This window comes from Phocaeicola sartorii JCM 17136 = DSM 21941 (genome assembly GCF_054653615.1).
Window position 1 is genome coordinate 1 of record NZ_BAAIFW010000005.1, and the last position, 230,686, is coordinate 230,686.

At 43.6% G+C, this 230,686-nt stretch carries 170 protein-coding genes, 2 tRNA genes and 4 pseudogenes (1 of these 176 cut by a window edge); 92 read left to right on the forward strand and 84 right to left on the reverse strand.

Features of this window, described 5'->3' with window-relative positions; all coding sequences use genetic code 11:
• The first annotated feature begins 742 nt into the window (after nucleotides 1–742).
• A complete protein-coding gene (locus tag ACYQ0C_RS00170; RefSeq protein WP_016275061.1) occupies nucleotides 743–2,053 on the forward strand; it encodes an ATP-binding protein in 1,311 nt (436 codons plus the stop codon).
• Here ACYQ0C_RS00170 and ACYQ0C_RS00175 read toward each other — a convergent pair.
• Nucleotides 2,032–2,358: an AAA family ATPase gene (locus ACYQ0C_RS00175; protein WP_016275062.1), complete on the reverse strand. Its 327-nt coding sequence runs from the start codon at nucleotides 2,356–2,358 to the stop codon at nucleotides 2,032–2,034. The genes ACYQ0C_RS00170 and ACYQ0C_RS00175 overlap by 22 nt on opposite strands.
• 291 nt (nucleotides 2,359–2,649) lie before the next feature.
• Here ACYQ0C_RS00175 and ACYQ0C_RS00180 point away from each other — a divergent pair, with 291 nt between their 5' ends.
• The 4 genes and pseudogenes from ACYQ0C_RS00180 to ACYQ0C_RS00195 all read left to right on the forward strand — a co-directional run.
• Nucleotides 2,650–2,877, forward strand: a complete 228-nt coding sequence (locus tag ACYQ0C_RS00180; protein ID WP_244964618.1) for a helix-turn-helix domain-containing protein — start codon at nucleotides 2,650–2,652, stop codon at nucleotides 2,875–2,877.
• 61 nt (nucleotides 2,878–2,938) lie between these two features.
• Complete coding sequence (locus ACYQ0C_RS00185) at nucleotides 2,939–5,734, forward strand: hypothetical protein (protein ID WP_016275055.1); 2,796 nt, start codon at nucleotides 2,939–2,941, stop codon at nucleotides 5,732–5,734.
• A 91-nt stretch (nucleotides 5,735–5,825) separates the two neighbouring features.
• Nucleotides 5,826–6,125, forward strand: coding sequence for a hypothetical protein (locus ACYQ0C_RS00190; protein WP_128812189.1), 300 nt, complete (start codon nucleotides 5,826–5,828; stop codon nucleotides 6,123–6,125).
• Nucleotides 6,126–6,319: 194 nt separating this feature from the next.
• Nucleotides 6,320–6,711: pseudogene (locus ACYQ0C_RS00195) on the forward strand (IS5/IS1182 family transposase); the annotation flags it as partial.
• A 70-nt stretch (nucleotides 6,712–6,781) separates the two neighbouring features.
• On the opposite strand, the gene ACYQ0C_RS00200 reads toward ACYQ0C_RS00195, so the two are convergent.
• Entirely contained in the window at nucleotides 6,782–9,526 is a 2,745-nt protein-coding gene (locus ACYQ0C_RS00200; RefSeq protein ID WP_016275052.1) for a PL29 family lyase N-terminal domain-containing protein, read from the reverse strand.
• 61 nt (nucleotides 9,527–9,587) lie between these two features.
• Nucleotides 9,588–9,815: a helix-turn-helix domain-containing protein gene (locus ACYQ0C_RS00205; RefSeq protein ID WP_257205066.1), complete on the reverse strand. Its 228-nt coding sequence runs from the start codon at nucleotides 9,813–9,815 to the stop codon at nucleotides 9,588–9,590.
• Nucleotides 9,816–10,119: 304 nt separating this feature from the next.
• Here ACYQ0C_RS00205 and ACYQ0C_RS00210 point away from each other — a divergent pair, with 304 nt between their 5' ends.
• The 4 genes from ACYQ0C_RS00210 to ACYQ0C_RS00225 all read left to right on the forward strand — a co-directional run bounded on the left by ACYQ0C_RS00210 (nucleotide 10,120) and on the right by ACYQ0C_RS00225 (nucleotide 15,418).
• The gene (locus tag ACYQ0C_RS00210) at nucleotides 10,120–11,736 is read left to right on the forward strand and encodes an ATP-binding protein (protein WP_016275050.1); all 1,617 of its coding nucleotides are present in this window, start codon (nucleotides 10,120–10,122) and stop codon (nucleotides 11,734–11,736) included.
• A 281-nt stretch (nucleotides 11,737–12,017) separates the two neighbouring features.
• Nucleotides 12,018–12,359, forward strand: a complete 342-nt coding sequence (locus tag ACYQ0C_RS00215) for a hypothetical protein (RefSeq protein WP_235783355.1) — start codon at nucleotides 12,018–12,020, stop codon at nucleotides 12,357–12,359.
• A gap of 166 nt (nucleotides 12,360–12,525) precedes the next feature.
• Nucleotides 12,526–12,753 carry a helix-turn-helix domain-containing protein gene (locus ACYQ0C_RS00220; protein WP_244964618.1) on the forward strand — a complete coding sequence of 76 codons (228 nt, stop codon included), beginning with the start codon at nucleotides 12,526–12,528 and terminating at the stop codon, nucleotides 12,751–12,753.
• Between the two features lie 61 nt (nucleotides 12,754–12,814).
• Nucleotides 12,815–15,418 carry a PL29 family lyase N-terminal domain-containing protein gene (locus tag ACYQ0C_RS00225; RefSeq protein ID WP_016275048.1) on the forward strand — a complete coding sequence of 868 codons (2,604 nt, stop codon included), beginning with the start codon at nucleotides 12,815–12,817 and terminating at the stop codon, nucleotides 15,416–15,418.
• 291 nt (nucleotides 15,419–15,709) lie between these two features.
• Here the strand turns inward: ACYQ0C_RS00225 and ACYQ0C_RS00230 are convergent, their stop codons facing one another.
• The 3 genes and pseudogenes from ACYQ0C_RS00230 to ACYQ0C_RS00240 form a co-directional block, all read right to left on the reverse strand.
• Nucleotides 15,710–16,825 (reverse strand): clostripain-related cysteine peptidase, encoded by a 1,116-nt coding sequence (locus tag ACYQ0C_RS00230; RefSeq protein ID WP_016275046.1) that lies wholly within the window; start codon nucleotides 16,823–16,825, stop codon nucleotides 15,710–15,712.
• Between the two features lie 88 nt (nucleotides 16,826–16,913).
• Nucleotides 16,914–20,046: pseudogene (locus ACYQ0C_RS00235) on the reverse strand (PL29 family lyase N-terminal domain-containing protein).
• 413 nt (nucleotides 20,047–20,459) lie between these two features.
• A complete protein-coding gene (locus tag ACYQ0C_RS00240) occupies nucleotides 20,460–21,578 on the reverse strand; it encodes a site-specific integrase (RefSeq protein ID WP_025077184.1) in 1,119 nt (372 codons plus the stop codon).
• Between the two features lie 126 nt (nucleotides 21,579–21,704).
• Here ACYQ0C_RS00240 and ruvB point away from each other — a divergent pair, with 126 nt between their 5' ends.
• Genes ruvB through ACYQ0C_RS00260 form a run of 4 tightly spaced genes read left to right on the forward strand, consistent with a single transcriptional unit; the run spans nucleotide 21,705 to nucleotide 27,692 of the window.
• Nucleotides 21,705–22,733 carry a Holliday junction branch migration DNA helicase RuvB gene (ruvB, locus tag ACYQ0C_RS00245; RefSeq protein WP_025019570.1) on the forward strand — a complete coding sequence of 343 codons (1,029 nt, stop codon included), beginning with the start codon at nucleotides 21,705–21,707 and terminating at the stop codon, nucleotides 22,731–22,733.
• Nucleotides 22,734–22,736: 3 nt separating this feature from the next.
• On the forward strand, nucleotides 22,737–24,182 hold the full coding sequence (locus tag ACYQ0C_RS00250) for a lipopolysaccharide biosynthesis protein (protein WP_016275071.1): 1,446 nt from the start codon (nucleotides 22,737–22,739) through the stop codon (nucleotides 24,180–24,182).
• A gap of 2 nt (nucleotides 24,183–24,184) precedes the next feature.
• A complete protein-coding gene (locus ACYQ0C_RS00255; RefSeq protein WP_016275072.1) occupies nucleotides 24,185–25,549 on the forward strand; it encodes a TIGR00341 family protein in 1,365 nt (454 codons plus the stop codon).
• A gap of 4 nt (nucleotides 25,550–25,553) precedes the next feature.
• Nucleotides 25,554–27,692, forward strand: a complete 2,139-nt coding sequence (locus ACYQ0C_RS00260) for a S46 family peptidase (protein ID WP_016275073.1) — start codon at nucleotides 25,554–25,556, stop codon at nucleotides 27,690–27,692.
• A gap of 223 nt (nucleotides 27,693–27,915) precedes the next feature.
• Here the strand turns inward: ACYQ0C_RS00260 and ACYQ0C_RS00265 are convergent, their stop codons facing one another.
• The 9 genes from ACYQ0C_RS00265 to ACYQ0C_RS00305 all read right to left on the reverse strand — a co-directional run bounded on the left by ACYQ0C_RS00265 (nucleotide 27,916) and on the right by ACYQ0C_RS00305 (nucleotide 37,717).
• Complete coding sequence (locus ACYQ0C_RS00265; RefSeq protein WP_025019573.1) at nucleotides 27,916–29,790, reverse strand: DEAD/DEAH box helicase; 1,875 nt, start codon at nucleotides 29,788–29,790, stop codon at nucleotides 27,916–27,918.
• Nucleotides 29,791–30,054: 264 nt separating this feature from the next.
• A complete protein-coding gene (locus ACYQ0C_RS00270; RefSeq protein ID WP_016275075.1) occupies nucleotides 30,055–30,267 on the reverse strand; it encodes a helix-turn-helix domain-containing protein in 213 nt (70 codons plus the stop codon).
• Between the two features lie 181 nt (nucleotides 30,268–30,448).
• Nucleotides 30,449–31,096: a DUF2975 domain-containing protein gene (locus ACYQ0C_RS00275; RefSeq protein ID WP_016275077.1), complete on the reverse strand. Its 648-nt coding sequence runs from the start codon at nucleotides 31,094–31,096 to the stop codon at nucleotides 30,449–30,451.
• Between the two features lie 15 nt (nucleotides 31,097–31,111).
• Nucleotides 31,112–31,759: a DUF2975 domain-containing protein gene (locus ACYQ0C_RS00280; RefSeq protein WP_025019575.1), complete on the reverse strand. Its 648-nt coding sequence runs from the start codon at nucleotides 31,757–31,759 to the stop codon at nucleotides 31,112–31,114.
• Between the two features lie 8 nt (nucleotides 31,760–31,767).
• A complete protein-coding gene (locus tag ACYQ0C_RS00285) occupies nucleotides 31,768–32,598 on the reverse strand; it encodes a CPBP family intramembrane glutamic endopeptidase (protein ID WP_016275079.1) in 831 nt (276 codons plus the stop codon).
• A 182-nt stretch (nucleotides 32,599–32,780) separates the two neighbouring features.
• Complete coding sequence (locus ACYQ0C_RS00290) at nucleotides 32,781–33,203, reverse strand: DUF3836 domain-containing protein (RefSeq protein ID WP_016275080.1); 423 nt, start codon at nucleotides 33,201–33,203, stop codon at nucleotides 32,781–32,783.
• 321 nt (nucleotides 33,204–33,524) lie between these two features.
• Nucleotides 33,525–34,445: a bifunctional riboflavin kinase/FAD synthetase gene (locus ACYQ0C_RS00295; protein WP_016275082.1), complete on the reverse strand. Its 921-nt coding sequence runs from the start codon at nucleotides 34,443–34,445 to the stop codon at nucleotides 33,525–33,527.
• Complete coding sequence (locus ACYQ0C_RS00300; protein ID WP_016275083.1) at nucleotides 34,445–35,059, reverse strand: HAD family hydrolase; 615 nt, start codon at nucleotides 35,057–35,059, stop codon at nucleotides 34,445–34,447. The genes ACYQ0C_RS00295 and ACYQ0C_RS00300 overlap by 1 nt, the downstream gene beginning before the upstream one ends.
• 27 nt (nucleotides 35,060–35,086) lie before the next feature.
• Nucleotides 35,087–37,717 carry a calcium-translocating P-type ATPase, PMCA-type gene (locus ACYQ0C_RS00305; RefSeq protein WP_016275084.1) on the reverse strand — a complete coding sequence of 877 codons (2,631 nt, stop codon included), beginning with the start codon at nucleotides 37,715–37,717 and terminating at the stop codon, nucleotides 35,087–35,089.
• A gap of 157 nt (nucleotides 37,718–37,874) precedes the next feature.
• Here ACYQ0C_RS00305 and ACYQ0C_RS00310 point away from each other — a divergent pair.
• Nucleotides 37,875–37,948, forward strand: a tRNA-Ile gene (locus ACYQ0C_RS00310).
• 313 nt (nucleotides 37,949–38,261) lie between these two features.
• Nucleotides 38,262–39,560 (forward strand): glycoside hydrolase family 88/105 protein, encoded by a 1,299-nt coding sequence (locus ACYQ0C_RS00315; protein ID WP_135952076.1) that lies wholly within the window; start codon nucleotides 38,262–38,264, stop codon nucleotides 39,558–39,560.
• A 56-nt stretch (nucleotides 39,561–39,616) separates the two neighbouring features.
• Here ACYQ0C_RS00315 and ACYQ0C_RS00320 read toward each other — a convergent pair whose 3' ends face one another.
• Nucleotides 39,617–40,114, reverse strand: coding sequence for a Riean_0653 family protein (locus tag ACYQ0C_RS00320; RefSeq protein WP_016275086.1), 498 nt, complete (start codon nucleotides 40,112–40,114; stop codon nucleotides 39,617–39,619).
• A 12-nt stretch (nucleotides 40,115–40,126) separates the two neighbouring features.
• Nucleotides 40,127–40,774, reverse strand: a complete 648-nt coding sequence (locus ACYQ0C_RS00325; protein ID WP_016275087.1) for an outer membrane beta-barrel protein — start codon at nucleotides 40,772–40,774, stop codon at nucleotides 40,127–40,129.
• A gap of 316 nt (nucleotides 40,775–41,090) precedes the next feature.
• Between ACYQ0C_RS00325 and ACYQ0C_RS00330 the strand changes: the two genes are divergently transcribed.
• Genes ACYQ0C_RS00330 through ACYQ0C_RS00350 form a run of 5 tightly spaced genes read left to right on the forward strand, consistent with a single transcriptional unit; the run spans nucleotide 41,091 to nucleotide 44,049 of the window.
• Nucleotides 41,091–41,309 carry a DUF6132 family protein gene (locus ACYQ0C_RS00330; protein WP_016275088.1) on the forward strand — a complete coding sequence of 73 codons (219 nt, stop codon included), beginning with the start codon at nucleotides 41,091–41,093 and terminating at the stop codon, nucleotides 41,307–41,309.
• Nucleotides 41,310–41,311: 2 nt separating this feature from the next.
• A complete protein-coding gene (gene trxA / locus ACYQ0C_RS00335; protein ID WP_016275089.1) occupies nucleotides 41,312–41,791 on the forward strand; it encodes a thioredoxin in 480 nt (159 codons plus the stop codon).
• A gap of 37 nt (nucleotides 41,792–41,828) precedes the next feature.
• Complete coding sequence (locus tag ACYQ0C_RS00340; protein ID WP_016275090.1) at nucleotides 41,829–42,176, forward strand: MarR family transcriptional regulator; 348 nt, start codon at nucleotides 41,829–41,831, stop codon at nucleotides 42,174–42,176.
• Between the two features lie 19 nt (nucleotides 42,177–42,195).
• A complete protein-coding gene (locus tag ACYQ0C_RS00345; protein WP_016275091.1) occupies nucleotides 42,196–42,861 on the forward strand; it encodes a M15 family metallopeptidase in 666 nt (221 codons plus the stop codon).
• 3 nt (nucleotides 42,862–42,864) lie between these two features.
• Nucleotides 42,865–44,049, forward strand: coding sequence for a THUMP-like domain-containing protein (locus tag ACYQ0C_RS00350; protein ID WP_016275092.1), 1,185 nt, complete (start codon nucleotides 42,865–42,867; stop codon nucleotides 44,047–44,049).
• Between the two features lie 172 nt (nucleotides 44,050–44,221).
• Here ACYQ0C_RS00350 and ACYQ0C_RS00355 read toward each other — a convergent pair whose 3' ends face one another.
• The 3 genes from ACYQ0C_RS00355 to ACYQ0C_RS00365 all read right to left on the reverse strand — a co-directional run bounded on the left by ACYQ0C_RS00355 (nucleotide 44,222) and on the right by ACYQ0C_RS00365 (nucleotide 47,500).
• Nucleotides 44,222–44,650 carry a SufE family protein gene (locus ACYQ0C_RS00355; protein ID WP_005838774.1) on the reverse strand — a complete coding sequence of 143 codons (429 nt, stop codon included), beginning with the start codon at nucleotides 44,648–44,650 and terminating at the stop codon, nucleotides 44,222–44,224.
• Between the two features lie 11 nt (nucleotides 44,651–44,661).
• The gene (locus ACYQ0C_RS00360) at nucleotides 44,662–45,666 is read right to left on the reverse strand and encodes a M20 family metallopeptidase (protein WP_016275093.1); all 1,005 of its coding nucleotides are present in this window, start codon (nucleotides 45,664–45,666) and stop codon (nucleotides 44,662–44,664) included.
• Nucleotides 45,667–45,742: 76 nt separating this feature from the next.
• Nucleotides 45,743–47,500 carry a gamma-glutamyl-gamma-aminobutyrate hydrolase family protein gene (locus ACYQ0C_RS00365; protein WP_016275094.1) on the reverse strand — a complete coding sequence of 586 codons (1,758 nt, stop codon included), beginning with the start codon at nucleotides 47,498–47,500 and terminating at the stop codon, nucleotides 45,743–45,745.
• Between the two features lie 82 nt (nucleotides 47,501–47,582).
• On the opposite strand from ACYQ0C_RS00365, the gene ACYQ0C_RS00370 reads away from it, so the two are divergent.
• The 9 genes from ACYQ0C_RS00370 (at nucleotide 47,583) to ACYQ0C_RS00410 (ending at nucleotide 61,028) form a co-directional block, all read left to right on the forward strand.
• Nucleotides 47,583–48,491, forward strand: coding sequence for a phosphate acyltransferase (locus ACYQ0C_RS00370; protein ID WP_016275095.1), 909 nt, complete (start codon nucleotides 47,583–47,585; stop codon nucleotides 48,489–48,491).
• A gap of 39 nt (nucleotides 48,492–48,530) precedes the next feature.
• Nucleotides 48,531–49,595 (forward strand): butyrate kinase, encoded by a 1,065-nt coding sequence (buk, locus tag ACYQ0C_RS00375; protein ID WP_016275096.1) that lies wholly within the window; start codon nucleotides 48,531–48,533, stop codon nucleotides 49,593–49,595.
• 515 nt (nucleotides 49,596–50,110) lie between these two features.
• Nucleotides 50,111–50,698, forward strand: coding sequence for a DUF3575 domain-containing protein (locus tag ACYQ0C_RS00380; RefSeq protein ID WP_016275097.1), 588 nt, complete (start codon nucleotides 50,111–50,113; stop codon nucleotides 50,696–50,698).
• Nucleotides 50,699–50,713: 15 nt separating this feature from the next.
• Nucleotides 50,714–52,102, forward strand: coding sequence for a DUF3868 domain-containing protein (locus ACYQ0C_RS00385; RefSeq protein WP_016275098.1), 1,389 nt, complete (start codon nucleotides 50,714–50,716; stop codon nucleotides 52,100–52,102).
• 42 nt (nucleotides 52,103–52,144) lie between these two features.
• Nucleotides 52,145–53,926: an Mfa1 family fimbria major subunit gene (locus tag ACYQ0C_RS00390; protein ID WP_016275099.1), complete on the forward strand. Its 1,782-nt coding sequence runs from the start codon at nucleotides 52,145–52,147 to the stop codon at nucleotides 53,924–53,926.
• Between the two features lie 100 nt (nucleotides 53,927–54,026).
• Complete coding sequence (locus ACYQ0C_RS00395) at nucleotides 54,027–55,208, forward strand: FimB/Mfa2 family fimbrial subunit (RefSeq protein WP_257463635.1); 1,182 nt, start codon at nucleotides 54,027–54,029, stop codon at nucleotides 55,206–55,208.
• A gap of 18 nt (nucleotides 55,209–55,226) precedes the next feature.
• On the forward strand, nucleotides 55,227–56,381 hold the full coding sequence (locus ACYQ0C_RS00400) for a hypothetical protein (RefSeq protein ID WP_032941355.1): 1,155 nt from the start codon (nucleotides 55,227–55,229) through the stop codon (nucleotides 56,379–56,381).
• 11 nt (nucleotides 56,382–56,392) lie between these two features.
• On the forward strand, nucleotides 56,393–59,812 hold the full coding sequence (locus tag ACYQ0C_RS00405; protein ID WP_016275102.1) for a hypothetical protein: 3,420 nt from the start codon (nucleotides 56,393–56,395) through the stop codon (nucleotides 59,810–59,812).
• Nucleotides 59,813–60,134: 322 nt separating this feature from the next.
• Entirely contained in the window at nucleotides 60,135–61,028 is an 894-nt protein-coding gene (locus ACYQ0C_RS00410) for an Rpn family recombination-promoting nuclease/putative transposase (protein ID WP_016275103.1), read from the forward strand.
• 114 nt (nucleotides 61,029–61,142) lie between these two features.
• Here the strand turns inward: ACYQ0C_RS00410 and ACYQ0C_RS00415 are convergent, their stop codons facing one another.
• Nucleotides 61,143–62,393, reverse strand: a complete 1,251-nt coding sequence (locus ACYQ0C_RS00415; RefSeq protein WP_025077210.1) for a VapE domain-containing protein — start codon at nucleotides 62,391–62,393, stop codon at nucleotides 61,143–61,145.
• 843 nt (nucleotides 62,394–63,236) lie between these two features.
• Between ACYQ0C_RS00415 and ACYQ0C_RS00420 the strand changes: the two genes are divergently transcribed.
• From ACYQ0C_RS00420 to ACYQ0C_RS00445, 6 genes are all read left to right on the forward strand, one after another.
• Nucleotides 63,237–63,734 (forward strand): helix-turn-helix domain-containing protein, encoded by a 498-nt coding sequence (locus ACYQ0C_RS00420; RefSeq protein ID WP_016275105.1) that lies wholly within the window; start codon nucleotides 63,237–63,239, stop codon nucleotides 63,732–63,734.
• Between the two features lie 66 nt (nucleotides 63,735–63,800).
• Nucleotides 63,801–66,383 (forward strand): collagen-like triple helix repeat-containing protein, encoded by a 2,583-nt coding sequence (locus ACYQ0C_RS00425; RefSeq protein ID WP_016275106.1) that lies wholly within the window; start codon nucleotides 63,801–63,803, stop codon nucleotides 66,381–66,383.
• A gap of 79 nt (nucleotides 66,384–66,462) precedes the next feature.
• Nucleotides 66,463–66,996, forward strand: a complete 534-nt coding sequence (locus ACYQ0C_RS00430) for an NUDIX hydrolase (protein ID WP_016275107.1) — start codon at nucleotides 66,463–66,465, stop codon at nucleotides 66,994–66,996.
• 15 nt (nucleotides 66,997–67,011) lie between these two features.
• Complete coding sequence (locus tag ACYQ0C_RS00435; RefSeq protein WP_032941358.1) at nucleotides 67,012–69,702, forward strand: hypothetical protein; 2,691 nt, start codon at nucleotides 67,012–67,014, stop codon at nucleotides 69,700–69,702.
• Entirely contained in the window at nucleotides 69,689–70,429 is a 741-nt protein-coding gene (locus tag ACYQ0C_RS00440; RefSeq protein ID WP_016275109.1) for a class I SAM-dependent methyltransferase, read from the forward strand. The genes ACYQ0C_RS00435 and ACYQ0C_RS00440 overlap by 14 nt, the downstream gene beginning before the upstream one ends.
• Nucleotides 70,430–70,619: 190 nt before the next feature.
• A complete protein-coding gene (locus tag ACYQ0C_RS00445; RefSeq protein ID WP_016275110.1) occupies nucleotides 70,620–71,600 on the forward strand; it encodes a PD-(D/E)XK nuclease family transposase in 981 nt (326 codons plus the stop codon).
• 141 nt (nucleotides 71,601–71,741) lie between these two features.
• Here ACYQ0C_RS00445 and ACYQ0C_RS00450 read toward each other — a convergent pair whose 3' ends face one another.
• The 9 genes from ACYQ0C_RS00450 to ACYQ0C_RS00490 all read right to left on the reverse strand — a co-directional run bounded on the left by ACYQ0C_RS00450 (nucleotide 71,742) and on the right by ACYQ0C_RS00490 (nucleotide 83,797).
• Nucleotides 71,742–74,324, reverse strand: a complete 2,583-nt coding sequence (locus tag ACYQ0C_RS00450) for a TonB-dependent receptor (RefSeq protein ID WP_016275111.1) — start codon at nucleotides 74,322–74,324, stop codon at nucleotides 71,742–71,744.
• Between the two features lie 14 nt (nucleotides 74,325–74,338).
• Nucleotides 74,339–75,190 (reverse strand): GLPGLI family protein, encoded by an 852-nt coding sequence (locus tag ACYQ0C_RS00455; RefSeq protein ID WP_081642361.1) that lies wholly within the window; start codon nucleotides 75,188–75,190, stop codon nucleotides 74,339–74,341.
• Nucleotides 75,191–75,235: 45 nt separating this feature from the next.
• A complete protein-coding gene (locus ACYQ0C_RS00460; RefSeq protein ID WP_016275113.1) occupies nucleotides 75,236–75,406 on the reverse strand; it encodes a hypothetical protein in 171 nt (56 codons plus the stop codon).
• A 20-nt stretch (nucleotides 75,407–75,426) separates the two neighbouring features.
• Nucleotides 75,427–77,613, reverse strand: a complete 2,187-nt coding sequence (locus tag ACYQ0C_RS00465; RefSeq protein WP_016275114.1) for a peptidase domain-containing ABC transporter — start codon at nucleotides 77,611–77,613, stop codon at nucleotides 75,427–75,429.
• 5 nt (nucleotides 77,614–77,618) lie between these two features.
• On the reverse strand, nucleotides 77,619–78,902 hold the full coding sequence (locus ACYQ0C_RS00470; protein WP_016275115.1) for a radical SAM protein: 1,284 nt from the start codon (nucleotides 78,900–78,902) through the stop codon (nucleotides 77,619–77,621).
• 73 nt (nucleotides 78,903–78,975) lie between these two features.
• Nucleotides 78,976–79,203 carry a hypothetical protein gene (locus tag ACYQ0C_RS00475; RefSeq protein ID WP_016275116.1) on the reverse strand — a complete coding sequence of 76 codons (228 nt, stop codon included), beginning with the start codon at nucleotides 79,201–79,203 and terminating at the stop codon, nucleotides 78,976–78,978.
• Nucleotides 79,204–79,264: 61 nt separating this feature from the next.
• Nucleotides 79,265–81,616, reverse strand: coding sequence for an outer membrane beta-barrel protein (locus ACYQ0C_RS00480; RefSeq protein ID WP_016275117.1), 2,352 nt, complete (start codon nucleotides 81,614–81,616; stop codon nucleotides 79,265–79,267).
• A gap of 98 nt (nucleotides 81,617–81,714) precedes the next feature.
• Nucleotides 81,715–82,383, reverse strand: coding sequence for a response regulator transcription factor (locus ACYQ0C_RS00485; RefSeq protein ID WP_016275118.1), 669 nt, complete (start codon nucleotides 82,381–82,383; stop codon nucleotides 81,715–81,717).
• Nucleotides 82,384–82,429: 46 nt separating this feature from the next.
• The gene (locus ACYQ0C_RS00490) at nucleotides 82,430–83,797 is read right to left on the reverse strand and encodes a sensor histidine kinase (RefSeq protein WP_016275119.1); all 1,368 of its coding nucleotides are present in this window, start codon (nucleotides 83,795–83,797) and stop codon (nucleotides 82,430–82,432) included.
• A 132-nt stretch (nucleotides 83,798–83,929) separates the two neighbouring features.
• On the opposite strand from ACYQ0C_RS00490, the gene ACYQ0C_RS00495 reads away from it, so the two are divergent.
• The 5 genes from ACYQ0C_RS00495 (at nucleotide 83,930) to ACYQ0C_RS00515 (ending at nucleotide 89,568) form a co-directional block, all read left to right on the forward strand.
• A complete protein-coding gene (locus tag ACYQ0C_RS00495; protein WP_016275120.1) occupies nucleotides 83,930–84,052 on the forward strand; it encodes a hypothetical protein in 123 nt (40 codons plus the stop codon).
• Nucleotides 84,053–84,204: 152 nt separating this feature from the next.
• Nucleotides 84,205–84,411 (forward strand): hypothetical protein, encoded by a 207-nt coding sequence (locus ACYQ0C_RS00500; RefSeq protein WP_025076799.1) that lies wholly within the window; start codon nucleotides 84,205–84,207, stop codon nucleotides 84,409–84,411.
• A 105-nt stretch (nucleotides 84,412–84,516) separates the two neighbouring features.
• Nucleotides 84,517–85,815: a radical SAM/SPASM domain-containing protein gene (locus tag ACYQ0C_RS00505; protein ID WP_016275122.1), complete on the forward strand. Its 1,299-nt coding sequence runs from the start codon at nucleotides 84,517–84,519 to the stop codon at nucleotides 85,813–85,815.
• Nucleotides 85,799–88,078, forward strand: coding sequence for a TonB-dependent receptor (locus tag ACYQ0C_RS00510; protein WP_016275123.1), 2,280 nt, complete (start codon nucleotides 85,799–85,801; stop codon nucleotides 88,076–88,078). The genes ACYQ0C_RS00505 and ACYQ0C_RS00510 overlap by 17 nt, the downstream gene beginning before the upstream one ends.
• Before the next feature lie 575 nt (nucleotides 88,079–88,653).
• Nucleotides 88,654–89,568, forward strand: coding sequence for an Rpn family recombination-promoting nuclease/putative transposase (locus tag ACYQ0C_RS00515; RefSeq protein ID WP_025076801.1), 915 nt, complete (start codon nucleotides 88,654–88,656; stop codon nucleotides 89,566–89,568).
• A 35-nt stretch (nucleotides 89,569–89,603) separates the two neighbouring features.
• Here the strand turns inward: ACYQ0C_RS00515 and ACYQ0C_RS00520 are convergent, their stop codons facing one another.
• The 4 genes from ACYQ0C_RS00520 to ACYQ0C_RS00535 form a co-directional block, all read right to left on the reverse strand.
• Nucleotides 89,604–89,918, reverse strand: a complete 315-nt coding sequence (locus ACYQ0C_RS00520; RefSeq protein WP_016275125.1) for a DUF4491 family protein — start codon at nucleotides 89,916–89,918, stop codon at nucleotides 89,604–89,606.
• 6 nt (nucleotides 89,919–89,924) lie between these two features.
• Nucleotides 89,925–90,383: an Lrp/AsnC family transcriptional regulator gene (locus ACYQ0C_RS00525; RefSeq protein ID WP_005838800.1), complete on the reverse strand. Its 459-nt coding sequence runs from the start codon at nucleotides 90,381–90,383 to the stop codon at nucleotides 89,925–89,927.
• A 116-nt stretch (nucleotides 90,384–90,499) separates the two neighbouring features.
• On the reverse strand, nucleotides 90,500–90,883 hold the full coding sequence (locus tag ACYQ0C_RS00530; protein ID WP_016275126.1) for a hypothetical protein: 384 nt from the start codon (nucleotides 90,881–90,883) through the stop codon (nucleotides 90,500–90,502).
• A 22-nt stretch (nucleotides 90,884–90,905) separates the two neighbouring features.
• Nucleotides 90,906–92,192 (reverse strand): hemolysin family protein, encoded by a 1,287-nt coding sequence (locus tag ACYQ0C_RS00535; protein ID WP_016275127.1) that lies wholly within the window; start codon nucleotides 92,190–92,192, stop codon nucleotides 90,906–90,908.
• 134 nt (nucleotides 92,193–92,326) lie between these two features.
• Here ACYQ0C_RS00535 and ACYQ0C_RS00540 point away from each other — a divergent pair, with 134 nt between their 5' ends.
• The 9 genes from ACYQ0C_RS00540 to ACYQ0C_RS00580 all read left to right on the forward strand — a co-directional run bounded on the left by ACYQ0C_RS00540 (nucleotide 92,327) and on the right by ACYQ0C_RS00580 (nucleotide 104,313).
• The gene (locus ACYQ0C_RS00540) at nucleotides 92,327–92,851 is read left to right on the forward strand and encodes an NUDIX domain-containing protein (RefSeq protein WP_016275128.1); all 525 of its coding nucleotides are present in this window, start codon (nucleotides 92,327–92,329) and stop codon (nucleotides 92,849–92,851) included.
• A gap of 9 nt (nucleotides 92,852–92,860) precedes the next feature.
• Nucleotides 92,861–95,764, forward strand: coding sequence for a tetratricopeptide repeat protein (locus ACYQ0C_RS00545; RefSeq protein WP_016275129.1), 2,904 nt, complete (start codon nucleotides 92,861–92,863; stop codon nucleotides 95,762–95,764).
• A 23-nt stretch (nucleotides 95,765–95,787) separates the two neighbouring features.
• The gene (locus tag ACYQ0C_RS00550; RefSeq protein ID WP_016275130.1) at nucleotides 95,788–97,485 is read left to right on the forward strand and encodes a TonB-dependent receptor; all 1,698 of its coding nucleotides are present in this window, start codon (nucleotides 95,788–95,790) and stop codon (nucleotides 97,483–97,485) included.
• Between the two features lie 121 nt (nucleotides 97,486–97,606).
• Nucleotides 97,607–100,045, forward strand: a complete 2,439-nt coding sequence (gene topA, locus ACYQ0C_RS00555; protein ID WP_016275131.1) for a type I DNA topoisomerase — start codon at nucleotides 97,607–97,609, stop codon at nucleotides 100,043–100,045.
• Entirely contained in the window at nucleotides 100,042–100,569 is a 528-nt protein-coding gene (locus ACYQ0C_RS00560) for a shikimate kinase (protein WP_016275132.1), read from the forward strand. The genes topA and ACYQ0C_RS00560 overlap by 4 nt, the downstream gene beginning before the upstream one ends.
• Before the next feature lie 38 nt (nucleotides 100,570–100,607).
• Nucleotides 100,608–102,500, forward strand: coding sequence for a biosynthetic arginine decarboxylase (speA, locus tag ACYQ0C_RS00565; protein WP_016275133.1), 1,893 nt, complete (start codon nucleotides 100,608–100,610; stop codon nucleotides 102,498–102,500).
• Between the two features lie 4 nt (nucleotides 102,501–102,504).
• Nucleotides 102,505–103,278 (forward strand): acetylglutamate kinase, encoded by a 774-nt coding sequence (gene argB / locus ACYQ0C_RS00570; RefSeq protein ID WP_016275134.1) that lies wholly within the window; start codon nucleotides 102,505–102,507, stop codon nucleotides 103,276–103,278.
• Between the two features lie 62 nt (nucleotides 103,279–103,340).
• Nucleotides 103,341–103,850, forward strand: coding sequence for an RNA polymerase sigma factor (locus ACYQ0C_RS00575; RefSeq protein WP_016275135.1), 510 nt, complete (start codon nucleotides 103,341–103,343; stop codon nucleotides 103,848–103,850).
• Nucleotides 103,840–104,313, forward strand: a complete 474-nt coding sequence (locus ACYQ0C_RS00580; protein ID WP_016275136.1) for a hypothetical protein — start codon at nucleotides 103,840–103,842, stop codon at nucleotides 104,311–104,313. Before ACYQ0C_RS00575 ends, ACYQ0C_RS00580 begins: the two co-directional genes overlap by 11 nt.
• Before the next feature lie 196 nt (nucleotides 104,314–104,509).
• Here the strand turns inward: ACYQ0C_RS00580 and ACYQ0C_RS00585 are convergent, their stop codons facing one another.
• Nucleotides 104,510–105,241, reverse strand: a complete 732-nt coding sequence (locus ACYQ0C_RS00585; protein WP_016275137.1) for a head GIN domain-containing protein — start codon at nucleotides 105,239–105,241, stop codon at nucleotides 104,510–104,512.
• 106 nt (nucleotides 105,242–105,347) lie between these two features.
• Between ACYQ0C_RS00585 and ACYQ0C_RS00590 the strand changes: the two genes are divergently transcribed.
• The 5 genes from ACYQ0C_RS00590 (at nucleotide 105,348) to araJ (ending at nucleotide 111,987) form a co-directional block, all read left to right on the forward strand.
• Nucleotides 105,348–106,052 carry a M48 family metallopeptidase gene (locus ACYQ0C_RS00590; RefSeq protein ID WP_016275138.1) on the forward strand — a complete coding sequence of 235 codons (705 nt, stop codon included), beginning with the start codon at nucleotides 105,348–105,350 and terminating at the stop codon, nucleotides 106,050–106,052.
• A gap of 20 nt (nucleotides 106,053–106,072) precedes the next feature.
• Nucleotides 106,073–107,383 carry an acetylxylan esterase gene (locus ACYQ0C_RS00595; RefSeq protein WP_016275139.1) on the forward strand — a complete coding sequence of 437 codons (1,311 nt, stop codon included), beginning with the start codon at nucleotides 106,073–106,075 and terminating at the stop codon, nucleotides 107,381–107,383.
• 104 nt (nucleotides 107,384–107,487) lie between these two features.
• Complete coding sequence (locus ACYQ0C_RS00600; protein ID WP_016275140.1) at nucleotides 107,488–108,138, forward strand: YbjN domain-containing protein; 651 nt, start codon at nucleotides 107,488–107,490, stop codon at nucleotides 108,136–108,138.
• A 148-nt stretch (nucleotides 108,139–108,286) separates the two neighbouring features.
• Nucleotides 108,287–110,008: an ATP-binding protein gene (locus ACYQ0C_RS00605; protein WP_016275141.1), complete on the forward strand. Its 1,722-nt coding sequence runs from the start codon at nucleotides 108,287–108,289 to the stop codon at nucleotides 110,006–110,008.
• Between the two features lie 818 nt (nucleotides 110,009–110,826).
• The gene (gene araJ / locus ACYQ0C_RS00610; RefSeq protein ID WP_032941426.1) at nucleotides 110,827–111,987 is read left to right on the forward strand and encodes an MFS transporter AraJ; all 1,161 of its coding nucleotides are present in this window, start codon (nucleotides 110,827–110,829) and stop codon (nucleotides 111,985–111,987) included.
• On the opposite strand, the gene ACYQ0C_RS00615 is transcribed toward araJ, so the two are convergent.
• A complete protein-coding gene (locus ACYQ0C_RS00615; RefSeq protein ID WP_016275143.1) occupies nucleotides 111,948–112,367 on the reverse strand; it encodes a hypothetical protein in 420 nt (139 codons plus the stop codon). The two genes, araJ and ACYQ0C_RS00615, sit on opposite strands and share 40 nt — an antisense overlap.
• A 138-nt stretch (nucleotides 112,368–112,505) precedes the next feature.
• On the opposite strand from ACYQ0C_RS00615, the gene rimP reads away from it, so the two are divergent.
• The 8 genes from rimP (at nucleotide 112,506) to ACYQ0C_RS00655 (ending at nucleotide 122,746) form a co-directional block, all read left to right on the forward strand.
• Nucleotides 112,506–112,973: a ribosome assembly cofactor RimP gene (gene rimP, locus ACYQ0C_RS00620; RefSeq protein ID WP_016275144.1), complete on the forward strand. Its 468-nt coding sequence runs from the start codon at nucleotides 112,506–112,508 to the stop codon at nucleotides 112,971–112,973.
• A gap of 2 nt (nucleotides 112,974–112,975) precedes the next feature.
• Nucleotides 112,976–114,232, forward strand: coding sequence for a transcription termination factor NusA (nusA, locus tag ACYQ0C_RS00625; protein WP_016275145.1), 1,257 nt, complete (start codon nucleotides 112,976–112,978; stop codon nucleotides 114,230–114,232).
• Between the two features lie 41 nt (nucleotides 114,233–114,273).
• Nucleotides 114,274–117,276, forward strand: a complete 3,003-nt coding sequence (gene infB, locus ACYQ0C_RS00630; RefSeq protein WP_016275146.1) for a translation initiation factor IF-2 — start codon at nucleotides 114,274–114,276, stop codon at nucleotides 117,274–117,276.
• A gap of 133 nt (nucleotides 117,277–117,409) precedes the next feature.
• Nucleotides 117,410–117,913 carry a CvpA family protein gene (locus tag ACYQ0C_RS00635; RefSeq protein WP_016275147.1) on the forward strand — a complete coding sequence of 168 codons (504 nt, stop codon included), beginning with the start codon at nucleotides 117,410–117,412 and terminating at the stop codon, nucleotides 117,911–117,913.
• A gap of 7 nt (nucleotides 117,914–117,920) precedes the next feature.
• Nucleotides 117,921–119,372, forward strand: coding sequence for a Fe-S cluster assembly protein SufB (gene sufB, locus ACYQ0C_RS00640; protein ID WP_025076804.1), 1,452 nt, complete (start codon nucleotides 117,921–117,923; stop codon nucleotides 119,370–119,372).
• 27 nt (nucleotides 119,373–119,399) lie between these two features.
• The gene (gene sufC, locus ACYQ0C_RS00645; RefSeq protein ID WP_016275148.1) at nucleotides 119,400–120,152 is read left to right on the forward strand and encodes a Fe-S cluster assembly ATPase SufC; all 753 of its coding nucleotides are present in this window, start codon (nucleotides 119,400–119,402) and stop codon (nucleotides 120,150–120,152) included.
• Between the two features lie 29 nt (nucleotides 120,153–120,181).
• Nucleotides 120,182–121,525 (forward strand): Fe-S cluster assembly protein SufD, encoded by a 1,344-nt coding sequence (gene sufD, locus ACYQ0C_RS00650; RefSeq protein WP_016275149.1) that lies wholly within the window; start codon nucleotides 120,182–120,184, stop codon nucleotides 121,523–121,525.
• Between the two features lie 6 nt (nucleotides 121,526–121,531).
• Nucleotides 121,532–122,746, forward strand: a complete 1,215-nt coding sequence (locus tag ACYQ0C_RS00655; protein WP_016275150.1) for an aminotransferase class V-fold PLP-dependent enzyme — start codon at nucleotides 121,532–121,534, stop codon at nucleotides 122,744–122,746.
• An 84-nt stretch (nucleotides 122,747–122,830) separates the two neighbouring features.
• Here the strand turns inward: ACYQ0C_RS00655 and ACYQ0C_RS00660 are convergent, their stop codons facing one another.
• From ACYQ0C_RS00660 to ACYQ0C_RS00690, 7 genes are all read right to left on the reverse strand, one after another.
• Nucleotides 122,831–124,765 carry an MGH1-like glycoside hydrolase domain-containing protein gene (locus ACYQ0C_RS00660; protein ID WP_025076805.1) on the reverse strand — a complete coding sequence of 645 codons (1,935 nt, stop codon included), beginning with the start codon at nucleotides 124,763–124,765 and terminating at the stop codon, nucleotides 122,831–122,833.
• An 18-nt stretch (nucleotides 124,766–124,783) separates the two neighbouring features.
• The gene (lacZ, locus tag ACYQ0C_RS00665) at nucleotides 124,784–127,960 is read right to left on the reverse strand and encodes a beta-galactosidase, LacZ type (protein ID WP_016275152.1); all 3,177 of its coding nucleotides are present in this window, start codon (nucleotides 127,958–127,960) and stop codon (nucleotides 124,784–124,786) included.
• A 13-nt stretch (nucleotides 127,961–127,973) separates the two neighbouring features.
• Nucleotides 127,974–128,576: a LysO family transporter gene (locus tag ACYQ0C_RS00670; RefSeq protein ID WP_016275153.1), complete on the reverse strand. Its 603-nt coding sequence runs from the start codon at nucleotides 128,574–128,576 to the stop codon at nucleotides 127,974–127,976.
• A complete protein-coding gene (locus tag ACYQ0C_RS00675) occupies nucleotides 128,573–128,854 on the reverse strand; it encodes a LysO family transporter (RefSeq protein ID WP_016275154.1) in 282 nt (93 codons plus the stop codon). The genes ACYQ0C_RS00670 and ACYQ0C_RS00675 overlap by 4 nt, the downstream gene beginning before the upstream one ends.
• A 112-nt stretch (nucleotides 128,855–128,966) precedes the next feature.
• Nucleotides 128,967–130,502, reverse strand: coding sequence for a RagB/SusD family nutrient uptake outer membrane protein (locus ACYQ0C_RS00680; RefSeq protein ID WP_025018198.1), 1,536 nt, complete (start codon nucleotides 130,500–130,502; stop codon nucleotides 128,967–128,969).
• 21 nt (nucleotides 130,503–130,523) lie between these two features.
• Nucleotides 130,524–133,694 carry a SusC/RagA family TonB-linked outer membrane protein gene (locus ACYQ0C_RS00685; RefSeq protein WP_016275156.1) on the reverse strand — a complete coding sequence of 1,057 codons (3,171 nt, stop codon included), beginning with the start codon at nucleotides 133,692–133,694 and terminating at the stop codon, nucleotides 130,524–130,526.
• 223 nt (nucleotides 133,695–133,917) lie between these two features.
• Nucleotides 133,918–135,543 carry a tetratricopeptide repeat protein gene (locus tag ACYQ0C_RS00690; RefSeq protein ID WP_016275157.1) on the reverse strand — a complete coding sequence of 542 codons (1,626 nt, stop codon included), beginning with the start codon at nucleotides 135,541–135,543 and terminating at the stop codon, nucleotides 133,918–133,920.
• Nucleotides 135,544–135,893: 350 nt separating this feature from the next.
• On the opposite strand from ACYQ0C_RS00690, the gene rnhB reads away from it, so the two are divergent.
• On the forward strand, nucleotides 135,894–136,499 hold the full coding sequence (rnhB, locus tag ACYQ0C_RS00695) for a ribonuclease HII (RefSeq protein ID WP_016275158.1): 606 nt from the start codon (nucleotides 135,894–135,896) through the stop codon (nucleotides 136,497–136,499).
• Nucleotides 136,500–136,711: 212 nt separating this feature from the next.
• Here rnhB and fucP read toward each other — a convergent pair whose 3' ends face one another.
• The 3 genes from fucP to ACYQ0C_RS00710 form a co-directional block, all read right to left on the reverse strand.
• Entirely contained in the window at nucleotides 136,712–138,025 is a 1,314-nt protein-coding gene (gene fucP / locus ACYQ0C_RS00700) for an L-fucose:H+ symporter permease (RefSeq protein WP_016275159.1), read from the reverse strand.
• A 112-nt stretch (nucleotides 138,026–138,137) separates the two neighbouring features.
• Nucleotides 138,138–139,913 (reverse strand): L-fucose isomerase, encoded by a 1,776-nt coding sequence (fucI, locus tag ACYQ0C_RS00705; protein ID WP_016275160.1) that lies wholly within the window; start codon nucleotides 139,911–139,913, stop codon nucleotides 138,138–138,140.
• Between the two features lie 21 nt (nucleotides 139,914–139,934).
• Nucleotides 139,935–140,915, reverse strand: coding sequence for a GntR family transcriptional regulator (locus ACYQ0C_RS00710; protein WP_016275161.1), 981 nt, complete (start codon nucleotides 140,913–140,915; stop codon nucleotides 139,935–139,937).
• Nucleotides 140,916–141,159: 244 nt separating this feature from the next.
• Between ACYQ0C_RS00710 and ACYQ0C_RS00715 the strand changes: the two genes are divergently transcribed.
• The 6 genes from ACYQ0C_RS00715 to ACYQ0C_RS00740 all read left to right on the forward strand — a co-directional run bounded on the left by ACYQ0C_RS00715 (nucleotide 141,160) and on the right by ACYQ0C_RS00740 (nucleotide 149,839).
• On the forward strand, nucleotides 141,160–143,193 hold the full coding sequence (locus ACYQ0C_RS00715; protein ID WP_016275162.1) for a sensor histidine kinase: 2,034 nt from the start codon (nucleotides 141,160–141,162) through the stop codon (nucleotides 143,191–143,193).
• An 89-nt stretch (nucleotides 143,194–143,282) separates the two neighbouring features.
• Nucleotides 143,283–144,797 carry a 2,3-bisphosphoglycerate-independent phosphoglycerate mutase gene (gene gpmI / locus ACYQ0C_RS00720; protein WP_016275163.1) on the forward strand — a complete coding sequence of 505 codons (1,515 nt, stop codon included), beginning with the start codon at nucleotides 143,283–143,285 and terminating at the stop codon, nucleotides 144,795–144,797.
• Nucleotides 144,798–144,899: 102 nt separating this feature from the next.
• The gene (locus ACYQ0C_RS00725; RefSeq protein WP_016275164.1) at nucleotides 144,900–145,481 is read left to right on the forward strand and encodes a DUF3109 family protein; all 582 of its coding nucleotides are present in this window, start codon (nucleotides 144,900–144,902) and stop codon (nucleotides 145,479–145,481) included.
• Between the two features lie 68 nt (nucleotides 145,482–145,549).
• Nucleotides 145,550–146,737, forward strand: a complete 1,188-nt coding sequence (locus ACYQ0C_RS00730) for a porin (protein WP_016275165.1) — start codon at nucleotides 145,550–145,552, stop codon at nucleotides 146,735–146,737.
• Nucleotides 146,738–146,979: 242 nt separating this feature from the next.
• On the forward strand, nucleotides 146,980–148,839 hold the full coding sequence (locus ACYQ0C_RS00735) for a S8 family serine peptidase (protein ID WP_016275166.1): 1,860 nt from the start codon (nucleotides 146,980–146,982) through the stop codon (nucleotides 148,837–148,839).
• A gap of 19 nt (nucleotides 148,840–148,858) precedes the next feature.
• Nucleotides 148,859–149,839, forward strand: coding sequence for a PorV/PorQ family protein (locus ACYQ0C_RS00740; protein WP_016275167.1), 981 nt, complete (start codon nucleotides 148,859–148,861; stop codon nucleotides 149,837–149,839).
• Between the two features lie 170 nt (nucleotides 149,840–150,009).
• On the opposite strand, the gene ACYQ0C_RS00745 is transcribed toward ACYQ0C_RS00740, so the two are convergent.
• The 7 genes from ACYQ0C_RS00745 to ACYQ0C_RS00775 form a co-directional block, all read right to left on the reverse strand.
• Nucleotides 150,010–152,589 carry an alpha-amylase family glycosyl hydrolase gene (locus ACYQ0C_RS00745; RefSeq protein ID WP_016275168.1) on the reverse strand — a complete coding sequence of 860 codons (2,580 nt, stop codon included), beginning with the start codon at nucleotides 152,587–152,589 and terminating at the stop codon, nucleotides 150,010–150,012.
• An 89-nt stretch (nucleotides 152,590–152,678) separates the two neighbouring features.
• Nucleotides 152,679–154,094 carry a SusF/SusE family outer membrane protein gene (locus ACYQ0C_RS00750; protein WP_032941360.1) on the reverse strand — a complete coding sequence of 472 codons (1,416 nt, stop codon included), beginning with the start codon at nucleotides 154,092–154,094 and terminating at the stop codon, nucleotides 152,679–152,681.
• A 23-nt stretch (nucleotides 154,095–154,117) separates the two neighbouring features.
• Nucleotides 154,118–155,254 (reverse strand): SusF/SusE family carbohydrate-binding protein, encoded by a 1,137-nt coding sequence (locus ACYQ0C_RS00755; protein ID WP_016275170.1) that lies wholly within the window; start codon nucleotides 155,252–155,254, stop codon nucleotides 154,118–154,120.
• Nucleotides 155,255–155,282: 28 nt separating this feature from the next.
• Entirely contained in the window at nucleotides 155,283–156,977 is a 1,695-nt protein-coding gene (locus tag ACYQ0C_RS00760; protein WP_016275171.1) for a RagB/SusD family nutrient uptake outer membrane protein, read from the reverse strand.
• 12 nt (nucleotides 156,978–156,989) lie between these two features.
• Complete coding sequence (locus ACYQ0C_RS00765) at nucleotides 156,990–160,019, reverse strand: SusC/RagA family TonB-linked outer membrane protein (RefSeq protein WP_257463636.1); 3,030 nt, start codon at nucleotides 160,017–160,019, stop codon at nucleotides 156,990–156,992.
• 399 nt (nucleotides 160,020–160,418) lie between these two features.
• Nucleotides 160,419–162,635, reverse strand: coding sequence for a glycoside hydrolase family 97 protein (locus ACYQ0C_RS00770; RefSeq protein ID WP_016275174.1), 2,217 nt, complete (start codon nucleotides 162,633–162,635; stop codon nucleotides 160,419–160,421).
• Nucleotides 162,636–162,676: 41 nt separating this feature from the next.
• Nucleotides 162,677–164,527 (reverse strand): glycoside hydrolase family 13 protein, encoded by a 1,851-nt coding sequence (locus ACYQ0C_RS00775; RefSeq protein WP_016275175.1) that lies wholly within the window; start codon nucleotides 164,525–164,527, stop codon nucleotides 162,677–162,679.
• A 247-nt stretch (nucleotides 164,528–164,774) separates the two neighbouring features.
• Between ACYQ0C_RS00775 and susR the strand changes: the two genes are divergently transcribed.
• Complete coding sequence (gene susR / locus ACYQ0C_RS00780) at nucleotides 164,775–166,370, forward strand: SusR family glycan utilization regulator (RefSeq protein WP_016275176.1); 1,596 nt, start codon at nucleotides 164,775–164,777, stop codon at nucleotides 166,368–166,370.
• Between the two features lie 66 nt (nucleotides 166,371–166,436).
• Here susR and ACYQ0C_RS00785 read toward each other — a convergent pair.
• Both ACYQ0C_RS00785 and ACYQ0C_RS00790 read right to left on the reverse strand, forming a co-directional pair.
• Nucleotides 166,437–167,785 (reverse strand): annotated as a pseudogene (locus ACYQ0C_RS00785) (MFS transporter).
• Nucleotides 167,786–167,859: 74 nt separating this feature from the next.
• Nucleotides 167,860–170,538 carry a 4-alpha-glucanotransferase gene (locus ACYQ0C_RS00790; RefSeq protein WP_016275178.1) on the reverse strand — a complete coding sequence of 893 codons (2,679 nt, stop codon included), beginning with the start codon at nucleotides 170,536–170,538 and terminating at the stop codon, nucleotides 167,860–167,862.
• Nucleotides 170,539–171,188: 650 nt separating this feature from the next.
• Here ACYQ0C_RS00790 and ACYQ0C_RS00795 point away from each other — a divergent pair.
• Nucleotides 171,189–171,698 (forward strand): hypothetical protein, encoded by a 510-nt coding sequence (locus ACYQ0C_RS00795; RefSeq protein WP_016275179.1) that lies wholly within the window; start codon nucleotides 171,189–171,191, stop codon nucleotides 171,696–171,698.
• Between the two features lie 135 nt (nucleotides 171,699–171,833).
• Here the strand turns inward: ACYQ0C_RS00795 and gyrB are convergent, their stop codons facing one another.
• The 3 genes from gyrB to ACYQ0C_RS00810 form a co-directional block, all read right to left on the reverse strand.
• Nucleotides 171,834–173,798: a DNA topoisomerase (ATP-hydrolyzing) subunit B gene (gyrB, locus tag ACYQ0C_RS00800; RefSeq protein WP_016275180.1), complete on the reverse strand. Its 1,965-nt coding sequence runs from the start codon at nucleotides 173,796–173,798 to the stop codon at nucleotides 171,834–171,836.
• A gap of 460 nt (nucleotides 173,799–174,258) precedes the next feature.
• Nucleotides 174,259–174,513 carry a 30S ribosomal protein S20 gene (gene rpsT / locus ACYQ0C_RS00805; RefSeq protein WP_016275181.1) on the reverse strand — a complete coding sequence of 85 codons (255 nt, stop codon included), beginning with the start codon at nucleotides 174,511–174,513 and terminating at the stop codon, nucleotides 174,259–174,261.
• 42 nt (nucleotides 174,514–174,555) lie between these two features.
• Nucleotides 174,556–174,627, reverse strand: a tRNA-Glu gene (locus ACYQ0C_RS00810).
• 245 nt (nucleotides 174,628–174,872) lie between these two features.
• On the opposite strand from ACYQ0C_RS00810, the gene recO reads away from it, so the two are divergent.
• Nucleotides 174,873–175,598: a DNA repair protein RecO gene (gene recO, locus ACYQ0C_RS00815; protein WP_016275182.1), complete on the forward strand. Its 726-nt coding sequence runs from the start codon at nucleotides 174,873–174,875 to the stop codon at nucleotides 175,596–175,598.
• A gap of 282 nt (nucleotides 175,599–175,880) precedes the next feature.
• Here the strand turns inward: recO and ACYQ0C_RS00820 are convergent, their stop codons facing one another.
• From ACYQ0C_RS00820 to mraZ, 14 genes are all read right to left on the reverse strand, one after another.
• Nucleotides 175,881–176,330 (reverse strand): GatB/YqeY domain-containing protein, encoded by a 450-nt coding sequence (locus ACYQ0C_RS00820; RefSeq protein WP_016275183.1) that lies wholly within the window; start codon nucleotides 176,328–176,330, stop codon nucleotides 175,881–175,883.
• A gap of 21 nt (nucleotides 176,331–176,351) precedes the next feature.
• Nucleotides 176,352–177,656: a cell division protein FtsZ gene (ftsZ, locus tag ACYQ0C_RS00825; protein ID WP_016275184.1), complete on the reverse strand. Its 1,305-nt coding sequence runs from the start codon at nucleotides 177,654–177,656 to the stop codon at nucleotides 176,352–176,354.
• 37 nt (nucleotides 177,657–177,693) lie between these two features.
• A complete protein-coding gene (gene ftsA / locus ACYQ0C_RS00830; RefSeq protein ID WP_016275185.1) occupies nucleotides 177,694–179,205 on the reverse strand; it encodes a cell division protein FtsA in 1,512 nt (503 codons plus the stop codon).
• Between the two features lie 3 nt (nucleotides 179,206–179,208).
• Nucleotides 179,209–179,946, reverse strand: a complete 738-nt coding sequence (locus ACYQ0C_RS00835) for a cell division protein FtsQ/DivIB (protein ID WP_016275186.1) — start codon at nucleotides 179,944–179,946, stop codon at nucleotides 179,209–179,211.
• Nucleotides 179,943–181,319 carry a UDP-N-acetylmuramate--L-alanine ligase gene (gene murC / locus ACYQ0C_RS00840; RefSeq protein ID WP_016275187.1) on the reverse strand — a complete coding sequence of 459 codons (1,377 nt, stop codon included), beginning with the start codon at nucleotides 181,317–181,319 and terminating at the stop codon, nucleotides 179,943–179,945. Before murC ends, ACYQ0C_RS00835 begins: the two co-directional genes overlap by 4 nt.
• Nucleotides 181,309–182,439: an undecaprenyldiphospho-muramoylpentapeptide beta-N-acetylglucosaminyltransferase gene (murG, locus tag ACYQ0C_RS00845; RefSeq protein ID WP_016275188.1), complete on the reverse strand. Its 1,131-nt coding sequence runs from the start codon at nucleotides 182,437–182,439 to the stop codon at nucleotides 181,309–181,311. The genes murC and murG overlap by 11 nt, the downstream gene beginning before the upstream one ends.
• A gap of 64 nt (nucleotides 182,440–182,503) precedes the next feature.
• Nucleotides 182,504–183,901, reverse strand: coding sequence for an FtsW/RodA/SpoVE family cell cycle protein (locus ACYQ0C_RS00850; RefSeq protein ID WP_016275189.1), 1,398 nt, complete (start codon nucleotides 183,899–183,901; stop codon nucleotides 182,504–182,506).
• A gap of 23 nt (nucleotides 183,902–183,924) precedes the next feature.
• Nucleotides 183,925–185,259 carry a UDP-N-acetylmuramoyl-L-alanine--D-glutamate ligase gene (gene murD / locus ACYQ0C_RS00855; RefSeq protein ID WP_016275190.1) on the reverse strand — a complete coding sequence of 445 codons (1,335 nt, stop codon included), beginning with the start codon at nucleotides 185,257–185,259 and terminating at the stop codon, nucleotides 183,925–183,927.
• Nucleotides 185,260–185,268: 9 nt separating this feature from the next.
• On the reverse strand, nucleotides 185,269–186,537 hold the full coding sequence (gene mraY / locus ACYQ0C_RS00860) for a phospho-N-acetylmuramoyl-pentapeptide-transferase (RefSeq protein ID WP_016275191.1): 1,269 nt from the start codon (nucleotides 186,535–186,537) through the stop codon (nucleotides 185,269–185,271).
• Between the two features lie 11 nt (nucleotides 186,538–186,548).
• Nucleotides 186,549–188,003, reverse strand: a complete 1,455-nt coding sequence (locus ACYQ0C_RS00865) for a UDP-N-acetylmuramoyl-L-alanyl-D-glutamate--2,6-diaminopimelate ligase (RefSeq protein ID WP_016275192.1) — start codon at nucleotides 188,001–188,003, stop codon at nucleotides 186,549–186,551.
• Nucleotides 188,004–188,021: 18 nt separating this feature from the next.
• Nucleotides 188,022–190,202 carry a penicillin-binding protein gene (locus tag ACYQ0C_RS00870; protein ID WP_016275193.1) on the reverse strand — a complete coding sequence of 727 codons (2,181 nt, stop codon included), beginning with the start codon at nucleotides 190,200–190,202 and terminating at the stop codon, nucleotides 188,022–188,024.
• Between the two features lie 4 nt (nucleotides 190,203–190,206).
• On the reverse strand, nucleotides 190,207–190,581 hold the full coding sequence (locus ACYQ0C_RS00875; RefSeq protein WP_016275194.1) for an FtsL-like putative cell division protein: 375 nt from the start codon (nucleotides 190,579–190,581) through the stop codon (nucleotides 190,207–190,209).
• Between the two features lie 4 nt (nucleotides 190,582–190,585).
• Nucleotides 190,586–191,500, reverse strand: coding sequence for a 16S rRNA (cytosine(1402)-N(4))-methyltransferase RsmH (rsmH, locus tag ACYQ0C_RS00880; protein ID WP_016275195.1), 915 nt, complete (start codon nucleotides 191,498–191,500; stop codon nucleotides 190,586–190,588).
• Nucleotides 191,497–191,961 carry a division/cell wall cluster transcriptional repressor MraZ gene (mraZ, locus tag ACYQ0C_RS00885; protein WP_016275196.1) on the reverse strand — a complete coding sequence of 155 codons (465 nt, stop codon included), beginning with the start codon at nucleotides 191,959–191,961 and terminating at the stop codon, nucleotides 191,497–191,499. The genes rsmH and mraZ overlap by 4 nt, the downstream gene beginning before the upstream one ends.
• A 367-nt stretch (nucleotides 191,962–192,328) precedes the next feature.
• On the opposite strand from mraZ, the gene glsA reads away from it, so the two are divergent.
• Together glsA and glsB are read left to right on the forward strand one after the other, a co-directional pair.
• Entirely contained in the window at nucleotides 192,329–193,147 is an 819-nt protein-coding gene (glsA, locus tag ACYQ0C_RS00890; protein ID WP_016275198.1) for a lyso-glycine lipid O-acyltransferase GlsA, read from the forward strand.
• Nucleotides 193,148–193,171: 24 nt separating this feature from the next.
• The gene (glsB, locus tag ACYQ0C_RS00895) at nucleotides 193,172–194,152 is read left to right on the forward strand and encodes a glycine N(alpha)-acyltransferase GlsB (protein ID WP_016275199.1); all 981 of its coding nucleotides are present in this window, start codon (nucleotides 193,172–193,174) and stop codon (nucleotides 194,150–194,152) included.
• A gap of 86 nt (nucleotides 194,153–194,238) precedes the next feature.
• On the opposite strand, the gene ACYQ0C_RS00900 is transcribed toward glsB, so the two are convergent.
• A complete protein-coding gene (locus ACYQ0C_RS00900; RefSeq protein WP_016275200.1) occupies nucleotides 194,239–195,570 on the reverse strand; it encodes a deoxyguanosinetriphosphate triphosphohydrolase in 1,332 nt (443 codons plus the stop codon).
• Nucleotides 195,571–195,792: 222 nt separating this feature from the next.
• Between ACYQ0C_RS00900 and dut the strand changes: the two genes are divergently transcribed.
• From dut to ACYQ0C_RS00965, 13 genes and pseudogenes are all read left to right on the forward strand, one after another.
• Nucleotides 195,793–196,227: a dUTP diphosphatase gene (gene dut / locus ACYQ0C_RS00905; RefSeq protein WP_016275201.1), complete on the forward strand. Its 435-nt coding sequence runs from the start codon at nucleotides 195,793–195,795 to the stop codon at nucleotides 196,225–196,227.
• A gap of 10 nt (nucleotides 196,228–196,237) precedes the next feature.
• The gene (locus tag ACYQ0C_RS00910; protein WP_016275202.1) at nucleotides 196,238–198,046 is read left to right on the forward strand and encodes a tetratricopeptide repeat protein; all 1,809 of its coding nucleotides are present in this window, start codon (nucleotides 196,238–196,240) and stop codon (nucleotides 198,044–198,046) included.
• The gene (gene lolB1, locus ACYQ0C_RS00915; protein ID WP_016275203.1) at nucleotides 198,043–198,876 is read left to right on the forward strand and encodes a lipoprotein insertase outer membrane protein LolB1; all 834 of its coding nucleotides are present in this window, start codon (nucleotides 198,043–198,045) and stop codon (nucleotides 198,874–198,876) included. The genes ACYQ0C_RS00910 and lolB1 overlap by 4 nt, the downstream gene beginning before the upstream one ends.
• Before the next feature lie 4 nt (nucleotides 198,877–198,880).
• On the forward strand, nucleotides 198,881–200,212 hold the full coding sequence (locus ACYQ0C_RS00920; protein WP_016275204.1) for a murein hydrolase activator EnvC family protein: 1,332 nt from the start codon (nucleotides 198,881–198,883) through the stop codon (nucleotides 200,210–200,212).
• 350 nt (nucleotides 200,213–200,562) lie between these two features.
• Nucleotides 200,563–200,919: an RNA-binding regulator gene (gene rbp, locus ACYQ0C_RS00925; protein WP_016275205.1), complete on the forward strand. Its 357-nt coding sequence runs from the start codon at nucleotides 200,563–200,565 to the stop codon at nucleotides 200,917–200,919.
• 1,102 nt (nucleotides 200,920–202,021) lie between these two features.
• A complete protein-coding gene (locus tag ACYQ0C_RS00930) occupies nucleotides 202,022–202,510 on the forward strand; it encodes a helix-turn-helix domain-containing protein (RefSeq protein ID WP_032941427.1) in 489 nt (162 codons plus the stop codon).
• Nucleotides 202,511–202,587: 77 nt separating this feature from the next.
• The gene (locus ACYQ0C_RS00935; RefSeq protein ID WP_016275208.1) at nucleotides 202,588–205,143 is read left to right on the forward strand and encodes a PL29 family lyase N-terminal domain-containing protein; all 2,556 of its coding nucleotides are present in this window, start codon (nucleotides 202,588–202,590) and stop codon (nucleotides 205,141–205,143) included.
• A gap of 128 nt (nucleotides 205,144–205,271) precedes the next feature.
• Nucleotides 205,272–205,967, forward strand: coding sequence for a queuosine precursor transporter (locus ACYQ0C_RS00940; protein ID WP_016275209.1), 696 nt, complete (start codon nucleotides 205,272–205,274; stop codon nucleotides 205,965–205,967).
• A gap of 4 nt (nucleotides 205,968–205,971) precedes the next feature.
• The gene (locus ACYQ0C_RS00945; RefSeq protein ID WP_016275210.1) at nucleotides 205,972–206,790 is read left to right on the forward strand and encodes a queuosine precursor transporter; all 819 of its coding nucleotides are present in this window, start codon (nucleotides 205,972–205,974) and stop codon (nucleotides 206,788–206,790) included.
• Nucleotides 206,791–206,800: 10 nt separating this feature from the next.
• A complete protein-coding gene (locus ACYQ0C_RS00950) occupies nucleotides 206,801–207,691 on the forward strand; it encodes a hypothetical protein (protein ID WP_135952365.1) in 891 nt (296 codons plus the stop codon).
• 1 nt (nucleotide 207,692) lies between these two features.
• Nucleotides 207,693–208,703, forward strand: a complete 1,011-nt coding sequence (locus ACYQ0C_RS00955) for a methyltransferase (RefSeq protein WP_016275212.1) — start codon at nucleotides 207,693–207,695, stop codon at nucleotides 208,701–208,703.
• 195 nt (nucleotides 208,704–208,898) lie between these two features.
• Nucleotides 208,899–209,760, forward strand: a pseudogene (locus tag ACYQ0C_RS00960) (PD-(D/E)XK nuclease domain-containing protein); the annotation flags it as partial.
• A gap of 97 nt (nucleotides 209,761–209,857) precedes the next feature.
• Entirely contained in the window at nucleotides 209,858–210,760 is a 903-nt protein-coding gene (locus ACYQ0C_RS00965; RefSeq protein WP_016275215.1) for an Rpn family recombination-promoting nuclease/putative transposase, read from the forward strand.
• 146 nt (nucleotides 210,761–210,906) lie between these two features.
• On the opposite strand, the gene ACYQ0C_RS00970 is transcribed toward ACYQ0C_RS00965, so the two are convergent.
• From ACYQ0C_RS00970 to rpoN, 5 genes are all read right to left on the reverse strand, one after another.
• Entirely contained in the window at nucleotides 210,907–212,751 is a 1,845-nt protein-coding gene (locus ACYQ0C_RS00970) for a 4-hydroxy-3-methylbut-2-en-1-yl diphosphate synthase (RefSeq protein WP_016275216.1), read from the reverse strand.
• A gap of 94 nt (nucleotides 212,752–212,845) precedes the next feature.
• Nucleotides 212,846–213,355 (reverse strand): 5-(carboxyamino)imidazole ribonucleotide mutase, encoded by a 510-nt coding sequence (purE, locus tag ACYQ0C_RS00975; RefSeq protein ID WP_016275217.1) that lies wholly within the window; start codon nucleotides 213,353–213,355, stop codon nucleotides 212,846–212,848.
• Between the two features lie 125 nt (nucleotides 213,356–213,480).
• Nucleotides 213,481–213,861 (reverse strand): glycine cleavage system protein GcvH, encoded by a 381-nt coding sequence (gene gcvH, locus ACYQ0C_RS00980; RefSeq protein ID WP_016275218.1) that lies wholly within the window; start codon nucleotides 213,859–213,861, stop codon nucleotides 213,481–213,483.
• Nucleotides 213,862–213,898: 37 nt separating this feature from the next.
• Complete coding sequence (locus ACYQ0C_RS00985; protein WP_016275219.1) at nucleotides 213,899–214,555, reverse strand: phosphatase PAP2 family protein; 657 nt, start codon at nucleotides 214,553–214,555, stop codon at nucleotides 213,899–213,901.
• A 10-nt stretch (nucleotides 214,556–214,565) separates the two neighbouring features.
• Nucleotides 214,566–216,035 (reverse strand): RNA polymerase factor sigma-54, encoded by a 1,470-nt coding sequence (rpoN, locus tag ACYQ0C_RS00990; RefSeq protein WP_016275220.1) that lies wholly within the window; start codon nucleotides 216,033–216,035, stop codon nucleotides 214,566–214,568.
• A 128-nt stretch (nucleotides 216,036–216,163) separates the two neighbouring features.
• On the opposite strand from rpoN, the gene ACYQ0C_RS00995 reads away from it, so the two are divergent.
• Nucleotides 216,164–217,537, forward strand: a complete 1,374-nt coding sequence (locus tag ACYQ0C_RS00995; RefSeq protein WP_016275221.1) for an aminopeptidase P family protein — start codon at nucleotides 216,164–216,166, stop codon at nucleotides 217,535–217,537.
• A gap of 65 nt (nucleotides 217,538–217,602) precedes the next feature.
• On the opposite strand, the gene ACYQ0C_RS01000 is transcribed toward ACYQ0C_RS00995, so the two are convergent.
• The 3 genes from ACYQ0C_RS01000 to ACYQ0C_RS01010 all read right to left on the reverse strand — a co-directional run bounded on the left by ACYQ0C_RS01000 (nucleotide 217,603) and on the right by ACYQ0C_RS01010 (nucleotide 222,916).
• Nucleotides 217,603–218,511 (reverse strand): glycyl-radical enzyme activating protein, encoded by a 909-nt coding sequence (locus tag ACYQ0C_RS01000; RefSeq protein ID WP_016275222.1) that lies wholly within the window; start codon nucleotides 218,509–218,511, stop codon nucleotides 217,603–217,605.
• A 4-nt stretch (nucleotides 218,512–218,515) separates the two neighbouring features.
• The gene (gene hypD, locus ACYQ0C_RS01005) at nucleotides 218,516–220,897 is read right to left on the reverse strand and encodes a trans-4-hydroxy-L-proline dehydratase (protein ID WP_032941361.1); all 2,382 of its coding nucleotides are present in this window, start codon (nucleotides 220,895–220,897) and stop codon (nucleotides 218,516–218,518) included.
• Between the two features lie 345 nt (nucleotides 220,898–221,242).
• Nucleotides 221,243–222,916 (reverse strand): nucleoside kinase, encoded by a 1,674-nt coding sequence (locus tag ACYQ0C_RS01010; protein ID WP_089503690.1) that lies wholly within the window; start codon nucleotides 222,914–222,916, stop codon nucleotides 221,243–221,245.
• Nucleotides 222,917–222,997: 81 nt separating this feature from the next.
• Between ACYQ0C_RS01010 and ACYQ0C_RS01015 the strand changes: the two genes are divergently transcribed.
• A complete protein-coding gene (locus tag ACYQ0C_RS01015; RefSeq protein ID WP_016275225.1) occupies nucleotides 222,998–224,689 on the forward strand; it encodes a Na/Pi cotransporter family protein in 1,692 nt (563 codons plus the stop codon).
• 143 nt (nucleotides 224,690–224,832) lie between these two features.
• A complete protein-coding gene (locus ACYQ0C_RS01020; RefSeq protein ID WP_016275226.1) occupies nucleotides 224,833–226,524 on the forward strand; it encodes a Na/Pi cotransporter family protein in 1,692 nt (563 codons plus the stop codon).
• An 83-nt stretch (nucleotides 226,525–226,607) separates the two neighbouring features.
• Here ACYQ0C_RS01020 and bamJ (ACYQ0C_RS01025) read toward each other — a convergent pair whose 3' ends face one another.
• A complete protein-coding gene (bamJ, locus tag ACYQ0C_RS01025; protein WP_016275227.1) occupies nucleotides 226,608–227,474 on the reverse strand; it encodes a BamJ family beta-barrel-assembly machinery protein in 867 nt (288 codons plus the stop codon).
• 21 nt (nucleotides 227,475–227,495) lie between these two features.
• On the reverse strand, nucleotides 227,496–228,080 hold the full coding sequence (gene bamJ / locus ACYQ0C_RS01030) for a BamJ family beta-barrel-assembly machinery protein (protein ID WP_016275228.1): 585 nt from the start codon (nucleotides 228,078–228,080) through the stop codon (nucleotides 227,496–227,498).
• Between the two features lie 128 nt (nucleotides 228,081–228,208).
• Between bamJ (ACYQ0C_RS01030) and ACYQ0C_RS01035 the strand changes: the two genes are divergently transcribed.
• Nucleotides 228,209–228,907 carry an SIR2 family NAD-dependent protein deacylase gene (locus tag ACYQ0C_RS01035; protein WP_016275229.1) on the forward strand — a complete coding sequence of 233 codons (699 nt, stop codon included), beginning with the start codon at nucleotides 228,209–228,211 and terminating at the stop codon, nucleotides 228,905–228,907.
• Nucleotides 228,908–228,981: 74 nt separating this feature from the next.
• A complete protein-coding gene (rd, locus tag ACYQ0C_RS01040) occupies nucleotides 228,982–229,146 on the forward strand; it encodes a rubredoxin (protein WP_005845392.1) in 165 nt (54 codons plus the stop codon).
• Nucleotides 229,147–229,329: 183 nt separating this feature from the next.
• On the opposite strand, the gene pnp is transcribed toward rd, so the two are convergent.
• Nucleotides 229,330–230,686, reverse strand: the 3' portion of a protein-coding gene (gene pnp, locus ACYQ0C_RS01045; RefSeq protein ID WP_016275230.1) for a polyribonucleotide nucleotidyltransferase. The gene runs 779 nt beyond the window's last position; 1,357 of the gene's 2,136 nt are visible here — the last part of the coding sequence; its start codon lies beyond the right edge, outside the window; it ends in the stop codon at nucleotides 229,330–229,332.

Sequence of the window (230,686 nt, forward strand, 5' to 3'; positions counted from 1 at the left end):
AAAAACAACTATACGTTTTTAAAACACGCCAGCTTGTTCAGTGCACAGACTTAGCCTGTTCAACGTACAGACTTAGCCTGTCCAGCTTACAGACCTGGTCTGTTCCGTGTATTACTCCCCCACTAATCCGATACGCTCCCTTTTCCCCTCATCCTGTCATCTTATGTAATATGCACAGAAAATCAGCCGGTTAAAGCTGAAACCACTTCCCCTCACGTCCATTTCAGCCCGTATCGTTTTGTCCCTTCACAAAAAATGTGAAAGAGCAGGCTGAAAGGAGGCTGACAGGGCAATGACAGGAGCCCCTTCATAGCCGGAACGCCTATGGGCAGGGAGTTTCAGCGGTAGATGAAAGGAGAAAAGGAACAATCGGGTTTTATCGCTGAGGCATTTAATATGAAGATAATCTCAGCATTCCCACCTGCGAATGAACAGATCACCATCCATGTTTTGAACCTGATTTATTATCGGCACGAAAGATTTATATCTTTCAGGCTATGTAACAATAATCCTCCCGGCATTTCTATACTCAAGATAAATTATTGCGTCATGCAGCCGGAAAATGAGATCCCGGATAGCCTTTTCCTTCAGTCTATCAAATTCGATTATTTTTTTCGGTACTTTTTCAGATAAATTATATCACAATTCTTGCTGCTCCAAATAAACAAAGGTATATTTGCAAAAATAACCATGGTTATTATAATCGTTATTATTTTTATAAGCGACTAAATATTAATAATATATGGATTTCTTTGGCAGAGAGAAAGAATTAGAGATACTCAGAAGGGAGGAAGAATTGTCCGCATCATCGGCACGGTTCACCATAGTCATGGGCAGACGCCGAATCGGCAAGACCAGTCTGATAAGACGGAATTTTCAAGGTAGGCAATGCCTTTATATATTGGCGAAAAATGAGGCGGAAGCCACCTTCTGCAGTTCTATACAAAGACAGATACAGAGGGAACTTGGTATATCTGTCTATGGATCGGTACGTTCTATGCGTGATATTTTTGATATTCTGTTTTCGTATGCCACTCAGAACCAGTTGAACCTGGTAATAGATGAAGTACAGGAGTTCTTTTATGTACGCAAGAGTATTTTTGCTGACATGCAAGAATTATGGGATAAATACAAGCCGGATATGAAAATAAACTTCATTACTTGCGGCTCCATTTATTCACTGATGAAAGAACTGTTTGAGGATAAAAAATCAGCCATGTATGGACGGATGACCAAGCGTCTGGACTTGCAGCCGTTCAGCATAGCAACACAGAAACAAATTCTAAGGCATTATTATCCGGCTTATACTCCGGCAGATCTACTTTGTCTTTATATGCTGACCGGTGGGGTGGCAAAATATATAGAAACATTAATGGACGAAGGGGCTTTCAAGAAAGAACGGATGCTCACTTGCTTTACCAATGAATACATGCCTTTTCTTACAGAAGGGAATGACTTGATTAATATGGAATTTAGAAAAGAGGGGGCCGTTTACTATTCTATCTTGAGCCTGATAGCTGACGGAAAAAACACATCCGGTGAGATTGATTCAGTTTTAGGTATCACCACAAGTGCCTATCTGCGTAACCTTGAAATCAATTATACCCTTTTGAAGAAGATGCGTCCCATCTTTGCATCTGAACGGAGCAAGGGAGTCAAGTACAAGCTGAATGACAATTTTCTACAGTTCTGGTTTCGCTTTATCTATCCTAACCTTGATTTGGTGGAGAATCACCGGTCGGATTTATTATTGGATATTGTAAAGAAAGGGTATGATGTTTATTCTGGTCTGGTATTGGAGCGATATTTCCAACAAAAGCTATGGGAAGAGGAGCGTTTCACGATAATAGGAAACTGGTGGGACTCAAAAGGAGAAAATGAAATTGATATCGTAGCTGTAAACCGTATTGACCGTACAGCCCGGATAGCAGAGGTAAAGATTAACCGGAATAAAATATCTATGCCGGTCTTGAAAGAAAAATCCCAAAAACTTATAGGCGAGTTAAAAAGATATCAGATAGAATATACAAGCTATTCATTGGAGGATATGTAAGGCATGGAATAAAGGTATTCACACTTCTGGCGTATTTTATATTTTATGATACGACTTTCAGCACCCAATTGCCATAAGGATACGACATTCATATATCCGGCTTCAATATCGTCTTTCATTACATTGGTTTTTCTATACAGTTCTTCTTTTATATGTTGAAGCATCAAAGTGGTTTTGCCTACTCCTCTAGGACCGGTAATACCTATCATACGGCTGTTCCAATTTATCTTGGAATACAGATAACGATAGAAACTCGTATTTGTTTCTTTTAATAATTTTTCGAAATGCTCTTGTGACTTTTTCATGCTATATTGAATTTAACATGCAAATATGGCCTGCACTCTGGCGGTGCATCTATTTGTCTATTTTACGCTATCAAAGTGCATTTTAAGCTAATTGAAGACCTTCCATGTCCTCAATAAATGTAATTATTCGTACAAACTGTCCTCCGTTGATAACATATAAAAATCTATTTAGATCTTCTATAGATAACCAATAGACGGAATGGCTTTTTATTTGGTGGTTACATCGCTGATTTATAACGATATAAGTCTTCTTTTGTTTCCGGCACGAATACGACCTACCTGAGTAATACGGTGAACAACTACTTCGGCTGCAACTTCAAGCGGTTGATAAACTCCTACAGGGTTGCCCGTGCCAAGGAACTGCTGGAGGGTGATGAGTGCCCTGTGAGCGAGCTTTTCAGCCGTTGCGGGTTCGCCTCGAAGAGCGTGTTCTATGTGGCGTTCGGGAAGATGGTCGGCATGACTCCCCTGCAATATATATCGCAGAGCCGGAATCCTTTTGTTGTCCAACGCAATTAAGTCCTTTTATAACAATAAACATTTTGAGTTTTTAAATTTATAAATTTAAAGTTTTTCTATTATGAACAAAAAATTTTTAAGTGCAATCCTGTTCGGTGCCTTGATGGTGACCTCGACAGGAACATTTGTATCTTGTAAAGACTATGATGATGACATCAAAAATTTGCAAGAACAAATCGACAAAAAAGCAGCTCTTACAGATCTTACTACTCAAGTAAGTGCTATGCAGGCAGCTTTGGATGCAGCTAAAACTTCTGCAACCGATGCTTTGGCTAAAGCCGAAGAAGCAAAGAAAGCAGCAGAAGCAACTGGCTCTGATATTACAGACATCCAGAAGACTATCGATAGTTTAATGACTAAAATCAAGTCTTTAGAAGATGCAACAATTGATGTAGAAGCTTTGAAAGCAGAATTGAAGCAAACTATTGCTGATTCTATTAAAGACGCTGACATTGATGGACTGAAAAAGAAAGTAGAAGATCAGCTGACAGTAGTAAAGAGCTTAGCTGGTGGTTACTTGACCATGGTTACTGAAATTGATTTATGGTATAAGGGAGGTCAAGATGCCAATCTCAATCCTATTGTATTGAATTTTAGTAATGTTACTGAACAAGATAATAAATTTGGTCCTAAAGATGAAATTACCTTTACTAAAGGTAAAGATGTCCCGACTGATGCTGAAGTTATTGTACGTGTTGTTCCTGCTAATGCAGAACTGACACCGGAAATGATTTCATTGATTAATGGCTTGGGTGAAGATATTACAGATCAGGTAACAACAACCAGTGTTGAGCGTTATTCAGAACTGTTGACGAAATCACGTGCTACTACTGAAACTGGCTTATGGAAAGTTAAATTCAACTTACCTAAATATGATAAAGATGCGTTCGCTAAAATTGCTGAAAAGGACGCTAAAGATATTCTTTATGCATTGGCTGTTAATGATATCACAGTAGATGCTACAGAAACTGAAGCTGCTGTAGCTCATACAGCTGTTTCTGATTACGCTGTGACATTGAACTATGCTCAAGGTAAATCTGCTGCAATGTTGAATTTTGCAGTAAACGGAACTGAGGTAGCTGATATACATAATCGTTACGCACATGCAGGCGAAGCAGATGGAATTACAACTCCTTCCACTTCAACTATTGAAGACTATATCTGGAGTGGTGACGCTGCAACTGCTATTAATGGAGACAAAACTAACGTAACAGCTAAATCAGGGCAGACTAAAGGCAATGATGATCGTCAAGATCAACCTTCTTTGAATGTAGAAGTTGGTAAGGCTTTCAGCGTAGAAATTCTATCAACTGATGTTGATGGTACAAAAGTGACGCCTCGTGCATTCTATGTAACATTAGATAGAACTCATGCTGTAGAATCTAACCCTTCTGAAATTAATGCTTGGGAAAGTTACAAAGTTGAAGGATTGAATACTTTGGTTGATAAAGCTTCAAAATTAAGCCTTACTATTCCAGCTGACGCAGCTAAGGGTGACTATATCGGTTTCCGTGTATATGCTGTGAACTATGACGGTACTTTGGTAGATCCTGATGGCCGTGCATTCTATGTGTATGTTGCAGAACAAACTACTAGTGCTACTGCTAGTGTTATGTTTAAACCTGATACACACTTGGATGAGAATGGAGTTTGGACTTCTGACAAAGGTGCTATTACAGCAACTGGATGGACTGCTGCAACTGAAGCAAAATTAGTTAAAATCTACGATAGTGCGGATTCTAAGAAAACTGACATTAATTCTAAGTTGGGTAACCTTACCTTGGAAGACAATTTCGTATTGTATAAAGGTAATGCAGAAAAGACATTTGCAGCTGCCGCTGATGAAACTAATCGTACGGAATTGGCGAAGTACACCAAGATAGCTATTAAGGATGTCGTTATGAACAAATTGGAAGATGGTAAGACTTACGTAGCCGTTATCAATATGATTAATGCTAGCGCAAACAATACCGTTGTTGAAACTGTAACCGTTTCGTTTACAAAAGTTCTTCCTACATTCCCTACGTCAGTAGAACCATTTACTAATGTTCTAGTAGATAACACATTAAAAATTTATCCGAAGAATTTTGCAGATGATGCTAAAACTACAGCTATCTATGATATTGATAATGTATGGCATGGTGTAGATCAATATACTTTGTTCGCACAAACAAATGTAACAAAAGAAAATCCAGCTACTGTAACATACATTTCAACAGATGTTGATGCTGAAGAAAGTACTACAGATAACAAACCTGCATTTAAGGCACCAGCTGAAATCATGAAGACAGATAACAAAGCATACGGAACTAAATATCCGATGTTAGTTTCTTATGATTATGGTAATGTAACCACAGCAGACACAGACAAGGATAAAGATGCTTTGACTTACTGGACTAATGGTACAGCATTCAATTTGGTATTCGGTAACTATGTTGACGATTGTACTATCACATGGATTGGTTCTGCTCCGACATTAACTTATCCGGGTGTTGCAGAAGCTGTAGACTTTATCAAGTTAAGTGCTATTAAGATTACTGACTGGTATAAATATACAACTCCTTCTTTAATAAATAATTTTAACGGATATGCTGAAAAAATAGAAGTTGCTTTATTGACAGGTACAGATTATAAGAGAGTTAATGAATATTATACTCCTTCTATAGAAGGCGAATTTGTAACAGGCAAAGACAGCGAAGGTAATGATATAAAAGAAGCTGTTATTAAATTGACTTCTAATGTAACATCTTCTCAAGGAACCGATACTCCTACTAAAATTCAGCTGACAATTACTGATATCTATGGTGGTACAGTAGTCAAAGTATTTGATCCGTTTACAATGAAGTTCCAAAACTAATTTGTACGTGAGATTGAACAACCTTACATAAAAAACAAAGGGGGTGTATCCATAAGTAAGGGAGCACCCCCTTATTTATTAGTTGAAAGTAATGAAAAAGAAAATGAAATTAATATTAATGCTGGCAAGTCTAGCAATATACAGTTGTTCATCAGGTAGCAAGAAGGGTGAACCTTTAAAGGAATTCAATGGATATGTAAAAGAAGTGACCACACAAGTGTTAAAGGTGGAGGATAACAGAGGACATACCATTACTTTCGATAATCGGGAAGTTACCTATGTTGGTGGAACGTTGATGGTCAATGATTCTGTTTGCGTTTCTTATCGTGGAAAATTAGATAATGGGACGCCCTCTATCATTGCTGAACTCATTCCTCGAAAAAAGAAATAACAAGAGTAAAGATTGCAGATTTGATCTCTTTTTTATTATTTGATAACTGAATTTTTAGTTAACCAAACAAGAGGCTGCCCAAAAACCGGATAGCCTCTTTAGCTATTGTTTATTTTGGTAATTACCGTTGCAAAAAGACAAACATTATAGCAAGGGTTAACCTCCAACCAAAATTTCGGTCTGTTTATCTGAAAAAGACAGATAAGAATATAACCTTCATGCGCATGAAAGAGGATCATATGAAAAAACGGGCAATTGAACCCCGCCTATAACACATAGATTGCTACTGAGAATCAGTTTATTACAAATCTGGAAATTTACAAGCGAACCGAAGATGCGGGAGCTATAAAAAAATCGAAAGACTTATCATAGGCAATCTCCCATAGTAATGCTTGATGCCGGTTACGGAAGCGAACAAAACTAAGAGTTTATGGAGAATGCTGGTATAAAAGTTTTTGTCAAGTACAATTATTCCCATAAAGAACAGAAATGTGCCTAAAAGAAGGATGCTTTTGCCATACAGAATCTTTACTACAATCGGAAACAGGATTATTACGTGTGCCCGATGGAACAACATATGAAATATTACACATAACAAAAAAGAAGGTATCCTTTTTCAGACACCTTCTTTTTTATTTAAGAATTTGTATAGAACATTATTCTACAACTACATCCACTTCTTTTTCGATTGTGTAATTCCAGTTATCAGTTACAGCAACTTTCAACTTAGATCTGTCACCCTTATTACCTACGGCACGGAGTGTGATTGTACTTTCTACCTTAGTAGTACCATCTGCATTCAGTTGAGCCTTGGTCGGTACACCATCTTCGTTTTCAACGGTAAACTTAATACCGTCAGAAGAGAACTTAACACCCTTGATGTCTTTTCTGCTCCATGCATTGTCAAATGTACCATCCTGCTTCTTAGAAGCACCATAGAAGAGCTCATAACGCTGTGCACCGCTAGTTTCACCCCAAACATTATTCTTAGTAATGTCTGTAGTTCCGGTAGCAGCAATCTTCACTGCACCACCTTCTGCCATGAACTTACCTTCCTTAATCGGGCTCAATACTTTAATCTTGAAGCTTGTTGCATCATAAGTATAAACGCCAACATATTTAGGAGCAGTAACTTTCACTGTCAATGCTTTACCATAAGATTTAGCCTTATAGTCATTACGCAATGTGATTGCTACATCATTAGCATTAGCTGCTGTAACCGCTACTGAAGTTGTAGCTGTAGAATTGTAGCTACCAGCAGCAATCAAAGCAAGCTCTGCGCTTGTCTTGTTATCAGCAGGCTTATTGTTGGCATCATTATCCAATGCAAATGTGAAAGTAAATCCTTTAGCTACATTAGCTGCCAAATTCTTGAACGCACCTTTAAACTTATAAGTAGAAGTCCATTCACCGCTAGCAGTTTCATCATATTTTTCAAGCATGTAAGCACTTGCCACTTCTTGTTTTTCATCCATAAAGACATTTTCGTCTTTCTGCAACAAGTCTGTGAATGCAGGAATAGAGAAGCTTAACGGGAAGTATACAGTGTTTACAATATTGCCATAATACTTATCAGCTTTATTAGAAGCGAAGTTAATAGTAGCTACATAGTTTTGATCCAACTTGATAGCAGCATTGTTTTTAAATGTAAAGCGAACAGATGCAGCTTCAGCAGCATTTGTAGTTATTTTACCATCACTCTTCAAGAATGTTACTACATACGTGTCAGCAATAGGTGCATTGTTATCACCAATGATGTAAATATTACCATTTGCAAGAGTGCTAGTCTTAGTTAAATCAGCATCGGCTTTCCATGTGATATAACCATCATTACCCAAAGCTTCAACCATCTTGCTCAGAGGAACAGTGATAGAGTTCTTGCTCAAATCATTGGCATCAGCAGCAACAATATCAAGCTTCTTCATGTCAGACAATTGGATACCGTTCAAGTTAGTTTGCGGAGTAACGCTTACTACTTTCTTACCAACTATACCATCCATCTGTGCATAGTGAACAGTGATGTTGATAGTTGCAGGAGTTTGTGAGTCAGGCATTCTCTTTACAGTGAATGACATCGGAGCGTCAGCCTGGTTATATTCTATTTTCCAATACAAAGCTTGATCTTCTTGGAACTCAAGATATGAATCATAAACAAATGCTGCTTCTTCCAAAGAAAGAGTATAAGTTTTGTTAGATTCAATCTTATGAGGATTACCAGCAAGAGTTGCTGTAGGATCTGTAGCTGTAATGTCAGTACCATTTGTTGTATCATCAATCTTTACCTTATTAATAGACATAGCAGCAGTTTGAGATTCCATAGCCACATCAAACTTAGAAGGAAGAGTAGATGAAGTCAGACCGAATAAAATAGGATTAGCACTTGTTCCGAATTTCTTTTCCCATGCGCTGTTGGCAATATCAGCAGCTGGTACATTGCCAATCACTTCACAAGCGAAGTTTACATTATACATACCGTTCTTAGAGGCTGCTCTTGTCAAAGCTGCATTACCGTTAGTAAATTCAGAAAGACTAACAGTTAAAGGAGCTGCAGCATTCTTGCTATTTACCAAAGAGAACTTCAAAGTAGAAGCATCAATGTTATTCGGAGTAATGCGAGCAACCAAACCATTAGTGTTGTATGCCACAGTTACATCACCGGCTTTCAATTTCGCTTTATTACCTTTCCAATTTTTCATTGGTTCAGAACTTGCAACGCGGAATGCCTTGTAAGTTACTGCACCTTGATGCATAGGAACAAAACCATTTTCCTTACTTACATTTGTGCCTGTATAACTTCTGTATCCTACAAATTCTATTTCAGAGATTAAAGAAGAGGCAGTCGGTAATTCAATAACTTGAGGAGTACCTTTAGCGTCATACACGGTCAGAGTATAACCATCTGCTTCAGAACCGGAAACGGTGATACCTGATACCGGAATGTTGGTATTTACATATTCACCCTTTTCATTCAAAGTGTACCAATATCCGCCATCTGCCTTAACAGGAGCTTTTGCAGCATCCTTGGTCGGGAAGATACCTGTACCTTCGCCATCAATTTTCAATTCACCAGTCTTTTCATCAACAGTAACTTGCTGAGCATCTTTGCCCGGAGTTCCAGGAGCACCAGCTTCACCATCTTTTACATCCAAAGTAACGGTTACAGGACTTCCTTTAGAGAAAGTAAAAGTCATTCCTTTACCATCAGCAGTCTTGGTGATACCTGTTACATAGTCACCATTGTCAACAGCGGTCTGCAAAGCTGCAATCTGAGACTTCAAATCATTCAACGTATTGTTGATCTGATCGATGTCATCATCATAGTCTTTACAAGATACAAACGTTCCTGTCGAGGTCACCATCAAGGCACCGAACAGGATTGCACTTAAAAATTTTTTGTTCATAATAGAAAAACTTTAAATTTATAAATTTAAAAACTCAAAATGTTTATTGTTATAAAAGGACTTAATTGCGTTGGACAACAAAAGGATTCCGGCTCTGCGATATATATTGCAGGGGAGTCATGCCGACCATCTTCCCGAACGCCACATAGAACACGCTCTTCGAGGCGAACCCGCAACGGCTGAAAAGCTCGCTCACAGGGCACTCATCACCCTCCAGCAGCTCCTTGGCGCGGGCAACCCTGTAGGAGTTTATCAAACCCTTGAAGTTACAGCCGAAGTAGTTGTTCACCGTATTACTCAGGTAGGTCGTATTCGTGCCGGAAACAAAAGAATATGTATAACACTGATAGACAACAATATAACAAATTCAGTAGGAGAAATATATCTTATTACAAAATGGATAAATTCTAAATACTTTTCAAAGTATCCTTTAAAGGACAGAATGCCAATATATATGAACAGAAATAGGCGATTATCCATTAATAAGAAACGGAAAAACTTGTCATAAGCGGAAAAAACAAATCCTTTATTTGCTTTGTTTATCATTTACTAATATCTTTGTTTCATCATTCATTCTAGAACCGCAACAAAATATGAAATACCCTATTGGAATACAGAGTTTTGACCAAATCCGTGAAGATGGCTATGTATATGTGGATAAGACCGGTTTGATTTACAATCTGGTAACACAAGGCAAGACTTATTTCTTGAGTCGTCCACGTCGTTTTGGCAAAAGCCTGCTGGTAAGCACCCTTGCCTGTTATTTCCAGGGACGTAAAGATTTGTTTGCCGGACTGGAAATCGACGGATTGGAAAAGGACTGGTATGAGTATCCTATCTTCCGTATAGACTTTAATGGAGGACTATATACACAACCCGGAATTCTGGAGGCTACCATTGAAGGCTATTTAGGAAACTGGGAAGATATTTATGGCAAGAATCCCAATTATACAACCATAGGAACCCGTTTCATTGAAATACTTCGCCGGGCTTATGAACAGACAGGGCGGCGTGCGGTGGTGCTGATTGATGAATATGACAAACCTATTCTGGATGTATTAGATACGGAAGCTTGTTTTTATGATGATTACGGAAAGAAAGTTCTGTTGGAAAATCATAACCGGGAAATATTGAAATCCTTTTATTCTACCTTTAAGGGAGCTGATCAATACTTGAGATTCGTATTATTGACCGGAGTAACAAAGTTTTCCCAAGTAAGTGTTTTCAGTGGATTTAACCAGCCTAAAGACATCAGTATGGATGAACGGTACGAAGCCTTGTGCGGTATCACCCAGAATGAGCTGGAAGCATATTTCGAAGAACCCACCATACAGTTGGCTGCTAAATATCAGTATACGGTGGAAGAAATGAAGGAACTTCTCAGACGGCAATATGACGGATATCATTTTGGAGAGGGGATGACCGACATTTACAATCCGTTCAGCATTCTTAATGCTTTTGACAGTATGGCAATTCGTGATTACTGGTTCTCTACAGGTACTCCCACCTATTTGGTTCGCCTGCTGCAACACAACCGCGAGCAGATAAACGAACTTGCCGGACGTTATTATGTTCCCTCTTTGTTTGTGGATTATAAGGCTGATGTGGAACAGCCTCTGCCCATGATTTATCAGAGCGGATATCTCACTATTAAAGAATATAATAGACGTATGGGAACCTATCTGCTCGATTTTCCCAATAATGAGGTGCGTAAAGGTTTCTTGTCCGTACTGGCAGCACATTATTTGAAACCCGGAGGTGGAGAGGTCAACAGTTGGATTATCGATGCTGTCACTTGTCTTGAACAAGGGAACACCTCCGCTTTTTGTGATTCTCTGACCGCTTTTCTTGCCAGCATCCCGTATGACTCTCACGCTTCCTTGAAGGAATTGGATATGACTGAGAAACATTTCCAATACACTTTTTATCTGATTCTCCGTTTGATAGGAGTTTATTGCCGTGCAATCCATTGTGAGAACCGCCAGAGCTTCGGACGGGTGGACTGCATATTGGAAATGGACGAATATGTTTACATTTTCGAATTCAAGATGGATGGAACAGCAGAGGAGGCTTTACAGCAAATAGCAGAGAAAGGCTATGCCCGATCTTATTTGACCGATAACCGTAAAATAGTCTGTATCGGGGTGAATTTTTCTTCCCTTACGCGTACTGTGGAAGAATGGAAAGAGATAATATGGAACAGGATGTGAAAGTAAACGGAAGAGGGTGCTTTCAAGGCAAATATCTGTCGTTTTAATCAATCTATGATGTTGCCAATAGAAATAACACCAGATCTCTAACAGCCTTTTTATTAGAGATTGCACCAATAACAGTATCTTTATTATATGCCTATGTTTTTAGATTCAAATGCTATATTTGGATCTGTAAACGAATAGAATAATGATATGTTTCAACAAAATATTTATAGGAAACTGCAAGACTGGGCGGTAATTCCAACCATAAGCCATTAATATTGCGTGGAGTAAGGCAAGTGGGTAAGACAACGTTGGTAAACGAATTTAGCAGAGAATTTGAGAATTATATTCATCTTAATTTGGAAAGAGAGAATGAAGCCGGGCAGGTTGTTGCACAGGAATTAAAGGTGCTATCCAACGATCATTATATTCAGCATTTTTTTATGGACCTGTCACCCGGGAATATAGCTGTCAGAGTTTGGAGCGGACCTTATTCAATTGACAGGGTTACAACTCCCAAAGGGAAAGATTTCCGACTGATAAATCTTCCTTTTTATTATGTGAATTGCTTGCCGCTTATTTTTCAGTCCATAGCTTTATGTTCCTTTGAACAAAAAAATGCAACGCTGACGTTGTAATCTATTTTTTCTATCCTTATAATTTCATATCAGTAACGAACTCTAGTAGAATCCATCTAAATAGAGTTCGTTTTGCTTTTTGTCATACTAAGAGATAAATGCTTAATTATCAATACAGTATATACGATTTGTTTCCGGCACGAATACGACCTACCTGAGTAATACGGTGAACAACTACTTCGGCTGCAACTTCAAGCGGCTGATAAACTCCTACAGGGTTGCCCGCGCCAAGGAGCTGCTGGAGGGTGATGAGTGTCCTGTGAGCGAGCTTTTCAGCCGTTGCGGGTTCGCCTCGAAGAGCGTGTTCTATGTGGCGTTCGGGAAGATGGTCGGCATGACTCCCCTGCAATATATATCGCAGAGCCGGAATCCTTTTGTTGTCCAACGCAATTAAGTCCTTTTATAACAATAAACATTTTGAGTTTTTAAATTTATAAATTTAAAGTTTTTCTATTATGAACAAAAAATTTTTAAGTGCAATCCTGTTCGGTGCCTTGATGGTGACCTCGACAGGAACGTTTGTATCTTGTAAAGACTATGATGACGAGATCGATGAGATCAACGCTACGTTGACCGATTTGAAATCTCAGCTGGCAGCTTTGCAGACAAAAGTAGAGAATGGTGATTATGTAACAGGTATCACTAAGACCGCTGATGGTAAAGGAATGACTTTTACTTTCTCTAAAGGAAGTACTGTAACCGTTACTTTGGATGTAAAAGATGGTGAAGCTGGTGCTCCTGGAACTCCGGGTAAAGATGCTCAGCAAGTTACTGTTGATGAAAAGACTGGTGAATTGAAGATTGATGGTAAAGGTACAGGTATTTTTCCTGCCAAAGATGCAGCAAAAGCTCCTGTTAAAGCAGAAGGTGGATATTGGTACACTTTGAATGAAAAGGGTGAATATGAAAATACAAATATCCCTGTATCTGGTATTATTGTTACTGGAACTGAAGCTACAGGCTATACATTGACTGTATATAGTGCTGATGGTGAAAAGGTTATCAAATTACCGACTGCCTCTTCTACAATTACAGAAATTATGATTGGCGATCTAACATTCGGAGCTACTACCAGCACTACTTCTGTAACTGGGCTTGATTGGGGCTATAAGAGCAATGGAAAGATTGATTGGAAAGGACCCAAAGGAAATATTGCAGCGAATCAGTTGATGATTGGACAAATAGCACCTGCTGAAGGATTATTATCTGTTACTCCCGCTAGTGTGGATTTATCAGGCATGACACTTGAATTAATTGACACAAAAGGTGATATCGCTCCCGTTAATATCGTTGCCACTCCGAATAGTACTGATGGTGCTGCAACCGCTCCTAGAGCTGCTGCAACTAATGGCAAATGGAATTTGGCTATCACTTTGAAGAGTGATGTTACTAAAGATAATATTACAAAAGTATTTGGTGCATGGGATAATTCCAGCTATAATGCAAAATTGTACGCTTTACGTATTAATGGTAAAGTTTATACCGGTTATTCAATTGCTGTAAAAGTGGCTGAAAATAATGCCATTACAAATAATGCTACAACAGTTGGAAATGGTATTACTTTGAGTACAACTAACCTGAAATCAATAGGAAACAATCATGACAAACCACTGGACAACAACAGTAATATTGAAGTACCTGTTGGCTCTTCATCATTAGTTTGCTCAGATTCTAAGTTCTATGATGGTTACATTGCTTTTGAAGGTACTCAGACAGCAAAAGCTGAAAAGTTAGGCGTTTCTGCTAATGGTATGAATCTGTCTATTAAAGAATCTGCAAAAGCAGAAGAAGTGATTGCTACTGTCCATATCATGAGTGTTGACGGAAAGGAAACAACCAAAAACATAACATTGAAGATTGGTGGTGTTAAATCTGATGATACTCAAACTATCGCTGCTACTACTTATGAATTAGGTTTGGATGACAGCGGAGTTTTAAATGCTATTGTTGTAGATTTGAAGGATGCTTTCTCTAGCTTGTCTGCTGCTAATGCTGAAGAAATTGATAACTTAACTCAGATTACTGTTGAAAATGTTAAAGATCAAGTTAATTTCTTGGCAAATGACTTGACTTCTACTAATGTAACATTCTATACTGATAAGGATGGTAAACCTGCTGATAAATTTGTAGATGGATCAGCAAATGATGGTGAAGTAGTATTAGCTAGCTCAGATGCTCGCAATATCCGTTGGATGAAGATTGCCGTAAATGGTAATGTTAATGGTAAGGCTAAGCCAGGTAACTATAATTTGACTTTGACAATCAAGGATCAAAAATCAGGTACTGCCGTTAGCACAATCAAGACAGTTACAATTCCTGTAACAGTTGCTCTGCCTACTTGGAATAAACTGTTCAAGAACACAACTGCTTGGGAAGATGGTAAGTTTGTTGCCCGTTTGGCAGCTTCAGTTGCTAATAAACCTGTGGTAAACTTCACAAGAGCATTCCTTCCCAATACAAAGGCTGCTGTAAATGATATCAAGTTGACAATTGACAAAGTGGATAATAAGGATGTTATAGAAGACCAATCAAGTGCTTCTGTAACTCTAAAGAATATCCAAAATACTAATAAGACTTTGAAAGTTAATGAATTGGGTGTTGTAGCTTCTTATACATTTGGAGGTGTAAATGACTTGACTGTTAAGTCTTCTAAGTTCACTACTAAGATCATGTCTATCTTTGAAGGTGCTAAGTTGGTTTACTATACTGATAATGTAGCTGGTGCAACTGCTAAGGTTGGTGCGGACTTTACTATCGCTAAACTTACTATTGCTAATAATAAGAAGAATGGTTTGGCATTACAGTATGGTAAGGGAGAATCTGCTGTATGTAATAGCATTCCTGTAATCGAAGGTGTAACTGTTCAAGAATCTAATTCTACTGCTGCAGACAAAGTTAAGGTAGCTTATGGCGTAGACGGCTTGAATAATGTTACTGCCACTTCTGTTAGCGAAGGTATTAAATTGGTAAATGCCCAAATCGGTGATAAGGGTACTTTAGTTCTAACATTCACTGACTTCGCAGGCATTGTGACAACCGCTACAATTGCATTCGAATAATATTAAAATTGGTATATAATATAAAGGGGCTGTTTTTTAGGGACAGCCCCTTTTAACTTATAGAATAACTATCTTAGTTCTTTATTTCTTTGAATAGTAACATCAATGTTTAGTAATAATTTCTTCTGTTAATTCTATTCCTTTGAGCTGATAATTTCTGTATATTATAATAATTAAATTGTATTCTATTGATGTAAAAAAGTAGTAGATCTTTATATATGTCTTATCTCTTTGAACTGATAAAAGATTTTCCCCAAATGTCATTCCATAGAAAGTTATCCTACATATTCTCTAATGTGTATTAGTATCTTTATACCATTGTAGTTTTGTATATTCCTCATTTAAGTCATTAAGTTCTCTCTGCATAATAAAAGTGGTCATACCTGAAAATGCTGTGATAGGGAATATTCCTTCTTCCGTAGCATAAAAAGGAGTATTCCTTTTGTAAACCACACATTGGCTGATATATTCTTGAAGTGCATTGTATGTATCTTCATCTGATAATGATTGATAATATTGAGCAAAATCAAAAAAATAGAATGGGGCTTTTAAAACTCCATCATAATTTTGAAGGTTACCGACCGGGAGGAAAGAACCAGATATTTCTGTATTGATCTGTCGTATCAAATTCGCTAAATTTGATAATCCGGCAGTTTTTATTATGCTAATGGTAGCAGAACGTTTATCGCCTTCCATCAAATTCCAATAATGAAAATAATTTTCTGCAAATCTTTGCAAATCAGCAGTTTCTTCAAGCAGACAGGAAATACTGCCGGCATAGATAGGAGTGAATCCCGGAGATACTACTGGGGCAGAGGAAGCCATGATATATGCTGCTTTATTTCTTAATTCATAAGCCACCTCAATACCTGCCATATTACATGCTTCAAAGATTATGAATTCAAATAAATGGTCCGGGAGGGCCATAGCAAAATCTGTTATTTCCATTTCATTATCATTATCGATGATGATAGACCGCGAGCCATTAACCAATGTATGTGGAGGAAGCCAGCCACTGCCATGGGAAAACACGATTAAACCGTAGCTTTTAGCAGGATAAAGCCGAGTTACGTCGTTTATAACTCGTTTAAGCACTTGAGGGGAGGCTGAGTTTTCTTGGTCATAGGTATGTATGGTAATATAGCCTTTCTCACTTTTTCCATCAATTTCCATCAATCGTGGAGAGTCCTTAAATGGTGTATCCTGATACACTATTATTTTTCCATCTGTCTCGTCTTCCCATCCATTTTTAATTTGAACAAGTTTGTCATAGGTTTCCGCATCAAGATTATTATCTCCTCCCAGATAAACCAATAGTGTCCGTGCAGGTAAAACAGCGGGAGTGTCATTTTCTTTATGACAGCCACATACTAATAACAGAAAACAGACAGCATATATATACTTCATACACAATATAATTGAATAAACGATTGTAAAAACTAAAAGAGGGGAACATTTTGCCCCCCTCTTTTTAAATAAACAATGAGCGTATTAATTACTTGTCATTGTGCTTCTTAACTTGGATTTGGATAGTTCCAACAGAATGTCCAAGACTATTCTTCCAAGTATGGTCGCAGATACCGCCCCACTTGTGATTTACACAAACTTCTACTTCAATAGTAAATGGTTGAGCAATATCTTCACCATTGTTGATCCATGTGATAGTCTGCTTAGTATTATCAAGTTTGATCTTATTCATGTTTTCAGCATCCAGTTCACTTCCGTCAGCAAAGTATGCCTTAGAAACCTTGAAGTTAACAGTTGTATTAACATCGAATACATTATTGTCAACTACCAGTTTATTTGACCAACCAGCTTGATCACCTGTCTGAACCAAAGTATTATTCTCAGCCATATCTTTGTGGTCATAGATAACATGGTTGTTATTGAATTGTGCCTGAGCACCTTCAGACCACAGATAATCTGACAAGAAGAATGCATCCTTCAATGATACTGTATTTTCAGCTTCTTGGTACTTGTCAAACAAAGGACCTGCTTCGTAAGCGTGGAATACCATCGGAGTTACAAATGCAACTTCAAATTCATCGATAACCACTGTAGAACGTCCATTTTCAGGAGCAGGAGCACCAGTATAATTAGTAGTATGGTTATCTTCAGCCCAAGGAGTATTGTTTATCATATTGATAGTATTGCAAGAGAAGTTATTGTAAGCTTCTTTAGCATACTTGTTATGAGCATTGGCTTCCTTGTTGCAAGTACCATACAATCCGTCAACATCTTCGTTGAAGCTTACTACAGCACGCATTTTGATCTTCTTCAAATCTTCAGCGTCAGCAGCATTGATCCAAGCACGTCCTTCGTCTGTTGCCTCCAAAGCGATATACCACTTGTTGTCTTTACCTTGATACAAACGGATACCGGAATCGTGACCGTCATCTATCTTAGATGCGTTATTATGCTGGTCAACCAATTCGAATGACAAGGTAGCTCTAGCCCAATCCTTATCATGAGTCTGACCCTTATAAGGATTATAGTTGATCAAATCGAATTCGTCATTCAATGCTGCAACCATTTCATAAGTCGTAGGAGCATCAAAGTTATCGTATCTACCGTGAGCAATGAAGTAAGAATCATCTACCCAGTTCAACTTAGTCTTTTCAGGAGCAACTACATCCGGATACTTCACATTAATAGTATAAGTAACATGGATGTCAGATAATCCCTTATGATCAGCATTTGGCTTGTATGTACCCTTAACAGTGTAAACGTCGTGATCGTCATGACGAGAGAATGCTGTATTCTTCACTGTAACGAACAGCTGATTGTATTCTTCAGGTTTAAAGTTCGGATCTAATGAATAGTCTGCATTATTCTTTCCATCCCATGCATATACAGCGTGTTGTTTAGCCTCATCTGCCGTTGCAAATTCAGGAACGAAATCATAAGTTTTACGGAATTCGTCTTTACTCAACTGTACATCTTTATGGTTGAATATCTTATCCATATCCATATCAAGAACTTGATTGATATGTTTCAGAGTGACATCTTTTGTTTCTGTAATATTAATTTCAGGAGCAACAACTGCATTGCGTACAATGTGAATCTTGATGATTGCTGTTTTAACTACATTACCATTGTCTTCACCCGGTGCTACTAGTTTCACACGAACAATAGGAGTTCTGTCTATAGCAGCTGTGTGGTTGGCATCTGTTTCTGCGCCCCAAATCGGGTCCGGAGTTTGTTTTACTGTAGCAACACCATCTTTGGTAACGTCCAAATAGCGTTTTGTCTGGTTAACGCCATCATAATAGAAGTCAACCGGTTCAAACACCAATGAATAGTCATCAAAACCATTATCCATCAAAGGATACTGAGCGTCTTGGGCTCTACCCATACGTTTGTCAAAGAATGAAGTTACGATGTCTTTCAAATTTTTTGAATGTCCATCACCTGTGTAATTCAGTTCTACAACAATACGGTTTGCATCATCTTTAGATTCAGCATCTCCTTTATATAACTGGTTTTCAGCATTACCTTCGAACTTAGCTTTATCTGCTTGATAAGCTTTCAATTTAGCCTCTTCAGTACCGGTCGGATTCAAGGTGTTAAGATAATGTTCATCTTTGATGAATTCTCTATAATTTACCTTGTTAGGAGCAATTGCATTTTTAATCTGAGCAGGAGCGTTAGTTTGGTCAAATGCATCAGCTACTTTAACCAAATGTACGTTTTTCTGCAAAATTACTTCATGCTTGGCGGGAATAAAATCAGAATGAACGATTTGGTCATTGTTCTTAATTCTCAATGAATATACTGTTCTTTCGTCCAGATTAGATTGTTCAGCAAAAGCCCAGTCCTTTACACGGAAGTTCAACATACCATGTCCTTCTTTATAAGAATCAACGGTGATTTTTCCATCAGTGTACAGTTTTTGTCCAGCATTGAACAATTCCCAATTCTTGTTATTCGTATTGTAGTTCCATATTTCAGCAGTATCACGAACAAATCCTACCACTTCCATATCCTTGAATGATACGCTGTTAGGATTTACCTGATACTTCACGTCTGCCTTACCTGAGTAAACGATTTTAAATGTACTAAAGTTATTTGCACTCCAATCTGCACCTGCAATCTCTGTTTTACCTGACACACTATCAGTAACGATGGTAGGGAAATGGATTCTGGCAGCTTCACCTTCAGAAAGGAAAGTAGGGATAAACTTAACTCCGCTAACTACAGAAGTAGCTTTAGGCATACTGATAGTCTTTTTAGTGCCATCAGCATAAGTAATAACTAATTCATAAGCTGATTCACCTTCTTCTACTGATACTACATAATCATCAGCAGAAGTACCTGGAGTACCCGGAGTACCTGGTTTGCCCGGTTCACCTTGTTCTCCTTTTGCACCATTGTATAATTTAATGGTCTCTCCATCACTGAATTTGATTTCATAACCACCATTACCATCAGTGAACGGAGTACAGCTTTCGACATATTTGCCTGAGCCTACTTTGTCTTCAAGGGCCTTGATTGCATCTTTCACATTGGATATTTCTTGATCCAAGCGGTCGATGTCGTCATCGTAATCCTTACAAGATACAAATGTTCCTGTCGAGGTCACCATCAAGGGCACCGAACAGGATTGCACTTAAAAATTTTTTGTTCATAATAGAAAAACTTTAAATTTATAAATTTAAAAACTCAAAATATTATTGTTATAAAAGGACTTTAAATCTTTTTCTGTGTCCGGATGCCGTGCTCTTATATAGAAACTGCAAGGGAGCATGCGCCTACAATCTTTATGAAATGCGGCATAAAAAACGCTCTTGGGATGCAAAACCACACTTCCTAAAAAGCAGCAACTGGTTGAACTACGTCACCCTCTAGCAATAAGAACTTTGCATACGGTCAACACGATACTTGTTAAGGAGCTGCTTGAAGTTGCAGCCGAAGTAGTTGTTCACCGTATTACTCAGGTAGGTCGTATTCGTGCCGGATACTATACAGCGATGATAACTAATTGGATATTAGATATATATATGTTCTGCTTAATGGTGTAAGGGCCATTTCGGGGCCTTTATTATTTATAATTAACAATAATATCCGGTAAACTATCTACCGCTTTTTGTTTGAGTTCATCTATGATATGAACATATTTTTCTGTATGCCGGGTAGTAGAATGTCCCGCAAGGCTGGCTGCCGTCTTGATATTAGCTCCATTTGCCATGATGTTGGTGATGAATGAATGACGGGCGCAATGGAAAGTGATGTGCTTGTGTATATTAGCCCTTTTTACCCATTTATTTAAAATCCTCAATGTGTAAGAATAGGAGGGGAGTCTGAATACCAACTCCTCGTTAATGCCCTTATGCCTTTGCAGGAGTTTGACGGCAGTATGGTTTAAGTTCAAATGCAAGATTGCATTTTTGGAGTGTGACTGTACTTTCTGTTGCAGAATAGTAAGGCGGTTGGATGAAAAATCGATGTCTTTATATTGCAGTTGATGGACATCACACCAACGCAGTCCGCAATAGCAAGAAAATAAGAATGCCCGTTTTACTTCGTTGTTGGGGCATGGAGTGATGGCAAGTTTCTGAATCTCCTTTAAACTAAGGATTGCTTTGGTCACTTCATCAAACTGTACCAGGCGGATACCATCTGTAGGATTAGAGGTCATTAGCTTTTTTTCTATACATTTATTGATGCACATTCTGAATTTCTTGAAATATCCGATGGGAGTATTGCCTCGGAGATGATCCCTGAGATACTCAAGAAAGTTTATACAGAAATCTTTTGTGAGAAGAGTTACGGGCAAGTTTTTCTTTCTTGTAAACAGCCGCAGATGGGTGATACATGCCCTGACCATTTTTTTGTCCTTTTTATGATAGGTATCCAGGAATTGCCCTATCAGAATATAGAAGTCGGGAACATTGCTTTTATCTGTTGGAAGTATGTCATAGAATGTGTTTTCTACATCGTTCAGATGATATTCAACCGATAAGAACTCTAACTCCTTTTTAGCTCTTATCTGTCTGGCAATTAATATCTTGTTTTTATTTTCTGCTCTTCGCTCCGCACTGGTAGGAGGATCCAGAATGATGCCCAGATACTCTTTGCGGCGTTTTCCGTTATAACTGTAATTCAAGTAAAGCGAAACTCTTCCTTTGTTCAATTGTTTCTTTCCTAATGTAATTCCCATAATGAATAATAATTAATACAATAATAATGTTGAAAAGAGAGACGGCAGAGGGACTGAAAATGAATTCCTCCATCTTTCTTTCTATTATAATAATATCTTTTGTACCTTTGTGTCATAAACAAAAAAATGGAAGAAAATTTTGATATACGCGAGCAACAGCTCACAAGTAAAGAACGCGATTTTGAGAATGCCTTACGTCCGCTGAATTTTGAGGATTTCAACGGGCAGGATAAGGTGGTGGATAATTTGCGCATCTTTGTCAAAGCAGCGCGTCTGCGGGCCGAGGCATTAGACCATGTTCTTTTGCACGGCCCTCCCGGCTTGGGCAAGACTACTTTAAGTAATATCATTGCCAATGAGCTGGGGGTGGGTTTTAAAGTGACTTCAGGGCCGGTGCTGGATAAACCGGGTGATTTGGCGGGAGTCCTGACCAGTTTGGAACCCAATGATGTGCTTTTTATTGATGAAATACATCGGTTGAGTCCTGTGGTGGAAGAGTATTTGTATTCTGCCATGGAGGACTATCGTATTGATATAATGATAGACAAGGGCCCATCGGCACGTAGTATACAGCTGGAACTGAGTCCGTTTACGTTGGTCGGTGCCACTACTCGGAGTGGGCTGCTGACTGCGCCTTTGCGTGCACGTTTCGGCATAAATCTCCATTTGGAGTATTATGACGATGATATACTGACCAGCATTATCCGGCGTTCTGCCCATATATTGAATGTTCCATGTGATGCGAAAGCGGCAGGTGAGATTGCCTCGCGCAGCCGTGGAACGCCCCGTATCGCGAATGCGTTACTGAGGCGTGTCCGTGATTTTGCCCAGGTGAAAGGCTCCGGAAAGATTGATGTGGAGATTGCCAGGTTTGCTTTAGAGGCCTTGAACATTGACAGATACGGACTGGATGAGATAGATAACAAGATTTTATGTACTATTATAGATAAATTTAAGGGAGGTCCTGTAGGGCTGACTACTATTGCAACCGCTTTGGGTGAGGACGCCGGAACAATAGAGGAAGTTTATGAACCTTTTTTGATTAAAGAGGGTTTTTTAAAACGTACTCCGCGTGGGCGTGAGGTCACGGAACTGGCCTATATGCATCTGGGACGGAGCATTTATAATAGTCAGAAGACATTATTTGATGATTAAACAATGGCAGGATTAAAAGCATTAGTCAAGGAAACAGCCATATATGGGATGAGTAGCATCATCGGGCGGTTCCTGAATTATTTGTTAGTACCGATATATACTAACGCTTTACCTATGGAATCGGGCGGTTATGGTGTCATTACCAATATGTATGCTATAACTGCCTTGTTGATGGTGCTTTTGACATACGGCATGGAAACCGGCTTTTTCCGATTCGCCAACAAGGGAGTGGACGATCCGATGCGTGTGTATTCCACTACTTTACTTTCGGTAGGGGCGACTGCGGTCTTTTTTTTAATGATCTGTCTTTCTTTTCTGCATCCCATAGCAGGTTTCTTGGGATATGGAGAGCATCCGTGGTATATGGGGATGATGCTGATTGTTGTTGCAATGGATGCTTTTCAAGCTATTCCTTTTGCCTATTTGCGGTATAAGAAACGTCCCATTAAATTCGCTGCATTGAAGTTGTTGTTCATTTTTGCCAGCATTGCCTTGAATATTGCTTATTTTGTAGGCATGAAAGGGGAGAATGTCGGAGTGGCTTTTGCCATTAATCTAGCTTGTACTTCTTTGGTTATGTTATGTATGTGGAAAGAATTGGTGGGTTTCAGATATGTGCTGGACAGAGAGTTGTTGCGGCGTATGTTGCATTATTCTTTCCCGATTCTGATCCTGGGTATTGCGGGGATTCTGAATCAGGTGGCTGATAAGATTATTTTTCCGTTTGTCTATCCCGATAAGGCAGAGGCGACCATCCAGTTGGGAATCTATGGGGCTGCCAGCAAAATAGCTATGATAATGGCCATGTTGACACAAGCCTTCAGGTTTGCATACGAGCCGTTTGTTTTTAGTAAGAGTAAAGAAAAGGACAGTCGGGAAATGTATGCCAAGGCGATGAAGTTTTTTATTATCTTCACTTTACTGGCTTTTTTGGCTGTTATGTTTTACCTTGATATTCTGCGTTATATTTTAGGACGTGATTATTGGGTGGGACTCAAGGTTGTACCTATTGTCATGGCTGCTGAAATGTTTATGGGTATTTATTTTAATCTTTCTTTTTGGTATAAACTGATTGATGAAACAAAATGGGGAGCCTATTTTTCATTGGTGGGTTGCAGTATCATTATTCTAATAAATATCTTCCTGATTCCGGTGTTTAGCTATATGGCATGCGCTTGGGCTGGTTTTGCCGGATATGGAGTGGCTATGCTTCTTTCTTATTTTGTGGGACAGAAGAAATATCCTATTAATTATGATTTGAAAGCGATAGGTAAGTATGTGGCGTTAGCACTGATACTTTACCTTGTTTCAGTTTATCTTCCTATTCAAAATATATTCTTGTTGCTGGGTATTCGTACATTGTTGTTGCTATTGTTTGTGGCATATATTGTGAAAACGGACTTCCCTTTAAAGCAGATACCTGTTATAAACCGATACATAAAGAAATAACTATGAGTGATTTGAAGAATGAATTGAGAAATGTGCCTTATGTCAAGAAGTTCTTTAGTGAATATCTTGATTTGCGCAAGGATAAGGATAATGAAGCCTTGACCGTGGAAAGTATCTGTAATGGTGTCGAGTTCAAGGGAACGAACTTGTGGATTCTGATTTTCGCTATCTTCATAGCTTCGTTGGGACTGAATGTGAACTCTACAGCGGTGATTATCGGTGCCATGTTGATTTCTCCATTGATGGGACCTATCATGGGAATAGGACTCGCAATCGGGCAGAACAACTTCGAATTGCTGAAACGTTCTTTAAAGAGCTATTTGGTGGCGACCGTATTCAGTGTGATTACAGCTACGCTTTATTTCTCGCTGACTCCGCTGGATGAAGTGCAGTCGGAGTTGCTGGCACGTACTTCCCCTACCATATATGATGTACTCATTGCTTTATGTGGTGGTTTGGCCGGCATTATCGCTTTATCTACTAAAGAAAAAGGGAATGTAATTCCGGGAGTGGCCATTGCTACGGCTTTGATGCCGCCTTTGTGTACTGCCGGATTCGGGCTTGCTACCGGAAATTTACTTTATTTTTTGGGGGCATTCTATTTGTATTTTATCAATTCCGTATTTATCAGCCTGGCTACTTTTATCGGGGTGCGTGTCATGCATTTCCAGCGTAAGGAATTTGTGGATAAGGAGCGTGAGAAGTTAGTTAAAAAATATATCATTGTCATTACTTTGGCCACCATGTGTCCTGCTATCTATCTGACTTATGGTATTGTGAAGAACACTATTTATGAGGCTTCAGCCAATAATTTTATCAATGAAGAGTTGGACTTTAATAATACTCAGGTGATAGACCGGAAGATATCTTTCGAAAAGAAGGAAATACGTGTGGTGTTAATAGGTAGTGAGGTCCCGGAAGCAGAAATAGCAACCGCAAGGGATAACTTGAAACATTTTAATCTGGCAGGTACTAAACTGGTTGTTCTTCAAGGAATGAATAATGATGCGATGGATATTGGCAGTATAAAAGCTCAAGTGATGGAAGATTTCTATAAGAATAGTGAAAAGCGTTTGCTGGAGCAACAGGAGAAGATTAAGTCTTTGGAAAACGAGCTTAAAGTATATGCTGCATATAATACTGTAGATAAAAAAATAATTCCTGAACTTAAAGTGCTTTATCCTACGGCAGAAGCCATAGCTATGGCAAAGACTGTGGAATTGCAGGTGGATTCAACTAAGACGGATACATTGACAATCGTCTTGATGAAATTCAGTAAAAGACCTCATGAGAAGGAACAAGAAAAAATTACCGAATGGTTGAAAGCACGTGTCGGAGCAAAGGAACTTAAATTAATTGTAGAATAAAACTATGAAAAAACTACTGCTGCTGCTACTTTTCCTACCTTTATATATATGGGGGAGTGAAGGTATGTGGCTTCCTTGTTGTCTTAGCAAACAAACTCAACAAGTGATGAAAGAAATGGGGTTGGAGCTTTCATCTGAACAATTGTATAATCCCGGTGGAAAGGCATTGGCTAATGCTGTCGTTAGTTTTGGAGGCTTTTGTTCGGGTGTTGTTGTATCTCCGGATGGTTTGGTCTTTACGAATCATCATTGTGGGTATGATGCCATTCAGCAGCATAGTTCCGTGGAGCATGATTATTTGCGGGATGGGTTCGTGGCCGATTCCTTAAATAAGGAGCTTCCTAATCCGGACTTATTTGTCAGTTTCCTGATACGTACGGAGGATGTGACGGAACGTGTGCTGCAAGCTGTACCGGCAGGAACAGAAGAAAGGGACCGTGCGCTGATTGTAGATTCTATTTCCACACTGCTTGCTCAGGAGGCAGTAGCGAATGATACTTTGCTGCGTGCTGAGATAACACCTTTTTATGGTGGCAATGAGTTTTATCTGTCTGTGTATAAAGACTACTATGATGTCCGTCTGGTGTTTGCTCCTCCCTCTTCTGTAGGTAAGTTTGGCGGGGATACGGATAATTGGGTATGGCCCCGTCATACTGGAGATTTCTCTGTATTTCGTATTTATGTTGACCGGAATAATCAGCCGGCAGCTTATTCTCCGGATAATGTGCCTTATCATCCGGATTATTTTGCTCCTGTTTCTTTGGACGGGTATGAACAAGGTTCATTTTGTATGACTATGGGATATCCTGGTTCTACCAGCAGGTATTTGTCTTCGTTTGGAATAGACGAGAGGGTCAATACGGATAATGCCGCCATGATTAATGTCCGTACCATCAAGCAGGCTATCTGGAAAAATGCAATGGAAAAAAGTGATGATATCCGTATTAAATATGCTTCCAAGTACGCGCAAAGCGCTAACTATTGGAAGAATAGTATAGGGATGAATCAAGCTGTTAAAGAGTTGAAAGTGATAGAGAAGAAACAAGCTTTGGAACGTCAGTTGCAAGAATGGATCCGCCGGAAGCCTGATGAACGAAGCAAATATGCCCGGGTGCTGACTGAACTTGAGTTGAATTATCGTAATCGTAGAGATGCGGCACGGGCCATGGCTTATTTTGGAGAAACATTTGCTAATGGACCTGAGTTGATTACAGCAGCTTTGACTGTATTGAATTTTGATTTTGAGGCAGAGGTGGGTGATTTGGAACGCAATATGCGGCAGCTGCTGGAGATTTATGTCAATATGGATGTGAATGTGGATAAACAAGTTTTTGTGGCTATGTTGAAAGAATATGCGGCAGAGGTAGGGAAAGAGTTCTTACCCGATGTTTATCCGTTGATAGAAAAAGATTTTAAGGGGGATTACCAGGCTTATGTGGATGATTTATATGCTCGTTCCTCTTTGAAGACACCACATGGATTTGAACAGGTGGTGAGAGGAGATACCACTTATGTCTTGTTTGATGACCCTGCGGCTTCTTTTGCTATTGATATGTTGGTGAAATTTTATGAGTTCAATCAGTCCGTGGAGGAATCAAGTATGAACATTGAGAAAAATGAGCGTTTGCTGAATGAAGCGATGCGTGAGATGGAGGCAGACAGGGTGTTTTATCCGGATGCCAATTCTACTATGCGTCTGAGCTTTGGTATGGTAGGTGGTTACTCGCCGAAAGATGCGATTGAATATTCTTATTTTACGACGACAAAAGGGATTTTTGATAAAATAAGGCAGTATAAGGGAGATCGTGATTTTGATGTGCTCCCTTCCGTGACCGATTGCTTGGAAAGGAAAGATTTCGGGCGTTATGCAGCCGGAGATGGTAATATGAATGTTTGTTTTATCTCGGATAATGATATTACAGGAGGAAACTCTGGTAGTGGAATGTTCAACGGAAAAGGAGAACTGATAGGGCTTGCTTTTGACGGAAATTGGGAAGCTATGAGTGGAGACATTGTTTTTGAACCTAATTTGCAGCGTTGTATCGGAGTGGATATCCGTTATGTTCTTTATATGATTGAGAAATATGGGAAGGCTTCCCGTTTGATTGATGAGCTGGAATTGACGGAAAAGGAAAAAAACTAAAATGAAGGTGTGTCCGGATTAAGATGAACCAGCTAAAAATCTACAGACTGTAACTGATAAATGCAGAAAAACCGTATCATTACTCAAAGTTGATACGGTTTTTATTATCGATGAAGGGGGTCGGATTTTAGATTAAAAGTACTTTTAATCTAAAGTTGAGTTTTGATTCACCCCATTTTTAGGCTTGCTTTGTGTCCAATTCTCTTTCATTAAATCGGATTCCTCATTTCTTGGATTTCTTTTTCTTACTGTTGTCGCTGTTAAAGAATTGTTTCCAGTCGTCTTTCGTTTTGGGACCGCGTTCTTCCGTGTAGCCACGTTCCGCACGGCTAGGTTTTCCTTCTTTGGGAGTTGCTTTTTTATTGGACCTGTCACCTTTTTTGCCAAATGACGCATTCCTTGCCGCACTGCTTCTACGTTCACCGTTGTCGTTTTTGCCATTATTTTCACCGGCAACTTCTACTACAATCTTCCGGCCGCCATTCAGATTGACCTTATTTAAAGCTTTGATAACATCTTGTGCCTGATTTTCTGCTACTTCGAAGAAAGAGAAATTCTGCATCAAGTCGATTCGACCGATGATAGTACGCTGTTTCTTCATGTTGCGATTAATCAGTTCTATGATTTGGTTGGCATAGAAACCGTCTGTTTTTCCTACATTCAGGAACAGACGAGTATATCCTTTTTCTGCTTTACGCTCTGTCTTTTCACGGGTGCTGCCATGGTCTTTGCGCTCTTTGAGACCACGTTCATTCCGACGGTCGTTCGTGCTGGGAATTTCTATTTCCGGAGCATTGCTATAGTATTCCAGAAAGCGGTTGAATTCCATTGAAACCACGCGCTTTATCAGGTCTTCCTTTGAAAGCCATTCCAGTTTGCGATAGATTCCGGGCAGGAAGGATTCAATTTCTTCGTCGTTTACTTTTACTTTTTCTATATCATCTATCAACTTAATCAATTGCTGCTCGCAAATTTGTTTACCGCTGGGCATTTCACCCATGATAAATTTTTTGTTGATAATCCGTTCTATCTCACGCATCTTTCCTTTCTCGCGCAGATTGATGATGGCGATCGAAATACCTGTTTTTCCGGCACGTCCTGTACGTCCGCTACGGTGAGTATAGCTTTCTATATCATCGGGCAAACCGTAATTGATTACATGAGTTAAATCATTTACATCCAAACCACGGGCTGCTACATCGGTAGCAACCAAAAGCTGTAAATGACGCTGACGGAATTTCTGCATCACTAAGTCGCGTTGTGCCTGTGAGAGTTCGCCGTGTAGGGAATCTGCATTATAACCGTCTTGAATCAATTTATCTGCAATTTCCTGAGTTTCCTTACGGGTACGGCAGAAAATGATGCCATAAATTTGTGGGTAGTAATCCGCAATACGTTTCAATGCGGCATATTTATCTTTAGCATGTACCAAATAGGCAATGTGATTGACATTTTTACTGCCTTCATTTTTGGTGCCAATTGTAATTTCTTTCGCATCGTGCAGATACTTTTTGGCGATGCGTGAGATCTCCGGACTCATAGTGGCCGAGAACATCAAGGTATTCCGGTCTTCAGGAACTTTTTCAAGGATGGCGTTTATGCTGTCAGTGAATCCCATATTCAGCATTTCATCGGCTTCATCCATTACTACATCTGTAATGGTTTCCAGCTTGGCTACTTTTCTTTCTATTAAGTCAATCAGTCGTCCGGGAGTAGCCACAATGATATGTACGCCTGTCTTCAACATGCGTATCTGGCTTTCGATGGATGAACCACCATATACAGGAAGGACTTTCAGTCCGTTAATATACTTGGAGTAATCGTTCAGATCGCCTGCAATCTGCAAGCATAACTCGCGTGTGGGGCATAAGATTAGTGCTTGAGGCACACGTTGCTTTACATCTACTTTTTGGATAAGCGGCAGACCAAATGCGGCTGTTTTTCCAGTCCCTGTTTGTGCTAGGGCTACTACATCGTTGCCGTTTCCCAATAAATACGGTATTACTTCTTCTTGTACCGGCATGGGATTTTCATATCCCATTTCTTTAATAGCTTTTAGTATTTCCGGGGAAACGCCTAACTCTTCAAATGTCTTCATTTATAATCTATAAAAATTCAAGTATGTAATTTGGGTACAAAGATAGATATAATCGTAGGATTATAAGGTTTTTATACGATATTTGTTCTCATTTATGAAAGAATTTAGGGAATATTGGCTAAAGTCCGTTTGGAAGTGGAAAGAAAACAGGGAGATACTCCGCCAATGCGGCAGTTGAAGTCCAATTGCCTTATCGGTCGGAGTATCTGGGATGGAGATGAGAGAATTTTATGGTGTCAGAGTGTTTGTGAATGTGGCTGTTTATCATTCATCTTCATCCCTGAATTCTAAAATGTCGCCGGGCTGGCACTCCAGTTCCCTGCAAATGGCCTCCAATGTGGAGAAGCGGATGGCTTTCGCCTTTCCGGTTTTCAATATGGAGAGGTTGGCGGGAGTGAGGTCTATCTTTTCGGCCAGATCTCCCAGCGAAATCTTTCGTTTCGCCATCATTACGTCTAGGTTCACTATAATCGGCATGGTTCAATTCATTTTAGGTTTGTTCGGATTCTCTTCTAATGCTTGCCACCATAGGGTGTGATGTTTCGTCAGTTTCTTAAAAACATATAGACAGAAACAGGTCCATCCCACATTGACCGTCATCCTCGCTGCCTTGCTATCCGGTAATGGATGAAATTTTTCTTTCATGGCACTTCCTTTCTTAAATGGTTAAATCCTGCTCTTCTTTCATCTTTACTCCGATAGCGAATATCTCGGCAAAAAGGATAGGGATAATCACGGCTACCCAGTCGGGGGAATAACCGGCATAGCTGATGATTTTGTAACCCGGCAGACTGATTTGTTCAACTGCTGCGCTTCCTATGATCCATTCCCCGATAGCTATGAGGATTTCTAAGCTTGCACTGGTATATGCAAACCAGCGGAGGCGTCGCACATTGGCGGAAATGAATACTTCGCGGCGCGAGATGGAGATGAGCAACCGGATCAGTGAGCAGAAGCCGATGAGGAAAAGAAACATTCCGGGTATGGCAAACCCCATAACAAGGATGTGCCAGGCCGATGGCTTGGCATACGTTTCTATTTCAGTCACTGTGTAGGGGAGTGCCCAGGCCACGCGGTTGTTGTTCAGTGAATCGACAGTGGTTCCGGGCAACGGTTCTACATTCAGCTTGGCCCGGGTTACATTGTAGGGTATAATGTGATGCCCGGGTTCATACATCTTCATTGCGTTGTTTTGTCCTTCGTTAAATCCTTCCTTGAAGTCTCTCCAATTTTCATTCAATCCTCCAAAGAAATTTGCAATGATGGCTATAATGGCTATGATACCTAATATTCTGAACTTGTTCATAATCTGTCCCGTTCCTTAAATGGTTAACTCCTGTTCTTCTTTCATTTTCAGCCCGATGGCGAATACTTCGGCCACTAGTAATGAAATGAATCCCAGAATGAAAGTCGCGTCGGAAAATGCAAAGGTGTAGGAGAACTCACACCCGTTGAGTTGCAATACTTGCGAAGCTTCGTAATTCCCGATTACAGTGGTGCCCAGCGTGCAGATAAACAAAAGTATCAATGCCCATCCTAATTTGCGCAGGAACCTCACATTCTTCCAGCTGAAGATATCACCACGATTGATATTTCTGATCAGATAAAAGAACTGCAACAAGCTGAAAATTCCTGCTATAACCGAAATTAATGAGGCTATTCCGGTCAGTGCATGGAATGTACCGTTTTCTTTGCTTGGCGCCTCTACCATGCTTATAATCGGTATGATAGATGCTTGTTCTCCTGTCTTTACATTAGTCACGCTTCCTGTTTTTTCAAGTAGATTGGTGGGAAGGGTACAGATCATCTTGTAGTCGGAAATGCGTATGTCCTTTCCTTTTTCTACACTTTCGTATCCGGCTTTAAAGGCACTCGTGAAAGAATAGAACATGATGCTGACCGTTGTTGAGGTGGAAAGGAATAACGCGATAAGTACGCAGATGCAAAAGAGGTTGAGCTTTTTTTTCATTGTTGTATTTATGCTTGTGTATTAGTTACTTCAGAGGGCTTTTCCGGTTGTGGCAAATGTTTGTTCAGGTAGAAATACATGCCGGTCAAGGTGACTATGGCAACTGCCAAAAGAATATAAGTAGGTGTGGCGCCAATCATATCAACCGTTTTTTCATTCATTTCTTCTTTAGTTGATGTAGCCATGATAATGGTAGCCAGAAAGTTGTTCAGAAAATGTCCTATCATGCCCGGTATGATGCTTCCTGTGCGGTAGTAGAGCCATCCGAACACCAGGCCCAGACAGAAGGCGAAGGGTACTTGCGCCGGATTGATGTGGATGAGGCCGAAGATGAGTGCGGACAGAATAATGGCCGTTTTTGGTTTTTTCCCACTTTGCAGGAGGTGTCCTTCAATGGCTTCACGGAACAGCAGTTCTTCCACCAGGGGGGCCATGAAGGCAATGGCGAGGATGCCGAATATGTTACGGCTCATTCCCATGAATGTGTTTTCCATCAGATTGGGTAGTTCTATGAATTCATTGGCTATATTGCAGATGAACATGGCTGCTATGATGAACGGAATACTCAATAGAATGGTTCTTGCAGGGACTTCAGTCCAGCTTGCTTTGTTGAATTTGACGTATTTGAAATGAATCAGATGCCAAGTCATGGCTATTCCTGCCAGTACCATGATAAGGCCTGTCATAGAGGCTGCATTTTTGCCTGCGGCATAGGCAAGGTTATCATTTTCTGAAATCTCGTTCATTATTGTTATAAAGCTGGTCGGAATGCTTATCAGGAAGGTGAAGGCCAATTGATAAGCGAAGTAATAAAGTACTAATTTAATTGCGCGTCCCATAATAGAGTGTTTATTGGTTTTAAAATATAGTTGTCTGAAAGGGTAGGACGGACTTTTGTATCCGTCCTGAGATATTGTCTTGTATGTTTTGCGATGTCCGGTGCGATTACTGCTCCCACAAAGCAAAACATGAGTACACTTTACCTAAGTGTTGAGGGTGGTTGTGTTTTTTGTTGTTTTCATTACTTTTTGTTTTGTGTGTCGGCCAACAAGTTTGCGTTGTTGTCTTCACGGTAAATACTTTCTTGTTTGTTATGGTTGAAGACGTTCTCTCGGGCGTTCCATTCGGCGTAATTGAGTTTGATTTCGTATGTTCCGGAAGTTACCGTAAGCAGATAGGCCGGTTCCCACAGTTCGCGGTAAGCATCCCAACGGTAGGCTTTCTTCTCAATTACCTGACCATTTTCATCGTGTTTGTACTCATACTTCAGTTTGCGTGTCAATGTTTTGCCGTCTTCATTCAGTGTGTACACGGTTGTGTTTGTGTCATTCTGGCCGTAGATGTACTTCGTGTTTCCTGTTGTTTGTGCGTTTGCTGTTGTTGTACAACTCGTCATTACTACTGCAACTGCTGCTAAAACTGATTTTAATACTGACTTTTTCATTTTACTTAGTGTTTTAATGTTTGTGTTTGTTCTTTCTCGTTTTTCGATATTCATTTCTCGTTTATCGATATGCAAATGTATATCTTATTTTGATACCACAAAAGAAAAACGAGAAAAAATTATCGAAAAACGATAAAAATATATCTTTTTTCATGTCTTTCCGGGTTGAAGTGTATGAAAAAACAGATTTTATGCAGGGGATGTCTGATATTGGTAAGTTAATTCCTCTGATGGCGGTTGCGTCTCTCCGGGAATGTTGGCGAAGATGTGTGGAAAGTGTAGTTTGAAAAGGGGAAGGCTGTGCAATGATACACTTGATCTCTAAAGAAGAATCCTGGCGGTTTCTTCCCGGTCTTTGTGCATTTGGGCGATGAGTGCGTCTATCGTGTCGTATTTTTCTTCGGGGCGAAGGTATTTTACGAATTCTATGCGCATTTCTTTGTGATAAATATCTTCTGAAAAATTGAGGATGTTCACCTCAATACTTAAATTTTTGCCATTATTGATAGTGGGGCGATGTCCTATGTTCAACATTCCTGCCCATTTTTTACCTTCTACATATACATATACCGCATAAACTCCTTCCGAAGGGATCAGTTTGTCACTACAGTTCACTTGTAAGTTGGCTGTGGGGAATCCTATTTTTCTGCCTACTTTGTAGCCGTCCACTACTGTTCCGTCCAAATAATAGTTATATCCTAGGAATTTTTCTGCTTGGCTTACTTTGCCTTCTTTTAATAGTTGACGGATGACCGAAGAGCTGATTTTATCCTCTCCGTCCGTATAAGCTCGCGCGCGTACTATATATATGTTTAATTCCTCACCATAACGGCAATAATCGTCAAAACTTTCACTGCGGTTGTGCCCGAAACGATGGTCATAGCCTATAACTAATGTGTGGATATTGAATTTGTCACGTAATAATCGCATAAATTCCCGGGCTGAAAGCAGGGAAAGCTCTTGTGTAAAGGGAAGAAGAATACAGTAATCTACTTGCGTCGTTCCCAATAAGTCGATTTTTTCTGTTGGTGAGGAAAGTAATTGCGGGCGGTAAGTGGTTTGTATCACTTGTCTGGGATGCACGGGAAAAGTGATCAATGCAGAACATAATCCATCCTTGGCGGCTACCTCTTTTACTTGATTGATAAGAAAGCGGTGTCCGAGATGCACTCCGTCAAAAAAACCGATAGTGGCGGCTGAAGGGGGCAATGTTTGATGGTTTATATCCGATCGTATTTCCATTATTCAAAAAGTGAACTTAAATCTTCTCCGACATGATAATGATGGGATCTTATGCCAAGTGTCATAGCTGCCTGGCAGTTAGTTTCCGAGTCATCTATAAAAAACGTTTCTTCGGGCAGGATGTTTGCTTCGTTCATCATTTGTTCATAAATATCTTTTCCGGGTTTGGCTTTATGCATCTCGAAAGACAGAAAAGTATCTTCAAAAAAGTCATTTATGCGGAAGCCCCGATAACTGAACATTTGTTCGCAGGCATAGCTCCAATGTATCCGGTTGGTGTTGCTGAGCAGATAAACCATATAACGCTCGCGCAACTCTAGTAGTAAGTCTAGTTTCTCACGGGGGATATCAAGTAACATCAGATTCCACATGTCATCGATTTTACGGTCGGACAGTGATTCGCAGGTTTCTTTACGAATAGTCTCCCGGAATTCTTCCGGAGTGATCTCACCTAATTCAAATTGGGAAAAGAAGCCTTTTCCCCTGAACTGGCTTGCCTGCTTCTCGATATCTTGAAAACCTGCTTTACGAAAAGCATTCAGGCAATTGTCAAAATCCAGATTTATTAATACTCCCCCTAAATCAAAAACGACATTTTTAATCTTACTGTCCATAGCTCTTTATGTGCTTTATTTTTCTTTTTAGCTTTTCTTTTGCATTCGTTTTATCCAACGGTGGATTTCACCAGTCCACAATACGAATGATGTTCCTGTGATAATATAAATCCAAGTCATGAAGTCCATAGGTTCGGTACGGAATACTTTACCTCCGAATTCTACAATCAGAATTTGTCCGACCAAGATAATGATAGCCACACTTAGCATGCCTAATGCATGGCGGGAATCTTTGAATACAGAATGGTTGGTTCCGAAAACACTGGCATTGAACAGGTTCCAGAATTGCAGCATCACGAAGATGGTAAAGAATTGGGTTAAGGCTTGCCCTACTGAATCTGCTGGCATTTGTTTGATGATGACAATTAATGTCATCAGTATAGCAAGGAAACAGAAGCCTGCACCTAGTATATTCTTGCGCATGGCTTTGGTGATGATAAAGTCATCAGCCTTGCGTGGCTTTTCATTCATTACATCTGCGCTGGGGGGGATGGATGCCAGAGCCATAGCGGCAAAAGTATCCATGATAAGGTTTACCCAAAGCATTTGTGTTACGGTTAATGGTAGTTCTGTGCCAAAGAAAGCTCCTAACAGAACACTGGCCAATGCGACCACATTGATAGTCAGCTGGAATACGATGAAGCGCTGGATGTTTTTGTAAAGGGAGCGTCCCCACATCACTGCGGTAGCAATACTGTGGAATGAGTCATCCAATAAGGTAATGTCACTGGCTTCTTTGGCTACTGAAGTACCGGTTCCCATAGAAAGGCCTACTTGGGCATGGTTCAGTGCAGGAGCATCGTTTGTTCCGTCTCCGGTTACTGCCACTACAGCTCTTTTCTGCTGTAGCAGTTGGACCAGGCGTTGCTTGTCCATAGGACGTGCACGGCTCATCACTTTCAAGTCAAGTACACGGTCTAAAGCCTCTTCATCGCTCAATGCGGCGAATTCTACTCCTGTTATGCGGTTACGCTCTGTATCCTCAGGTTTCCATAGCCCTATTTGCCGGGCAATCTCGGTAGCTGTTCCCGGAGTATCTCCTGTGACAATCTTCACGTCGATACCTGCCGACTGACATTTTTGTACGGCCTCCGGAACATCGGGACGGATGGGGTCGCTGATGGCCACGATGCCGAGGAAGGTCATGCCGCCTTCGTTCACCAGTCCGACACAATCGTTGCCGGCACTTTCAGGGATGATTTTGTAAGCCAATCCCAAAGTACGCATTGCTTTATTTTGAAAATGGAGCAGATCGGATTCATAGCCGCTCGTGTCTTCAATAGAAAGATCGCATTTCCCCATTACTATTTCGGGGGCGCCTTTTATGTATAGCACTTTCTTTTGTAGTATGGGTGAATTCACCAATGTAGCCATGTATTTACGTTCCGTAGAGAAGGTAAGCTGATTGATTACTTCTGCATTCTCACGTAGCTTCAAGTAGTTTTTGCCTTGTTCATTTAGCCAGAGCAATAAAGCGATTTCGGTAGGATTACCTACTCCTGATGGTTTTTTGCCTTCTCCTGTTTCCTCTAGAAAAGCAGTGGAGTTAGCACTGATACTTTCAGCTATCAGATCCATGTCTTCGGATTCAAGTTTGCTTTCATGTACCTGCATCAGATTTTGTGTTAATGTGCCTGTCTTGTCGGTACAGATAACCGTGATGGCCCCCATTGTTTCGCAAGCATGCATTTTACGCACCAGGTTGTTGGTCTTCAGCATACGGCGCATGTTCAGTGCAAGGCTTAAAGTGACACTCATCGGCAGTCCTTCGGGAACAGCGACAACGATTAAAGTGACAGCCATCATGAAGTATTTCAATACAATACGGGCAACCGCCATCCATCCATGCCAGTCGGTTATCTCGTGTATGCTGAGGTAAGCATAAAGATCCTTGGCTGTGAAAACTATGAAAGTAAGGGTAGCGATAGTGAAACCTATTTTTCCGATGAAACCGGCCAGTTTGGTTAACTGAATATTTAATGGAGTTTCTTCTTCATTTTGTTCGGTGGCCTGGCGTGCTACTTTACCTATCTCGGTAGAGTCTCCTACACGTTCCACTTTCATGATGCCATGTCCGTCAACCACTGTAGTCCCACGCATCACCTCGTTGCTGGGGTAAGTGGCTTCCTCATCAAAGAGTTCTTCGTTAATGGTTTTATTAACCATTAGTTCTCCCGTTAGGTTAGATTCATTTACCTGCAGGGAAATGGCTTCCAACAGAATGCCGTCTGCCGGAATTTCTTCCCCTGTATTTAGTACGACAATATCGCCTGTTACAATATCCTTACGGGGAATTTCCCTTACCTTTCCGTTTCTGATAACGGTGACCGGTGTTTCCTCACCGACAGCATTCAGCAAATCAAATTTTTTGTTGGCATCATATTCAAAGTAAAATCCGATGCCGGTTGCCAGAAAGATGGCAAAGAAAATACCGATTGTTTCAGCATATTCATCTTCAATAATGGCGATCACCAGAGAAAAAAATGCAGCAACCAGAAGAATACGTATAACCGGATCGCGGAACTTTTCCAAATAAAGTTTCCACATAGAGGGACGCTTGGGAGGTGTCAGAAGGTTATTTCCGTATTTCTCCCTATTGATAAGGACTTCTTTGTCCGTAAGCCCGGTAAGGGCGTTTTCCTGTTTTTTTTGTGCCATACGGCTTTGCAGAGTTTATTAATGGAGCACAAAAATACAATTTATATCCTTACGAAGGGGGAGAATTAAATCTTTTTATTAATTTTTGGGCGATAAATCTTGCAAGTTTCAAGGGAATATACTACTTTTGCACCTGCAAACAAGAAGTTGTGAGCGCGGGCTTTTAGCTCAGTTGGTTAGAGCAACAGACTCATAATCTGGAGGTCCTTGGTTCAAGCCCAAGATGGCCCACAAACAGAAAAGGCTGATTCTTAATAGAATACAGCCTTTTTTGTTTTTCTTTTTTTATGAACTGAGTTTGATATTTCTCCTATAACAGGTAATCATGAATGAAATATTGCTTTATGGGCATAAAATGGTTCACACATTTATAAGCTCTTAAATTGAAAATGTGGCTATTACAATAAAATAATATCTTGAAAATTTGTACGAAACAGGAAGATGGTTTTATCTTTGAGAGATGCTAAGGATAGCCGGAATCTTTTATTCCGGAGTAGTGCAGAGCCTGTTGGCATATTGAAATACAAAATTAAATTTAGGTTTTATGGTTAAACGTTATGGTTGTGCAGGTATTTTATTGCTTGCGATGGGGTTACTCCCTTTAAGGGCACAGGACAACGCTGTGGCCAAAGAGATGGCTATAAAGATAGCCGATCGTATTGTCGCTTCTACTGTTTATGAGTTCAAAGATGTAAAAACAGGTAAAATATATACTTCTTTGGACAATGTTTCTTTAAATCCGGATATACGTGTCAATAGTAAATATTTGAATTGGCATTACACAAACGGAGTGACAAACATGGCTTTGATGGAGTTGGGTGACAAACTACAGAGTCGGAAGTATGAGGATTATGTACTGAAGAACATGAAATTTGTTTTCGATAAGACTAACCAGTCCTATTTTCATCGTTTATATGATAAAACTTTCCGTGAAGGAGGGTGGAGAGCAGTTCCCCGTCTTACCTGGCACATGATTTATAGAAATAAACGTCTGGATGATAACGGACCGATGGGGGCTAGTCTGATAACCTTGAACCAGCGTCATCCGGACGAGGCTTTCCGGAAATATATTGAGACAACGAACCATCATCTTATGGTCTCGGAACCTCGCTTGGCCGATGGGACTATAGCCCGTTTGTGGCCTCATGAGAATACCGTGTGGGCAGATGATGCGTTTATGGCGGTATCTTTTATTTCCAGAATGGGGGAGATTACCGGTGAAAAGAAGTATTTTGATGATGCGGCTAATCAGATATTGAATTATACACGGTATTTGTGGTGTCCTGAAAAACAGATTTATTATCATTGCTACCATACAGATAATAAGGAACATGGAGTGGCGCATTGGTCCCGGGCCAATGGATGGATTTTTATGGCGACAGCCGATCTGTTGGCAAGAATGCCGGAAGATCATCCTATGCGTGAGGATGTGATAAAGAATTTCCAAATGCAGGCTAGTGGGGTAGCCCGGTATCAAGGGAAAAACGGTTTGTGGCATCAGTTGTTGGATAAAGAAGATTCTTATGAAGAAATTACCGGTACTTCTATGTTTGTATTCGGTATAGCTAAAGGTGTGAAGGAGGGATGGTTGCATCCGGACTTCATTTATGTAGCATGGCAGGGATTAAAGGGCATGTTGTCAAAGATTTCAGAGAAGGGTGATGTTACGGCCATTTGTGTCGGCACAGGTATTATGCCTTCCACCGTGTTTTATTATAACCGTCCTACTCAGGAAAATGACCCGATGGGTGAAGGACCTGTGTTACGCGCTTTGGTAGAAATGATTGACGCGCCTAAATATACGGAGATTAGCGCGAATGATCAGTATGACAAGATAAAATAAAAAAGAGACTAACTTACCCGTTGGCGAGCTGGACCTGGCTTGCCAACGGGTATATGTCAGAATGTTAAATCAAACCGTCCTTCTTTCATTCTTCCTCCTTCAAAGGTTCCGCTGATTATTCTGTTGCTCAAATCAAAGCGGGTTATATTGACAATACCGTCTTCCAGTTTCTCTTCTTGTTTATTGCCGTCTTTGAATACAGCGTCGGTATAGATCGTCTGATCATTGTCTGTCTTTTCAAGAGCACTGTAAATCGTGATATTTTTTTCTTTCGGATCAATGATATTGAAAGAAATAGACGCATTGGTATCTACCCGGACATATATATTGACTGTCGCTTTTTCGTCTTCATTACAAGCGGGATAGTAAGATGCTTTATGATCCGGGCCATAGCGTTGTCCCGTATATACCCAGCCGTCTATCAGACAGCCAAAAGTATTGGCGCCTGTTTGAGTGGCGGGAGGCATGAGGGTAGGATCTGCTGAAAAATCTTCTCCATCACAAGAACTGCATAATGCGAGTGTTAACACTATTGTAATAAGATATTTAATCATGGCCTGAATCTTTTAAAAGTGATAATTAATACCTGCTGAGAAAGATAATTGGGAAATATCATCCGAACCGTTCATCGGATAATGTGGCTGCACCGTCCATTCTTTATGATGATAGCGGACGGAGTATTCACCGGAATATGCCAGAATATAGTTTATTTTTGCGCTGATTCCCCAATGGGAGGAGAGATGGTATTCTCCACCTGCGCCAAAGTTTGCCGCCCATTTGTTCATGGATACTTTCCGTGGTTTGTCATATACCGTGCTGTTATCTTTATATATCTGATATCCGGTTCCGGTAGTAAAATATAGGCTGAATTGTTGTTTCAGCCAATGCAGGGAGAACTGTGGAGCGAAATAATGTGTTTGAATCTTGTCTGTGCTGTTTGGCATATCGCCTGTATATCGGTTGCCCTGATAAAGTATTCCGAAACCGGCTCTTATAGCAGGCTTGTTTCCTACCAGATAAGTGTAACTTCCTGACCAGCTTATGCCGTTGCGTAAACTTGAAGAGCATCCTGCTGTTCCTATCAGTTTTCCGGTATAGAGAGCAGGACCTGTTTGAAAGGATAGAATGGATCGTCTGCATGTGCCGGATTGTGCATACAGCAATGCTGAACACAGCAACGTGGCCGCTACAAAAAAACATCGTTTACATTTCATAACAATTGTGTTTGTCTAGTTAAGTATTATGGGCACAAAAATAATAAATCATTGAAAATAATAGCATAAATAGATTGCTTTTTTTAATCGAACTTGAAAAATGTGATAGATTAACGTTTTCCTGGCATCCCTTGCACTACTGAATATTATTTAAATGCGGACATTGAATCGTGAAGGAAAGTTATTATTAAAATATTTTCCCGAGGAAATTTGTTATTAAGGAAAGTATGAAATATATTTGGAAAAAGTTTCCTAAGGAAATAATTAAAGGAGGTAACGTGACGGAGTCCGGTTTTAATCATAAAAAGAGAAGAGTATGAAAAAAGAGTTTGTAAAAAGGCATGGATGGACATTGCTTGGCATTGTGGCAGGAACGGTAGGAGGATATTTGTATTGGCGGTATATAGGTTGTACCACTGGGACCTGTCCTATAACATCTTCTCCTGTCAGCAGTTCCATTTGGGGGGCGGCGATGGGAGGGTTGCTTCTCAGTTCATTTATGCCGGAGCGTAAAGAAATAAAGAAGGAGGAATAAGTATGAATAAGACGATTTTATTTTTTTTAGCCCTTGTGCTGGCTACCACTACAGCTTGCGGCAGAGGGAACAGTAGTAATAACCCTGTAAAAGAAGAAACTATGGCAACAGAAGGAAATGGAAAGGTCATACATCTGACCAAAGCTGAATTTTTGGCGAAAGTATATAATTTCGAGAAAAACCCGGAAGAGTGGAAATATGAAGGTGACAAACCGGCTATTGTGGATTTCTATGCTGACTGGTGTGGTCCTTGCAAAATGGTAGCTCCTATTCTGGACGAATTGGCAAAAGAATACGATGGACGGATTGTAATCTATAAGGTGGATACGGAGAAGGAGCAGGAACTGGCAGGCGCATTTGGAATACGGAGTATTCCGTCCATTCTGTTCATTCCTATGGAAGGAAAGCCGGAGATGGCACAGGGGGCTATGCCCAAAGCATCTTTTAAAAAGGCTATTGATGAGTTTTTATTGAAAAAATAAGTACTTTTGTGCAATAGCATCAAGAAGAAGGAGCAATATGGAAACTTTATGTAAAATAAGAGATCTCTATCGCGCTATTGCAGAGTTTGAAATACGTTTTGAAAAGGCGCACCACCTTTGTCTGAACGAAGGAATGTTGTTATGCTGTCTCTCCAGAAAGAAACGCTTGTCCTCGGGAGAGATAGCAGAACAACTGGGACTTACTAATTCGAATACTTCTAAAGTTATCAGGTCTGTGGAGGATAAAGGTTATATAGAGCGTAATTTGGGAGACTGCGATAAACGACAGATGTATTTCTCGCTTACGGCGGAGGGGAAGAAAATACTGAAAGAGATGGAATGCTGTAACATTGAAATTCCTGAGTTGTTGAAGTCCGTATTATGATAGAAAGATACTGTTGTAGATGAAGGCTGTTTTTATTTTTATATCCTTGCTGATGATGCTCCACCCCGCTTTCCCGCAAAGCAGGATGGAGCATTATCTTGATTCGTTGGGATTGGTGAATATAGGCAAGATGGACAAGACCTTGAAAATAGATTTGATGTACACCCGTGCCGACAATTTTACCGGAAAAGTCCTTTATGAGGATTTGCAGGAAGCCTATCTTCATCCCGAGGCTGCCAAAGCCCTGTTGCAAGCGCAGCAGCGGTTGAAAGAGTTGTATCCCGGTTATTCTTTGATTATTTATGATGCCGCCCGTCCCATGTCCGTGCAGCAGAAAATGTGGAATGTGGTAAAAGGCACTTCCCAAAATATATATGTATCCAATCCGGCCCGGGGAGGAGGGTTGCATAATTATGGTTTGGCGGTGGATGTAAGTATTGCAGATGAAAAAGGAAATCCTTTGCCTATGGGGACCAAAGTGGATCATTTGGGCAAGGAAGCACATATAGATACCGAGGCGGCAATGGTACAGCAGGGAATCATGACAGCACAGGAACGGAAAAACCGTTTGCTGCTGCGCCGGGTCATGACGGATGCGGGTTATAAACCTTTGCGTAGTGAATGGTGGCATTTCAACTACCGCAGTCGTGAAGAGGCAAAACGGAACTATAAAGTAATTAGATAAAGGATGGAAATATCAGCAAAAACACTCCGTTTCATCGAAGAACACAGGGAGGACGATACGCGTACACTTGCTTTGCAAAGTAAGAAATATCCCGATGTGGACATGGCGGCAGCTGTCACACAAATTGCCGGACTGCAGGTAGCGTCCCGCAAGATACCTTCATGGTATCCGGTTTCCGCATTATGGTATCCCCCTCATTTGTCTATGGAACAATGTTCTTCCGAAGCAACTGCTTTATATAAGGCTTCTTTGTTGGAAGGAGATACTTTTGCCGATTTAACCGGAGGTTTCGGTATTGATTGCAGTTTTATCTCCCGGAATTTCAAGCAGGCTGATTATGTGGAAAGGCAGGCAGGACTTTGTGAGCTGGCTTTGCATAATTTCCCTTTGTTGGGGTTGGGACACATTCGGATACATAACCGGGACGGGGTATCCTATTTGCAGGAAATGCTTCCGGTAGATTGCTTGTTTTTAGACCCTGCCAGAAGAGACGGGCACGGTGGCAAGACGGTTGCCATCTCTGATTGCGAGCCGGATGTTACTGTTTTGGAGCCTTTGCTGGTTGATAAGGCAAAGAAAGTGATGGTGAAATTATCGCCTATGCTGGACATGTCATTGGCATTGAACGAGCTGAAAACAGTTCGTGCGGTACACATTGTCGCTGTGAATAACGAGTGCAAGGAGTTATTGCTGATATTGCAAAAAGAACCCGTTTCATCGGAGGTAAGCATCCATTGCGAGCATATTGCAGGCAACGGGGAGAACCAGCATTACACCTTTACCTTGAAGCAGGAAAAAACGTCGCCCTGTCCCTTGGCCGATGAGGTCGGTACTTATTTGTATGAACCGAATGCCGCTATACTGAAAGCCGGTGCTTTTCGTTCTCTCACACAAACCTATCCTGTGGCGAAACTTCATCTCAGCAGCCATTTATATACCTCTGCTTCTTTGGTTCCGGATTTTCCGGGACGTCGTTTCCGGGTTGAGGCCGTATCGGGTTTTGGAAAAAAGGAACTGAAAGCGTTCTTGGTGGATATGGACAAGGCGAATATTACGATCCGCAACTTTCCATTATCGGTTGCGGAACTTCGCAAACGTTTGAAACTGAAAGAGGGAGGAGATGATTATATCTTTGCCACTACCTTGTCCGGCGGGCAGAAAGTCTTGATTAGAGGGAAGAAGTGTTAGTTTATAATCCGTATGCTGTTGTCTTTGGACAGTTTATGGCGTAATGGACAAATACGTACGAGTCGCATGAATGGAAGAATTTGTTATCTTTTTGGGGTGATAAGCGGTTAGTGATTAATAGGCTGCGTTATCATGCCGCAGGTATTAACCGCTAATCACTAACCGCTAATTACTAATTCGCCATTTTTGCCTTGAAAGCCAGCGCATACATACGCATCTGCTTTACCATTGCCAGCAAGCCATTGCTACGGGTGGGCGACAGATGTTCTTTCAGGCCTATCTTTTCTATAAAGTATAAATCACTGCTTAATATTTCATCGGGGGTATGTCCGCTGACTACTTTAATGAGCAGGGCAATGATACCTTTTACAATCAAGGCGTCACTTTCCGCCTGGAACACCACTTTGCCGTCTTCCATATCGGCTTGCAGCCATACGCGGCTTTGGCAACCATCTATCAGGTTTTGTTCTGTTTTATATTCGGGGGCGAGTGGTTCCTGCTCGTTACCCAAGTCTATGAGCAGTTGATACTTGTCCATCCAGTCATCAAAATCACTGAACTCTTCTATCACTTCGTTCTGAAGTTCGTTTATTGTTTTCATTGTTTTATCATTTATTTCTCATTATAAATCACATCCATTACCGTCTGTCCTACCGCTTTCAGCGTGTTACGGTCAATGTTTTCCATCGTATCGTTTACCGTATGCCAGAAAGAGCCGAAAGAACTTTGCGGATTGTCGGCATCATAGTTAATGATGTCCACACACGGGATACGCGCCAACTTGTTGACATAGATATGGTCGTCCACCGTCTCGCCCCCGTCTTCTTTTACAAAATAGTTGCCATATCCCAGCTCATGTGCCTTTTTCCAGATTTTCTTCATCTCGGAACGGGCGGTGCGGGCCGAGTAACCTTCATAATAGAACGTGGCATCTTTTCCTCCTACCATATCCAGCAAGATTCCATAGCGTGCATTATAGTTCTGGACATGTGGAGTACGTGCCCAATATTGTGATCCGAGACACCAAGTGTCCTGTTTGTACCTGCCGTCATAAAATTCGGGAATTCCATAATCCTCCGAATCGAAAAATACGATATCTATGCCTAAGGCAGGTTGTTCCTTCTGTATCTGACGGGCGATTTCCAGCAGCACCCCCACACCGCTGGCACCATCATTCACTCCCAGTATAGGAGTATGGTGATTCTTCGGATCGGGATCATTGTCGGCATACGGGCGGCTGTCCCAATGGGCGCAAAGCAGGATACGTTTTTTGCTTTCGGGCTTGTAGGCACCGATAATGTTGCGTGATTTCAGTATCGTACCGTCGTATGCTATCAGATCGGCATATTGATTGTACACCTTGGCACCGAATTTTTCCAATTGTCCTGCCAGATATTCCCCACATTCTTTGTGCGCCTGCGTGTTGGGGACACGGGGACCGAAATCGGCTTGTACCTGAATATACTGATAGGCGCTGTCCGCATCGAATTCGGGAGCTTTGATCACTTCTTTGTCTACGGTTTCTGTCTGGTCGTTTCTGCTTTTACTGTTTCCGCAGGCTACAGCCGTCAATACAAGCAGCAAGACCGGGATTACTAAAACGTTTTTTATCTTCATACTTATTCCTTGTTATTTAAGTACATATTGTGCATTGTCCTTATCAGGGATAGAGAGTCTGCGCCGCAAAGTTACGTTATTTTCTTTGTACTTCTTCCATAACGCGCAGGAAGTTTCCTCCCCAGATCAGGCGGATACTTTCTTCGCTATATCTTTCCAACAGCAGCCGGCGTGTAAAGTTTATCAATTCTGATGCCGAAGTGCAGCCTGTTATGCCGCCGTCACCGTCAAAATCGGTTCCTATCCCTACATGCTCTATGCCCATGACATTTACCATGTGGTTCAGATGCTCGATGGCATCCTTGATGGTAGCTTCTCCGTTCTTACGAAGGAATCCGCTATACATACATACCTGTGCCACACCCCCTTTGGCTGCCAATGCTTTCAATTGGTCATCCGTCAGATTGCGCGGATGGTCGCAAAGGGCACGGGCCGAAGAGTGAGAGGCCACGATCGGTTTGCTGCTGATTTCCAGTGCATCGTAGAAACTTTTCTCTCCGGCATGAGAAATATCTACCATCATTCCCACACGGTTCATTTCTTTTATCACCTGTTCGCCGAAGGTGCTTACGCCCAGTCCTTCCTCATTATAACGGGCGGAGCCGCAGATATCATTATTTCCGTTGTGGCAAAGTGTCATGTACACCACGCCACGATGTCGGAAACGTTCTACATTCGTGATATCCTTGCCAATGGCATATCCGTTTTCAATGCCCAGCATGACAGCCTTTTTCCCTGCTTTTTTCAAACGGGACAGATCAGCGGGAGTATATGCTATATCTACGGCTGTGCAGTTTCTGGCAACCATCTCCTCTATTTCGTTCAGGATGCGATCCGCTTTGGCAGTTGCCGCCAGCAAGGCTTCATCGGTACGTTCCAGCTGTTTCAGGTAAGCCACCATGATGGTTGCGTCCAGCTGTCCTTCCGTCATCTTATGCAGGTCTACCAAGATTTTTTTGTCACGGGTGGCGAAATTTATTCCTTGATCGAAAAACATGGGTGTGTCGCAATGTGAATCCAGCGTTATCATGCGGCTATGCAATCTTTTAGCCTCTCTGAAAGAAGTGGATTCCTGTATAAGCCAGTCGAATACCGGCATCATACAGGGGTTGTTTTCCAGAATAAAACATTCCGGATGCCATTGTACTCCCATCATGGACTTACATTCGGCGGACTCCATCGCTTCAATGACCCCGTCGGATGAACGGGCGGTAACCTTGAAACCCGGTGCAACCTCCTTTACAGCCTGATGATGAAAGGAGTTGACCGGCAATATTTCTGTTTCAAACAATTTATAAAGTAAGGAATCTTTCTCTATCCGGACCGTATGCGAGGCATATCCCCGTCCCAAATCCTGATCGTGTTTGATCCGTTTCCCTTCCATTTGTACATGAATATCCTGATACAGGCTGCCTCCAAAAGCGGCGTTCATTACCTGTATGCCACGGCATATCCCCAGCACCGGTATCTGCCGGTCGGCGGCCAGCTTGGCAAGCAATAACTCCTGACGATCCCTCCGGGGATTTATGCTGTGTAATTCCTTTACCGGATCTTCTCCAAGGAACAAGGGATTGATGTCCGCACCGCCGGTCAGCAGCAAGCCGTCCAGCGCATTCAATGAGTTTATCAAACTGTTAGTATTGTCAGCTGGAGGAATAATGAAAGGAACGCCTCCAGCTTTCAGAATGGAAGTGAAATATCCTTCCAGCAAAGTGCATGCGCCTTCCTGGAAGTTTCCGGTAAGCCCTATGACGGGAGCATCCTTGTGGCAGGGAAAGGTGCGGTGTATGGCATCGTACTCAGCTGAAATGTCAAATGTTTGAAACGTTTTCATAAGTTAAATTATTCATAGAAACTAAGCAAAGATAGGGATAAATTCAGATTTATTTTTCATATTTGCTAAAAATCTAATGACCATGGAACCGATACAGGACTTCGCCGGCTTGATAAGCCGTTTGCGTTCGTTGAAAGAACGGAAACGTGTGGTGGTTGTTTGCCCTAATGACCCTCATACCGAATACGTGATAACCCGCAGTTTGCACGAAGGATTCGCCGATTTCTTATTGGTGGCGGATACGCCCCATTTGTTGAATTCGGAATATATCCGCCTTCAATATCCGGACCATGTGAAAGTATATGAGGCGACGAGTCCCGATAAAGCGGCCCAGGAAGCAGTTTCGCTGATACGTGAGGGACATGCCGACGTGTTGATGAAAGGGATTATCAATACGGACAATTTATTGCGGGCCGTACTTAATAAGGAACATGGTATCCTGCCGAAAGGGAATGTGTTGAGCCATATTACGGTGGCACAGATCCCGATGTACAAGAAGTTGCTGTTCTTCTCGGATGCGGCGGTCATTCCCCGTCCCACCTTGGAACAATTCGAGGCGATGTTGCGGTATGATCTGGAGGTATGCCGCCGCATGGGGATAGAAGCTCCTCGCGTAGCCTTGATTCATTGTACGGAAAAAGTGAACGAGAAATTCCCTCATACACTGGATTATGTGACTTTAAAGGAACGTGCCGCTGCCGGTGCTTATGGAAACATGTACTTGGACGGGCCCATGGATGTGAAGACGGCATGTGATGCGCATAGCGGTGAGGTGAAAGGAATCAGCTCGCCGGTGGTGGGACACGCCGATTTGTTGATCTTCCCCAATATTGAGTCTGGAAATACGTTTTATAAAACAGTGTCCTTGTTTGGTGACGCCAACATGGCCGGTATGTTGCGCGGCACGGCTTCCCCCGTAGTGGTTCCGTCGCGTGCCGATTCCGGAAATTCGAAATATTACAGTTTGGCATTGGCCTGCGTGGCCGGATAAATAATGTGGCAATTTGTACCTTGATAAATTATTGAACCTATGAAGATATTTGTGATTAATCCGGGCTCCACCTCTACCAAAATAGCTCTTTTCATTGATGAAAAGCCGGTATGGGTGGCAGGTGCCCATCATACAGCGGATGACTTGTCGGAGTTTCATCATGTCAACGAACAGTATGAGTACCGTAAGGACTTTATATTGCGGTTGCTTTCCGAAGCGGATATTCCGTTGGATTTTGATGCAGTCATAGCCCGTGGCGGTTTGTTGAAGCCTACTCCCGGCGGGGTCTATGCCATAAACGAACAGATGAGGCATGATTTGCTCAACGCCCGGATGGAGCACGCCTGTAACCTGGGTGCACTGATTGCCGATGAAATCGCCCGGGAATGTCATTGTCCCGCCTACATTGCCGATCCCGAGGTGGTGGATGAATTGCAGCCGGCCGCCCGTTTGACAGGGATTCCGGAGATAGAGCGTATTTCCATCTTCCATGCCTTGAACAGTAAGGCGGTATCTCGCAAATATGCCGCTTCCATCGGGAAACACTATGAAGAGTTGAATCTGATTGTGGTGCATCTGGGAGGTGGCATCTCGGTAGGTGCCCATTGCAAAGGGCGGGTGATTGATGTCAACAATGCCTTGAACGGTGAGGGTCCCTTTTCGCCCGAACGTGCGGGGACCATTCCTGGCGACCAGTTGGCAGAACTGTGCTTCAGTGGCAAATATACGTTGAAGCAGGTCAAGAAGATGCTGAACGGCAAGGGAGGGCTGACCGCTCACCTGGGAATGAATGATGTGGTGACTATCGCCCGGAAAGCTTCCGAAGGAGAGGAGCCTTATAAAGGAGTGTTGGATGCAATGCTCTATACGGTGGCGAAACAAGTAGGGGCCATGTATGTCACTCTTCGTGGGCAGGCGGATGCTATTATCCTGACGGGAGGCATTGCTCATAGTGATTATTGTGTGGCGGTTCTCAGGGAACAGATTGATTATCTGGCACCGGTTGTGCTGATGCCCGGTGAAGACGAGATGGGCTCGCTGGCCTATAATGCGTTGGGAGCCTTGAAGGGCGAACTGCCCTTGCAGGTGTACCGGCCGGAATAAAGGGAGCGGTGTACATCGGAATAAAAGTGAATGGCAAAATCCTTCAAAAGCTTCATGTATACTTAATTCGTTGTTCTTCAGAATATTATAATGAAGGATTCCTTTGCGAATCCTTCATGTATCCTTCATAAATGTTTATGTCAAAGTAGATTTTCTATCGTTTTTTTCTTCATCCCTTGTTGTTTATAAGGACTATCTGTGAATTTAGCATTATTTTTTGTATAATGCTGATTTTTAAGTGTGTTAGCATTCAAAAAAAGTCGATCTCTTGATAAGAGATCGATATCCGATTTCACAAAAGTATGTAATCTGCTGGTTATAAGCAATAAAAAAGAAAAGAAATTTTATATTTAACAAATTAAAAGTTAATACAAATTAGTTTTATCTGTTCTTTTGATTACTATATCGTTGTTTTTAATGCACTGTATATCTGTTTGTTACGAGTCTGTTGTCGATCTCTTATCAAGAGATTGATAAAAAGAGATGGTAAAAAAATAGTATAAACGATAGATCGGATGAAACTTAAACAGTATGTTTTTCTGCTTTCGCTTCTGCTTTTTTGCAGTCCTTTTGTGAAAGCTCAGGACTTTGCCTTGAAGAGCAATCTCCTTTATGACGCCACCGCAACTATCAATATAGGAGCGGAAGTGGGTCTCTCTTCCCGATGGACACTGGATGTGTCCGGCAATTTCAACGGTTGGACCATGTCTCATGAGCGTCGGTGGAAGCACTGGATGCTGCAGCCCGAAGCACGCTACTGGTTCTGCCAGCGTTTTGGCGGACACTTTTTGGGTATGGAGGCACATGGCGGTCAGTTCAATGTGGGTGGGCTGAATAACAGCATTCATTTTCTGGGCACCCATGTTTCCCGTTTAAGTGACGAGCGCTTCCAAGGTTGGTTTGTAGGTGGCGGTGTGACCTACGGGTATGCCTGGATGTTGGGTCGTCATTGGAATCTGGAAGCTGAGATCGGTCTGGGATACTCCTACACCCGTTATGACACCTATCAGTGTGCCGGTTGCGGCAAGAAGACGGAAGAGGATCGTCACCACAACTACTATGGTCCCACAAAGGCAGCGCTGAGTCTGGTTTATATATTCTAAAGAAAGGAGGAACGTATGAAAAATCGTATAAACACTAGTCTTTCCGCACTGGCTGTTTTGCTTTGTTGCGGTGCATTGACCGCCTCCGCGCAGGCGGTATCCGTTCAAGACGCTTCCGTTCAGAGTTTGTCCGGCCTGAAAGTGAGTGGCGCCACCCTTACTCATACTCCGGAGGACTCACTCTCTGTGCTGATGACGCTGGATCTTTCGGAGGTCCGTCCGTCTTCCAATCGTGCAGTGGTTCTTACTCCGTATGTGGTTCATGGCACAGACTCCGTGGAGCTCCCTTCGGTGGGCATTTACGGCCGCAACCGTTATCTGTATTATGTACGCGAGGGAAAGAGCCAGCTGACAGGAGCCTCCGAGCATAGTTTCCGCGTCAAGGATTGTCCCTCTTCATTGCCCTACACCGCCTCTGTGCCCTACACCGGCTGGATGGACGGTTCCGAGCTGAAAATAACCTCACGCATCTATGGCTGTTGTTCCGATATTCTGGATGAGGGCAGCAACCTGCTTGCCTCCTACACCGAGCCGGTGAAAGAAATCATCTGGGCTCCGGATCTTGCCTATATCACTCCTGCCGCCGAGACAGTGAAGAGTCGTGACCTTCAGGGCCGTGCCTACATCGACTTCCCGGTGAATGTGACCGAGATCCGTGCGGACTACCGCGGCAACGCTGTCGAACTGGCGAAGATCCGTGCCACGATAGACTCCGTGCGTCAGGACAAGGATATCACCCTGACTTCGCTGAGCATCAAGGGATTCGCGTCTCCCGAAGGTTCGTATGCCGCCAACGAGCGTTTGGCACGCGGGCGTACCCTCTCGCTGAAGAGCCATGTGGAGAAATTGTATGCTTTTCCGAAGGACTTCATCAAAACTTCGTGGGAGGCGGAGGACTGGGCAGGCTTGCGTGAATACGTGGCAGGCTCGTCGTTGAAGAACCGGGATGCTATTCTGGCGATTATTGACGGTGACTTGAAGCCGGATGCCAAGGAATGGAAGATAAGATCCACTTATCCTGCGGACTACCGTACCTTGCTTGCCGAGGTTTATCCGGGTCTTCGCCATTCGGATTACCGGGTGGACTATGTGATCCGTCAGTTCAGTGATGTGGAGGAAATCCGCCGTCTGGTGGTGAGCGATCCTCAGAAACTGAGTCTGAACGAGTTCTATATTGCCGCACAAAGCTACGAGGCTGGAAGCGAAGACTTTATCCGTGTGATGGAGACGGCAGTGAAGGTCTATCCGGATGATGCGGTGGCGAATCTGAATGCCGCGAATGCCGCTTTGCTGAGAAAGGATGCCGAATCGGCCGCACGTTATCTGCAAAAAGCGGGTGATGGCCCCGAGGCTGGGAAGGCGCGCAAGGCACTGGAGGAACTTCGCGCGTTGGGGGAGAACTAAAGACAAAAGGAATTTACTAACTTATTAATACATTCTATGATTATGAAGAAGAGAAGTTTTTTATTTGGAGCATTGGCAGCCTTGGCTATGGTGGGATGTTCTGATAATGAGATTGAGAAAGACAATGGTTTTGTCGTTCCGGAAGATGGTGTGGTTTATGCTAAGATTAGTGTGGCTATGGCAGGTAATGGAATGGGCAGCCGTGGTTTTGCTACTGGTGATGAAGAATTTGATCCGGGCACAAATGGTAAAGACGATGTTATTGGTGAAAATGATATTAATAGTCTATTGTTCGTATTCTATAATAAAAATGGTATTGTAGTAGGTAATTCATTGGTTGATAAAGAGAAATTGGATGCGATGACGCCAGTGAACAAAAAGGATGAACTAGGTGCAACGCATATGTTTCAAGGTGTGGTACAGGTAACCCTTAATCCGGCAATTACGGAAACTCCTTCCTATGTGATGGCGTACGCTAATCCTCAAAACACGGGTGACCAGCGTAATCCGTTGCCCCAAGTATTACATCAGGAACGCGGCAATGTAAAAGATAGTGATGGGTATTTTACAATGAATAATTCAGTGTATTATGATGAATCGGGGAAATTAGTAACAGCTACGCCAACTAAGCCGGAGGAATATTTTGATTCGGAAGACGATGCCAGACAATCTACAAGTAAAACAACTATTTATTTGGAACGTATGGCGGCAAAGGTTACTGCAAATATTAGTAGTACACTGAAAAATGACCCTTATGAAGTAAATGAATCAAAACATTTGGTGTTTGATATCGACCATGCAAAGTGGTGCTTGACAGGAACAGAAAAAAAAATGTTTCTTATAAAGAATTTGCCCGAAACAAAATCAGCAGCAGAGGAATTTGTTGGAAATTGGGCATTTTCTTCTTATCGTACTTATTGGGCACGTTCTTATACTTACACGGCTGAAGGAAAGGGAAATGCAGTTTTTGGTGGAAATGCTGATCCCACATTTCCCACAACAGGATTAGGGGCTGAAAATGTTGAATATTCATTGGAATATTCACTCTATAGTGACGTGAAAAACTCTTTTGGAGAGACTCCTGAGTATTGCTTGGAAAATACAGGGCGACCTGCTAAATATAATGACTATCCATCTGCTTCAACCAATATACTGATTGCGGGGAAATACAAAGTTCAAGATGCTAATGGCAATCTCGTGGCTGGTTTTAATGGTGAAGGTGATGCAGCTCCTACTTTCTATTATTTCACTAATGATCTTTATTTGGATGATGTGAATCAGGGGGCAAATGGCAGCTTGCGTACTGCTATGGTAAAAAATCAAGTATCTGTATATGCAGATGCGAAAGGCACTACTCCTGCTGGTGAGGACAATTTCCAGGTAATTCAGATAGAAGGACAACCGGCAAGCCGTTATTATCTTCAGCTTAAAGATGGAATATCTAATTTGTATTATAAAGTAGGTGATAACTGTACTTTAATTGGTGCCGATGAAGGACAAACATCTGTTAGTGCCGTAAATAATGCGTTGCAAGAAATGGTGCCTTCGGCTATTAAATATAATCATGGCGAAGCTTTTTTCTCTGTTCCTATTGAGCATACAGGAATAAGAGATAATGACGGTGCGTTACTGACTGGTACTTATGGCGTAGTACGTAATCATTCTTATAAAATTACAATAAATAGTATCCAAGGATTGGCCAATGGAGTTGATGATGACGAACCATTGATTCCGACTCCTCGTGATCAGACCAAATACTGGGTAGGTGCTGATATCAAGACTTTGTCATGGCATGTGGTAACTCAAGGCGTTGACTTGAAATAGGCAATTCTTATCTTTTTATCTTTTGCAGCGGCAGTATTTCTGAGTCTGTCACTGCAAAGATTTAAATTAACAGAAACAGACTATAATAACGAAAAACATTATGAAACTCTTCAAAATACAAACGCTGTGGCAGGCATTGTTTGTGCTGCTTGCAGTCATGGGACTGGCTTCGTGCGATGATGCTATCTATGACTACGAGGGCGACTGTTCGGTGACTTACCGCGTGAGGTTCAGTTACGATTTGAACATGCGCTGGGCCGATGAGTTCGCCAAACAGGTGAAGTCCGTGCGTCTGTATGCGTTCGATTCGTCTGGCAAACTGGTGTGGAGTGGTACCGAAACAGGTGAGGCGTTGTCTCGTCCCGGTTATGCCATGGAGCTTCCTCTTCCGGCAGGGCGTTATGACCTGGTGGCGTGGTGCGGTGGCGAAGGTTCGTTCGATATCGCTTCCGGTGGCACGGTCAACACGCTGGATGATCTGCTTGTCCGGATGAACCGTCAGACAGGCGATGTCGGAACGTACAGCGACAAGGATCTTTCACCACTGTTTCATGGCATGCTTCGTCAGGTGGAACTGCCCGATGTCTATGGCACTGTGATGGATGTCGCTACTGTTCCGTTGATGAAGAATACCAACCGTATCCATGTGGAGTTGCGCCACAAGGACGGTCGTCCGCTGGATCCGGATTTGTTTGTGTTCGGTATCACTGATGCCAATGGCAAGATGAATTACGATAATTCACTGATGAGTGACGAAACAGTCTGTTACCGCCCGTGGCAGAATGCACGTCCCGATGAGGAGGATCTGAGCCGTTTTTATGCTTCCATGACTACCGGCCGTCTGATGGCTGATTCCGATATGCGGTTGACTGTAAAGGATGCGGTTACTGGCAAGGTGGTGATTGATCTTCCGCTGATAGAATATCTGGTGATGGCGAAGGAACAATATACACAGCCTATGAGTGATCAGGAATACTTGAATCGCGAGGACGAGTATTATTTAACTTTCTATATTGAAGGTGGTGAAGATCCCGATCCTGATCCCGATCCTGACCCTGATCCCGATCCTGATCCTGACCCCGATCCCGATCCAGACCCCGATCCAGACCCCGATCCCGATCCTGATCCCGATCCAGACCCCGATCCCGATCCTGATCCCGATCCCGATCCTGATCCCGATCCAGACCCCGATCCTGATCCTGATCCCGACTATAATTGGTATATCAATGCGGGTATATTTATTAATTCATGGCATATAGTTCTTCAGAACACGGACTTATAAACCTAAAAATATCATAGAATGATGATGATAAAACACATATTAAAATATGCCCTCACTGTGGTGCTGGCAGGAAGCCTTTGTGCTTCCTGCATCACCGATTCGGATGATGATGCACAGCCTGCAAAGAAACTGACGGTGAAATTTACTCTCGTTGCCCGAAAGACGCAGGCAGGCGGTGCACGGGGTACTGTGGGGGATAATCATGCTACGGAACTTGGAACAGGACGGGAGAATGAAATTGATATTGATCAGAGGGATTATCGTATTTTAGCTTTTGATCCTGCATCCGGTTATCTGTATGAGGATTTAACCAATAATGGTGAGCTGGCTTTGATTCAAAAGGTGGAAACCAGTAATGGAACAGAATTTCATTATACTGTAAGTTTTCAACAACTACGTACCGCTTTTCAACTGGTGGTGCTTGCCAACTGGAACAGTTTCAGAACCTCACCGGAAGCAGATACTTATGGAACTTTCGAACCATTGAAAACAAAACTGGATGAGGTAATGAAGCGATGTTACACCTTGCCGACAGATCAAAAAAATGAAATGTACATCCCCATGGTGGGTATGCAGACTTATTCTGTCAATCCGAAGGATGAGGCTGTTCTGAACTCATCAAAGGATAAACCTTATAAGCTTGGTAGCATTAACATGCTCCGTTCAGTGGCAAAGATTGAGATTATAGACAAGATCCGTGTGTTGAATCCGGATGCTTCCATTACGGGGGTAAGTTTGTCCGGTTATCATTCCACAGGGACTTACTGGTCAAGTATTATCGGAAATAATTCTGACTGGAATGTGAATGAAACACAGGTTGTTGATCCTACTTTACCTGATAGTCCGGGATGGGTTGATGATAACATATCCTTTTTTGAAGATGAGGCTTTTAGCGAGGATGGAGAAACTTCCGAATATTCCAGATATACCCTGTATGTCAGCGAGTGCGCAATAAATAATCAATATAGTCCAGCGGTAAATATCACGGTGAGCAATCCGGAAGGATCAACACCTGCATCTGAGGAATATTCATTTAGTTTGAATGTATATACACAGTCTTTGCTCCGTAACCACATTTACCGGTATGAAATAAAAAGTGCGTCATCGGATGTGAAGATAAATTATATGGTATGTCCATGGAATAGAGAAGATGGCGAAATTTCTTTTGATTAACTCATTTGTTTATGATAGTTAAAATGGAATATAAAATAAGAATACAATGTTTGATATGGCTGCTGTGTGTAGGTATGTCATTGTTTATTGCCTGTAAGGATGATGTTTTATATAGTGGCGAATATGGATCGGAGGGAGAACCTGTTACTATCAGCTTGAAATGGTCTGTCCCTGAAATGGATGTGAGATCGCGTGCTGAAATGAGTGATGCTGATGCTGCCAAGGTAAATGATCTGTGGGTAGGCATTTATAATGTGGCAACGGGGGAATGTACATATAATCAATTATATGAAGGGCTTTCTACTACAGATGTGCATACTGCGCATTTGTTGGAGGACATAACTACAAAAACGGGCAATAGTTATATTGTAGCGGTAGCTAATGCAATGACTAATTTTGGAATTAGTGACGGTGATGAGAGTGATAAGATTATAACAGTTGAAGGATACGATAGGGGCAAGGGAGATTATATACCTTTACATCTTTTATTGAATAAGGCGAATACTTGGGATAAATATTTAAGCATCTCCAGTGTTTTGACAACCCCGACTAATGTAGACCGTTTTTCAGCAGACTTAGTTATGAACGGGGTGTTTCATAGTGGTACAGGGGATGATGGTGTTTCTTGGGCGGCTCCTAAGCCAGTATATATTCCTGCTAGTAAAAGTTCTGATGTATTTGGATATATTCATTTGCAGCGTCTGATAGCGTATAATAAGTTTACGATTAAAGCTGGTTTGAATGTTACAGTGGAACCGATCAGTTGGCAAGTGTATAATAATCCAGTAATGAGCTATTTACAAGAACGTGAAGGTGATATAAATTCTGCAGATCAATCTCTTTATTTTGTAAATGCAAATAAGGATGGATATACCACCAACCATAGTGTATCAAATCCCTCTTATATATTTGGAAAGGCTGAAGATGGCGATGGATATGTCTTTGACTTTTATCAGTATGAAAACAAGCAAACGGCTGTGGAGTATGCAGAAAGTAATGATAACTATGTAGGAATCAATCCTGCTGGCTCTGATCCTTATGCCGACCGTGAGCGTGAGTTTAAAGCTTCCGACGGAACAAATACCGGAGTATATAGAAGCCTTTGCAACACAGATAATAAAGATGAAATAAAGCCGGGAGGAGTAAATAGGAAGAATTTTGCCTCTTATGTAACATTCAAGGCAAAAGTTTCTTATTATGTTGGACCTGTGCCTGATGATTATCAAATTCCTGCAGGTTCTGGCTATAAAAATCGTGAAGATGCTTGGGCAGCTGAAGCCAAACCTGTTGATCCTTCTACATCTAATGCCATGTTGCGTACAGGATATACCACTTATACGGTTCATCTGGGATATTGTGAAGAGAAAGAGGACGCAACTCCTACTTTGGCTACCGCTCGGGACTTTCATTGTCGGAGAAATACGAAATATGATTATACTGTGACGGTTAATGGGCTACAGAATATTGTGGTGGAAGCAATCAGCAGCATAAAAGAGAACAATTCTGGTGCGGAAGGAGAAGTGACAGATGCGGGGAAGAGTCAGGTAATAGAACTGGACGCCCATTATGGTGTGTTTAATATTCAGCTAACCAATGAGCAACGGAATAATTTGAGGTGGAGGATTACTGTGCCTTATGGTAATAAAACGTATACATTGAAATGGCCTGAAGATCCGGGTGAAGAAACTGGAACGCCAGCAGGAGATGTAAGTGTAAACAGAAAAAATAAGTTTTATAATTGGATTCGATTTAAACCGGCACCAGATGAGAAATATTATGCTATTTATCGGGAAAACAATATAAGTGACGAGGCTGCTGATAATGCATTGTGGACTTTGGAGGATTTGCGGAATGTTGCAGACCATCCGGGTATTGATGCAGAAGGAAGGGATGTAACCACAGAGGTGACTGATAGGACTCCTCGTTATTATACTGTTTTTGTAGATGAACATGTTTACGAGGAGGCTGCTGATGAAACAGGGACCAATTGGAAAAATTATGTTGATATTGGTGACAGAACGGTATGGCTGAATACTGATATCTATCACGAATCCGATGATAAGGAAAGTGTATATATGCAGTCACAATATATGATAACTCAAAAGTCCATACAGACATACTATAACAGAAATAGCGAAGGGCTGAATGCTATATTGGGAATGGAATATGAGAATGAAAGTTATGGTTTGAATCTGCGGTGGAGAGTTGAGAATGCTCCTGCTCCTAATGGAACTTATACGGATGGAAATGGTGTTTCAATGACGATGAATGGTTGGAATGCTGATAATGGACGTTGGAATGAATGGTATTATTTATCGACTAATCATACTATTACAAATCCGGAGGGTAAAGACTGGAATGGAACGGATGGTATTCTTCAAAATACTCAGACTTTGATGAATAAGAATTTTATTCCTCGGGGTGTAAGTCCAGCTATCGGTAACCGCCAAAATGAAAATAAACCAGAAACTTATCCGGCAGTATATGCTTTGCAACCGTTTACACGAAATTGGAGTCGAAGTGCAGATCCGACAGACAGTAGGGAATATTATGACATCCTGTCTGTATGCATGAACCGTAATCGGGATTTGAATGGCAATGGAAAGATAGATAAAAATGAATTGAAATGGTATTTGCCTGCTTCAGGAAAATATTTGCGTATGATTTTGGGGCGACATTCCATGAAGACTCCATTGATGGACTATGATGGCACACCTAGCTTGCCTAATGGGGCAGGATCGTATGATAATACTCGTTATCATTATGCGACAAGTGATAAAATTATATTATGGGCGGAGGAAGGCGTTTCTACTAGTGATTGCCCTAGTGATAATAATGGCTCTGTCCCGTGGCAGGTGCGTTGTGTACGCAATCTTGGAGTTGATTTAAATCGAATTTTGAATAATGATCCTGTTCAGCAGGCTTATAAATTGGATGAACAAAATAAGCATATTGTTGTATTGGAATATTATGATGCTTCTTCCATACGTGGTAGTATTGCAGGATACCTGCCAGTACATACAATAAATGAAAATACCAATATGGTTGCGAAACGCTTTGAATATGCAATAGCGGATTGTAATTCAGAAAATACTACAGTGCGGCCAGGGGCGGCGTTAACTGTTGATGCGAATGGGCATTTATCATCTACAAATGAAAACCTTTGGTTGGCTTCGGCAAATGAGAACCAGATCTGTAGTCAATACAGTCAAAACGGAGATGGAGCCAGATGGCGTGTACCTAATCAAAAAGAACTTACCATTATGAGGCGTTTGGGCGTTTTTACTCAAAATGATGTAAAATGGTTGTCTTGTACTCAAGAATATTATGGAAACCGTTTTTTTGGTGTAACAAAAAATATATCAACGGTTGGTAGTGGAAATGTAGGGAACCGGGCTGTCCGCTGTGTACGAGATGTGATAGGACAATAAATATTGGAGTGTGCTGTAACATAACATTTACTTTGCCCTTTATACAATAAAATTTCCCTAAGAAGCAGTTTTCTGTTTTTTGGGGAATTTTTATTTTCTTAGCAGCTTCCTGCTTCCCTTACCCGGCCAGTGCCATCACCAGTTTATACCTATTCCCAGCCATGATATGCTTCCGTTCCGCCCATCGAATTCATGTTTCTCCTCCTCCTGCTTACTGTCATGCTGTTCTCTGTTTTCCGATAGTTTTTCTTTCCCACTAAATCCCCGATATGTTAGGAAAAGCGGTATAAATTTCGTTCCTTTGTGGCAAAACCGAAGGAATATGGAAAAAGATACTTACATACGTTTTGACTGGGCGATGAAGCGCATGCTTCGCGACAAGGCTAATTTCGGGGTACTGGAAGGTCTGATCACCGTGCTGCTGAATGAGCAGGTGCGCATCGTGGAGATACTGGAAAGCGAAGGCAACCAGCAAACGCCCGAGGACAAGTTCAACCGTGTGGATATCAAGGCGAAGAACAGCAAGGATGAGATCATCATTGTTGAGATACAGAACACGCGCGAGTTGTATTATCTGGAGCGTATCCTGTATGGGGTGGCGAAAGCCATCACCGAGCACATCTCTTTGGGAAAGCAGTACAGCGAGGTGAAAAAGATTTACTCCATCAGTATTCTTTATTTCGATATCGGCAAGGGAAGTGACTATCTTTATCACGGCCAGAATCATTTTGTCGGCGTGCATACGGGCGACCGTTTGCAGGTTACCACGCGGCAGGAGGATGCCATTATCCATAAACTTCCCGAAAAGGTATTCCCTGAGTATTACCTGATTCGTGTGAACGAGTTCAACAAAGTGGCGAAGACCCCTCTGGAAGAGTGGATCAGTTATTTCAAGACCGGGAAAATCAGTCCTGACGCACATGCCCCCGGGCTGCCCGAAGCTAGAGAGAAGTTGAGATATTATGATATGACACCGGAAGAGCGTCATGCTTACGATGAACATCTTAATGCGATCATGATACAGAATGATGTGCTGGATGGGGCCAGAATAGAAGGTTTGGCCGAAGGGCGTGCCGAAGGACGTGCCGAAGGTTTAGTGGAAGGACGGATGAAAGGCATCATCACAGTAGCCCGTAACTTGAAATCCATGAATGTGCCGGCAAAAGAGATAGTCAAGGCGACCGGATTGTCATTGGAAGAAATAGCCGGATTATAATACCGGGATAGCCGGATTTGAAGTATATAAAGATTATGAACGGGGGTGTGCCGAGTCCTTTTTACCAATAAAATACCCCCTGCTACAGCTATGTGTGGCAGGGGGTATTTTCCTTTATCCGGCCAGCGGCACCAGTTTATACATATTTCCGGTTGTGGTATGCATCCGTTCCGCCCCTATCGAGTTCATGATTCTTCCCATCTTGTTTACCGTCATGCCGCGCATGGCTGCCGGATAACGTTTCAGCAAGAAGTTGAACAAGGCCACAGCCGAGTAGAGTTTGAAATCCTCGTCCTTCTCCGGCAGCCGGAAGTAATGGAACACCATCTCCGTCTCTGTGGGCAAGGCATAATACGCCTGGTTGCGCAGTTTCAGCTCGGCCTCCTCCTCCGCCGAGAACCAGTAACGCTTTCCCTCGTCCAGTTCCGCTTTCAGCTGGGCGAAAAGCTGTTTGTGCTCCAGTGGCGAGCAGTCTATCTTCTCCTTTACCTCGGCGAAGAAATAACGGCGGCTTCCGCTGGGGTCGGTGAGCAGCGCTTTCCGGTTGCTGGTGCCGATAAACGAAGCCATGCGGGGCAAGTGGCTGTAGGACGAGCGGTGCGACTTGCGGAAGTCCAGCTTTTTCATCTGCATCAGATTTTTCAGTAACGGCAGTTTCTGCGGCGGGAGACGGTCGTACTCATCCAGGTTGATCAGCCCGAAGAAAGCCAGTTTCTGTTCGCATCCCGCCTGCCCCGTCAGTTCGAAACTGTCCGTATAGTAGTCCTTCAGCGAATCGGGCATCAGCAGTTCGCAGAAGGTGGATTTGCACCGTCCCTGTTCGCTGCTCACCAGCATGGGAGCCACGGCGTTGGCGCACCGGGCCATGCGTCCGCTCCATTGGGCGGTCACGCCCAGCAGCCAGCGGTGGAAACTGTTCACCCAGAAACTTTTCGCGGATATGCGTTGCGCCAGCGGAGTCACACGGTCTTTACCGTCCCATTCGGGAAGAGCATCCATGTAGGAGAGCAACGGATGGTAGTCCGGTATCTGCTCCGAGTTCACGAACCGGCTTACATCCTTGTCCCAGCAGTTGATGTGGCGGGCGCGCGCCTCCAGACACAGACTGTTCAGGGTGCGCTGGCTTATTACCTTATATATAGGTGTGCCGTTGCCCTTCTTGCTGTATTCCGTTTGTTCTGTCAGCACATTGAAGCGGAAATGGTAGTGGTTCAGCAAATATTGCTCCATCTTTTGCTGTATTTGCTCCGTCTCCGAGTCTTTGTGCGTTGATAATGAGAAAGATGTACTCTCTTCTGACGTTTTTTTTACTACATTTGATGAGGCAAGCTTCTTCATTACTTTGTTCAATAATTTTCTATCCATATTTTTTGTTTTTGGGTTTCCGTTGGAACAAAGATACTGCCAGAAAATGCGTTTTCCAAGTGTTTCCCGTGGGGTTTCAGATAAAAGTGATTAAGCGTGAATATCCCTGATAATAGCTTGTTTTGTCAGGTTGATTATACGATATCTTCCTTTCGAGTCAATTGTTTCACTCTAATGATGATATTGTATCACTAGAGTGATGAAGTTTGAGCACTTTAGTGATGAAGCTTCATCACCCAAGTGAAATGACTGACTCGAAAGGAAGATGCAACAACTTCGACCGGATGAGAAACCTTATTTGTCCGGTTGTTGTCACTTAGCACAGTGTGGCGGGGTCTCGGTTTTTCGGGATTTTTGGGAAAGTATATAATCCGAACTTTAATTATGGCGAATTCACCATAATTGGAAACCGATCAAGACTCGATTATTTTAAAATTGGTGTGAAGGAGTTTGCACCAAGATGGCAAAGCAAAAAAATAACTTTCGGAGAAAGACGGAGATTGTAAGTATCTGTATCTATGAATATTATGCACGGCATGAGCATGAGTCTCTTAATAAGAGATATACATTTACTGTGCAAAAATAAGTAAAGTTTTGAATACTAGTGCATTTTTTATAGAAAAAATTACCCAGTAAGTGAAAATAATTATTTTTCCACTTTAAATATCCTCTTTGTATATAGTCTTTCCACCTCCTTAATTACTTGATTTTATGTCTTTTATCTTTTCATAATAGATCTCTTATTAAGAGATCTACAAAAAAGCCCCGTTTCGGAGAGCCTTATATATAAGGTATAAGTCCCCTTGAAACGGGCGGAAGAACTGATAAACGGGAACAAGGCAGATGGAATATCTATTTCTAAAACGTAAGAAAACGACCACCGACTCGGTGCGACAGAAAACTTTGCTTTATAAGGCCGCCGAGCGGCGTTGGAAGGAAGTGTCCGTCGGAGAAGGGGAAGTCCGGAAGGCTGACAGCGATATATATAAAGGTATATTGTATCAGCTGGAGATACGTCTGGTATTTCTGGATGCTTCATTGTCCTTGAGAAAACTGAGTGAGATGCTGGATACCAACCAGACTTATCTGAGCAATGTGGTGAACCGGTATTTTGGATGCAATCTGAAAGAGCTGGTAAACACCTACCGGGTGCAGTACGCCAAAGAACTGCTGGTGTCCGGACGGTGCACCCTGAAAGATTTGCCGGAATCCTGCGGATTCGCGTCGAAAAGTGCCTTCTATGCCGCATTCTGCAAGGTAGAGGGTATGCCTCCCCTGTCCTTCAGGAGGAGGGAGGGAAAGGAGCGGACGGCATGGAAGACGGATGAAGTAACAAGTTGAAAATGAATTTACTTATGTATAATCAATTTTAGTTTTTTAAATTTATAAATTTAAAGTTTTTCTATTATGAACAAAAAGTTTTTAAGTGCAATCCTGTTCGGAGCCTTGATGGTTTCGTCGACAGGTACATTTGTGTCTTGTAAAGACTATGATGATGACATTGACAACATCAACAAAGAGTTGACTGATATCAAGTCTCAGCTGGCTGCTTTACAGACCAAAGTAGACGCTGGTAAATACGTTACCAACGTAACAAAGCAAGGTGACGGCATTGTCGTTACTTGGAATGACAACAGCACCAGCACTATCGAAACCATTAAGGGTGACAAGGGTGACAAAGGTGATAAAGTGGAAATCGCTATCGATAAAGAAACAGGCAACTGGATCATCGACGGTCATGACACTGGTATTTGCGCTGTAGGTAAGGACGGCAAACCGGGCGAAGCTGGTAAACCGGGTGAACCGGGTGCTCCGGGCGAAGCAGGCAAACCGGGTGACAATGGTATCGATGCTAAGTCTCCTTCTATCGACCCCGAAACAGGCAACTGGGTGGTTTACACTTGGAACGCTGAAACAAAAGCATACGACGCTACCGATACAGGTGTTTCTGCAAAGGGTGCCAGCGCATACGTAGTAGATATGGGCAACTATTATGAATTGAACGTAGCCGCTAACCAAGCCGGTTCTGAATACACAAAGGTGAAATTGCCTAAATTCGCTTCTGTTACCAGCATGAGCTTGATGGAAGGTACTGCTACATTGACATACGGTACAGTAAAAACTGAAAACGGTGTTAAGTTTGACGGTGCAACCTATGCAAAGGGTACTGTATTGACTAATGCTTCCGCTCAGCTGATTGCACAGATCAATCCTTCGGGCATTGATGAAACAGCGATCGATTTCGCTATCGTGAACAGCAAGGGTACTTCTCCTTTCGTTGTAACGAAAGCTGAGGCTCACAATCCTAAAGACGCTCTCACAAGATCTTCTGCTAACGGCTTGTTCGCTTTGACAGTAGGTATCAAGGCCGGTGCTACAGAAGAAGCATTGAAAGAAGCTAGCAAACAGCGTTTGGCTTTGAGAGCTGCTTCGGGTGATTCTTATGTATATACTGCATACGATGCGGAAATTACTGCTGGTACAACACAAGATGCAGTTTCTGCAAATGCTGCTTCTACAAAATTGAACGAAACAGTAGACTTGAACAAGTCTTTGACTAATGAGGACGTTATTTACAAGTGCTACTATCAATTGGCTAACGCTAACGATGCAGCTACTTACGGCATCACTTTGACTAGAGAAGGTCAGTTCACTGCTACCAAGGCTGTGGCTGTAGGTCAGACTTTCACTGTTAAAGTAAACGTAATGGATGTGAACGGTAAAGTGTCCGAAGGAGCTACAGCTTTGACAATGGACGTAACTGTTAATAAGGCTGACATCTCTTCTAACAACAATCTTGCTGATGTAAACTATACATTGGGCGTAGCTACTCAGAAGGCAGACGCTGACTGGGCATTCACTTCATTGAACAACATGTACAGTGCAATGGGTGCGGACGCAGGTTTGTTCAAGAAGAACTGGAATGCAATGGAAATTCAGTTTGTAGATGCTGAAGGTAAAGAGATTACAGAGGTTAAGAATGCTGCTGATAAGAATGTAGCTATCTCAACCTTCATCGAACTTAAGGCTGGTGCTTACAAGTTTACTAAAGAAGGTAAGGCTGAATCTGTAAAAGACAAGTATGCTGAAACTGCTGAAACATTCCTTGCATTCAAGATTGATTACACTAAGGCTCCTGTTTGTGAATTGAACGCAGTAATTACATTCAAGAAAGGTGCTGATGAATTGCGTAAAGAAAACGTGAAGGTAATCATCAAGGCAAACGCTGCTTCACTGGTGAAAGACCCCGCATACTTCAACGGTAATAACGCTAGCGCATACGGTAAACCTGCTAATGATGTCGTTACTTACGATTTGTTGTCTCTGTACAAGAACGCAGATAAGGCAACTAATATTTCATTCAAGGAAGTATTGCCTTCTGATGGCAAAACTTGGATGAGTCCCAATTCTACAGAAATTACAGTTCCTGTATACGATGCTAAAGACGCTATCAACACTGTTTACGCTGAAAGAGAGTTCAAGGTAACTTACGCTCCGTTCGGTAATCCCAACATCGCTCCTGTAGCTGAAACAATCAAGTTGACAGTGAAGAGCCCGGTTAAGGAAGGTACATTTGCCGGTCCTACTGCCGCTAAGTCTATCAAGGGAGATGCCGTTCTTAAGGTTCTTGCCAGCGAATTTACAGGTGCTGACGTATTCGGTACTAAGTTCTATGTAGGAGAAATCTACGCTGAAGCGGGAAATCTTAAAGTGGATACTTATAAGTACAACAACACTGTAGGTTTGAGCACAGTTACTATCGAGGCTGCTGATGATAATGCTAAGCAATACTTGAACGTAGGAACAGCGTTCGAAGGTGCTTCTATTGATAAGAACAACAAGTCTCAGTACTTCACTATCGAATTGAAAGATCCTCTTACAGTAGTTGCAACTGCTCAGGAATGTCAGGTTAAGGTTACTGTAACCGACGTTTGGGGTACTTCTGTATCTTCTATCGTTAAGGTGACAGTTGCTAAGAACAACAACTAATCTTATTTAGTTAAGATAACCACAGAGATGCCTCCTTGCACAAGGGGGGCATCTTCTGTCTTTTAAAAAAGTACTGATTATGAAAGAAGAAATGCTGGATATATATGATGAGGCGGGACAACGCATAGGCGTGAAAACGTATGCCGAGGTACATCGCGATGGAAACTGGCACCGTGTGGTGGGGCTGTTTATCATCAATAGCCGCCATGAAATCTTGATGCAGCGGCGGAGCAGGAAGAAAAGTATTTCGCCCGGGCTGCTTACCGTATCGGTGGGCGGACACCTGAGGACGGGTGAGGATGAATATGCCTGCATGAAACGCGAGATGCACGAGGAAATGGGCATCGAACTGGATGTCGGGCCTGCGCGGCTGCTCTATGCCTGCCGGGACTCTAAAACATCACAGGACAAAACAGACAATGTATTCCTGGCCGGATACACCCTGCATGGCGATATAGACCTTTCTGCCTTGCACTATGACAAAGACGAAGTGGAGGAATTTCTGTATATCCCCTGCACAGAGCTGAAAAGAATGTTCGACGAAGGAGTTGCACTGGGAGTAAACCGACAGGTCATGACAGCATTGTTCGAATATATGAAAGATAGCCAATAAGTAAAATCGAAAACTATGATGAGCACAAAGAAGAACACCCCCGGAAAAAGCGGTCCCACACCGGAGTATGTGGACTGTATCATATTCTCCATTCTGAAAGAAGAAAAAGAACTCTTTATTGGTTTCCTTCGTGAAAAAGGCTTTTTTGACCGTGAGGTATGCGAGACCAACGCATACGGCCATTCGGGTCTGTCGGCCGAGAAATTGTTCTTTATAGACAAGAACCGTAAAATAAGAACCTGCGTGGTGTGCAGCCTGGCACGCAATGAAAACATCAAGGAGATGGGAAATGCGGCGGCCTACAAGCTGCTTTATATCATCTCGCGCTTCTATAAGTCAGGATTCTATATCAACATAGGAGTGGTAGGAGCATTCGGTGCCAAAGTAAAACTGGGGGAAGTCTTTTTAGTGTCTCAAAATGTATGTGTCACCAAGAAAGATTCCAATGGAACTTTTTCACAAAGCACGGCAGAAATTAACCGTTCCATCGTCCAAAGTGTATTTGATAAAATAAATGCTGCCGGACACGAAGAACTGCTGCGGCAGATCTCGAAAAATATAAAGGCCCGGCTGGATGCAGTCAAGGCAGACCGGGAAATCAGCACCTTGCTGGCCGGTGGAGAAATTGCCTTGACGGAAGGAACAGTGAAATGCGGCACATGCATCACCTTTCCGCATGTGCTGAAGAACAAGGCGGAACTGCTGTCCGACAAGTCGCTGGATACCTTGAAGGAGTGGGACATTGTGGACATGGAAGCCTATTATTTTGCAGACTGGTTTTCCTTAATGAAAAGGATCGATTCCAGGCATTGCTTCCCCAAAAGTGAGTTATTGATAGTCAAGAGCCCTTCGGACACCTGCGAGGAGGCGTTGAAACACAAGCTAAAAAGACTCAGAAAAGTGGCTATGGGCAATATCAGCGAATACGTGGCCGCTTACTTGTCCGAAATACATGAGTTTACAGATGGAAAGACGCGGAGAACGATGACTTGTGAAGAATACCTGCGAAGCAAGTGCGACAAGAAACACCTGCCCCGGCTGTCGAGAGCGGCATCGGATACTACGGACTATGACACGCTTTTCTCGCTCATCGCCGAAACCAATTCTCCCTCCGGCTCTCCCTTCTCTATTTCCCAACTGGCCAAAGACATGGCAGATATACACCGTGCCCTCATTATTACCGGAGGCCCCGGAAAAGGAGAGAATATCCTGCTGGCACTGATTTATGAATGCTGCGCGTCACCCAAACTCTATATTGACTTTAACAAGCTGGACCGTGAGCGGTGCGGTGTTGAAACCATCTGCAGGTGCCTGCTGCATCTGTTTGAATCCGCATCCGGTAATTACGTCCTGTTTCTGGCCAATCTGGACAGTGTGGTCAAGAAGAAGGACGATGGCAAGAAGAAGGACGATGAAAAGAAGGATGCCGACGGTCAGAATGACGTTGAAAAGGTGCTGAATATACTGGACTCATGCAAAGATAAGTTCACATTCTGCATTACCTACAATACCAATCAGGACAAGACCGATTGCCAGTTCATCACAGAAATCAAGCAAAAAATCAATGCGAACAAGGAAGTGGTGGAAATCACCCTGAATAATATCTGTTCGTACAATGAAGACAAGGTAGCCTCCTACGTCAACTGCTATGCCTCTTTGTTTCTGGCGGACAAAACGGAGGCCGAAAAATCTTGCTTCATCGAGAATTGCCGCCACGTGATAAGCGTGGAGGATGCGCTGAAGAAGGAGATAAAGCATATAGACTGGCAGCTGATGCAGCTGTTCGGTCATTTCGATAAGATGTTTATGAAAGCGGAACATCTGAATATCTACGAAATCATATCTGAATACTGTGCCGGCCATCGTTTGAACGAGGTGGTGGCCGAAGCCATGCAAAGAGAAAATATCGACAGGAAATATTTCGGCGAGCTGGAATGCAATGTGTATTGCCGGGCTTTTGTGTATGCCAGATACCTCTATCAGATACTGCTGGACCTGGAGAAGAACATCAGTCTGTTGAACCGGTCCGATTTCTACCTGTCCGATTTCATCGACTATTTTATGCACCATCTTTTGAGCGGTTCGGCGGAAAAAGAACGGATCTGCCGCACGCTGTTGAAGCATATCGATGAGGTGGATAACAACATCAGACACGAACTGCTGTATCTGTTGTCCAAGAACCTGTCGGGCGACAATGCCGTGTCCGGTGAGGTAAAAAGCGTTGTCCGCCAGCGGATAGACCAGATCAACCTGAATGATATCGGTACTGATGAAGAGGGCTGCATGAAGATCATTCAATACAGAACCTACGCGCTGCGCCTCAAAGATTCCGGCAATGCGGAATACTTGCAGTTGTTTGTCGAAAAGATGAAGACCGACAAACGGTTCCGGCGTGTCAATCTGGCGTTCTTCCTGAATTATTATTCGCAGAAAGAGTTTACGTATGCCGAGGTTGTCGGTATGTCCAAAGAGATGAAGGGGAAAATCAGCGGGGTCATGCTGCACAATGCCTTGTATAAATTAAGACGGATATTGAGAGAGGGGATGAATGCCGGGGATGCGGAAGTCCGCATGTATTATTACACATTGAAGTCATTGGTGGACGTGGCTGTAAGGACCGGACTGGGTGACAAGATAGACCGTGCTGCCTGTGCGGGCTGGATGCAGGAACTGGATGTAATGTTTGAGGAAGATGTGGCAAGCTAAGATTTTCAGGTATCAGCGTGACCACACCCAGTCTTTTCACCGCATAGTGGACGGGGAGGAAAAGACGGGCATCCTGACGTATTATGAAAACCACGTGTATATGGACAGCGACTTTGTACCGGCCGGTTCCGTACAGTATATTACGCGGGATTCGCTTCTTGCGAAATATAGGCGTGACATGGACCGGGTTGACAGAAGGTTTGATATTCTGCGTGCCTGGGGAGTTCTTCCTACGCGGAATTGCCATATATTGGACTTGGGATGTGGATATGGAGCGTTCATCGCACAATGGATGGCTCATGGGTTTGGCCATGCATACGGAATTGAACTTTCTTCGGCCGCCCGTCAGGTTTCTCCTGTGTCAAGCCACATTATGTGGGGGGATGTGAACAGGGCAGACTCATTGCCTATCCCCGGGGAGCTTTCGATGATTGTCGCCTTGGATGTCATCGAGCATCTTTTTGATGTCAAGCAGGTATTGAAAACCCTCTATCGGAAGACCGGCCCCCGGCTGAAAATGCTGATAGAGATTCCGATAGTCAAGCCCGGCATCGACACGGAAGCTCTTGCCCGGTATAAATATCTGTATCCTACCAGGCACTTGCATCTATATACCCCCTGCGGCATAGAACAAACCTTGTGCGAGTGCGGATATCGTCTGCTTCAAAGCGAGATGCTGAAAGACGGAAATAAATGTCTGATGCTGATAGAAAAAGAAGAGTTGTAGTAGAGGAGGGGGGAAGGACGTGAAGGAATTTGGGGCTGTTTGCGCTTTTGCGTTATAGGTTAACGTGAGTTCGCTAGATGAATGAACATATAGCCGAATAGCCTTGAATTAAAAAAACAGGTAGGATAATTTCTAAAGAATGATCCTTTTTGCTATCTTTGTCTATTGAAAATGAATAAATTATATTCTTATGGAATTGCAAGATAAATATATCCGTTTTGATTGGGCTGTCAAGCGTCTGCTGCGTCATAAAGCCAATTTTGGTGTGCTCGAAGGATTCCTTACGGTGCTGATAGGTGATGAGATTCATATAGTGGAGATTCTGGAAAGCGAGGGTAACCAGCAAACGGAGGATGATAAGTTCAACCGGGTTGATATCAAAGCCCTCAATAGTAAAAATGAGATTGTTATCATCGAGATCCAAAATACGCGTGAACTGTACTATCTGGAGCGTATCCTGTATGGAGTGGCCAAAGCCATAACAGAACATATCTCATTGGGCGAGACTTATTATAAAGTTAAAAAGATATATTCCATCAGCATTCTTTATTTCGATATTGGTCATGGAACCGATTATCTTTATCATGGGCAGAATATATTTAAAGGAGTGCATACCGGAGACTTTCTTCAAGTGAGCACTCGGGAAAAGGATGCCATTGTGCCCCGTATGCCTTCCGAAATTTATCCGGAGTATTTTCTGATCCGTGTGAATGAGTTCAACAAGGTGGCGGTGACTCCTTTAGAGGAATGGATAGAATATTTGAAGACGGGTATTATCCGTCCTGACACGACTGCTCCCGGATTGGGTGAGGCACGTGAAAAATTGAAATATTATTCAATGACGCCTCAGGAACGCCATGCCTATGATGAACATCTTAGTGCTTTGATGATCCAGAATGATGTTCTTGATTCTGCTAAGCTGGAGGGAAAGATAGAAGGACGATTAGAAGGCCGTGCGGAGGGTCGTGCGGAGGGTCGTGAAGAAGGCCGTGCGGAAGGTCGTGAAGAAGGTCGCGCGGAAGGTCGTGAAGAAGGCCGTGAAGAAGGTCGTGCGGAAGGCATTAAAGAAGGTGTTCTTCGAAATGCCCGGAGAATGAAAGAAAAAGGATTTCCTATAGAAGATATTATGGAGATTACAGGATTGACATTCGAAGAGGTCAGTCAGTTGTAATTGTTTGTGTAAGGCCGGCCCGGGAATTCTTCGAGGGGACACAGGTCGTGGCTGAATCCTGCAGTTTCCCATGCGGTAGGTTTGGGAGTGTGAGGATTTGTTCCGGCCATATCCCAAAGACGCCTCCTGTTGGCTGGACTGTTATTTTTTTAAGTAAAAAGAAATAAGGAACTCCCGTCCGCGCAACTTCCGTTCATGTTTCACGACACTTGTTTCTGCATAAAGCGAATAGCCGTATGTCCGGTGGTTGAACAGATTGGATAGTGTGGCCGATAACTCAATATGCTTGCCCAAGCTGTAGGATATCTTTCCATCAAGCAGCAACATGTTTTTATATTGGTGTTCCCCTACTTCGTTGTGGTAATATTCTCCACTTAGCTGAGTGCTCAGGCGGTTGAATGGAGCGGCAAATATAGAAAACGTATGCTGCCAACGGCTTAGCCTATGGGGCGGTTGATGGTTGATGTGCAGGTTGTTCTGGCCATAGTCAAGGATATACTGCCAGTTCGCGAATTGTCCGATACGTCCGTTGAGACGCCCCGTCAGGTTATAGCTTTCTGTAGAATAGTCCGTCAGTTTTCCTTCGGACAGCATGGAACGGTTGGTTTTCCTATAAAGGAAGGTCACTCCCGCCATTCCTTTGAGGCATTCTATATTGCCGCTCACTGTGCCTAGTGCTGTCCATGTATTGCCCTTATGGGGCGATTTGGTATAATATTTCATGATGTAGTCACCTGTAAACTGTTGGCTTTGCAAAAAAGACGCACTGTTCCACGAACGCATAACCATGACATTGGCAAATAATCCCCATATCGGCTGTTTGAAGTTTAATGCTCCGCTAAGGGACTGTCCGGAGGTAGTGGTGTATTCTTCTATTCCGGAAGAGAGTGTACGGTAATCTGTCAGTATCAATCCGTTGTACAAGGAATGGAGGTCCATTGCTTTGGAGGTGGCCTGTCCTCTGACAGAAATGCGTAAGTGGGGAGTCACATTCCATCTGATCCGTAAGGATGGAGCACTTGTCCAGTCGTTTTCTTTGGACAGTTTATGGGCAAAAGTGTAGTGATAATAATGTACCGGAAGTTCCAGTGTCCCGTCCATACGACGGTACTTGTATTCCAGTTTGGGAATGGCGTACAGGTTGGCATAGCGGGTAGCCCATCCATTGGCTGGGATGCCCGGCGAATCAGGAAGGCCGTGCAGATAGCTGTTCAAATCACGGATCATGGCTGTTCCTCCTCCATTCATCGAGAGTGTCAGGTGCTTGAAGTTCATTCCATAGCTGGCAGATTCCTGGGTGAAGAAAGCTTGTTCCCTTGTTTTCTGCTGATAGCGTATTCCTCGCTGCACGTCCAGTGACTGTGGCCTCAGCTGCCAGTTGTTCCGGCTGTAGAAGGCTACGGTCTGTTTGCCGAATCGCTTGATGAGATTGAAAGTGTTCCCTATTTTGTAAACAGGGACTTCAGCTTGTTGCATGTTTGGGAGAGTGCCCGAGGTGTTGACATCCACATTCCTCCATTGCAGGTTCGTCTTCAGGATATTCTTCAGGTAGGAAGTGGAGCGGTTGGCCTCTACAGTCAGTTCGGCAGAAAGTTGGTGGAGATGTTCCAGTGCCTTTTGGTCATCCAGTACTATTTTGTTTTCTTCGGGCAGATAATAGGTATATCTGGAAGAGGCTTCTGAGGTTGTCCGGTCATTCAGATAATGGACTTGCGCTTTTATCTCTCGGTCCTTTCCCAGTCCCCATAACTGGCTGGTAGAGAAAAGATGGGAACGGTTGAAGAGAGTACGTTTTTGTTCCAAGTTGGGGATGGAGATTCCAGTTACCTGTATATAGTCCGACAACTCGGATGCGTCCTTTTCCATGGTAAGGTCGGACACCTCTTTTTCCAGGTTCTTGCCTATGTTGTTTGTCTTGTACAGCGTAATGTTCTGCTTGTTCCGTTTCATCTGCATGGTAAATGCCTCTATGCTCCATAATCCTCCTTCGGGTTGGGCTGAGACTCCTCCTGTGGCCAGTACGTTTGTTATCCATTGGGCTTTTGCATTGTTTTTTAGACGCAAGTTGACGGCTGCTTGGGTAGACAGGCTGATTCCCTGCAGGACACGTATGGGCTGGTGGTCTTCCATTATTTCTACTGAGCCGACATCGTCCGGTGAGATTCCGTTGGTGGCTATGCCGTATTTTCCTTCCAGCAAGTCCTTTCCTTCTATATAGAATTTGTTGATGCTGGTTCCATTATAGGTTATTTTGCCGGATTGGGTTACTTCCACTCCTGGCATTTTACGCATCACGTCGCCTATGGTCTTGTCCTGCTTGTCCGTGAAGCTTGCCACGTTGTAAATAAGGGTATCTCCTTCTTCTCTGATCTTCTTGGCTTTGACCGTTACTTCCTTTATTTGTATTACTGCCGGCTGCATGGCTATTCTGAAGCTTCGGCTGGTTTCCGTCAAGAGAATCTCTTGCGGTTTATATCCCATCATGGAAAAATGGAGCGAGCAATGTGTTACTTCCCCTTCTTTCAGTGTCAGGGTAAAATTACCGGCGGCATCGGTTTGTGCATATCTGATGATGTGCTTCTTTTGGGTGTCTTTCAGTACCACCAGTGTACCGTGCAGCGGCGAATTATCCTCACTGTCAATTACATTTCCAGTCAGAGCGGTTTGGGAAAAGGTGGGTAATGTAAAAAGGAATGCCAATAGTATCAGAATCGTTTGTTTCATCGTTCTTCTCGTTTCTATTTACCATGCGGATAGTCTGTTTCTTCCAGTTCATAATTCCGGTGGCGCAACTCTGTTTTTTTTGCTCTTCCTTCTTTAAGTCCATACATCTGCCTTGCTCGGGCTGCCTGGTCGGTGTGTATCTCTTTATACAATGTCTGTAGGAACAGGCTTCTTGTTGTTTTAGCCCAGTCATATTCTGCATAATTATAGATCCCGACCGGTTCTATATCCTTTTGCCAGAGTCCTGTTATAGTAAATGTATAATCCTTATGTGCATCCTGTGCTTCCAATATCAGTCCTGGCAGTCCACAGAGTTTCCATGGCCCGTCGCTGATAGGGATTTCAAACGTAAACCACGCATACCAAGTACGTCCTCTGTATTGGCTGACGGCCAGCTGGCAGGGATAATCTAATATTGTTTTTGCGGAGTCCAGTAATTCCCATTGTGGCTTTTCCCAATCTTCGGTATAAGTCCAATGCATTAGTGCAAAATGATTGAATACGGTTATTTTTCCTGATGGATAATTCTTGTAAAGCCGCTCTCTGAACAGCCCTCCGGGCGAAGGAAGATTTTTCTTGGAGCATTCTAAAAAGAGCCTGGCTTTAGCTAGTTTGTCGTAGCTTAATGAATCATAGGACAAGTCTTTCGGACTGTAAAACATACTCGATTGTTTTCCTATCCGTAATCTTACATAATCTGCCTTGAAGTCATTTTCCCTATCAAGAGTATCCGTTACCATTCTTTTATAATACTCACATTCTAATATGGCTGGCTCAAATATATCAATTTGCTGGGCGGATGACATTATCGGCAGGCAATGAATGATCATTGAGATTGTGATTGTTTTTATGGTTGCTTTGTTCATGTGAAGTGGCAAATAGAGTTGGTTATATTATCAATATCATTATCATTATGCCCTGTAGTAATAAGTGAAATAAAAATACCCCACCACTGCCAGACCTGCGAGCAGCACTGTGATAACTGTTATGCCGCAACGAATGAGCAGGGGAGGGATACGCCCTATGATATTCCTCACCTTTTCGCTGCGAAGCTCTATCTGTTCATAATCTTTGTTTTCCATTGTTCTGCCTCCTTTATTTTTTAGTTTCCTAACTCCAGCTGATTTTTTACTAAGTGGTAATAAGCCCCTTGATTGGCAATGAGCGACAGGTGTGTCCCTGTCTCTATTATCTTACCTCTTTCTATTACGATGAGCTGGTCGGCATTCTTTACCGTGCTGAGCCGGTGTGCCACGATGACTACTGTTTTTCCTTTATAAAATTCCATCAGGTTCTCTACGATGGAACGTTCGTTATTGGCATCCAGCGCATTGGTCGCCTCGTCCAGAAATATATAATCGGGATTCTTGTAAACGGCACGCGCTATCAGGATTCTTTGTTTCTGTCCCTGACTCAGCCCGATTCCGTCCTGTCCTATCAATGTGTTGTATTTCAAGGGTAAGGATTGGATATAATTGTTTATACAGGCAATGCGTGCGGCTTGGAGCAGGCGTTCCTTGTCAATCTCGCCGTCATCTACTGCAATGTTTCGGGCGATGCTTTCCGAGAAAATGACTCCATCCTGCATGACTACTCCGCAATGTTTGCGCCACCATTTCAAATTATATTTCTGCAAGTCTGTGTTACCGATGGTTATTTCCCCCGCCAGCAAGGGGTAATAGCCCAACAATAGTTTGATCATCGTTGTCTTTCCGCTTCCGCTGGTTCCTACTATGGCGGTTACTTTTCCTTCGGGAATGGTTATATTGATTCCGTCCAGTGTCTTGTTCGGGTTGTGCGGATCGTATTTGAAGTCGGCGTTTTTGAAAGACAGGCTTTTGTTCCGGTCGTGAAATGCGCTTAGTGCGCCCTTGTTGCTTTCCTCGTTCTCCATTTCGTGAATCTCGTTGATGCGCTCCAGACTTATTTTCACATCTTGCAGTGAGTAGAGGAAGTTCATCAGTTGTTCCACTGGTGCATTGAGTTGTCCGATGATGTATTGCACTGCCAGCATCATTCCCAGTGTCATTTGTCCGTGAATGACGGCTGTTGCTGCCAGCACGGTGATGATGATGTTTTTTACTTCGTTGATGAAGATGCTTCCCGCTTCCTGGGTCTGCTGTAATTTCAGTGATTTCATATTGACCTGGAACAGATCTGCCTGCACATCTTCCCATTCCCAACGGCGCCGTTGTTCGCAGTTCTGTAGTTTAATCTCTTGCATGGAGGTGATGAACTGGTAAGTCTTATTGTGGTTCACGGCCTGTTTTTCGAACAGTTCATAGTCCAACGCTTTTCTCTTTTTCAGGAAGACGGCAATCCATAGCCCGTACAGGATGCTTCCTGTGAGGAAGATGAGGAATATCGGCAGGTTGTAACCAAACAGTACACAACCGAACACAATGAAACTGAGTAGGGAGAAGGTTACATTCAGCATCTGTGTGGTAAGAAATTTCTCTACCCGGTTATGGTCGTTCATCCGTTGCATCAGGTCTCCCATTAGTTTGGTATCGAAGAAAGACATGGGCAGTTTCAGCAGTTTGATGAAAAAGTCGGATACCAGGGAGATATTGATTCGCATGCTGATATGGAGCAATATCCACCGGCGGATAAAGTCCACACAGGTGCGGCTAATGGTCAGTATGAGTTGGCCCAGCAGGATCAGGTAAATGATTTCCAGGTTCTGATGGGTGATACCAATATCTACAATGGCTTGTGTAAGAAAGGGGAAGATAAGTTGTAGCAGGCAGCCCGTTAAAGCTCCCAGTATGATTTGTCCGAAATATCGGCGATATTGCTTTATGTAACCAAACAAGAATTTAAAGGAGCGCTTTCTGTTCGTCGTTTCTCCCGAAAGTTCGTAGAAAGCGGGTGTGGGCTGGATAAACATGGCTATTCCTTTTTCTTCCCCTTTAGACTGTGTGCTGATCCAGTGATCTTTGAATTCCTTTTCTGTATAGGTTAAAAGTCCCTTTCCCGGATCGGCAATATGGAATTTCTTTCCTTTCTTTATTTTGTAGAGGATGACAAAATGGTTTTGGCTCCAGTGCAGGATGCAGGGCAGGGGGGCTTGGGGCAACTGTTCCAATGTTATCCGTCCGCAAATGGTGTGTAGTCCCAATTTGTTTGCCGCTTCGCTGATGCCCAGTAGGGATACGCCTTCGGTGGTGGCAAAGCAGTAACGGGAAAGAGATTCCAGGGAATACTCTTTCCCGTAGTATTTGCATATCATTTGCAGGCAGGTGATGCCGCATTGCATGCTGTCGTGCTGCTTGTAAAAAGGGAACATGATGATTAAGTTATATCTGTTTCTTTATAAATCCGTCGAATATGGTCGCGTATGATATCAGGTTTATCTTTTTCTTCAATATAGATGCATTTTTCCTCATTTATCATCTTTAGACGTTTTTGGGTACAAATCATGCATATAGGTAAAATATTGCATTCCAAACACGGCTTAAGCGCATACTTAGCTTTCATTCTTTTTTCATATAACGAGTTGTAGGTGATAACCCCATTAGAATTAAGTATGCCTTCCCTCTTTTCCGGCAGAAAATCATTTGCTGTGCATTTGTAAATATCGCCATTATAGTTGATGACAATGCAATTCTCTTTATCAGCATAGCATTGAAATATTCCCTTATATTCAGTTGGTTTTGTAAGTCCTTTATTTTTGAGGTATAATAATACTTCCTTTTCTTTATTGTCCAGCTCTGATGAATCCTCCTCTTGCCATATTCTTTGTAGTGAGAATACTAAATTATCTTTTGAATCTATATTTGATAAATCATCTATAACTTTTTTGAAAGATAGTATATTCTTATTTGTATAGTTACATCTAATAGTAAAAGCAAATCCTTTACTTGCTGCATATTTTACATTTTGTAGAACTGTATCATAAGTTCCGGTTCCATTGGGATGCTTTTTAATTGAATTGTGAAAGTCCCTATCTCCATCAAAAGGTACCTGAAAATGATATTCTAACTTTGTATTAGCTAAGAGTTCGGTTACATTGGGAGTAAGTAATACAGCATTAGTGGTGAAACTGCATTTTAATTTTACTTTATGAGTTATACAAAGTTCTTTTGTGTATAAAATAAGAGGAAGAACTTGTTTCCTAAAATGCATTAAAGGTTCTCCACCGAAAAAAGATAAACTGAGTGATTTTAAACTCTTATCCTCTATTTCCTTTTTTATGAACGTTTTTATAGCTAAGTCCATATCATTGTGAATAGTGCTACCTTCTCTATGTTTTTCGTAGCAGTACCAACATCTTAAATTGCAATCCAATGTTGGATTAATAATGATCCGTAACGAATCATTCGAAGTATCAGTGGCTTTTTGATGTTCTATGAATTGTTTTGTTTCATCTGTTTCGTCTGATACAATGAACTTTTGCGCATCCAGATAATTATATAATTCCGGATGTATTTGCTTAAGCCCGTCTATATTATTTTTGTACTCGTTTAATAACGAGTTGATGGCTCCTACGCAAGCCATCAACTCATTAGTTAAACTATTATACAATAAATAATCAGAACCATTTCTAATTATAAAGTTATATAAGCTCCATTTCATAACAATACGTTGTTTTGATACAACTTCCTCTAAATGATTAGGAAATTGGATTCACAATGAAATTCATTATAAATCAATTATTGCATCGGCATGATACTTGGCAATTGAGGTTAGTATCTTCACTTTCATCACTGCCCATATCGCCACTATGACCATGACAATTTATATTCTTATCTCCCGAATCCATTCTGACAGATGTATTCGTTTTAATTTTCTTAAATCCTCCTTTTAATTGATTTGTCTCGTCATTTGTGAGGACAGGTATTTCACCTGGTACGTTTAAAAAACGATCTTCTTTCATAATGTGAACGAATTAAAGTATTCTTCTACTCACTTAAAGGCTTTTCGATTACTCCTTTTTATTATTTGCGCAAATAACTGTCACTTGTTGTCTGTATGCTTTCCGCACGTTTTACCTTTACTTTCTTGCCAAAGTCAAACTTATATATAAGGTTTAAGCACGCTCCTTGATAAGGGGTCTTATTATTTTCTTCTATTCTGCTTAGATTGTCATTGGTAATTGTGGTCAGATTTCTTCTTTTATTCAAAATAGCGTAAACTGATAAATTTATGCAGAACTTTTGATCCAGGAAATATTTGTAAAGACCGGCATTCATATTGTATACACTGTGATATATTGTTTCGCTTCTACGGGCTCTTCTTTCTGCCATAAAGTTAAAACTTCCACCGAAAGTATTTGTGAAACGAAGGCTGTTGTCACAAAAGAATAGGCAATGGAATACATGGTAGGTTTGCTCGGGTGAGACCTCTTTGGTGTAGTCGCCATCAAGGGAGGCATTGGTAGTCCACCAGCTGAACAGGGCCTTAGTGAAACCTATTGAAAAAGCATGTCGATAAGACTTGCCTATATTGGTCGGCATAGTATAGGTAATGATCGGATTGTCTTTATCCTGATAGACCAGAGGATATGAGTCATCTTTACGCTTTCCATAAGCGTAGCTTATACTCCAAGTATTTGACAGACTCAACAATAGTCGGATACGATGTTCGGTGGTAGGTACCAAATCGGGATTCCCTTTAGCATAAGAATATTCAGAGATATAGACAATAGCTGGATTCATGTTCTTATAAGGGATATTTCCCATTCTTTTTGAATAGGATAAAGAGGCTTGGTTCTTTTCAGAGAAAAGGTAACCCAGTTTGATGGAGGGGAACAGATTGCGATATGTGCGTTTGTCACCTGCTATGTTATTGGAAATACATTTCACTTCATCCTCTTGTACCCGTATACCGCCATTTAATGTAAATTTCTTCCATTGCCATACATATTCTGCATAGCCTGCATAACCTATGCCTTTATAGGTAAATAGCCCGCTTTTATCTTCTTTCTGCCACCCTTCTTCACTCTGATATGCGTAATACATCTGGTTGTCGGTATGGTTATTATAATAGTAGCCACCCCATTTCAATCTGGAATGTTCGTTGAGCAAGAAGATATAATTTATCTCTGCCTTCCATAAATCAGAAACAGTCCCGTTATTGCTGCATTTATTATTCTCTTCGTTTTTATCCGGATACTGATAAAGATAATGGTGATTCAGTTCTTTCGTTTCGTCACTTCTCAAATAATCAAGAACTGTTTGCAAAGTATTCTTTCCGTTTTTTGATTTCCAATTATAGTTCAAACTAGCCTGATATATTTTGTCATCCCCTTTCCCTTTACTATGGTAGGAAGAGGTATATTCCTTTTCTGTTTCTTGTATTTCGGAAAAAGAAGAAGATTTTAGTGTGCTTCCAGCCTGTTTTACCATACAGTTAAGTCCGATGCTTTGCAGGGTAGTTATATCATATAACATGCTGAATGTTTCATTGATTCTTCTTATATTTTTACGGTCTACATTCTGGTTTACAATATGGATATTCTGGTGGCTGTTATGGGTTATATTTTCCGTGATGTAAGGATCTCCTGCATTAGAAAGAACTAGATTGTTGTAAAAGTTCCATTTCCCAAGCCGAAGGCTTAATGGAAGGCTCAAACGTTCCCAATGACTATTTCTTTTTCTCATCTCTCCTAGCAAAGAGGGTGAACCATTGCCTCCGCCATCTGCATTTTTTTTCAAATATATATATATGATTCCTCCTTTTGTTGTGGCATTATGTTGTAAATCGGCTTCCGGCAGAATTTCAACATTTTCTATGTCCGTGGCTTGCAGACTTGACAATTCAGTGCGGTCATGAAGTTCTCTGCCGTTTATGTATATTTTAGACACGGTTCCCCCATTCAGCCTTAGTTCATCGTTCATGTTTATGACACCGGGCAACATTCCTAATGCTTCGTTTACAGTTCTTCCTTTCACTACGGGATTTCCTTTCATGTTTACGATTATCCGGTCGTACTCGTGCTTGATGAAATTGCTTTTTACTATTATTTCATTCATGCTGATGATGGAAGGTTCCAGCACGAATGCCATGTCGTTTATGGATTGCCCGGCAGAAATAAAGGTGGTTGTGTATTCTATATGAGATGCTCGAACAATATAATCCTTTTTTTCTTTACATGAAAGTGTGAATCTCCCTTTTTCGTTTGTGATGGTTCCAGCTATTAAAGAAGAGTCCTTTGCCGATAAAAGAGATATCGTTACAAACTCAATGGGATTGTATTCTTTGTCCGTCACCTCTCCTGAGATCATGCGATTTTGTGCTTGGGAGATGATCGGAACTATGCCGAATATAAATAATAACCATACTTTCATGATTGTTTTTCTATCTTTGAATGCAAAAATAAAGAAACCTTTTTGCATCATTGTTAATGATGGTGTAATAAGCAGGTAACTAAATAGAACTATTTTGGTTACATTGGGACAAGCAGCATATACCCGTTTCCTCCAATGGTGGAAATAGATATATCGGGATCAGCAGCCAGTATCTTTCGTAATTTTACGATGTAATTGTAAAGGCTGTGCTCATTCATAATAGCATCTTCCCATAGCTCTTCTATTTTTTCATAACTTACAATTTCGCCTTTATGGCTATATAAAAGTTTGAGTAAGGAAAACTCCAACTTGCTTAGTCTTTTAAGTTCTTTTGATGCTTGGTAAAGGGTTCGTGTTTGCATGTTTAATTCCAAAGAGCCGATTTTTATAAGGACATTGGAAACAGGATGGGCGTGTCTGTCCACATAGGCAATCAGTTCTTCTACGCTAAAAGGTTTTTTCAAATAGGCTACGGCGCCGGATTTTAGGGCTCTGGTCACTTCGTGGCTTTCTGTATGCGATGATATATATAAAATGGGAGTGCCGGGAGATGCCATCTTTAATTCGGATGCATTGTCTATGCTGTCTCTTGCTCCTATTTCAACGTCTAATACCATGATGTCAGGTTTGAATTCATTGAGGATGGTGGTGATTCCGGTTAAAGAACTTTGATAATGTACTTCATATCCTTCATCTTTAAGTGCAGTTGTTATAATACTGCTCAATATTATATCGTCATCAACCAACAGGACTTTAATTGCATTCATAGTTTATGTTTTAAGATAATGTGAAATGTGTTTTGAACAAAGGAAATCATTTAAGTGGAAATTTACAAATAAAAAGACTACCTTTTTCAGGAATACTTTCTACAGAGATGTTGCCACCATGTGCTTCCATTATATATTTTGTGTAGGCTAGTCCTATGCCATATCCTCTTTGATGTGTCATTTGCTCTCTGGGTACTTGGAAAAATTGAGTAAATATTTTCTTTTGATACTTGGGAGCTATTCCCCAACCGTTGTCTTTTACGGTAAGTATTGCTTGGGTTTCCTTTTTTGAGATACTGATAATGATTTGTACTCCGTCATCAGAATATTTCAGAGCATTTTCTACAAGGTTTCTTATAACGTTTCTCGCATATAAGGGATCTAGCATGAAATTTAACTCTTTCAACTCTGATTCTACTTTTATTTGATGAGGCTGATGGGAATGTTGCATGGAAACTTCTTGAACAACTTCGGTTACCAAGAGTACCAAGTCTGTTTCTTCTTTTTGAAGATAAACTTTTTGCCGGTCTTTACGGGCTGTGATGAGTAGCGCTTCTATCTCGTTGACAAGTTTTCGTGCTTGTCTTTCGGTGTTTTCCACTAATTGTTGTGTGTGGATATCAGGTACTTTTTTCTTGATTAAACTCATTAATGTGATAATGCTGTTTAAAGGAGACTTTAAATCGTGAATAGTCCCGTTTACGCTTGCTTCCCGTCTTTTAAACAGTTTATCTTTTTTGTGAATGGTTATGACTAAAAAGATAACATATCCTAGAATGATAATTGTGAGTAGAATGGATTCTATTAATATTTGTAGCATCTCCTGTATGAAAGAGGAAAATGGAACATTTGCTTTTACTTGAATGAATTGTAAGCCCTTGGTACCAATAGGGTAAAGCTGAGTTTTTTTTATAAATAGGGCGTTGGTTGGTAATGCTCCGATGCTTTGTTTTACAATTGTATCTTTATCGTATAGCAGGATTTGATGGCTAATGTTGATATTTGCTGTATTTAATTCTTGTCGGAAAATGCTATCTAATTTTGTTAATTGGATAAATGAATTCTTTTTAATTAATCCGTCTTGTTGTAATTGTAATATGGCTTCAGCCATATTGTTACTTATATTTCTGCTAGCCAATGAGTTTAAATTTATAGTATCTCCTTTTAATTGTTTACGTTCTTCTTCTGTAATTTGATTTGCATGCCGATAGATGATTCTAGGATTTTTAGGGTTTTGAGGTAAGGAATAATTGCGTAAGCTTGATTCTTTAGCAATGCTTAATGAAAGCAATTGTTGAATTGTTTGCATGGATTGTTTCATATAGGCATGATGTATTTTGTTTAACCATAATCCTTGTAAACAGAATAAAACGATAGTAGTGATTAATATAGGTGTGTATATCAGTTTTTTCATTGTTAGATAAATTTAGAATAGGAACAAAGGTAATCAAAAAAAAATAAATTAATTACCAGGTTATTACATAATGATTAATATTTTTCTTATGCTAACTTTTTAATTTTGTGAATTAAAAAAGGAGGTATTGATATGGAAATAGAACAGCTTTCAAATTTGCAGTTATCTTCTATAAAAGGAGGTGAGTGGATTTATATAGCAGGTGAATGGTATTGGATAGATATTGCAGGATATGATCCAGAAGAAGATATGTAAAAATGGTATTTTTCTTGAATATGTTAGTTACTGGCATATAACTTAATAACTTTTTATTATGAATAAAACATTTGTCTCATTTAAAGAGTCATTACTGCCTATTAATCAAATTAGTTTGTCTGATGATGAGATGCTTTTAGTCAGAGGAGGTAATGATGGTGGTGGAAATGATGCTGGTAGTGGTGCAGGCTGTGGCTGTGACTGTTACTCGGGTTCTGGTTGTGGTTGCCATTGTAGTTCTGGCGCAGGTTGCGGATGTAATTGTAGTTCTGGTGCTGGTTGTGGATGTAGTGGTGGAGGCGGTGGACAAGCAGGAAATGGCTGTGAAGGTCAATAATATCTGTAGTCATCACTGTTGATTTAATTCTATAATGGCATTAAGTAATCACTAGAGGAGGATATCTATGAGTAAGTTAGTTTATAGATATCTTCTTTTATTTGGGTTATCTTTAAATATATAATCTATGAAAGCAAGTAAATATAACATATATGTAAAAAAGAAACATGGTGTGATTTGTTTTAACACATTTCATGATATATATTCTTTTATGTCAGCTGAATTATACGAGTTAATTCAAGCAGAAGAATATGATAAGATTAGTGATAGGCAAAAAGAATATTTGTTTAAGAGTGGTTTTTTGATTGAGCAGGATAATGAACTTGCTTTATTGAAAAATGAACATAGTAAGGCTATTGGTATAAATGGAACATATGAATTGACACTATTGCCTTCTTTAGATTGCAATTTACGTTGTTGGTATTGTTTTGAGAAACATATTAAGAATAGTCATTTAAATGTGATAACCCAAAACTTGATATTAAACTATGTGGATAGTATATTGTGCCGTGATGATATTAAATTTCTAAATCTTGAATTGTTTGGTGGTGAGCCATTATTGTATTTTAAGAAAGAATTATATCCATTGCTAAAACAGATAAAATGTAAAGCGGAAGAGCATAATAAAGGAGTACATTTCTTTTTTGTAACTAATGCAACTTGTATTCATTCAGAGCATCTTTCTCTTTTTGAAGATTTACATGCAAGTTTTCAAATCTCAATAGACGGATATAAAGAAAAACATAATTCGATAAAAAGATATTTTAATACGTCAGAAGGTACTTATGATAAGGTTATAGAAGTTATTCATCAGTTAACCAATAATTATGATACCTATATAAATTTGAGAATCAATTATGATAATGATACATTAAATCATATTGAAGAGGTTATAAAAGATATTATTGATATCGATAGAAGAAAAATAGGTATACACATGGAAAGAGTTTGGCAGACTTCACCGGAAAAAGAAGTATCCTATAAAATAAAAGATGTTTTGAATTTATTCATGGTAAATGGTTTTGCAGTTTCATACATGAACTTGGCTAGAAGAAGTTATTCATGTAAATCCGGTAAAGTTGACCAGGCTATTATCTCATATAATGGAGATGTATATAAATGTAGTGGTAGAGATTTTACCAATGAATTGCGAGAAGGAGTTTTGCAGGATAATGGTTGTATCAAGTGGGATTACCTAAAGTTGGAGAAAAGATTATCGCAAACAACGTATGATAATGAGTACTGTATATCATGTAAATTATTACCTTTGTGTTGGGGACCTTGCAATCAAAAATTGTTAGAAACTCCAGGGAATATTCTAAGGTATTGCCAATTGAGGAATATGGAATTGAGTATGGATGAATATGTGGAGTATCGATTTAATAACGAACTACTTAAAATGAATATGTATGAAAGCACGCCTTGACAAACTAATCATACTGATAGCAGTCTGTTGTTGCCCGTTGGTTGTTTTCTCCCAATACACCTTGTTAGGGACAGTAAAGAATGATAAATCTTTGGTGATGCCTGAAACGGTTGTGACCTTGCAACAGGCCGATTCATTGGTAGGCATGACACTGGTAGATTCGAAAGGGAGATATAAATTTACTGATTTGCACAAAGGGAAATACACTTTAAGCTTGTCGTGCCCCGAGTATCAGCCGGTAGAGGAAATCTTTGATTTGACAGGTGATAAAAGGATAGTCTATGTGATTTATCCGGTGAAAAACATACAGTTGAAAGAAGTTTCTATTGTTGCCGACAAAAGTCATCTGATCTCTCATACGGCAAATAGTGATATCTTTTATTTGTCGGCAGAAGCCAGGAAAAAACAGAATCCTTATGAGGCATTGAGAGAAATTCCCAAATTGGTGGTGAATGAATCGGATCGTTCTATAAAGATGGTGGATGGGGCTACTCCTTTAATCTTGATAAATGGACATAAGGTCAATTCGGGCATTAATAGCATTGACCCGAAAGAGGTGGAGGCGGTGGAGGTGATCAATAACCCTTCTGCACGCTACCTGAAAGACGGGGTACAATGTGTGGTCAATATTAAGATGAAACAAAAAACTGCCGCTTATCAGACATACAATATGAATACACGCCACATGATTCCGGTTTTGTTTGGGTATACGGGAGGTTATTATGAATTAGGCAACAGCAAGGCGTCTTTAAGCTTGAATGCTTCTCATTTCTATTTTCATCATGATGATTCGGAGTGGAATACGATACAACAGAATACGGGGTATGAGAAAACCGCTGTCAGTAAAAAACGTTCTAATATAAGTAATCCTTATGTGGCTTTGAACGGTGACTGGATTTGTTCGCCCAAAGATTATCTGGCTATGAGTGCCATCTATTACCATTATTCTTCTAAAAGTGAAGAGGAGGGTGGGGGAATTCTGATCCAAAATAAAGAGAGAGAAGCATATAAATCTTTTGTGGATAATAAATCAACCAGTTATGTAGGAAGTTTTAACTTGTATCATAAGCATACCTTTCATAAAAGTAAAACATTGGAAACGACTCTGCATCTGAACATGAATGGGAATGATATGAAAGGGATTAGAAAAGAGGAATATCCATCCTTGGAGTATAGAAATCAATATGATTTTGACAACTTTCGCTGGTCCGGAGGATTGGAACTGGATTATTCTTTTGATTGGCTCGGCCAGAATTTTGATTTCGGAAGTTATACTCGTTTTTTGAAAGACCGTATTAAACAGATTAGTGCGGGATATCCTACTTTCTATCATAGGGAATGGAGTGAATATGCTTATGTTTCGATGAATGGAAATATCAAGAGCAGTTTTTTTTATATGCTTTCGTTAGGTACGGATCTTATTTTCAAGAAAGCAGGTGAAGTGAAACACGATTATAGCAAATTGACTGCTGCTGTATCAGGAACTTATAAATTTAATGGCATACACTCTGTACGTTTGAATTATAATCTTTCCAATCTGTCTCCTGAGGTAATGTATCTGAATCCCTACAACACTTCTACCGACAGTTTGGAAGTGACTCGGGGAAATCCTTTTTTAATGCCTGCCCGGAATCATATTTTTAGATTTTGCTATATGTATAATCAGCATGGATTTTATGTGGAACCTTTTGTGAAATACAGGTTGTCGGTAGACCGGATTGTGCCGATAGGGTATACAGAGGACAATATATATACGCAGACATATAAAAACACGGATACTTTCCGGCAACTGGATGCCGGTATCAATATGAACTATAATAATCAAAAATGGGGAGGTGTAGGTGGAAATATAGGGTATGATACTCATTTCTATACTCATCAGCATGGAAAGGGCTCTCTTTATGTTAATCTTAATACGTATGGACATTATAAAAGATTGTCATGGAATCTTTATGGGAATTATCGGCCTTTCAGCTATGGTGTGAATAACAAACGAAAACATTATGGGTCTGAATCGGAACTGACGGTAACTTGGCGTGTGAACAAACATTTGGGAATTATTGGAAATATGAGGTATTTGTTGGGCACTTTGGGGTATGATTCCACTACGCACGAAGGAACTTATTACAATTTCTCATCCGGCAGGATGAAGGACCGAAGTTTCTGCTTTTCATTAGGATTCAATTATTATATGCAAGGAAAGAATTTCAAATATAGGAATAGGAAGAGTTTGCAGAGTACGGAGTCGGGGATAAAGTTGTGAAGTAATTTTTGTTTTATATGTTACAGGCACGGGACGTGTATGATATTAGAATCCCGGAGACGCTTACGCGAAAATGGCGTGTACGATTCTTTGCAGCATATCGAAGTTACGGTTGCCCCGACAGGCTGCATCTACATAGTGCGAATTTCCATCCTCCTATTCATGAAAGATAGCTTTCCCGGTTTGCTTAATCGCAAGAGGCCGATACCTTTTGTCTTTTACGAAATCTCTCGTAATTCATTGAAATGATTGTCACTGGCATGAGATGTCTGTGAGGTCTGTTTTGTTGTAAAGAAAAGTATGTGGACTTCGTGAGCCAAGTAAGCGGTGTTACTTTGCTTGGGAACATATCTTACTTTGCTCACGAAGATATCTTACTTTTTTCAGTGGGATCATTCTCTTGAATGCTATCTTGGCTCTCGTCTAATCAAAACGAGATGCCATGTCGTGGCAATGTATCCGCTGGACAGTTACTGGTTGGGATGGGGGAGTTAAAAATTTCTTTCTCTGCTGGTAATTGCAGGATAATGACTATCTTTGTCTCATTGCATGAATTAATAAATACAGACTACGTTATGGGAACAGAAGGCATACAGGACAAATACGTGAACCCTTATACCGATTTCGGCTTCAAACTGCTGTTCGGTACAGCCATGAACAAGGAACTGCTCATCAGTTTTCTCAATGCGTTGCTGTTCGGGGAGGAGACGGTGAAGGATGTCACCTATATGAATACGGAGCACCTGGGCACGCAGGAATATGACCGCCGTGCGATATTCGATGTGTATTGCGAGAACGAGAAGGGAGAGAAGTTCCTGGTGGAGATGCAGCGCGGCGAGCAGCAGTTCTTCAAGGACCGGAGTTTGTACTATTCCACTTTCCCCATCCGCGAGCAGGGCAAGCGCGGTCCGTGGGATTATGAGTTGAAAGCAGTCTATGTGATTGGTATCCTGAATTTTTCTTTTGACGATACGGATAATGAACATTTCCATCATGAAGTGAAACTGGTGGATCTTCATACGCATAAAGTATTTTATGACAAGCTTGCCTTCATCTATCTGGAAATGCCGAAGTTCAGCAAACGAGAGGACGAACTGGAAACCATGTTTGACAAGTGGCTGTTCGTGCTCCGTAACCTTTCCTCTCTGTTCGAGCGTCCGCGTGCCCTTCAGAACCGTGTGTTCGACCGTTTGTTCGAGACTGCCGAAATAGCCCGCTTCTCCCGGAAGGAACTAAGTGAGTATTGGGAAAGTTTGAAGAATTTCCGTGATTGGTACAGTGTGATGAAAACCCAACTGAAGAAAGGCCGGGAAGAAGGACGTAAAGAAGGACGTAAAGAAGGCCGGGAAGAGGGACGTGAAGAGGGACGTGAAGAGGGACGTGAGGAAGAGCGTATGAGGAATGCGCGGAATTTGAAAGAATTGGGGGTGTCATCTGAGATCATAGCACAAGCTACGGGGCTTTCTGAAGAGGAAATAAAAGCCCTTTAATGGGTTGCAAAGGGCTTGGCTGGAAAGAATCGTTTCTATTCGTATTCGTGTTTCCGTTTCGGATTCATCGGAAACCAACCTTTCAGCACGCGTTCGCGTTGTTCGAATATCTCTTTGATGGTCCATAAAGAAGAGAAAGAGAAGACACCCAACAAAGAGGAGATCAGGATGTCGCTGATAAGCACGGTACCTATAATGCCTGCTATACCCAGTGCCAGAAATATCCACCAGCACCGTGTACCCCAATAATATTCGGCCTTGACCACTACCGGGTGGAAAAGACCGATTATTAAAAAGGTGCAGATGCCGATTACGATACCGCCCAAATGGTATTCATTCAGCCATTCCATTCTTTCTTAGCTTTGAATGGGTATTTCTTTTTTGATGCTCTGTTCCAGAGAGATCAGGGTCTCGGTAGCTGTGACACCGGGGATTTCCTGAATCTTTGAATTCAGCAAGTCCATCAAATGCTCGTTGTCACGAGAGTAAAGCTTGGTCAGCATGGTATAGGGGCCTGTGGTGAAATGGCATTCCACGATCTCGGGAATCTTCTTCAGCTCTGCCACTACATTTTTGTACATAGATCCTTTTTCCAGCTTTATTCCTACGTAGGTACAGGTTCTGTAACCTAAACTCTTAGGGTTTACATGATATCCGGAACCAATAATAACTCCCAAATCAATTAATCTTTGCACACGCTGGTGAATGGCCGCGCGCGAAACTCCACATTCTGCTGCGACATCCTTAAACGGGATGCGGGCATTTTGGGATATAATTTCTAGAATTTGTCTGTCGAGACTATCAATTTTCTCCATAATATACCGATTTTAATGTTATCAATCTGTAAGCAAATATAGGAATACTTTTTAATTTATCTACTATTTTGCAAGAAAAAACAGGATTTCTTTGAAAAAAAGTGCAAGAAGGGACGCTAATCACCTATCTTTTTCTCTATTTCGCCGATTTTCCCTCTTCTTTCAAATGAGAAGGTGTCGCTATGCTCATCTAAATATTTCAACAGGAACAGTGATTTCCGTAACAAATGTTTTTGTTCTTCGGGTTCTTTCAGCAAGGCGTCCTGATGGAGAAGTTCGGATAACATGTCAATGCGGGTGAGCAATTCCTCTCCGCCATAGTTCTGCCCCATCTCGTTCAGTATATATTCCGCATCCTGGTTATAATAGAAGGTGGGGGGATGATTGAAATAGGCTCGATAAATGCTTTGAAGCTGCAATTGCAGTTCGGGGCCGTTCTTTTTGTCTCTTTCCTCTACTAGTTTTTCCAGTGCTTCGAAAAATTGCTGGAGCAACCGCATAATGTAATCTCTTTGCAGCATGTTAATCTTCCTCCTCGTTTTTATGGGTTAGTGTCACTAATACTTTATCTATCCGGGCTCCGTCCATATCGACTATTTCCAGTGTGAAGTCATTCCATTCCATGGTTTCACCGGTCTTGGGTATGTGCCCTAGTTGTTGCAGGATGAGGCCGCTCAGGGTGTTGTAGTTGTAATCGGGGTATAAATCCTCCATTTCAAAATGACTCAGGAAATCATAGAAGGAACATTGGCCGTCTATCAGCCAGCTTCCGTCCTTGCGGGGAACGATATCGGGATCCTCCGAGTCACTGGGCAAGGAACCTACCAGGGCTTCCAGAATATCCTTCATGGTGATGATGCCTTGCAGGCTGCCGAATTCATCGCAGATTAATCCGTACTTGATGTTGTGCTGGCGTATTTGTTCCAGTACTTTATATACATCCATGTTTTCGTGAAAGTATTGGGCCGGACGGATGACATCACGCAGATTGAACTCGCAACTGTTCAGCTTTCCGAAGAGATCCTTCAGATAGACTACTCCGATAATATTGTCCAGGGTGTTTCCTTGTGTGACAGGATAAACTTGGTACAGGTGTTGGCATACGATGTCATACAGTTGCCTGTTGTTCATGTCTATGTCAATGGATACGATGTCGCTGCGATAGGTCATGATGGTGTTGATGCTGCGGTCGCCCAGGGAGAAGACACGGTCTACAATGTCTTGTTCCACTTCCTGCACTTCGCCGTTCTCGGTCCCTTCGTCTATCATGGATCTGATTTCTTCCTCGGTCACTTTCTCCTCGGCAGTGTTGATATGCAGCAGGTTGAAGATGAGGGAAGTACTTTTGGCAAGCAGCCATACAAAAGGAGAGGCGATGATGGACAGCCAGTACATGGGGCGTGCCAATAACTTGGCGGCACGGGTGGAGACGCTCATGCCGATACGTTTGGGCACCAGCTCGCCAAAGATGATGGTGAGGTAAGTGACTAGAATGACGATCAGGATTTGAGCCAATAAATAGGCATACGTGGCGGGTACGCCGGCGTTAATCAGTATTTTACCAAGGTCGGCGGCCAGTACGTCGCCGGAGTAAATACCGGTCAATATACCAATCAGGGTGATTCCGATTTGAATGGTGGATAGGAACTTGTCCGGGTCATTGGCAAGCTTTAAAGCAATACGCGCTGTGGAGCTTCCATGACGGATATCGTTGGACAAACTACTTTTACGTGCTGAGATCAAGGCGATTTCGGACATAGCGAATACCCCGTTCAGTAAGATAAGTGCGATGATAATGGCAATTTCCATGTAAGAATTTACGTTTTGTTTTGCTAACAAATGTACTAAGAATTGTGTTTTCTCATTCTTCTTTTAGATTTAATTAATGAATTATCTGTCATTTACGCTATCTTTGCGGTGTCTATATTTAGAAAGGAGTAATGATGCATCCGTTGGAACTATTCAATTATTGTCCGAAATGCGGTTCGCCGCGCTTCGAAGTGAACAATGAGAAATCGAAACGTTGTGCCGATTGTGGCTTTGTGTATTATTTCAATTCCAGTGCCGCCACCGTAGCTTTTATCTTGAATGATAAGAATGAGTTGCTGGTGTGTCGCAGAGGAAAAGAACCGGCAAAGGGAACATTGGACCTGTCCGGCGGGTTTATTGATATGCATGAGACCGGTGAGGAAGGTGTGGCGCGTGAGGTGCTGGAAGAAACCGGCCTGCAAGTGGAGCAGGCTGTCTATCAGTTCTCACTCCCTAATACGTATCTTTATTCGGGATTCCTGGTACATACGTTGGACCAGTTCTTTCTGTGTAAAGTGAAAGATACCAGCCGGATAAAGGCGATGGATGATGTGGCAGAGTCTTTCTGGCTTCCGTTGGACAGGGTGCATCCCGAAGAGTTCGGGCTGGATTCCGTGCGCGAGGGAGTCGGACGTTTTTTAAAAGAACATAAACTTTAATGATAAGATATGAAAAGAAAAACCTTATTGATGGCTGCATTGATGGGAGGCTGTTCCTTGCAGGGAATGGCACAGCAGATCACTCCCAAGGATGTGGCAGGTGACAAGGAATATAACCGGGTATGCCGGGAATATGAGTTGAAAGGCGGGGACAGCATGGAACTGTTGCAGGCTTATCTGGACAAATATCCTGATTCCCGTCACAAGAACAGAGTGCTGTCACTGATCGCCTCTGCTTATTTTACAGAAGGGAAATATAAGGAGGCTATTGCTTTGTTCCGATCGTGTGATTTGGAGGCTTTGCCCGATAAAGAGAGGGATGACTGTGCCATGCGTCTGGCCACCTCTTATCTGAAGGAGGATAATCTGCGTGAAGCGGCGGTATGGTTTACCTTGCTGAAAGAGGTAAGTCCGTTGTATCAGGATGATGCTGTGTATAATCTGGCCTACATTGATTATGTGGAGAAGCGTTATGACAAGGCGCTGAAGAGTTTCCAGTCTTTGCAGAATGATGCCGTATATGGAGCGTTGGTTCCTTATTATATAGGAGAGATTGAGTTGTTGAAAGGAAATTATCAGCAGGCCCGTACTGTGGCGAAGGCGTATCTGGAGCAATATCCGGCTAAAAAGGATGTCCCCCAGATGGAACGGATTTTGGGTGAGGCTTGTTTCGGACTGAATGATTACCAGGAGGCGACAGCTCCTTTGGAGAGATACCGCGGAAGTGTTTCCCATCCTCAGCGTAAGCCTTTGTATGAACTTGGTATGAGCTACTATTATACCGGTGTTTATTCCAAGGCTGCCGCTACTTTGGGAGAAATGACTTCGGTGCGTGATGCTTTGTCACAGAATGCTTACCTCCACATGGGGCTGGCTTACTTGAATCTGAAGCAACGGAATCAGGCCCGCATGGCATTCGAGCAGGCTGCCAATTCTGATTTTGACCCGAAGGTAAAGGAGCAGGCTCTTTATAACTATGCTTTGTGTATTCATGAAACGTCTTATTCTCCATTTGCCGAGTCGGTTACCGTGTTTGAACGTTTTCTGAACGAGTTCCCGAACTCTCCTTATACGGAGCGTGTCAATGATTATTTGATAGAGGTGTATATGAATACCCGCAGTTATGAGGCGGCTTTAAAGTCCATCGCAAAGATTGAGCATCCGGGCACACGGATTATGGAGGCCAAGCAGAAGATTTTGTTCAGGCTGGGCACACAGGCTTTTGCGAACGCCCGTTTTCAGGAGGCTTTGGATTTCTTCAACCAATCGCTGGCTGTGGGGCAATACAATCAGACGACAAAGGCGGACGCCTATTTCTGGAGGGGAGAGTCCAATTACCGTCTGGACCGTTTCCCGCAGGCGGGTAATGATTACCGCTTGTATCTGGAATTTGCCACCAACAAGAGCGGACAGGAATACGGTCTGGCTCTCTATAACTTGGGATATACTTATTTCAAACAGAAAAATTATGGGAGCGCGGCCACTTGGTTTACTCGTTTTGTGGACAGGGGAAGTGCCAATGAACGTGCCATGCAGGCGGATGCCTATAACCGTATAGGTGACTGTCATTTCTATGACCGCCGCTTTGAACAGGCTCGCCAGGACTATGCCCGTGCAGTGGAGATTGACCCGTCACTGGGTGACTACTCTTTGTATCAGGAAGCGTTTGTACGTGGTTTGCAACGTGATTATAACGGAAAAGTACAGACATTGAACCGCCTGATTGCAGAGTATCCCGAATCACAGTACATGGATGATGCCCTCTACGAACAGGGACGTGCCTTTGTACAGATGGAGGATAATGCCAATGCCATTGCCCGGTTCCATATTCTGGTGAAGAAATTCCCGGAAAGTAATGTTTCACGCCGTGCGGCCAATGAAATAGGTTTGTTGTACTATCAGGATGACAAGTATCCTGAGGCTATTCAGGCTTATAAGCAGGTTATTGCCAGTTATCCGGGCAGTGAGGAAGCTCGTTTGGCCCAGCGTGACTTGAAATCCATCTATATTGATTTGAACAAGGTGGACGAGTATGCTGATTTTGCTTCAACCATCCCCGGTGGCGCAAACTTTGATGTGAATGAGCGTGATTCATTGACTTATGTGGCTGCCGAAAGGGTATATATGCGAGGGGAGGTCAATGAAGCCCGCAACAGCTTTACCCGTTATTTGCAGACTTTCCCCGAAGGGGCTTTCAGCCTGAATGCCAATTATTATATCGGTTTGATAGACTATAATCAGAAAGCATTTGAAAGTGCAGCCCAACACTTGGATAAAGTATTGGAATATCCCAACAACAAATATTCTGAAGATGCCATGTTGATGGGTGCCGAAATGGCTTACACGGCAAAGAATTATGAAAAGGCTTTGACTATCTACAAGCAACTGAAAGACAAAGCCGCCTCTATGGAACGTCGCCAACTAGCCAAAACCGGCATGTTGCGCAGTGCACACATGCTGGGAAATGGGGAGGAGATTATCCTTGCCGCAACCGATTTGCTGGCTGATACCAAACTGGCACCGGAATTGTCTAACGAGGCACATTATTATCGTGCAAAAGCTTATCTGGATGCCGGCAAGACGGAGGCAGCCATGGAGGATCTGAAGGTCTTGGCAAAAGATACCCGTAATGTATATGGAGCGGAGGCCAAATATAAAGTGGCCCAGATTTACTTCGACGGCGGACAAACGGATAAGGCAGAGCAGGAAGTGCTGAATTACATTGAGGTAAGTACACCGCATACCTACTGGCTGGCACGCAGTTTTGTATTGCTGGCTGATGTGTACATGAAGCTAGGACGTAACTTGGATGCCAAGCAGTATTTGCTTTCATTGAAACAGAACTATCAGGCGGATGATGATATTGCCGGTATGATTGAAAGCAGACTTGAGAAATTAAAGATTGAGAATTAAAAATTAAAAAATAAGTGCTGAATATGATAAGTAAGAAATTGTCCGTTGGTCATTGTTCCTTGTCCTTTATGTTGGCATTTCTGCCTCTGTCTGCTGCATACGCACAGCAAGATAGTACGCTGAATCGCACGGTGGTGGTAGAGAATGAGTATAATCCCCATATCATGGATGCCTCGAAGATTAATGTGCTTCCTAAGGTGGAGGAGCCGGCCATAGTGAAGAAAGGGATAGAATATGCTACAGCCTTGCGTCCTGTTTCGGCCTGGACGTATGAAAGCATGTCTCCCATTACCCGCGAATGGGCTGTGAACCAGGCAAAACGCGGATATGTCCGTGCCGGATATGGTAATTATGGGAACGTGGATTTCAAGGCCGGGTATGTATGGGATATCACCGGGAACGACCGCTTGAAGGTCGGAGCGTCTCTGGATGGCAGGAACGGAAAACTGAAGCATTGGAATGCTGAGGATTGGAAATCGCGTTTTTATTCTACAGAATTCCGCTTGGACTATTCTCATGATTTCAGTAAGGTGACTTTGAATTTAGGTGGCGGCCTGCAATCCCAAGTGCTTAATTATATGCCTGATTACGAGATAAACATAACCCCTAATAGGAGTACAGATAAGCAACATCATACTCTGGGTGACTTCCATATAGGTGTTTCTTCCAGAGATGAATCGCTTCCTTTGCAATTTACCTTGCAGACCGGATTGAAGTATTTTGGTATCAAATATCCGCTGGATTATTCTGATAATGCATCTACAGGCAAGGAGAAGATTGTGCATACCGAAGGAGATGTATGGGGCAAGTTGAATGAAGAACAGCGGGTGGGCATCCGGTTTGAGATGGATAACCTGTTTTATTCATCGGGCAGTTGGATGAGTGACTATACTTCACTGGCTCTGAATCCTTATTATATGTTGGAAAGTGACGACTGGCGTGTTCGTGTCGGTGCTCATGTGGACTGGCAGTCGGGAGAGGACAGCGGCATTGATGTGGCTCCCGATGTGAAAGCCGAATACTTGTTCTCGGATAGTTATGTGCTTTATCTGCATGCACTGGGAGGACGTGAATTGAATGATTACCGTCGGTTGAATGCTTTCTCGCCTTATTGGTCTTTAAATGGCCGGATGCCTTCCACCTATGTGCCGCTGAATGCTTCATTGGGCTTTAAAGCGTCTCCGGTAAATGGCTTGTGGTTTAATATCTTTGGCGGATACCGGATCAGCAAAGATGAGTTGTCCTGCAATCTGGTGGATGTGGACGGATATTATTTTACTCATTTCTTGCAGGATGAAGCGAAAACCGCCTATGGAGGCGCTGAATTGAAATACGGCTATAAGGACTGGTTCGATGCTTCATTGAAAGGTACATTTTATAGTTGGAAGACGGATCATGAAAACGAAGAGTTGTATTTAATGACCAAGCCCAAGTTTGAATTGAATTTTTATGCTGAGGCTAAAGTCTTCGAAGGACTGAAGATTAATTTAGGTTACGAATATGTACAGCGGAAAGAATATGTGATAAAAGAGGGGAATGGCAGCTGGGACTTAGGTCTGGGCAATATCAGTGACCTGAGTGTGGGGGCCAGTTATACGTTCCTGAAAGATTTGTCTGTTTTCGGCCGCGTGAATAATCTGCTGAATAAACAATATTATTATGAGCATGGCTATCCTGCTGAAAAACTGAATGTTCTAGCCGGTCTTTCTTTGGTTTTTTAGTTAAATAGAGACCTGGAGAGGAATTTTTTAAGAAAAAAAAGCAGAAACATACCTTATTATATAGGTGTGCTTCTGCTTTTTTTCTACTTTTGCCCCAAAATAAAATGGAATACATAGTATTATGCAAAAAAATCTAGTAATAGTGGAGTCACCCGCCAAGGCTAAAACCATTGAGAAATTCTTGGGCAATGATTATAAAGTCCTTTCCAGTTACGGGCATATCCGGGATTTGAAGAAGAAGGAGTTTAGTATCGATGTGGAGAATGGGTTTGAGCCGACTTACGAGATACCGGCAGATAAGAAGAAATTGGTAGCCGAATTGAAAGCGGAGGCAAAGAAAGCTGATATGGTATGGCTTGCATCCGATGAGGACCGTGAAGGAGAAGCTATTTCATGGCACTTGTTTGAAGTCTTGGGATTGGATCCTAAGAAGACCAAGCGCATTGTATTCCACGAGATAACCAAAACAGCGATACTAAAAGCCATCGAGAATCCGCGTGACATTGATGTGAATCTGGTAAATGCACAGCAGGCACGCCGTATCTTGGATAGAATTGTAGGTTTTGAACTTTCACCGGTGCTATGGAAGAAGGTGAAACCTGCCCTTTCTGCCGGACGTGTGCAGTCTGTTGCCGTTCGTTTGATTGTGGAACGTGAACGTGAGGTGCACGCTTTTGTCAGTGAGCCGTCTTATCGTGTTACGGCGGTGTTCGAAGTGCCTGATGTCGATGGAAATGAAGTTGAAGTGAAAGCGGAATTGGCCAACCGTTTCAAGACCAAGGAAGAAGCACAGGCTTTCCTTGAAACTTGTAAGGATGCGCAGTTCTCTATCGAAGATATAACAACCCGCCCTGTGAAGAAATCACCGGCTGCCCCGTTTACTACTTCTACGTTGCAGCAGGAGGCTGCCCGTAAGCTGGGATTTACAGTAGCGCAGACCATGATGGTGGCGCAGCGTCTGTATGAAAACGGACAAATCACCTATATGCGTACGGACTCGGTGAATCTTTCAGACTTGGCTTTGAATGCCAGCAAGCAGACTATTCTGTCTCTGATGGGAGAAAAATATGTCAAAGTTCGTAAGTTTGCCACTAAAACCAAAGGGGCACAGGAAGCGCATGAGGCTATCCGTCCTACTTATATGGAGAATGAGAAGGTAAACGGAACCGGTCAGGAGCAGAAGTTGTATGAACTGATCTGGAAACGCACTATCGCTTCACAGATGGCGGATGCGGAACTGGAGAAAACAACGGCTACCATTGTAATCAGCAACAGCAGCGAGAAATTTATCGCTACCGGCGAAGTGATTACTTTTGACGGTTTTTTGCGTGTGTATAAGGAATCATACGATGATGACAATGAACAGGAAGACGAGGGCCGTCTGTTGCCGCCTCTGAGCAAAGGGGGGAAATTGATAAGAAAAGAAATTCTGGCGACTCAGCGATTTACTCAATGTCCGCCCCGTTATACGGAAGCCAGCCTGGTGCGCAAACTGGAAGAGCTGGGTATCGGTCGCCCTTCTACATACGCGCCTACTATCTCTACCGTGCAGCAACGCGGTTATGTGGAGAAAGGGAACAGTGAAGGGGTGAAGCGTTCGTATGATATCTTGAAACTGAAAGGTGGTAAGATTACGGAAACTACCAAGACGGAGATGACGGGAAATGAAAAATCCAAGCTGCTGCCTACGGATACCGGCATCGTGGTAAACGATTTCCTGATGGAATACTTCCCTGATATCATGGACTTTAACTTTACAGCGAATGTGGAGAAAGAATTCGATGAAGTGGCTGAAGGAGAAAAGGAATGGACGGGTATGATGGGTAGTTTCTATAAAGGTTTCCATCCGTTGGTAGATAAGACCATTCACTCTAAGACCGAGCATAAGGTGGGTGAAAGAGTATTGGGGACAGATCCGGTAAGTGGCAAGCCGGTATCGGTTAAGATCGGCCGTTTCGGCCCGGTTATTCAGATCGGTACTGCCGATGATGAGGAGAAACCACGCTTTGCGCAGTTGGCAAAAGGGTTGTCTATGGAAACCATTACGTTGGAAGAAGCCTTGGAGGCATTTAAACTTCCTCGCACGTTGGGCGATTATGACGGTCATACGGTAACGGTGGGAGTAGGGCGTTTCGGGCCATACGTGCGCTATGACAAACTGTTTGTCTCTATACCTAAAGGAACTGATCCGATGGAGATTACCTTGGATGAGGCTGTGGAGCTTATTAAGAATAAGATCGAGGCGCAGGAGAAGAAGTTTATTAAAGTATTCGATGCTGACCCTGATATGCAGGTCTTGAATGGTCGTTACGGCCCTTACATCAGCTATCAGAAAAAGAATTATAAGATTCCGGAGAATGTGGAACCGGCGGATTTAAGCCTGGAGGCTTGTTTCAAGGTGATAGAATTGCAGAAAAGCAAGGCGGAAACCCGTAAAACGAAGGCGGCTTCAAGAAACAGGGAATCCGTGAATATGGAAGAGGAACCCGAGACATCTAAAGAATCCGCCCGGAGTAAGGCGGCTTCTAAGGCGAAGGGCACTGCAAAAGCAAAAAAATGACACGTATATTTTTAATAGGATATATGGGTGCGGGCAAAACGACTTTGGGTAAAGCGTTTGCCCGTGAAATGGGTCTGGAGTTCATAGATCTGGACTGGTATATTGAAGAACGCTACCACAAAACCGTTCAACAGCTGTTCTCGGAGCGAGGAGAGGGCGGATTTCGCGAACTGGAGCGTAAAATGTTGCACGAAGTGGCCGAATTTGAGGATGTGGTTGTTTCGGCAGGTGGGGGGACACCTTGTTTTTTTGATAACATGGAGTATATGAATGATTGCGGTGATACGGTGTTTCTGGATGTAGAACCTGCCGTGTTGTTCCGCCGCCTGAGGGTAGCCAGGCAGCAACGTCCGTTGTTGGCAAATAAAAGTGACGAGGAACTGATGAAGTTTATCTGTGAGGCGTTACAGAAAAGGCTTCCGTTTTATTCCAAGGCAAAACATTTGTTTAAGGCCGATGAACTGGAGGATAAAAGACAGATTCAGAACTCTGTTGACAGCTTGAGAAAGCAATTGAATAAATAATTATATAGTAAATACACACTCTTTGCACAGAAGAAGAAATGAGAAAATGGCGTATTGAAGATTCGGAAGAGCTCTACAACATAACCGGGTGGGGAACTTCGTACTTTGGTATCAATGACAAAGGTCATGTAGTGGTAACTCCTCGTAAGGACGGCGTTGAGGTCGATTTGAAAGAATTGGTCGATGAGCTGCAATTGCGGGATGTGGCAGCTCCTATGCTGATCCGTTTTCCGGATATTCTGGATAATCGTATTGAGAAAATCGCGAACTGCTTCAAGCAGGCATCTGATGAGTATGGGTATAAGGCTCAGAACTTTATCATTTATCCTATCAAGGTAAACCAGATGCGTCCTGTAGTAGAAGAAATCATCAGCCATGGCAAGAAATTCAATTTGGGACTGGAAGCCGGTTCCAAACCCGAACTCCATGCGGTGATCGCTGTGAATACAGATTCGGATTCCTTGATTATCTGTAACGGATATAAGGACGAAAGTTATATTGAACTGGCTCTGCTGGCACAGAAGATGGGAAAACGTATCTTTCTGGTAGTGGAGAAAATGAATGAATTACGCCTGATAGCCAAAATGGCAAAACAGCTCAATGTGCGTCCTAATATAGGTATCCGCATCAAACTGGCTTCTTCGGGAAGTGGCAAATGGGAAGATAGCGGAGGAGATGCCAGTAAATTTGGCTTGACATCCAGTGAACTGCTGGAAGCGCTTGATTTTCTGGAAAAGAAAGATATGAAGGACTGTCTGAAATTGATTCATTTTCATATCGGCAGTCAGGTGACTAAAATACGCCGCATCAAGACGGCTCTGCGTGAGGCTTCTCAATTCTATGTACAGTTGCATGTGATGGGCTTCAAGGTGGAGTTTGTGGATATCGGCGGAGGTTTGGGTGTGGATTACGACGGAACCCGCTCTGCCAATAGTGAGAGCAGTGTGAACTACTCTATTCAGGAGTATGTGAATGACTCTATCTCTACGCTGGTGGATGCCAGTGACAAGAATGGAATTCCTCATCCGAATATTATTACCGAAAGCGGACGCTCACTGACCGCCCATCATTCCGTGCTGATTTTCGAGGTGCTGGAAACTGCGACTCTGCCCGAAATGGATGAGGATTTCGAGGTGGGTGAAAGTGATCACGAACTGGTACATGAACTTTATGAGATATGGGACAACCTGAATCAGAGCCGTATGGTGGAGGCATGGCACGATGCACAGCAGATACGTGAGGAGGCGCTTGATTTATTCAGCCACGGCATTGTGGATCTGAAGACCCGTGCCCAGATAGAGCGTCTGTACTGGTCGGTGACCCGTGAGATCAATCAGATCGCTTCGGGGCTGAAACATGCGCCCGATGAATTCCGCAAGCTGGACAAACTGCTGGCTGATAAATATTTTTGTAATTTCTCGTTGTTCCAGTCGTTGCCGGACTCGTGGGCGATAGACCAGATATTCCCTATCATGCCTATCCAGCGTCTGGATGAGAAACCCGACCGGAATGCTACCCTGCAAGATATCACTTGTGATTCGGATGGAAAGATTGCCAATTTTATCTCCACCCGTTATGTGTCGCATGATCTGCCGGTACATTCGTTGAAGGGGAAAGATGCTTATTATATAGGTGTGTTTCTGGTTGGCGCTTATCAGGAGATTCTGGGCGATATGCATAATTTGTTTGGAGATACCAATGCGGTGCATGTCACGGTGGATGACAAGGGATATTCCATTGATCAGGTGATTGATGGTGAAACGGTGGCCGAAGTTTTGGACTATGTACAATATAACCCGAAGAAACTGGTGCGTACATTGGAGACTTGGGTGACCAAATCAGTAAAAGAAGGAAAGATTTCAGTAGAGGAAGGAAAGGAGTTCCTCTCTAATTATCGTTCCGGGTTGTACGGATATACTTATTTGGAATAATAGCATGAAAGAAAAACTGACTATCATAAAAGTAGGTGGAAAAATTGTAGAGGAAGAGTCAACACTCAGTCAGTTGTTGGCTGATTTTTCTGCTATAGAGGGTTATAAACTGCTGGTACATGGTGGCGGGCGCTCTGCTACCAGACTGGCGTCCCAATTGGGAATTGAAAGTAAAATGGTGAATGGCCGCCGCATTACGGATGCAGAAACGCTGAAAGTGGTCACCATGGTATATGGCGGACTGGTGAACAAGAATATCGTAGCCGGCCTTCAGGCAAAAGGGGTGAACGCCATCGGACTGACCGGAGCCGATATGAATGTGATCCGTTCGGTAAAGCGTCCGGTAAAAGATGTGGATTATGGCTTTGTTGGCGATGTGGAAAAAGTGAACGCTGAGTTTCTGGCAACGTTGATCCGTCAGGGCATTGTGCCTGTCATGGCTCCACTGACGCACGACGGCAAGGGAAGTATGTTGAATACCAATGCCGATACCATTGCCGGAGAAACCGCTAAAGCACTGGCATCCCTGTTTGATGTGACATTGGTTTATTGCTTTGAGAAAAAGGGCGTGCTGCGTGACGAAAATGATGATGACAGTGTAATCCCTGTGATTACTCCTGTGGAATTTAAGGAATTTGTGGCGCAAGGCATTATTCAGGGAGGGATGATTCCCAAACTGGAGAACTCTTTTTCTGCGATTGACGCTGGTGTCAGCCAAGTGGTAATAACCTTAGCATCAGCCATTCATAAAGAAGGTGGTACCGTAATTAAAAAATAATTCAAAAAAACAGGCGGGTGGGTGTAACTTTAGTGTGACTCACCCGTCATTATTACAGAGCAATGCGAGAGATCAGTTTCCGGAACGACATTCTGCCCCTGAAGGACAAACTCTACAGGTTGGCGCTTCGTATTACGCTGAATAGCGCTGAAGCGGAGGATGTGGTGCAGGATACGATGATCAGAGTATGGAACAAGCGGGATGAATGGCCGCAGTTTGAATCCATCGAGGCATATTGCCTGACCGTTGCCCGTAACCTGGCGATTGACCGCAGCCAGAAGATGGAGGCCCAAAATCTGGAGCTGACCCCCGAGGTGCGTGAAATGCCTGATACATTGACACCTTACGATCAGCTGGAGCAGGACGAACAAATACAGTTGGTTCACCGTCTGGTCAATGAACTTCCCGAAAGGCAGCGTACAATCATGCAACTGAGGGATGTCGAAGGAAAGAGTTATAAAGAGATTGCGGACATTTTGCAGATTACGGAAGAACAGGTGAAGATAACCCTATTCCGTGCCCGGCAGAAGATAAAACAAAGATACACTGAAATAGAGGATTATGGATTATAAATATATTGAACAGCTTTTGGAACGTTACTGGAATTGCGAAACTTCATTGGAAGAAGAGCAAATATTACGTTCATTCTTTCGTCAGAAAGAAGTGCCTGCTCATTTACTCCGTTATAAGCAGCTGTTTGCTTATCAGGATGTGGAGAGGGAGAAAGGCTTGGGCGATGATTTTGATGCCAGAATCCTGGCCCGGATAGAAAGACCGGTGGTAAAAGCGCAACGCCTCACTATGCGTACACGCTTTATGCCTCTGTTTAAAGCGGCTGCAATGATTGCCGTATTGTTTCTCATGGGTACAGTGGTGCAACACGCTGTGGAAGGTGGTGATAGTGATGCGGTGTCGGTACACGATGAGTATCAGGATTCTACGACCGATCCCCAAGTGGCATACGAACCTGTATTGTCTACAGATACGGTGGCAAAGATTACCGTTGATGATACCGGTGCAGGGAAAACAAACTAAAACATTTTCATTTGCTTTTATATAAATATGATAGTTAGTGCTTATTAAAACAACTTTTTAATTCGAGGCTGTGAAGTTTCAATTCTCTCAAATTTTAAATTAACTAACTAAATAATTAAAAAAGGATTACCGCGTGAGCAGTAATCCTTTTTTGCTTGGTAGATAATCTAATGTAAAGAGAGAGTTATGAAATGAGTTATTTGCTCTTAACGCTTCCGACTCCGGATTTCTTTAGTCCGGTAACCCGGGGGGCACCGTAGTAGTTCACACTTCCTACTCCCTGGGCACTGATATTTATCGTCCCGGATGCATAACAGGAAACACTTCCCACACCGTTTTGTTCAACTATGACATCAGAAACAATCATGTCTTTCGCTTTCAGACTGCCTACTCCTTCCAGATAATAGGTCGCATGGCCGGCCTGTCCCTTTAAATTGACACTTCCCACTCCGTCCTGAGATACTTTGATGGTACGTGCCATTAATGCATTTGCTTCAATACTCCCCACGCCTTCCGCATTGATAGAAAGATCCCTTACTCTCACACTGTCTTTCAGGTAAATGCTTCCTACCCCTCTCTGCTTGATACTGCATAAGTCCGGACTGGTAATTGAAATATTGATTTTTGAACTCTTGAAGTTTTTGAATTTGTCTTTATCCATACTGATGCTCAGCGTACTGTCTTTGACCATGACGATGAGCTGTGAAATATAATTATCCGGACCGTCGGCTTCTACTTTGGCCACATTCCCTTGGGTAAAGACAATGTTGGCAGGTGCTCTGTTCTCTATCTTGTTGAAAGGAGTTACGCTATATTTTTTGGTAATTTTATTCTTGCTGGGCTTCGGGCCTGATGATACATGGATACAGCCTGTCGTCATTGTGATTGCCAGCAGAAGACTGAAAAAATAAATGTTTTTTGTTCTCATGATAATATGTATTTTTAATCGGTTTCTGTTAATTAGACGGTGGAGATTTTTGGAAAGTTGCAAATCTCTGCATTTTTTTATTGGAAAGCTGTATCTTTGTATCCGTATGGCAACTAAGAGAGTACTTCCGGATAAAGATTTTGATCGTATTGTGGTTCGTACACACAAGCTGGCACGTAATGTCACTATGCGGGTGAAGCCCGACGGACTACATGTTACTGTTCCTCCTTACAGCTTGAGCAGCAAGGTGCTGGAGGTGGTGGAGCAATACAGGCAACGCCTGTTGGAGGATTGGAAAAGGGTGGGCAAAAAGCCGATCGACCTGAACTTCCGTATTCATACTCCCTGCTTCCGTTTATGGTTGGAACAGGGTAACTTTACTTGCTTTTCCGTACGTTTTACCGAGGAGGGTGTCAAGATTATCTGTCCGCGGAATGTGGATTTTTCTTTGCCCGAAGTACAAAGACTGGTGCGCAATGCCATCATCCGTGCCATGAAGAAAAATGCACAAGAATATCTGCCTCCTCTTTTATCCTCTTTGTCCGAACAGTATCATCTGCCATTTAAACGTGTGAAGATTACCGGCAGCAAGGGAAGATGGGGAAGCTGCTCGGGGGCGGGCAGTATTAATCTTTCCTGTTACTTGATGTTGCTGCCTCCTCATTTAATGGACTACGTACTGCTGCACGAACTGTCTCATACCAAGGAGATGAATCACGGCCCTCGTTTTTGGGAACTGCTGGATAGTATGACAGGAGGAAGGGCTCATGCCTTGCGTGCGGAGTTGCGTAAATTTGATACTGATTTTTAGAACCACTAAATAGAATTACAATGAAAAACAGATTTTTAAGTATGCTTATTGGGGCTGTTCTGTTTGTTCTTTCAGCAGCGGCCGAAAATTATCCTTATCGGAGTGATGTGCTTTGGGTGACTGTGCCCGATCATGCCGACTGGTTGTACAAGACAGGCGAGAAAGCGAATATCGAGGTTCAGTTCTATAAATATGGTATTCCACAAGATGGTGTGGAGGTTTCATACGAACTAGGAGGTGACATGATGCCTTCGGATGCCAAGGGGACTGTAAGACTGAAAAATGGGAAAGCGGTTATTTCTATGGGGACAATGAAAGATCCCGGTTTCCGTGATTGCCGTCTGACGGCTAAGGTAGGAGACAAAACTTATTCCCATCATATCAAAGTCGGTTTCTCTCCCGAGAAGCTTCAACCTTATACCCAGTTGCCTTCTGATTTTAATGAATTCTGGAATAAGACTAAGGTGGAAGCAGCTCAGTTCCCTCTGACTTATACCAAAGAGTACGTAGAGAAATATTCTACGGACAAGATAGACTGTTACTTGATCAGACTTCAGCTGAATAAGCAGAACCAGTGTATTTATGGTTATCTGTTCTATCCTAAGGCGGAAGGAAAGTATCCGGTAGTACTGTGTCCTCCGGGAGCCGGCATCAAGACGATCAAAGGGCCTATGCGGCATAAATATTATGCGGAAGAGGGCTGTATCCGCTTTGAGATAGAAATACACGGATTGAATCCGGAACTGGATGAGGACACTTTCGGCGAGATAAGCCGCGCTTTCAGCAGCCGGGAGAACGGTTACTTGGTAAATGGTCTGGATAGTCGCGAGAATTATTATATGAAACGGGTTTATCTGGCTTGTGTCCGCAGCATCGATTTGCTGACTTCATTGCCTGAATGGGATGGCAAGAATGTTATTGTGCAGGGGGGAAGCCAAGGGGGAGCTTTGGCTTTGATAACGGCAGGACTTGACAAGCGTGTTACGGCATGTGTGGCAAACCATCCTGCTTTAAGTGATATGGCAGGTTACAAAGCCGGCCGTGCCGGGGGATATCCTCATCTTTTCAAGAACACGGTAGATATGGATACACCTGCCAAGATAAAGACTCTTGCATATTATGATGTGGTGAATTTTGCCAGGCAGATTACCGTTCCTGTTTATATGACATGGGGATTTAATGACAATACTTGTCCGCCTACTACCAGTTACATTGTCTATAATGTATTGAACTGTCCGAAAGAGGCGTTGATTACTCCGGTCAATGAGCACTGGACTTCTGATGATACAGAATACGGGCATTTGCTTTGGATAAAGAAACATTTGAAATAAATCGATGGAGATAGATGTTTTTAAGATTATAATTGCTATATTTGTTTAGCATAGTGTAGCAACTATCTGTATCTTGATGTTGAACCCTTAAATAGCAAACAGATATGACCGACCTCACCATTCTCATCGCTGTTATAGCATTGGCATTATGGCCGCTTGCCTTTTTAGTCCTTCGTATTCGCCATGAACGCAAAAAACGTAGAGCCCGTCTGGAGCGTATGACTAAAGAAGAACTGGAGGATATCGGCACGGAAGAGCTGGTTATGGCTGTGCTCAAAAAGATAGGTTGTCAGCCGGAAACCAATGAAGAAGGACATATCGTCTTTAAATATCAAGGCGATGACTTTTATATTGCGGTGGAGGATGAGGCCCGGTTCATCATGATATGGAATCCATGGTGGGCGTCTATCAGTATGGATAATCCGGCTTTACCTTACTTAAAAGAGATTGTCAATCTGGTCAATGTGGATTCTTTGGTGACCACTGTCTTTACGGCGGATGAGGATGAGAAGAACGTGGGGCTTCATTCCAAATGCCATACGGTCTTTACTCCCAAAGAAGGTCAGCTGGACGAATACCTGAAAGCGATGCTCGATCATTTCTTTGTTACCCACGATGCTATCAAGCAAAATTTGCAGCAATTGGGTAGCGCCGCTTCGGAAAGTGCGAATCAGGAACGGACAAAGGTGAAAGGATTTGCTGCTTATAAAGAGAACAGTACGCCACTGTCTTCTGCTGAAGAAGAGAAAAAATAAGGAATGTTTTCATGCGTTCCGGCTTTTATGAAAGTTGCTTTGAACCATGCATCAAAGCAACTTTATTTTTTCCTTTCCTTTCGTTATATTCATTTTAAACAACTATCTTTGTCTGTCGGTTGTTTAAACTCAAAAAAGAAGATAGCTTATGGAAGCGATAAAAAGCATGCCTTACGGAATGTCCAATTTTGCGGACGTGATGAGACAGAACTGTTATTATGTGGACAAGACTATGTATCTGTCCATGTTGGAAGACCAGCCTCATTACCTGATTTTTATCCGTCCCCGTCGTTTCGGCAAGAGCCTTTTTCTGGATATGCTCCGCAGCTATTATGACCTTTCCCAAAAAGATGACTTTCAAAAGCTGTTCGGTGATTTATGGATAGGAAAGCATCCCACACCCTTGCAAGGGAAATACCAGATGCTCTATCTGGATTTCTCGAAAATAGGGGGAGGGGTGGACGAGCTTTCCCGGAATTTTGATGCTTACAGTGCGGTGCAATTAAATAGCTTCCTGGACCGCTATCAGGCATACTACAGTGATGAGTTCATCGTGGGGTTCCGTTCTGCCGGAAAGGCTCTTGACAAGTTGCACATGCTGGATGCCGAAGCCCGCCGCCTGGGCTATCCCCTTTACCTTATCATAGACGAGTATGACAACTTTACGAATGTGGTCTTGAATGAGCAGGGCAACGAGATTTATCATGCCATCACACATGCCAGCGGTTTCTATCGGGATGCCTTCAAGAATTACAAGGGCATGTTCGACCGTATTTTCATGACGGGTGTCAGCCCTGTTACCTTGGACGATCTGACCAGCGGCTTCAATATCGGCTGGAACATCAGCACGAACCCGCTTTTCAACGGCATGTTGGGTTTCTCGGAGGAGGATGTGCGTGCCATGATGCGTTACTATCAAGAAGCGGGACAGCTGGAAGGCGATGTGGAGGCGATGATTCAGGAAATGAAGCCTTGGTATGACAACTATTGCTTTGCTGAAGAAAGTTTGAAGTGTGATCCAAAGATGTTCAATTGTGACATGGTGCTTTACTACCTTCGTAACCGTGTTCAGTCAGGAGAATCTCCTAAGCAGATGATTGACCCTAATACCAAGACGGACTACAGCAAGATGAAGAGGCTGATTCAGCTGGACCGTTTGGATGGCAACCGCAAGGGGGTGCTCCGCAAGATTACCGAGGAAGGGAAGATACTGACCAATCTTTATCTCTCATTCTCTGCCGACCAGCTTACCAAACCCGAGATATTCCCCAGTCTGCTGTTCTATTACGGTATGCTTACCATTGTTGGGGTTCGTGGAGACCGGGTAATACTGGGGATTCCCAACAATAATGTCCGCAAGCAATATTATGAATATTTGTTGGAAGACTTCCAGACCGGGGACAACCTTAACTTGAATAGTCTGAAAGACCTTTTTGACGGAATGGCTTTTGATGGTGACTGGCATTCGGCTCTGGACTTTATAGCCTGTGCCTATAAGAACAATTCCTCCGTCCGCAGCAGCATAGAGGGGGAGAGGAATATCCAAGGTTTTTTCACCGCCTACCTGAGCATCAATGCCTATTACTTGACTATGCCCGAGGTGGAGTTGAACCACGGCTTCTGCGATATGTTCCTGATGCCTGACCTGCAACGCTATTCCGAGATAGAGCATAGTTACATTCTGGAATTGAAATACCTTCCGAAAGATAAATTCGATGCCCAGTCTGCATCCCAGTGGGATGCTGCGGTGGAGCAGATTCACGGCTATGCCAAGGGTGAGAAGGTGCGGCAGCTGTGCAGCGGCACTCGTCTTCATTGCATCGTGATGCAGTTCTGCGGTTGGGAGCTGGTAAGGATGGAGGAAGTGTGAGGCATATCCGGAAGTACCCTGTAGTATAAGTCCTTTTCACCAGGAGGTTCGGGATGTTTATGCCCTCATGCCCTCACTTTTCGTGTAACAGGTTTATTATAAACGACTTATGTGATGATGGTAAAAAATATTGCTCTCACTTATGCCCTCACTTATTTCCCATGCCCTCACTGCGTTTTGAAGCATATTTCCGTATAACATGTTTGTCGTCAGCCATATATCCTTTTTTACACAGGCTGTTCCGGTCTGATACAAAGTAGGGCGTTTTGCAGGCTTTTCTCTCGCAAAAAGTGTGCATGAATAGTTTGTACTGTCACGGGATATTAGCGGATTCCGCCAGTGGTAAAAAAGATCAAGACGTTTTTGAGAAAGCCCGTGGTCTTTTCTAAAAAGCTCTTGTTCTTTTTTTAAAAGGCCGTTATCTTTATTTTAAAGCCCTTGATGTTTAAAAAAAACATCCTGTTCTTTGGCCGGACGTGTGGGATTTCATGCGTCAGGTCACGCAGGAAACCACATACGTCCGTGTAGGCCTGCGCATACGCCCGTATAGAATCACACATACGTATGTAAAGGCCCATGCGTATGTACGTGTGGAAATGTGCGTTTTTTTGTTGACTTGGTAGGTCTGTTCTTGTTGGAAAGTTTGTTTGTGTTTTGAAGACAAAATGCTTGATACCCTTTGCATGTGGCAACATTACATTGACATAAAGCAAGTAATCATCTCTTTTTAGCACAAAGTGTGCTAAAAACACTTATACCTGAAAACATAACCATTACTTTTGCACGTTTTTTAATTAATGGATTGTTTTTATTCAGGTATGAAGAAGAGTTTGACGGCTTTGGCATTCGGCACATTGGGGCTGGGTATTGCCGAGTTTGTAATGATGGGCATTTTGCCCGATGTGGCGAAGGATTTACATATAAGTATTCCGCAAGCAGGACATTTTATTTCGGCATACGCATTAGGTGTGTGCGTAGGAGCACCGGGGATGGTTTTGGTGGCGCGTACCCGTCCGCTAAAACATATTCTGTTAGGCTTGATGGTTATTTATATTTGTGGCAACCTGTGTGCTGCCGCCTCGGTGAATTATTGGATGATGTTGATGATGCGTTTTATTTCCGGATTGCCCCATGGTGCCTTCTTTGGGGTCGGTTCTATCGTTGCGGAAAGAGTGGCGGATAAAGGAAAGAGTTCGCAGGCGGTGGCATTGATGGTCTCGGGTATGACAATTGCCAATCTTTTTGGTGTCCCTTTGGGCACGTTCATGAGTAATATAATGTCCTGGCGTATTCCTTTTCTCTTTAATGGGGTATGGGGATTGATCACCTTGTTCTATATTTGGAAATGGGTTCCTTCACTGGCTGCTTTGCCGGATACAGGTTTGAAAGGGCAGTTCCGTTTTTTGAAGAATCTGGCTCCATGGTTGCTGATAATTACGACCATGTTCGGGAACGGAGGCATCTTTTGTTGGTATAGCTATGTCACTCCTTTGATGACGCACGTGGCGGGTTTCAGTGAAAACAGCATGACTTTTATTATGGTATTGGCAGGTCTTAGTATGACTGTAGGGAACCTGATGGGGGGAAAGTTTTCTGATCAGTATGGGGCTGCCCGTGTGGTAAAATATACACAAATTATTATGGCTTCCGGTTTGCTCGCTATTTTCTTTGCCGCTTCTGTTTCGTGGCTGGCAGTGATATTGATGTGTATATGTACGGCAGGATTATTTGCCGTTTCGGCTCCACAGCAATTATTGTTGCTCCGTAATTCGCGTGGAGGGGAAATGATGGGGGCTGCCTGTGTACAAGTCGCTTTTAATTTGGGTAATGCCATTGGTGCCTATGCCGGTGGGCTACCTATAGATGCCGGATTGGGTTATCGGTATCCGGCTCTGGTAGGTGTCTTTATCGTATTGATCGGCTTTGTCGCTGTTTCCCTTTATTCCAAAAGGGAATCGGCTTCTCTTTCCAAAATATAAATCACATCACCACTCTTCTTAACTTCTACCCGGCTGCCTTCCGGATTCAGGTTGAAAGGTGTGGTCTTGTCTGTTTTGTTATCTACGACCATCAGTACATTATCTTCGGCAAAACGTTTTATTTCCACTTTCAGGTTGGCGTCGGGCATGGTCTGGTCCAGCAGCAGGCTGTCGTTTAGATACACCGCTATGCTGTCTCCGGCAAAACTGTTGGTCAGCTCTATGTTATAGACTCCTTCATAAGTCTGCACCCGGTCCGCTTTGCGTTGGAAACGGAAGGACATATACAAAAAAATGATGATGACGGCGAAGACTCCAAAAGCCAGCATGCCGTTACCTATCATGAATTGCTTGTTCGTATTTAAACTGTTTTTACCCATAGCGTTATAAGTTTCTGCAAAACTACAAAATTTTAATAGAATATTTTGTAGCACTGATAGATAATTTGTATCTTTGCACCGAAATGGATGAATGGTGGGGCTTGATTAAGCCCTTTTTTTGTTCTTAATAGTGGATAAATGATAGATAAAAATGTAGTAACCCGGATTGTTGACGAGTGGCTGGAAGGTAAAGATTACTTTTTGGTAGATGTCGCTGTGAGTCCGGAAGACAAAATTGTGGTAGAAATAGACCATGCCGAAGGAGTATGGATTGACGATTGTGTAGAACTTAGCCGCTACATTGAGTCTAAACTGGACCGTGAAGAGGAGGATTATGAACTGGAGGTGGGATCGGCCGGTATAGGACAACCTTTCAAGGTGTTGCAACAGTATTTGATACACATTGGTAAGGAGGTGGAAATCCTGACTAAAGAGGGAAAGAAACTGGAAGGTGTATTGAAGGATGCGAATGAAGAGAACTTTACCGTGACTATTGAAAAGAAAGTGAAACCGGAGGGAGCTAAACGTCCCAAGCTGGTGGAAGAGGATGTTACTTTTGCGTATGATGAGATAAAATACACTAAATACTTAATTAGTTTTAAATAATTATGGCCAAAAAAGAGGAAACAATCAGCTTGATTGATACATTTTCGGAATTTAAGGAATTAAAGAATATTGATAGAACAACTATGGTAAGCGTTCTCGAAGAATCTTTCCGTAGTGTGATCGCGAAAATGTTTGGCACTGATGAAAATTACGACGTTATTGTGAATCCTGACAAAGGAGATTTCGAAATATGGCGTAACCGTGAAGTTGTAGCAGATGAGGATTTGACGAATCCAAACATGCAGATCTCATTGACCGAGGCACAGAAGATTGATGCTTCTTATGAGGTAGGTGAGGAAGTGACTGATGAAGTGATCTTTGCCAAATTTGGCCGTCGTGCCATCCTGAACTTGCGTCAGACACTGGCATCAAAGATTTTAGAGCTGGAGAAAGATAGCTTGTATAATAAATATATTGATAGGGTGGGTACGGTGATCAGTGCGGAAGTTTATCAGATATGGAAGAAAGAAATGTTGCTGCTGGATGATGAAGGTAACGAATTGCTTTTGCCCAAGACTGAGCAGATTCCGAGTGACTTCTACCGTAAAGGCGAAACGGCCCGTGCCGTAGTGGCCCGTGTGGATAATAAAAATAATAATCCGAAGATTATTCTGAGCCGTACTTCACCTGTGTTCTTGCAACGCCTGTTTGAAATGGAAGTGCCCGAAATCAATGACGGGTTGATCACGATCAAGAAGATTGCGCGCATTCCCGGAGAACGTGCTAAGATAGCCGTTGAGTCGTATGACGACCGTATAGATCCGGTAGGTGCCTGCGTAGGTGTGAAAGGATCACGTATTCACGGTATTGTACGCGAACTGCGTAATGAGAATATCGACGTGATTAATTATACTTCTAATATTCAGTTGTTCATTCAGCGTGCGTTGAGTCCGGCTAAGATTTCTTCTATCGTGTTGCACGAAGAGGAGAAGAAAGCAGAAGTGTATCTGAAACCGGAAGAAGTGTCTTTGGCAATCGGTAAGGGGGGGATGAATATCAAACTCGCCAGTATGCTTACCGAATATACGATTGATGTGTACCGCGAATTGGATGAGAGCGCGATGGATGAGGATATTTATCTTGATGAATTCAAGGATGAAATTGATGAGTGGGTTATCTCAGCCATCAAGAATATCGGATTGGATACAGCTAAGGCTGTATTGAATGCTCCACGCGAGATGTTGATAGAAAAAGCGGACCTGGAAGAAAACACGGTTGATGACGTGTTGAGAGTTTTAAGAGCTGAATTTGAAGAGTAATTCTTCAGTCCCGGCTCGTAGTTAATAATTAAAAAACGAGTATGACGATTAGACTGAACAAAGTAACAAGAGATTTAAATGTAGGAATAACGACGGTAGTTGAATTCTTGCAGAAAAAGGGCTATACCATTGAGGCTAGTCCTAATGCGAAAATTACCGAAGAACAATATGCTGTACTTGTGAAAGAGTTCAGCACAGATAAAAATTTAAAAATAGAGTCTGAAAAATTTAGTCAGGAAAGACAGAACAAAGACCGCAATAAGGCTTCTATCTCTATCGAAGGTTTTGAACCCAAGAAAGAGAAAGAGGAGGTGGTGAAAACGGTTATTCCTGAAGAGGCACGACCCAAACTGAAGCAAGTGGGTAAAATAGATCTGGACAATTTGAACAAGAAAACTGCGCCGAAGGTTGCAGAACCTGCGGCGAAAGTTATTGAACAAACTCCGAAAGCGGAACCCGTGGTGGAAAAAGTGGTTGAGAGGAAAGAAACTCCGCAACCCGAAAAGGAAACACCGAAGCCTGTGGTGGTAGAGGAAAAGAGACCGGAACCGGCTCCTCAACCCGCTCCGGCTCCTGTTCAGGAAGAGAAGAAAGAGCCTAAAATTGAAAAGATGGAAGAAAAGACACCCCAGGTGAAAGAGATGGAAAAAGAAACACCCGAAGCAACACCCGTTCAGGAAAAAGAAGAAGACGATGTATTTAAAATTCGTCCTACTGAATTTAAATCGAAAATTAATGTAGTGGGTCAGATTGACTTGGCTGCATTGAATCAGTCAACTCGTCCGAAAAAGAAATCGAAAGAAGAAAAACGGAAAGAAAGAGAAGAGAAGGATAAACAGCGTCAGGAACAGCGTAAGCAGATGAAAGATGCTATTATCAAAGAAATCCGTAAGGGAGATGACAAGGTTTCTAAAAACTCGGTCAACGACGATGCCGCCAAGAAGAAAAAGCGTAATAGAATAAATAAGGAACGTGTGGATATAAATGCTGCCGGTACAACAAATGCTGGAGGTAATAATAACCAACGTAACGATAATGCTAACAGACCGAATAGAAACAATAACTCCAAACCTAATAATAACAATCAAGGTGGAGGTAAATTTAATAAAGACCGCTTCAAGAAACCTGTTGTAAAAACGGAAGTTAGTGATGAGGATGTAGCAAAACAGGTTAAGGAAACGTTGGCGCGTCTGACTAACAAGACTAAGAACAAGACTGCCAAGTATCGTAAGGAGAAACGTGAGAATGTGCAGAACCGCCTGATGGAACAGGAGGAGATGGAACAGGAGGACAGCAAAATATTGAAGCTGACCGAGTTCGTTACTGCGAACGAGTTGGCAAGTATGATGGATATTCCTGTTACCCAGGTTATCGCTACTTGTATGAGTATTGGCATCATGGTCTCTATTAACCAGCGTCTGGATGCCGAAACAATCAATCTGGTAGCAGAAGAATTCGGATACAAGACAGAATATGTAAGTGCTGAGGTGGCGCAGGCCATTACAGAAGAGGAGGATAACGAGGAAGACTTGCTGCCGCGTGCTCCGATTGTAACAGTAATGGGACATGTTGACCATGGTAAGACTTCGTTACTGGACTATATTCGTAAAGCGAATGTAATTGCTGGTGAGGCGGGTGGTATCACCCAGCATATCGGTGCTTACAATGTGAAACTGGAAGACGGACGTCATATCACATTCCTGGATACACCGGGTCACGAGGCATTTACTGCCATGCGTGCCCGTGGTGCGAAAGTAACGGATATTGCTATCATTATTGTAGCAGCCGATGATAATGTGATGCCACAGACCAAAGAAGCGATTAATCATGCTATGGCTGCCGGTGTACCTATCGTTTTTGCTATTAATAAAGTGGATAAGCCGCACGCCAATCCGGATAAGATAAAGGAAGAACTGGCTGCCATGAACTTCCTGGTGGAAGAATGGGGAGGTAAGTATCAGTCGCAAGATATCTCTGCCAAGAAAGGTACAGGGGTACATGAGTTGTTGGAAAAAGTATTGCTGGAAGCAGAAATGCTGGAATTGAAGGCAAATCCCAATCGAAAGGCTACTGGTTCTATCATTGAGTCCACCTTGGATAAGGGACGTGGTTATGTAGCTACGATCCTGGTGTCAAACGGTACGCTCCGCATGGGTGATATTGTGTTGGCGGGTACTTCATACGGTAAGGTGAAAGCTATGTTTAACGAACGTAACCAGCGCATTAAGGAGGCTGGTCCTTCTGAACCGGTGTTGATTCTTGGTTTGAATGGCGCTCCTGCGGCAGGTGATACTTTCCATGTAATTGAAACGGAACAGGAAGCTCGTGACATCGCTAACAAGCGTGAGCAGTTACAGCGTGAACAGGGCTTGCGTACTCAGAAGCTGTTGACATTGGATGAAGTGGGCCGTCGTCTGGCTTTGGGTGACTTCCATGAATTGAATGTGATTGTTAAAGGTGACGTGGACGGTTCTGTTGAGGCGTTGAGCGACTCATTGATAAAACTGTCTACAGAACAGGTACAGGTTAATGTGATCCATAAAGGTGTCGGTCAGATTTCCGAATCGGATGTGACCTTGGCCGCTGCATCAGATGCGATTATCGTAGGTTTCCAGGTTCGTCCTTCAAGCTCTGCCGGCCGACTGGCTGAACAGGAAGGTGTGGATATCCGCAAATATTCTGTGATCTATGATGCGATAGAAGAAGTGAAGGCTGCCATGGAAGGTATGCTGGCACCTACTTTGAAGGAACAGATTACTGCAACCATCGAAGTGCGTGAGGTCTTCAATATTACCAAGGTTGGTTTGGTTGCCGGTGCTATGGTGAAGACTGGTAAGGTAAAACGTTCTGATAAGGCACGCTTGATTCGTGATGGTATTGTGGTCTTTACCGGTACTATCAATGCATTGAAACGTTTCAAGGATGATGTGAAGGAAGTAGGTACTAATTTTGAATGTGGTATCAGTCTGACAAACTGTAACGATATCAAGGTAGGTGATATTATTGAAGCTTACGAAGAAGTAGAGGTTAAACAGACTTTGTAATAAAGCCTGAGAATATAGATGGTAATGTCATCCTGAGCATAGCGAAGGATCTGGCACCTCGCCCAGCGCGTGGGCTGGCAGATTCTTCGCTTTGTTCAGAATGACATTACTGCTTTTTATAAGAATGATAGAGATGACAACAATAGATATTATCATACTGGCTGTGACTGGCATGGGTGTCATTATGGGATTGATGAAGGGCTTTGTGAAGCAGATGGCATCTATTGTAGGGTTGATAGCCGGATTGCTGGTTGCCCGTGCTTTGTTTGGTACAGTTGCCGAAAGATTGGCACCTGCTTTAGGTACATCGACTACCATTGCGCAGGTTTTGGCTTTTATATTGATCTGGGTGGCTGTGCCTTTAGGTTTTGCGTTTGTCGCCTCTTTGTTGACAAAAGCATTGGATGCTGTGCATCTGGGGTGGCTGAATCGTTGGCTGGGCAGCGGACTTGGGGCATTGAAGTATATGATACTGATAGGGTTAGCTATTCATGTGATAGAATATATAGACCCGAAAGATGAGATGATCAGTGCAACAAAAAAGAAGGAATCAGTGTTATATTATCCTATGAGAGACTTGTCCGGCATCTTTTTTCCGGTGTTTAAGAATGTAACAGAACAATTAATAGAAATATAAGATAAATATGCAAGAAGAACCCAATAAATATGTGAAAGAACTGACGCAGGAGAAGTATAAGTATGGCTTCACCACAGAAGTTCACACAGATATTATAGAACGGGGATTGAACGAGGATGTTATCCGCTTGATTTCTGCAAAGAAAAACGAGCCGGAGTGGTTGCTGGAGTTTCGCCTGAAAGCATACCGCTACTGGTTGACAATGGAGATGCCTGCATGGGCGCACCTCACTATTCCTGAAATAGATTATCAGGCTATATCCTATTATGCGGATCCTACAAAGAAAAAAGAAGGGCCGAAAAGTATGGATGAGGTAGATCCGGAGCTGATTAAAACTTTCAATAAACTAGGTATTCCCCTGGAGGAACAAATGGCGTTGAGCGGTATGGCAGTAGATGCTGTCATGGATTCTGTTTCCGTCAAGACTACATTTAAAGAAACCTTGTTGGAAAAGGGAATCATTTTCTGTTCGTTCAGTGAAGCGGTGCGTGAACACCCCGATTTGGTGAAGAAGTATCTGGGTTCGGTGGTCGGGCCGCGGGATAATTTCTTTGCAGCCTTGAACTCGGCGGTGTTCAGTGACGGATCGTTTGTATATATTCCGAAAGGAGTGCGTTGTCCTATGGAACTCTCCACTTATTTCCGTATCAATGCGGCCAATACCGGTCAGTTTGAACGTACACTGATTGTTGCGGATGATGATAGTTATGTTTCTTATCTGGAAGGATGTACGGCCCCTATGCGGGATGAGAACCAATTACATGCAGCCATAGTGGAGATTGTGGTGCACGACCGTGCGGAAGTGAGATATTCTACCGTACAGAACTGGTATCCGGGAGATGCCGAAGGCAAAGGAGGAGTATATAACTTTGTGACCAAACGCGGTCATTGCAAAGGTGTGGACAGCAAACTGAGTTGGACACAGGTGGAGACCGGGTCGGCCATTACTTGGAAATATCCCAGTTGCATCCTGAGTGGAGATAATTCTACTGCTGAATTCTATTCGGTGGCAGTAACGAATAACTATCAGCAGGCTGATACGGGGACTAAAATGATTCATTTGGGCAGAAACACCCGTAGTACCATTGTTAGTAAAGGGATTAGTGCCGGAAAGAGCCAGAACTCCTATCGTGGTTTGGTACGTGTGGCTCAGAAAGCGGACAATGCCCGTAATTACAGCCAGTGTGACTCTCTGTTGCTGGGAAGCCAGTGCGGTGCTCATACATTCCCATATATGGATATCCATAACGAGACAGCTGTGGTGGAACATGAGGCGACAACCAGCAAGATCAGCGAAGACCAACTGTTCTACTGCAATCAGCGCGGTATTCCTACAGAAGATGCTATCGGATTGATTGTCAATGGGTATGCAAAAGAAGTACTGAATAAACTTCCGATGGAATTTGCGGTGGAGGCACAGAAACTGCTGGCTATATCTTTAGAGGGAAGCGTAGGATAAATGAAGAACTAAGAATTTAATAGAATTATGTTAGAGATAAAAGACTTACATGCCAGTGTCAATGGCAAAGAAATATTGAAAGGTATCAATCTGACCATAAAGAAGGGTGAAGTTCATGCCATTATGGGACCTAATGGTTCTGGTAAAAGTACTCTTTCATCCGTGTTGGTAGGTAATCCGGCTTTTGAGGTAACGAAGGGTTCAGTGACTTTTGAAGGAAAAGATTTGTTGGCTTTGAGTCCTGAGGATCGTAGCCATGAGGGGCTGTTTTTGTCTTTCCAATATCCGGTGGAGATTCCCGGAGTCAGTATGGTGAACTTTATGCGTGCGGCGGTAAACGAGCAACGTAAATATAAAGGGCTTCCTGCGTTAACAGCCAGTGAGTTCTTGAAGCTGATGCGCGAGAAACGGGCTGTAGTGGAGCTGGATAATAAATTGGCAAACCGTTCGGTAAACGAGGGGTTCAGCGGTGGTGAGAAGAAACGAAATGAAATTTTCCAGATGGCTATGCTGGAGCCTAAGTTGAGCATTTTGGATGAAACGGATTCCGGTCTTGATATTGATGCGTTGCGTATTGTAGCCGAGGGCGTGAACAAATTGAAGACTCCCGAAACAAGTTGTATCGTCATTACACACTATCAACGTTTGCTGGATTATATCAAACCGGATATTGTACATGTATTGTATAAAGGACGTATTGTGAAAACTGCGGGTCCCGAATTGGCTTTGGAACTGGAGGAGCGTGGTTACGACTGGATAAAAGCCGAGTTGGGAGAATAATAATTTGATGCCTAAAGAAGAAAGTGATTATGAGAGCAGAACAACAATATATTGATCTCTTTTCTCAATGTGAGGCGATGATTTGCCGGCATAGTGCCGAGGTGCTGAACGCTCCCCGTGCGCAAGCTTTCGCAGATTTCGAAAAGTTAGGTTTCCCTACCCGCAAACAGGAGAAGTATAAATATACGGATGTAAGCAAGTTGTTCGAGCCGGATTATGGTTTGAATTTGAACAGACTCGACATTCCGGTGAATCCGTATGAAGTGTTCAAGTGCGATGTACCTAATATGAGTACCGCTCTTTATTTTGTAGTAAACGATGCTTTTTATCGTAAAGCTTTGCCGAAGGCGCAATTGCCGGAAGGAGTGTTGCTTGGCAGCTTGAAAGAACTGTCTGAACAATATCCGGATTTAGTCAAGCAATATTATGGTAAGTTGGCAGATACTTCCAAGGATGGTGTGACCGCCTTCAATACTGCTTTTGCCCAGGACGGCTTTATGCTGTATGTGCCGAAAGGCGTGGTGGTGGAAAAGCCCATTCAGCTGGTGAACATATTGCGTGCCGATGTTAATTTTATGGTGAACCGCCGTGTGTTGGTTGTGCTGGAAGAAGGTGCGCAGGCTCGTCTGCTGATTTGCGACCATGCCATGGATAATGTGAATTTCCTTTCTACTCAGGTTATTGAGGTCTTTGCGAAAGAAAATACGACTTTCGATCTTTATGAACTGGAAGAAACCCATACTAGCACAGTGCGTTTCAATAACCTCTATGTGAATCAGGAAGCAGACAGTAATGTGCTTTTGAATGGCATGACTTTGCATAACGGTACTACGCGTAATACAACCGAAGTAACTTTGGCCGGACGTGGAGCCGAGATCAGTCTGTGTGGTATGGTCATTGCCGATAAGAATGAACAGGTGGACAATCATACTTTCATTGACCACAAGGTTTCCGATTGCATCAGTAATGAGCTGTTCAAATATGTATTGGATGATCAGGCAGTGGGTGCGTTTGCCGGAAAAGTCCTGGTACGTGAAGGGGCGCAACATACTAATTCCCAACAAACCAACCGTAACCTTTGTGCTACTCGTGATGCCCACATGTACACCCAGCCACAACTGGAAATTTATGCGGATGATGTAAAGTGTTCTCATGGGGCTACTGTTGGTCAGTTGGATGAAAATGCGTTGTTTTATATGCAACAACGTGGTATCAGTCTGAAGGAAGCACGTTTATTGCTTATGTTTGCTTTTGTTAATGAAGTAATAGATACGATCCGTCTGGATGCATTAAAGGATCGTTTGCATTTGTTGGTGGAAAAACGTTTCCGTGGTGAGTTGAATAAATGTCAGGGATGTGCGATATGTAAATAGGACGCCATGTACGATATACAAAAAATAAGAGAAGATTTTCCGATATTAGGTCGGGAGGTGTATGGAAAGCCGCTTATTTATCTGGATAATGGAGCTACCACTCAGAAACCGCGTTGTGTGGTTGAGGCCATAACCGATGAATACTATTCGGTCAATGCGAATGTGCATCGTGGAGTACATTTTTTGTCCCAACAGGCTACGGAGTTACATGAGGCTTCTCGTGAGACGGTGCGTCGTTTTATCAATGCACGCAGTAGCAATGAGATTGTGTTTACTCGGGGCACGACAGAGAGTATCAACTTGTTGGCTTCCTCCTTTGCCGACAGCCAGATGAAGGAGGGGGATGAAGTGATCGTTTCTGTTATGGAACATCACAGTAATATTGTTCCTTGGCAGTTACAGGCTGCGCGTAAAGGAATCGTGCTGAAAGTGATTCCCATGAATGACAGAGGAGAATTACTGTTGGATGAATACGAGAAACTTTTCTCGGAAAGGACCAAGCTGGTAAGTTTCGCTCATGTAAGCAATGTGTTGGGCACTGTCAATCCGGCGAAAGAGATGGTTGCGACTGCCCATGCACACGGCGTTCCCGTTCTGATTGACGGGGCGCAGAGTGTTCCTCACATGAAAGTGGATGTTCAGGATTTGGATGCCGACTTTTTTGCTTTCAGTGGACATAAGGTCTATGGACCTACCGGTGTGGGGGTGCTTTATGGAAAGGAAGAGTGGCTGGATAAACTTCCACCTTACCAGGGGGGTGGAGAGATGATACAAAGTGTCAGCTTCGAGAAAACGACTTTTAATGAATTGCCGTTTAAATTCGAGGCGGGAACTCCCGATTATATCGGAACTACTGCCTTGGCAAAGGCATTGGATTATGTATCTGCCATTGGTATGGAGAATATTGCCGCCCACGAGCATGAACTGACCCGATATGCCATGCAGCGTCTGAAAGAAACAGACGGGATGCGTATCTTCGGAGAGGCCGGTAACAAAAGTGGTGTCATTTCTTTCCTGGTAGGAAACATTCATCATTTGGATATGGGTACGTTGCTTGACCGCCTGGGCATTGCTGTGCGTACCGGGCATCATTGTGCACAGCCTTTGATGATTCGTATGGGGATTGAGGGAACAGTGCGTGCTTCTTTCGGCTTATATAATACCAAAGAGGAAATAGATGTGCTGGCTGCCGGCATTGAGCGCGTCAGCAGGATGTTCTAAATTGTAACAGTATAGTAGGGGGCCGCATTCATCACGAGTGCAGCCCCCTTTGGTATTATTTATATTAAGGTAAAAAGAGAGAGTTTATTTTCCATAATCATCATATAACATCAGCAAATGTGATGAACTCCAGCTGAAATGAGGCGCTTTTAATAACTCGCCGGTATGTGTGCCATAGTTTTCATGTATCGGGGCACCTTCTTTCAATCCTTGCAGCCGGTCGAATACCTGAAGGGTATATTCATCTGCCATCTTGTTATAGCCATAGTTGCGTAGACCGCGGATAGCGAAATAAGTCTGATCCAACCAGATAGGGCCACGCCAGTAGCCACGCGGATTGTACTTCGGGTTGTCTGCTGCTACTGTGGGGAAGGGGATGTATGTAGAGAACTTGGCTGTGTCGGCCAGTAAAGGCAGCATGGCTTTTACTTGGTCAGCAGTGGCAACCTCTGTCCATAACGGAGTATATGCTTCGCATCCCGGTTCTTGTATAAAGCTTCCGTCCTTTAAACGGCGGTCAAAGAAGAAGCCTTTCTCTTTGTCAAAGAAATAGTCGGCTACTTGACTGCCGTAATCCGGACCGTCAAAAGTAACTCCCAGAATACCTGCAAATTTCTTTAATAGTTTGCATTCCAGAGCCAGATAGGCATTCAGGTCAACACTCTCCTGATCCATGCTCCATGCATCTTCGGCTCCTGAGTTTTTCAGCATTTTGGTATCATCAAAACGGATGGCATTATCCATACCGCTTTCCCAGGCTGCCGCTTCCAATGTGCCGTCGGTAGAACCATATTCACACATGCCATTGTGGTTATGGTCACGTTTGCTGTACCACCATTTGTAGTATGCCATCAGTTGGGGATACATTTCGCTGATGAATGCCGTATCATTGGTGTGAGTGAATATTTCGTCTACAGCCCATGATACGAGAGGGGGTTTGCTGTCGCGTGCATTGTTTTCGGCTGGATCGGTATAAATGCAGTCTATAATCATGCCGTCCGGTTGTTGGTAGTCAAACATGGCGCGGATGTTGTCCTTGGCCAGTTCAGGATCGAATTTTGCCAAAGCGGCAGAGAATCGCCAAGTGTCCCAAGCCCAGAAACCTACGAAGTAGTATACGGCATGGCTGGGAACAATACCTTCGTGCAGCAATCCGCCACGGTGAGTCCGCCAGTTACTGATGAGTGTTACGACGGCTTTTACGGCAATACGGTCATATTCGGGCTTCATGTCTTTGCGAAGAATCTTGTTGAGATAACCTTCCCAACGTTCTTTATTGGCTTTAAGTTCTTCTTGTGGATTGCTCAGCGCTAATTGCGCCTTTTGTAATCCGGCGGAAAGTTCTTTCTCTCCAGTATAGAAAGAAATGGCTACGTAGGTGTCGTGCTCACTGCCATTGGTCTTTGCCCGGTAATTATTGTCGCTACTCTCTACGCTTACATCCGGTGTGAAAGTCAGTGCTACAATCTCGCCGGACGGATGACGGGCGATGACCGTATTCTGGTCAGTCCGTACCTGGATTTCTTTCCCCCATTGGCTGGCCGTAAAAGAAAGCTCTTTTCCGGCATCGGAGTGAATGCGGAGCAGTGCGGTAGAAGCATCCAGAAAATTCAAGCGTTGAATGATTTTGCCTTCTTCCGAACTTGCCGAGAGGTATAATTCGCCTGGAAAATAACAGGTGGAATCCGGGGTGAATACGGCATTTGTCTGATTGGCGTACCCTACGGTGACAGCCGATTGCGCCATCCATTGACGTCGGTTCATATCCAGACTGAAGGGGCCGCAGAAACCGTTTACCCAAACCTCTTTTTGTGGGAGTGTGAATCCCATCCAGGAGCCTGCGTCTGTAAACCAACCCCGGCAACGTGTCAGTGTATCGGGGGTATAGGCTATATCCAGTATGTTATTGAATTCATATCTTTTGCCTGTAGGAATAGTCTCACTGGCAGGGTTGCAGGCAGCTGTAAAGCCTGCAACTACTGCTGTGAGAAGAATGATTTTGGTAAATTTATGTTTCATGTCATTTCGTTATTATTTTTAAAACCATTTCTTATGCGCTTTTTCGGCTGCATCGTCTTGAGTGCTCAAAGGTTGTATGGTGAAGCTGTATTGCCATTCGTGCGGAGTGATGGTGTATTCAGGGTGCACTTGGGCTCCCCAGGTGTTATCTCCACCTACACCCATGTGTCGGTGGTCAATGTTCAGCCATACCATATCCTTTTTCATAATACTTCCTCCATGACGGCGTTCTGTATTGAATGCCACATAATCAATATCTTCCAACGGGAAATTCCATGCGCTGACATTTAGTGGCTCTTCACCGGTGATCAACAGGCCTTCTCCTGCTTTATTGCGCAAGGCTACCCAGCGTACATCGGTTTTATTACCGGTCTCTTGTGCACGGACATACGGATGGAACTGTTCCCATACTGTTGCCGTATAGAGCCCGATGGGATACCCCGTCTTGCGGTCGGCATAGTTTTCTTGTGGTCCGCGCCCCAGCCAGGTCATCACATCATATTCTGCCGGCAGGATCATGCGCATGCCTAGACGTGGCATTTCAGGAAGAGCTTTGTTGCCAGGCATAAAGTGCATACTTACTTTGATAACTCCATTCGGGAGTATCTGATAGATAGTCTGCAAAGTGGACTCTTGTGCTTCCAGTCTATAATTTGCAGTAACGGTTGCTTGTTTCTTGCTTGAATCTTCTTTCAGGTCGATGCTTTGTAACTTGGCGTTCTTGCCTGCAAATTTCCAGATGCCACAGCGTTTCAGATGGTTGTTGGCGACATCATTGTCGGTCAATGCACGCCAGAAGTTGGGCTGCAAGCCTTCTTTTATCAGATTCTTTCCATTATATAAGAGTTCAGTCATTTCACCATCGGCAGTAGAGAATACGACACGGAAGTTCCCTCCTGTCAAGGTGATGGCATCCGGGGTACGTTCTGTATTTACGGTTTTGTCCGCTATTTCACGGGCAGTCCATGTGGCATTCAGCAAGCGTTCTCCTTCTGGATTCAGTTGCCATTGCTCCATAGCTACTTGATGTCCTTTCGGTATCAAAGGCATCTCTTCTTTGGTAAATGCTTCCAGTTTCAGGAAGTATTCTTTTCCATCATTGGGAATCAGAGTCATCGGGATGGTAACAAGAGCGGAAGAACGAGCGGTTATTGTCGGAAAATCCATCTCACCGCTTTGTACCGCTTTCCCGTCTGATTCTACCGCCCAACGTAGCTTGTAATCTTCCAGTCCGATGAAGTCATGCCAGTTGGTGACTTTAATCTGTTTTGTAGTAAAAGGAACCGGTTCAAAATGAATGTATTGATATACTTTCTTTACTTCCCAGATGTGTGGATGAAGTGAACGGTCGGCGGCTACCAGTCCGTTGGCGCAGAAGTTGGAGTCATTGGGGACACCCACGAAGCCCATATCGCCTCCGTAAGCCCAAATATTGTTTCCATTCTTGTCTTTGATATCAAAGGTGGCATCTACCCAGTCCCAAATGAAACCGCCTTGCAGCTGATCATATTTATAAATCAAATCCCAATAGTCTTGCAGATTACCTACACTATTACCCATGGCGTGAGCATATTCACACAGAATCATCGGACGGGCGTCGCGCTGGTTTACATGGCGGCGGAGCGCCCAGACACGTGCGTACATCGGACAATAAATGTCGGATTTGGCATCATAACCTCCACCTTCGTATTGTACAAGACGGGTTGGATCGAACTTCTTAGTCCAGTCGTATAAAGTTTCAAAATGTTTTCCATAACCGGATTCATTACCCATTGACCAGGTAACAATGGCTGTAATATTGCGGTCACGCAGCACCATGCGGCTCATGCGTTGCATAAACGGTACTTCCCAATCGGGGTTATTAGCCAGTGTGCCATCTTTATGCGCCTGCATTCCATGACTTTCAATGTTTGCTTCATCTACCAGATACAGACCGTATTCATTGCACAGGGCATACCATTCGTAGCGGTTGGGGTAATGGCAGGTACGGACAGCATTCAGATTGAATTGCTTCATCAATTGAATGTCTTTTATCATGCTTTCCACAGTGATGGTACGACCATGATGGGGATCGTGCTCGTGGCGGTTCACTCCCTTGAATAATACGGGAACTCCGTTTACCAATTGCATTCCGTTACGTGCTTCCACGCTGCGGAAACCAAAGGGTTGCGTGAATGATTCCAATGCTTTTCCTTGGGCGTCGTAGGTGCTGACTACCAATGTGTAGAGATTGGGAGTTTCGGCATTCCAAGACAATATGGCCGGAAATAAATGTTTCTGAGTAAATAAAGTATCTGTAGCGGAAGTTATTTCCTTTTTATTTTGGTAAATCACATTCCCTTTATCCATTACTTTCACTTCTACGGTTTCTCCCGGCTGAGGCTTATGCAATGTGATATCCAGATTGAAATCTCCGTCTTTGTAATTATTAACCAGTCCGGCTACCAGTTTGAAATCTTGTACACGGCTTTGCGGACGGGCATAGAGATAGACATCACGTTCAATACCGCTATATTTCCAATAATCCTGGTCTTCGAGGTAAGAACCGTCACTGTAACGGAATACTTTAACGGCTAATTTGTTCTTTCCGGCTTTCAAGAGCGGAGTGATGTTGAAATGCGCCGGAAGACGACTGTCTTCGCTGTATCCTGCCAATTCGCCGTTGACCCAGCAATAAAAGGCGGATTCTACTCCTTCAAAATCAAGGAAGATATCCATTCCTTTCCAGTTGGCCGGCACGGTAAATTCACGTACGTATGCACCTACCGGATTATAATCGGCCGGAACATGGGGAGGATTGGCGGGGAAGGGGTAAGCTACGTCGGTATAGATAGGTGAGTCAAATCCTTGCAGTTCCCAACTTCCTGGAACCTGTATGTCTTTCCAGCGTCTGGTGTTGTAACCGGTTTTATAAAAATCGGCCGGACATGCATCATTGTTCTTGGAGAATAAGAATTTCCAGGTACCATCTAGCGAGATGCGGCGTTCTGTTGCAGGGTTTACTGCAAAACGTTGGGCGGCGGGCAGTGCCTGCTGCTTCAGCGCATTGGCTTCATTGGTGAAGGGAATGAAGTGTGCATGGGCCGCCTCGCGGTTTATTTCATTTATTTGTGGATTCTGCCAGGGGACATTCTCCCCCCAGACGGAAGCACAAGCAAACAACAGTGTAAGAAAAGTATTAAGAGAGTGTTTCATGGTTATTATTTTTTTAAATGGAACAGAAAAGAGTCACTAGAAAAGGCACGCTGAAATCTACTACAAAGCCGTGAAATATAGAAACCACTACAAAACTTTGACCGGAATAGCGGGTAATGATGGGCAGTGTCGTATCCATCGTAGTGGCACCTCCTGCCGAAATGGGTGCCAGATTGCCAAACCAACGTACCAGCAACGGGGCAAAAAGTAAAGTGATAATTTCACGTGTGATATTGGATAATAATGCAATGGTTCCCAACTCCGGACCTTTATATTCTGTGATAAAGATGCTGGACAGCGAGTAGTAGCCAAAACCGGAACCTACTGCCATACAATCTGCTACCGAGCGATGTGAGAGGAACAGACTAACAACTGCACATCCTGCCAAGGTTCCCAATATGGTCATGACCGGCAAGAAGATCAGGCGGGGATTTAATGACCGGAAATTGCGTAGGGTCTGTGGATCATTGCCGATGCTTACACCCACACTGAACATCAACGCACACAGTGCATAAAAACTCAGTTTACTTTGTGTAAAGTCGTATGGAATGAGGTGATATACTCCGCAAATGGCCCCTAGTATAAAGAAACCAACGATAATCAAACTTCCTTTCATGCTTGTTCCTCCTTTTTCCTTTTGTAAAGCACGTACCATAAAGCCCATGCTGCTGTGACACTGCCCAGTACAGCTGCCAGAGTGATGACAATGGCTTCCATTCCTATGGTGTGCAGGCCATTGATGATTTCCTGATTACCGCCTACATCTATACCTAGCAGGAAGAGTAGTAACCAAATAAGAACGGTGATGATTTTGTGTATTCCTGAAAGCTGCTGCTTGCGAAGCAGGAAGCCAAGGAGCATCCCCGTGAGCATTAATCCAATAATTGTAAACATATCTATGTCGTTTTATTTATAGGCAAAGATACTTGTTTTTAGATTACAAGGCGGTATCACCGTAGCGAAAACCGCCTTGTTGCCTAATTATATCTAACCAAAAAGAGAATATTTATTTTAAGGCATCATTTGCATTCAACTCTGTAAGAGGAGTGGGATAGAATGAATTCTTTTCTTCATTGAATGTACGTCCTACCTCTTCCAGTGCTGATTTAAGTTTGCCCCAACGGCGGAGGTCATACCAGCGCCAGTTCTCCAATGGGAATTCAAGCATACGTTCGTGTTCTATCTGGCTGCGTACTGCTTCTTGTGAAGTCCCTGTCATGGGCGGCATATCTCCATGGATTTCTCTGATTTGATTAATCAGAGGAATGGCTTGTTCCGGATGTCCTTGTTCGTTCAGTACCTCGGCTTTCATCAGCAGCACATTGGCATAGCGCATCAGAGGCACATTGATGGCGCACCGGTTGTTGGAAAGTGCCTCATAGTCAGTAGGCATGAATTTTCGGAAAGCCGGACGGTTATAAGGAATATAATTCCCGTTTTCGTCTTCATTGGAGAACCAGTCATTATATTCATACCCGTACACACGTCCGCTTCCATCATTATAATAGTCACACTGGAAGAATATGGTTTCATATAAGCGTGAATCATAGCGTCCTGTTGTGGCGTTTTCTCCTTCTTTCATGTATTCATTCATCAGCTTTTGGCTTGGCAGAATCTCGTCCCATCCCCATAATTCTGAAACTCCGATCCAACGATGAAGCTGAGTGCGGTAGCTTGCGCCGTTGGCGGTACTCATAGATGTCTGGAGTTCGAAGATAGATTCTTTGCTGTTTTTATTGCTGGCATCAAACATGCTTGCAAATTGTTTCACAAGCTCATATCCCTGGACTTTGTTCAAGGCTTCCAAAGCTGCGGCTAAATATTCCGTTTTCTTTTCGGGTTGTTCGTATGCACAGGTCAGGTAAGCAAATCCCAGATAAGCATTGGCAGCTCCACAAGTTGCGCGGCCTATGTTGTCTGCATCGTATGATGCGGGCAAAGCGGTAGCGGTTTTAAAATCTTCAATGATGAAATTCCAAGCATCCTCACGTGAAGACAGAGGTTTGCTCAGGTCTGCCTGGTTGGTAATATACTTATCACGGATAATGATTTCTTTCCAGTTCAAGATTAGTTTCAAGTGATAATAAGCACGTAAGAAGTGTGCTTCGTTAACAATCTGTGTGCGGATGACCGGATTTATACTTTCATCAGGTATTTCTGCAACTTTTTCTATCACTTGGTTGGCAAAACTGGCGCCTTTATAGTTATTTGACCAGTAACTGCTGAACTGAGAGTTGCCGTTGGTATAAGTAAAATTATAGAGCTCTACCCAGTTGGGATAGTTGCGGGCGTCATTTCCCATTTCAACAATATCTTCCCGGTAAGCTTCTACCGGCCATTTTACTTCCGCGAATTCCCAAGTGTCGATATAATATTCCAATTGTGAATAGGCGGCCGATATGCCTGCTTCCGCATCCGACTGGTCACGCCAGAAACTTTCGGAAGTCAGCTGGTCAGGAGAACTGACGGTCAAATAGTCTTCGCAAGAACTGATAAACAGTGATGCAAAACAAATACTTGCAATATGTATTAATTTCTTCATATTCGTATAGATTTAATTAGATTAGAATGAAAGTTGGGCTCCTATTGTAAAGGAACGGGTAAACGGATAAATCAATTTGTCAATTCCGGTATTCAAGACACTGGCACGTGAGAATTCAGGATCGATTCCGTCGTATCCGGTGATGGTGAACAGATTCTCGCCACTTACGTAGAAACGTAGTTTTTCGATGAGTACTTTTTGCAATAAGCCTTTAGGAAGCGTATATCCTAGTTGCAACTGACGCAGACGTACAAAATCGCCTTTTTCGAGGAAGCGGTCGGATTCCTTCATGTTACCATTGGGGTCATTGTAGATGGCACGTGGCACGTCTGTGTTTGTATGTTCAGGAGTCCATGCGCTCAAAGATGATTGCAGGAAGTTGGAACCGGAATTCATCCCTTCGTAGAAATACTTGTTACCATTGTAGATTTTGTGTCCCCATGCGCTACCTATTACCATAGAAAGATCGAATCCTTTATAATATGCAGAGAAGTTGAGGTTGACTTCAAGTTTTGGAATACCAGAGCCACAGTATTCTTTATCGTTCTCATCGATGCTTCCATCACCGTTGCTGTCTATGAATTTAATGTCGCCGGCATCTGCATAAGGTTGATAAGCTTCTCCATTTGCGTTTACATAGTTCTTCGCTTCTTCATTACTTTGGAAAATGCCGCCGGTTTTATAAAGATAGAATGCTCCGATAGGCTTGCCTACGCGGGTTTGAGTAGGGAAGTGTTCTGTCCCGTACTTCAATCCTTCACCATAAAGCACTTGGTTGTCATCGGCCAAAGCCACAACTTTATTGTTGGTGGTACTGAAGTTTAATCCGATATTGTAATCCAGATCGCCCTTGCGGTCGTTCCAGTTCACCTCGAATTCAAAACCTGTATTGCGAATCTTGCCGACATTCAGAATAGGATTGGCTAAACCTGCTGAGGGAGGAAGTGCTTTTGTGATCAATAATTCTTCGGTTTGATTATGATAATAATTTAGCGCACCGGTTAGTTTGTTATTGAACATTCCAAAATCAACACCTATATTCTTTGTATCTGTAGTTTCCCATTTTAGAGAACGGTTTTCCAGCCCGCGGGCAATACTTCCGGCCCACGCATTGTCGCCGTTACCTTTTACGTAACCTTGGTACATGGTGTTGTAAGTACTGATCAAGGCTTGGAAGTCATAGTATCCTAATGCATTTTCATTACCTAAACGTCCCCAGCTGGCACGTAGTTTTAAATTGTTTAAGAATATATCTTTGGGAAAGAAGGACTCTTCGCTGATTCTCCATCCGAGAGCGATGGACGGGAAACATCCCCAACGGTTGTCAGCGCCAAATTTAGAGGATCCGTCATATCGGACGGTAGCCTGTAGCAAGTATCGGTCATTGTAGTTATAATTTAAACGTCCGAAGAAAGAAGCGCGATTGTATTCCCATTTTGTACCGTCACCATCGAATGTACCTCCTGCTCCGGCACCGATAGTAGAAAAACTAGGGTCTAAAAAGCCACCGGGAGTTTCACCGATTACCAGGTTTCCGTCTTCTACTTTATACACTGTTGTTTTACCTTCCACACCAACGGAATTCCAAGTGTACTTCCGTGCAGTAATGGATGTACCAGCCATGGCATTGATGCTATGTTTTCCGAATTCTTTATTAAAATTCAATACGTTGTCCCATACATGTTCTTCCCAGTAGGCTGTTGTTTCACTGTGATAGGGGTAGTCGCGTTTGGCTTTTTCGTCCGCAACGTATGCGGGGGTATGATAGGTCTGACGTTCATGTTCTCCACGATAAGCGTAACTTGTTTTGAAACTTAACCATTTTGTGAAGTTCATGGTTAATGCAATGTTAGCTGTTGTGTGGTATTTCTTATCTGTAGATTTTTCATAATATTGGTCTGCCATGACGTTACGGTTATTAGGCAGTCCGTCAAAGTTGGTCAAGCCGAATCCGTATTCATTGTTTTCATCGTAGATGGGTACCAATGGAGTGATCATGTACATTTCTTTTAAAGAATATTCAGGTTGTTTGCTGTCTGTGAATTTGAAGGCTAGGTTGGCATCAATATCAAAGATATATTTGCTCATGTGTACCTTCAGGCGGGCATTGTCCTGACGGTAATCGTTGCCTAAGAAAATACCTTTTTCATCGGCATGATTATACGACACGGAGTATTGTGCGTTTTCGCTACCGCCTCTGGCGCTGAACATATAGTTTTGCGCCAGTCCGCTACGTAGCATCGCGTCTTGCCAGTCTGTGTCTATACCGGTATTGTTCGTGATGTATGCGGGCAGATCAATCAGTTTGTCTTTCCATGCCCCATTGTTTCTGGGGTCATATAAATCTTTATGGTTGGCCACATGGGAGTTCCAGTTCTCGTACATTTGCTTATGCATTGCTTTGTACTCTTCTGCATTGAGTAGTTCCAGTTTCTTTGAAACGTCAGTGAAACTTACATAAGTACTGAAATCAATCTTCATGTCACCCTTTTTACCGTTTTTGGTAGTGACGATGATAACACCGTTTGCAGCAACCGAACCATAGATTGCAGCGGCTGCGCCATCTTTCAGTACTTCCATAGACTGGATGTCTTGCGGATTTACATTTTCAATATCACCGGGAAAACCGTCAATGATATAAAGAGGCTGGTTGTCACCGAAAGTTTTGACACCACGGATTTTTACCTGTACACCTGCACCTGCATTACCACCGGCTTTCATGATGTTCACACCGGCAATTTTACCTTGTAATGCCTCTGCGGGATTGGTTGTGGTACGTTTTACCAGTTCGTCTACATCTACAGAAGAAATGGCACCGGTCATATCACTTTTCTTCATGGTACCATAGCCGACCACTACAACTTCATCCAGCATTTCGGTATCTTCCTTCAATGTCACCCGGATATTGTTTTTTCCGTTTACAGGGATTTCTTGTGTTGCATATCCCACATAAGAAATAATGATAGTGGCTTTGGGAGACACGCTTAATGCGAAGTTACCGTCAAAGTCCGTGATAACTCCATTGGTTGTGCCTTTTTCTACTACACTGGCACCAATGATGGGGTCGTTGGAGGCATCGGTTACCAGACCGGTCAGTTGGATAGTCTGTGCAAACGCACCGAAAGGAGTCATAAAAGCTAAGAGCAGAACCAGTAGCATGATTCTTTCCTTGAAATAGTTCTTTTTACTCATGTGAATAAATTTTAAGGTTAATAATTGTTTTTCACACCGCTAAATAATGAGTTGTATGTGCGAATTCCTAATTATTATGTCCTACAAATGAACTACAACGAAAGAAATATTCTCCTTTTTTTATCTACAATAAAAAATATAATACTTTGTTACTCAATGGGATAACGTAAAAGATGATGTCTACAAATCTCTGTTTGATAAAAGCAATAAAAATATAGGTTCTTTAAATGTTTTGCAAGTAGTCTGTTAAATCCTCTTCTGAAGACAAGTTCAGGGATTTGCGTAGTCGGTAGCGGTTCATATTGATTGTTTTGGGAACATTGCCCGTGAGCATTGAGATTTCTTTGGTAGAAAGATTGACCCGTAACAGTGTAGCCAGATATTTTTCACCTTGTGTCAAATTGGGATGCCGTTCGGATAACCGCTGAAGGAACTCCTGATTCTTTTCTTCCACATTCATCAATAAGGTGCTGTTGCTCTTGTCTCCATTCTGATATTGGCTGATAAAGGCATTGACTTTCTTCAAATGAGGGATCAGTGTCTGCTGGTCCATTTTGTATCCTTGCTTTATCATTTCTCTGATTTTCTCTAGCAATTCATTACGGCTATGCAGGAATACGGCGAAGCTGGTTGCTTCCTGCCGGCTGTTGTCCAAGGCATTTTGTACGGACTTCAGCTCCAGTTCCTGTTGGCGTACTTTAAGTTCAGCCAGTTCATGCTCTGACTGCTCCAGATTATAGCGGGCTACCATTAGCTGCATGTTCTTTTTGCGTTTATACCATTTATATAGGAATATGCTGAGTACTGCCAATGAAATGAAAACAACCATTAATATAAACAAGTTGCGTTTCAGCAATTCTATTTCGTAGGTTTGTTCCCTTATTTCCGCTTTCCTCTGTTGGTTCTGGTATCGTTTATGCGAAATTTCTTGTTCTACAATACGTAGCTTGCTTCCGCTTTGCAGATCTTTGCTCAAGGTATATAGTTGCATGAGGCATTTATAGGCATTATTATAGTCTCCAAGAGCTTCATATACCCAAGACAAATATTCATAATTGTCGCATATTAATTCCTTGGCATTGATGGAAGAGGCTACTTCGTATGCTTTTTGCAAGGCTTGCAAGGCATTGCCATATTGTTTGGCATAGAAATATTGCTTTCCCATATTATTATAATTTTCTCCCAACGACCATTGGGAGTTCAGATTTTTGTTGATGACAATGGCTTCATTGATAAAACCTATTTTCTCATTAAAATCCCCTTCATATAAACACAGGTTGTTTAAATTGGCGGCAATTCCCCGCAGATTTTTCTGGCTTCGGTTGATGGCAAGTGCTTGCCGTAAGAATTGTCCGGCCGTATTGAATTCATTCATGGAGTAGTGGATAATGCCGCGGTCGTTGTAACATAAGGCAATGGAAACGGAATCTCCTATGGATTTAAAGATAGAGGTGGCCTTCTCGTTCATCTCAATGGCTTTATTATAGTCGGTCAATTTACAGTAAAGAGCTCCTGCCAGTGCATAAATTTGTCCGTTTAACTCCCTATTGCCCGGGGTTACATATTCCATAGCGTCATATAGGTTTTTGATACTTACATCAAAATTGCCTAATAGTTTTTCTGCCTGGCTGTAATAGAATATTGCTTTTGCCTTTTGGTCACTCCGGCTCTCGCCGGGAAATAATTCAATGACTTTGGAAGCATAGTAGCTGGCTTGTTTGGGATTGTTGTATAAGGCGTCAACCGATTTTTTAATCAGTAATTCGGCCTCTTGTTGTTTTTCGCTAGCATTGGCCCATGAGATATTTACCAGGCAAAGAATGATATATATAAGTAGTTTCTCTTTCATAACTCAAGCGTGTTTTTAGCAAAAGTAGTGATTTTGTTAAACAAAAGTAGGGGTTTATTTTGAGATAGCCTAATGATTTTCTCTTTTATAAAGAATATCTATGATCTTTATCCGATTTATCCGCCAACCATTTGGCTGGTTTGTTTTTCAGCAAATACGGCCTTAACCCTATTGATGTTGGCAGCATTTTGCATAAAATATATTTGGCGCAGGCTTGTCTTCTTAAGTTATTAAGATACATCGTTTAGTCCATAAACAGTTTTCTAGTTGAGGAAATATTGTATAGAAGTGGCGGATTGCAGGTCTCATTTTTGTTTCCTATCTTTGTTGTTCAATAATAAAGACGAGTTATGTTATTACCTTATTTGAATAAAGACCTGATAGAGGCCGGCTGTGATGAAGCGGGCAGGGGATGCTTGGCGGGATCGGTATATGCGGCTGCCGTTATTTTGCCAAAGGACTTTAAGAATGAATTGCTGAATGATTCCAAGAAACTTACCGAGTGCCAGCGTTATGCCCTTCGGGAGGTGGTGCAGCGGGAAGCGCTGGCATGGGCGGTAGGAGTGGTGACTCCGGAAGAAATAGACCGAATCAATATTCTCAATGCATCTTTCCTAGCCATGCATCGTGCCCTTGACCAGCTGAGTCTTCGTCCACAGCACTTGTTGATTGATGGAAACCGTTTTAAGAAGTATCAGGATTTACCACATACCACTGTGGTGAAAGGAGATGGGAAATATCTTTCTATTGCTGCTGCATCTATCCTTGCGAAAACTTACCGTGATGACTACATGAATGGTCTGCACGAAGAATACCCTTTTTATGATTGGAGCAATAATAAGGGATATCCCACAAAAAAGCATCGTGCGGCTATCCGTGAGCATGGCACGACACCGTATCATCGGATGACTTTTAATTTGTTGGGGGAAGACCCGCAGCTGGAGTTGAATTTTTAGGTATCCGAAAGTGGATGCATTGTGATGAATAGAAAGACATTTTTACACGTATGTACGTGAAGCCCTGCACATGCGTCTGTATACGCTTACGCATACGTACGTGCGGGCTTTCGCGTATGTACGTGTAAATGGATGCCTCCTGACGTGATATCCGGCTGATAAATTCATAATCTTTGAAATACTGATTATCACTTTGTCAGCCGGAGTTTAAATCAATATTTCCCCCGCTGGTAGGAGCGGTGTCCATAAATTGTAATGACCACAAAGCAGATGAACGGCAAAATAAACGAAACATTCACAGCCGGCATATTCCAAATGGTGCTCATATCAATAATGCTTGCCTGTAGCGGAGGAAGTACGGAACCTCCCAGAATGGCCATAATCAGGCCGGCTGCCCCGAACTTTGCATCATCTCCCAGTCCTGTCAAGGCGATGCCATAGATAGTGGGGAACATCAATGACATACAGGCTGAAACAGCTACCAGACAGTACATGCCCCAGATATTCTGGAAGAAGATGACTCCGGCAGTGAAGCAGCAGCCCGCAATGGCAAGTATGGTCAATAATTTACCCGGATTGAGGTAGCGCAGGATGAAGGTACATACAAAACGGCTGATGCAAAAGATGACCATCGCTATGATGTTATATTCCTGTGAAAGAACTTCGGCGGCTTTTTCTTCCATGCCTTGCGACATGAACAGGCGCGTGCCGTATTGGATGATGAAAGTCCAGCACATGATCTGCGCCCCTACATAGAAGAACTGTGCCACCACGCCTTCACGGTAATGATGGATGGAGAAGATGCGTTTCAAAGTGGGGCCGAAATTGATGCTGTGAGACTGGTCACCGTTTTTAGGCATCCGGGTGAAACGGATGATGAGGAACATGATAAGGATGACAATGCCGATCGTCAGGTAAGGGGCGATGAGTACGGACAGGTCTGCATCTTTTACCGCCGCGAATTCCATCGGATTCAATTGGGCGCGTTCCGCCGTGTCCATCGGGTTCAGCTTGGCTTGGATAAAGTGCATGGCGACATACATTCCCAGCAGTGAGCCCATGGGGTTGAATGATTGTGCCAGGTTGAGACGCCGGGTGGCGGTGGCTTCTGTTCCCATGGATAGAATGTAAGGGTTGGAACTGGTCTCGAGGAAGGAGAGTCCGCAGGTCAGGATAAAATAAGCTAATAGGAACGGATAGTAACTACCTGTCATTTTAGCGGGAAAGAATAATAAGGCTCCTACGGCATAAAGTCCCAGCCCCAGCAGGATACCGGCTTTGTAAGAGTATTTACGGATAAACATGGCTGCCGGAAAAGCCATGGCGAAATATCCGCCATAGAAGGCGACTTGCACCAATGCGCCATCAGTGACGCTCATCCGGAAAATCTTTGAGAACGCTTTCACCATCGGATTGGTGATGTCGTTAGCAAATCCCCACAAGGCAAAGCAACAGGTGACCAATATAAAAGGTAGCACGTAGCTGATTCCGTCTTTGTGTAGAATGGATTGGTTTGTATCTTTCATTTCGTAAATTGAAAATTGAGAATTAAAAATTAAGAAATGAGAATTGAGAATTAAAAAAGGACAGGCGTAAAGCCACTGCTCATTTTTTAATTTTCAATTCTCAATTTATGAACTATTTGTAAATAGGTCCGTAAGTTGCGCATGCTCTGTAGTCGGAACCTTCCTTGTCCATACCGAAGGCATTCCATGCTGCCGGACGGAAAATCTTGTCGTCTTCTACATTATGCATACATACAGGAATGCGCAGCATAGACGCCAAGGTGATCAGATCCTGTCCGATGTGACCATAGCTGATGGCACCATGGTTGGCCCCCCAGTTGTTCATTACCGAATAGACATCACGGAATGCGGGTTTGTCGCATAGACGAGGCACAAACCAAGTGGTGGGCCATGTGGGGTCTGTACGCATGTTCAGTACCTGATGGATTTCCGGATCAATATCTACAGTCCAGCCTTCTGCCAGTTGCAATACAGGGCCCAGGCCTTTTACCAGATTAAGACGCATCATGGTGACAGGCATGCCGCCTTTGGACAGGAAGTTGGATGAGAAACCGCCTCCACGGAAATAGTCGCGGTCTGCCGGATACCAGGTGGTGGCCTTCAGGCAAGCTTCTACATCGGCTTCAGTCATTTCCCAGTTGGGCTTCATGCAGGGTTCTCCCGCCTCGTTATGGCTTTCACCGGTAGCGTCCAAGGTTGTCGCACCTGAATTGATAAGATGGATGATACCGTTTTCTGCCATTCCTGTAAGCTCTTTACCAGTCACACGTTTCACCGCTTCGGGACTCCAGTAAGTACGGATGTCGGAGAACATTTGTCCGCAGCCGCTCAGCAGATGGCCGAATAGCATGGCAACGCCATTGCATGCATCATTCTCGGTAGCCAGTACGTATGCTTCACGAATGCCGTTCCAGTCGAAAGTGGTGTTGAGCAATGCTTCGCTGAAGTCACCGTTGGGTTTCCAGTCCGTCCATTGGCGTTGTCCCTGGAATCCGGCTGCGATGGCATTATGCCCGATGGCTTCTTCTTTGAATCCCATTTCGCGGAGTTTTGGATTGCCGGTCATCAAGTCGCGCATGATGATAGTCATTTTTACAATGAATTCCCAGTCGGCATCCTTCTGTTCGCGGGTCTTGCGTTTTTCGGGACGGTTTTTGAAATCTTCGCCTTCATTGGGCTTGCAATATTTTTCTGTCCACGCCATAGCTTTGGCATATTCTTCGTGGTCATAGATTCCCTCTTCCATGCGGCGGAGAATTTCTGTCTCATCTACGCTTTCGTTGCGTATGCCCAGATATTCCTGGAAGAAGTCAGGATCAACGATAGATCCGGCGATACCCATGCAGACACTGCCGAAAGAAAGATAGCTCTTTCCGCGCATATTGGCTACAGCCATGGCGGAACGGGCAAAACGCAATAGTTTCTCTGATACATCAGCAGGAATGGTATTGTCGTCCAGGTCTTGTACATCGTGTCCGTAAATGCCGAAGGCAGGCAGGCCTTTCTGTGCGTGTCCAGCTAATACGGCAGCCAGATACACGGCTCCCGGACGTTCTGTGCCATTGAATCCCCAAACGGCTTTCGGCCAGTGTGGGTGCATATCCATCGTTTCGGAGCCATAGCACCAGCAGCTGGTCACAGTAATGGTGGCACCTACTCCTTCGCGTTCGAATTTCTCGGCACAAGCAGCGCTTTCGGCTACACGGCCGATGGTACTGTCGGCTATAACACATTCCACGGGACTTCCGTCACCGTTTTTCAAGTTGGATGAAATCAACTCGGCAACTGCTTTTGCCAGATTCATAGTCTTGTCTTCAAGGCTTTCGCGAACACCGCCTTGGCGGCCGTCGATAGTGGGACGAATCCCGATTTTAGGATACTTTTTCATGATATAATAGGTATTTAGTTGTTATATGGAATTTCTTAAATGTACTTCGGTAGGGAGGTATATCTTGGTTTCTTTACCGGTTAGTACGAATTCGGCGGCTTTCCGCCCTAACTCTTCCCAATTGATGCTTAAAACGGTAATGCCCTGGTCTATCACCTCGTAGGCAGGTGTGTCGTTATAAGCTATCAGTCCGAAGTCTTCGCCGCATTTCAGCCTTTCAGCCCGGCTTTGCTTGATAATATGGACTACATCTATCTGGCGGAAAGCGATATATACTTCTCCTTTGCAGACTTGTATTCCGTCTATGTTCTTTATAATGGCTGAATCGATGCGATGATCCAGACAGAAACGGTTGAAATATTCGCAACTGCTTCGGGGGTGCTTGATGTCTTCGGGAAATAAAAGTATTAGTTTCCGGTATTTCCTCAAATGTTCTTTCAATGCGGCCAACGCATGATAAAAGGAATCGTCGAAATCCTGACATACGTACGAATAATCCTTTTTGTCGAATTTCCCGAAATCCAACAGCAGCAGTTTGGACGAGTCTATCTTGTAGAGGTGGGGAGATAACTTCTCATTGTCAAAGTTCATCACAATGTATTTGTTGTATCGGCCCATGGATTCGCGTAAGATGGTGTTGAACAGCCGTTCATTGTATTGATGGAACAATAAATCCACTTTATAGTTGATGGATAACTCCTTGATAAAACTATTGTATAAAGAGTATTTGAAAGGGGAATACTCGTCCAGCAGAAGCAGAATGTTGGTAAGCTTGTTGGTGACATAGTAGCCTTTCCCCGGAGTGGAGTCTATGATCCCCCGGTCTTTTAAATCAATGAATGCTTTGAATACTGTATCCCGAGACACTTGATAGTCACGGCTCAGTTTATTGATGGACGGTAATGCACAGTCCGATTTATATTTGCCCATGGAAATCTCCTGGCTGAGTAAATCAGCCAGTTGCTTTACTTTAGTAGTTTGTTGTCCAAAGGTAATTTTCATGAACTGTTCAAGGTTTTATGCGGACAGTGGTAACTGTGCTGAACTGTCCCGATGCAAAGAAATGCAATTTATTCATAAACAGCAACATGAAACTGTATGTTTTATAACACAAGAATATCGGATGGAATGAATCTTTTATACAAGGAGGAAAATATTTTCGGGTTTTGTATTGGATATTCTGTGCGATTACCTATTTTTGCTTTTATTCAATAATTGCGGGGAATTCAGAAAAAACAATCATTTTATGAAACGCATACTTATCGTATTATTAGTAGGAATTTCCGCCTGTAACATCCAGGCGGAGAATGTGGGGAAAGATTTTTTTATCAGACAATTGGACTCTTCTTTATCTAAGGCGGAGAAACTGGAAGTGCTGACAGACTCGATGGATGGGACCAGAGGGGAAGATCATCTTTATTGGGCAAAAAGGCTCTATGAGGAGGCTTTGTCATCCGATGATGAATATTATCAGGAGGAAGCCTTGACGGAACTGTTGCGGCATTATATCAATCATGATGTGAAAGATACCGCACGGCATTATCTGGCTGAGGCGGAGAGGGTGCTTCCCGACAGCGAATACAAGCGTTATCTATTGAAGTTCATGCGTACCATCATGGATGTCAGAGTGGTGTACTATCAGGATAACTCCGAGAGAGACAGCCTGATGACACAGGTGCTGCTGAGGCTGAAAAACAATCAACAGGCAAGCAGGCTGGAAAAGGCGGCCGATTATTATTTGATGGGAGCGGCTACAACTTCCAGGGCGGAAATAGACTATGAGACGAAAGCGGACGATGTGATAAGGTACTTTGATCTGACACTTCAGCAGACCGAGGGCCTGCCGATACGTACCGCCATGCTGTTTCGCCCCAATTGTTTTTTCCAGATATGCGGAAACGCTTTCTCGGATTCGGTGAGGGTGAGGTATGGGTTGCGCTACTTGGCTATGTTGCAAGAATATCAGACCTACCTGAAAACCAGAAAACGGAAATTTACGAATCAGAGACATTTCCTGAACGCATACTCCATGCTGGCTTGTTCCTCTGAAACATTGGGACGTGCACAAGCCGACGCATATTTCCGGAGATTTGTGGAACTGAACCGCCGCTATCCCGAAGATGCCAATTTCACTCCCACTTACGAGTATCTGTTTACCGCATTCAGATATTATTCCAGTATAAATGACAAGAGGAAGACATTGCAGGTTTGTGATTCTATGGTGACTTATCTGCATAGTGTGGACATGGGGGCGCATGCCTCGCAGTATGTCAGGGAGAAGATTGCCTTGTGTGACAGCCTGCATCTATATAAGGAAGGGTTCGAGGCTTTCAAACTATACGACAGCATGCTGGCAAAAGTCCAGAAAACCACAAAGGCGGCGGAGGCCAAGGAGGCCGAGATAGAGCAGGAGGTGGCCCGGCTGATGCTGGAGAAAAAGACCTTGGAGGCGGAAAAAAGCAATATGCGCCTCCTTTTTCTGCTGGCGTTGTTTGTGCTGGCGGTGTGTACCATTCTGTACACTGTTTTTTATCTGCGGAAGACCAAGGCGCTGAATAAGGAACTGAAGGAAACCAACCATAAGCTGGTGCTGGCGGGCGGACGGTTGAGGGAGAGCGAGCGGATGAAATATGCGTTTATCCGGAATTTGTGCAATGAGATCTTCACTCCGCTGAATGCGATTAAAGGCTTTTCGGACTTTCTGCTGGATAGTGATGTCGATGAGGCTGAGAGAAAAACATTCCTGAAGATTATCAGCGAGCATTCCAACCAAATAAGACGGATGATGGACAATATTCTGGAAATAGTCCGTCTGGATAGTAACGAGGGGCATCTCCCGCTGGACTGGACCAATATTCATACTCTTTGTACTTGGGAATTGGAAACGTTGAAAAAGGATGCCATGAAGCCCGGGATAGAATATAAGGTGACAGGCAATCAGGAAAATGATGTGGTATGCACCAATCAGACTTATCTGGGTTATATATTGGGACATTTGCTGAATTATGTCAACCGTGCTACGGAGCAGGGGGATATTGTTGTGTCCTATCAGCTGGATGCAGAGGCTGGGAAGCAGTCGGCCCATATTTACCTCACGGCTACCGGAAAAGTAACACAGAGTGAGGTGAAATCCGGCAACGTCACTCTGGATGATTCTGCCGGTGCGTCGGATATTGCCTTGCTGGTTTGTGAAATGATAGCCGGGCGTATGAATGCCAAACTGATCCGGGATACGGAATTTAAAGACGGACTGCGTTTTATCATTGAGCTTCCTCTGTAAAAAATAGGCGAAACATTATTCATTGACAGGGCTTTTTTGTACCTTTGCACCCGGAAAAAGCAAGGATAAACTTTAAACAAAATAAGATTATGAGCAAAAAAGCCCTTTTAATGATTCTTGATGGCTGGGGTATCGGTGATCAAGGTAAAGACGATGTAATCTTTAACACTCCCACTCCTTACTGGGATTCACTGTTGGCAAACTATCCGCACTCTGAATTGCAGGCTAGCGGTGAGAATGTAGGTTTGCCCGACGGACAGATGGGTAACTCCGAAGTAGGACACTTGAATATCGGTGCAGGACGTATCGTTTACCAGGACTTGGTGAAGATTAACCGTGCTTGTGCCGACAATAGCATAATGAAGAATCCCGAAATTGTTTCCGCTTTCTCTTACGCAAAGGAAAACGGCAAGAACATCCACTTCATGGGGCTGACTTCAAACGGTGGCGTGCACAGTTCATTCGATCATTTGTTCAAACTTTGCGATATTGCTAAAGAATATGGCATTGGGAATACATTCATCCACTGCTTTATGGATGGTCGTGATACAGACCCGAAGAGTGGTAAAGGCTTTATTGAACAACTGACCGCACACTGTGAAAAATCAGCCGGTAAGATTGCTTCCATCGTCGGCCGTTTCTATGCAATGGACCGCGACAAGCGTTGGGAGCGTGTGAAAGAAGCATACGACCTGTTGGTTGAAGGCAAAGGAAAGCAAGCTGCTGATATGGTTCAGGCTATGCAGGAATCATACGATGAAGGTGTTACAGATGAATTCATCAAACCGATCCATAACTCTACTGTAGATGGTACTATTAAGGAAGGGGATGTGGTTATCTTCTTCAACTACCGTAACGATCGTGCCAAGGAATTGACCGTTGTGTTGACCCAGCAGGATATGCCGGAACAAGGCATGCATACTATTCCGGGCTTGCAGTTCTACTGCATGACTCCGTATGATGCGTCCTTCAAAGGCGTTCATATTCTGTTCGACAAAGAAAATGTTCAGAATACGTTGGGTGAATATCTGGCAGCTAACGGCAAGACTCAGTTGCACATCGCAGAAACAGAAAAGTATGCTCACGTAACTTTCTTCTTCAATGGTGGTCGTGAAACTCCGTATGATGCGGAAGAACGTATCCTGGTTCCGTCTCCGAAAGTAGCCACTTACGACTTGAAGCCTGAAATGAGCGCATACGAGGTGAAGGACAAACTGGTAGAAGCTATCAAGACCCGGAAGTTCGATTTCATTGTTGTGAATTATGCCAATGGCGATATGGTAGGTCATACAGGCATTTATGAGGCTATTGAAAAAGCAGTGAAGGCCATTGACGAGTGCGTGAAAGATACGGTGGAAGCAGCTAAGGATAATGATTATGAAGTAATCATCATTGCCGACCACGGTAATGCCGACCATGCATTGAACGGAGACGGTACACCTAACACGGCCCATTCTTTGAATCCTGTTCCGTTTGTATATGTGACAGAGAACAAGAATGCCAAAGTGGAAAATGGTGTGTTGGCGGATGTTGCTCCTTCTATCCTGCATATTCTGGGCATGGCTCAGCCTGCTGACATGACCGGACGGGATTTAATAAAATAATGTAGGAAGTATATTTATTTGTCATTCTGGACAAGGCGGGGAATCTGTAATGAGCATGGATTCGTCACTTTGTTCAGAATGACATTTTAATTTAATATAAAGATGATTCAGATAGATGATGTTGTAATCTCCCTTGATGTGTTTCGTGAGAAATTTCTTTGTAATCTCGATGCATGCAAAGGTGAGTGCTGTATAGAGGGGGATGCCGGCGCACCGGTAGAACTGGAGGAAGTGGAAAAACTGGAAGAGGTGCTTCCTGTTATTTGGGACGAACTTTCGCCCGAGGCACGGGCGGTGATTGATAAACAGGGAGTGGTTTATACGGATGAAGAAGGCGATTTGGTAACTTCCATCGTCAATCATAAAGACTGTGTATTTACCTGTCATGATGAGAAGGGATATTGTTATTGTGCCATTGAGAAAGCTTTCCGGGCAGGTAAGACCGATTTCTATAAACCAATCTCCTGTCATCTTTATCCCATCCGTATAGGTGATTATGGTCCTTACAAAGCGGTGAATTATCATCGTTGGAACGTATGTAAAGCCGCAGTGTTGCTGGGACAAAAAGAGAATCTGCCTGTTTATAAGTTCTTAAAAGAACCGTTGGTACGGAAATTTGGCGAGGAATGGTATAAGGAGCTGGAGATTGCGGCAGAGGAATTGCAGAGAAGAGGAATGATGTAAATCTTGTCCGGTTTGTATCATTCCCGATTTATTATATTAACCAAAATTTAATACTACGAAAAGCCCCCATGAAAAGATTACTCTTGTCGTGCTGTATCCTGTTATGCGTCGTTTCGGCTATGCAGGCTCAAGAACAGCCCTTAATCAGTCCGGATGATTCTATCCGCAGTTTGGTGGGACGTCTGTTCCCGAACAGCAATCCGGATATTTCGGCGCACATGAATCTGCAATTCTCTACTTCGGGAGTTGCCAACTTTGTTGAAGGCGATTTGGAAGACGCCTCTTTCAAACTGAATCGTGTGAAGCTGGAAATATTAGGTTCTTTCAGCAAGCAATTCTCTTATCATTTCCGTCAGTCGTTCAATAAATACAGTAATCCGCACTCGCTGGATAATTTATCCTCTTCTATTGAGTATGCTCTGGTAAATTGGAAGATGTCCGATAAGTTCACTTTGAATGTCGGAAAACAAGATATCGCCTTGGGAGGATATGAATATTATGTCAATGCCATCAAGGTACGCGAGTATAGTGAGTTTAATGATAATATCAGTTGCTATCAGGCGGGGGTAGCCGGAAGATTCAATTTGTCGTCTGCCAATGAGTTGGTGCTTCAGGTAGTAAACAACCGTAGCGGAGAGAATGATGAGACTTATCTTTACGGTTTGCCACAAGGGGTGGAAAAGGCCAAAGTCCCTGTTCTGTCAACCGTGAACTGGAACGGGCTCTTCTTTGATAATGCGGTGCAATTGCGTTATGCGGCGTCATACGGACAGCTGGCGGAAGGTAAAAACCTTTATTGTTTTACGGCGGGTAATATATATGAGAAAGGTCCTGTTATCGCTTATGTTGATTTGATGTATTCTCGTGAAGGATTGGATAGCAAAGGAATTATCAGTGACTTGCAAGGCCCTGTTCTGTCGGCTCCGTCTACAGCGCAGCATGCGGAATACTTTACTACCGTGGTGAACTTTGACTATCGTATCCATCCTAATTGGAATCTTTACCTGAAAGGCGCTTATGAGAGGGCTGGTATTTATAAGACAAACGGGCATTTTGAGAAAGGGCTTTATCGTACGACATGGAATGCGCAGGCTTGTGTGGAGTATTTCCCGATGCGCAATAGCGAACTGCTTCTCTTTGCCCATTTTTTATATAAAGGACATCATTTGGCCCGGCGTGCGCAGGCCTTGGGAGGCATGAGTCCGGATACCCAACGCGTCTCCATCGGGCTGGTTTACTCTATTCCGGTGTTCTGATACACACAACTGTCCTCATGCTGCACGCTAAAGCGTTTTTGCTGTATGGTCAAGACCTTTTATACAGAAAGCTACTGCATCCTTCCATAGCAAGATGTACGTCTCACAGTGGAAGAACGTAGTAATTGAATAGGAGGAAAAGTCTTAAGGATGAGGTTTCCTCTTTTTTATTGTAAGATCGGGAAAATACGCTATATTTGTGAAATAATTAAATACTTCAATTAACAACACAAGATAGTATAATGAAAAAGACCGTCTTTTTTTTCCTGATGACTATATTGATAGCCTCATGCCATCAAGAAGAACTTTCTTCTGTTCCAGATGAACCGGAAGGGAAACAGCCTGTTTTTGATTTATCGGAAGAAGAGGTGCTTCAGGGTTGCATTTATGTGAAATTGAAAGAAGAACCAGCCGGAGAGGTGGGGGTAAGGAGCATAGGCAACACGGTAACGACAGGAGTCAAGGTATTGGATCGGGCTGCTTCTTCTTTGAAAATCGAGAGAATGGAACGTACTTTCCCTTATGCCGGCAAGTTTGAAGAACGTACCCGTAAAGAGGGGCTTCATTTATGGTATAATGTCTGGTTCTCTAAAGAGACATCGGCCACCCGTGCTGCTACCGAAGTGGCTTTTCTGGATGGTATTGAAATGGCTGTACCTGTTCCTAAGATTGTATCCAGGGCAACGCCGGAAACAGCGTGGAGCCTGTATGGCGTCCGGACGGGAGAGTGGCTGTTCAATGATCCGGATCTGTCCAGACAATGGTATCTGGATAATCCCGGTACGGAGTCTTGGCAGAAGAAGGGTGCGGATATCCGTTTGTTTGATGTGTGGAAACAATATAATGGGAATCCGGCTGTCATTGTAGCGGTTGTAGATGGAGGCATTAATCAGGAACATCCTGATTTGCAGGATAATCTATGGACGAATCCGGATGAGATACCAGGTAATGGTATGGATGATGATGGCAATGGATATGTGGATGACATACATGGTTATAATTTTGTGGATGATAATGCGACTTTGGTTCCTCACCGCCATGGGACTCATGTGGCGGGCACTATCGGTGCGACAAATAATAATGGAACAGGTATCAGCAGCATTGCAGGGGGGGACGGAACTCCCGGCAGTGGGGTGAGACTCATGAGTTGTCAGATTTTGAAAAGCCTTACCTCTATCGGAGGAGAAGTAGCTTCTGATCCGTTTATTGCCGCAGCGATTAAGTATGGCGCTGATAATGGAGCTGTCATCAGCCAGAACAGCTGGGGATACGCTGCCACTAGGGCGGGAAGGAATGCTTCTTCGTATATTAATCCTGTACATAAGGAAGCTATTGATTACTTTATAAAATATGCCGGATGTGATAACAAAGGAGAGCAACTTGACGGAAGTCCCATGAAGGGAGGTATTGTATTGTTTGCATCAGGTAATGCGAATACGTCCGATCCCAGGATAGCGGCACCGGCTGATTATGAAAAGGTTGTTGCGGTTGCAGCCATTGAGGCCGATTATAGGAAAGCTTCTTATTCCAATTATGGCACTTATACGGATATTTCTGCTCCCGGCGGATCGTTGGATGGAGACGGACGGATTTGGAGCACGACTACGGAACGATCCAATAATTATGAATACTTGGCTGGTACATCGATGGCGTGCCCGCTGGTCAGTGCTGTAGCGGCCTTGGTGATAGAGAAGTATGGGGTAGGCAAGAAAGGGTTTACACCGGAGGCTTTGAAGGAGATCCTCTATCAGAGTGCATACGACTTGGATGAATATAATCCGCGATATGCCGGTCAGTTAGGACACGGATGTGTGGATGCCGCTGCCGCTTTAGAGATCGATGTCTCCAATCTTCATCCTTTTATCTTAAAATCCAATCAAATAACTGATAATATGCTGATATTCAGTGTGAGCAGTAGTATGTCCGGCAATGGGAAATTGATTTTGTATAATGGCATCGGCAGCAAGGTGCTGGATCTTCATCTGGAACTTGAAGCCGCATCCCTGCATGCTGTGGACATAACCAAACTCTCTGCCGGATATTATACCTTAGTGTATCAGGCTAAAGGAATGGAATTCAGAGAGAAATTTATCAAGTACTAATCCCGAAAAAATAAAGAATATGAGACGAATAGGATTAGGTCTGTTTATAATAGGCATAACTTTTGCCAAGGCTTATGCTCAGGAGGATTACGGACCTGTCAATACCGGAGCGGCAAACTATCTGACTATACCGGCCGATGCGCGCAGCGCGGCCATGGGGGGAGCCGGTGTGGCGGCTCCGGGAGGAGATCATGCCGTTTTTCATAATGGTGCGGCAGCTTTATCGGATGTGACGCGCAGAGGTGGGGTTGCTTATACTTATTCTCCATGGATGCGTGACTATGAGTCCGGATACTCTCTTCATTGCTTGGGTGGTTTTTACAAAATCAATCAGCGTAATGCCATTCTGTTAGGTTTCCGTTATTTCGGCTATCCGGAGATGGATGGAACAGGGGAGGGTGTTTCGGGCATACATCCCAAAGAAATAGCCGTGGAGGCTGGTTATGCATACGAGGTTATAAAGAATTTTTCTGTTTCCGCTACTTTCAAATACTTGTTTTCGGATATGGGCAGGATAGGCAATAGCCGTGGCGCAAGTTCTGTGGCGTTTGATTTAGGAGTATTGTATAAGTGCGGGATAAATGATTGGGAGGGCGCCGGCTGGTCGGTCGGGCTTCATGCGAGTAATCTTGGACCGAAAATAAACTATCTGACTTCTAAAGAGGCTCTTCCTGCAACGGTTAAAGTGGGAGGTGCTGCCGACCTGCCTTTTTTACAAATGCATAAATTGACTTTGACTGCCGATTTGGGTTACAGACTTTCACCTGCCGACGTACAGGCGTTAAGTGTAAGTGCCGGTGCGGAATATGCATGGAGGGAACTGGTGATGTTGCGTGGTGGTTATCATTGCGGTGATAAGAAGAAAGGAGATGCCAGTTATGCTACTGCTGGAGCGGGAGTGGAATATGCCGGTGTGCGTCTGGATTTTGCATGGCTGTTTGCAGGGCATGAATACCTTGCCCGAAATACGTTCTGGGCGTCTTTAGGATACTCTTTTTAGACAGAACGTAAGAGCAGTGCTTGCAGTAACCGTCGGATCGTTGGCTGTAGGGGCGGATTGAATTTGCCCGGATACACCTTCTTTGTGGTATCAGGCAGAAGCATTCCGCCCCTACAGGGAACACGATGGTAGTGAAAAAACTTATCAGACAGCCTCGCCAAGATCAACAATTAGTTGAGGCATGGGAAAGTTGTCAGAATACGGTAACTGTGTGCCGGAATTTCCATTTTCTGAGTTGCATCTTTCACTTCAACCTCATCACCGGTGAGATAATCATACCATTTGCCTGTAACGGGGAAAGTAACGGTATATGCTCCATCGGTCTTGCTGAAGTTTCCGGCAACTAACATGTGCTTGGTTGTGGAAGATAAAGTGATGAATCTTCCTTGCCCCCAGTTGCTTGTACCGACTTCCCATGAGAATTGGCTGGTGCTGGTAAATAATTCGGGATTATCATTGCGTAATTTTATCAGCCGTGAATAACTATCGTGTAAAGCCTTGCGGTCTTTGTTCTCCAGATATTCCCAGTGTAGCGGTTTCTTTCCTGTCCGGCCGTTCTCTTCGATGGAAACATCGTATCCCATCTCTCCGAACTGCCAGATCATTTTAGGGCCGGGTACAGTGAAGAAGAAGGATGCGTTCACTTCAAGTTGCCGCATACGGGTGGTTAAGTCTGTTTTCAATGCTTCATCTCCCCATTGGGTTTGCTTGTAGGCGGCTCGTTCTTCGTCATGGCTTTCCATAAATCCTATCCATGCGGGGATACTTTCGTACAGTCCGTCAAATGCGCTGTCATCGTTCCAACCCATGGCGGTCTGGCAATAGGCGTTATTCATGTTCCGCCATAAGTGCATACCGTCTTCGGCCAGTTCTTTTTCTTCTTTGCTATCACAGAAATGTTCCAGGATAACGTATGCCTCGGGTTTCACTTCTTTGATGGCTGCGTGGTAATCTTTCAGAATCTCGATGCGGCTCTTGTCGTAATTGGAAGCGCTACTTTCGGTTGATGCGGCTTGTGTAAAACCTTTAGTCAGGTCGAAACGGAATCCGTCTATATGGTATTCATTCAATAAGAATTGCAGATTGCGTTTCACGAATTTACGTACCAAAGGACTTTCATGATTGAAGTCGTGGAATACGCTGTAAGGGTGAGGTGCGTCTACGTTAAAGTAGGGATTGTTTGGGGCTGTCTTATTGTTTGCGCTGTTCCAGTACAATTTGGCAAACGGCATACTTCCGGTTGCATGATTGTAAACTACATCAAAAATAACTGCCATTCCTGCCTTGTGGCACGCATCAATGAAGTCTTTGTACATTTTCTTTGTTCCATACGCTTTGTCCAGAGCAAAGAAGAAGCATGGATTGTATCCCCAGCTATCGTTGCCGTCAAATTCCTGGACAGGCATTAATTCAATGGCATTAACACCCAGTGATTTCAAATAATCCAGTTTTTGCATGGCTCCATTGAGGTCATTACTTGCCGTGAAATCACGGAGAAGCATCTCATAAATGACTAGTTGTTCCGGATTGGGTATCTTGAAGTCAGATACTGACCAGCGGTAGTTATCCTGCTGTATCTTGAAAACGGATACGATTCCTTTTCCTCCTTCGGGATAACTTTTGTTATCCGGATAAGTGGAAGAGGATATATAGGAGTCATTATCAGGATCGAGTATCTTTTCGCAATAGGCGTCTCCCAGACGGATGGTTTCACCATTTCTGGTACCTACATAATATTGGAAGGCATATTCTTTGTTTGCATCCAGATTTCTGAGAGTGATCCACCAGCAACCGCTGGCATCATCGCGATACATCTGGCAATTGTCTTCGTTGCTAAGTTGCCAATGATTGAAATCACCTACCACATGGGCGAAATCTTTATGGTTCCCGTCCGTGTCTTTATCGTAAAGGACGAGGGTGACTGTAGAGTTGTCTATAATGTTGATGCCTTCTGCTACATTTTCAGGCAACGTTCCTTTCTTGATAGAGGCCGGAACAAATTCTTGGTAAGTATTGTCTGTGACAGGTATAAAGAGGTCTTCGGTTTGCAGACTTCCATCTTCGTTGCGGAGTACGAATCCTAATTTTTTGACCGGGGTCTTTTCTGAACTGTACCATTGGCGGATGGACGGAGATAAGGTAAGCGTCCATACATTATTATCCAGTTGGGACATTTTACACTTGTCCGTGTTTTCATTCCATTCACTTTGTACGTATGACCAAGAGCCTTCACTGATAATGCCTGTATGTGCATATACTGTTCCCTGATAGTTATATAGGAGAGAAGAGCTGGCCGCTCTGTAGTAGATGGTCAGCGGTCGGTCGGCATCAGGCTCTTCCAAAGAATAGCTGAGTCCTTCGGGTATGACAATGGGTTTGGGGGTTTGGGAGATGGTGAACGATTTTTGTGCGCTTCCCGCTATCAGGTTCAGATGGACATTCCGGGTGGCATCGCTTTCGTTTTCATTGACGGTGATGCAGACAGTAACAGTTCCGGCTTCTCCCCGGGTCGGAGTTACGATGCACCAGTTGTTTGCTCCAGGTTCATCCAGTGCAGCCTGCCAGGCTCTGCCGGCTGTAAAAGTGATGCTTCTTACTCCGGGTTGTGAGGCGAATGTCATTCCATTGGCAAAGAAGTTCTCACTTTCAGGAGCCGGAGTGATGGAATCGGTCAAGTTATCGTCATCGGAACAGGCAGTGAATAAACTCGCGACGAGTCCTAGGAAAAAAAGAAAAGTATATTTTTTCATAATCTTGTTATTTAAGGGGTAAGATGAAAAAAGACATCAGGCACTATCGGATAAACGGTAGGTGCTTGATGTCTTTTCGGATCAATTATTTAGCGTTTGACTACAGTGGCATGATAGTTGCTTGCGTCTCCTAATTTTAGGGTAATGACATAAGTACCAGCTTCGGTAGTGATATTGTCTCCTCCATAAGTCAGATGGTTCAAGTCTCCACCCAGATTAATATCCCATTTGTTATTGGCGCGGAATTTATAGTTTCCGGCTGCCAGTTCGGTTGTTATACTCCATTCACCGGTTTCCGCATTCAGTGTCATGGGGGTTGAATTGTCCCATCCTCCTTGGGTCGCGTCGCCTATTATTCCCCATTCGGTTTTACTGAATTTATAAGTCAAGGTGGACAGGTTGGCTTCTATACGATAAAATCCGGTTTCTGTGACACTCAGGTTTCCGGCTCCTCCATCGGTGCTCAGTTCGGTGTCACTGGCATAGCCATAGTTTGTACCCTTCCAGTCTTTCTGTGAGGTAAGTTTAAATGTGTTATCCGCATCCATATAGATATAGCCGTCATAATGAGTCATATCCGTAGAATAAAGATAAGGCGCCGTCTCTGGTTTCCATCCTTGGTGTCCGCCCGGAACGTAAAGGAACGGGCTGATATTTCCCAATGCTTCTATCTTATAGGTATATTCCAGCATGTTCAAGGTGATTTTCACCCATCCTTTGGCAGGGATTTTTCCGGCTTGCGGGTTTTCTGTCACTAACAGGCCGCTCTCAGAGTCGTCACCGTTTGTGGCTACGCCCAGTGCCCCCGGTGCCCAAATATCTCCGCCATCGACATTGCTTTGTGGAATAATCTTCCAGTAACATTCATCCTTGGGCATTTCCACAATCATGCTGAAAACCGGATCTTCATATACATCTTTTCCGCTATGACCGAATTTTATCAATGCTTCGGAATTCCATTCATTTACATCCCCTATCAAGTAATAGGCGGTGTCGATGAACAAAGCTTCGGGAGTCGCTTCAATTTTTCCCAGTGTTATTTTTTCCGGAAGGGCTATTGCTGAGGTGTGGCTTACGATATAGATTGTCGCGCGTGCATAGAGTGTCCGTGCATAGGGAGCTTTGCCATAGATCTCTTTTACAACCTCTTCCAGTTCTCCTGCAGTGACGGAAGCTGTTCCGTTTTTAACGCTACAGGGCAAGGGGACTGCTTGGGTGAAGGTTTCATCTTTCGAAACTTCCACTTTCAGATTGATGGTGTCTCCTTCTGTCAGTTCCGGATGGTCGGTCAGTTTGGCAACTTCCAGCAGGGTTGCATCATCCAAGTCCTTGAAAAGGATCGGGGCTGTGCATGAACTTCCTAAAGACAGGGTGAACCCTTCTACGTTTTGTACTGGTTCTTGCGGGTTGGTCTGTGGCAATGCGAAATGATCGTTGACGTTGTCATCGCAGCCCGTCAGGGCTGCAATGAATATCAATAACATATATAAATTAATTTTTTTCATAATCTTGTAATTTAAGGGATGATTTACTTGATGGCGCCTTTATTGTCAATAAAGTTCAGATAGGCTTTTTGACCTGCATTTCCCATGGCGCGTTCCTGGTCTTCACCGGTACCGCGATATTCTATCTTACCTCCCAGAATAATAAATTCGCTTTTCCACCAGTCAATGTCTGCTAACTTGATGCACATGCGTACTTCGCCGGATGCAACGAAGGCGGGGGATACGAATTCTCCTTTGCCCTCGGGAACGGTAAACATATTGGCCTCTGTGAATGAGTCCCAGCCGCCGGAAGTATCACCGGTCAGATACACTTCGGGCTTGTAGAAATCGACTGCGTATTTATAATTCCGTCCTTCGAGAGTGACTTTCACGACTACTATATACCATCCCGGATTACCAATCTCAATGTTATCTTCGCCTCCTGCATCCACCAGTTTTTTAGATGCTTCACTGATGGTCACTCCCTGGATTCCTACTTGATTGTTGTCCCACGATGTAGCTGTATTCAGTTTGAATGCGGCTTTATTTCCGTCTGCATCGGCTCCCAGATATTGCATGGACCAGAACATACCTTCGTTGGAATGAACCGGAATCATGGAATAACATTTGCTCCAATCCCAGTCGCACACACTGCCGATGAGATATAGATTGGTGGGCAGAGTCACTGCGGGCAAAGCATAATAGGGGAGAACTTGTGGCAATTCTATGATGTTCGAGGTGATGGTGCTGCCTGCTATCTCGGATTTGTTGTCGGTCAGGGCGGAAGCCGTCAGACGAACATACAAAGGTATGGGGGCTTTGGGAAACTCGTCTTCATTTACTCCTAATAAATTGGAAATAGCGACAGCAACTTCTTGTGCGTCCACTTCCATTTTGGCTGTTGAATACTTGGTGTCCAGAGTCGCATTCTTTTCAAAAGCCTGGTCCAGAGCGATTTCTACAGTATAGCGCGTGGCAGCTGTGAAACCATAATCGGGCTGTGAACAGGTCAGTTGTATGGTGGCTGTGTTCTTTAAATCATAGATGCCCGATGCGTATTTAGGAACATTAAGCACAAACTCGGTCGGCTCTGTGAAGACAGGAGTGCCCTCATCGTCCGAGCACGCTACAAGTGTGCTCAGACTGAATACGAGGATGAATAAGTATATCATCTTTTTCATTGTTTCTCAAATTTATAAGGTTAAACTGTTATTTTAGTGTGGCATAGCCCGGATTCTGAACCAAGTTCGGATTGGCTGTCAAGTCTTTATCGCTGATGGGATAGATATTGAACTTGCTGTCAATATTGGCTATACCTTCTTGAGGGCCGCCTTTGTAGTCCCAGGCATATTCTTTAGTGAATTTGCCGAAGCGTATCAGATCCGAGCGGCGCTGACCTTCCCAATATAGTTCACGGGAGCGTTCCGCTAAAATGAAATCCAGAGTCAGATCGGAACCGGAGATATTGCCCGATTTGTCACCGTTGGCTCTTTCGCGCAATAAGTTGATATAACCTACAGCGGTAGAGACATCAGCTCCGGTTGCTTGTCGTGCGGCACATTCCGCATAAATTAAATAGATGTCAGCCAGTCGGAACAGGGGGAAGTCTGTGTCGGGCCATGCGGAAGGGGTGACTTCATTCTGATCCCAGCCCAGATTGGTGAATTTGTGGCAGAGATAACCGCTGTTCCAATCGGTCAGGACAGGAACTACGTCTCTACGGGTTTTCACTCCTTGCTCTGTGCAGTTGTCTCCGTTTTCACCATCCACATATTCCTTTACATCAAAGAATATAAAACGACTGTCTTTCTTTAAGGTGCTTCCGTGGTGGTCGTATCCTGCCACCGGTGAATAATCGAATTGTTTGACTAGTTGTGAACAGGGCTTTAAACAAGTCCATGAGGCGTCCATGCCAAACCATTTGGGATTAAGCAAACCACCGTAGGCTGCCGCTGTGACCATAATGCTGTTTCCATAGCTTTTGGCATTTTCACCATCGCAAGGAATGGCGAAAATAATCTCATTGCCATGCAACGGGGAAAGATGATTCTCGCCACAGAACAGATTCCTGTAATTCTTTTCCAATCCGAAGCCCCCTTCATGAATGACTTTATTGGCATAAGAGACTGCCTGGTCGTACATGGGTGTACCTGTATATACTTCGGCATTGAGGTACATCTTGGCTAAAAGGGTATTGACTACAGGTTTAGTCATGCGCCCGTAGGTGCCCATCGTACCTTTCTCCGGCAGAGAACTGTTTTCTGAAAGATCTTTCAATTCGGTTACCACTTTGTCGAATATTTCTTTAGCTCCCAATTGGGATGGTTTCCAGGACTTGTCATTAGTGGGGCTGTCATCCCATACCCATCCCGGGTTTCTATATACATCAATCAGATAGTAATAGTTCATGGCTCGCAGGGCACGGACTTCATCTCTGAATTGTTTGATATTAGGTATTCCGCAGTCTTCCGGATAATTGTCTAGAAATTCTTTGCAATACCGGATGTTCAGCATGGCTCTTTGATAAAATGTATAAGCGTAGAACAGGGTATAGTCCCAATTATTGGTACAGAGTTCCACTATACCTTCATCTTTCCAGTTCCAAAGGGCTTCATCGGTAGGGTATAGCTCAAGGGACAGCAGTCCGCGCAGGAAACATAAAGAACCCTGATCCGGACCCTGAAGGTCTTGAACACCTCCCGAAGGTCCTACATTGCCGGACAAGCCGAAACCGCTATAAATTTTGGCGAGGAAAGACTGGCAGTCTGACTCATTGATAATTTCGGACTGGCCTTTGTCTATGATTGGATTTTGATCCAGATCATTTATGCAGGAGGATGTGGACAGGCAGAGAATGGCTGCTCCTACGAAAACGTATTTTTTTATGTTAAGATTGAATTTCATACTGTTTCTTTATTAAAAGTTGATATTAACACCGAACAATACACTGATAGGACGAGGATATACCTGGCGGTCCATACCTCCGTCTACTTCAGGATCGAGGCCGTCATACGGAGTGATGGTAATGGGATTTTGTACAGTGGCATACAGGCGTCCCGACAAACCGTGGTATTTAGCTCCTTGGAGGAAATTCTCAAAGGAATATCCCAATGTGATATTATCTATCTTCAAAAAAGAAGCGTTTTGGATGTAATAATCCGACTGGCGCTGTCTTTCTTGGAAATTGGTCCTGAATGCGGCTTTCGGTTGATTGGACAAAGCGCTGTTGCTGAAAATGGCGCTGGTGCCGATAGCGGCATTGGCTGCTATACCGTTGTAGTTATAGTTCCCTATGCTGGCGCGTCCGTTAAAACCGAAGTCCCAGTTCTTATATGATACTTTGGAGTTGAATCCCATAATCACGTCAGCGGTGGGCTTATGATACTGGTATAAGTCCTTTTCAGTCACTTCACCATCACCGTTACGGTCAACATAGACTCCTTCCATCGGGTTACCATTCTTGTCATATACTTGTTCAAATACATAATAAGTTCCGGGAGCATAGCCTACGCTGTGTATTTTAATGGTCTTGCCACCATCACCTCCGGTCGATTCAAAGCGTTTGCCCGGTGAGTCGCTGTTGTCATTGTAGTCCAGTTTGGTAATTTCAGTTTTGTTCCAAGCAACATTGAAGCCTAAATCCCAGTTCCATGTAGAACTAACGATGGGTTTTGCATTGATGGCAAATTCAAAACCGGTATTTTTCAATGAACCGATATTGGCCACCACATATTCGGCAAAGTCGGTACCTGCAGGAACATTCACTTCGACATTGATCAGGTCTTTTGTATCGCGGATGTAAAAATCGGCCGAACCGTTGATACGGTTGTTAAAGAACCCATAGTCTATACCCACATTATAAGTAGTGGTCTGCTCCCATTTCAAATCGGGGCTGGAAGCTGAAGGTGATACTACATTCACCCATTTTACATTTCCTGACTCATCATAGATGGGATACATGGCACCACCTTGACCGTATCTCCAGAAAGACATATAAGGATAATCACCTTGCTGGATATCTTGCTGGCCGGTGATACCCCATCCCAAACGAAGTTTCAATTCACTTAAATCCTTGAACTTTTTCAAGAAAGCTTCTTCGTTCATTTTCCATCCTAGGGCTACGGAAGGGAATAATCCCCAACGGTTGTTCTTGGCAAAACGTGAAGAGGCGTCATCGCGTAAAGTGAAAGTCAACAGGTACTTGTCCCATGCCGTATAGTTCAAACGTCCGTAAAATGATAATAGGACATATTGGGATTCAGCCGGTTGCTGGTCTCCGTTCATGCTTGTTCTTTCACCGAAGTTCTCTTCGTTTCTTGAAAGATACCATGTCTCTTTGTTGCTTTCATAATGATATTTCTGATAGGAATAACCTGCCATGACATCAAAGTGCTGCTTGGCGAAATCCTTGCTGTATTGTGCATAGAAATCAAGTAAGGTATTTCTTCTTTCGTAAAAGTAAAGGTAGTTGCTTCCCGATTTCAGAGGGTCTTCACCATACGAACCGGGGGCGGTGGGATCAACATATTTGTCACCGTCACTCTTGGTATAGTCCATGCCCACATTCAGGTTCAGACGCAGGTCGGGCAGAAAATGGACTTTATAGTCAAATTGGGCATTCCCGATGAAGGATTTGACTTTTGACTGGTCGTCTGTCATCTCAAGTAGGGATACAGGGTTGACACCGGCAGAGGATGCCTTTGTACCGTTGGGGTCATTATCCGTAGTCCAGGTGAAGTATCCGCCGAATTTATTGTTGTCATTCTTAACGGGCTTGGTGGGGTCGAAAGACACTGCACCCACAACGGCACCGGTGTCAGCGAACTGATTTTTGATGTAAATGCCTTTGGCGTTCAGGTTCATGTTCAAATGATCGTCAAAGAATTTGGGAGTCAAAGAAACGCTTCCGGTGTAACGCTCAAAGTTCGAGGTCTTCAGGATACCATTTTGATTGGTATAACCAAAAGAAACACGGTAGGGAAGATAGTCCTTGACAGAACCGTAGGCACTGATATTGTGTTCTGTGGAAACAGCGGTTCTCATCACTTCGTCCTGCCAGTCGGTGTTTACTCCCGGATAAAGGTTGACGGCTGTAATCATGGCTTCCGTTGCGTTGGGGTTGTTGATGATGAAATCGCGGTATTCGTCTCCTGTCATGACATCTATTTTATTTTTCCGGGTGCTGACAGAGACATTGCCCGAATAGTTTATCTTCACAGAACCTGTCTTGCCTTTCTTGGTAGTAATGATGATTACACCATTAGAGGCACGGGAGCCGTAGATGGCGGTTGCCGATGCATCTTTTAATACCGTGAAACTTTCTATGTCGGTGGGGTTGACCGAACTTAGGGGATTCGAGAGGCCTTCTACGGAACCTGAACTCATGACTACTCCGTCAATTACAATTAACGGATCGTTGCTGGCGGTCAGAGAGGAACCTCCACGGATGCGGATGGCTGAACCTCCACCCGGCTGTCCTGTCGATGTGGCTACATTGACACCTGCCACTTTACCGGCAATCATGTCTTGAGGGCTGACTGTAAGACCTTTGTTCTTTTCTTCCGCTTTGATGGCAGTCACAGAGCCGGTAGCATCGTTCTTTTTTACCGTACCATAACCGATAACCACAACGTCTTGCAACATTTGCGAATCATCTTTCAAAAGAATGTTTAGAGATGGGGCGGCGGGGACCTCCTGTGACTGATATCCGATAAATGAAATAACGATTATATCACCTTTATTGGCATTTAACTGGAAGTTGCCGTCAAAATCTGTGATAGTACCATTGGTTGTTCCTTTCACCACAACATTGGCTCCAATAATTGGTTCGCCTGTTGTGTCCTTTACAAGTCCTTTAACAGTCATTTGTTGAGCAAATGCGTCTATGGACAAGAAGCATCCTACCATTAACATTAGTAGGACCTTGAACATCAAGTTTCTTTTCATGTCTTTAAATTTAAAGTTAAATAATTATTTCAAGTTTATATTCTCAGTTAAAAAATACCTATTGAAAACTGTTTTCCCAAACAACCTGATTTTCTAATCAATCTCTGTTATAATGTATGTTTTTACCTTTTAGAATGATTGGCGGCTGCTTTAGCTAACCATCATCCTCACTTACTTTTTGTTTTGTTTGTTACAAATGTAGCGGTCTTATAGAGCGATTTTTGAGACAAGAATAAAAATATAAATGATTTAGTGCTAGTGCAAATCATATATAATTGATTCATAGTATAATATACTGATTGGCTTATCTTAAAAATATAACTATATGTGAACTGTTCAAGGCTCATCCGGCTACATTTTATGAGGATTAATGTTAACTGTTTGTCAAAAGATCACTTTCTATAACCTCTTGATGCCTTTTAATTCTGCTTTATCTTTTACCTCTTTAATGCTGATTGCATAACCACCACCGCTTGCTGCGTGTAAGTTCAGTTTGCTTTTGTTGGTCACAATGCCTTTACGGATAGTATATGCCTGCGGATTATCTTTCCAGTCGGCATCTTTTGCATCTGCATATACGGTTGCGATGTATTTTTTGTCCGGGTCAAGAAAATCAAATATCAGTTTTGAAGTATGACCGTTCTCGTCTGCCGTACAGCCGATATACCAGTCGTTGGTTCCTTTGGCTTTACGGGCAATGGTAATATAGTCTCCCGGTTCGGCTTCCAGGTATTTGGTTTCATCCCAGTCGATGGCCACGTCTTTAATGAATTGGAAAGCATCCATAAAGCGTTCATAGTTCTCGGGTATGTCGGCGGCCATCTGTAATGGGCTGTACATTGTTACATACAAAGCCAGTTGGCGTGCCAAGGTAGAACGCACCTGTGAGTTGTTGGTAGGATTCATCTTGTTACAGTGGGTTTCAAAGATACCCGGAGTGTAGTCCATCGGGCCGCCTATTAATCGTGTGAAAGGCAGGATGGTGGTATGGTTTACGTTGTTACCGCCAAACGATTCATATTCAGTACCGCGTGCCGATTCGTTACCGATCAGGTTGGGATAGGTGCGGCAGATTCCGGTCGGACGTACAGCTTCGTGGGCGTTTACCATGATTTTGTAGTCCGCAGCTTTCTTCACTGCATACAGATAGTGGTTGTCCATCCATTGTCCATAGTGGTGTTCGCCACGTGGAATGATATTGCCTACATAGCCGCTTTTAACAGAATTATATCCGTTGTCTGCCATGAATTGGTATGCTTGGTCCATGTGGCGTTCATAGTTACGTACGGAAGCCGATGTTTCATGGTGCATCATCAGTTTTACGCCTTTGCTTGCAGCGTAACTTTGAAGTTCTTTTACGTTGAAGTCAGGATAGGGGGTTACAAAATCGAATACATAATCTTTGCTTTTTCCGAACCAGTCTTCCCAGCCTTCGTTCCAGCCTTCTACCAATACCTGGTCGAATCCATGTTCTGCTGCAAAATCAATGTAGCGTTTTACGTTGGCGGTGTTGGCGGAGTGTTTGCCGTTAGGTTTTGTTTTGCTGTAATCGGTTTCACCTAGTTTTACACTGGATAAGTCGTCTGTGTAAGCCCATGAGCCTTTTCCTGTAATCATATCCCACCATACACCGATGTATTTCACGGGTTTGATCCAAGAAGTATCTGCTATTTTGCAAGGTTCGTTCAAGTTCAACGTGATGCGTGAGGCAAGAATGTTGCGGGCATCATCACTAACGATGACGGTACGCCACGGAGAAGTACAGGATGTCTGCATATATCCTTTGTCACCTTGTGCGTCCGGAGTCAGCCATGATTCGAATACCAGATTTTTATCATCTAGGTTCAGGTGCATACAAGCATAGTCTATCAAGGCTGCTTCGTGCAGGTTGATGTATAAGCCGTCGTCTGTTTTCATCATCAGGGCAGTCTGTACACCTGTTGGTGAGAACGGAGTCTGTGAAGAGTTGGGGGTGATGGCTTTGTTCATCAATCCTCTGATCTCCGACAGGCGGGAAACGGTGTAGTCATATTCCTGTGTGTCGTAATCTCCCGGAATCCAGTAAGCGGTGTGGTCACCTGCCATGGCAAATTGTGAATGTTCTTCTTTGATCACGAAATAGTTCAAGTTTTTCTGCTGTGGAAATTCATAGCGGAAGCCTAACCCGTCGTTGAACAGACGGAAACGGATGATGATATATCTGTCATTGGCAGGCTGATTCAGCGTGACCGCCAATTCATTATAATGGTTGCGGATTTCTTTTTCTTCTCCCCATACCGGTTGCCATGTTTCATCGTTGGTAGATGTCCGGACATCCTTTAACTCGAAACCGTTATAAAGGTTTGTCTTGATATCCAGTTTGTCTATCTCTTTTTTATCAGTCCATTCGAAGTCGGTTTGGGCGTTTGCGTCTTCCTTCTTTAATTCCAATCCCAATTTGCTGGGTTTGACAACTTCCTTTTGTTTATAGGTCAGCTCATACGTGGGAGCGCCCTGGTCGTCCAGTGTGAATGTCATCTCCAGATTTCCGTCCGGCGAGGTCAGTCTCTGTTGTGCATTTGCCATGAATGAGATACAGAGAAATGCGATAAGTGAAAGATTCTTTTTAAATTTCATAATATATACTGGTATTAAATTATAAGCATTTGCTGATTGTACTAAAATTCTAAGATGAGTATTCCACGGCCTGGAAGCGTCAAGTCTTTGTCCAAGTTGATGTTTTCATCCGTTAAAACATCATGGGCTGACGTTGCCGGAAGTACTTCCTTGTATGGAGCCAGGTCAAGGGTTTGCGTTTTGTCTGTTCCATTCATGAGAACCGTTATCGATTTGTTTCCGTATTTTCGTTCGTAAACGTAAATTCCTTTGTTGGGAGCGAAATGTTTCAATCCGCCTTTGGCTATGATTTCATTCCCTTTTCTCCATTGGAGTAATTTCTGCATATAGGCAAAGGCTTCATTTTGCTGCGGAGTACGGTTAGCCTCATTGAAACAGTTGCGTGGGTCATTTTTCCATCCTCCGGGGAAATCACAACGTAACAGACCGTCGCCGTTGGCTTTATCTGCCGCCATCAGGATTTCTGTCCCATAATAAATCTGGGGAATGCCACGTGTGGTCAGCAGGAATACAAGTGCTTGTTTGTAGCGTTCGGTATTTTGTGTGGCTTCTTCATTTAAGTAAAAGCGTGAAGTGTCATGGTTGTCAAGGAACACGAGCAGGTTCATCGGGTCTGCATATACCAGATCCTGAGTAAGATAATCATAAAGACGATATAAACCGCCGTTCCAGTCAGTTGTCTCTTCGTCAAAGGCTTTGTTCATTTGCTCCATCAGCGGGAAATCCATCACGGTGCGGAGATTGGAATTTCTGGGAGCGGCCAGTTTGCTGTCTTTCTGCCAGAAAGAAACCAGTACATTGCTGTTCAACCAGGTCTCACCTACTATGTTGAAATCGGGATACTCATCGGTCACGGCTTTACACCATTGTGACATCATGTCGAAATCGGCGTATGGGTGCGTGTCCTGGCGGATGCCGTTAATCCCTGCATATTCTATCCACCAGATGCTGCTTTGGATCAAGTAGCTGGCTACATGGCGGTTGCGTTGGTTCAGGTCGGGCATTGATTCTGTAAACCATCCGTCTACGGCTATCTTGCGTTCATAATCGGAAGCGTGGATATCCTGTACGCTCGCTGTTTTATAAGAAGTTTGTGTGTAGTTTCCTTTAAAATTGAACCAGTCTTTGGAAGGCATATCTTTGAAAAGATAGTTTTCGCTGCCACAATGGTTGAAAATCATGTCCATAACGACTTTCATACCTTTGCTGTGTGCTTGTTCCACCAGCTTGCAGAATTCTTCGTTGCTGCCCAGCCTGCGATCTACCTGATAATAATCGGTAATGGCATAGCCATGATAGGAACCTTCTTTCATGTCATTTTCCTGTATGGGGTTCAGCCAGATTGCTGTAACTCCCAAGTTGGAGAGATAATCCAGATTGTTCTCAATCCCTGCGAGGTCTCCCCCGTGGCGGGCGAACGGATCGTTACGGTCTACTTTAGCTTCCAACATTCCCGGTACGACATCGTTCGAGGGATTTCCGTTGGCGAAGCGGTCTGGCATAATCAGATATAATACGTCACCGGCGTTGAAACCTTCCACTTTGGAAGCAGCTGCCTTACGCTGTTTTATTTCATACGGCACGACGGTTTGCTTTTTACCCTGTTTCAATGTGATTTGGAAAGTCTGTGGAGCAGCTTCCGATAAATCCATATATAAGATTAAGTAATTGGGATTCTCTTGTTTGACAACATCTTTCAGCAGAATGTCTTTAGAGGAGATGCTTACATCACTGGAGGAAATATTGTCGCCATACAGTAAAATCTGTAGTTCAGGGTTCTTCATATCCGCCCACCAGAAACTTGGGGCTACTTTTTTTATGATGCTTGCGGACACTGTGTGCTGCAAACCCAATAATGCGAGTAATGTCATAAGTACAAATGTTCTTTTCATAATATATAGAAATTAGTGTTATATCCTCCTATCATTTGGATATTGCAAATGTAGGAGTGGAACAGATGAAATTTGAGGACTAGAATAAAAATATAAATGTTTTTAAGACCCAAGTATCTGATAATTAGATGATTTTTCCTATGTGCTATCCTTGAAAATATAAATGTCAATGAAAATATTTTCGTTGAAAAACTTTATTCTAATTACTTATATTTATATATTTGTGAATCTATAATAAGTATATAAGATGAAGAATGTAACCTATTTCCTTATATTGTTTTTGTTGACCTTGGCAACTTCATTGTTTGCTGATAAAAACAGCAATGAGGAAGTGCTGAGAAAGTTAGATCGGATAATTGATAATAAGGTCGCTTATCATGTTCAGAAGGAAAAAGAGCTTGTGGATTTAAAACAACGTCTTCACCATTCTGGGGATAACAGGGAGAAGTATGAACTTTGCGGTTCTTTGTTTAATGCTTATCTGCATTATCAAGCTGATTCCGCATTGTATTATATTAATGGGAAAATGAATTTGTTGCCCCTGTTGGATCATCCGGAGTTGAAGAACGAGATTATCATTAACCGTGCTGAGGTGATGGGAGTGATGGGAATGTACAATGAGGCTTTGGAGCAATTGGAACGTGTGGATCCGTTGGAATTGGAACGGGGGACTTTGGCTTATTATTACCGGACTTATCGGGCTTATTATGGTTGGGTGGCCGATTATACCACCAATAATGCCGAAAAAGTGAAGTACTTGAAAAAGACCGATGCTTACAGAGATTCTATTCTTATAGCTACTGATCCATGTGTAGACAGGAGCATTGTATGGGCCGAGAAAAAGATCGTTAACGGCTGGGTGGATTCTGCTTTGGTCATATTGTCGGATATATTGAAAGAAACACCGGATGAACGGCAGAAAGGTTATATTTACTATACTTTTTCCGAGGCTTATGATATGCGGGGGGATATTCAGAAAGAAATTTATTATCTGGCTTTGACTGCTATTACAGATTTGGAATCGTCTATTCGTGAATATGCGTCTTTGCAGAAATTGGCCCAGCTGATGTATGAGGCGGGTGATCTGGACCGTGCCTATAAGTATTTGAATTGCTCGATGGAGGATGCTGTAGCCTGTAATGCCCGTTTGCGGTTTATTGAGGTAACGCAGTTCTTTCCTATTATTGACAAAGCCTATAAACTGAAAGAAGAGAAAGAGAGGCAGATTTCCCGTACCCTTTTAATCAGTGTCAGCTTGCTTTCTTTATTTTTGCTTGCTGCTATTTTTTATCTGTACCGGTGGATGAAGAAATTGTCAGTCATGCGGCAGAATCTGAGTCTGGCAAATCAGCAGATGCAGGAAGTGAATGCTGAGTTGGCACAGACGGGGAAGATCAAGGAAGTATATATTGCCCGCTATCTGGACAGGTGTGTGATTTATCTGGACAAGTTGGAGTTCTATCGCCGTTCTTTGGCGAAACTGGCGATGGCTTCCCGTATAGACGATTTGTTTAAAGCGATTAAATCCGAGCAGTTCATACGAGATGAACGGAAGGATTTTTATAATGAGTTTGATAAGTCTTTCCTGGAGTTATTCCCTCATTTCATTACGTCCTTTAATGAACTGCTGGTAGAGGAGGGAAGAATCTATCCGAAATCGGGGGAGTTGCTGACTACGGAGCTGCGTATATTCGCTCTGATCCGTCTGGGTGTAACCGATAGCAACCGGATTGCTCATTTCTTGGGATATTCTTTAGCAACTATTTATAATTACCGCAGCAAGATGCGTAATAAGGCGATAGGAGACAAGGAGACTTTCGAACAGAAAGTGATGGATATTTAATAATGTGCTAATATGCCAATGCTTACATGTTATTTAGCACATTGTCACATTAGCACATTAAAAAAATTACTCCTTCTCTTTGATAATACTTACACAGCCGGCGCCGATAATCAGAAATACTCCGGCCAATACCAGCATATTTACTTCCGGAGCCACGTTGTCCGGACTGGTGAACATTTACCTCCTAAAGAGGCAGCCACAATCTGGGGAACGCAAATCGTTCCGTTGAACAGTCCCAGATAGGTTCCCATGTGTCCTCCTGTCAATGCATTGGTGAGGATGGTAAAGGGAAGGGCCAGCATGGCTGCCCATGCGCAACCTATCAGCACAAAGGATGCGAACAAAACATACTGATTGTGGATAAAGAAGATGGAGATAAATCCGATGCCTCCTAATACCAGACTGAGTATGTAGGCGAATTTACGGTTCTGAATCATCGGGATGACCGTAGCCCAGATAACGGAACCGATGGCTTGGACGGCAAATAAGATTCCTACCCAGTCCCCCGCTGTCTGGTATTGTACGGATTGGGTATCCAGAACCATCCGGGAAACTCCGTTTGTCATGGTTTCTATAACCGGTGTGTCAAACACATTCAAGGCCACTGTTCCGTTGGTGTAAGTCCACATGAACATGAAAGCGGCCCAACAGAAAAACTGTACCAGTCCTACTGTCCAAAAGGCTTTGGGAGCCTTGACCAGCAGCTTGAGCATCGTTGTCTTTTCTTTCTTGTCCTCATGGGTGATGCCGTGATAGGCCGCATACTCTTCGGGAGGGAACTCCTTCACTTTGGCCGAAGTGTAGATCACACAAAGAATCAGTATCAATGCGCCGATATAGAAAGAATAGATGACAGAATCGGGAATAACACCTTTGGGAGCAATGTTACTGATGCCGATGGCGGCAAAAATAAACGGGAAAAGATATCCTGCCAGACTGCCGGCATTACAGAGAAAACTCTGAATGGAGTAAGCCAGTCCTTTTTGTTTTTCATTCACCATATCGCCCACCATCATCTTGAAAGGCTGCATGGCCATATTGATAGAGGTATCCAGGAACATCAGTGATATCAGGCCGAACACCATGGCCGCACTGACCGTCATCCCGAAACTGCCCGCATTGGGGAGCAGGCACATCACACAAACGGCAACCAAGGCTCCTATAAACAGATAAGGAATACGCCGTCCGAAACGTGTCCAAGTACGGTCGCTCAGTGCGCCTATGATGGGCTGGACGATAATTCCTGCCAGCGGAGGCAGTATCCAGAAATAACTTAAACTATGCGGGTCTGCTCCCAAAGTGGAGAAGATACGGCTGATATTCGCGCTTTGCAGGGCGTATGCTATCTGTACACCGAAGAATCCGAAACTGATATTCCATAGTTTCCAGAAACCTAAATCGGGAATTTTTTTCATGGTATGTGTGTTATTGATTATCGTTGGAATGGAGATTCACCACAGACAGCTCCGGGGCTGTCTGTGGCGGATGCTTAAAATCTGCCGGCAGTGTCAATCATTTCCACCAGCTTTTCATTGAACTTCTTGTTCTTTATTAGTTCTTCTAAAGTGAGATGCATACGGTACCTCCAGTAATGCCTTGGATTGGCGGGCACATTGATACGTTCCGCATTGACATCGGGATAGCGGACTTCCTCGTCCATTGACAGCCAGTCTTGGAAGGAAAGGATGCACAGTAATGACGGACATTCCAGATGATGGCGTACTATTTCCTCACAAACCCATCCCGGGGCCGAGGCCGGAACTTCCCCCCAGTGTCCCATTACATGGTTGTAGTAGCGGCAGGTCTGTTCATAATCTTCTTCCCACCATCCCCGCAGAGTGGACATGTCGTGAGTGGAGATAGTACAAACCGAGCGGTACGGATATTCCCACACGTGACCGAACTCATGTTTGGGATTCTTGGGCATCCGCTGGATTTCCAGACTCAGAATCTGTAATTGATCCATAACCCAAGGCACGCAGTCGGGCACCATTCCCAGGTCTTCTCCACATACCAGCATGGAGGTGGCTTGTGTCAGGACAGGCAGTTTCTTCATCGCTTCCTGATACCAGAACTGGTTATGGCGTTGGTAATAATAATGATTATACAGACGGTTGAAAGCGTCTTTCTCCTTCCAGTTGAGGCGTCCGAAGATGAAATCATTCTGAACGGCGATTCTTGGATGGTACATGGATGGGTGCTTGCGGTCGGGAACAAACAGCACATCGCTTATCAAGGCATATACTCCTTCGCGTATACGGATGCTTTCCTCGTCTTTTTTATCGGAGAAGTAAGTTTCAACTTTGCGTTGGGTATCATATTCCGGGCGCATTTCATAAATGTCATCATGAACATGCTGCACGAATGTTTCTTTTACAAAAGCGGCTTTGTCACCAAACATCTTGTTCAGCATCTCTTCGTTGATGAACGGTCTGGTCATGAAGTCCTTTTGGAACGGTAGTCCGTAACTTTGAATTTCGTCCACACTCATAGGCAATGCCGGTACAAACTGTCCCAGCAAGCCATGTACCGAATGGGACGGGATTTCCCAGATACGGAAAAAACCAAGGATGTGGTCTATGCGGTAAGCTGTGAAATACTCCGCCATTTTGCGGAAACGCTTCTGCCACCATTGATAGTTGTCCTGCTCCATTACATCCCAGTTATAGGTAGGGAAACCCCAGTTCTGTCCGTTCACGGAGAATGCGTCGGGCGGCGCGCCTGCCTGACCGTTCATGTTGAAATAATACGGCTCAATCCATGCCTCCACACTGTTGCGGCTGATGCCGATCGGAATATCACCTTTAAAGATAATACCTTTTTCGCGCGCATAGTTTCCTGCGTCAAGCAATTGGATATGCAAATTATACTGTGTGTAATAGCAGAAAGCTATTTCTTCATAACAAGGACTGTCCGGTGCGCACAAGGCTGCTATTTCTTCCGCCTTGTATGCTGCATGCTCAGGCCATCGGCTGAAATCCGGCGTGCCATACAGATCTCTCAGATAGCTGAATGCGGCGTATGGCAGCAACCAATGTTCATTCTCTTCAAAGAATTTTTTGAATTCGGCCGAAGCCAGCACTTTCCTTCCGGTTTGTTGGAACATCACTTTTAAGTAGGCACGTTTGGCATTGTTCACCGCCTCATAATCTATTTGGGGAAGAGCGTTCAATTCTTGCCGTCGGGCTTCAAAAGCAGCCAGTGCTTCTTTATCCTTCATCCTGCCCAGTTGGTTCAGATCGATATACATCGGGTGGAAAGCATAAATGGAGATGCTGTTGTAAGGATAAGAATCCATCCAGGTATGGGTGATGGTCGTATCATTGATAGGGAGGATCTGCACTGCTTGCTGATGGGTTTTTACCGCCCAGTCTATCAGTTTCTTCAGATCTCCGAAATCTCCTACTCCAAAACTTTTCTCACTGCGGAGAGAGAATACGGGGATAGCCGTTCCCGCCACTTTACGGGCCGATGAAGTGAAATGAACTTCAGTTTCCGGTGTCAGGTAGATTTCTCCTTTTTTCAATTCCGGATTATTAAGCATCCGGTTGTCGTGGTTCTCCCATTCCTCTACCTGCTTGCTGTCGGCGTTGCAGGCAACGAACTTATAACTCAGCGGAAATTCCAACGTAGAAACATTCAGTGTGATAGTCCATTCGTTAGGTTGTATTTCTTCCATCAGGACTGTCTTTTGAATATTCCAATCGCCCAGTGCCGGGCAGTCTCCGCTGATAGCCAGCACTTGATGCTTATGATGCAGGCAAGGGCATAAGGCCCGGAAGGTGATGCTTCCATCGGCGCTTGCTGTCACTTTTATAGTTGCTTCGGGCTGATAATCGCCACTGAAGGCGGAACTGTATAAGTAAGATTCAGCCGGCAGGTCTTTCCAGAAATCATTTAGTATGTAGTGGCAGTTCTTCTTCTTTCCGGGACAAAACAGATGTGCCATGGTTCCGCTTTCACGGCGGATGCACTGTCCGTCACGATAAACGCCATAGCGGTAGGAGACAGGTACGTTTGCGGGGAGATCCGGCATTTCTGCTCCACCTTCCCACTGTTCTCCGTTGGGAGTACGAAGGATGATAGGTTCACTATTGTTTCCGTTCAGTATCACACCAAGTTCTTCACCCCAGGCTGTACGGTATTCAATTCGAAATGTGAGTTTCATGTTATTATTCGAGTTAAATGGTTTAATGTCCCAAAATTAAGACTTTCTGGCAGAATATCGCCTTTCATCCAATTAATTTATAAGAAAAATGAGTGGGGGCGTGTTTGTTTCCTGCTTTCAATGATTGCAGTTTTCGCCCATTTCATCGGGAAAAACGGCTGAAAGAAGTCTTTCAGCCCCAAGAGAAAAATATAAATGGGTTATAGTGATTCTCTTTGTACAAGTATAGGTTTGTGATCGGATTAATTCTAGGGCAGAGGCTGTTGTGTTATTGGTGATGAGAATCTTTTTATTTTTTTCTTAAGTGTTCTTTCTTTATGGATGAAGGATTATGCTTAATTGTTTCTAAAACAGATGGTTAAATAAATAAAAAAGTAAGGTCGTTTGTGTCCGATTAATTGCCCCCCCCCCTTTTTTTTCTGTAGTTTTGTAAGAAAATAAAGCATGACGGGCATACGTTTGGTCTATGCTTTTATGAGCGAAGATAGAGTCTGATTGTGTTGCATTCAATACAAAAATCAAGAGGAGATACGACTGAAGCCGATGGATTCTATGGAGTTTCATTTTGAACCGGATGCATTCAACTCATTTGAGGTCTTGGCCGTTATGGCTGATACAAAATAAAGTATTAATTTAAAATTCCAATCGCAATGAAGGATGTAGTAAAACTTATCATTGGGATACTGCTGGTGGTGGTAGCCCAGTCATGTAGTCAAAAGGACTCTATTGAAAATTCATTGAATTTAACAGCGCCAAGTGGTGATCTCATTTCTGAGAATACCCTCTCTCTTAAAAAAGAACTATCTACTGTCATTGCACAGAAACATGGAATCAGTGGCGATGATTTTCAACTAACAAAGATTGATTATGTGCCATTGGAAACCGGATATTCGGCTACTATTACCTATAAATATGATAATGATAAGGAAGATGTTATAATCAAAGCTTGTAATGTCCGGTTTACTTATGTTGCTCAGAGCATAGTCATACCTGATGACAAAGGCAGATCAGCAAGTGACAGAAGTATTCTTATCTCATGTAAAAGTGAGAGCGGCTCATGTAAACCGGTAGCGACTTTGGGAACAGATCATGAATTGCATTATACCTGTGAGGGAGGTGATGATTCTTCTCTTGTCTTCTCGTTCCCGGACGATAAATAAAATTGTGAAAAAGAAGAAGCATGTCGTACTTCCTGTAAATATATCATAAAAGCCCCGGCTCCCTTATGGAACCGGGGCTACCTCAAATTGTAAGATGTGAGGATGGGTTTTGATAAAAAAATGATGAATGAAAAATTACGCGTCTATATTCGCATAGGTCGCGTTTTTCTCTATGAACTCGCGGCGTGGAGCTACATCATCTCCCATCAGCATGGAGAAGATATAATCTACGTTTGCGGCGTTGTCAATTGTCACTTGTTTCAGAATACGTGTCTCAGGATTCATGGTTGTTTCCCACAGTTGTTCCGGGTTCATCTCACCTAAACCTTTGTACCGCTGTGTATGGATTCCGTTTTCTTGTCCGTCGCCATATTTTTGTATGAATGCCTGGCGGGCTTCTTCGGTGTAACAGTATTCGCTGATTTTTCCTTTGCTGCATTTATACAAGGGCGGATTGGCGATGTACAAATGACCGTTTTCTATAATTTCCGGCATATAGCGGTAGAACAATGTCATGATAAGGGTGTCGATGTGAGAGCCATCGACATCGGCATCGGTCATGATCACCACTTTGTGATAACGCAGTTTGTCGATATTCGCTTTTTTGCTGTCGTCGTTTCCGTCCACACCGAAACGGACGCCCAGAGCGGTGATGATATTATTGACCTCGTCGCTTTCAAAAGCCTTGTGCCACATCGCCTTCTCCACATTCAGGATTTTACCTCTCAAAGGCAGAATCGCCTGGAAAGCACGGCTTCGTCCTTGTTTGGCAGAACCACCTGCCGAGTCACCCTCGACCAGGAACAATTCACATTCCTCCGGATTGCGGCTTGAACAGTCGGCCAGTTTGCCCGGCAGTCCGCCCCCGCCCATCGGGCTCTTTCTTTGAACAGATTCACGAGCCTTGCGTGCGGCGATACGCGCCGTCGCAGCCAGAATCACTTTATCGACAATTTGTTTCGCTTCTTTCGGATGCTCTTCCAGATAATACGTAAGCGCTTCACCTACAGCTTGGTTCACGGCGCCGCTCACTTCGCTGTTACCCAGCTTGGTCTTGGTCTGCCCTTCGAACTGTGGCTCGGCTACTTTCACTGAAATGACCGCGATCAAGCCTTCGCGGAAGTCCTCTCCCGAGATTTCGACTTTTGCCTTTTCCAATGCTTTGGTATCTTCGGCATATTTCTTCAGCACGCGGGTTAATGCGCTACGGAAACCGGCCTCGTGTGTGCCGCCTTCTATTGTATTGATATTGTTTACATACGAATGCAGGCTTTCACGATAGCCTGTATTGTACATGATGGCACATTCTATGGGAGTATTGTTCTTTTCGGTATTCAGATAAATGACATCATCAATCAGTGCGTCGTTGTTACGGTTCAAGAAACGTACAAACTCTTTCACTCCTTCGTCCGAATGGAATATTTCTTTCTTGAAGCTGCCATCCTCTTCCTGGATACGGCGGTCGGTCAGTGAGATGGTGATACCTTTGTTCAGGTAGGCCAGCTCACGCATACGTGCCTGCAGGATATCAAATTTATATTCGGTGACGGTGAAGATGGTATCATCCGGCCAAAAAGTTTGTTTGGTTCCGGTAATATCAGCGGTTCCTACTTCTTTTACAGAATAGAGCGGATGTCCGCAGCTATATTCCTGCTGATAAATCTTGCCGCCGCGGAATACCTGTGTGGTCATGTGATGAGACAGCGCATTCACACAAGAAACACCCACACCGTGCAGACCGCCCGAAACCTTGTAAGAACCTTTGTCGAACTTACCTCCTGCGTGCAGCACAGTCATCACCACTTCCAGCGCGGATTTCTTTTCTTTTTCGTGAAAGTCCACCGGGATACCACGGCCATTATCCTGTACGGTAATGGAGTTGTCTTCATTGATGGTGACTTCTATATGATCACAGTAGCCGGCCAATGCCTCGTCGATAGAGTTGTCCACAACCTCATAAACCAGGTGGTGCAATCCCTTTTCGCTGATGTCTCCGATGTACATGGCGGGACGTTTACGTACAGCCTCCAGGCCTTCCAGTACCTGGATGTTGCTGGCCGAGTAATTGTTTTCGCCGTTTATCTTTTCTTCTTCACTCATGTTTGATTCAATTATCTTAAATTTAGCCTTCAAAGATACTAAAAATTGCTGAGACGGGTAGCTTTTATGGACTAAAAAACGTAAAAAAGAGGGGATGGGGCAGGGGTGAAACGAGGGAGGGGCCGGATACACCGGACAAAGTATGGGCGTGTGTGTTTATTTCGGGGGAAAGTATCCTGGAAATAAATGGGTCTTATTTTTCCTTCAAATCCTTCACGATCGCGTAACGGGCTTTCTGCCAGCTACTTGCAATGAACGATTTCCTTTCAAATCCTTCATGAATGTTTCAGAATCTTCAGTGGTCTGCTTTCCGGGGAGGATGGGCGGGGGCCTGCGTGTCTTTTGTAGATGTTACGTTTGCGGGGATACAGGCCGCTTGTGCTTTGCGGGGTGCCTAAAAGACAAAAGGCCGGATTAAAAAATAATCCTGCCTATTTTATCTTTTGGTTTAAGACTTTGCTTAAGCGAGTTTGCCAATGTAAACAGCCAATTTTGACTTCAAGTTAGCGGCTTTGTTCTTATGAATGATATTGGTCTTAGCAAGCTTGTCCAACATCTTCTGGATGCCCGGATACATTGCAACAGCTTCTGCTTTGTCAGTAGTTGCACGAAGTTTTTTAACAGCGTTACGCATAGTCTTTGCGTAATATCTGTTATGAAGTCTTCTCTTCTCTTCCTGTCTGATTCTCTTTAATGATGATTTGTGATTTGCCATCTCGACTAATCTTTAGTTTTGTTCTTTTATTATTTTTATTTGTAGCCCGTGGGGGAATCGAACCCCCCTTTCAAGAATGAAAATCTTGCGTCCTAACCGATAGACGAACGGGCCGAGCCTTGATTTTGCCGAGCCTTAGCTTGGCTTGCTTTCGGAGAGTGTTTTTCTCTTTTGCGGTTGCAAAGGTAGGAACTCTTTTTGAATTGGCAAAACATTCGGCATATTTTTTTTAGAAATACGTGCATTTTCATCTAAATGTCTTATTTTTGTATGCTCCAAGGGTGCGTGTCTTTATGTGGAAAGGCAAAAAACGCATTCCGGACGATGATTACCTGACTATATGAATAAGGAGAAAGAGTATGCTTCAAAAGACGGTGGGGATTGTTCTTCATACCTTGAAATACAATGATACTTCGAATATCGTTGATGTTTATACGCGCGAGCATGGCCGCGCTTCTTTTCTGGTGTCCGTTCCCCGTTCGCGGAAGTCGGCGGTGAAGACGGTATTGTTCCAGCCGCTTTCCATGATAGAGTTTGAGGCGGACTACCGTCCGATGTCCAGTCTGTACCGTATAAAGGAGGCGAAGTCGTGGTATCCTTTCCGCACATTGCCATACGATCCTTATAAATCCTCCATTGCCATGTTCCTGGCGGAGTTTCTGTACCGGGCCTTGCGTGAGGAGGCGGAGAACGGGCCGCTGTTCGCATATTTGGAGCATTCTATCCGGTGGCTGGACGAATGCGACAGGAGTTTCTCCAATTTCCATCTGGTTTTTCTGATGCGTTTTTCACGTTTTCTCGGTCTGTATCCTAATACGGAGGATTATAGGGAAGGGTGTTTCTTTGATATGCTGAATGCCTGTTTCGTGTCTGCCCGGCCTTTGCATGGCGCTTTTTTGAATCCGGACGAGGCTTCGCGCATCAATCTTTTAATGCGTATGAATTATGAAACGATGCATCTTTTTGCCATGAGCCGTCTGGAGCGTAACCGCTGTCTGGTTATCATGAATGATTATTATCGTTTGCACTTGCCGGATTTTCCGGTGCTGAAATCGCTGGATGTACTGAAAGAGTTGTTCGCTTGATCCTTTTGAGCTTGCCGTTTCACCTTAGTGATGAAGTTGTATCACTTGGGTGATGAGGTTTGATCATCCTAGTGATGAAGGTTCATCACCCGGGTGGTACGATAAGTTCAAAAGGCGGTCAATGGATATTCTACCTGATCCGGTCGTCTATCTGAAAGGCTGGTCCGGCCTTTTGTCCAAGGCGGTTGCCTCTCACTGATTATATAAAAAAAACGAAACTTCTGTCCGCAAAGATGAATCCGGACAGAAGTTTCGTTTCTTGAATAATGGACGGGTGGAGTATTATCCCAGTAATTCCTTCACCTTGGCCGAGATGGCGCGTCCTTCGGCCTTGCCTGCCAGCTTTTTGGTGGCGACACCCATCACCTTGCCCATATCCTGAGGACCGGCGGCGCCTGCCTCTGCGATGATTTCTTTCAAAGCCGCTTCCAGCTCTTCGTTACTCATTTGTTTGGGCAGATAGGCTTCGAGCACTGCCACCTGGGCCAGTTCGGCTTCTGCCAGGTCGGCACGGCCCTGTCCTTGATAAATGGCGGCTGAGTCTTTCCCTTGTTTTACCAGCTTCTGCATGATTTTCAATGCAGCGTCGTCCGTCAAAGTGTCGTTGGCACCCGGAGCGGTCTTTGCTTCAAGGAAGAATTTTTTCACATTACGCAAAGTTTCCAGTTTCACTTTGTCCTTGGCTTTCATAGCCTCTTTGATATCGTTGCTGATTACGTCAAATAAATCCATGGTTCTTTTCTATTTTAGTTGTTAAAAAGTGATCGTTATTCCGCCGTTTTCAGTGTCGTTGCTGAACGTTTCCTCCTCTTCGGCTATTGCTTTGGACTGGATACTTTCCAGGACAGTCTTGGTGCGTTGGAAAGTAGGGGTTGTTTCCACCATGCTGATAATGTCATCATTGTCCAGATCCTCCAGGCTGAAGATGTAGATGTTATGGCGTTTCTTCTTGTTGCTGTTCTTGAAGGTGTCTTTGCCGTAGTAATCTCCGCGGCGTTCGTCCTTGCGCTGTTCCTCTTCCTCCTGTTCTTCCAGTTTCTTTTGTTCCTCGATGGTGCGTTTGTTCATCATGTTGTCCATGCCCGGCACATCCTTGATGCCGAAACCGGTGGCAAGTACGGTGAACTTCACCTGCTCTTCCAGCGACTCGTCGATATAGAGTCCCCATTTGGTCTCCACGTCTTTGCCGAATTTGCTCATGAAATCGTGAACCTCGTTCATTTCTTCCATCATCAGCTCGCTCTTGGTGCTGAAGGAGATGTTGAACAGGATCTTCTTCGAGTTGAAGATGTCGTTGTTGTTCAGCAGCGGAGAATGGAGCGCGTCGTTGATGGCCTGGCTCACACGGCTCTCCCCTTTGCCGTATCCTGTACTCATGATGGCCACTCCGCCATCTTTCAATACCGTTTTCACGTCATTGAAGTCCAGGTTGATGGTACCGCGGATGGTGATAATCTCGGCGATGCTCTTGGCAGCGATGGACAAGGTGTCATCGGCTTTGCCGAAAGCGTTCATCACGCTGAAGTCCGAATAGATATCGCGCAGACGTTCATTGTTGATCACCAGCAGGGCATCCACATGCTGGCTCATTTTCTCCACACCGTCCAGTGCCTGGTCAATCTTCCGGTTTCCTTCAAAAAGGAACGGGATGGTGACGATACCTACGGTGAGGATATCCATATCTTTGGCTGTCTTGGCAATGATCGGAGCCGCACCGGTTCCGGTACCTCCTCCCATTCCGGCAGTGATAAATACCATTTTACAGCCGTCGTTCAGCATACCTTTCACGTCTTCTATGCTTTCTTCGGCTGCTTCACGTGCACGCTCCGGGCGGTTTCCGGCTCCTAATCCTTCTTTTCCCAGTTGCAACTTTACGGGAACGGGCGATTCGGCCAGCGCCTGGTTGTCTGTGTTGCACACAACAAATGTTACATCGTGTATACCTTCTTTATACATGTGATTTACGGCATTGCCGCCGCCACCTCCCACACCGATTACTTTAATGATCGTCGGGTTTTCTGCCGGGAAATCGAATGGCATTATAGTTTCATCAGACATAATCTTCTATCTTATATTAAGGTGATGTAATTCGTTATTATTCTTCCAGAATCTTTCCAAACAAGTCAGTCAGCCGCTTGATCGGACTGTTGGCTTCTTTCAAGCTCTTGATTTCTTTTTCCAGGGCGCGTATCTGGTTCAACGCTTCCGCTACTCCCAGGTCGCGTGCTTTGGACAGTTGCGACAGGGCATTTTTGTATTTGCCTGCCTCTTTCAGTTCTTTTGCGTTTCTTATCAGGTTCTCGCAAGTGGCTTTTCTCAGCTTCTCCTCTTCCTCCGCCTTCCTGGCCGCTTCCGCTGCTCTGGCCGCCTCTTCTTTCTCTTTTTTCCTTTTCTCTTCCGGGTCCTCGCCGTTTTCATTGAAGAGCGGCACCTGTACGGGCTTTACAGGACGTTCCGGACGGTGACAGTTTTCTTTTCCGGCTCCCAGCAAGGCGATGATCGTATTGCATGTACCATCTTTTTTCAGTTCCACCATACCGCCTTTCAGGCTTAGCTGGCTTTCTTTGGCCATTCTTACCTTTTCTATTTTGGTACGGTTGCTGAATGCTTCCTCCATATTCTTTAAATTGGCGGACCCACCGGTAATGATGGCTCCTGCCAGCAGTTTGTCTTCATATCCCGAAAGGACGATCTGGTTCCACACATTGGCCAGTATCTCATTGACACGTGCTTCTACGATGTCTTCCAGCACACGTGCCTCGATGCTGCATTTACCGTCCAGCGAGTAGGTGGGGTTGTCGTCTCCTTCCTCCGACTTGTCGGCATAAGCGTTGCCGTATTTCTTCTTCAGTTCCTCGGCATCTTCCTCTTCAATCTGCTGGCTGCAGATATCTTTGGTGATGTTGCTGCCTCCCAATGGGATGACTGCCAGATGGCGGAGTATGTTGTTTTTGTAAACGGAGACGGTGGTCGTATCCGCACCAAAGTCGATGAACATGCAGCCCGAGCGTTTTTCACTGTTGGTCAGTACGGCATTGGCCAGTGCCAGCGGTGAGATGATGTAGTCGGCTATTTCGATTCCTGCCTGTTTGAAACATTTGTCAATGTTCTGCTTCACGCTGCTGCGGGCGATGATATTCAGGAAACGTCCTTCTATATGATCGCTGGGGACTCCTACAGGATCGGCCAGCAGGTTGATGCCCACTTTATATTCCTGGGGTGCCACTTCCAGTATCTCCTGGTCTATGATGGGGACTTCGCGGTTGCTGTCCATGATGGAGTCAATCAGCTCCTGCGAAATTTTGGTTTCTTCTTCCAAATGACGTACCTCCGTATTGCGGATGGTGCGTAGGGATTGTCCTCCGATGCCTACATAGACCTTTCCGATAGAAGCCTTTAATGTCGATTCCAGTTTCTTGATAATCGAAGTAAGGCTTTGCGCGGTCTTGTCCAGATTGTAAATCACTCCCTTACGGATAAAATCCGAAGAGTTCTCGCTGGCGAGGGCCAGCACTTGTATGCTTCCGTCCGCATGTTTCTTTCCCGCAATGCCTGTGATCTTGGAGGATCCCAGTTCGATTGCTACTATAAAATCTGTTGCTGCCATATCTTACTTCTCTTTTTTGGTACAAATAATCTGATTGTTAAATTCCAGACTGATGCGGCTGTACTTGTTCCAGCCTACCTGGTTCAGTCCTTTCTCGTAAAAAGTTCTCAGCCTCTCGAACTTTTCCTCATAGTTTCCGGGCTTGCCCAGGAATATGATATGTTCGCCCACCCGTGGAACCAGTTCCAGTTCTTTGGCCTGCGTCACGTTGATCTGCTCTATCTGGGCCTCCCACAGCGGGTGGTCTTGCAGGAAGACTCCTAGCTGGTATAGTTCCTTGGTGGCAAAATCACGATCCACGTATCCTGTAACAACAGCTACGTGTGCCGAACTGTTGGGTATCGGCATGATTTTTCCTTTGTTGTCAATATAATAGTTGTCTCCGTTGCTTGCCATCACTCTGAGGATGGGGAGGCGCTGGGTCACCTCGATGCCTATTTTGCATCCCGGTGTACGGTAGCATTCCACATTCTCAATCAATGGATGCTGGCCGAGTTCTTCTTCCAGCAGGCGGGTGTTGATGTCGCCCATCTTCTTGCCTACAGGAGAGAGTTTTTTGCTGTTCAGCAGGCGGAGCACTTCTTTCTGGCTGATGAAACCATGGTCTATGCTGTCTTTGATAATCAATTCCATACCCTTGCAAACCTGGTCGGCAGGCTTGGTGTTGAAAGCGGTAACGGCTACAACAAGGTAGGCGGTTATCAGCAACAGGAACAGGAGTATGAGAATTTTCTTGATCATCTCTTATTCAGTAATTTGCAGATTTGGGGTACATAGTTGTCTATGTCGCCCGCACCCAGGGTGATTAATACTTCTATATCTTTCTTGCTCAGCACATCCAGTATTTCTTCTTTCGGGTACATGCTCTTCTCGATGCCCGGTCGAAGATGGTCGTAAATCAATTTGCTGGTGACACCGGGGATGGGTTGCTCGCGTGCCGGATAGATATCTACCAGGATGACTTCGTCCAGCAGGGAAAGGCTGTCGGCGAAATCCTTGTAGAAATCGCGGGTACGTGTGTAGAGGTGCGGCTGGAAAACAGCCGTCAGCTTCTTGTCACGGTAGAGGGCGCGCATGGAGAGTATGCTTTGCTTTATCTCGGAAGGATGGTGTGCATAGTCGCTCAGGAAAACTACCTTGTCGTTCTTTATCTTGAAATCGAAACGACGGTCTACTCCGCGGAAACTTGCCATGCCTTTCTTTATTTCGTCGCCGGTCACTCCGCTCATCTGCGCCAGGGCCATGGCGGCTACTCCATTTTCTATGTTGATGCTGACGGGGACACCTAGCTGTATGTCCTTGATGTTGCCTAGCGGAGATACATAGTCAAAGAATATCTCACCGTTTCCGATGCGGATGTTCTCTGCATGGAAGTCTCCTTCTTCTTTAGAATAGGTGTATAGCCGGACTCCGTCCTGCAGGGCAGGTTGCAGTTCGATGCCTTTCCGCATAATCAATGCGCCGCCCGGCCGGATGAGTGAGGTGTATTGGCGGAAACTGTCCAGATAGGCCTCTTTGGTTCCGTAGATATCCAGATGGTCGGGGTCGGTTGCAGTAATCACTGATATGTAGGGTGAGAGCCAGTGGAAAGAACGGTCGAACTCGTCGGCTTCAATGACCATGTATTCACTGTTGTCCGACAACAGCAGGTTGGTGCCATAATTCTTCGAGATGCCTCCCAGAAAGGCGTTGCAGCCTACATGGGACTGGTGCAGCAGATGGGCTGTCATGGTGGAAGTGGTGGTCTTGCCGTGAGTGCCGGCTACGCAAAGTCCTTTCCCGGCGCGGGTAAGCATTCCCAATACCTGCGAACGTTTATGTATCTCGAAACCGTTTTCCCGGAAATAGGTAAGTTCTTTATGTGTATCGGGGACGGCCGGGGTATAGACAACCAGTGTGGTTGCCGGATGGCGGAAGTCATCGGATATCAGTTCCGCGTTTTCTTCGTAGTGGATGGCTGCTCCTTCTTCTATCAGCTTTTCAGTCAGTTCACTGGGCGTACGGTCATATCCGCCCACCTTCTTGCCTTTTGACAGGAAGTAGCGTACCAATGCGCTCATGCCGATGCCTCCGGCACCGATAAAATAAACTGATTTTAATATGTTAACGTCCATTTTCTTTTCTGTATTTGTCAGCCAGTTTAAACACCTCCCGGGCGATAACGTTGGCTGAGTCGGTAAAGGCTAATTTAGCAATGTTTGTACTTAAATTCTTCAGTGTCTCCGGTTGTTTCACGGTTTCAACCGCTTTGTCCAGCAGCGCTTCTTTGGCGGCGGCGTCCTTGATATAGAGTGCCGCGTTTTTGTTGACCAGCGCCAATGCGTTCTTGGTCTGATGATCTTCGGCCACATTGGGCGACGGAACCAGAATGACGGGTTTCTGCAACAGACAGAATTCGGAGATGGAGCCTGCGCCCGCACGGCTGATTATCAAATCGGCGGCACTGTATGCGGCGGCCATGTCACTGATAAAATCGGTGACATGAAGCATCGGAAACTCACCGGCCCGGGCTACTGTGGCGCGTGCCTCGTCGATATATATTTTTCCGGTTTGCCAGATGAACTGTACACCGGATGCTTTAATCTTGTCCAGCCCTTCCATCACGCAGTTGTTGATGGTGCGTGCTCCCAGGCTGCCTCCTACAATCAGGATTGTCTTCTTGGATGGATCCAGTCCGAAAGAACGGACGGCGTCTTCACGGCTGATGTTGGGGTTGCGCAGTCCTTGGCGGACAGGATTTCCGGTCAGGATAATCTTGTCTTTCTCAAAGAAACGTTCCATGCCGTCGTATGCCACACATATTTTGCGGGCTTTCTTGGCCAGCAGCTTGTTGGTTACTCCGGCATAAGAGTTCTGTTCTTGTATCAGCGTAGGGATACCCATCATTCCGGCTACTTTTAACGTGGGGCCGCTGGCATATCCGCCTACCCCCACTGCTGCATGTGGCTTGAATTCCTTGATGATTCTGCGTGCCAGACATTGGCTCTTGGCCAGCTTGAAAAGTACGGAAACATTTTTCAACAGGTTCTTGCGGTCGAATCCGGCCACAGGCAGTCCTTTTATAGGGTATCCGGCAGCAGGAACGCGCTGCATCTCCATTCTGCCTTCGGCGCCTACGAACAGGATTTCCGCTTCGGGATGTTGTTCCTTGATGGCATTGGCAATGGAAACTGCGGGGAAGATATGTCCCCCGGTTCCTCCTCCGCTGATGATGATTCTTAAATTTTCTTCCATAATTCCTTTTTAGTCGAATTATCCGCAAAAGTATAAATAATACTTTTAAAATGAATGGTTTATATTATATTTCTTCTTCCGGCTCCCGCTTCCCGGCCGCATTCAGCAATGTCTTCAGGTCATCGGGCAGCGCGTTCTCTTCCGACGGGCGGGAGGTGGCGGCTGTGTCACCTGATGGAAGTGTGGTGATGGCTTCCTGCATGGCAGCCACCATTTCCTGGCGCCGTTCGGCCTTGGCTGCCAGTTCTGCTTCTTCCAACGCTTGTTGTTCAGCGGCTTTCTGCTCTTCTTTCTCGGCCACATAGCGGCTGACACTTAATATCATACCGATGTATGCACAGTTGATCAGTGTCGAGGTTCCTCCTTTGCTGATCAGTGGCAGGGGTTGTCCGGTGACAGGGAACAGGCCTACGGCCACCATCATGTTGAGCATCGCCTGGGATACCAGCAGCAGGGCGATGCCCATCACCAGGAAGGCAGGAAAACTTTTTTCACTTCTCCGGGCTATTTTACCTGCCCGCATCAGCAGCCAGATGTAGAGGATCACTACAAAGGCTCCTCCCAATAAGCCTAATTCTTCTATGACGATGGCGAAGATGAAGTCCGAGAACGCTTGTGACAGGAAATCCCGCTGTACACTGTTGCCCGGCATCTTTCCTATGATGTTGCTGGAAGCGATGGCAATATTGGCGTGTGCTATCTGGGCGTCCTTGTCTATATCATATTTGGCGGCGGGAACGGCTTCTTTATCCTCAAAGAAACCTTTGATGCGGTTCTGCCAGGTCTCTACACGGTGCATCATGGGGACTTTGTTCAGTTTGTGTGTGGGCATGATCATCACTATTCCTACAAAAAGCACCACTACCACGCCGACGATTCCCATCAGCTTGGCCAGTTGTTTCCAGGGCACCCGGCCGATCACCATCATTAAAAAGACTACTCCGAACAGTAATGCTGCGGTGGAGCCGTTCTCGGGAGCAATCAGAACGAAGACAATTCCGGTGATCCACATTATATATTTAAATGCTTTCGGATTGGCGTTGTCCTCTTCCTGAAACTTGGAGAGAATAAAGGCGGTGACGATAATCACAGCCATTTTTGCCAGCTCGGAAGGTTGGAACTGGATGCCGAAGAAGGTCATCCAACGGGCTGCTCCATTGACACGGTCTCCGGTAATCAATCCCATACCCATTACAAATATCAGCAATACAGCCGATATAGGCAGCAGGAAGAAGGGAAGCACACGGAAATATTTGCAGGGGATGTTATGTACCAGCACCACAATGCACACACCTACCATCAGGATGACACTGTGCTGGGTGATAGGCCCCCAGTGATCCCCGCTTTTGTAGGTAAGCGTGCTGGCGGCACTAAATACCTCGACGATGGAGATCAGACAAAGAAACAGGAAAATAATCCAGATTACTTTGTCGCCCTTGAACAAGTCTTTTATCAGATCCATTAGTTATATACCTTAATACTATATTACAGGTTTCTTACACATTCCTTGAACTGCTCGCCACGGTCTTCGTAACTTTTAAAAAGGTCGAAGCTGGCGCAGCAAGGACTTAATAATACGGTCTCACCTTTCCGGGCCATGCGGTAAGCGGCATTTACAGCATCCTTCATGCTTTGTACATCGGCTACCGGCAGGCCGAACTTGTCAAAGAAGTCATGCAGCTTCTCATTGTGCAAGCCCATGTAGATCAATCCGGTACATTTCTCTTTTACCAGGCCGGCGATTTCGTTATAATCGTTGCCTTTGTCTTTTCCACCCAATATCAGGATGGTTTTGGTTTTCATGCTTTGCAAAGCATACCAGCAGGAATTCACATTGGTAGCTTTGGAGTCATTGATGTAATCCACTCCTCTTACCCGGCAGACTTTTTCAAGGCGGTGTTCCACTCCCTTGAAATCACCCAGGGCCTCACGGATACATTCTTTGCGGATACCCGCCAGGTTGGCCGAGATACCGGCCGCCATGGAGTTGAAGAGATTATGGGTTCCGGTCAGTGCCAGCTCCTCCTGTTCCATGTTGAAAGCGATTGGTTCTGTAAAATAAACCTTGTCCTGTTCCACGTATGCGGCGGTTCCTTCCTCTTTCCTTTCGGCAAAAGGGTAATAATGGCCATGAATGCCATATTTATGCAGTTCGCGCTGGATGATGGGGTCATCGTTCCAGAAGATGAAGGCATCGTCCGGAGTCTGGTTCTGGATGATGCGGAATTTTGCATCCACATAGTTCTGCATCTGGTGATCGTAACGGTCCAGATGGTCGGGGGTGATGTTCATCAATACGGCAATGTTGGCATGGAACTTGTACATGTTGTCCAACTGGAAGCTGCTTAACTCGATGACATAATAATCATAGTTGTATTCGGCTACCTGGTATGCCAGACTTTGACCGATATTTCCGGCTAGTCCCACATTCATACCCGCTTTCTTGAAGATATGATAAATCAGCGAAGTGGTCGTTGTTTTTCCATTACTTCCTGTGATGCAAATCATTTTGGCATTGGTATAGCGCCCCGCAAACTCTATTTCCGAGATGACGGGAGTACCTTGTTCTTTTAATTTCACAATCATCGGGGCGTCATTCGGGATACCCGGACTCTTGATCACTTCATCCGCATTCAGAATAAGAGATTCGGTATGCTTGCCTTCTTCCCATTCGATGCCTCGCTCGTTCAGCATGTTTTTGTATGAGTCCTTAATCATGGACATATCTGAAACAAAAGTGTCGAAACCTTGTTTCTTTGCCAGAACGGCTGCTCCCGCACCGCTTTCTCCGGCTCCCAGTATGACAATTCTTTTAGCCATAATCTTCGTTTATCTTATCTTTAATGTAATAATCGTAATTGCAGCGAGCACGATGGTGACAATCCAGAAGCGTACTGTGATTTTTGATTCATGGAATACGCTGTCGGGCTTCATGAACAGGTAGCTGCAATTGGGGTCTAACTGTGCTAATGTAGTACGGAAATGGTCGTGGATAGGTGCACGTTTGAATACTCGTTGCAAATGTCCTTTCTTTTTTCCGCTCTTGAAATATCTTACCTGAAGAATAACCGAAAGATTTTCTATCAGGAAGATTCCGCAGAGGATGGGTATCAGCAACTCTTTATGAATGATGATTGCGAATACCGCTATGATACCACCGATGGTCAGGCTGCCGGTATCCCCCATGAATACTTGGGCGGGAAAGGCATTGTACCAAAGGAAACCAATCAGCGCGCCGATAAAGGCGCAGATAAAGATTACCAGTTCTTCACTGCCGGGAATATACATGATATTAAGGTATCCCGCATATTCGATGTGGCTGGACACGTATGCCAATATGCCCAGGGTAAGGCCGATGATGGCGGAGTTCCCGGCTGCCATTCCGTCCATTCCGTCATTCAGGTTGGCGCCGTTGGATACGGCGGTAACCACGAAAATGGTAACCAGTACGAAAATAATCCAGCCTACAGTCTGGGCATTATCTCCCAGGAAGCTTACGAAATCAGCATAATCCAGATTGTTGTTCTTGAAAAAAGGAATCGTGGTCTTGGTGGACTTCTGATCTTGTTCCTTGTGCACCACTTCCACTATTTCTCCTCCTCTTTGTATTTCCACATTCTCACGGATGACAACGTTCGGACTTAAATATAAGGTAAGTCCGACAATGAGTCCCAAACCTACCTGGCCGATAATCTTGAATTTGCCGTGCAGGCCTTCTTTGTCTTTGCGGAACACCTTGATGTAGTCGTCCAAAAAGCCTAATGTACCCAGCCAGATGGTGGTGATCAGCATTAGTATCATGTAAATATTATGCAGTTTTCCCAACAAAAGGCAGGGGATGAGAATAGCGACGATAATAATCACGCCTCCCATGGTCGGCACACCCACTTTCTTCACGTTAAAGGGGTCTATGGATGCGTCACGCTGGGTCTCGGTAATCTGTTTACGCTTGAGCAGATGAATGAAATATTCACCGAAGATGGCCGAGATCAGCAATGACAAGATGATCGCCATCAATGAGCGGAACGAAACGTAACTGAACATTCCGGCTCCGGGAAAATCAGACTTCTCTAAATATTGGAATAAGTAGTATAACATTTCTTGTTGGTTTATTCATTAGCAAAAATATCTCTTAATACCTCTTTGTCATCGAAATGGTGCTTTACACCTTTTATTTCCTGATAATTCTCGTGTCCTTTCCCGGCAACTAGAATGACATTTTTGGTCTGAGCCAGCATACAAGCCGTGCGGATGGCCTCTTTACGGTCTGCTATGCTTATCACTTTGCGCATATCCTCTTTAGTCAGTCCCGCCAGCATATCGTTGATGATGTCCTGCGGCTCTTCAAAACGGGGATTGTCAGAGGTGATAATGACCTTATCGCTTTGTTTCACCGCTTCTTGCGCCATCAAGGGGCGTTTGCCTTTATCACGGTTGCCGCCGGCGCCCACTACCGTAATTACGTTGCCTTTGCCGTTCAGAACTTCGTGAATGGCATTCAGCACATTCTCCAAGGCGTCCGGAGTATGGGCATAGTCCACAATGGCGGTATAACCTTTGGGGGAACGCAGCGAATCGAAGCGTCCTGCAACGGGGCGGAGAGTGCTCAGTGCCAGCAGGACGTCTTCCGGCTTTTTGCCAAGCAGGCAGGCTGTTCCGTAAACAGCCAGCAGGTTCGAGGCGTTAAAGCGTCCGATGAACTGTACGTTTACTTCTACATTATTTATATCAAGCAACATCCCTTCAAATCCGTCTTCCAGTACTTTCCCTTTGAAATCACTCAAGCTGCGCAAAGAATAAGTGCATACTCTGGCCTTGGTGTTCTGGGTCATGATCCGTCCGTTCTTGTCATCCAGGTTGGTCAAGGCAAAGGCGCTCTTGGGCAGACCGTCAAAGAATGCTTTCTTTGCTTTCAGGTAATTTTCCACGGTCTTATGATAGTCCAGATGGTCACGGGTGAGATTGGTAAAGATGCCGCCTGCAAATTTTAAACCACCGATCCGCTTCTGTGCGACGGAATGTGAACTTACTTCCATAAAGGCATATTTGCATCCTTCATCCGCCATACGTCCCAGCAGTTTGTTCAGTGTAATAGGGTCGGGGGTGGTATGGTCTGTCGGGATGGCTTCCTCGTCTATATAATTGCATACGGTGGAAATAAGTCCTGTCTTATATCCGAATTTGCGGAACATATTATATAATAAGGTGGCGATCGTGGTTTTTCCGTTGGTTCCTGTCACGCCGACCAATTCCAATTTGGAGGTGGGGTCGCCGTAAAACGTGGTTGCCAGTTTCCCGACAATGTCTTCCGTGTCGTTCACCTTTATATAGGCAACATTTTCATCCAAGGTTTCAGGAAGCTTCTCGCATACCACTGCGCAGGCTCCTTTTTCTATCGCTTTGGGAATATAGGCGTGTCCGTCAGCCTGCGTTCCTTTTACAGCAATGAAAATATGTCCGGACTCTATCAGACGTGAGTCCATGTTTATTCCCGAAATCTCTTGGGTCATATCACCTATGATCTCATTGACTGTTATTCCTTTAATAATCTCTTCCAGTTTCATATTCTTCCTGTTACACTGTTAATTTAATCGTAATTGTATGGTCTGTCCTTTGCGCAAGGTGTTGCCGGCCGGGATACTTTGTGACTTTACTTTGCCTGTGCCGGTGATGCGGGCTCTCAGCCCCATGCTTTCAAGCAGATAAACGGCATCCTTTGCTCCCATACCGATAACACTTGGTACAAGTTTATTGTTAATGTCTTTTGTGCTGAACAATACGTTGTCCGGATTGCTGGTTGCATTTCCCCATACCGGTTTGTTTTCTTTCCAACTGGCAGAGAAGCCGGATGAGTTTACATTGATCCGGCTCAGTACATAGTCAGCCGCACTTATATCTCCGTTTTTCACATCCGGGATAAGGATGGAAGTCGAGTCCTTCGCTTCTTTCAAATCTTGTGCCAGATGTTTGGCGAACACACGTTCGGCAATTTTGCTGAACACGCTGCCGGCCATCAAACCTCCCGAGGCGGGAAGCCCCGGTTTCTGGATGGCTACAATGCAACTGTATTTAGGCGCTTCTGAAGGAAAATATCCGCAAAAGCTTACTAAATAGCGGCGTGTGCCGTTGGTATATCCGGCTTTGCCCTGTGAGACCTGTGCGGTACCTGTCTTTCCGGATACATGGAATTGCTTGGAACCTGCTTTTTTCCCCAGCCCTTCGCTGACCACTTTCTCCAGAATTGTCTGTATCTCGCTGATGGCTTTGGGAGAAGCGATGGCGGGGTTGAGTATCTCAGGGGCAATTTCCTCCACCACCTGTCCGTCCTTGACTATTGATTTCACAAAACGGGGCTTGACCATTACTCCGTTGTTGGCTATCGCATTATAAAATGCCAGCGTGTTGATGGGGGGGATCTGGGTCTCATAACCAATAGACATCCATGCCAATGCAGTACGTGACCAGTTGCTCAAGTCTTTGTTCGGGATACGTATGTTCGGTTTGCCGGAACCGGGAATGTCAAGGTTTAACGGAGTGGCGATGCCTACCCGGTGCAATCCGCGTACAAACTTCGCCGGGTTGTCATGATAATGGTCGTCGATCAGCCGTGACACCCCGATGTTTGAAGACACCATCAATGATTTTGTTGTGTTGATAGTGCCGTAGCCTCCGCGATGCCAGTTATGGTCTTTCATATAGCGGCCGTGCATCATATAAACCCCGTTGCCGGTTTCCACCACAGTCTCGGGGGTGATGACTCCGTCGTCCAGCGCTACCAGTATGGATGCGGTCTTGAAGGTGGAGCCCGGTTCCATCATGTCCGAGATGGCATTGTTGCGTATCTCTCTGTAAATGCCGTCATTGCATTTGGTCATGTTTACAATGGCTTTGATGTCTCCCGTCTTCACTTCCATCAAGATGGCGACGCCTACGGTGGCGTTGATTTCTTTCAGTTCATCCACCAATGCTTTCTCTGCAATGTCCTGCATACCTACATCAATGGTGGTGATGATATCGCAACCATCTACAGGGGGGATATCCACGATGTTCAGGTATTTGTTCATTACCTTTTGACGGTGGGTGATCCCGTCTCTACCTTTCAATATGGAGTCGTATGAGAGTTCCAGCCCGTTCTTTGCACCTTGTTCTATATCGGGGAACATATCTCCCAGTGTACGCATGGCCAGTGAGCCGAACGGTTTTTTCCGTTGGTTGAATGCCTGCTCATGGAATCCGCCTTTGTATTTGTTCAGGTTGAATACGGGCAGGCGTTTGGCTTCCTTATATTGTATATAGGAGATGCGTTTGGGGTAGAGCAGCCAGCTGCGGCTCTCTTTCTTTCTTCCGTTCTTGATGTGCTGCTTGAAAGAGGCTGCGCTCTTGTCGGGGAATATCTCGTGCAGCCCTTTACAGATACTGTCCAGATTCGCATTAAGGACAGAGTCTTTGATATGTTGCAGCTTCAGCCGTGTCTTTTCCTCTTCTTCGGTTTCCCCCTTCCTCTTATTGATCATGAAGTCCATGTAAATCTTATATTCGGGGAGGCTGCTCGCCATCAGCTGGCCGTCGGATGAGATGATGTTGCCACGGGTAGGGCGTACGGTGACGTTCTCTTTTACAAAACGGTCGGCTACGTCTTTCCAGTATTGGCGTTCGGCAAACATGATGACACCGGCTTTGCAGATAATGGCAATGCCTACCAACACCATAATCAGGATGATGAAGGAGAAACGGATCATTATGTTCTTTTGATTGGGCATCATGGGTTTAATCTTTCTTTATTAAATAAGGACGGTTGGTAGCCGTTTGCAAGTGGCTGTCTTCCGTCGAGATATATTCTTCAATACGTGACTGGCGGCTCTTTTCCATTAATTCGGAAGAGCGTGTCAAGGCATCGTATTTGATATCTGTCAGATCTTTCTTCAATTTGTCAATCTCGATAAGTTCCTGTTGGCTGCTATAACGGTTGTCTATGTATAGCACGGTCAGGATCATGATGAGAATCAGCAAACGGGTCTGTCTTTTGAAGAAGTCGTTTGCAAGGATATCTCCTCCTAAGATGCTGCGTATGGACATGTGCTTGGGTGAAGCGGTCTGTCCGTCTTTGGGCTGTTGTGTATTTTGTTTCTGTTCTTCTTCCATCTCGTTATTTTTTTTCTGCAATTCTCAACTTGGCGCTTCGGGAGCGCGGATTACGTGTCACTTCTTCGTTTCCGGCAACAATCACTTTATTGTTGACTAGCTTGAAAGGTGTCTGTACGTTGCCAAAGAAATCCTGTTCGGCTTTGCCTTCTATGTTTCCGGTCTTCATGATATTCTTTACCATGCGGTCTTCTAAAGAATGATAGGTGATTACCACCAGTCTGCCTCCCGGTTTCAGTGCTTTTACCGCTGCATAAAGCATTTCTTTCAAAGCTTCCATTTCTTGGTTTACCTCTATGCGCAAAGCCTGGAATACCTTTGCGAGTTCCTTTTTCTCACGTTCCCGTCCGAAAAGCGGTTTGATGATCTCAAGAAAATCACCGATGGTGACAATCTGTTTTACCCCCCGTGCTTTGACGATGGTTGATGCCAGCTTGCGGCTGTTCTTTAATTCACCATATAAATAGAAGATATTAGCCAGACGCTCTTCGTCATAGGTGTTCACCACATCGGCTGCTGTCATGCCGGCGCGTTTGTTCATCCGCATGTCCAGTTTGCCCTCGAAGCGGAATGAGAATCCGCGCTCAGAGTCGTCGAAGTGATGGGAGGAAACGCCCAGATCGGCCAGAATGGCATCCACTTCCTCTACGTCATAATAACGTAAGAAGTTGGGGAGGTAGCGGAAATTACTGCGCACAAAAGTGAAGCGGCTGTCGTTTACAATATTCTTCTCGGCATCCTCGTCCTGGTCAAAACTATATAGATGTGCGGTGTCATCCAGCCGGCTTAGGATCTCCCTGGAGTGTCCTCCGCCGCCGAAAGTGACATCTACGTAAATTCCTCCGGGCTGAATGTTCATACCGTTTACGCTCTCGTTTAGTAATACCGGCACATGATATGTCTGTTCTGCTTCGCTCATTCTATTTCTACGTTGTTGTTAGTTCCCATAATTTCTTCCAATTCTTTTCCAAAGTCCTCCGGTGTGATGAAGGGCTTGTCCGCTATTTCTTTAGACCAGATTTCTATCGTGTCGTCCAATCCGATAAAACGTACGTCTTGCTGTATCCTTGCTAGTTTCAAATATCGTTTGGGTATCAGAAAACGTCCGTTCCCGTCCAGTGTGATCACTTCTACATCCGAAACGAACTGACGGAAGATCATCTGGTGTCTGGAGTTCCAGCGGTTCAGTTTGCCGCGCAGTTCGTTCATTTGTTCGTTCCACACATTTTCAGGGTAAAGTACCAGGCAGTCCTGGTAAGTGTCTTTACGTAAGATCAAGCATTCCTGGGAGGCGGCTTGTAGCTGCTTCCTGAATACGGCGGGCAGAAACACTCTGCCTTTTGCGTCCGTCTTTGCTTCAGAATTCCCAAGAAATCGCATGGTTACACCTTATTATATTGTTCAAGGTGTAAAATTACACAATTCCCCACAATTCCCCACAATATTTCATGAAAATATTTCGAGAAGTTTTCAACAGGTTGTTAAAGCGGCTAGTAGCTTGGTAAACAGGAGATTTAAAATTAATGATTTTATGATAAAAAATAAGGGAAAGGACGGGATACCGGAAGTTGAGAAATGAAACTAAAGTATTGCACATTCGTTTTCGTTTTGCGCAAAAATGAAAGAAAATGTATCGTTTCATACACAAAAACTCTTAATTTCTTTAGAGTCTGAGCGTTTTTTCTGTCATAAATTGCCAATATAAAAAAAGATAAGTTACTTTTGCATAGAAAAGAACGTTTGCAAAATGACTGACGACTCTATATTTTTAATCGACATAGAAAAGATATTGAAAACGAAAGCCGGAGAAAAATATAAATATATTCCCCGTTTTGTCGTTTCGTACCTGAAGCGCATCGTGCATCAGGAGGAGCTGAATGTCTTTTTAAAAGACTCCAGAAATAAAGTCGGAGTTGACTTCCTGGAAGCCTGTATGGGTTTTTTGGATGCAAAAGTGGAGATAAAGGGATTGGAGAATCTGCCCGAAGGCGGCAGATGTACTTTTGTAAGCAATCACCCGCTGGGAGGACAGGACGGAGTTGCCTTGGGGTATATATTGGGAAAGCATTACAATGGTAATGTACGCTATTTGGTCAATGATTTGTTGATGAATTTGCATGGCCTGGCTCCTTTGTGTATTCCTATCAATAAAACGGGCTCGCAATCCAGGGATTTCCCGAAAATGGTAGAGGCGGGTTTCGCTTCGGATAATCATATCATTATGTTTCCTGCAGGGTTGTGTTCCCGAAGGCAGAATGGGGAAATCAAGGATTTGGAGTGGAAAAAGACTTTTATCACTAAAAGTGTTGAAACGCATCGTGATGTGGTGCCTTTGCATTTTGAGGGCCGGAATTCTGATTTCTTTTATAATTTGGCGAATATATGTAAGGCACTTGGCGTTAAGTTCAATATCGCTATGCTTTACCTGGCGGATGAAATGTTGAAAAATCGTCATAAAACCTTTACTTTAACCATTGGGAAGCCTATCCCTTGGCAAACTTTCGACAAGGCAAAGACCCCGGCTCAGTGGGCGCAGTTTGTAAAAGATGTGGTTTACAAACTATAACAGACAAAAGAGAGAATAATAGATATGGAAGAAATTATTGCACCGATTAGCAAAGAGATTCTGAAGGCGGAACTTACCGAGGATAAACGCCTGAGGTTTACGAATAAAAGTCATAATGAAATTTATGTCATTACGTACCGGGATTCGCCAAATGTGATGAAGGAGATTGGCCGGTTGAGGGAGATCGCCTTTCGTGCTGCAGGTGGCGGAACAGGAAAATCAATGGATATCGATGAGTATGACATTATGGAAAACCCATACAAGCAGTTGGTTGTATGGAATCCTGAAGCGGAAGAGATTTTGGGGGGCTATCGTTATCTTTTGGGGGATGAGGTGCAATTTGATGAACATGGAAAGCCCTTGCTGGCTACTGCCCACATGTTTAATTTCTCGGAGGTCTTTTTGAAAGAATATTTGCCTTATACGGTGGAGCTGGGGCGTTCGTTCGTTACATTAGAGTATCAGTCCACCCGTGCCGGCTCCAAGGGGCTGTTTGCTTTGGATAATTTGTGGGATGGCTTAGGCGCGTTGACCGTGATTAAGCCGAATGTGAAATATTTCTTTGGCAAGATGACCATGTATCCTAGTTATCATCGTCAGGGACGTGACATGATATTGTACTTCCTGAATAAGCATTTTGGTGATAAGGACAAGCTGATAACTCCGATGAAACCGCTGGAAATAGAAACAGACAAGAAGATGCTGGAAAATCTTTTCTGTTATGATTCCTTTAAAGAAGACTATAAGATCCTGAATACGGAGGTGCGTAAGCTGGGATATAATATTCCTCCTTTGGTCAATGCGTATATGAGCCTGTCTCCTACGATGCGTATGTTTGGAACAGCGATTAATTATGGGTTCGGAGATGTGGAGGAAACCGGAATCCTGATTGCGGTGAATGAAATTCTGGAGGACAAACGGGTGCGCCATATCGAATCGTTTGTAAAGCAGCATCCTGAAGCTTTGAAAATAACTTCCGGAGCCCATCCCATACTGACCAAATAATCGGGTTGATGGCAGGCATTGTGGAAAAACAGGGTCAGATGCGGACAAGATGAATCTTTTAATATCTGCATCTGACTCTGTTCTTATCATACTGCCGGCAGACTGTTCCCTTTGATTTTCCGGTAGAGGTCGAGCGCATATACATCTGTCATGCCCGATATGTAATCCAGCACAGCCTGGATCTTTTCATATAAAGTAGGTGCGTTGACGTTATACTGTCCGGATACACGATTGATCAGTAGTTGTGAATACGCCTTTTCCGGAGAGCGAACAGCGTTAATCATCAAGTCTATCAAAGTGCTGATAACCCTGAATCCCGCCAATTCTATGTCCAGCACATCACTGGAACGGTAGATTCTTTGAAAGGCGATTGCCGAACAATGCTCATACGCTTCTTTCAGAGGACTGCAAATGTGTTTTATCAGTGCACCTTCAAACTTCCCGGCCAATATCTTCTCTTCATTCTCAATAAAGACTCGCGTGCATTCCTTTATCAGTGCGCCGATGACCGAAGAGCGTAAATAGGCTATCTGTTCATTGACGTCCGTTACAATCCGGCAAACTTCCTCAATGCGTTTTTTTCTTTTCTCATCAAAGAACAGCATATACAGTTCTTTGGTCTCGTCATGTGTCAGAAGTTTCAATTTATGCGCGTCCTCTATGTCCATCATCTGATAACAAATATCATCCGCGGCTTCCACCAGATAGACTAACGGATGACGTGCGTAGCGTAAAGGCTCATCCGGCTGGCTGAGTTGGATAATGCCCAGCTCTTTTGCTATTTTCTGATAATCAGCCTCTTCGCTTAAGAAGAAACCGAATTTTGATTTCCTTCCTGCCAGTTGTGAGGAAAAAGGATACTTTACGATGGACGCCAGTGTGGAGTAGGTCATCACAAACCCTCCTTTCCGCCTTCCTTCAAACTGGTGGGTAAGGATGCGGAATGCGTTGGCATTTCCTTCGAAATGAGTTAAATCATTCCATTCCATCGGTGAAAGCTCTTTTTCCAGCGCCATTCCCTGTCCTTCCGAGAAGTAAGTTGAAATGGCCTTTTCTCCCGAATGGCCGAAAGGTGGGTTTCCCAGATCGTGTGCCAGACAGGCGGCTGAGACGATGGAGCCTATTTCCGACAGATGGGAACCGGCCAGTTCCGGATGCTTTTTCAGGAGCTGGCTGGCGACATCATTTCCTAAAGAACGTCCTACACAAGACACCTCAAGGCTGTGAGTCAACCGGTTGTGTACGAATACGCTACCCGGCAAAGGAAAAACTTGGGTTTTGTTTTGCAAACGGCGGAAAGGCGCCGAGAAGATGAGGCGGTCATAATCGCGTTGGAATTCGGAACGGTCATCTTTACGGGCCTCGTGCAGTTCTTCCATGCCGAAGCGTTTGTTTGATATTAATTGCTTCCAGTTCATAATTCAGGCTTTATCTGTTTGCAAAAGTAAGAAACTTCCGTTTAAAAAACTGTAAACGCTTAGATAAATCCATCTAAATGTGTAAATTCGCACTTTATTAATCATGCGGTAATGTATTGATTTGTCGATATGCCAATCGGTTGCGCCATCTCTGGGCTATGCTTGTTGTCTGCAAATTATTAGCACATTGCCACATTAGCACATTGATAAATTAGTAAAATTATGAAAGTACAGGTAATCAATAAATCAAAACACGCTTTGCCCGAATATGCCACCGGGCAATCGGCCGGAATGGACATCCGTGCCAACCTTGACGAACCGATTGTGTTGAAACCTTTGCAACGTTGCTTGGTTCCTACGGGACTTTATATCGCATTGCCGGAAGGTTTTGAAGCGCAAATCCGTCCGCGTAGCGGGCTGGCTATCAAGAAAGGGATCGGGGTTCTGAATTCTCCGGGCACGATTGATGCCGATTATCGTGGTGAGATTTGCATCATTCTGGTCAATTTGTCATCAGAGGATTTTAGGATAGAAGACGGGGAACGCATTGCGCAAATGGTCATAGCCCGTCATGAACAGGCCGAATGGCAGGAAGTGGAAGTATTGGATGAAACGGAACGTGGCGCGGGCGGCTTTGGACATACCGGAAAAAAGTAAAAGGAATAGAATGAACAGAAGATTGAAATATGTGTCCATGTTATGTGTGTGTCTGGCAGGCATACTTGTTTCATGTGGCACGGTGAAGAGAACTTCCGGCTCGTCCGGAAATGAAGCTGTTGTGGAGGAAAAGGATCCGCTTACACCGGAACAGCGTCGTAAATACGACTATTTTTTCCTGGAAGCGCTCCGGATGAAGGAAAAAGGTGACTTGGACGCGGCTTTCGAAATGTATAGCCACTGTCTGGACATTTATCCGCAAGGAGCGGCTACACTGTTCGAGATTTCCCGGTTCTACATGTTTCTCAATCAGCCGGAAAAAGGGGAGGAAGCTTTGAAAGAAGCGGTGGAAGCCGACCCTAAGAGTTTTTGGTACAAGCAGACTCTGGCGGCTTATTATCAAGGGAAGGGGAATTATCCGAAAGCCATTTATGTATATGAGGATATGGCAGGCCAGTTTCCTTCACGTTTGGAACCGTTGATGGCTTTGATCGATCTTTACACCCGTACCAAGGACTATCAGCAGGTGGTCAATACGTTGAACCGCCTTGAAGCCTTGGATGGAAAGTCCGAACAAATCAGCATGGAAAAGTTCCGCATGTATCTGGCCATGAACAATGACCGGCAGGCATTTACGGAGATAGAGAATTTGGCGAAAGAATATCCATACGATATGCGTTATCTGACCATTTTGGGGGATGTCTATCTGAACAACGGCAAGGAAGAAGAGGCGTACGAGACTTATCAGAAAGTATTGAAGGAAGAACCGGGCTATGCGCCGGCGTTGCTTTCCATGGCTTCTTATTACGAGAAAAAAGGGCAGGATAGTCTGTATCAGGTACAGTTGGACACAATTTTGCTGAATGATAATGTGGATAGCGATACCAAAATGAACATTATGCGCCAGCTTATTCTGCGTTCCGAGCAAACGGACAAGGACAGCACGAAGATAGCAGGCCTGTTTACCTCTATGTTGAGGGAGAAACAAGAGAATGCGGATATCGCTATGCTGGCGGCCCAATACCTTCTGACCAAAAAGATGGATAAAGAGGCGACTCCTGTTTTGCACCAGGTGCTTGAGATCGATCCGGAAAATACACCGGCGCGTCTGCAGCTGCTGAGCTTTGCCATTCGTGAGCAGAATATGGATGAAGTGATCAAGCTGTGTACTCCTGCTTTGGAATATACTCCGGATGTATTGGAATTCTATTACTATATGGGGCTGGCCTATCATCAGAAAGAGAAAACAGACGAGGCATTGGAGGTTTTTAAAAAAGGAGTGAACCAGGTAACCGATAAGAGCAATAAGGATATCGTTTCTGATTTCTATGCCATTATGGGGGATCTTTACCATATCAAGAAAATGAATGTGGAGGCGTATGCCGCATACGATTCCGCTTTGGTTTATAAGGAAGACAATATCGGAGCCTTGAATAATTATGCCTATTACCTGTCTGTGGAACGCAAGAACCTGGACAAGGCGGAAGAAATGAGTTACCGTACCGTAAAGGCTGAACCCACCAATGGCACGTATCTGGATACTTACGCCTGGATACTTTTTGAGAAAGGTAAATATGTAGAGGCTAAGATCTACATTGACCAGGCTATGCAGAGTGATGGAAGCAAGAGTTCCGTTGTAGTAGAGCATTGCGGAGATATTTACTACATGAATGGAGATCGTGAAAAAGCTTTGGAGTATTGGCTGCAGGCGGAAAAATTATCCAAAGAGCCTCCCCAGGAAGGCAGTGAGGAACGTAGTGAGAAAGAACTGAAATTATTGAGAAAGAAGATCGCACAAAAGAAATACTTTGCAGAATGATGAAACGTGTCTGTTTTTATTTGTTTAGCGCCTTGCTGATTGTATTTATCTCTTCGTGTTCATCCACCCGGAACATGAAGAAGGGGGTGTCAATCGGTAATTTGTCCGAAGCGGAATATATGGAAGAACTGATTAACCGTTCTCCGGCGTGGGATGCAGTTACTGCGAAAATGTCATTGGCTGTTGACTTGAACGGCAAGGGACCGACTAAAGTAAGTGGTACGTTGCGCATGAAACGTGATGAAGTCATCCAGCTCTCTATCGCCCCATTCCTGGGGATTGAAGTGGCGCGTGCCGAAATTTCTCCGGATGGGGTTCTGGTAATGGACCGCATGAACAAACGTTATGTACAAGTTCCCTTTGATGAATTGAAAAATCTGGCAAAGGCTGATTTGGATTTTCATACATTGCAGGCCTTGTTCCTGAATGAGATTTTTCTTCCGGGAAAGAAGACCCTGACAGTCCGTGATATTTCCTCTTTTGCAGTGCGTCCCGAGAATGAGAATGCAGTAGTGGAGGTTAAGAATGGCAAACGTTTCGCCTATCGCTTCCGTACCGGTACGAGTGACGGGTTGTTGAAAGAAAGCCATATCGGCTTGTCCGGCACCCGGTATGGAGTGAACTGGCGTTATGACAAATTCCGCCCGTTGGAGCAGAAACAGTTTCCGGGAACTATGACGGTTTCTTTTGAAGGGGCTGCCAAACCGGTTACGGCTGTGTTCGAACTTTCCCGCCTTTCCACCAACAAGGATTGGGAAGCCCATACCGAAGTGCCCGGGAAATATGAAAAGATAGAATTGCAAGATTTGCTAAAACAGCTTATTAAATAATGTAATGAAACGCATCTTCTTATTACTCATAGTCTGTTGTTTTTTAGGTACTCTTTCAGCGCAGAGTACTCGGAAAATAAGGGAGCTTGAAGCCAAACGGAAAGAACTTTACCAGCAGATTGCCGAGTCTGAGACTCTGCTGCAATCTACCAAAAAGGACGTGAAAAGCCAGTTGGACAATCTTGCTTTGTTGACAGGCCAGATTGAGGAGAGAAGAAAATATATCCATACCATAGAGAGTGATGTTCATACATTGACAAGTGAGATCGCCTCTTTGCAGAAGCAACTGAATAAACTTCAACGCGACTTGAAAGACAAGAAGCGGAAGTATGAGACTTCGGTGCAATACATGTATCGTAACAAGTCCATTCAAGAGAAATTAATGTTTATTTTTTCTGCAGAGAACTTGAGCCAGACTTACCGTCGTATGCGTTATGTGCAGGAATATGCAAACTTCCAGCGTCTTCAGGGAATGGAAATTGAGCGTAAGCAGAAGCAGATTGTCGCTAAGAAAAGAGAAGTGGAACAGACCAAGAATGCTAAACAGCTTCTTTTAAAGCAGGGTGAGGCCGAAAAAGCCAAACTGGAGATTCAGGAAAAGGAACGCCAGACTCTTTTGGCGAATTTGCAAAAGAAGCAGAAAGGCATACAAAGCGAGATCAGGAAGAAAAAACGCTCGGCAGAGCAATTGAATGCCCAGATTGACCGTTTGATTGAAATTGAAATAGAGAAAGCTAGAAAACGTGCGGAGGAGGAAGCCCGTAAGAAAGCCGCCGCTGAGGCTGCCGCAAAGGCGGCAGCCAAGAAAACGGAGCGTGAAACTACGGGAGGGGCGTCCCGCTCTAAATCTACGGAAAAAAATGAGGCCACAAAGAAGGCCGCTCCGGTGGAGAAGTTCAGTCTGAACAATGAGGACCGCCAGCTGTCGGGCAGTTTTGAACGTAACCGGGGTATCTTGCCGGTTCCCATCACCGGCCCCTACGTGATTGTCAGCCATTACGGACAGTATGCCGTAGATGGTTTGCGTAATGTGAAACTGGATAATAAAGGGATTGATATCAAGGGCAAACCGGGAGCGCAGGCACGTGCCGTTTTCGATGGAGAAGTTTCGGCTATTTTCCAATACAACGGCTTGAACAATATCTTGGTGCGTCATGGCAATTACATTTCCGTCTATTGCAACCTTTCTTCTGTATCGGTTTCTAAAGGCAGCAAAGTCAATACACGTACCGTTCTTGGTACTGTCCATACGGATGGTGCGGGCAATACGGTCCTGCATTTTCAGCTTCGTAAGGAAACGGCTAAATTAAATCCGGAATTGTGGTTGGGAAGATGATGGAGGCAAGTTTCCTTTCCGGCATCTTCCCGATGCGTGTAAATGGATAACTTTCTGTATGATAGCAGTTAAAGCATGAATCTGTAACTGCGGACGGAGTCTTTCCGTCTTAAAATGTGTCCGCTCTTTCGAAGAGAACGAAAAAAACATTTATTATTAAAAATAAATCTCCAATTAGTTTTGAGTTCAAGTCTAATTGCGTACATTTGTCCCCTGCATTAAGTATCCTCATAGAAGTACATTAATACTTTTCCAACTTATTCTTTAGTGATGATGGTAGAATCGTTTGTCTCTCTGTAAGATTCCTAATAGCAAAGTACTTATTTTTTTATTAAAACATTTATTTTAAAATGAACATTTTTATTGCAGGGCTTAACTATAACATGAGTGAAGCCGAACTTGGAGATTTATTTGCAGAGTATGGCGAAGTTGCTTCTGTTAAGATTATCATGGACAGAGAGACAGGGCGTTCTAAGGGATATGGTTTCGTTGAAATGGCTGATGATGAAGCTGGGGATAAAGCGATTGCAGCTCTTAACGAAGTTGAAATGGATGGAAAAACTCTTTCAGTATCAGTAGCGCGTCCTAGAGAAGAACGTCCGCGTCGTAGCTATGGAAGCAATGGCGGTGGTGGTTACCGTGGTGGTAACAACAGCCGTGGCGGTGGTTACGGTGGTGGCTATGGTGGTGGCAGAAACAGATATTAATCCGCAAACCATATTTATAAGATAAAAGAAGCCTGTCTGGGATGATTAACCGTCCGGGACAGGCTTCTTGTTTATGTCGTTCCTGCTTCCGGACTTGCTGCATCTCTGGAAGTACCTTTGCCGCATCTGTCTTTTTGCCAATAGAAAGTTGGACGCGAAAATGCCCTCATGCCCTCACTTTACGTGTAACAGATTTATTCTAAACGACTTATGTGGTTATGGTAAAAAATATTGCTCTTACTTATGCCCTCACTTATTCCCCATGCCCTCACTGCGTTTTGCAGGCTTTTCTCTCGCAAAAAGTGCGCATGAATAGTTTGTACTGTCACGGGATATCAGCGGATTCCGTCAGTGGTAAAAAAGATCAAGACGTTTTTAAGAAAGCCCGTGGTCTTTTCTAAAAAGCTCTTGTTCTTTTTTTAAAAGGCCGTTATCTTTATTTTAAAGCCCTTGATGTTTAAAAAAAACATCCTGTTCTTTGGCCGGACGTGTGGGATTTCATGCGTCAGGTCACGCAGGAAACCACATACGTCCGTGTAGGCCTGCGCATACGCCCGTATAGAGCTACACATACGTATGTAAAGGCCCATGCGTATGTACGTGTGGAAGTGTGCGTTTTTTTGATGCAGGATGAGATGCCGGTCCGCTATATTCCCCACAACTTTACGGGTACTTCTTTTCCTCCACTCCTCTATCACCGGCATAAGAAACAGGAATGCTTTCTTTAAAAAAGGGGAATATAAATTTGAAGGATAATATCCGGTTGATTATTAGCTACTTACCGGTTGGCTGGAGTTGTCTGACTCACCTATCTCTTACTAAGAGATATACATTTTCTGTGCAAAAATAAGCAAAGTTTTGAGAACTAATACATTTTTCGAGAAAAAAATAAGGATTTATATAAAAAAATCAATTTCCTCCCCGCTTATATCCCCTTTTATTCCTGCCGATTTGTTGTGTAATCCGTTGATATAATGTGTATTACTTCCATCTGATAGATCTCTTAGTAAGAGATCTACAAAAATCTCCGTTTTAAGTCTCTTTTATAAATGGTAAAATGCGGCTTTGGAACGGCAACATGAATGAAAACAACATAGAGCAGATGGAATACCTATTTCTAAGACGTAAACGAACGACCGCCTTTTCCGAGCGGCAGAAGACCTTGCTTCTCAAGGCCGCGGAGCGGCACTGGCTGGAGGAGTTTGCCGGAAAGGAATTTGAGATCCGTAAAGTGGACTGCCATATATATAAAGGTATATTGTACCAGCTTGAGCTCCGTCAGGTGTTCCTGGACCCCTCGCTCTCCCTGAAAGGGTTGAGCGACCTGCTTGAGACGAACCAGACTTATCTGAGCAATGTGGTGAACAAATACTTTGGGTGCAACTTGAAGGAGCTTTTGAACGGTTACCGTGTGGAATACGCCAAGGAGCTGCTCTCCTCGGGCCGTTGTGCGTTGAGTGATCTGCCTCGTTGCTGTGGCTTCGCCTCGAAGAGTGCTTTCTATTCTGCTTTCAGCCGTATGGTGGGTGTGTCGCCTCTGTTGTACCAGTCAAGAGAAAGGAGGCGGCGGCAAATGCCGGCAGCCAATTAGACCAGCTGTTAATAATAAACTCAATATGTATAACCAATTTTAGTTTTTTAAATTTATAAATTTAAAGTTTTTCTATTATGAACAAAAAGTTTTTAAGTGCAATCCTGTTCGGAGCTTTGATGGTTTCGTCAACGGGAACATTTGTGTCTTGTAAAGACTATGATGATGACATCAACGAGCTGAATTCTCGCGTTGATGGAATCGAAAGTCAAATCAAAGACTTGGAAGCAAAAATCAATGCTGCCAAATGGATTACTTCTGTAACTCCTGCTACAGGCGGTTTCACCGTAGCTTTCAGCGATGGAAGCAGCTATACCATCACTAATGGTAAAGATGGTGCTGCTGGTGAAGCGGGTGCAGCCGGTACAGAATGGACTATCTCTGAAGATGGCTTCTGGGTATGCAACGGTGAAAAGACTACCGTTAAAGCTGTAGGCCAGGATGGCGCACAGGGTGAAGCCGGTAAGGACGCTCAGCCTGAGGTAAAGAAGGAAAACGGCATGTGGTATTTGTGGAACGGAACAGAATTTGAAGAATTCGCCGGTTCTGCCGCTCCTGCAACAAACATTCCTTATTACTACACAGATCCTAATGATGCCAACTACACAATTCTGGTTATCTGTGACAAAGACGGTAAGAATGAGAAAGAAATTCGCTTGCCGATGAACGAAGGTTTGGCTGAAATCCTGATTTTGAATGAGACTCGCAATATGACTATCAGCTATTACCGTTACAATGGTACTGCTGAATGGAATGGAGCTAAACCGTTGCCTGCAAAAGGTGAATATCTGATTACCCAGCCTACTAAGTCTTTCTTGATTCAGGTTACTCCTGCTAATTATGATTTGGCGGCTTTGGATTTGAAATTGGTAAACTCTAAAGGTGAAGAAGCTCCGGTTGTGTTAGGTGAGGCTACTCCTTATGTTGGTGAATTGGGCGTACAATCTAGAGCTGTTTCTGCAAGCGGTATTTTCGAGGTTGCAGTTTCTCCGAAGGATTTTAATACAGAAACGATTAAGAACTGGAAAGAAAATTTCAATTCTAGAGGTCTGTCTTTGGTCGCTAATGAAAGTGTACGTTCTACTTATTCCACTCGCCTTGTATTGAGTGATATGGCTTCTGTCACTATCCCAACTCTTTATTGGGATAATAGATGGTATGATAATAATCAAGGAGAAGAACATGTAGATGGTTATGCCCAAGATTTGAATAAAGGTAATGAAATCGTTCTTGCTCCTCAAAAGAGGGTTACATATAATAGTGGTAATTATATTCAGTTTGAATCAGCTGAAGAACTTATTTATGATGCATCTGTAGCTATGGCATCTGCAAGTAAGGCCGACTCTATCAAGTTTGGTGTTGCAATTGATGGCGTTAAGATTACAGCAAAAAATGCTTGTACATTATTCGTTGATGTTAACTATGTTGACGCAAAGGGTCAGGTTAAGAAAGCTCAAAATGTAAAAGTACGGTTCTATGAAGGATATATAGCTCCTGAAATTGAAGACTTTGCTTTGGCAGCTGTAACTCACCAGACTGTAGCAGATGCTAGCAAACAAATTCAATTGGTAGATTTCTCTACATACTTTGCTAAATATGCAAATGATGAAGCCAGCCGTATCTTGTGGAATGCAGATGCAAGCCTTGTTAAGGGTGGTCAGGTAGAAATTGATGGTACTACTTATAGCAATGTTCAAGCTGTTTGGGAACATGAAAATGAATATGGTGACATTGTTACTACTAAAGTTGATGACTTGGTAAGTGCTATCGTATTGTGTGACAAAGAAGGTAAGAACGAAGGAGTCAATGCTAAGGCTGCCAATTTGAAAGTGAAATTTGTTGCCAACTATGGTGGTATTGATTTTGAAAAGGGCAAAGTAACCGTTTATGCTACAGTTAAAATGAAACAAGCTGACGGCTCTATTGCACCTGTTCAGACAATTGCTATCCCTGTAACTCTTAAGAACCCTGCAGCAGCTGATATCGCTGCTACTTATGCATTCAACGCAGCTGATTTCAAAGATAATACTTTGACAGTTCTGGATAAGACAACTGTAAATGTTAATGCTAAATTGACTAAGGGTCAGTTGATCTTTGACGCTGAGAATATGAAATATGATAAGAATAGCATTACTGTAGGTGCAAATGGTGATGTAACTCTGAAAGATGCTAAGAATATGGGTAAATCATATACCATTGCAGGTGTACAGACTATGTGCTTAGATCGTAAATATGATGTTTCATTCACTGTTAAGTTCGTAAATTCAAAGGATTATGAACTGGCTGTACCGACAGCGTTGTCTGTAGCTTGTGCTGGCGCTAATGAAATTAAGGTTAAGTATGGTGATTTAGTTAAGAACGATGGATATACTTATAACTATAAGTTGACAAACTTTGCAGGTGTATTGATCGCTGCTAATAGCATTACTGATTTGAAGTTCTATGCAGATAAAGAATATGCTACTCCTATGACTTATTTGGATATCACTTCTGACGATAACAAAAACTTAACAATCAAGTCAACTGGTGATAAGATTGCCAACGATATTACTATTACTGTATATGCTCAGTTTACAGTAAACGGTGAAACTATTAAGAAGTCATTTAATGTAACTGTTACAGGTGCTCTCTAATATTGGTATCAATAATTTAGAGTAATCTTATAAACTCTTTCAAGCGAGGAAGGCATACGCATCCGGCAACGAGCGTTTCCTTCCTCGCTTTTCTTAATTAAAAAGAAACTAGCTATGAAAAATTAAATATGATGAATGACATTACTAGCGTTGCGTGGATACTTGTCACGCTATTTGTAGTCAATCTTGTTTGTCTCCTTACACGTAAACAAGGATATATAACTTTGACTTCCCTTTATTGCACGATGGCTGTTTCATCGGCTATTGCAGCTACTAAAATGATTTCAATATTTGGACTTTTCGTACCCGGTGGTGTCATAATTTATGCTGCTTCATTTCTCATTACCGACTTGATATCCGAAGTATTCGGAAAAAAAGCGGCTATTAAAACAGTATATTACGGTTTTGGTGCGATGCTTGTGTTTGCCGGATATTCCCTCCTTATGGTATATTGGGAAGCAGCACCTTATTGGACAAATCAAGAGGCATTTGCATCAGTGGTAGGACTATCATTTCGGATAACGATGGCCGGTTGGATTTCGTTTATGATAAGCCAATACTGGGATGTGATGATATTCCATCAGCTTAAAAAGTCCGGCAAGAAATGGATTGATAAAAGATTATGGGTACGCAATTGTGGTTCTACTATCACAAGCCAGTTACTTGATTCTACTATATTTATTTTTATTGCATTCTATGGCATTTACGACAATATTTGGCAAATGATATTGGCCCAATATCTTGTGAAAGTGATTATCGCTGTTTTGGATACACCGTTTGCATATTGGGGAAGATCGATTTTAATGAATTACCAAAAAGATTAAATGAATGGGTAACATAAGCAATATTCTTTTTAACAGTCCTTTCCATTTAGTGTGGATTGTTATTTCATTACTAGTCGTGATATTAATAATTTGGCTGGCAAAGTTACGGGAAAAAATCATGGGACATATGCCGTTGATTACTCTTACAACCTTGTATAGTGCATTAGTGGTTGCATCCGTCATAGCCGCGACCAAAATAATCAGATTTGAAATCCCATGGCTGTCGGATTGGTTGTTTCCTGATGGCATATTTGTTCCTGCGGGAGTGATTGTATATGCTGCTTCTTTCTTGATTACCGATTTAATATCGGAAGTATATGGCAAAAAAGAAGCAATGACGGCGGTATTTCTTGGCTTTACCTCAATGATGATATTTTCACTATATTCGTTATTGATGGTTAAATGGGAAGCGGCTCCTTATTGGACCGGTCAGGAAGCATTTGTGTCTGTTGTCAATTTATCATTTCGAATAACAATGGCTGGTTGGATTTCGTTTATTGTAAGTCAAAATTGGGATGTCAGGGTCTTTCATTGGTTAAAAAAGGATGGAACTGAATGTGGAAAGCCACAACATCTGTGGATTCGAAATAATGTATCCACAATAACCAGTCAGTTCATTGATTCAACTTTGTTTATATCAATAGCATTTATCGGTATATATGACAGTGTTGTCAATATGATTATTGCACAATGGCTTATTAAATGCCTTATTGCTTTGATAGATACGCCGTTTGCATATTGGGGAAGGTACATACTGAAACCACCAGCCAAAAAGCCGGAAGGTTTCGTGAATACAGTTAAGATGATAATAAATAATCGGTAATCTAATGGTAATGAAGCAAAAGATTGAATTGATTGTCTTTTTTTGGTTGTGGGGAGTCGTTGTAATGGCTCACCCCAAGCCGTATGTGGAAATTGAAATTACTCCATCTATGGAAAAGAGTGGTAATATTGTTGTGAATATCACCCACCTGAAACAGACTGATTATAACAGATTGATATTGCTTACTCTACCAATGGAGTTAACTCCCTGTTTGCCTGTATCTAATGGAATTTCGCAAAAATTCAATGGTTGCTGGTATATAGACCGGAATAATAAAACACAATTGTGGATCGGTAATATTCTACAAGCAGGAAAGACTGATTTGCAGATGCAAATAATATTGCCGGATATGATGAGAAACAGTGACAATGTAAACCATTCGTACAAATTGAATATATGTACCAATTATAGTGATGGGCTACACAAGTTCTTATCTTTAGCACAGAATGATAGCACAGAAATAGTTTTTGTAAACAAGATAATTTTTAAGGGTAATAAAAAATATCCTGTCTTGGAAACAGAACCTGATAACGAATGGAAGAAGAAAGATGAAAATGAAAGAATATATATAATTCCATTTCAAAATCAGGAAGCAAGCACGTATCTTATTTTTGGTGTACCCAATGTTGAAAATACTATTAAGTTCATAAGTTTAATGATCGTTTCTTTCATTTTCTGTTTATTTGCAGGATTGGGATTATATAGATATCCGAAGGAAGCACAAAAAAAAGTATTTACAGCTATTGGCGCTGTTGTTGTCGTAGCTTTATTCATCGTTGTCTTTCACTTGTCATTTGAAAACTTGGAGCTTGATGGAAAGGTTGTATTTGAAAGAATAGTACCCATATTGGGCTATATTGTCGGCGTTTTTATTGCTTATGGAACAAATAAGGAAAAATAGAATGAATAATTTAAGAGAATTGCTAAACAACATTTGGGTGGTGAGCCCACTTAAAATTGTGGCAATGTCTATAGAACATGGCTTATGGGATTACATTGCCGAACAAGGAGGCAAAGTGTATATTAGTGATGTGTTGACAGCGTTCTCTTGGAAAGAACGACCTTTTGCTTGCATTACAGGTGTTTTTGTTGATTTAGGGTTAGCAGTACAACGAGGACAAATTTTGGGCTTGACACCTATATCACGCAAATGGTTGGTCAAAACAAGCACAGACTACATTGGCGATTTCATCATACGGGCTAATACTTTGGCAAAAGCTTACGATGGGCATTTAGAAACCTTGATGGCAGAAGATGTACCTGACAAAACGATGTGTACTCAAACCAAAAATGCTTTTGGAGGAGATATTTCAATGGCAGAAACCTTTGCAAAAAGTATGGATGCTATGACACGAGAGTTTGCGAATGAAATATTAGAACGAATTAAGGTTGAAAATATCAAAAAGTGTCTTGATGTAGGTGCCGGACTGGGAGCCATGACAAACATTATCAGCGAACGACAACCAAGTGCGGAAATCACTGTCTTGGAATTACCCGGCGTTGCGCAGCTGCTACAAAACAAAGTAAACAGTTTTACATTTAACAAACAATTCAAAGTCATTGGTGCCGATTGGCGGGATATAAGAAATCACATTGACTCAAATGAAAAGTTTGATTTGATTATTTTAAGTCAAATATTGCATGAGGAGAAAAGAGAAGATGCTAAAAGACTAATTGAAATATGTGCGAATTTATTGTCACCTAATGGACAATTGGCTATTATTGGATTTTTGGATGACACGTCTTTTCTAACTCATCTGTTTACACTAAATTTATTAATGGAATTGGGTAGCGATAACATAACTGAACCAGAAATTTCATCAGTAGCCCAACATTGTGGAGTTTTTCTTCAAACAGTTTATATTTCATCGACAAGTGGAAGAATGTTGTGGCTCGGACGGAAATGTGAATAATCCTATAATAATGGGCTTATAGCTTTCTTTTAGATCCTTATTTTTGTATGAAGGGATTTTTCGGAATGGCATTGAGCATGGAGCATCTCAGTTTGAAAGTTTTTCATCTCTTTACTGTTTTAGTGAATGGAATAAAGAAGGATTTCCACTTCTTTTTCGTAGCTTTGCAATAATCATAGTTACTTTAACAAGGATGGACATGGAGAAGATGAAGACACTTTTAGCACTAGGTTCGAGGGGATTATCCACCGGGCATACGAGCAGACAGGGCGACAAGTCGTAGTGCTGGTTGATGAATATGATTCTCCCATGCTGGATACTAATAGTTCACCGGAATTGCAAAAGGAAATCCGAGGCATCATGCGTGACTTTTTCAGCCCGTTGAAGAAGAGTGGAAAATATCTCCGCTTCCTTTTCCTGACAGGTATCAGCAAGTTCAGCCAGATGAGCATTTTCAGCGAACTGAATAATCTGCAAAATATCAGCATGACGGATGATTACAGCAGCATTTGCGGTATCACGGAAGAGGAATTGCTGACACAGATGCAGACCGATATTGAAATAATGGCGCAGGCCAACGGTGAGACGTATGCTGAGGCATGTGTTCATTTGAAGCAACAATATGATGGTTATCATTTCAGTAAATCATCTTTTTATCAAGGACTTGATGCGTGGTGATGTGAATGGCTGTATGGAACGTACCCGTTCTTTCTTTGCCTCCATTTCGTATGATTTGGAGAATAATCTGGAAAAGCATTATCAAACGGTATTCTATCTTCTTTTCCGACTGATGGGGCAGTATGTGGATGCGGAAGTGAAGAGTGCCATCGGAAGGGCGGATGTGGTAGTAAAAATGACCGATACGATCTATGTATTTGAGTTTAAGGTGGATGGCAGTGCGGAAGAGGCACTGGCACAAATCAATAGCAAGCAGTATGCCATCCCTTACAAATCAGACCATCGAAAGGTGGTGAAAGTGGGGGTCAACTTTGACAGTGCCACATGCACCATCGGCGAATGGGCGATAGAAGAGCAGGCCAACGGATGTCAAGTGTAGGAGGCGATAAATAGTTAAATCTTTCTTTCTGCGTTGGTAATTGCAGTATATTGATTACTTTTGTCTTGTATCATAACTTATTAAACCTCGGATAGATATGGGAACAGAAGGCATACAGGATAAATACGTTAACCCTTATACAGATTTCGGCTTCAAGCTGCTTTTCGGTACGGCAATGAACAAGGAACTTCTTATCAGTTTCCTGAACGCGCTTCTGTTCAAGGAAGAGACGGTGAAGGATGTCACCTATCTGAATGCGGAGCATCTGGATACGCAGGAGTATGACCGCCGTGCGGTGTTTGATGTATATTGTGAGAACGAGAAGGGCGAGAAATTCCTGGTGGAGATGCAGCGTGGCGAGCAGCAGTTCTTCAAGGACCGCAGTGTGTATTATGCCACTTTCCCCATCCGTGAGCAGTCCCAACGGGGTAAATGGGATTATGAGTTGAAGGCCGTTTATATCATCGGCATCCTCAATTTCACTTTCAATGATACGGACGAGGACTATTTCCACCACGAGGTGAAGTTGGTGGACCTGTACACCCATAAAGTTTTTTATGACAAACTTACTTTCATCTATCTTGAAATGCCGAAGTTCAACAAGAAGGAGGATGAGCTGGAGAGCATGTTCGACAAATGGCTGTTTGTTCTGCGTAACCTGTCTTCCCTGTTCGAGCGTCCGCGTGCGTTGCAGAACCGTGTGTTCGACCGTCTTTTCGAGGCTGCCGAGATAGCTAAGTTCAATCCAAAGGAATTAGGCGAGTATTGGGAAAGTTTGAAGAATTTCCGCGACTGGTACAGCGTGATGTCCACCCAGTTGAAAAAAGGGCGTGAGGAAGGTCTTAAAGAGGGTCTTGAGAAAGGGCTTCAGGAAGGTCTTGAAAAAGGTCGTAAGGAAGAATGCTTCAAGAATGCAAAAAAAATGAAACAGGCCGGTATTGCCTCTGATGTCATAGCACAGGTTACCGGTTTGTCTATGGGGGAAATAGCGTCTCTTTAAGGCTCTTGCCGTTTACAGCACCAGTCCGTCCTGCATTCGATATAAAGTCCTGTTGCTTCCTCGATTTCCAAAACCATGATATGACTGGTACGATGGGAAATGGAGAAGTCGTCACCGGCTTCTCCATATATTATATGTCACATCGCTTATTTTTCTGTATAGTCACCATGGGCTTTGATGAGCTCGATCAGCTTTTCGACTGCCTGGGCTTCGGGAATATTTCTCTCTATACATTCTTTCTTCTTATAAAGGCTGATTTTGCCGCGGCCGGCGCCTACATAACCATAGTCGGCATCCGCCATTTCACCGGGGCCATTGACAATACAGCCCATAATGCCGATCTTCAAACCTTTCAAGTGCGAGGTCGCCGCTTTGATACGGGCGATGGTCGATTCCAGATCATACAAAGTACGACCACAGCCCGGGCACGAGATATATTCCGTTTTGCTGGTCCGGATTCTGCCGGCTTGCAGAATACCAAATGCAGTGGTATCTACTACGATATGGCTCAGGGGGCCTTGGTTGTACAGGAAGATACCGTCACAAAGTCCATCAAAAATCAGTGCACCCATATCAGCCGCCGCCTTGATTTGCAGATTTTCCGCTTCCGTTTCCTGATAGTACTGGAAGAATACAACCGGATTTTCCAAACCTTCATTCATCAGCTCATGCGCCAGGGCACGATATTCGCCGAGACGGTTGGGATGATTGCTTTGGGCGATGATGACCACTTCGGGATGCAGTCTGAGAGCCGCAATGACCTCCTCATTCATTGCCATATAAGGCAGGAACAGGAATTTCAAGTCCGAGGACGTGTGATGCAGTTCGATCATCTGTTGGTAGTTGAATGCCGGATAGACATTCTTGTCTTCGGGATTCCATGCGTTGGCATCTACCAGATAGGCTATATCGTCATCTCGTGATTCGGGCACACTTCCACCGCAATAAATATAGTCGGGCTTGAACTGGGGGCTGGTCTCAAAAGACCCTTCCAGACGCTCGGCTATCACTACGGGAAGATGATCGCCTCCGATGTTTCTCACCGCTTTGGTTTTCCGGCGGCTGGGAGAGAGGTAGTTGAATTGCGGGGCTTCTTTTCCCGGAATGAAGGGATGTCCTGCACGGGTCAGTATATAGTCAACCAGTTTGCGGGCTACCGGAATTTCGGCTTCGGGTGCCTCGCTCAATGAAACGCGGATGGTATCCCCCAAGCCATCGGCAAGGAGTGCTCCTATTCCCAATGCGGATTTTATTCTTCCGTCCTCACCATCGCCGGCTTCGGTAACACCCAGATGTAGCGGGAAAGCCATATTTTCTTTTTCCATCTCCTTTACCAGCAGGCGGACTGTCCGGACCATCACTACGGTATTGGATGCCTTGATGGAAATGACTACATCGTTGAAGTGTTCCGCAACACAGATGCGCAGGAACTCCATGCACGATTCCACCATACCTTCGGGGGTATCGCCATAATGGGACATGATGCGGTCTGACAGGGAGCCGTGGTTTACTCCGATGCGGATGGCGGTGTGGTTTTCTTTGCAGATGTTCAGGAAAGGAACGAAGCGGGCACGTATTTTGGCTATTTCTTGTGCATACTCTTCATCGGTATATTCCAGTTTCCGGAAAGTGCGTCCCGGATCCACATAGTTTCCCGGATTGATGCGCACCTTCTCTGCATATTGTGCCGCTACATCAGCTACTTTGGGATTGAAATGTACATCGGCCACCAACGGGGTGTCATATCCTTGGGAGCGTAATCCGATATTGATGTTTCTCAGGTTTTCGGCTTCACGCACACCTTGTGTAGTGAGGCGAACGTATTCACCACCGGCATTTATAATGCGTTTGGCTTGTTCCACACATGCTCCGGTATCCATGGTAACGGTATTCGTCATGCTTTGGATACGGATGGGATGGTTGCCACCCAAAGGGGTGGCTCCGATATTCACTTCGGAAGATTCGCGGCGGGAGTAATTGAATAAATCCATATTTAGTGATTAATGGTTAGTGGTTAGTGATTAGTGGGCTGCGCTGGAATGCCGCATGGACATTAATCATTCACCACTAATCACTCACCACTAATTAATTCGTTTTATATTCAAACTTGACTTCTTTCAGTTCTTCGTTGGCTTTCACGATTTTCTTTTTCAAGCCGGTTTTGTAATCTGCAAACTTGGCTGCCAGTTCTGTGTCACTTAATGCCAGCATTTGCACGGCCAGGATGGCGGCGTTCATGGCTCCATTGATGGCAACGGTGGCTACAGGTATTCCGGGAGGCATCTGGATGATAGAATAAAGTGCGTCCACACCGTCCAGAACCGAACCTTTTACGGGTACACCGATGACGGGTAGTGTGGTATTGGCGGCAATGACACCGGGAAGTGCGGCAGCCATGCCGGCAGCGGCTATGATGACTTTGATTCCACGGCCTGCGGCATTTTTCGCAAACTCTTCCACTGCTTCGGGAGTACGGTGGGCCGAGAGGGCGTTCATTTCGAAAGGTACGTGCATCTCGTCCAGTAATTTGGCAGCTTTCTCCATGACGGGAAGGTCGGAAGTGCTGCCCATGATAATGCTTACGATAGGTTTCATTGTTTTTTGTTATTGTTTGGTTTATATATTTACTTCAAGCACGGATTATGCGGATAAACGCGGATAGAGAAATCCGTGAAATCCGCGTAATCCGCGCCTGAACAATTCCCTGATGAGAATCTATCTTATTCGTTTACTAATGCCTTGTATGCTTCAGCATCCAGCAAATCGTTAACGTCGTTAGCGTCATTGGGCTTGATCTTGATCAGCCATCCTTCACCATACGGGTCTTTGTTTACCAGTTCGGGATTGTCGGCCAATGCTTCGTTCTGTTCCAAAACTTCTCCTGAGACAGGAAGGAACAGGTCCGAGATAGTCTTTACTACTTCAATAGTACCGAAGACTTCTTCTTTTTCCAGAGTTTCTCCTTCTGTGGGGATATCTACAAATACGATGTCACCCAATTGTTCTTGTGCATAATCAGTGATGCCTACGTATGCGATATCACCTTCTACTCGTATCCATTCGTGTTCTTTAGTGTACTTTACATTGCTTGGAAATTCCATAATGCTTTCAATTTATAAGGTTAATACTAAATTTTCTTCAAATAAACAAAATTCCGATGACACCGCAAAACAATCCGACAATAAATCCGGCTAAAACTTCTAATAATGTATGCTGTTTTACGATGATACGGGCGGTGCCCAGCATTCCGGATAGCAAAATGAAAAAGCAGAGCCACCATACGGGGTTGAAATTGAATATAAAGCTGTAGGATAATAATCCGCCTACCATCATGCCGCTGCTTGCCACGTGTGTGCTGATTTTCCACTTGAAATTGATCAGTGTGCAAAGAATCATGCAGATAAGGGCGGCTACGATAATGCCCGACATGTAGCGGGGAAGATGTATCTTGTACATGGTGATGAGGCAGGTGACATAGCTGATGATGGTCAGTGCGTATGGCACGAAACGTTTTTCGCGGTGCCCCAATTCATGAATGCCCCAGCCGTTTATTTTTTGAAACAGGTAGATGGCGAGCATCGGCATCAGAATGGTGAAACAGTAAACTATGCCCAGCACTATCAGTTTGTACTGGATGGGCATGATACGAAGATAGGTGAAGAAGAAAAGCAGGAAGAATGCCACAAAAGGAATCATAAAGGGCGTGAATATGCCTGATATGATGCGTGAACTGACTTCAAGCGGACTATTCCTCCTGGCTGCTGTTATTGCTTCGGTTGTTTCGTTGGCTTCCATATAATTGATATTACCTTCTTAATCGTGCGACGGGTATGTTAAGTTGCTGGCGGTACTTGGCTACGGTGCGGCGGGCTATGGGGTAGCCTTTCGCTTTTAGTATCTCGGCCAGCTCATCGTCGGTGTAAGGCTTTTCCTTGTCTTCGGCATCTACACATTCTTTCAGAATGCGCTTGATCTCGCGGACAGAGAGTTCTTCACCGTCTTCGGTGGTATAACCATCGCTGAAAAAGAATTTCAACGAATAGATACCGTAGTTTGTTTGCACATATTTGCTGTTGCTTACACGTGATATGGTGGAAATATCCAGTCCTGCACGTTCGGCTACATCTTTTAATATCATAGGTTTCAGCAGCGATTCGTCTCCTTCCAGAAAGAAGGGGCGCTGAATGTCTATAATGGTTTGCATGGTGGTGAGCAGCGTATGCTGGCGCTGTTTCACGGCATTGATAAAGCCTTGTGCGGCATCCACTTTTTGTTTTAGGAACATCAGTGTGTCCTTCGAGGCCTTACTCTGATTGTCTTTGTTGCGGGTGTGCTCGTCCAGCAGTTCGGTGAACTGGCGGCTCAGACGCAACTCTGGAACATTGCGGTTGTTCAGACTTAGGGTGATGGTGCCGTCTTCATACGTTTCTACAATGAAGTCGGGAATAATCTGCTGCATATTTTTACCCATCACTTCACCCAATGAACTGCCCGGACGGGGATTCAGTTTGGTGAGATCGGTCACCGCTTCATTATATTGTTCTTCGGTAATGCCTAGTTTCTGGATAATCCTTTCTTTGTTTTTGCGGGTGAATTCATCACAGCATTTGCCGATGATGTCCAGTTCTATTTGTTTCAATGGCGAATCGGCTTTTCTTTGTATCTGTAGCAACAGGCATTCCTGTAAACTACGGGCGCCGATACCGGCCGGATCAAAGTCTTGGATGATTTCCAATATGTTGTTCAACTCCTCTTCTGTGGTATAGATGCCCCGATAGATGGCAAGCTCATCCATGACAGACTCCATGTTTTTGCGCAACAGGCCGTCATCGTCCAATGAGCCGATCAGGTATTCGGCTATGTCTCGTTGTTCCGGAGTGAGTTCCTGCATTTGCAACTGGTCTTTCAATATTTCATAAAAAGATACGGCGTCCGAGAAAGGGATTTCTTCGGCGGCTCCTTCTTTGGAACGATTATGTTCCTGTAGTTTGTAGTCGGGAATATCGTCTTCGTTACTGTAGTCGCCTAATGAAAAATCCTCGTCCGCCCCTGTACTTCCATCTTCGTTCTCAGCGTATTCTGTATTGTCATCTTCATTTTCGGGCATTTCTTTCCCTTCCTCCAGGGCCGGATTATCCAGAATTTCGGAATGGATACGTTCTTCCAGCTCCACAGTGGGAAGTTCCAGCAATTTTACCACCAGTATCTGTTGTGGGGATAAAGTCTGTATTTGTTGCTGGGCTTGTGTTTGTACTTGACGCGAGCCTTGTGCCATAATATTTTTAGTTCCTTGTTTATCGGGACAAAAATAGGAAATTGTATTGTAATAATCTTCCTTTTTCCTGGGATTATTTTAAGAGGATGGTTATCTTTGCCTGTCATCTAATATAAAAACACAAGATTATGTTTGCGAAAGAAACTTATACAACCCGACGTGACAGCTTGAAAAAAAGCGTGGGAACGGGACTCTTGCTATTCCTGGGCAATGAGGAGAGTGGCATGAACTTTGAGGATAATACGTATCATTTCCGTCAGGATTCTACATTTCTTTATTTCTTCGGCCTGCCCTATGCCGGATTGGCTGCCGTTATCGATGTGGATGAGGATAAGGAAATTATCTTTGGGGATGAACTGACTATAGATCATATTGTATGGATGGGAACTCAGCCTACTTTGCATGAGAAAGCGCAGAGGGTGGGGGTGATGGAAACTCGTCCTGCGGCGGATTTGAAAAAGTATCTGGAGAAGGCGGTTGCTAAAAAACAGCAGATTCATTATCTGCCTGTTTATCGTGCGGAGCACAGGCTGAAACTGCTGGACTGGCTGGGTATAAAGCCTGGTACGGAACAACCGTCTGTCCCGTTTATCCGCGGAGTGGTGAACTTGAGGAATTATAAGACTGCTGAGGAGCTGGTCGAAATAGAACGTGCTTGTAATGTGACAGCCGATATGCATATTACTGCCATGAAAGTGCTGCGTGCAGGCATGAAGGAGTGTGAAGTGGCCGCTGCACTGGAAGCGGTGGCACAGGCCAATGGCTGCGGACTCTCGTTTCCTACTATTGCCACAGTGTGCGGACAGACTTTGCATAATCATTATCATGGGCACACGGTGAAACCGGGGGATATGCTGTTGGTGGATGCCGGTGCGGAAACGGAAATGGGCTATGCTGGTGATATGTCGTCTACAATTTGTGTGGATAAGACGTTTACTGCCCGTCAGAAAGAAATATATGACATTCAGGTTGCCGCACACACGGCGGCGGTCCGTGCATTGAAACCCGGGGTGCCTTTTAAGGAGGTGTATGAACTTTCCTGCCGGGTGATTTGTGAGGGACTGAAGGGACTGGGCATTATGAAGGGGGATCCTGCGGATGCTGTGGCTGCCGGTGCGCACGCCATGTTCTTCCCTTGCGGGCTGGGACACATGATGGGATTGGATGTGCACGATATGGAGAATCTGGGAGAGGTGTGGGTTGGCTATGACGGACAACCGAAAAGTACTCAGTTTGGTCGTAAGTCATTGAGGCTGGCCAGACCTTTGGAGCCGGGATTTGTGCTGACTATAGAGCCGGGCATCTATTTTATTCCCGAATTGATTGATTATTGGAAAGCGGAAAAACGCTTTGAGGACTTTATCAATTATGATAAGCTGGAGAGTTATCGTGACTTTACAGGACTGCGTAATGAGGAGGATTATTTGATAACTGAGGACGGGGCACGCCTTTTAGGTAAGAAGATTCCTTTGACTACAGAAGAAGTGGAAGCGTTGAGATAGAACAGGACGGGGCAGATGGAAGTGTTTTTATCTGCCCCGGCTTTTATCTGTCCCGATATATGTGATTATCCGCCTATGGTCGCTTTTAAGCCGTAACCGGACAATATCCGTAAGCATTGCTGTTGTACTTCCTCGGAGGGCGTTTGCATTTTATATCCCTTGGGGTTATAAATACTGCCTAGCTTTTCATGCTTTCCCTTTCCTATATCATGGTAAGGCAACAGGTTGATTATCTCAGGATGCCGTGGAAGGCCGGCCAAGAATCTGGCTGATTGCCTTATGTTCTTTTCATCGGCATTCACTCCTTCAATCAATGGAATGCGGATGTAATAAGGAAAGTCAGCTTCTGCTACTCTGCGGATGTTTTCCAGAATTAATTCATTGGGGACATCACAGAAAGTATGGTGTACGGCACTGTCCATTGATTTTAAGTCGATAAGCAATAGCTCACAGTTCCGCATGACTTCATCTACTGTTTCTTTGCGGGCAAGCAAGGTGGTATCTACCGCCCGGTGAATTCCTTGTTGTCCGCAGCGTTTCAGCATATCCATCAAGAACTCGGGATGAAGCAACGGTTCTCCGCCACAAAAAGTGACTCCGCCGCCCGATTGGTCCATAAAGGGGATTTCCTTTTCTATTTCATGCATCAGGTATTCGGCGGTATATTCCGTTCCTGATATCTCGATAGCCATTGCCGGACATTCTTCGGCACAGCGTCCGCATAACACGCATTTTTGTTTGTCGGTGACAATACCCTCGGGAGTCAGTGTCAGTGCCCCGTTGGGGCATACTTTCAGACAAGTGCCACAGCCAAGGCATTTCTTGGCTGTGTATAGTTTGTCTTTTCCGTTGCGAATACCTTCGGGATTATGGCACCATACGCACGAGAGCGGGCATCCTTTCATGAAAAGTGTGATGCGGATGCCCGGTCCGTCATTGATCGCATAGCGTTTGATGTCGAAAATCAGACTCATCTTGTCAGAAGGTTTCTTGTGCCGTGCGGGCTATTACGTCATATTGTAAATCTGCGTTCATATCATTGAAATAATCACTGTATCCGGCTACGCGTACCAACAGGTCCCGATATTCTTCAGGATGCTTCTGGGCGGCATGCAGGGTAGCGGTATCTACTATATTGAACTGAATGTGATGGCCGCCTAAAGCAAAATAGCTGCGGATGAGGCTTGCCAGTTTGGCAATGTCTTCATCGCGTTTCAGCAGGGAAGGCAGGAAGCGCTGGTTCAATAGAGTGCCTCCACTCTTCACTTGGTCCAGTTTTCCTAATGATTTAACCACAGCGGATGGCCCGTGGGTATCTGCTCCATGTGAGGGTGAGGTACCGTCACTGATGGCGCGTCCTGCCAGACGGCCGTTGGGCGTGGCGTTCATCACTTTGCCGAAATAAACGTGACAGGTGGTGGACAGCATGTTCAGATGGAAACATTCACCTTTGGTGTTCGGCTTTCCTTCGATGGCATCGTAAAGATCATTAAAGACCTGGACGGCGATGCGGTCTGCATACTCGTCATCGTTACCGAAGAAAGGGGTGCGGTTCAGTATGAACTGGCGCATGGCTTCCTGTCCTTCGAAGTTGGTATCGGTGGCATGGATGATTTGTTCCATGCTGAATTTCCGTTCTTCGAATACATGTTTTTTCAGAACGGAAAGGCTGTCGGTAATTGTTCCCAACCCGGTGCATTGAATGTAGGTCGTGTTATAACGCGGTCCGCAGTTATAATAATCCTTTCCTTTGGCGATGCAGTCGTCAATGAACAAGGACAGGAAAGTGGCGGGGGCATACTTGGCGAACATCCGGTCAATGTAGTTGCTGACACGTACTTTCATATCCACAAAATAATGGATCTGTTTAAGGAAAGCGTCATAAAGTTCCTCGTAAGTCCGGAAGGTACGGGGATCCCCTGTTTCCAGCCCTACTTTCTTGCCTGACACAGGGTCTGTTCCGTTGTGTAAGGTGACTTCTAATATTTTGGGTACGTTCAGGTAGCCGGTCAGTACATAGGCTTCTTTTCCGAAAGCGCCTACTTCTATACAGCCGCTGCATCCGCCTTCGCGGGCGTCCTCCGGTGTCTTTCCCTGCCGCATCAGTTCCATGACGTAGGTATCGGGGTTGAATACGGATGGATAGCCGTATCCTTTACGGATCACTTTGCAGCCTTCGCGTAGGAAACGCTCCGGGGTGCGCACGCTGATGTGCAAGGCGCTTCCGGGTTGTAGCAGATGAAGGTCATCCACTGTCTCCAGCATGATATAGGAAACTTCGCTGACTCCGTCGCTGCCATCGCGTCTGATACCTCCGATATTCAGATTGGTGAAGTCATTGTAGGTGCCGCTTTCTTTGGCGGTGATGCCGACTTTGGGCGGTGCCGTCTGGTTATTTACTTTGATGAAGAAGCAGGACATCAGTTCTTTGGCCTCTGCACGGGTCAGGATCCCTTCTTTCAGGTCTTTTTCATAGAAAGGGGCGAGATGCTGGTCGAAATGTCCCGGATTCATGGCATCCCAGCCATTCAGCTCTGTAATGGTGCCGAGATGGACGAACCAGTACATCTGTATGGCTTCCCAATAAGTACGGGGGGCATGGGCGGGAACCCAACGGCAGATTTCTGCTATCTTTTTTAATTCTTCTTTGCGTTTCGGGTCGGTTTCCTCTCCGGCCATTTTCCCGGCCAGTTCGGCATGGCGTTCGGCAAAAATGATGGCGGCGTCACAGGAGATGGACATGGCGGTCAGTTCCTCCTGTTTGTCAGTCGCTTCGGGGTCATTCATGAAATCCAGTTTATTCAGTTCGCGGGCGATGCGTTCTTTCAGATCCAGCATTCCGTATTGATAAACTTTTCCGTCCAGGGAAGTATGACCGGGGGCGCGTTGTTCCATAAATTCGGTGAACATGCCGACTTCATAGGCTTCTTTCCATTCTTTGGGGACATGATTGAAGATGCGTTCGCGCTGGGTGCGTCCTTTCCAATAAGGAATGACCTCGCGTTCGTAGGTGTCTATATCTTCTTGGCTGATGGTGTAACGCTGCAATTCACGGGTGTTCAATACATGAAGGTCCTCTACGCTGTGGCAGGTCAGTTCTGGGAAAGTGGATACGGCTTTGGGACGTGGTCCGCGTTCGCCTACAATCAGTTCGTCTTTACCTATATAGATGGTTTTCCGCTTGCAGATTTCAAGAAAGTTCAGTGCCCTCAAAATAGGGATCGGATATTTCCCTTCGTTTTCTTTGTAAAATTCGGTTTCTATCAGGGCGCGTTCTATGGACAGGGAAGGTTGTGCGTCAAAAGATTCCTGACGCAGGCGTTGGATACGGTCTGTCATTCCGTGGGTTGTTGTTTCCATAAGAGTTATAATAAGGTTTATTTATTCATAAATAGATGTTTCCATAAGGACAGATTGATGAATCCGGCGATTAATATGCAGGAGAAGAAGACATCAATAGTGTGGAACGTATGCCAAAAGTACGACACGCTGTCATTCAATCCATCTTTATGGTGGCGTAATGTTACAGCCTTCCGGCTTTTGGCATACCTTCCCGGAGTAGAAATGTTCTTAACAATAGAACATCAGGCAGTTGAACAGTTTTCTATAGCCTTTGGAGTGCATTTGCTTATACCTGTTTAATAATATGCGAAATTACTGCTTGTTTCGCATATAAACAAACCTTATATGCTGTTTAATAACAGATTAATACCGGAAACTGCTCCCTCCTAAAAACTCTCTCAGTAAGGAAGTGGGGGGCAATTCTTTATCTTGCACCGAAGCGAAATATTCCAGGAACTTGCGTAAACGATATGCTTCTGAATATTCTGGTTTGTTGTTGGGGACATTTCTCAGAATAGGAATGGCGTAATCTTTCATAATGGCCAGCTCAAACAACAGGGCGGAATTGAACATGGCATCTGCGTTTTCCTGATATGGGAAGATCCATTTTTCTTCTCCGGCGCGCACACTGGGCCATCTTCTGATTGTTTCCTCTGCGGAATAGCCACGGTATTTGTAGTCGCGGATAATACGGCGCAACAAACGGTTGTCGGTAGTCGGGATATAATTATGATTGTCCAGCAGGATAGTGGTTAATGCCGATACATATATCTTATATTTATTATCGGCGGGAATATGGGGGGTCAACTCGGGGTTAAGTGCATGAATCCCTTCGAGAATCAATATCATGTTGTCGTCAACCTTAAGTTTGTCTCCTTTGAATTCCCTTTTTCCGGTGGTGAAGTTGAAACGTGGCAGTTCCACTTCGTCTCCATGAAGCAGGTCTTGCAACTGCTTGTTGAAGAATTCCAAATCCAATGCGTATAATGATTCGTAATCGTAATCGCCTTGTTCATCTTTCGGTGTCTTTTCCCGGTCAACAAAATAGTTGTCCAGGGAGATGGGATAGGGCCTCAGACCGTTTGCCATCAGTTGTATGCTGAGACGTTTGCTGAAAGTCGTTTTGCCGGAAGAGGATGGACCGGAGATGAGAACCAGTTTGACTCTTTGACCGTTTTTCCCTCTGTGGTATATTTCATCGGCAATATTGGAAATCTTTTTTTCCTGCAAGGCTTCGGACACATTAATCAGATCGGTGGCATGACCTTTATTGCAGGCCACATTGAAATCTCCCACAGTCCCTACGCCTAGAATCTGATTCCAACGACGATGTTCTTTGAATACGTCCAGCATTTTCTCTTGTTTCACCACTTCCTCTAATACCTCCGGATTCAAGCGGTTGGGGACACGCAACAACAAGCCGTCATAGTATTTCACAATATCGAAATTGCGGATGTATCCGGTGCTGGGCAGCAAACTGCCATAATAGTAGTCAATGGTATCTTCCAGGGTATAATAATAGGAGTAGAGCTCCCCTGAAGTTTCAAGCAGCCTTACTTTGTCCATCATTCCTTTCCGGCGGAATAGTTCCACGACTTCTGTCGTGTGGCATTCAAAACGATGGAAAGGGATGTTGGCTTCCACAATTTCTTTCATTCGCTGCTTGATACGTGTGACATCATCCAATCCGGTTTCGCGTCCTATCTGTAAGTAGCAATAATATCCTTTGGATACAGGATGCTCAAGCATGATTTTTCCATCGGGGTATAGATCTTCCACTGCTTTGCACAAAATGAAGCAGAGCGAACGGACGTAAGTGCGCATTCCCGAGGGATTCAGCATATTCAGGAATTCTACATCTTTGTTGTTATAAGCCCGGTAATTGAGACCTTCGACTTTGTTATTGACTTTGGCACTGACCGGCCCATACGGGATATCTAGATTAAAACCATTATAAATATCCAAAAGTGAGCTTCCGATTGGGAAGTTCTTTGAAATATTGTTATTTTTGCAACAGATTTGTAACATAATCGTAATAATTATTACTAACGTAGTGAAACGGCTTGAAATTTACTGAATAAAAGGGAATTTAGCCAATTCCTACCAAATTAATTAAAGATGGAGTATTCTTTTTATGATTTCTTAAAGCTGCTAGGTTCACTGGCGCTATTCCTTTATGGAATGAAAATCATGAGTGAGGGGTTGCAAAAGTTTGCAGGTGACAGACTGCGTAAAATCCTCACGGCGATGACCACCAACCGGGTAACCGGAGTGTTAACCGGTGTCCTTATCACTGCGTTAATTCAATCCTCTTCTGCTACTACTGTTATGGTAGTAAGTTTCGTGAATGCAGGCCTCCTTACGCTTTCACAATCTATCGGAGTCATCATGGGTGCGAATATCGGTACCACGGTCACTGCATGGATTATATCCGCGCTGGGCTTCAAAGTGGACATTGCCGCTATGGCGCTTCCATTATTGGCTGTCGGCGTACCCTTATTGTTTTCAGGAAAGAGTAACCGTAAATCCATCGGGGAATTTATATTCGGTTTCTCTTTTTTGTTTATGGGCCTCTCTCTCTTGAAGACGAATGCTCCTGACTTAAGTAGAAACCCCGAAATGCTGTCTTTTGTTCAGAATTATACCGATATGGGCTTTGGTTCTGTTATCTTGTTTGTTGCCATCGGTACCATTCTGACCATGATTGTACAGGCATCGGCGGCAACCATGGCCATTACTTTGATTATGTGTGCTAATGGCTGGATTAGTTTTGAACTGGGGGCAGCGTTGGTGCTTGGCGAGAATGTGGGTACTACCATAACAGCCAATCTGGCTGCACTGACTGCCAATACGCAGGCCAGGAGGGCTGCGCTGGCTCATTTGGTGTTCAATATCTTTGGAGTTATTTGGGTGTTATGTCTTTTCAAACCTGTCACTATGGGGGTTTCCTGGTTTGTAGAGGATATAATGAAGACGGCAGATCCGGCTGTTGCCGTTTCTTTTAAGCTGTCTGCTTTTCATACTACTTTTAATATCTGCAATGTGCTGATTCTTATTTGGTTCGTAAAACTGATAGAGAAAACTGTCTGCAAAATCATTCCTCAGAGAGAGCAGGATGAGGAATACCGCTTGCGCTTTATTACCGGTGGTATGCTTTCTACCGCGGAGCTTTCTATATTGCAGGCACGCAAGGAAATCAATCTCTTTGCAGAACGTACCCACCGTATGTTTGGTATGGTGCAGGATTTGCTTCATACGACAAATGACAATGACTTTAACAAATTGTTCAGCCGTATTGAGAAATATGAGAATATCAGTGATAACATGGAGGTGGAGATTGCCAATTATCTGAATCAGGTATCCGACGGGCGTTTGAGTTCTGAAAGTAAGTTGCAGATTCGTGCCATGCTTCGTGAAGTGACTGAAATAGAAAGTATCGGTGACAGCTGTTATAATTTGGCGCGTACCATTAACCGCAAGCATCGCAATGGTATGGATTTTACCCCGAAACAGTATGATCATATTCATCAGATGTTTCAACTGACAGATGATGCTTTGTCCCAAATGGTATCGTTGGTAGAGGATGAGCATCATGTGGTGGATGTAAACAAGTCGTTCAATATAGAGAACGAAATAAATAACTATCGTAACCAGCTAAAGAACCAAAATGTGCTGGATGTGAATAATAAGGAATATGATTATCAGATGGGTGTACACTACATGGATATCATTGGAGAATGTGAAAAACTGGGTGATTATGTGGTCAATGTGGTGGAAGCCAGTAGCAATGTGAAAGAAAAAAAATCCTGAATTGAAACAGCGATGGTAAACAGATGAACGACAATAAAGCAGAGGTGCGAGGTCTCACCCGTGACGGCTTAAATACTTTGCACTTCTGTGCTTTTTCTGATAAAGTATAGTAAAGAAGAGAATATAAATAAAAGAGAATTTATATGTCAATATTTGTTTTCTTGAAATTGATAGGCTCGCTGGCGCTCTTGATGTATGGTATGAAAACCATGAGTGAGGCCTTGCAAAAACTGACAGGTGGACATTTGCGTCATATTCTGGGAGCAATGACCACAAACCGTTTTACCGGATTGTTGACCGGCACATTTGTAACTGCTTCCGTACAGTCTTCTACTGCGACAACAGTAATGACTGTCAGTTTCGTCAATGCGGGACTGCTGACTTTGGGGCAGGCTATTTCTGTAATCATGGGGGCTAATATCGGTACTACGGTAACCGCTTGGATCATGTCTGTCTTCGGCTTCCAGATTGATATGAATAATCTTATCTTTCCTCTTTTTGCACTGGCTGTTCCGTTGATCTTTTCCAATAAGAGCCAGAAAAAATCTTTTGGGGAATTTATTTTTGGATTTTCATTCATGTTTTTGGGATTGACCACGCTACGTGAGAATGCCATGCACATGGATCTGGAGCACAATGCTGCTGTTATCAGCTTCATTACCTCTTGTAAGGAATGGGGATTCCTTTCCATTTTATTGTTTCTGTTGATAGGTGGAGTGATAACAATGTGCGCACAGTCTTCTGCTGCGGTTATGGCCATTACTTTGATTCTCTGTTCCAGTGGTGTGCTTGATTTGTATTTGGGCATTGCATTGGTGATGGGAGAGAATATTGGCACTACTGTAACGTCCAACATTGCAGCTCTGACGGCAAATGCGCAAGCAAGACGGGCGGCGTTGGCTCATTTTATTTTTAATATGTTCGGGGTGGTATGGATCTTATGCATCTTCCATCCGTTTGTAGATATGGTAAGTGGGATGATTGACCGTATATTTCCGGAGGGATCGCCTGAAGTCGCGGTTACGTATAAACTGTCTGCTTTCCATACAGCATTTAATATTTGCAATGTGCTGATATTGATTTGGTTTATTAAGCCGATTGAGAGGGTGGTCTGCTGGGTGATCAAACCAAAGGAGGATGAGGAGGAATTCCGTTTGCGCTTTATCACGGGCGGTATGCTGTCTACTGCTGAATTGTCTATTGTCCAGGCAAGGAAAGAAATTAATTTATTTGCCGAACGTACCCGCCGTATGTTTGGTATGGTGCGTGATTTGTTGCATACGACGAATGAGAATGACTTCAACAAATTGTTTAGCCGGATAGAAAAGTACGAGAATATCAGTGATAATATGGAGTTGGAGATAGCCAATTATTTGAATGAGGTTTCTGAAGGACGTCTGAGCTCTGAAAGTAAATTGAAGATACGCGCTATGCTGCGTGAAGTGACAGAACTGGAAAGTATTGGTGACAGTTGTTATCATCTGGCTCGTACTATCAATCATAAGTTCAGAGGGAATGAAGACTTTACGGAGAAACAATATGATCATATTCATCAGATGCTTCAATTGACGGATGACGCGTTGCGACAAATGGTATCTTTGGAAGAGGATGAGTATCATCTGGTTGATCCCAACAAGTCATTTAATATAGAGAATGAGATCAATAACTACCGTAACCAGTTGAAGAATCAGAATGTATTGGATGTGAATAATAAGGAATACAATTATCAGATGGGAGTGCATTATATGGATATCATCAGCGAATGTGAGAAACTGGGTGACTATGTGGTTAATGTCGTCGAGGCACGTACGGATATAAAGGAGAAGAAGATCTAGTTTTCGCTATTCAAGAAACAAGCAAAAAAAGCGTGAGACATCATCTGTGCCCCACGCTTTTTTTATGAATCAATTTTAGGTGATTACTTTTCGATGTCAACCAGCTCAACTTCGAAGATCAAAGTAGAGAACGGTTTGATCTGACCGGCTTCACGTGAGCCATAAGCCAAGTCTTGAGGAATATAAAGTTCCCATTTAGAACCTACAGGCATCATTGTCAGCGCTTCAGTCCAGCCTTTGATTACTTGGTTGGCTTTGAATGTAGTCGGTTCTTTACGATCGTATGAACTATCGAATTGAGTTCCGTCAATCAAAGTACCTTTATAGTTTACTTTTACTTTAGAAGAGTCGGTAGGAATAGCACCGTTACCTTCTTTAATAACCTTGTATTGTAAACCGCTAGGTGTTGTTTTAACGCCTTCCTTCTTTGCGTTTTCAGCCAGGAATTTCTCGCCGGCAGCTTTGTTTTCTGCAAACTGGGCTTCAGTAGCTTTTTCCTTGATTGCTTCTGCTTTAGACTGGACGTAAGCGTTAGCTTCTTCCATAGTAACATTCATGCCTTTTTTCTGCAAAGCAGCCATGAAACCTGCCAGAAAGTTTTCTTTGCTTAAGCTTTGGGTTGAGTCGTTTCCGAAAATACGTTGACTCATCATGTCGAACATGCGTCCGCCAACTTGCTGGCCAATCTGAAGACCTGCCATATAAGCAACGTCTTTAGGACTTGTCTTGCTGGTACCTTCTTTTACGCCTCTGATGAAGTCGGCCATATAAGCTGTGTCAACACCCAGTTGCTGACTCATATACATGTCCAGTCCTTGTGTGTTGGTGATACCCATCATGTAAGAAAGTGAATCTACGTCATTCTTCATGTTTGCTTTCGGTGCTTGAGCTGTACAAGACGCCAAGCTGGCTGCAGCAGCGATCGCTACAAAAAAACTAATTTTTTTCATTTGCCTTAAAATGCTTTAAAATTATAATACTTCGATTAATTCTACTTCAAAAATCAATGTGCTGTGGGGAGGGATCATTTCGCCTGCCTGTTGTGCTCCGTAGGCTAGTTCTGAAGGAATAAAAAGCTTCCATTTGGCACCTTCGGTCATCAGCTGGAGTGCTTCCACCCATCCTTTGATTACTTGGTTCACACCAAAGATAGCCGGTTCGCCACGTTTGATAGAGCTGTCGAACAATGTTCCGTCAATCAAAGTCCCTTCATAATGACATTTTACACGGTCGGTTGCACTCGGCTTCTTTCCGTTGCCTTCTGTGATAACTTCGTATTGTAAGCCGCTGGGGAGTGTCACAACTCCCGGTCTTTTCGCATTCTCCTCCAGGAATGATTTCCCTTTTTCAATGTTTTCTGCATTCAATTTGGTTTCCAGCTCTTCAAAGTACTTGTTTACGATTTCACGTGCTTCGTTGTGGCTGATAGCCGTTTCTTTTCTATCTAATACGTCTTTGATTGCTTGAGCAAAGTCTTCAACATTAATACCTTGAGCACCCATGCTCAATAAATTCTGGCCAATACCAAGGCCGATGGCGTAACTGAATTTATCCATAACTGTTTATTTTATAAGATGTTTTTATACAAAACGTACAAAGGTAGGTGTTTTATTTGAATGAATCTGTTTTTAACAATTTAATTTTTCTTATTTTTGTGTGTTTAGTTAAAAGAGGAGGATTAAAAATGAAGAATTTAGTAGTTTTAACAGGTGCCGGGATGAGTGCCGAAAGCGGTATCAGTACATTTCGTGATGCAGGAGGTTTGTGGGACCAGTATCCGGTGGAGCAAGTGGCTACTCCGGAAGGGTATGCGGCAAACCCTGAACTGGTGATTGATTTTTATAATGAGCGCCGTAAACAGTTGATTGCTGTAAAGCCTAACCGAGGGCATGAACTGGTAGCTGAGATGGAAAAGTTCTTTCATGTGACTGTTATCACTCAAAATATTGATAATTTGCATGAACGCGCCGGAAGTTCGCACATTATTCATTTACATGGTGAGCTGACTAAGGTGACATCTAGTTGGCAGCCCAATAATCCTGCTTATATTAAGGAATTAAAACCGGAAGAATATGAAGTACAGATGGGAGACTTGGCTGGAGACGGTTCCCAGCTCCGTCCGTTCATTGTATGGTTTGGTGAATCTGTTCCTATGATTGAAACTGCAATTGATTATGCTGAAACTGCTGACATTTTTTTGATTATAGGAACTTCGCTTAATGTATACCCCGCTGCCGGTTTGTTGAATTATGTGCCTGCTCACGTTCCTGTTTATCTGATTGATCCTAAACAGGTGCCTATTGTGTCGGGGCGTAAAGTGCATGTAATTCAGAAAGGTGCGTCCGAAGGGATGGAAGAACTTAAAAAAATAATAGTGGGATAGTTTGCAAGTAAACAATTTCCTTGTATATTTGTTATATATTTAAAGAACATTTAAAACATAAAACAGAGACAATTATGAAAAAGTACGTTTGCACAGTATGTGGTTGGGTTTACGATCCAGCAGAAGGAGATCCTGAAGGTGGAATTGCTCCGGGAACAGCATTTGAAGATATTCCGGATGACTGGGTTTGTCCTCTTTGCGGAGTAGGTAAAGATGACTTTGAAGTCCAGGAAGACTAATTTCTATTCATAAACCGGATATCATATAAAGCAGAGGAGTTTCTTCTGTATGATATATCAGATAGCGCGACTAATGAGTCGCGCTTTTGTTTTACATTATTATTAAATGGCTTGGTCTTAAAAAAAGAAAAGCGTAACCTGTTTTCTGGTTACGCTTTTTATAATTAAAAATAAAGAATATCCTTATTTCTTTTCTTGTCTTTCAGGACGAGGAAGCAATACTTTGTGGGAAAGTTTGAATTTGCCAGTCTTGGGATCAATATCAAGCAATTTCACTTCTATTTCGTCTCCTTCTTTTAAGCCGGCCTCTTCAATTGTTTCAAGGCGCTTCCAGTCAATTTCCGAGATGTGTAACAAGCCGTCTTTACCTGGCAGGAATTCTACGAATACGCCATACGGCATCACTGAACGGACTTTGCCTACGTAAACCTCACCGACTTCGGGAACAGCAACGATGCCTTTGATGATGCGCATGGCATCGTCAATAGACTTCTTGTTTGTTCCGGCAATTTCAATGCGGCCTACACCATCAGTTTCTTCAATAGTGATGGTTGCTCCGGTCTCTTCCTGCATACCTTGAATAATCTTTCCACCCGGGCCGATGACCGCACCAATGAATTCTTTAGGAATAGTCATGGTTTCAATGCGTGGAGCATGCGGTTTCAAGTCTGCGCGAGGTTCTGCGATACATTCGGTTAACTTGTTAAGAATATGCTCACGGCCTTCCTTTGCTTGCAGCAATGCCTTTTCCAGAATTTCGAATGACAGGCCGTCTACCTTGATATCCATTTGGGTGGCGGTGATACCATCACGGGTACCTGTAACCTTGAAGTCCATATCGCCCAAGTGGTCTTCATCACCAAGGATATCCGACAACACGGCGTATTTTTCCTCACCAGCATTCTTAATCAAGCCCATGGCAATACCTGAAACTGGTTTTTTCATAGCGACACCAGCGTCCATCAAGGCAAGTGTTCCGGCACAAACGGTAGCCATTGAAGAAGAACCGTTTGATTCCATGATATCAGATACTACACGTACCGTGTACGGGTAGCCTGCAGGAATTTGTCCTTTCAAAGCACGCCATGCCAAGTGTCCGTGACCAATCTCACGACGGCCTACGCCACGTTGTGCTTTTGCCTCACCGGTAGAATAAGGAGGGAAGTTGTAGTGCAACAAGAAACGTTCTCTGTGCTGATCCAGTACATCGTCTACGATTTTTTCGTCCAGCTTTGTACCCAGAGTTACCGAAGTCAGAGACTGGGTCTCACCACGGGTGAAGATAGCAGAACCGTGAGGGCCGGGCAGGTAACCTACTTCGCACCAGATAGGGCGGATTTCAGTAGTCTTACGTCCGTCCAGACGCTTGCCTTCGTCAAGAATGCAACGACGCATCGCTTCTTTTTCCACATCGTGGTAGTAACGGTCTATCAATGCACCTTTTTCTTCCAGTTCTTCTTCTGTATATTGAGTTTTGAATTCATCGCGGATGGCATCGAAAGCATCCTGACGTTCGTGCTTGTTTCTGTTTCCTGAAGCA

What these genes read in the sequence shown, in the direction of transcription:
- ACYQ0C_RS00370 (WP_016275095.1), top strand. Translation starts at nt 47,583, where the DNA reads ATGGAACCGATACAGGACTTCGCCGGCTTGATAAGCCGTTTGCGTTCG.
- ACYQ0C_RS00605 (WP_016275141.1), top strand. Translation starts at nt 108,287, where the DNA reads ATGGAAGCGATAAAAAGCATGCCTTACGGAATGTCCAATTTTGCGGAC.
- fucI (WP_016275160.1), bottom strand. Translation starts at nt 139,913, where the DNA reads ATGAAAAAGTATCCTAAAATCGGGATTCGTCCCACTATCGACGGCCGC.
- ACYQ0C_RS00170 (WP_016275061.1), top strand. Translation starts at nt 743, where the DNA reads ATGGATTTCTTTGGCAGAGAGAAAGAATTAGAGATACTCAGAAGGGAG.
- ACYQ0C_RS00350 (WP_016275092.1), top strand. Translation starts at nt 42,865, where the DNA reads ATGGAAATATCAGCAAAAACACTCCGTTTCATCGAAGAACACAGGGAG.
- ACYQ0C_RS00740 (WP_016275167.1), top strand. Translation starts at nt 148,859, where the DNA reads ATGAGACGAATAGGATTAGGTCTGTTTATAATAGGCATAACTTTTGCC.
- ACYQ0C_RS00515 (WP_025076801.1), top strand. Translation starts at nt 88,654, where the DNA reads ATGGGAACAGAAGGCATACAGGACAAATACGTGAACCCTTATACCGAT.
- bamJ (WP_016275227.1), bottom strand. Translation starts at nt 227,474, where the DNA reads ATGAAAAAAATTAGTTTTTTTGTAGCGATCGCTGCTGCAGCCAGCTTG.
- ACYQ0C_RS00485 (WP_016275118.1), bottom strand. Translation starts at nt 82,383, where the DNA reads ATGAATGCAATTAAAGTCCTGTTGGTTGATGACGATATAATATTGAGC.
- ACYQ0C_RS00320 (WP_016275086.1), bottom strand. Translation starts at nt 40,114, where the DNA reads ATGATTAAATATCTTATTACAATAGTGTTAACACTCGCATTATGCAGT.
- ACYQ0C_RS00280 (WP_025019575.1), bottom strand. Translation starts at nt 31,759, where the DNA reads ATGAAAAAAAAGCTCAACCTCTTTTGCATCTGCGTACTTATCGCGTTA.
- rsmH (WP_016275195.1), bottom strand. Translation starts at nt 191,500, where the DNA reads ATGAGCGAAGCAGAACAGACATATCATGTGCCGGTATTACTAAACGAG.
- murD (WP_016275190.1), bottom strand. Translation starts at nt 185,259, where the DNA reads ATGGCTAAAAGAATTGTCATACTGGGAGCCGGAGAAAGCGGTGCGGGA.
- ACYQ0C_RS00190 (WP_128812189.1), top strand. Translation starts at nt 5,826, where the DNA reads ATGAAAAAGAAAATGAAATTAATATTAATGCTGGCAAGTCTAGCAATA.
- rpsT (WP_016275181.1), bottom strand. Translation starts at nt 174,513, where the DNA reads ATGGCAAATCACAAATCATCATTAAAGAGAATCAGACAGGAAGAGAAG.
- ruvB (WP_025019570.1), top strand. Translation starts at nt 21,705, where the DNA reads ATGGAAGAAAATTTTGATATACGCGAGCAACAGCTCACAAGTAAAGAA.
- ACYQ0C_RS00505 (WP_016275122.1), top strand. Translation starts at nt 84,517, where the DNA reads ATGAAAGCAAGTAAATATAACATATATGTAAAAAAGAAACATGGTGTG.
- ACYQ0C_RS00490 (WP_016275119.1), bottom strand. Translation starts at nt 83,797, where the DNA reads ATGAAAAAACTGATATACACACCTATATTAATCACTACTATCGTTTTA.
- ftsA (WP_016275185.1), bottom strand. Translation starts at nt 179,205, where the DNA reads ATGGCAGCAACAGATTTTATAGTAGCAATCGAACTGGGATCCTCCAAG.
- rd (WP_005845392.1), top strand. Translation starts at nt 228,982, where the DNA reads ATGAAAAAGTACGTTTGCACAGTATGTGGTTGGGTTTACGATCCAGCA.
- ACYQ0C_RS00225 (WP_016275048.1), top strand. Translation starts at nt 12,815, where the DNA reads ATGAACAAAAAATTTTTAAGTGCAATCCTGTTCGGTGCCTTGATGGTG.
- ACYQ0C_RS00635 (WP_016275147.1), top strand. Translation starts at nt 117,410, where the DNA reads ATGACAACAATAGATATTATCATACTGGCTGTGACTGGCATGGGTGTC.
- ACYQ0C_RS00995 (WP_016275221.1), top strand. Translation starts at nt 216,164, where the DNA reads ATGTTTGCGAAAGAAACTTATACAACCCGACGTGACAGCTTGAAAAAA.
- ACYQ0C_RS00415 (WP_025077210.1), bottom strand. Translation starts at nt 62,393, where the DNA reads ATGGATAGAAAATTATTGAACAAAGTAATGAAGAAGCTTGCCTCATCA.
- ACYQ0C_RS00655 (WP_016275150.1), top strand. Translation starts at nt 121,532, where the DNA reads ATGTACGATATACAAAAAATAAGAGAAGATTTTCCGATATTAGGTCGG.
- ACYQ0C_RS00250 (WP_016275071.1), top strand. Translation starts at nt 22,737, where the DNA reads ATGGCAGGATTAAAAGCATTAGTCAAGGAAACAGCCATATATGGGATG.
- ACYQ0C_RS00255 (WP_016275072.1), top strand. Translation starts at nt 24,185, where the DNA reads ATGAGTGATTTGAAGAATGAATTGAGAAATGTGCCTTATGTCAAGAAG.
- ACYQ0C_RS00315 (WP_135952076.1), top strand. Translation starts at nt 38,262, where the DNA reads ATGGTTAAACGTTATGGTTGTGCAGGTATTTTATTGCTTGCGATGGGG.
- gcvH (WP_016275218.1), bottom strand. Translation starts at nt 213,861, where the DNA reads ATGGAATTTCCAAGCAATGTAAAGTACACTAAAGAACACGAATGGATA.
- ACYQ0C_RS00365 (WP_016275094.1), bottom strand. Translation starts at nt 47,500, where the DNA reads ATGAAAACGTTTCAAACATTTGACATTTCAGCTGAGTACGATGCCATA.
- ACYQ0C_RS00715 (WP_016275162.1), top strand. Translation starts at nt 141,160, where the DNA reads ATGAAACGCATACTTATCGTATTATTAGTAGGAATTTCCGCCTGTAAC.
- ACYQ0C_RS00395 (WP_257463635.1), top strand. Translation starts at nt 54,027, where the DNA reads ATGAAACTCTTCAAAATACAAACGCTGTGGCAGGCATTGTTTGTGCTG.
- lolB1 (WP_016275203.1), top strand. Translation starts at nt 198,043, where the DNA reads ATGATGAAACGTGTCTGTTTTTATTTGTTTAGCGCCTTGCTGATTGTA.
- ACYQ0C_RS00965 (WP_016275215.1), top strand. Translation starts at nt 209,858, where the DNA reads ATGGGAACAGAAGGCATACAGGATAAATACGTTAACCCTTATACAGAT.
- ACYQ0C_RS00575 (WP_016275135.1), top strand. Translation starts at nt 103,341, where the DNA reads ATGCGAGAGATCAGTTTCCGGAACGACATTCTGCCCCTGAAGGACAAA.
- ACYQ0C_RS00950 (WP_135952365.1), top strand. Translation starts at nt 206,801, where the DNA reads ATGAAGCAAAAGATTGAATTGATTGTCTTTTTTTGGTTGTGGGGAGTC.
- ACYQ0C_RS00330 (WP_016275088.1), top strand. Translation starts at nt 41,091, where the DNA reads ATGAAAAAAGAGTTTGTAAAAAGGCATGGATGGACATTGCTTGGCATT.
- dut (WP_016275201.1), top strand. Translation starts at nt 195,793, where the DNA reads ATGAAAGTACAGGTAATCAATAAATCAAAACACGCTTTGCCCGAATAT.
- fucP (WP_016275159.1), bottom strand. Translation starts at nt 138,025, where the DNA reads ATGAAAGATACAAACCAATCCATTCTACACAAAGACGGAATCAGCTAC.
- ACYQ0C_RS00910 (WP_016275202.1), top strand. Translation starts at nt 196,238, where the DNA reads ATGAACAGAAGATTGAAATATGTGTCCATGTTATGTGTGTGTCTGGCA.
- ACYQ0C_RS00440 (WP_016275109.1), top strand. Translation starts at nt 69,689, where the DNA reads ATGTGGCAAGCTAAGATTTTCAGGTATCAGCGTGACCACACCCAGTCT.
- ACYQ0C_RS00675 (WP_016275154.1), bottom strand. Translation starts at nt 128,854, where the DNA reads ATGTTTACAATTATTGGATTAATGCTCACGGGGATGCTCCTTGGCTTC.
- rbp (WP_016275205.1), top strand. Translation starts at nt 200,563, where the DNA reads ATGAACATTTTTATTGCAGGGCTTAACTATAACATGAGTGAAGCCGAA.
- mraZ (WP_016275196.1), bottom strand. Translation starts at nt 191,961, where the DNA reads ATGCGATTTCTTGGGAATTCTGAAGCAAAGACGGACGCAAAAGGCAGA.
- ACYQ0C_RS00765 (WP_257463636.1), bottom strand. Translation starts at nt 160,019, where the DNA reads ATGAAAAGAAACTTGATGTTCAAGGTCCTACTAATGTTAATGGTAGGA.
- ACYQ0C_RS00735 (WP_016275166.1), top strand. Translation starts at nt 146,980, where the DNA reads ATGAAAAAGACCGTCTTTTTTTTCCTGATGACTATATTGATAGCCTCA.
- ACYQ0C_RS00450 (WP_016275111.1), bottom strand. Translation starts at nt 74,324, where the DNA reads ATGAAACAAACGATTCTGATACTATTGGCATTCCTTTTTACATTACCC.
- ACYQ0C_RS00340 (WP_016275090.1), top strand. Translation starts at nt 41,829, where the DNA reads ATGGAAACTTTATGTAAAATAAGAGATCTCTATCGCGCTATTGCAGAG.
- ACYQ0C_RS00870 (WP_016275193.1), bottom strand. Translation starts at nt 190,202, where the DNA reads ATGATGCCCAATCAAAAGAACATAATGATCCGTTTCTCCTTCATCATC.
- rimP (WP_016275144.1), top strand. Translation starts at nt 112,506, where the DNA reads ATGATAGATAAAAATGTAGTAACCCGGATTGTTGACGAGTGGCTGGAA.
- ACYQ0C_RS00690 (WP_016275157.1), bottom strand. Translation starts at nt 135,543, where the DNA reads ATGAAAGAGAAACTACTTATATATATCATTCTTTGCCTGGTAAATATC.
- ACYQ0C_RS00940 (WP_016275209.1), top strand. Translation starts at nt 205,272, where the DNA reads ATGATGAATGACATTACTAGCGTTGCGTGGATACTTGTCACGCTATTT.
- ACYQ0C_RS00385 (WP_016275098.1), top strand. Translation starts at nt 50,714, where the DNA reads ATGAAAAATCGTATAAACACTAGTCTTTCCGCACTGGCTGTTTTGCTT.
- ACYQ0C_RS00200 (WP_016275052.1), bottom strand. Translation starts at nt 9,526, where the DNA reads ATGAACAAAAAATTTTTAAGTGCAATCCTGTTCGGTGCCTTGATGGTG.
- ACYQ0C_RS00500 (WP_025076799.1), top strand. Translation starts at nt 84,205, where the DNA reads ATGATGGTGGTGGAAATGATGCTGGTAGTGGTGCAGGCTGTGGCTGTG.
- ACYQ0C_RS00380 (WP_016275097.1), top strand. Translation starts at nt 50,111, where the DNA reads ATGAAACTTAAACAGTATGTTTTTCTGCTTTCGCTTCTGCTTTTTTGC.
- ACYQ0C_RS00585 (WP_016275137.1), bottom strand. Translation starts at nt 105,241, where the DNA reads ATGAGAACAAAAAACATTTATTTTTTCAGTCTTCTGCTGGCAATCACA.
- mraY (WP_016275191.1), bottom strand. Translation starts at nt 186,537, where the DNA reads ATGTTATACTACTTATTCCAATATTTAGAGAAGTCTGATTTTCCCGGA.
- purE (WP_016275217.1), bottom strand. Translation starts at nt 213,355, where the DNA reads ATGAAACCTATCGTAAGCATTATCATGGGCAGCACTTCCGACCTTCCC.
- ACYQ0C_RS00970 (WP_016275216.1), bottom strand. Translation starts at nt 212,751, where the DNA reads ATGGATTTATTCAATTACTCCCGCCGCGAATCTTCCGAAGTGAATATC.
- araJ (WP_032941426.1), top strand. Translation starts at nt 110,827, where the DNA reads ATGAAGAAGAGTTTGACGGCTTTGGCATTCGGCACATTGGGGCTGGGT.
- ACYQ0C_RS00295 (WP_016275082.1), bottom strand. Translation starts at nt 34,445, where the DNA reads ATGGAAATACGATCGGATATAAACCATCAAACATTGCCCCCTTCAGCC.
- ACYQ0C_RS00240 (WP_025077184.1), bottom strand. Translation starts at nt 21,578, where the DNA reads ATGGGAATTACATTAGGAAAGAAACAATTGAACAAAGGAAGAGTTTCG.
- rnhB (WP_016275158.1), top strand. Translation starts at nt 135,894, where the DNA reads ATGTTATTACCTTATTTGAATAAAGACCTGATAGAGGCCGGCTGTGAT.
- nusA (WP_016275145.1), top strand. Translation starts at nt 112,976, where the DNA reads ATGGCCAAAAAAGAGGAAACAATCAGCTTGATTGATACATTTTCGGAA.
- ACYQ0C_RS00465 (WP_016275114.1), bottom strand. Translation starts at nt 77,613, where the DNA reads ATGTTCCCTTTTTACAAGCAGCACGACAGCATGCAATGCGGCATCACC.
- bamJ (WP_016275228.1), bottom strand. Translation starts at nt 228,080, where the DNA reads ATGGATAAATTCAGTTACGCCATCGGCCTTGGTATTGGCCAGAATTTA.
- ACYQ0C_RS01015 (WP_016275225.1), top strand. Translation starts at nt 222,998, where the DNA reads ATGGAGTATTCTTTTTATGATTTCTTAAAGCTGCTAGGTTCACTGGCG.
- ACYQ0C_RS00525 (WP_005838800.1), bottom strand. Translation starts at nt 90,383, where the DNA reads ATGGAGAAAATTGATAGTCTCGACAGACAAATTCTAGAAATTATATCC.
- gpmI (WP_016275163.1), top strand. Translation starts at nt 143,283, where the DNA reads ATGAGCAAAAAAGCCCTTTTAATGATTCTTGATGGCTGGGGTATCGGT.
- ACYQ0C_RS00660 (WP_025076805.1), bottom strand. Translation starts at nt 124,765, where the DNA reads ATGAAACATAAATTTACCAAAATCATTCTTCTCACAGCAGTAGTTGCA.
- ACYQ0C_RS00410 (WP_016275103.1), top strand. Translation starts at nt 60,135, where the DNA reads ATGGAAAAAGATACTTACATACGTTTTGACTGGGCGATGAAGCGCATG.
- ACYQ0C_RS00955 (WP_016275212.1), top strand. Translation starts at nt 207,693, where the DNA reads ATGAATAATTTAAGAGAATTGCTAAACAACATTTGGGTGGTGAGCCCA.
- ACYQ0C_RS00725 (WP_016275164.1), top strand. Translation starts at nt 144,900, where the DNA reads ATGATTCAGATAGATGATGTTGTAATCTCCCTTGATGTGTTTCGTGAG.
- argB (WP_016275134.1), top strand. Translation starts at nt 102,505, where the DNA reads ATGAAAGAAAAACTGACTATCATAAAAGTAGGTGGAAAAATTGTAGAG.
- murC (WP_016275187.1), bottom strand. Translation starts at nt 181,319, where the DNA reads ATGGACGTTAACATATTAAAATCAGTTTATTTTATCGGTGCCGGAGGC.
- ACYQ0C_RS00470 (WP_016275115.1), bottom strand. Translation starts at nt 78,902, where the DNA reads ATGAAATGGAGCTTATATAACTTTATAATTAGAAATGGTTCTGATTAT.
- ACYQ0C_RS00285 (WP_016275079.1), bottom strand. Translation starts at nt 32,598, where the DNA reads ATGGGACGCGCAATTAAATTAGTACTTTATTACTTCGCTTATCAATTG.
- ACYQ0C_RS00455 (WP_081642361.1), bottom strand. Translation starts at nt 75,190, where the DNA reads ATGAACAAAGCAACCATAAAAACAATCACAATCTCAATGATCATTCAT.
- ACYQ0C_RS00920 (WP_016275204.1), top strand. Translation starts at nt 198,881, where the DNA reads ATGAAACGCATCTTCTTATTACTCATAGTCTGTTGTTTTTTAGGTACT.
- ACYQ0C_RS00755 (WP_016275170.1), bottom strand. Translation starts at nt 155,254, where the DNA reads ATGAAAAAGATGATATACTTATTCATCCTCGTATTCAGTCTGAGCACA.
- ACYQ0C_RS00535 (WP_016275127.1), bottom strand. Translation starts at nt 92,192, where the DNA reads ATGGAAATTGCCATTATCATCGCACTTATCTTACTGAACGGGGTATTC.
- recO (WP_016275182.1), top strand. Translation starts at nt 174,873, where the DNA reads ATGCTTCAAAAGACGGTGGGGATTGTTCTTCATACCTTGAAATACAAT.
- ACYQ0C_RS00175 (WP_016275062.1), bottom strand. Translation starts at nt 2,358, where the DNA reads ATGAAAAAGTCACAAGAGCATTTCGAAAAATTATTAAAAGAAACAAAT.
- ACYQ0C_RS00945 (WP_016275210.1), top strand. Translation starts at nt 205,972, where the DNA reads ATGGGTAACATAAGCAATATTCTTTTTAACAGTCCTTTCCATTTAGTG.
- ACYQ0C_RS00270 (WP_016275075.1), bottom strand. Translation starts at nt 30,267, where the DNA reads ATGCCGATTATAGTGAACCTAGACGTAATGATGGCGAAACGAAAGATT.
- ACYQ0C_RS00445 (WP_016275110.1), top strand. Translation starts at nt 70,620, where the DNA reads ATGGAATTGCAAGATAAATATATCCGTTTTGATTGGGCTGTCAAGCGT.
- glsA (WP_016275198.1), top strand. Translation starts at nt 192,329, where the DNA reads ATGACTGACGACTCTATATTTTTAATCGACATAGAAAAGATATTGAAA.
- topA (WP_016275131.1), top strand. Translation starts at nt 97,607, where the DNA reads ATGCAAAAAAATCTAGTAATAGTGGAGTCACCCGCCAAGGCTAAAACC.
- ACYQ0C_RS00930 (WP_032941427.1), top strand. Translation starts at nt 202,022, where the DNA reads ATGGAATACCTATTTCTAAGACGTAAACGAACGACCGCCTTTTCCGAG.
- ACYQ0C_RS00230 (WP_016275046.1), bottom strand. Translation starts at nt 16,825, where the DNA reads ATGAAGTATATATATGCTGTCTGTTTTCTGTTATTAGTATGTGGCTGT.
- ACYQ0C_RS00325 (WP_016275087.1), bottom strand. Translation starts at nt 40,774, where the DNA reads ATGAAATGTAAACGATGTTTTTTTGTAGCGGCCACGTTGCTGTGTTCA.
- ACYQ0C_RS00460 (WP_016275113.1), bottom strand. Translation starts at nt 75,406, where the DNA reads ATGGAAAACAAAGATTATGAACAGATAGAGCTTCGCAGCGAAAAGGTG.
- ACYQ0C_RS00900 (WP_016275200.1), bottom strand. Translation starts at nt 195,570, where the DNA reads ATGAACTGGAAGCAATTAATATCAAACAAACGCTTCGGCATGGAAGAA.
- sufB (WP_025076804.1), top strand. Translation starts at nt 117,921, where the DNA reads ATGCAAGAAGAACCCAATAAATATGTGAAAGAACTGACGCAGGAGAAG.
- ACYQ0C_RS00480 (WP_016275117.1), bottom strand. Translation starts at nt 81,616, where the DNA reads ATGAAAGTATGGTTATTATTTATATTCGGCATAGTTCCGATCATCTCC.
- trxA (WP_016275089.1), top strand. Translation starts at nt 41,312, where the DNA reads ATGAATAAGACGATTTTATTTTTTTTAGCCCTTGTGCTGGCTACCACT.
- ACYQ0C_RS00185 (WP_016275055.1), top strand. Translation starts at nt 2,939, where the DNA reads ATGAACAAAAAATTTTTAAGTGCAATCCTGTTCGGTGCCTTGATGGTG.
- ACYQ0C_RS00355 (WP_005838774.1), bottom strand. Translation starts at nt 44,650, where the DNA reads ATGAAAACAATAAACGAACTTCAGAACGAAGTGATAGAAGAGTTCAGT.
- ACYQ0C_RS00390 (WP_016275099.1), top strand. Translation starts at nt 52,145, where the DNA reads ATGAAGAAGAGAAGTTTTTTATTTGGAGCATTGGCAGCCTTGGCTATG.
- ACYQ0C_RS00595 (WP_016275139.1), top strand. Translation starts at nt 106,073, where the DNA reads ATGAAAAACAGATTTTTAAGTATGCTTATTGGGGCTGTTCTGTTTGTT.
- ACYQ0C_RS00850 (WP_016275189.1), bottom strand. Translation starts at nt 183,901, where the DNA reads ATGGATCTGATAAAAGACTTGTTCAAGGGCGACAAAGTAATCTGGATT.
- ACYQ0C_RS01020 (WP_016275226.1), top strand. Translation starts at nt 224,833, where the DNA reads ATGTCAATATTTGTTTTCTTGAAATTGATAGGCTCGCTGGCGCTCTTG.
- ACYQ0C_RS00615 (WP_016275143.1), bottom strand. Translation starts at nt 112,367, where the DNA reads ATGGGTAAAAACAGTTTAAATACGAACAAGCAATTCATGATAGGTAAC.
- glsB (WP_016275199.1), top strand. Translation starts at nt 193,172, where the DNA reads ATGGAAGAAATTATTGCACCGATTAGCAAAGAGATTCTGAAGGCGGAA.
- ACYQ0C_RS00475 (WP_016275116.1), bottom strand. Translation starts at nt 79,203, where the DNA reads ATGAAAGAAGATCGTTTTTTAAACGTACCAGGTGAAATACCTGTCCTC.
- ACYQ0C_RS00680 (WP_025018198.1), bottom strand. Translation starts at nt 130,502, where the DNA reads ATGAAGAAATTAATACATATTGCAAGTATTTGTTTTGCATCACTGTTT.
- rpoN (WP_016275220.1), bottom strand. Translation starts at nt 216,035, where the DNA reads ATGGCACAAGGCTCGCGTCAAGTACAAACACAAGCCCAGCAACAAATA.
- ACYQ0C_RS00730 (WP_016275165.1), top strand. Translation starts at nt 145,550, where the DNA reads ATGAAAAGATTACTCTTGTCGTGCTGTATCCTGTTATGCGTCGTTTCG.
- ACYQ0C_RS00760 (WP_016275171.1), bottom strand. Translation starts at nt 156,977, where the DNA reads ATGAAATTCAATCTTAACATAAAAAAATACGTTTTCGTAGGAGCAGCC.
- ACYQ0C_RS00670 (WP_016275153.1), bottom strand. Translation starts at nt 128,576, where the DNA reads ATGAAAGGAAGTTTGATTATCGTTGGTTTCTTTATACTAGGGGCCATT.
- sufC (WP_016275148.1), top strand. Translation starts at nt 119,400, where the DNA reads ATGTTAGAGATAAAAGACTTACATGCCAGTGTCAATGGCAAAGAAATA.
- ACYQ0C_RS00710 (WP_016275161.1), bottom strand. Translation starts at nt 140,915, where the DNA reads ATGAAAATTACCTTTGGACAACAAACTACTAAAGTAAAGCAACTGGCT.
- ACYQ0C_RS00835 (WP_016275186.1), bottom strand. Translation starts at nt 179,946, where the DNA reads ATGATCAAGAAAATTCTCATACTCCTGTTCCTGTTGCTGATAACCGCC.
- ACYQ0C_RS00290 (WP_016275080.1), bottom strand. Translation starts at nt 33,203, where the DNA reads ATGAAAAAGTCAGTATTAAAATCAGTTTTAGCAGCAGTTGCAGTAGTA.
- ACYQ0C_RS00265 (WP_025019573.1), bottom strand. Translation starts at nt 29,790, where the DNA reads ATGAAGACATTTGAAGAGTTAGGCGTTTCCCCGGAAATACTAAAAGCT.
- infB (WP_016275146.1), top strand. Translation starts at nt 114,274, where the DNA reads ATGACGATTAGACTGAACAAAGTAACAAGAGATTTAAATGTAGGAATA.
- ACYQ0C_RS00530 (WP_016275126.1), bottom strand. Translation starts at nt 90,883, where the DNA reads ATGCGGTTGCTCCAGCAATTTTTCGAAGCACTGGAAAAACTAGTAGAG.
- ACYQ0C_RS00770 (WP_016275174.1), bottom strand. Translation starts at nt 162,635, where the DNA reads ATGAAATTTAAAAAGAATCTTTCACTTATCGCATTTCTCTGTATCTCA.
- lacZ (WP_016275152.1), bottom strand. Translation starts at nt 127,960, where the DNA reads ATGAAACACTCTCTTAATACTTTTCTTACACTGTTGTTTGCTTGTGCT.
- ACYQ0C_RS00210 (WP_016275050.1), top strand. Translation starts at nt 10,120, where the DNA reads ATGAAATACCCTATTGGAATACAGAGTTTTGACCAAATCCGTGAAGAT.
- ACYQ0C_RS00300 (WP_016275083.1), bottom strand. Translation starts at nt 35,059, where the DNA reads ATGGACAGTAAGATTAAAAATGTCGTTTTTGATTTAGGGGGAGTATTA.
- ACYQ0C_RS00580 (WP_016275136.1), top strand. Translation starts at nt 103,840, where the DNA reads ATGGATTATAAATATATTGAACAGCTTTTGGAACGTTACTGGAATTGC.
- ACYQ0C_RS00510 (WP_016275123.1), top strand. Translation starts at nt 85,799, where the DNA reads ATGAAAGCACGCCTTGACAAACTAATCATACTGATAGCAGTCTGTTGT.
- ACYQ0C_RS00685 (WP_016275156.1), bottom strand. Translation starts at nt 133,694, where the DNA reads ATGAGTAAAAAGAACTATTTCAAGGAAAGAATCATGCTACTGGTTCTG.
- ACYQ0C_RS00935 (WP_016275208.1), top strand. Translation starts at nt 202,588, where the DNA reads ATGAACAAAAAGTTTTTAAGTGCAATCCTGTTCGGAGCTTTGATGGTT.
- ACYQ0C_RS01035 (WP_016275229.1), top strand. Translation starts at nt 228,209, where the DNA reads ATGAAGAATTTAGTAGTTTTAACAGGTGCCGGGATGAGTGCCGAAAGC.
- ACYQ0C_RS00425 (WP_016275106.1), top strand. Translation starts at nt 63,801, where the DNA reads ATGAACAAAAAGTTTTTAAGTGCAATCCTGTTCGGAGCCTTGATGGTT.
- ACYQ0C_RS00405 (WP_016275102.1), top strand. Translation starts at nt 56,393, where the DNA reads ATGATAGTTAAAATGGAATATAAAATAAGAATACAATGTTTGATATGG.
- ACYQ0C_RS00560 (WP_016275132.1), top strand. Translation starts at nt 100,042, where the DNA reads ATGACACGTATATTTTTAATAGGATATATGGGTGCGGGCAAAACGACT.
- ACYQ0C_RS00430 (WP_016275107.1), top strand. Translation starts at nt 66,463, where the DNA reads ATGAAAGAAGAAATGCTGGATATATATGATGAGGCGGGACAACGCATA.
- susR (WP_016275176.1), top strand. Translation starts at nt 164,775, where the DNA reads ATGAAGAATGTAACCTATTTCCTTATATTGTTTTTGTTGACCTTGGCA.
- ACYQ0C_RS00495 (WP_016275120.1), top strand. Translation starts at nt 83,930, where the DNA reads ATGGAAATAGAACAGCTTTCAAATTTGCAGTTATCTTCTATAAAAGGA.
- ACYQ0C_RS00865 (WP_016275192.1), bottom strand. Translation starts at nt 188,003, where the DNA reads ATGAAACTGGAAGAGATTATTAAAGGAATAACAGTCAATGAGATCATA.
- ACYQ0C_RS00435 (WP_032941358.1), top strand. Translation starts at nt 67,012, where the DNA reads ATGATGAGCACAAAGAAGAACACCCCCGGAAAAAGCGGTCCCACACCG.
- ACYQ0C_RS00305 (WP_016275084.1), bottom strand. Translation starts at nt 37,717, where the DNA reads ATGGCACAAAAAAAACAGGAAAACGCCCTTACCGGGCTTACGGACAAA.
- ACYQ0C_RS00550 (WP_016275130.1), top strand. Translation starts at nt 95,788, where the DNA reads ATGATAAGTAAGAAATTGTCCGTTGGTCATTGTTCCTTGTCCTTTATG.
- ACYQ0C_RS00600 (WP_016275140.1), top strand. Translation starts at nt 107,488, where the DNA reads ATGACCGACCTCACCATTCTCATCGCTGTTATAGCATTGGCATTATGG.
- ACYQ0C_RS00400 (WP_032941355.1), top strand. Translation starts at nt 55,227, where the DNA reads ATGATGATGATAAAACACATATTAAAATATGCCCTCACTGTGGTGCTG.
- ACYQ0C_RS01000 (WP_016275222.1), bottom strand. Translation starts at nt 218,511, where the DNA reads ATGAGTCTGATTTTCGACATCAAACGCTATGCGATCAATGACGGACCG.
- ACYQ0C_RS00590 (WP_016275138.1), top strand. Translation starts at nt 105,348, where the DNA reads ATGGCAACTAAGAGAGTACTTCCGGATAAAGATTTTGATCGTATTGTG.
- sufD (WP_016275149.1), top strand. Translation starts at nt 120,182, where the DNA reads ATGAGAGCAGAACAACAATATATTGATCTCTTTTCTCAATGTGAGGCG.
- ACYQ0C_RS00745 (WP_016275168.1), bottom strand. Translation starts at nt 152,589, where the DNA reads ATGAAAAAATATACTTTTCTTTTTTTCCTAGGACTCGTCGCGAGTTTA.
- ACYQ0C_RS00545 (WP_016275129.1), top strand. Translation starts at nt 92,861, where the DNA reads ATGAAAAGAAAAACCTTATTGATGGCTGCATTGATGGGAGGCTGTTCC.
- ACYQ0C_RS00275 (WP_016275077.1), bottom strand. Translation starts at nt 31,096, where the DNA reads ATGAACAAGTTCAGAATATTAGGTATCATAGCCATTATAGCCATCATT.
- ACYQ0C_RS00775 (WP_016275175.1), bottom strand. Translation starts at nt 164,527, where the DNA reads ATGAAAAGAACATTTGTACTTATGACATTACTCGCATTATTGGGTTTG.
- ACYQ0C_RS00875 (WP_016275194.1), bottom strand. Translation starts at nt 190,581, where the DNA reads ATGGAAGAAGAACAGAAACAAAATACACAACAGCCCAAAGACGGACAG.
- ACYQ0C_RS00795 (WP_016275179.1), top strand. Translation starts at nt 171,189, where the DNA reads ATGAAGGATGTAGTAAAACTTATCATTGGGATACTGCTGGTGGTGGTA.
- speA (WP_016275133.1), top strand. Translation starts at nt 100,608, where the DNA reads ATGAGAAAATGGCGTATTGAAGATTCGGAAGAGCTCTACAACATAACC.
- ACYQ0C_RS00750 (WP_032941360.1), bottom strand. Translation starts at nt 154,094, where the DNA reads ATGAAAAAAATTAATTTATATATGTTATTGATATTCATTGCAGCCCTG.
- gyrB (WP_016275180.1), bottom strand. Translation starts at nt 173,798, where the DNA reads ATGAGTGAAGAAGAAAAGATAAACGGCGAAAACAATTACTCGGCCAGC.
- hypD (WP_032941361.1), bottom strand. Translation starts at nt 220,897, where the DNA reads ATGGAAACAACAACCCACGGAATGACAGACCGTATCCAACGCCTGCGT.
- ACYQ0C_RS00520 (WP_016275125.1), bottom strand. Translation starts at nt 89,918, where the DNA reads ATGGAATGGCTGAATGAATACCATTTGGGCGGTATCGTAATCGGCATC.
- ACYQ0C_RS00345 (WP_016275091.1), top strand. Translation starts at nt 42,196, where the DNA reads ATGAAGGCTGTTTTTATTTTTATATCCTTGCTGATGATGCTCCACCCC.
- ACYQ0C_RS00360 (WP_016275093.1), bottom strand. Translation starts at nt 45,666, where the DNA reads ATGAAGATAAAAAACGTTTTAGTAATCCCGGTCTTGCTGCTTGTATTG.
- ACYQ0C_RS00260 (WP_016275073.1), top strand. Translation starts at nt 25,554, where the DNA reads ATGAAAAAACTACTGCTGCTGCTACTTTTCCTACCTTTATATATATGG.
- ACYQ0C_RS00820 (WP_016275183.1), bottom strand. Translation starts at nt 176,330, where the DNA reads ATGGATTTATTTGACGTAATCAGCAACGATATCAAAGAGGCTATGAAA.
- murG (WP_016275188.1), bottom strand. Translation starts at nt 182,439, where the DNA reads ATGGAAGAAAATTTAAGAATCATCATCAGCGGAGGAGGAACCGGGGGA.
- ftsZ (WP_016275184.1), bottom strand. Translation starts at nt 177,656, where the DNA reads ATGTCTGATGAAACTATAATGCCATTCGATTTCCCGGCAGAAAACCCG.
- ACYQ0C_RS00985 (WP_016275219.1), bottom strand. Translation starts at nt 214,555, where the DNA reads ATGGAAGCCAACGAAACAACCGAAGCAATAACAGCAGCCAGGAGGAAT.
- buk (WP_016275096.1), top strand. Translation starts at nt 48,531, where the DNA reads ATGAAGATATTTGTGATTAATCCGGGCTCCACCTCTACCAAAATAGCT.
- ACYQ0C_RS00420 (WP_016275105.1), top strand. Translation starts at nt 63,237, where the DNA reads ATGGAATATCTATTTCTAAAACGTAAGAAAACGACCACCGACTCGGTG.
- ACYQ0C_RS00790 (WP_016275178.1), bottom strand. Translation starts at nt 170,538, where the DNA reads ATGAAACTCACATTTCGAATTGAATACCGTACAGCCTGGGGTGAAGAA.
- ACYQ0C_RS00540 (WP_016275128.1), top strand. Translation starts at nt 92,327, where the DNA reads ATGCATCCGTTGGAACTATTCAATTATTGTCCGAAATGCGGTTCGCCG.